217 protein-coding genes, 1 tRNA gene, 1 other RNA gene and 3 pseudogenes (2 of these 222 only partly in view) are annotated in these 228,207 nt (G+C 63.2%); 112 read left to right on the top strand and 110 right to left on the bottom strand.

Features of this window, described 5'->3' with window-relative positions:
* A protein-coding gene (locus tag V1277_RS18170) for a type I restriction-modification system subunit M (protein WP_334417502.1) crosses the window boundary here: on the bottom strand, positions 1–188 show its beginning. It extends 1,648 nt beyond the left edge of the window; only the first 188 of its 1,836 coding nucleotides appear in the window; its start codon is at positions 186–188; the stop codon falls past the left edge of the window.
* Between the two features lie 402 nt (positions 189–590).
* Here V1277_RS18170 and V1277_RS18165 point away from each other — a divergent pair, with 402 nt between their 5' ends.
* Complete coding sequence (locus V1277_RS18165; protein WP_334417501.1) at positions 591–1,880, top strand: S1C family serine protease; 1,290 nt, start codon at positions 591–593, stop codon at positions 1,878–1,880.
* Between the two features lie 141 nt (positions 1,881–2,021).
* Here the strand turns inward: V1277_RS18165 and V1277_RS18160 are convergent, their stop codons facing one another.
* The gene (locus V1277_RS18160) at positions 2,022–2,174 is read right to left on the bottom strand and encodes a hypothetical protein (protein WP_334417500.1); all 153 of its coding nucleotides are present in this window, start codon (positions 2,172–2,174) and stop codon (positions 2,022–2,024) included.
* 410 nt (positions 2,175–2,584) lie between these two features.
* A complete protein-coding gene (locus V1277_RS18155) occupies positions 2,585–3,439 on the bottom strand; it encodes a DUF3800 domain-containing protein (RefSeq protein WP_334417499.1) in 855 nt (284 codons plus the stop codon).
* 710 nt (positions 3,440–4,149) lie between these two features.
* Between V1277_RS18155 and V1277_RS18150 the strand changes: the two genes are divergently transcribed.
* From V1277_RS18150 to V1277_RS18140, 3 genes are read left to right on the top strand one after another with little or no spacing between them, the layout of a single operon-like run.
* The gene (locus V1277_RS18150) at positions 4,150–4,533 is read left to right on the top strand and encodes a hypothetical protein (protein WP_334417498.1); all 384 of its coding nucleotides are present in this window, start codon (positions 4,150–4,152) and stop codon (positions 4,531–4,533) included.
* A gap of 1 nt (position 4,534) precedes the next feature.
* Positions 4,535–4,900, top strand: a complete 366-nt coding sequence (locus V1277_RS18145; RefSeq protein WP_334417497.1) for a hypothetical protein — start codon at positions 4,535–4,537, stop codon at positions 4,898–4,900.
* A complete protein-coding gene (locus tag V1277_RS18140; RefSeq protein WP_334417496.1) occupies positions 4,894–5,859 on the top strand; it encodes a primase-helicase family protein in 966 nt (321 codons plus the stop codon). The genes V1277_RS18145 and V1277_RS18140 overlap by 7 nt, the downstream gene beginning before the upstream one ends.
* Before the next feature lie 364 nt (positions 5,860–6,223).
* Here the strand turns inward: V1277_RS18140 and V1277_RS18135 are convergent, their stop codons facing one another.
* A complete protein-coding gene (locus V1277_RS18135; RefSeq protein ID WP_334417495.1) occupies positions 6,224–7,222 on the bottom strand; it encodes a restriction endonuclease in 999 nt (332 codons plus the stop codon).
* Positions 7,223–7,319: 97 nt separating this feature from the next.
* Positions 7,320–8,363, bottom strand: a complete 1,044-nt coding sequence (locus V1277_RS18130) for an HD-GYP domain-containing protein (protein WP_334417494.1) — start codon at positions 8,361–8,363, stop codon at positions 7,320–7,322.
* Between the two features lie 301 nt (positions 8,364–8,664).
* Between V1277_RS18130 and V1277_RS18125 the strand changes: the two genes are divergently transcribed.
* Both V1277_RS18125 and V1277_RS18120 read left to right on the top strand, forming a co-directional pair.
* The gene (locus tag V1277_RS18125; protein ID WP_334417493.1) at positions 8,665–9,636 is read left to right on the top strand and encodes a glycoside hydrolase family 16 protein; all 972 of its coding nucleotides are present in this window, start codon (positions 8,665–8,667) and stop codon (positions 9,634–9,636) included.
* A 12-nt stretch (positions 9,637–9,648) separates the two neighbouring features.
* Positions 9,649–11,112, top strand: a complete 1,464-nt coding sequence (locus tag V1277_RS18120) for a GH1 family beta-glucosidase (RefSeq protein WP_334417492.1) — start codon at positions 9,649–9,651, stop codon at positions 11,110–11,112.
* Positions 11,113–11,128: 16 nt separating this feature from the next.
* On the opposite strand, the gene V1277_RS18115 is transcribed toward V1277_RS18120, so the two are convergent.
* Entirely contained in the window at positions 11,129–11,362 is a 234-nt protein-coding gene (locus V1277_RS18115) for a hypothetical protein (protein WP_334417491.1), read from the bottom strand.
* 101 nt (positions 11,363–11,463) lie between these two features.
* Here V1277_RS18115 and V1277_RS18110 point away from each other — a divergent pair, with 101 nt between their 5' ends.
* The 6 genes from V1277_RS18110 (at position 11,464) to V1277_RS18085 (ending at position 21,491) form a co-directional block, all read left to right on the top strand.
* Positions 11,464–11,784 carry a helix-turn-helix domain-containing protein gene (locus V1277_RS18110; protein ID WP_334417490.1) on the top strand — a complete coding sequence of 107 codons (321 nt, stop codon included), beginning with the start codon at positions 11,464–11,466 and terminating at the stop codon, positions 11,782–11,784.
* Positions 11,785–12,007: 223 nt separating this feature from the next.
* On the top strand, positions 12,008–12,733 hold the full coding sequence (locus tag V1277_RS18105; protein ID WP_334417489.1) for an outer membrane protein: 726 nt from the start codon (positions 12,008–12,010) through the stop codon (positions 12,731–12,733).
* Between the two features lie 222 nt (positions 12,734–12,955).
* A complete protein-coding gene (locus tag V1277_RS18100) occupies positions 12,956–15,079 on the top strand; it encodes a methyl-accepting chemotaxis protein (RefSeq protein WP_334417488.1) in 2,124 nt (707 codons plus the stop codon).
* A 147-nt stretch (positions 15,080–15,226) separates the two neighbouring features.
* The gene (locus V1277_RS18095) at positions 15,227–16,288 is read left to right on the top strand and encodes an MBL fold metallo-hydrolase (protein WP_334417487.1); all 1,062 of its coding nucleotides are present in this window, start codon (positions 15,227–15,229) and stop codon (positions 16,286–16,288) included.
* 305 nt (positions 16,289–16,593) lie between these two features.
* Positions 16,594–17,823 (top strand): 5-aminolevulinate synthase, encoded by a 1,230-nt coding sequence (gene hemA / locus V1277_RS18090; protein WP_334417486.1) that lies wholly within the window; start codon positions 16,594–16,596, stop codon positions 17,821–17,823.
* Between the two features lie 158 nt (positions 17,824–17,981).
* Positions 17,982–21,491 carry a hybrid sensor histidine kinase/response regulator gene (locus V1277_RS18085; protein ID WP_334417485.1) on the top strand — a complete coding sequence of 1,170 codons (3,510 nt, stop codon included), beginning with the start codon at positions 17,982–17,984 and terminating at the stop codon, positions 21,489–21,491.
* Positions 21,492–21,540: 49 nt separating this feature from the next.
* Here the strand turns inward: V1277_RS18085 and V1277_RS18080 are convergent, their stop codons facing one another.
* A complete protein-coding gene (locus V1277_RS18080) occupies positions 21,541–22,944 on the bottom strand; it encodes an MFS transporter (RefSeq protein WP_334417484.1) in 1,404 nt (467 codons plus the stop codon).
* Between the two features lie 93 nt (positions 22,945–23,037).
* Between V1277_RS18080 and V1277_RS18075 the strand changes: the two genes are divergently transcribed.
* Entirely contained in the window at positions 23,038–23,682 is a 645-nt protein-coding gene (locus tag V1277_RS18075) for a helix-turn-helix transcriptional regulator (protein WP_334417483.1), read from the top strand.
* A 123-nt stretch (positions 23,683–23,805) separates the two neighbouring features.
* Here the strand turns inward: V1277_RS18075 and V1277_RS18070 are convergent, their stop codons facing one another.
* From V1277_RS18070 to V1277_RS18055, 4 genes are all read right to left on the bottom strand, one after another.
* A complete protein-coding gene (locus tag V1277_RS18070) occupies positions 23,806–24,477 on the bottom strand; it encodes an HAD family hydrolase (protein ID WP_334417482.1) in 672 nt (223 codons plus the stop codon).
* Positions 24,478–24,483: 6 nt separating this feature from the next.
* Positions 24,484–25,155: a response regulator gene (locus tag V1277_RS18065; protein WP_161856257.1), complete on the bottom strand. Its 672-nt coding sequence runs from the start codon at positions 25,153–25,155 to the stop codon at positions 24,484–24,486.
* A gap of 252 nt (positions 25,156–25,407) precedes the next feature.
* Positions 25,408–27,540 carry a DUF294 nucleotidyltransferase-like domain-containing protein gene (locus V1277_RS18060; protein ID WP_334417481.1) on the bottom strand — a complete coding sequence of 711 codons (2,133 nt, stop codon included), beginning with the start codon at positions 27,538–27,540 and terminating at the stop codon, positions 25,408–25,410.
* Positions 27,541–27,616: 76 nt separating this feature from the next.
* On the bottom strand, positions 27,617–28,225 hold the full coding sequence (locus V1277_RS18055; RefSeq protein ID WP_334370730.1) for a hypothetical protein: 609 nt from the start codon (positions 28,223–28,225) through the stop codon (positions 27,617–27,619).
* Positions 28,226–28,505: 280 nt separating this feature from the next.
* Between V1277_RS18055 and V1277_RS18050 the strand changes: the two genes are divergently transcribed.
* From V1277_RS18050 to V1277_RS18030, 5 genes are all read left to right on the top strand, one after another.
* Complete coding sequence (locus V1277_RS18050; RefSeq protein WP_334370731.1) at positions 28,506–28,784, top strand: DUF4212 domain-containing protein; 279 nt, start codon at positions 28,506–28,508, stop codon at positions 28,782–28,784.
* A gap of 11 nt (positions 28,785–28,795) precedes the next feature.
* Positions 28,796–30,772, top strand: coding sequence for a sodium:solute symporter family protein (locus V1277_RS18045; RefSeq protein WP_334417480.1), 1,977 nt, complete (start codon positions 28,796–28,798; stop codon positions 30,770–30,772).
* Positions 30,773–30,943: 171 nt separating this feature from the next.
* Positions 30,944–31,264 carry a hypothetical protein gene (locus V1277_RS18040; RefSeq protein WP_334417479.1) on the top strand — a complete coding sequence of 107 codons (321 nt, stop codon included), beginning with the start codon at positions 30,944–30,946 and terminating at the stop codon, positions 31,262–31,264.
* The gene (locus tag V1277_RS18035; protein WP_334370737.1) at positions 31,261–31,584 is read left to right on the top strand and encodes a hypothetical protein; all 324 of its coding nucleotides are present in this window, start codon (positions 31,261–31,263) and stop codon (positions 31,582–31,584) included. Before V1277_RS18040 ends, V1277_RS18035 begins: the two co-directional genes overlap by 4 nt.
* A 41-nt stretch (positions 31,585–31,625) precedes the next feature.
* Positions 31,626–32,150: a hypothetical protein gene (locus V1277_RS18030; protein ID WP_334417478.1), complete on the top strand. Its 525-nt coding sequence runs from the start codon at positions 31,626–31,628 to the stop codon at positions 32,148–32,150.
* A 40-nt stretch (positions 32,151–32,190) separates the two neighbouring features.
* On the opposite strand, the gene V1277_RS18025 is transcribed toward V1277_RS18030, so the two are convergent.
* The 3 genes from V1277_RS18025 to V1277_RS18015 form a co-directional block, all read right to left on the bottom strand.
* Positions 32,191–32,664, bottom strand: a complete 474-nt coding sequence (locus V1277_RS18025; RefSeq protein ID WP_334417477.1) for a secondary thiamine-phosphate synthase enzyme YjbQ — start codon at positions 32,662–32,664, stop codon at positions 32,191–32,193.
* A gap of 118 nt (positions 32,665–32,782) precedes the next feature.
* Positions 32,783–33,322, bottom strand: a complete 540-nt coding sequence (locus V1277_RS18020; RefSeq protein WP_334417476.1) for a hypothetical protein — start codon at positions 33,320–33,322, stop codon at positions 32,783–32,785.
* A 64-nt stretch (positions 33,323–33,386) separates the two neighbouring features.
* Positions 33,387–34,010 carry a 2-hydroxychromene-2-carboxylate isomerase gene (locus V1277_RS18015; protein ID WP_334417475.1) on the bottom strand — a complete coding sequence of 208 codons (624 nt, stop codon included), beginning with the start codon at positions 34,008–34,010 and terminating at the stop codon, positions 33,387–33,389.
* Between the two features lie 275 nt (positions 34,011–34,285).
* Here V1277_RS18015 and V1277_RS18010 point away from each other — a divergent pair, with 275 nt between their 5' ends.
* From V1277_RS18010 to V1277_RS17990, 5 genes are all read left to right on the top strand, one after another.
* Positions 34,286–34,657 carry an AtpZ/AtpI family protein gene (locus V1277_RS18010; protein WP_334370742.1) on the top strand — a complete coding sequence of 124 codons (372 nt, stop codon included), beginning with the start codon at positions 34,286–34,288 and terminating at the stop codon, positions 34,655–34,657.
* A 69-nt stretch (positions 34,658–34,726) separates the two neighbouring features.
* Positions 34,727–35,482, top strand: a complete 756-nt coding sequence (locus V1277_RS18005) for a F0F1 ATP synthase subunit A (protein ID WP_334417474.1) — start codon at positions 34,727–34,729, stop codon at positions 35,480–35,482.
* A gap of 56 nt (positions 35,483–35,538) precedes the next feature.
* Positions 35,539–35,769, top strand: coding sequence for a F0F1 ATP synthase subunit C (locus V1277_RS18000; RefSeq protein WP_016847054.1), 231 nt, complete (start codon positions 35,539–35,541; stop codon positions 35,767–35,769).
* Positions 35,770–35,825: 56 nt separating this feature from the next.
* Positions 35,826–36,389 (top strand): F0F1 ATP synthase subunit B family protein, encoded by a 564-nt coding sequence (locus V1277_RS17995; protein WP_334417473.1) that lies wholly within the window; start codon positions 35,826–35,828, stop codon positions 36,387–36,389.
* A gap of 4 nt (positions 36,390–36,393) precedes the next feature.
* Positions 36,394–36,879 (top strand): F0F1 ATP synthase subunit B family protein, encoded by a 486-nt coding sequence (locus tag V1277_RS17990; RefSeq protein ID WP_334417472.1) that lies wholly within the window; start codon positions 36,394–36,396, stop codon positions 36,877–36,879.
* A 52-nt stretch (positions 36,880–36,931) separates the two neighbouring features.
* Here the strand turns inward: V1277_RS17990 and V1277_RS17985 are convergent, their stop codons facing one another.
* From V1277_RS17985 to paoA, 8 genes are all read right to left on the bottom strand, one after another.
* Entirely contained in the window at positions 36,932–37,570 is a 639-nt protein-coding gene (locus V1277_RS17985; protein ID WP_334370747.1) for a hypothetical protein, read from the bottom strand.
* Positions 37,571–37,670: 100 nt separating this feature from the next.
* Positions 37,671–38,258, bottom strand: a complete 588-nt coding sequence (locus V1277_RS17980) for a GNAT family N-acetyltransferase (RefSeq protein WP_213285587.1) — start codon at positions 38,256–38,258, stop codon at positions 37,671–37,673.
* A 22-nt stretch (positions 38,259–38,280) separates the two neighbouring features.
* The gene (locus V1277_RS17975; RefSeq protein WP_334370749.1) at positions 38,281–39,570 is read right to left on the bottom strand and encodes a M16 family metallopeptidase; all 1,290 of its coding nucleotides are present in this window, start codon (positions 39,568–39,570) and stop codon (positions 38,281–38,283) included.
* The gene (thrC, locus tag V1277_RS17970; protein ID WP_334417471.1) at positions 39,567–40,985 is read right to left on the bottom strand and encodes a threonine synthase; all 1,419 of its coding nucleotides are present in this window, start codon (positions 40,983–40,985) and stop codon (positions 39,567–39,569) included. Before thrC ends, V1277_RS17975 begins: the two co-directional genes overlap by 4 nt.
* A 310-nt stretch (positions 40,986–41,295) precedes the next feature.
* A complete protein-coding gene (locus tag V1277_RS17965; RefSeq protein WP_334417470.1) occupies positions 41,296–42,561 on the bottom strand; it encodes a lipoprotein-releasing ABC transporter permease subunit in 1,266 nt (421 codons plus the stop codon).
* A gap of 155 nt (positions 42,562–42,716) precedes the next feature.
* On the bottom strand, positions 42,717–44,921 hold the full coding sequence (gene paoC / locus V1277_RS17960; RefSeq protein WP_334417469.1) for an aldehyde oxidoreductase molybdenum-binding subunit PaoC: 2,205 nt from the start codon (positions 44,919–44,921) through the stop codon (positions 42,717–42,719).
* Between the two features lie 16 nt (positions 44,922–44,937).
* Positions 44,938–45,888, bottom strand: a complete 951-nt coding sequence (locus tag V1277_RS17955; RefSeq protein WP_334417468.1) for an FAD binding domain-containing protein — start codon at positions 45,886–45,888, stop codon at positions 44,938–44,940.
* Complete coding sequence (gene paoA, locus V1277_RS17950; protein ID WP_334417467.1) at positions 45,885–46,535, bottom strand: aldehyde dehydrogenase iron-sulfur subunit PaoA; 651 nt, start codon at positions 46,533–46,535, stop codon at positions 45,885–45,887. The genes V1277_RS17955 and paoA overlap by 4 nt, the downstream gene beginning before the upstream one ends.
* 242 nt (positions 46,536–46,777) lie before the next feature.
* Between paoA and V1277_RS17945 the strand changes: the two are divergent.
* Positions 46,778–46,873: pseudogene (locus V1277_RS17945) on the top strand (LysR family transcriptional regulator); the annotation flags it as partial.
* A gap of 261 nt (positions 46,874–47,134) precedes the next feature.
* Here V1277_RS17945 and V1277_RS17940 read toward each other — a convergent pair.
* Positions 47,135–47,347, bottom strand: a complete 213-nt coding sequence (locus tag V1277_RS17940) for a hypothetical protein (RefSeq protein WP_334417466.1) — start codon at positions 47,345–47,347, stop codon at positions 47,135–47,137.
* A gap of 214 nt (positions 47,348–47,561) precedes the next feature.
* Complete coding sequence (locus V1277_RS17935; RefSeq protein ID WP_334376941.1) at positions 47,562–48,206, bottom strand: response regulator transcription factor; 645 nt, start codon at positions 48,204–48,206, stop codon at positions 47,562–47,564.
* 116 nt (positions 48,207–48,322) lie between these two features.
* Here V1277_RS17935 and V1277_RS17930 point away from each other — a divergent pair, with 116 nt between their 5' ends.
* The gene (locus V1277_RS17930; RefSeq protein WP_334417465.1) at positions 48,323–49,642 is read left to right on the top strand and encodes a histidine kinase; all 1,320 of its coding nucleotides are present in this window, start codon (positions 48,323–48,325) and stop codon (positions 49,640–49,642) included.
* Between the two features lie 3 nt (positions 49,643–49,645).
* On the opposite strand, the gene V1277_RS17925 is transcribed toward V1277_RS17930, so the two are convergent.
* The 9 genes from V1277_RS17925 to coxB form a co-directional block, all read right to left on the bottom strand.
* A complete protein-coding gene (locus tag V1277_RS17925; RefSeq protein ID WP_334417464.1) occupies positions 49,646–50,041 on the bottom strand; it encodes a nuclear transport factor 2 family protein in 396 nt (131 codons plus the stop codon).
* Between the two features lie 163 nt (positions 50,042–50,204).
* Entirely contained in the window at positions 50,205–50,972 is a 768-nt protein-coding gene (locus V1277_RS17920; protein WP_334417463.1) for an SURF1 family protein, read from the bottom strand.
* Entirely contained in the window at positions 50,969–51,355 is a 387-nt protein-coding gene (locus V1277_RS17915) for a DUF983 domain-containing protein (RefSeq protein ID WP_334370770.1), read from the bottom strand. Before V1277_RS17915 ends, V1277_RS17920 begins: the two co-directional genes overlap by 4 nt.
* A 195-nt stretch (positions 51,356–51,550) precedes the next feature.
* A complete protein-coding gene (locus tag V1277_RS17910; protein WP_334370772.1) occupies positions 51,551–52,441 on the bottom strand; it encodes a cytochrome c oxidase subunit 3 in 891 nt (296 codons plus the stop codon).
* A gap of 92 nt (positions 52,442–52,533) precedes the next feature.
* On the bottom strand, positions 52,534–53,178 hold the full coding sequence (locus tag V1277_RS17905; protein WP_334417462.1) for a cytochrome c oxidase assembly protein: 645 nt from the start codon (positions 53,176–53,178) through the stop codon (positions 52,534–52,536).
* A 5-nt stretch (positions 53,179–53,183) separates the two neighbouring features.
* On the bottom strand, positions 53,184–53,348 hold the full coding sequence (locus tag V1277_RS17900; protein ID WP_065726586.1) for a CoxF protein: 165 nt from the start codon (positions 53,346–53,348) through the stop codon (positions 53,184–53,186).
* An 18-nt stretch (positions 53,349–53,366) separates the two neighbouring features.
* Complete coding sequence (locus tag V1277_RS17895) at positions 53,367–54,305, bottom strand: heme o synthase (RefSeq protein ID WP_334417461.1); 939 nt, start codon at positions 54,303–54,305, stop codon at positions 53,367–53,369.
* A gap of 59 nt (positions 54,306–54,364) precedes the next feature.
* Complete coding sequence (ctaD, locus tag V1277_RS17890) at positions 54,365–55,984, bottom strand: cytochrome c oxidase subunit I (protein ID WP_334370779.1); 1,620 nt, start codon at positions 55,982–55,984, stop codon at positions 54,365–54,367.
* Positions 55,985–56,067: 83 nt separating this feature from the next.
* A complete protein-coding gene (coxB, locus tag V1277_RS17885) occupies positions 56,068–56,904 on the bottom strand; it encodes a cytochrome c oxidase subunit II (protein ID WP_334417460.1) in 837 nt (278 codons plus the stop codon).
* A 512-nt stretch (positions 56,905–57,416) separates the two neighbouring features.
* Here coxB and V1277_RS17880 point away from each other — a divergent pair.
* The gene (locus V1277_RS17880) at positions 57,417–57,968 is read left to right on the top strand and encodes an invasion associated locus B family protein (protein WP_065743953.1); all 552 of its coding nucleotides are present in this window, start codon (positions 57,417–57,419) and stop codon (positions 57,966–57,968) included.
* Positions 57,969–58,006: 38 nt separating this feature from the next.
* Here V1277_RS17880 and V1277_RS17875 read toward each other — a convergent pair whose 3' ends face one another.
* From V1277_RS17875 to V1277_RS17865, 3 genes are read right to left on the bottom strand one after another with little or no spacing between them, the layout of a single operon-like run.
* Positions 58,007–58,612 (bottom strand): TlpA family protein disulfide reductase, encoded by a 606-nt coding sequence (locus V1277_RS17875; protein WP_334417459.1) that lies wholly within the window; start codon positions 58,610–58,612, stop codon positions 58,007–58,009.
* A gap of 33 nt (positions 58,613–58,645) precedes the next feature.
* On the bottom strand, positions 58,646–59,149 hold the full coding sequence (locus V1277_RS17870; protein ID WP_334417458.1) for a DsrE family protein: 504 nt from the start codon (positions 59,147–59,149) through the stop codon (positions 58,646–58,648).
* A gap of 10 nt (positions 59,150–59,159) precedes the next feature.
* The gene (locus tag V1277_RS17865) at positions 59,160–59,552 is read right to left on the bottom strand and encodes a DoxX family protein (RefSeq protein WP_334417457.1); all 393 of its coding nucleotides are present in this window, start codon (positions 59,550–59,552) and stop codon (positions 59,160–59,162) included.
* 124 nt (positions 59,553–59,676) lie between these two features.
* Between V1277_RS17865 and V1277_RS17860 the strand changes: the two genes are divergently transcribed.
* The 5 genes from V1277_RS17860 to V1277_RS17840 all read left to right on the top strand — a co-directional run bounded on the left by V1277_RS17860 (position 59,677) and on the right by V1277_RS17840 (position 63,658).
* Complete coding sequence (locus V1277_RS17860) at positions 59,677–60,081, top strand: winged helix-turn-helix transcriptional regulator (RefSeq protein ID WP_334417456.1); 405 nt, start codon at positions 59,677–59,679, stop codon at positions 60,079–60,081.
* Between the two features lie 189 nt (positions 60,082–60,270).
* Positions 60,271–61,695 carry a metalloprotease TldD gene (gene tldD / locus V1277_RS17855; protein ID WP_334417455.1) on the top strand — a complete coding sequence of 475 codons (1,425 nt, stop codon included), beginning with the start codon at positions 60,271–60,273 and terminating at the stop codon, positions 61,693–61,695.
* Complete coding sequence (gene lepB / locus V1277_RS17850; RefSeq protein WP_442894497.1) at positions 61,695–62,483, top strand: signal peptidase I; 789 nt, start codon at positions 61,695–61,697, stop codon at positions 62,481–62,483. Before tldD ends, lepB begins: the two co-directional genes overlap by 1 nt.
* 156 nt (positions 62,484–62,639) lie before the next feature.
* Positions 62,640–62,981, top strand: a complete 342-nt coding sequence (locus tag V1277_RS17845; protein ID WP_334417454.1) for an MmcQ/YjbR family DNA-binding protein — start codon at positions 62,640–62,642, stop codon at positions 62,979–62,981.
* Between the two features lie 104 nt (positions 62,982–63,085).
* The gene (locus V1277_RS17840) at positions 63,086–63,658 is read left to right on the top strand and encodes a nucleotidyltransferase family protein (protein WP_334417453.1); all 573 of its coding nucleotides are present in this window, start codon (positions 63,086–63,088) and stop codon (positions 63,656–63,658) included.
* A gap of 51 nt (positions 63,659–63,709) precedes the next feature.
* Here the strand turns inward: V1277_RS17840 and V1277_RS17835 are convergent, their stop codons facing one another.
* The 3 genes and pseudogenes from V1277_RS17835 to V1277_RS17825 all read right to left on the bottom strand — a co-directional run bounded on the left by V1277_RS17835 (position 63,710) and on the right by V1277_RS17825 (position 66,420).
* Positions 63,710–64,267, bottom strand: a complete 558-nt coding sequence (locus tag V1277_RS17835; protein ID WP_334370795.1) for a PAN domain-containing protein — start codon at positions 64,265–64,267, stop codon at positions 63,710–63,712.
* A 196-nt stretch (positions 64,268–64,463) separates the two neighbouring features.
* Positions 64,464–65,835 (bottom strand): annotated as a pseudogene (locus V1277_RS17830) (glutamate--cysteine ligase).
* A 96-nt stretch (positions 65,836–65,931) separates the two neighbouring features.
* Positions 65,932–66,420 (bottom strand): MarR family winged helix-turn-helix transcriptional regulator, encoded by a 489-nt coding sequence (locus V1277_RS17825; RefSeq protein ID WP_334417452.1) that lies wholly within the window; start codon positions 66,418–66,420, stop codon positions 65,932–65,934.
* Positions 66,421–66,542: 122 nt separating this feature from the next.
* On the opposite strand from V1277_RS17825, the gene gstA reads away from it, so the two are divergent.
* Positions 66,543–67,157 carry a glutathione transferase GstA gene (gene gstA, locus V1277_RS17820; RefSeq protein WP_334417451.1) on the top strand — a complete coding sequence of 205 codons (615 nt, stop codon included), beginning with the start codon at positions 66,543–66,545 and terminating at the stop codon, positions 67,155–67,157.
* 155 nt (positions 67,158–67,312) lie between these two features.
* On the opposite strand, the gene V1277_RS17815 is transcribed toward gstA, so the two are convergent.
* The 4 genes from V1277_RS17815 to V1277_RS17800 form a co-directional block, all read right to left on the bottom strand.
* Positions 67,313–69,526, bottom strand: a complete 2,214-nt coding sequence (locus V1277_RS17815; protein ID WP_334417450.1) for an FAD-dependent oxidoreductase — start codon at positions 69,524–69,526, stop codon at positions 67,313–67,315.
* A 150-nt stretch (positions 69,527–69,676) separates the two neighbouring features.
* Entirely contained in the window at positions 69,677–70,885 is a 1,209-nt protein-coding gene (locus tag V1277_RS17810; RefSeq protein ID WP_334417449.1) for an acetyl-CoA C-acetyltransferase, read from the bottom strand.
* A 62-nt stretch (positions 70,886–70,947) separates the two neighbouring features.
* Positions 70,948–72,738, bottom strand: a complete 1,791-nt coding sequence (locus V1277_RS17805) for an acyl-CoA dehydrogenase C-terminal domain-containing protein (RefSeq protein WP_334417448.1) — start codon at positions 72,736–72,738, stop codon at positions 70,948–70,950.
* A 189-nt stretch (positions 72,739–72,927) separates the two neighbouring features.
* A complete protein-coding gene (locus V1277_RS17800; RefSeq protein WP_334417447.1) occupies positions 72,928–73,314 on the bottom strand; it encodes a nuclear transport factor 2 family protein in 387 nt (128 codons plus the stop codon).
* A 127-nt stretch (positions 73,315–73,441) separates the two neighbouring features.
* Here V1277_RS17800 and V1277_RS17795 point away from each other — a divergent pair, with 127 nt between their 5' ends.
* The 5 genes from V1277_RS17795 to V1277_RS17775 all read left to right on the top strand — a co-directional run bounded on the left by V1277_RS17795 (position 73,442) and on the right by V1277_RS17775 (position 80,499).
* Positions 73,442–74,038, top strand: coding sequence for a PadR family transcriptional regulator (locus tag V1277_RS17795; protein WP_334417446.1), 597 nt, complete (start codon positions 73,442–73,444; stop codon positions 74,036–74,038).
* Positions 74,039–74,228: 190 nt separating this feature from the next.
* Entirely contained in the window at positions 74,229–77,609 is a 3,381-nt protein-coding gene (locus V1277_RS17790) for a hypothetical protein (protein ID WP_334417445.1), read from the top strand.
* 245 nt (positions 77,610–77,854) lie between these two features.
* Positions 77,855–78,514: a hypothetical protein gene (locus tag V1277_RS17785; protein ID WP_334417444.1), complete on the top strand. Its 660-nt coding sequence runs from the start codon at positions 77,855–77,857 to the stop codon at positions 78,512–78,514.
* Between the two features lie 279 nt (positions 78,515–78,793).
* Positions 78,794–79,720: a sulfite exporter TauE/SafE family protein gene (locus V1277_RS17780; RefSeq protein WP_334417443.1), complete on the top strand. Its 927-nt coding sequence runs from the start codon at positions 78,794–78,796 to the stop codon at positions 79,718–79,720.
* Complete coding sequence (locus tag V1277_RS17775; RefSeq protein WP_334417442.1) at positions 79,717–80,499, top strand: TIGR02186 family protein; 783 nt, start codon at positions 79,717–79,719, stop codon at positions 80,497–80,499. Before V1277_RS17780 ends, V1277_RS17775 begins: the two co-directional genes overlap by 4 nt.
* A gap of 42 nt (positions 80,500–80,541) precedes the next feature.
* Here the strand turns inward: V1277_RS17775 and V1277_RS17770 are convergent, their stop codons facing one another.
* The 3 genes from V1277_RS17770 to V1277_RS17760 form a co-directional block, all read right to left on the bottom strand.
* A complete protein-coding gene (locus V1277_RS17770; RefSeq protein ID WP_334417441.1) occupies positions 80,542–81,900 on the bottom strand; it encodes an NRAMP family divalent metal transporter in 1,359 nt (452 codons plus the stop codon).
* A gap of 83 nt (positions 81,901–81,983) precedes the next feature.
* Positions 81,984–82,766 carry an MBL fold metallo-hydrolase gene (locus V1277_RS17765; RefSeq protein WP_334417440.1) on the bottom strand — a complete coding sequence of 261 codons (783 nt, stop codon included), beginning with the start codon at positions 82,764–82,766 and terminating at the stop codon, positions 81,984–81,986.
* Between the two features lie 79 nt (positions 82,767–82,845).
* Positions 82,846–83,802: a DMT family transporter gene (locus tag V1277_RS17760; protein WP_334417439.1), complete on the bottom strand. Its 957-nt coding sequence runs from the start codon at positions 83,800–83,802 to the stop codon at positions 82,846–82,848.
* A gap of 97 nt (positions 83,803–83,899) precedes the next feature.
* On the opposite strand from V1277_RS17760, the gene V1277_RS17755 reads away from it, so the two are divergent.
* Positions 83,900–84,763 carry a LysR family transcriptional regulator gene (locus V1277_RS17755; RefSeq protein ID WP_334417438.1) on the top strand — a complete coding sequence of 288 codons (864 nt, stop codon included), beginning with the start codon at positions 83,900–83,902 and terminating at the stop codon, positions 84,761–84,763.
* A gap of 126 nt (positions 84,764–84,889) precedes the next feature.
* Here the strand turns inward: V1277_RS17755 and pdeM are convergent, their stop codons facing one another.
* From pdeM to V1277_RS17735, 4 genes are all read right to left on the bottom strand, one after another.
* Entirely contained in the window at positions 84,890–85,561 is a 672-nt protein-coding gene (pdeM, locus tag V1277_RS17750) for a ligase-associated DNA damage response endonuclease PdeM (protein WP_334417437.1), read from the bottom strand.
* Between the two features lie 51 nt (positions 85,562–85,612).
* The gene (locus V1277_RS17745; RefSeq protein ID WP_334417436.1) at positions 85,613–88,294 is read right to left on the bottom strand and encodes a ligase-associated DNA damage response DEXH box helicase; all 2,682 of its coding nucleotides are present in this window, start codon (positions 88,292–88,294) and stop codon (positions 85,613–85,615) included.
* 246 nt (positions 88,295–88,540) lie between these two features.
* Positions 88,541–89,806 (bottom strand): ABC transporter substrate-binding protein, encoded by a 1,266-nt coding sequence (locus tag V1277_RS17740; protein WP_334417435.1) that lies wholly within the window; start codon positions 89,804–89,806, stop codon positions 88,541–88,543.
* 228 nt (positions 89,807–90,034) lie between these two features.
* Positions 90,035–90,961, bottom strand: coding sequence for a class I SAM-dependent DNA methyltransferase (locus V1277_RS17735; RefSeq protein WP_334417434.1), 927 nt, complete (start codon positions 90,959–90,961; stop codon positions 90,035–90,037).
* A 216-nt stretch (positions 90,962–91,177) separates the two neighbouring features.
* Between V1277_RS17735 and V1277_RS17730 the strand changes: the two genes are divergently transcribed.
* The 5 genes from V1277_RS17730 to V1277_RS17710 all read left to right on the top strand — a co-directional run bounded on the left by V1277_RS17730 (position 91,178) and on the right by V1277_RS17710 (position 96,572).
* Positions 91,178–92,215, top strand: coding sequence for a ligase-associated DNA damage response exonuclease (locus tag V1277_RS17730; RefSeq protein WP_334417433.1), 1,038 nt, complete (start codon positions 91,178–91,180; stop codon positions 92,213–92,215).
* Positions 92,212–94,089, top strand: a complete 1,878-nt coding sequence (locus V1277_RS17725; RefSeq protein WP_334417432.1) for a cisplatin damage response ATP-dependent DNA ligase — start codon at positions 92,212–92,214, stop codon at positions 94,087–94,089. Before V1277_RS17730 ends, V1277_RS17725 begins: the two co-directional genes overlap by 4 nt.
* Positions 94,090–94,185: 96 nt before the next feature.
* Positions 94,186–94,488, top strand: a complete 303-nt coding sequence (locus V1277_RS17720; protein ID WP_334370832.1) for a DUF6460 domain-containing protein — start codon at positions 94,186–94,188, stop codon at positions 94,486–94,488.
* A 24-nt stretch (positions 94,489–94,512) separates the two neighbouring features.
* Positions 94,513–95,247: an MBL fold metallo-hydrolase gene (locus tag V1277_RS17715; RefSeq protein WP_334417431.1), complete on the top strand. Its 735-nt coding sequence runs from the start codon at positions 94,513–94,515 to the stop codon at positions 95,245–95,247.
* Between the two features lie 2 nt (positions 95,248–95,249).
* Positions 95,250–96,572, top strand: coding sequence for an MATE family efflux transporter (locus tag V1277_RS17710; RefSeq protein WP_334417430.1), 1,323 nt, complete (start codon positions 95,250–95,252; stop codon positions 96,570–96,572).
* Positions 96,573–96,709: 137 nt separating this feature from the next.
* Here the strand turns inward: V1277_RS17710 and V1277_RS17705 are convergent, their stop codons facing one another.
* Together V1277_RS17705 and V1277_RS17700 are read right to left on the bottom strand one after the other, a co-directional pair.
* Positions 96,710–97,807, bottom strand: a complete 1,098-nt coding sequence (locus V1277_RS17705; RefSeq protein ID WP_334417429.1) for a quinone-dependent dihydroorotate dehydrogenase — start codon at positions 97,805–97,807, stop codon at positions 96,710–96,712.
* The gene (locus tag V1277_RS17700) at positions 97,804–98,148 is read right to left on the bottom strand and encodes a DUF952 domain-containing protein (protein WP_028347984.1); all 345 of its coding nucleotides are present in this window, start codon (positions 98,146–98,148) and stop codon (positions 97,804–97,806) included. The genes V1277_RS17705 and V1277_RS17700 overlap by 4 nt, the downstream gene beginning before the upstream one ends.
* Before the next feature lie 185 nt (positions 98,149–98,333).
* On the opposite strand from V1277_RS17700, the gene V1277_RS17695 reads away from it, so the two are divergent.
* Positions 98,334–98,984 (top strand): helix-turn-helix transcriptional regulator, encoded by a 651-nt coding sequence (locus V1277_RS17695; RefSeq protein ID WP_334370839.1) that lies wholly within the window; start codon positions 98,334–98,336, stop codon positions 98,982–98,984.
* A 145-nt stretch (positions 98,985–99,129) separates the two neighbouring features.
* On the opposite strand, the gene V1277_RS17690 is transcribed toward V1277_RS17695, so the two are convergent.
* A complete protein-coding gene (locus V1277_RS17690; protein WP_334417428.1) occupies positions 99,130–99,912 on the bottom strand; it encodes a class II aldolase/adducin family protein in 783 nt (260 codons plus the stop codon).
* A gap of 470 nt (positions 99,913–100,382) precedes the next feature.
* Here V1277_RS17690 and V1277_RS17685 point away from each other — a divergent pair, with 470 nt between their 5' ends.
* A complete protein-coding gene (locus V1277_RS17685; RefSeq protein ID WP_334414870.1) occupies positions 100,383–101,666 on the top strand; it encodes an IS4 family transposase in 1,284 nt (427 codons plus the stop codon).
* A gap of 35 nt (positions 101,667–101,701) precedes the next feature.
* Here V1277_RS17685 and V1277_RS17680 read toward each other — a convergent pair whose 3' ends face one another.
* The 5 genes from V1277_RS17680 to V1277_RS17660 form a co-directional block, all read right to left on the bottom strand.
* Positions 101,702–103,345, bottom strand: a complete 1,644-nt coding sequence (locus V1277_RS17680; protein WP_334417427.1) for a lysine--tRNA ligase — start codon at positions 103,343–103,345, stop codon at positions 101,702–101,704.
* 182 nt (positions 103,346–103,527) lie between these two features.
* Complete coding sequence (locus V1277_RS17675) at positions 103,528–104,445, bottom strand: transporter substrate-binding domain-containing protein (RefSeq protein WP_334376947.1); 918 nt, start codon at positions 104,443–104,445, stop codon at positions 103,528–103,530.
* Between the two features lie 90 nt (positions 104,446–104,535).
* Positions 104,536–105,126 (bottom strand): SCO family protein, encoded by a 591-nt coding sequence (locus tag V1277_RS17670; protein ID WP_334417426.1) that lies wholly within the window; start codon positions 105,124–105,126, stop codon positions 104,536–104,538.
* Between the two features lie 23 nt (positions 105,127–105,149).
* Positions 105,150–105,314 (bottom strand): hypothetical protein, encoded by a 165-nt coding sequence (locus tag V1277_RS17665; RefSeq protein WP_334417425.1) that lies wholly within the window; start codon positions 105,312–105,314, stop codon positions 105,150–105,152.
* 188 nt (positions 105,315–105,502) lie between these two features.
* The gene (locus tag V1277_RS17660; protein WP_334417424.1) at positions 105,503–105,973 is read right to left on the bottom strand and encodes a hypothetical protein; all 471 of its coding nucleotides are present in this window, start codon (positions 105,971–105,973) and stop codon (positions 105,503–105,505) included.
* 284 nt (positions 105,974–106,257) lie between these two features.
* Between V1277_RS17660 and V1277_RS17655 the strand changes: the two genes are divergently transcribed.
* Positions 106,258–107,916 carry an FAD-binding dehydrogenase gene (locus tag V1277_RS17655; RefSeq protein WP_334417423.1) on the top strand — a complete coding sequence of 553 codons (1,659 nt, stop codon included), beginning with the start codon at positions 106,258–106,260 and terminating at the stop codon, positions 107,914–107,916.
* A 122-nt stretch (positions 107,917–108,038) separates the two neighbouring features.
* Positions 108,039–108,389: a RidA family protein gene (locus V1277_RS17650; RefSeq protein ID WP_028347975.1), complete on the top strand. Its 351-nt coding sequence runs from the start codon at positions 108,039–108,041 to the stop codon at positions 108,387–108,389.
* A 70-nt stretch (positions 108,390–108,459) separates the two neighbouring features.
* Here V1277_RS17650 and V1277_RS17645 read toward each other — a convergent pair whose 3' ends face one another.
* Positions 108,460–109,593: an alpha/beta fold hydrolase gene (locus V1277_RS17645; RefSeq protein WP_442894585.1), complete on the bottom strand. Its 1,134-nt coding sequence runs from the start codon at positions 109,591–109,593 to the stop codon at positions 108,460–108,462.
* 80 nt (positions 109,594–109,673) lie between these two features.
* Positions 109,674–109,865 carry a hypothetical protein gene (locus tag V1277_RS17640; protein WP_334417422.1) on the bottom strand — a complete coding sequence of 64 codons (192 nt, stop codon included), beginning with the start codon at positions 109,863–109,865 and terminating at the stop codon, positions 109,674–109,676.
* Between V1277_RS17640 and V1277_RS17635 the strand changes: the two genes are divergently transcribed.
* Positions 109,855–110,220 carry a nuclear transport factor 2 family protein gene (locus V1277_RS17635; RefSeq protein ID WP_334417421.1) on the top strand — a complete coding sequence of 122 codons (366 nt, stop codon included), beginning with the start codon at positions 109,855–109,857 and terminating at the stop codon, positions 110,218–110,220. The genes V1277_RS17640 and V1277_RS17635 overlap by 11 nt on opposite strands.
* A 962-nt stretch (positions 110,221–111,182) precedes the next feature.
* Positions 111,183–112,151 carry a VOC family protein gene (locus tag V1277_RS17630; protein WP_334417420.1) on the top strand — a complete coding sequence of 323 codons (969 nt, stop codon included), beginning with the start codon at positions 111,183–111,185 and terminating at the stop codon, positions 112,149–112,151.
* 99 nt (positions 112,152–112,250) lie between these two features.
* Here V1277_RS17630 and V1277_RS17625 read toward each other — a convergent pair whose 3' ends face one another.
* From V1277_RS17625 to V1277_RS17610, 4 genes are all read right to left on the bottom strand, one after another.
* Positions 112,251–112,385, bottom strand: a complete 135-nt coding sequence (locus tag V1277_RS17625; RefSeq protein WP_334366323.1) for a hypothetical protein — start codon at positions 112,383–112,385, stop codon at positions 112,251–112,253.
* 65 nt (positions 112,386–112,450) lie between these two features.
* On the bottom strand, positions 112,451–112,687 hold the full coding sequence (locus V1277_RS17620; protein WP_334417419.1) for a hypothetical protein: 237 nt from the start codon (positions 112,685–112,687) through the stop codon (positions 112,451–112,453).
* Between the two features lie 33 nt (positions 112,688–112,720).
* The gene (locus V1277_RS17615; RefSeq protein WP_334417418.1) at positions 112,721–112,918 is read right to left on the bottom strand and encodes a hypothetical protein; all 198 of its coding nucleotides are present in this window, start codon (positions 112,916–112,918) and stop codon (positions 112,721–112,723) included.
* Positions 112,919–113,305: 387 nt separating this feature from the next.
* On the bottom strand, positions 113,306–113,548 hold the full coding sequence (locus V1277_RS17610) for a hypothetical protein (protein ID WP_334417417.1): 243 nt from the start codon (positions 113,546–113,548) through the stop codon (positions 113,306–113,308).
* Between the two features lie 268 nt (positions 113,549–113,816).
* On the opposite strand from V1277_RS17610, the gene V1277_RS17605 reads away from it, so the two are divergent.
* On the top strand, positions 113,817–114,140 hold the full coding sequence (locus V1277_RS17605) for a hypothetical protein (protein WP_334417416.1): 324 nt from the start codon (positions 113,817–113,819) through the stop codon (positions 114,138–114,140).
* A gap of 71 nt (positions 114,141–114,211) precedes the next feature.
* Here the strand turns inward: V1277_RS17605 and V1277_RS17600 are convergent, their stop codons facing one another.
* On the bottom strand, positions 114,212–114,460 hold the full coding sequence (locus V1277_RS17600) for a type VI secretion system-associated protein TagO (RefSeq protein WP_334417415.1): 249 nt from the start codon (positions 114,458–114,460) through the stop codon (positions 114,212–114,214).
* Positions 114,461–114,523: 63 nt separating this feature from the next.
* Entirely contained in the window at positions 114,524–115,330 is an 807-nt protein-coding gene (locus tag V1277_RS17595) for a transglutaminase-like domain-containing protein (RefSeq protein ID WP_334417414.1), read from the bottom strand.
* Between the two features lie 166 nt (positions 115,331–115,496).
* On the opposite strand from V1277_RS17595, the gene V1277_RS17590 reads away from it, so the two are divergent.
* The 4 genes from V1277_RS17590 (at position 115,497) to V1277_RS17575 (ending at position 119,323) form a co-directional block, all read left to right on the top strand.
* On the top strand, positions 115,497–115,673 hold the full coding sequence (locus V1277_RS17590; RefSeq protein WP_334417413.1) for a hypothetical protein: 177 nt from the start codon (positions 115,497–115,499) through the stop codon (positions 115,671–115,673).
* 126 nt (positions 115,674–115,799) lie between these two features.
* Complete coding sequence (locus tag V1277_RS17585; protein WP_334417412.1) at positions 115,800–117,275, top strand: amidase; 1,476 nt, start codon at positions 115,800–115,802, stop codon at positions 117,273–117,275.
* A 93-nt stretch (positions 117,276–117,368) separates the two neighbouring features.
* Complete coding sequence (locus tag V1277_RS17580; RefSeq protein WP_334417411.1) at positions 117,369–117,821, top strand: hypothetical protein; 453 nt, start codon at positions 117,369–117,371, stop codon at positions 117,819–117,821.
* Between the two features lie 92 nt (positions 117,822–117,913).
* Positions 117,914–119,323, top strand: a complete 1,410-nt coding sequence (locus V1277_RS17575; protein ID WP_334417410.1) for a hypothetical protein — start codon at positions 117,914–117,916, stop codon at positions 119,321–119,323.
* A gap of 84 nt (positions 119,324–119,407) precedes the next feature.
* On the opposite strand, the gene V1277_RS17570 is transcribed toward V1277_RS17575, so the two are convergent.
* Positions 119,408–120,427 (bottom strand): serine hydrolase, encoded by a 1,020-nt coding sequence (locus tag V1277_RS17570; RefSeq protein ID WP_334417409.1) that lies wholly within the window; start codon positions 120,425–120,427, stop codon positions 119,408–119,410.
* A gap of 326 nt (positions 120,428–120,753) precedes the next feature.
* On the opposite strand from V1277_RS17570, the gene V1277_RS17565 reads away from it, so the two are divergent.
* Positions 120,754–121,488: a CPBP family intramembrane glutamic endopeptidase gene (locus tag V1277_RS17565; RefSeq protein ID WP_334417408.1), complete on the top strand. Its 735-nt coding sequence runs from the start codon at positions 120,754–120,756 to the stop codon at positions 121,486–121,488.
* Between the two features lie 73 nt (positions 121,489–121,561).
* Here the strand turns inward: V1277_RS17565 and V1277_RS17560 are convergent, their stop codons facing one another.
* From V1277_RS17560 to V1277_RS17535, 6 genes are all read right to left on the bottom strand, one after another.
* Positions 121,562–123,091 carry an ABC transporter substrate-binding protein gene (locus tag V1277_RS17560; RefSeq protein ID WP_334417407.1) on the bottom strand — a complete coding sequence of 510 codons (1,530 nt, stop codon included), beginning with the start codon at positions 123,089–123,091 and terminating at the stop codon, positions 121,562–121,564.
* A 43-nt stretch (positions 123,092–123,134) separates the two neighbouring features.
* The gene (locus tag V1277_RS17555) at positions 123,135–124,085 is read right to left on the bottom strand and encodes an ABC transporter ATP-binding protein (RefSeq protein WP_334417406.1); all 951 of its coding nucleotides are present in this window, start codon (positions 124,083–124,085) and stop codon (positions 123,135–123,137) included.
* Positions 124,082–125,059 (bottom strand): ABC transporter ATP-binding protein, encoded by a 978-nt coding sequence (locus V1277_RS17550; RefSeq protein ID WP_334417405.1) that lies wholly within the window; start codon positions 125,057–125,059, stop codon positions 124,082–124,084. Before V1277_RS17550 ends, V1277_RS17555 begins: the two co-directional genes overlap by 4 nt.
* Positions 125,056–125,937 carry an ABC transporter permease gene (locus V1277_RS17545; RefSeq protein ID WP_334417404.1) on the bottom strand — a complete coding sequence of 294 codons (882 nt, stop codon included), beginning with the start codon at positions 125,935–125,937 and terminating at the stop codon, positions 125,056–125,058. Before V1277_RS17545 ends, V1277_RS17550 begins: the two co-directional genes overlap by 4 nt.
* Positions 125,934–126,851: an ABC transporter permease gene (locus V1277_RS17540; RefSeq protein ID WP_065726561.1), complete on the bottom strand. Its 918-nt coding sequence runs from the start codon at positions 126,849–126,851 to the stop codon at positions 125,934–125,936. The genes V1277_RS17545 and V1277_RS17540 overlap by 4 nt, the downstream gene beginning before the upstream one ends.
* A gap of 204 nt (positions 126,852–127,055) precedes the next feature.
* The gene (locus V1277_RS17535) at positions 127,056–130,037 is read right to left on the bottom strand and encodes an AAA family ATPase (protein ID WP_442894584.1); all 2,982 of its coding nucleotides are present in this window, start codon (positions 130,035–130,037) and stop codon (positions 127,056–127,058) included.
* 499 nt (positions 130,038–130,536) lie between these two features.
* Here V1277_RS17535 and V1277_RS17530 point away from each other — a divergent pair, with 499 nt between their 5' ends.
* Positions 130,537–131,232, top strand: coding sequence for a PEPxxWA-CTERM sorting domain-containing protein (locus V1277_RS17530; RefSeq protein WP_334417403.1), 696 nt, complete (start codon positions 130,537–130,539; stop codon positions 131,230–131,232).
* Positions 131,233–131,299: 67 nt separating this feature from the next.
* Complete coding sequence (locus V1277_RS17525; protein ID WP_334417402.1) at positions 131,300–132,049, top strand: PEPxxWA-CTERM sorting domain-containing protein; 750 nt, start codon at positions 131,300–131,302, stop codon at positions 132,047–132,049.
* Here V1277_RS17525 and V1277_RS17520 read toward each other — a convergent pair.
* Positions 132,046–133,290, bottom strand: a complete 1,245-nt coding sequence (locus V1277_RS17520) for an NAD(P)/FAD-dependent oxidoreductase (RefSeq protein ID WP_334417401.1) — start codon at positions 133,288–133,290, stop codon at positions 132,046–132,048. The genes V1277_RS17525 and V1277_RS17520 overlap by 4 nt on opposite strands.
* Positions 133,291–133,499: 209 nt before the next feature.
* On the opposite strand from V1277_RS17520, the gene V1277_RS17515 reads away from it, so the two are divergent.
* The 4 genes from V1277_RS17515 to V1277_RS17500 all read left to right on the top strand — a co-directional run bounded on the left by V1277_RS17515 (position 133,500) and on the right by V1277_RS17500 (position 137,916).
* Positions 133,500–133,790 (top strand): hypothetical protein, encoded by a 291-nt coding sequence (locus V1277_RS17515; protein WP_334366310.1) that lies wholly within the window; start codon positions 133,500–133,502, stop codon positions 133,788–133,790.
* A 133-nt stretch (positions 133,791–133,923) separates the two neighbouring features.
* Positions 133,924–135,657 (top strand): type I secretion system permease/ATPase, encoded by a 1,734-nt coding sequence (locus tag V1277_RS17510; protein WP_334417400.1) that lies wholly within the window; start codon positions 133,924–133,926, stop codon positions 135,655–135,657.
* Positions 135,654–136,982 (top strand): HlyD family type I secretion periplasmic adaptor subunit, encoded by a 1,329-nt coding sequence (locus V1277_RS17505; RefSeq protein WP_334417399.1) that lies wholly within the window; start codon positions 135,654–135,656, stop codon positions 136,980–136,982. Before V1277_RS17510 ends, V1277_RS17505 begins: the two co-directional genes overlap by 4 nt.
* 13 nt (positions 136,983–136,995) lie before the next feature.
* Positions 136,996–137,916, top strand: coding sequence for a hypothetical protein (locus tag V1277_RS17500; RefSeq protein WP_334417398.1), 921 nt, complete (start codon positions 136,996–136,998; stop codon positions 137,914–137,916).
* Between the two features lie 47 nt (positions 137,917–137,963).
* Here the strand turns inward: V1277_RS17500 and V1277_RS17495 are convergent, their stop codons facing one another.
* The gene (locus V1277_RS17495) at positions 137,964–138,902 is read right to left on the bottom strand and encodes a LysR family transcriptional regulator (protein ID WP_334417397.1); all 939 of its coding nucleotides are present in this window, start codon (positions 138,900–138,902) and stop codon (positions 137,964–137,966) included.
* Positions 138,903–139,017: 115 nt separating this feature from the next.
* On the opposite strand from V1277_RS17495, the gene V1277_RS17490 reads away from it, so the two are divergent.
* The 4 genes from V1277_RS17490 to V1277_RS17475 all read left to right on the top strand — a co-directional run bounded on the left by V1277_RS17490 (position 139,018) and on the right by V1277_RS17475 (position 142,743).
* A complete protein-coding gene (locus V1277_RS17490) occupies positions 139,018–140,058 on the top strand; it encodes an LLM class flavin-dependent oxidoreductase (protein ID WP_334417396.1) in 1,041 nt (346 codons plus the stop codon).
* Between the two features lie 175 nt (positions 140,059–140,233).
* Positions 140,234–140,848, top strand: coding sequence for an NADPH-dependent FMN reductase (locus V1277_RS17485; protein WP_334417395.1), 615 nt, complete (start codon positions 140,234–140,236; stop codon positions 140,846–140,848).
* Between the two features lie 30 nt (positions 140,849–140,878).
* A complete protein-coding gene (locus tag V1277_RS17480; protein ID WP_334417394.1) occupies positions 140,879–141,658 on the top strand; it encodes an alpha/beta fold hydrolase in 780 nt (259 codons plus the stop codon).
* Between the two features lie 107 nt (positions 141,659–141,765).
* Positions 141,766–142,743 (top strand): Bug family tripartite tricarboxylate transporter substrate binding protein, encoded by a 978-nt coding sequence (locus V1277_RS17475; protein ID WP_334417393.1) that lies wholly within the window; start codon positions 141,766–141,768, stop codon positions 142,741–142,743.
* 79 nt (positions 142,744–142,822) lie between these two features.
* On the opposite strand, the gene V1277_RS17470 is transcribed toward V1277_RS17475, so the two are convergent.
* Positions 142,823–143,434 (bottom strand): GyrI-like domain-containing protein, encoded by a 612-nt coding sequence (locus V1277_RS17470; protein ID WP_334417392.1) that lies wholly within the window; start codon positions 143,432–143,434, stop codon positions 142,823–142,825.
* A 124-nt stretch (positions 143,435–143,558) separates the two neighbouring features.
* Between V1277_RS17470 and V1277_RS17465 the strand changes: the two genes are divergently transcribed.
* The 3 genes from V1277_RS17465 (at position 143,559) to V1277_RS17455 (ending at position 145,004) form a co-directional block, all read left to right on the top strand.
* Entirely contained in the window at positions 143,559–143,990 is a 432-nt protein-coding gene (locus tag V1277_RS17465; protein ID WP_334417391.1) for a DUF6841 family protein, read from the top strand.
* Between the two features lie 117 nt (positions 143,991–144,107).
* Positions 144,108–144,578, top strand: a complete 471-nt coding sequence (locus V1277_RS17460; protein WP_334417390.1) for a methyltransferase family protein — start codon at positions 144,108–144,110, stop codon at positions 144,576–144,578.
* A 141-nt stretch (positions 144,579–144,719) separates the two neighbouring features.
* Positions 144,720–145,004 (top strand): GYD domain-containing protein, encoded by a 285-nt coding sequence (locus V1277_RS17455; protein ID WP_334370905.1) that lies wholly within the window; start codon positions 144,720–144,722, stop codon positions 145,002–145,004.
* Positions 145,005–145,173: 169 nt separating this feature from the next.
* On the opposite strand, the gene V1277_RS17450 is transcribed toward V1277_RS17455, so the two are convergent.
* Positions 145,174–146,754, bottom strand: coding sequence for a carboxylesterase/lipase family protein (locus V1277_RS17450; RefSeq protein WP_334417389.1), 1,581 nt, complete (start codon positions 146,752–146,754; stop codon positions 145,174–145,176).
* A gap of 259 nt (positions 146,755–147,013) precedes the next feature.
* Between V1277_RS17450 and V1277_RS17445 the strand changes: the two genes are divergently transcribed.
* Together V1277_RS17445 and V1277_RS17440 are read left to right on the top strand one after the other, a co-directional pair.
* Positions 147,014–148,741 (top strand): ATP-dependent Clp protease adaptor ClpS, encoded by a 1,728-nt coding sequence (locus V1277_RS17445; RefSeq protein WP_334417388.1) that lies wholly within the window; start codon positions 147,014–147,016, stop codon positions 148,739–148,741.
* A 246-nt stretch (positions 148,742–148,987) separates the two neighbouring features.
* On the top strand, positions 148,988–149,761 hold the full coding sequence (locus tag V1277_RS17440) for a type III pantothenate kinase (protein ID WP_334417387.1): 774 nt from the start codon (positions 148,988–148,990) through the stop codon (positions 149,759–149,761).
* Between the two features lie 160 nt (positions 149,762–149,921).
* Here the strand turns inward: V1277_RS17440 and V1277_RS17435 are convergent, their stop codons facing one another.
* The 5 genes from V1277_RS17435 to V1277_RS17420 all read right to left on the bottom strand — a co-directional run bounded on the left by V1277_RS17435 (position 149,922) and on the right by V1277_RS17420 (position 153,088).
* The gene (locus V1277_RS17435) at positions 149,922–150,296 is read right to left on the bottom strand and encodes a helix-turn-helix domain-containing protein (RefSeq protein ID WP_334417386.1); all 375 of its coding nucleotides are present in this window, start codon (positions 150,294–150,296) and stop codon (positions 149,922–149,924) included.
* Positions 150,253–150,399 carry a BrnT family toxin gene (locus V1277_RS35020; protein WP_442894583.1) on the bottom strand — a complete coding sequence of 49 codons (147 nt, stop codon included), beginning with the start codon at positions 150,397–150,399 and terminating at the stop codon, positions 150,253–150,255. Before V1277_RS35020 ends, V1277_RS17435 begins: the two co-directional genes overlap by 44 nt.
* A 377-nt stretch (positions 150,400–150,776) precedes the next feature.
* Complete coding sequence (gene queD, locus V1277_RS17430; RefSeq protein WP_334417385.1) at positions 150,777–151,133, bottom strand: 6-carboxytetrahydropterin synthase QueD; 357 nt, start codon at positions 151,131–151,133, stop codon at positions 150,777–150,779.
* 78 nt (positions 151,134–151,211) lie between these two features.
* Positions 151,212–151,288, bottom strand: a tRNA-Arg gene (locus tag V1277_RS17425).
* 264 nt (positions 151,289–151,552) lie between these two features.
* Positions 151,553–153,088: an ATP-binding protein gene (locus V1277_RS17420; RefSeq protein ID WP_442894496.1), complete on the bottom strand. Its 1,536-nt coding sequence runs from the start codon at positions 153,086–153,088 to the stop codon at positions 151,553–151,555.
* Between the two features lie 360 nt (positions 153,089–153,448).
* Here V1277_RS17420 and rpmH point away from each other — a divergent pair, with 360 nt between their 5' ends.
* From rpmH to dapE, 11 genes are all read left to right on the top strand, one after another.
* A complete protein-coding gene (gene rpmH / locus V1277_RS17415) occupies positions 153,449–153,583 on the top strand; it encodes a 50S ribosomal protein L34 (protein WP_008542748.1) in 135 nt (44 codons plus the stop codon).
* A 27-nt stretch (positions 153,584–153,610) separates the two neighbouring features.
* Positions 153,611–153,955: a ribonuclease P protein component gene (gene rnpA, locus V1277_RS17410; RefSeq protein WP_334370918.1), complete on the top strand. Its 345-nt coding sequence runs from the start codon at positions 153,611–153,613 to the stop codon at positions 153,953–153,955.
* Between the two features lie 19 nt (positions 153,956–153,974).
* Positions 153,975–155,825, top strand: a complete 1,851-nt coding sequence (gene yidC, locus V1277_RS17405) for a membrane protein insertase YidC (protein WP_334417384.1) — start codon at positions 153,975–153,977, stop codon at positions 155,823–155,825.
* A gap of 153 nt (positions 155,826–155,978) precedes the next feature.
* Positions 155,979–156,629 (top strand): ribosome biogenesis GTP-binding protein YihA/YsxC, encoded by a 651-nt coding sequence (gene yihA / locus V1277_RS17400; protein ID WP_334417383.1) that lies wholly within the window; start codon positions 155,979–155,981, stop codon positions 156,627–156,629.
* On the top strand, positions 156,629–157,000 hold the full coding sequence (locus V1277_RS17395; RefSeq protein ID WP_334417382.1) for a DUF423 domain-containing protein: 372 nt from the start codon (positions 156,629–156,631) through the stop codon (positions 156,998–157,000). Before yihA ends, V1277_RS17395 begins: the two co-directional genes overlap by 1 nt.
* Before the next feature lie 279 nt (positions 157,001–157,279).
* Positions 157,280–158,176, top strand: a complete 897-nt coding sequence (gene argB / locus V1277_RS17390) for an acetylglutamate kinase (protein ID WP_028347942.1) — start codon at positions 157,280–157,282, stop codon at positions 158,174–158,176.
* A 194-nt stretch (positions 158,177–158,370) separates the two neighbouring features.
* Positions 158,371–159,357, top strand: coding sequence for a DUF1036 domain-containing protein (locus V1277_RS17385; RefSeq protein WP_334420399.1), 987 nt, complete (start codon positions 158,371–158,373; stop codon positions 159,355–159,357).
* A gap of 145 nt (positions 159,358–159,502) precedes the next feature.
* Positions 159,503–160,198 (top strand): pyrimidine 5'-nucleotidase, encoded by a 696-nt coding sequence (locus tag V1277_RS17380; protein ID WP_334417381.1) that lies wholly within the window; start codon positions 159,503–159,505, stop codon positions 160,196–160,198.
* Positions 160,199–160,429: 231 nt separating this feature from the next.
* Positions 160,430–161,275, top strand: coding sequence for a 2,3,4,5-tetrahydropyridine-2,6-dicarboxylate N-succinyltransferase (gene dapD, locus V1277_RS17375; protein WP_334417380.1), 846 nt, complete (start codon positions 160,430–160,432; stop codon positions 161,273–161,275).
* Between the two features lie 71 nt (positions 161,276–161,346).
* Positions 161,347–161,961 (top strand): DUF805 domain-containing protein, encoded by a 615-nt coding sequence (locus V1277_RS17370; RefSeq protein ID WP_334417379.1) that lies wholly within the window; start codon positions 161,347–161,349, stop codon positions 161,959–161,961.
* Positions 161,958–163,124 (top strand): succinyl-diaminopimelate desuccinylase, encoded by a 1,167-nt coding sequence (gene dapE, locus V1277_RS17365; RefSeq protein ID WP_334417378.1) that lies wholly within the window; start codon positions 161,958–161,960, stop codon positions 163,122–163,124. The genes V1277_RS17370 and dapE overlap by 4 nt, the downstream gene beginning before the upstream one ends.
* A 176-nt stretch (positions 163,125–163,300) precedes the next feature.
* Here dapE and truA read toward each other — a convergent pair whose 3' ends face one another.
* The 3 genes from truA to def form a co-directional block, all read right to left on the bottom strand.
* Positions 163,301–164,038, bottom strand: coding sequence for a tRNA pseudouridine(38-40) synthase TruA (gene truA, locus V1277_RS17360; RefSeq protein WP_334383954.1), 738 nt, complete (start codon positions 164,036–164,038; stop codon positions 163,301–163,303).
* Between the two features lie 151 nt (positions 164,039–164,189).
* Positions 164,190–165,125: a methionyl-tRNA formyltransferase gene (gene fmt, locus V1277_RS17355; protein ID WP_334417377.1), complete on the bottom strand. Its 936-nt coding sequence runs from the start codon at positions 165,123–165,125 to the stop codon at positions 164,190–164,192.
* 150 nt (positions 165,126–165,275) lie between these two features.
* Positions 165,276–165,803, bottom strand: a complete 528-nt coding sequence (gene def / locus V1277_RS17350) for a peptide deformylase (protein ID WP_334417376.1) — start codon at positions 165,801–165,803, stop codon at positions 165,276–165,278.
* A 182-nt stretch (positions 165,804–165,985) separates the two neighbouring features.
* Between def and V1277_RS17345 the strand changes: the two genes are divergently transcribed.
* Both V1277_RS17345 and V1277_RS17340 read left to right on the top strand, forming a co-directional pair.
* Entirely contained in the window at positions 165,986–167,194 is a 1,209-nt protein-coding gene (locus V1277_RS17345) for a DNA recombination protein RmuC (RefSeq protein WP_334417375.1), read from the top strand.
* A 175-nt stretch (positions 167,195–167,369) separates the two neighbouring features.
* Complete coding sequence (locus tag V1277_RS17340; RefSeq protein WP_334417374.1) at positions 167,370–168,731, top strand: AmpG family muropeptide MFS transporter; 1,362 nt, start codon at positions 167,370–167,372, stop codon at positions 168,729–168,731.
* Positions 168,732–168,911: 180 nt separating this feature from the next.
* On the opposite strand, the gene V1277_RS17335 is transcribed toward V1277_RS17340, so the two are convergent.
* From V1277_RS17335 to ffs, 5 genes are all read right to left on the bottom strand, one after another.
* Entirely contained in the window at positions 168,912–169,331 is a 420-nt protein-coding gene (locus tag V1277_RS17335) for a hypothetical protein (protein WP_334417373.1), read from the bottom strand.
* A gap of 24 nt (positions 169,332–169,355) precedes the next feature.
* Complete coding sequence (recR, locus tag V1277_RS17330; RefSeq protein ID WP_028351632.1) at positions 169,356–169,961, bottom strand: recombination mediator RecR; 606 nt, start codon at positions 169,959–169,961, stop codon at positions 169,356–169,358.
* Between the two features lies 1 nt (position 169,962).
* The gene (locus V1277_RS17325; RefSeq protein ID WP_057841937.1) at positions 169,963–170,283 is read right to left on the bottom strand and encodes a YbaB/EbfC family nucleoid-associated protein; all 321 of its coding nucleotides are present in this window, start codon (positions 170,281–170,283) and stop codon (positions 169,963–169,965) included.
* A gap of 24 nt (positions 170,284–170,307) precedes the next feature.
* The gene (locus V1277_RS17320; protein WP_334417372.1) at positions 170,308–172,152 is read right to left on the bottom strand and encodes a DNA polymerase III subunit gamma/tau; all 1,845 of its coding nucleotides are present in this window, start codon (positions 172,150–172,152) and stop codon (positions 170,308–170,310) included.
* A gap of 109 nt (positions 172,153–172,261) precedes the next feature.
* Positions 172,262–172,358, bottom strand: an RNA gene (gene ffs / locus V1277_RS17315) — signal recognition particle sRNA small type.
* 267 nt (positions 172,359–172,625) lie between these two features.
* On the opposite strand from ffs, the gene V1277_RS17310 reads away from it, so the two are divergent.
* The 4 genes from V1277_RS17310 to V1277_RS17295 all read left to right on the top strand — a co-directional run bounded on the left by V1277_RS17310 (position 172,626) and on the right by V1277_RS17295 (position 175,597).
* Entirely contained in the window at positions 172,626–173,051 is a 426-nt protein-coding gene (locus tag V1277_RS17310; protein WP_213288228.1) for an HIT domain-containing protein, read from the top strand.
* Between the two features lie 4 nt (positions 173,052–173,055).
* Positions 173,056–173,994, top strand: a complete 939-nt coding sequence (nudC, locus tag V1277_RS17305) for an NAD(+) diphosphatase (RefSeq protein ID WP_334417371.1) — start codon at positions 173,056–173,058, stop codon at positions 173,992–173,994.
* Positions 173,995–174,067: 73 nt separating this feature from the next.
* Complete coding sequence (locus V1277_RS17300) at positions 174,068–175,030, top strand: sugar kinase (protein ID WP_334420398.1); 963 nt, start codon at positions 174,068–174,070, stop codon at positions 175,028–175,030.
* A 66-nt stretch (positions 175,031–175,096) separates the two neighbouring features.
* Positions 175,097–175,597 (top strand): Lrp/AsnC family transcriptional regulator, encoded by a 501-nt coding sequence (locus tag V1277_RS17295; RefSeq protein ID WP_028351627.1) that lies wholly within the window; start codon positions 175,097–175,099, stop codon positions 175,595–175,597.
* Between the two features lie 152 nt (positions 175,598–175,749).
* Here V1277_RS17295 and V1277_RS17290 read toward each other — a convergent pair whose 3' ends face one another.
* From V1277_RS17290 to V1277_RS17270, 5 genes are all read right to left on the bottom strand, one after another.
* Positions 175,750–177,249, bottom strand: coding sequence for a phosphomannomutase/phosphoglucomutase (locus V1277_RS17290; RefSeq protein WP_334417370.1), 1,500 nt, complete (start codon positions 177,247–177,249; stop codon positions 175,750–175,752).
* A gap of 117 nt (positions 177,250–177,366) precedes the next feature.
* The gene (locus tag V1277_RS17285; protein WP_334370947.1) at positions 177,367–177,882 is read right to left on the bottom strand and encodes a TIGR02281 family clan AA aspartic protease; all 516 of its coding nucleotides are present in this window, start codon (positions 177,880–177,882) and stop codon (positions 177,367–177,369) included.
* A 162-nt stretch (positions 177,883–178,044) separates the two neighbouring features.
* Entirely contained in the window at positions 178,045–180,645 is a 2,601-nt protein-coding gene (gene hrpB, locus V1277_RS17280) for an ATP-dependent helicase HrpB (protein WP_334417369.1), read from the bottom strand.
* A 66-nt stretch (positions 180,646–180,711) separates the two neighbouring features.
* Positions 180,712–180,957, bottom strand: a complete 246-nt coding sequence (locus tag V1277_RS17275) for a hypothetical protein (protein ID WP_334417368.1) — start codon at positions 180,955–180,957, stop codon at positions 180,712–180,714.
* Between the two features lie 29 nt (positions 180,958–180,986).
* Entirely contained in the window at positions 180,987–182,303 is a 1,317-nt protein-coding gene (locus V1277_RS17270; protein WP_334417367.1) for a UDP-glucose dehydrogenase family protein, read from the bottom strand.
* 180 nt (positions 182,304–182,483) lie between these two features.
* On the opposite strand from V1277_RS17270, the gene V1277_RS17265 reads away from it, so the two are divergent.
* The 3 genes from V1277_RS17265 to V1277_RS17255 all read left to right on the top strand — a co-directional run bounded on the left by V1277_RS17265 (position 182,484) and on the right by V1277_RS17255 (position 187,721).
* Positions 182,484–183,536 (top strand): acyltransferase family protein, encoded by a 1,053-nt coding sequence (locus tag V1277_RS17265; protein WP_334417366.1) that lies wholly within the window; start codon positions 182,484–182,486, stop codon positions 183,534–183,536.
* A 232-nt stretch (positions 183,537–183,768) separates the two neighbouring features.
* On the top strand, positions 183,769–186,828 hold the full coding sequence (gene polA, locus V1277_RS17260) for a DNA polymerase I (RefSeq protein WP_334417365.1): 3,060 nt from the start codon (positions 183,769–183,771) through the stop codon (positions 186,826–186,828).
* A 257-nt stretch (positions 186,829–187,085) separates the two neighbouring features.
* Positions 187,086–187,721, top strand: coding sequence for a LysE family translocator (locus V1277_RS17255; protein ID WP_334417364.1), 636 nt, complete (start codon positions 187,086–187,088; stop codon positions 187,719–187,721).
* Between the two features lie 184 nt (positions 187,722–187,905).
* Here the strand turns inward: V1277_RS17255 and V1277_RS17250 are convergent, their stop codons facing one another.
* The gene (locus V1277_RS17250; RefSeq protein ID WP_334417363.1) at positions 187,906–189,279 is read right to left on the bottom strand and encodes an IS30 family transposase; all 1,374 of its coding nucleotides are present in this window, start codon (positions 189,277–189,279) and stop codon (positions 187,906–187,908) included.
* A 99-nt stretch (positions 189,280–189,378) separates the two neighbouring features.
* On the bottom strand, positions 189,379–190,005 hold the full coding sequence (locus V1277_RS17245; RefSeq protein ID WP_334417362.1) for a glutathione S-transferase family protein: 627 nt from the start codon (positions 190,003–190,005) through the stop codon (positions 189,379–189,381).
* A gap of 197 nt (positions 190,006–190,202) precedes the next feature.
* Here V1277_RS17245 and pyrE point away from each other — a divergent pair, with 197 nt between their 5' ends.
* Entirely contained in the window at positions 190,203–190,766 is a 564-nt protein-coding gene (gene pyrE / locus V1277_RS17240; RefSeq protein WP_065743861.1) for an orotate phosphoribosyltransferase, read from the top strand.
* Positions 190,767–190,876: 110 nt separating this feature from the next.
* The gene (locus V1277_RS17235; protein WP_334417361.1) at positions 190,877–191,689 is read left to right on the top strand and encodes a DUF2865 domain-containing protein; all 813 of its coding nucleotides are present in this window, start codon (positions 190,877–190,879) and stop codon (positions 191,687–191,689) included.
* A 121-nt stretch (positions 191,690–191,810) separates the two neighbouring features.
* Here the strand turns inward: V1277_RS17235 and V1277_RS17230 are convergent, their stop codons facing one another.
* Positions 191,811–192,242 carry a hypothetical protein gene (locus V1277_RS17230; RefSeq protein ID WP_334366229.1) on the bottom strand — a complete coding sequence of 144 codons (432 nt, stop codon included), beginning with the start codon at positions 192,240–192,242 and terminating at the stop codon, positions 191,811–191,813.
* Between the two features lie 308 nt (positions 192,243–192,550).
* Positions 192,551–192,781: a hypothetical protein gene (locus tag V1277_RS17225; RefSeq protein WP_334417360.1), complete on the bottom strand. Its 231-nt coding sequence runs from the start codon at positions 192,779–192,781 to the stop codon at positions 192,551–192,553.
* A gap of 243 nt (positions 192,782–193,024) precedes the next feature.
* Here V1277_RS17225 and V1277_RS17220 point away from each other — a divergent pair.
* The 3 genes and pseudogenes from V1277_RS17220 to rocF all read left to right on the top strand — a co-directional run bounded on the left by V1277_RS17220 (position 193,025) and on the right by rocF (position 197,641).
* A pseudogene (locus tag V1277_RS17220) lies at positions 193,025–195,554 on the top strand (glycogen/starch/alpha-glucan phosphorylase).
* A gap of 130 nt (positions 195,555–195,684) precedes the next feature.
* Positions 195,685–196,503: an acyl-CoA thioesterase gene (locus V1277_RS17215; RefSeq protein WP_334417359.1), complete on the top strand. Its 819-nt coding sequence runs from the start codon at positions 195,685–195,687 to the stop codon at positions 196,501–196,503.
* 136 nt (positions 196,504–196,639) lie between these two features.
* Positions 196,640–197,641 (top strand): arginase, encoded by a 1,002-nt coding sequence (gene rocF, locus V1277_RS17210; RefSeq protein WP_334417358.1) that lies wholly within the window; start codon positions 196,640–196,642, stop codon positions 197,639–197,641.
* A 35-nt stretch (positions 197,642–197,676) separates the two neighbouring features.
* On the opposite strand, the gene V1277_RS17205 is transcribed toward rocF, so the two are convergent.
* A complete protein-coding gene (locus V1277_RS17205) occupies positions 197,677–199,293 on the bottom strand; it encodes a phosphoenolpyruvate carboxykinase (RefSeq protein WP_334417357.1) in 1,617 nt (538 codons plus the stop codon).
* Between the two features lie 115 nt (positions 199,294–199,408).
* Here V1277_RS17205 and V1277_RS17200 point away from each other — a divergent pair, with 115 nt between their 5' ends.
* Positions 199,409–199,630: a hypothetical protein gene (locus V1277_RS17200; protein WP_334417356.1), complete on the top strand. Its 222-nt coding sequence runs from the start codon at positions 199,409–199,411 to the stop codon at positions 199,628–199,630.
* Between the two features lie 115 nt (positions 199,631–199,745).
* Here the strand turns inward: V1277_RS17200 and V1277_RS17195 are convergent, their stop codons facing one another.
* The gene (locus tag V1277_RS17195; RefSeq protein WP_334417355.1) at positions 199,746–200,480 is read right to left on the bottom strand and encodes a HugZ family pyridoxamine 5'-phosphate oxidase; all 735 of its coding nucleotides are present in this window, start codon (positions 200,478–200,480) and stop codon (positions 199,746–199,748) included.
* Between the two features lie 221 nt (positions 200,481–200,701).
* Between V1277_RS17195 and V1277_RS17190 the strand changes: the two genes are divergently transcribed.
* From V1277_RS17190 to V1277_RS17170, 5 genes are all read left to right on the top strand, one after another.
* Positions 200,702–201,403, top strand: a complete 702-nt coding sequence (locus V1277_RS17190; protein WP_027541437.1) for a response regulator transcription factor — start codon at positions 200,702–200,704, stop codon at positions 201,401–201,403.
* Positions 201,404–201,502: 99 nt separating this feature from the next.
* Positions 201,503–203,320, top strand: a complete 1,818-nt coding sequence (locus V1277_RS17185) for a sensor histidine kinase (RefSeq protein ID WP_334417354.1) — start codon at positions 201,503–201,505, stop codon at positions 203,318–203,320.
* A complete protein-coding gene (locus tag V1277_RS17180; protein WP_334417353.1) occupies positions 203,317–203,838 on the top strand; it encodes an HPr kinase/phosphorylase in 522 nt (173 codons plus the stop codon). Before V1277_RS17185 ends, V1277_RS17180 begins: the two co-directional genes overlap by 4 nt.
* A 132-nt stretch (positions 203,839–203,970) precedes the next feature.
* Positions 203,971–204,372 (top strand): PTS sugar transporter subunit IIA, encoded by a 402-nt coding sequence (locus V1277_RS17175; RefSeq protein WP_024339151.1) that lies wholly within the window; start codon positions 203,971–203,973, stop codon positions 204,370–204,372.
* A complete protein-coding gene (locus V1277_RS17170) occupies positions 204,369–204,695 on the top strand; it encodes an HPr family phosphocarrier protein (RefSeq protein ID WP_334370976.1) in 327 nt (108 codons plus the stop codon). The genes V1277_RS17175 and V1277_RS17170 overlap by 4 nt, the downstream gene beginning before the upstream one ends.
* Positions 204,696–204,760: 65 nt before the next feature.
* On the opposite strand, the gene V1277_RS17165 is transcribed toward V1277_RS17170, so the two are convergent.
* A complete protein-coding gene (locus V1277_RS17165; protein ID WP_334417352.1) occupies positions 204,761–205,558 on the bottom strand; it encodes an SDR family NAD(P)-dependent oxidoreductase in 798 nt (265 codons plus the stop codon).
* Between the two features lie 22 nt (positions 205,559–205,580).
* Positions 205,581–207,179, bottom strand: a complete 1,599-nt coding sequence (locus V1277_RS17160; protein WP_334417351.1) for a glycosyltransferase family 39 protein — start codon at positions 207,177–207,179, stop codon at positions 205,581–205,583.
* 114 nt (positions 207,180–207,293) lie between these two features.
* Between V1277_RS17160 and lepA the strand changes: the two genes are divergently transcribed.
* Positions 207,294–209,105: a translation elongation factor 4 gene (gene lepA, locus V1277_RS17155; RefSeq protein WP_334417350.1), complete on the top strand. Its 1,812-nt coding sequence runs from the start codon at positions 207,294–207,296 to the stop codon at positions 209,103–209,105.
* A 255-nt stretch (positions 209,106–209,360) separates the two neighbouring features.
* Here lepA and V1277_RS17150 read toward each other — a convergent pair whose 3' ends face one another.
* Entirely contained in the window at positions 209,361–210,632 is a 1,272-nt protein-coding gene (locus V1277_RS17150; RefSeq protein WP_334415441.1) for an IS701 family transposase, read from the bottom strand.
* 171 nt (positions 210,633–210,803) lie between these two features.
* Positions 210,804–211,295: a GNAT family N-acetyltransferase gene (locus tag V1277_RS17145; protein ID WP_334417349.1), complete on the bottom strand. Its 492-nt coding sequence runs from the start codon at positions 211,293–211,295 to the stop codon at positions 210,804–210,806.
* Positions 211,296–211,527: 232 nt separating this feature from the next.
* Here V1277_RS17145 and V1277_RS17140 point away from each other — a divergent pair, with 232 nt between their 5' ends.
* The 3 genes from V1277_RS17140 (at position 211,528) to V1277_RS17130 (ending at position 214,600) form a co-directional block, all read left to right on the top strand.
* Positions 211,528–212,763, top strand: coding sequence for an MFS transporter (locus tag V1277_RS17140; RefSeq protein WP_334417348.1), 1,236 nt, complete (start codon positions 211,528–211,530; stop codon positions 212,761–212,763).
* A gap of 28 nt (positions 212,764–212,791) precedes the next feature.
* On the top strand, positions 212,792–213,964 hold the full coding sequence (locus tag V1277_RS17135; protein ID WP_334417347.1) for an acyl-CoA dehydrogenase family protein: 1,173 nt from the start codon (positions 212,792–212,794) through the stop codon (positions 213,962–213,964).
* A 162-nt stretch (positions 213,965–214,126) separates the two neighbouring features.
* Entirely contained in the window at positions 214,127–214,600 is a 474-nt protein-coding gene (locus tag V1277_RS17130; RefSeq protein WP_334417346.1) for a DUF1801 domain-containing protein, read from the top strand.
* Positions 214,601–214,705: 105 nt separating this feature from the next.
* On the opposite strand, the gene V1277_RS17125 is transcribed toward V1277_RS17130, so the two are convergent.
* The gene (locus tag V1277_RS17125) at positions 214,706–216,514 is read right to left on the bottom strand and encodes a putative bifunctional diguanylate cyclase/phosphodiesterase (RefSeq protein ID WP_442894495.1); all 1,809 of its coding nucleotides are present in this window, start codon (positions 216,512–216,514) and stop codon (positions 214,706–214,708) included.
* Between the two features lie 594 nt (positions 216,515–217,108).
* On the opposite strand from V1277_RS17125, the gene mepA reads away from it, so the two are divergent.
* The 5 genes from mepA to modC all read left to right on the top strand — a co-directional run bounded on the left by mepA (position 217,109) and on the right by modC (position 220,953).
* Positions 217,109–218,089, top strand: coding sequence for a penicillin-insensitive murein endopeptidase (gene mepA / locus V1277_RS17120; RefSeq protein WP_334417345.1), 981 nt, complete (start codon positions 217,109–217,111; stop codon positions 218,087–218,089).
* Positions 218,086–218,610: a Spy/CpxP family protein refolding chaperone gene (locus V1277_RS17115; RefSeq protein WP_334417344.1), complete on the top strand. Its 525-nt coding sequence runs from the start codon at positions 218,086–218,088 to the stop codon at positions 218,608–218,610. The genes mepA and V1277_RS17115 overlap by 4 nt, the downstream gene beginning before the upstream one ends.
* A gap of 199 nt (positions 218,611–218,809) precedes the next feature.
* Positions 218,810–219,595 carry a molybdate ABC transporter substrate-binding protein gene (modA, locus tag V1277_RS17110; RefSeq protein WP_334417343.1) on the top strand — a complete coding sequence of 262 codons (786 nt, stop codon included), beginning with the start codon at positions 218,810–218,812 and terminating at the stop codon, positions 219,593–219,595.
* On the top strand, positions 219,595–220,290 hold the full coding sequence (gene modB / locus V1277_RS17105; protein ID WP_334417342.1) for a molybdate ABC transporter permease subunit: 696 nt from the start codon (positions 219,595–219,597) through the stop codon (positions 220,288–220,290). Before modA ends, modB begins: the two co-directional genes overlap by 1 nt.
* Before the next feature lie 3 nt (positions 220,291–220,293).
* Positions 220,294–220,953, top strand: coding sequence for a molybdenum ABC transporter ATP-binding protein (gene modC / locus V1277_RS17100; RefSeq protein WP_334417341.1), 660 nt, complete (start codon positions 220,294–220,296; stop codon positions 220,951–220,953).
* A 111-nt stretch (positions 220,954–221,064) separates the two neighbouring features.
* Here modC and ilvD read toward each other — a convergent pair whose 3' ends face one another.
* From ilvD to V1277_RS17085, 3 genes are all read right to left on the bottom strand, one after another.
* The gene (gene ilvD, locus V1277_RS17095; RefSeq protein WP_334417340.1) at positions 221,065–222,909 is read right to left on the bottom strand and encodes a dihydroxy-acid dehydratase; all 1,845 of its coding nucleotides are present in this window, start codon (positions 222,907–222,909) and stop codon (positions 221,065–221,067) included.
* Between the two features lie 137 nt (positions 222,910–223,046).
* The gene (locus V1277_RS17090) at positions 223,047–224,240 is read right to left on the bottom strand and encodes a CaiB/BaiF CoA transferase family protein (RefSeq protein ID WP_334417339.1); all 1,194 of its coding nucleotides are present in this window, start codon (positions 224,238–224,240) and stop codon (positions 223,047–223,049) included.
* A 213-nt stretch (positions 224,241–224,453) separates the two neighbouring features.
* Positions 224,454–225,383 carry a glycine reductase gene (locus V1277_RS17085; RefSeq protein WP_334417338.1) on the bottom strand — a complete coding sequence of 310 codons (930 nt, stop codon included), beginning with the start codon at positions 225,381–225,383 and terminating at the stop codon, positions 224,454–224,456.
* Between the two features lie 276 nt (positions 225,384–225,659).
* Here V1277_RS17085 and V1277_RS17080 point away from each other — a divergent pair, with 276 nt between their 5' ends.
* A complete protein-coding gene (locus V1277_RS17080; RefSeq protein WP_334417337.1) occupies positions 225,660–225,944 on the top strand; it encodes a hypothetical protein in 285 nt (94 codons plus the stop codon).
* A 193-nt stretch (positions 225,945–226,137) separates the two neighbouring features.
* Positions 226,138–226,365, top strand: coding sequence for a dodecin (locus V1277_RS17075; protein WP_028350994.1), 228 nt, complete (start codon positions 226,138–226,140; stop codon positions 226,363–226,365).
* Between the two features lie 77 nt (positions 226,366–226,442).
* On the opposite strand, the gene V1277_RS17070 is transcribed toward V1277_RS17075, so the two are convergent.
* On the bottom strand, positions 226,443–228,207 hold the 3' portion of the coding sequence (locus tag V1277_RS17070) for a potassium/proton antiporter (protein WP_334417336.1). 29 nt of this gene lie beyond the right edge of the window; the window shows 1,765 of its 1,794 coding nt (coding positions 30–1,794); its start codon lies beyond the right edge, outside the window; it ends in the stop codon at positions 226,443–226,445.

Below are 228,207 nucleotides of genomic sequence, written 5' to 3'. Positions count from 1 at the left end.
TTCAAGCCCGCCTTCTTCTTCGCGGTGAACTCCGCCAGGACCTTCGCCTTGGTCGGTTCCAAGACGCAGTCCAGTCGCCGCAGGACAGTGAATGGTAAGATTACCTTGCCATAGTCGGACTGCTTGTAGTCGCCACGCAGCAGATCGGCCACGGACCAGATGAAAGAAGACAGATTTTGGTAGTTCACGATCAGTACAGCCCCCGGATCACTCTGAAGGAATCAACTTGCCAAGGGCACTCGGATAGTACAACCCCGACTTGCAAGAAAACACCGTGATCCTACGGAGTTCTCGACCACACTGAAGGTCTGTAGCTTTGTCCGAGCCATTCCGGGGGTGAACCGGTTGTGGCATGGCCCGGCGTGTGTCGTCATCAACGTCATGCGTCGGGCCACCCTCTCAGGCAATCTCACTGTTTGTGCTGCTCAAGTCGCGCTGCCTGCGCGGATGGGCGCAATCACGCCGTCCTCTCCGTTCGGCTGAAGCTTCGTCTAAGGGTGAGTTGATGGACTAAGATAGATCTGTGTAACAGCGATGGCAGCGGGCGATTCGAATCGCACTCTCTTCCGACCCGTTGCATCGAGAACCTAATGTTAAGAACTCCTATCCGCCTTACCGCATTACTAACCGCTGTTGCAGTCTCGCTGCTCTTTAGCAGTCATGCCTTTAGCCAGTCGGCGCTCGATCTGCTAAACGCCAAGCCCGGTCAACCCCTGCCAAGGCTACCTGGCGGAATCATTCGACACGGGAACAGTCCACAAATCTCACCGGAACGACCAGAATCGACCAACATCGTCCGACAGCAAGTCTCGAACGAAACCCCATCCTCTTGGCTCGGCCTGAGTTCCGTCAGCATGGGTGGCACGTCTCAAACAACGAAGGGGGCGCTCGTCGCAACCGTGATTCCCGGCAGTCCTGCCGCAGTTTCCCAGTTGCAGCGGGGCGACGTGATTTTAGCTGTCGATGACAAGGAACTGGAAGTAGGCGGCGAACCAGCGGCATTGGCCCGGATAATCGCCAGTCATCCAATCGGCACGACTGTTAGGCTGAAAATCCTCCGCGACGGACGCCAAAGCGAGATTTCGGTAACACTCGCTTCCAAGCCAGCGGCCTCATCAGGTAACCCCGAACTCGAAGCCGAGATTCGAGGCATCTGCCCTCCTCGAATTACACAGGGGACAGATCAAACGCAGGTGAGGTCAACCGCAGCCGATAGGTTCTGCATGATCGCGTTCAGGGGAGCGAAAACGAAAGACAATGAGCCATTTTTCCAAAAGCTAACCGAAATACTTGGCCCTTGCGGCAGCACACACACCATGGCCCAAGAATCTCGCGCCAAGGTCTATCAATTTAAGCCCGCTGTAGACCTGACCGACGAGGATATGGGATCAATCCTCAGACGGACAATCAGGTGCGCCTTTGAACGCGAAACGGGTACTCCCGATGCGGTGGCTATCCATTTTGCCTCAGACCGCTTGGTCACGACTTACGTGGCAGATCGCGAAAATGCGATCACTGAATTTGTTCAGAACCGTCGCATGATGGAGCAAGCTAAACAGGAAGCAGCGAGGCGTGATGCGCATGTCGCCGAACTGACAAGAGGCGGGTACTCACCCGTAGCGCTTAGTGAGCTAAAGGTCGATGCACGTTCGTTGCACGGGAAGAAGGTAGCAGTCTCGGGTCTCCTTTTCGTCCTGAACAACGATACAGCAATGCTGTTGAAGGATGAGAGAGACGAAAATCCCGTGGTAGTGTCACTGAGAGATGCTTCTCGCGAAACTCGACGAGCAACCATTGGAAATTGCGATAACCGCAGCCACGGATGTCGCATTGAGATACGAGGCCACTGTTATTGGTACCGGCTCGTTTGTAGGCATTAGTGCTGACTGATGTTCGGGTTGCCCACATCTCTTGCCGGGCCAATGTGGGGGGCCGCTCGCGCGGCATCAAATGGTTAGGCCTTCCTCAACCCCTTGAACGAACTGGCACGTAGTAAGCCTTCCGCTGTGATGTCCCGGTACTCAACGTCGGCGAAGAATTTGGGTTTCAACCCAAGTGGCCTTTGGCTTTCTGATTGCTTTGGTTAGCTTTGACTTCGGGCTGACCACTGTGTCGAGTTGCTTCCTGATCCGGCTTGAGACAGTGCGAGACCATCCAGTCCGACCTTGTCCCATGTAGACCAGGTCTTTTCCTTCCAGCTTGCCGAGATACAGCGCAGCGACACCGCTGGGGTCTTAAATCCGACGACTGGAAACTTGCCCTTCTGGACGGCTTTGATCTTCAGCCAGTTCTCATTTCGCTCTCACCGGTACGGTGCGTCAGCCCGCTACCTAAGGCGTCTGTGGGAATTGCGATTTCCGTGGACGACCAGTACCGAGAGGAATCCCACGTGCAAGCGGCAAGCGACTCACGTAGACACCCCTTCTAAAAGACGATTCTCGTCAATGAGTTAGGTAACCACTTGTTTCATAATGCTGAATCAGTAACATATGTTTGGGCAGGCAACGCTGGAACCACTCCGAGTCTCCAATCGCGCGAGGCAATGATCCCCTCAAAAGGATCGTAATAGGAGCCGGGGGCCTGCTCACTTTTTTTTCCAACTGTTCGCGTTCGCTCCGTAGGATGTAAAAATCTGCTTCTGCGGCTCGGTGAGCTTCATTTCATGAAGCATCGGCATTGGCTTGACGCCGAATCCGAGATACCAGCGTTTCCCATTGTGGTGCATCACTGGCTTTAGCAGTTCCGCGTACGACGCGTCGCACTCAACTTGCCCGCCTCGGTTGAGTTCAACGGCTTGAAAGAAAGCGCCTGCTACCACATCGGCCAGTTGAAGGCCCGCTCTGTCACCGTGATCGTGAGCGTAGATCTCATCGAAGTCGACGACCGACCAATCTAGCTCCTTGTAGCCAAGAACCTGCGAGCCTCGCTCGTAGTACATCTTCCAAAGGTAGTCCGTAAAATCCTTGTAAGTAAGATCGCCGCGCCGGGAGAATACTATGCGCAGCTTGTCTTGGCCCTCACGTTCTTTCGGAACGTGTTGGGCGCAAAACGCTGTGACCCGCTCCAGAAGGAGGCGCGTAAGAAACCAGTAAATCCAGGCTTTATTGTCATCATCTAGGCGGGGATTTTTGTACTTCTCGATGTTCTTTTTGTTGGACATCACGACGAAGCTTTTCGCCGGCTTCTTTGCCAAAGCCGAACAAACCAGAGACTTTTTGAAGGTAAGCAGCTTGTTGAAATGCAAGTCGGTGCGCTTACTGGTGAACTGGCTCTGAACGTCCTGAGTCCAAGGGACCATCTTCGAGTCGTTTTCGGCCCTGACGAGAAACGCCGAGAGGACGAGCCACTCGGTCGCCCCCTTCGGATCGTCTGGTTTTTTGACTAGGTCCAGTCCGGTATCTCCGGACTCATCGATATAGGCGACAAAGGCAACGGGCATGGCAAGGCCGAAAGACAGATTGATAAGATAATGGAGTCCGCTCGCCAGCTAGAGGCAGACGAATCTCCGGTTGAGAATCAGCATGTTGCAACCAATGATTTGCCTGGAACCGAAGCGAACGAAAGTAAAACTACACTCAAGCCACTAATGAATCACGGTTGTCCACGCTTTGAGTCTGGGAAAGTGCAGGCACAATCCCCGGAACATCTTGAGAACTAGAACGGTCTGAAGGCCAAGAGGAGACGACCCACCCAGCGGATTGCTTCCACTTCTGCAACCATTCCGTTAGTGAAAGTGATTACGCAATTTTAACTGTCGAGATTGATGAAATTGAATTAATGAGCCGCCCTCAATCGGAGGCACGTCATTGTCAGCTTACGGCAGATCACGAAAGTTCGTGTCTGTCTCTGAGGGCGTGGCTGCAAAAGCACTGAGGGAATTAGATGCCACGACGCTGCGACGTGAGCGGCTGTGAGAAACCTTGCGCCGGTCATTCCCGTCTCTGTTCCAAGCACAGGTCTCGCAAGCGGCGACACGGCCACGAAGGCCAGAGGACCATCAGCAAGGCCGATCTGAAGCCGTTCGTAGAGAAGGTTCAGGCGAGGATCGCGAAGCAACCAGACGCGAAACTCTGGTCCATCTGCGACCAGCGCTGGGACATACTGACCAGCAGTTGGGGGTCGCAGCCACCCAGCACCATCTTTCGGTTCGTGAGGGCTTCAACCAAGGAACTGGTTCGACTGGCCAACACGGTGTCAGGCCGCGAGGTCGCGATCACTACCATCGCGATGTACCTGCTCCAGGCGGACGATCCCCGGCTGTTCAAGAACGAGACCGCGTTCCGAACCCAACTTGTCAGGAGGGTGAGAGGCCTTTCCAGCGGCAGTTTCGCCGAGTGGGACGGTGCGGGTGATGGCCGCAAGCGGCGGGCCATGAAGGAACTGGAGCCGAAGACCACTGAGTATTTCAGCGGCATTCTCGTCGAGTTGTTCGGTCCTGCTGGGGTGAAGATGGTCCAACTCGAAAGGCGGGAGGAGGAAGAGCGCAGGAAGGAGCGACTTGCCTACTACGATGCACTCGGCGAGGTGCAGTGACATGCTCGCGCCAACCGAAGACTTGCCCATTCAGGGCAGCCCGGAGTTCAAGCGAGCTTGCGACCGGGTACACCGGGAGCTAGCGGCCAAGTTCGCCTGGACCGCTCAACACGACGGGATGATCTACCGGCAGGAACCCGCGTCGTTGAAGCCAATGAACGATAAGACCTTCAACCGTATTTCCCGCGCTGCGCACTCATTTCGATACCGCACCGACAAGGGCCATACGAGGCTCTACTTCGTGGAGATGGACGAAATTATCGCCGTGCTGGACGATCCGTCGCTCGACATCGGTGTCGCCGTGACAGAGCGGGTCGAATTCATGCCGGGTCAATCTGCACGGATGACATTGGCAGGTCCGTGCTGAACATCTGGCAAGCCCCTCCGTGGGAGGATCGTCCTTCAGAGGTCGAGCCGACGCTGTTCCTACAGCATGTGCGCTACTTGTTCGAGGATAACGAGCAAGCCATCGAGCATGTTCTCAACTTTATTGCGCATCTCGTTCAGCGTCCCGATGAGCGGGCGAACCATGCGATCCTGCTAACGAGCGAGGCAAAAGGTATAGGCAAGTCCACCCTCGGCACGATCATTAGGCGGCTCGTTGGCGAGCGGAACAGCAGTGTTGCCCAGTCCAAGGACCTGAAAAGCCAATTTGATGGCTGGCTCATGGGCAAGCTCGTCGTTCAGGTGGATGAGGTCTATGAGCATGGCAATGCGGACCTTTCAAACCGGCTGAAGCCGATTCTGACGGAGCCGACCGTCAGCGTGAACATAAAGTACGGGCCTCAGATGGAGGTGAAGAATTTCGCGCGGCTTATCCTCTTCTCGAACCACTCGGCACCAATTGACATTGAGGATGGTGATCGCCGGTACTTCGTTTTCGACAGCAAGGCGCAGCCAAGAGGACCGGACTACTATGAGCGCCTGAATGCGTCCATCGGCAGCGACAAGGGCATGGCTGCAATCTATTGGTGGCTAAGGCGCAGGTGTCTGGCCGCCTTCAGGCCGTATGCCGCTCCACCGCTGACCGCTCACAAGGAAGCCATCATCGAGGCGAGCGGCAACCCGCTGAAGCACTATTTGGAGGAGGCAGTCCATAGCGGGCATCTGCTCGCCATGCTGGGACCGGAGTTCGCGATGGATGAACTCCTGCGGCAACTGGGTAGAGATGGCTACGGAGCGCTGACGAAGAGCACGAAGGAGGTTGGCTTGGCGCTCAAGGCGGCGGGGGTCGTCCCTGTGCGACCGATGGTCAACGGGAGGCGAGCCCGCCTTCACCGTCTGCCGGATTGGGCCATCAACGCTGGCGAACCAATGGAGTTCTAAGCAGGGGAAGTTTGCCGATCTACGCGGGCTCCCGGCCACCGCCGAGAAACCGTTGATTTTCCGCTGAAAAACGCTGCCCGGCTAACTGGCCAAGAAGGGTCCATGGCCGGGTAACTGCCCGACCAGCTTAACCAGAACGGCAACCTCAGACTCCCTGTCGGGGAAACTTGGCGAGGTTCGCGCTTCACAACTGTTCCTCCTACTGTTACATAGCGACACCGAGCTACGCTAAAAACCTTTGATTTTTCAATGCGTGGGGCTGGGATCGGCACAGTTCAATCCTGTCTGGCAGCACCATTCTTTCTCGGACTGGCGACATCGCTGTGACGCGCTCAGGCTCTAAGCGTTCCCCGGCAGGCGCGCGTTAATTGGAGCGATAGGCGTCAGGCGATAGGTCGCTACGAATCAAAGTTAGGTCTTCGTCTATAACGAACCTATCAAGGTCAGGAATGTCCCACCGGTCGGGCACCTTCAGGCCACCTAAGTCAAGAATGGAAGTCTCCCCTTCCTGCAGCGGGGGGAGACCATTGGAAAAATTAGGAGGGTACTCGATAGGTATCCCACCCGAACCAAATTTCACGTCTTTGTATTCGAGCGTATTGTTGCCGGGCCCCAGTCGAACCGTTCGTCGAATCCAATCATAAAGCCCAGAACTCGCATTAATTTCTATTCGTTGACCAATCCAGCTGCCTTTAAGCTCAAACTTCACCTGACATCCGTTCGCGAACACACTGCCCCCGCGAACAGCCATCTGGATCGGAAATTTGAAACGATACTTTAGCCGGTGGACGCCTTTTACGACCTGATTGGCGCTAACGAATAACAGCGCGCGATTTGTGAGCCAATTTTCGACGGGAAGGCCCGCAAACAATATCTCCTTCGAATCCGTCCCTGCCGGGAATTTGACCGGATGGGAAAAATCAAACTTGTACTCCCCACTGTTTGCAACAAAGTCAATTCGTCGAATATAGATCTCGTCGACTACCCGATAGCGAATCCTTAGATCACTTTTGCGCAAGACTCCGATAAGGCCGATTCGCGATCGCTTTGCCTTTCGGATTGCATCAATCGTAAAGCCCGCGTTGCTACACAGTAACGATACATCAAATTGCAAATCTCGATGCTTGGATTCCAACGCGTCAACAATGGCAATACCAATTGGACCCCGGGCGGGATTATAGTCTTTACATTCTATGTGAGTCCGGCGGAAAACGCCGTCAACGGTGCCTTCGACTAGGACGTCCAACTCTCTGCGACCATCCGGCCCTATGACCCACTCACCTCGCCGAACATTAGCGGTTGGATCGTATTCACGAACAACGTCGGATACCGCCAATTCGAATTGCGTTCCCAGTTTGCTCATGTAGCGAATGTAATCGATTCGGCTGGGACCTGCTTTCTACCCCGCCCGCAACTAGACTGCTTTGCCCCGGAAATTAGCGCCGCGGATCCCGCAGCCTTCATCCCGGCCCGAGTGCGACGTTGCGGAACGCCCGGATCAGCGATCCTTCGAGCTTGCCCTCCATGCCGCACAGGATCTGGTAGGCGGCGGGCCGCTGCATTGGCGGCCGGTATGACCTCGACTCGATGAGCGCGGCGAAGATGTCCGAGATCGTCAGCAACCGGACCAGATCGGAAATTTGCGAGGCTTTCAGTCCGTCCGGATAACCCGAGCCATCGAGATATTCGTGATGGTGCCTCACGCCGTCCAGAATCTCCGGGCTGATGCCGGATACGCCCTTCAGCAGTTCATATCCGATCACGGGGTGGCGCTTGATGATCTCCTCCTCGTCGGGGTCGAGGCGTCCCGGCTTGTCCAAAATCGACAGCGGGATCCGCGCCTTGCCGATGTCGTGAAGGGTCGCCGCCATTCCGAGCCGCGATACATCTGTGCCGGAGAACCCGATATCGAGCGCGAAGCCGACCGCGACGCCGGTGACGAGCAGGCAATGCTGAAACGTGCCCTCGTGATAGCGGCGCACCTCGTCGAGCCATGCCGAAAGGCCATCCTGCCCGACGCGCTGGATGATCTTCGATGTCGCACGCTTCGCATCGGCAACTTTCACCGGCCTGCCAAGGCGCACATTCGAAAACATCGAGGCGAAGGCGGCCACACCGTCGTCCATCTCCGATGCCGGAACCGCGGCATTGCCCTCCGAGGCCGCTTCCACCGCTTCGATCTGCGCAACCTTGGGAATTGCTTCCTTGGCGCGTGAAAGGACCGCGGTCGCGCCGAGCGCATAGGCCTGCGCTACCATCGAGCGCGAGAGGTTGTGGACTACGAACAGTTTTTCGGGAATGCCGGCGAGGTCCTGCAATATGAACCTGAGCTGATCGACGCGCGGCATCTGCCGCAGGTCGACGTCGACCATCAGCACGCCATGCGACCTGATCCGGGTGCCGTCGCCGCCCAGCAACCAGGGCACCACGGCGTGCTGCGGCTCGAACATCGCACGAACTGCAGGCAACTTCGTCGGTTCGTCTGTGACATAATAGACGAGCATTTCGAGAAAGTCCGTACGCACCAATATTGAAGAAACCGTCTCTCAACCTTGGAGAACTGAAAACAAATTGAACGATCGATGGTTCGAAAGGCCGAGCCCGCACTCGGCGCCATCGACATCAGGCGCTCTAACGCACCCCATTCTTGGATATCAGGGCTACCTTGCCGTTAAGTATCCACCTCGTATAACTACGTACCTCAAACGAGGTACGCACGCCGTTCGTCCGCAGACCGTCAGATCGAGGGCATGGTCCGTGAATGATCTCCAGTCGTCCCCAAGCGAACGGCGGACCGAGAGATTGATGCTGTGCGCTTTGGCGCTGACCGGCAGTCTGTTCGCCGGCCAGGCGTCAGCGCAAGCCAATCTCGCCGGCGCGACGGCCAAACTCACGCTGCAGGTCGCGACCGCCATGCTCGGCGAGCGCTGCCGCCGCGTCGAGACGCCGAACCCCGCATCGTTTGCATCGGTATCGCTGCACCGGACCTTTCACGATGATTTCGACGCGCATCCGCTGCTGGATGAAAGATGGGCGCCGTACTACGCCGGCGGCGCTGCCTGGCCGGTAGCGCGTTACTGGGGTGGCGAGGGCTCCGACTTCAGGCGCAAGACCACCTACAATGGCGAACAGCAGATCTATGTCGATCCGCGTTATGGCGGGCGCGAAACAACGCCGCTCGGCCTCGATCCGTTCAAGGTCAAAGACGGCGTTCTCTCGATCGTCGCCAGCCGGACCCCGCCAGCGCTGAAGACCGTGCTGTTCAACAACGAATATATCTCGGGCATCCTGACGACCCAGAGCCGGTTTGCCCAGAAGTACGGATATTTCGAAATCCGCGCCAAGGTGCCGGTCGGCACCGGCGTGTGGCCGGCGTTCTGGATGCTCGCCGATGACGGCGGCTGGCCGCCGGAAGTTGACATCATGGAGGGTCGCGGCCAGCGGCCCGGCGACATCGTAATGACGACGCATTGGCGGATACCGGAGACGCAGCGCGTGGAACGCTGCGGATTTGACTTCATTGTGCCGGACGCCCCGACCGCGTTCCACGACTACGGCGTGCTGTGGCAGCCGGATCGCATAACCTATTTCATCGACCGACAGCCGGTCTCCGAGATCAAGGTCCCGGTCGGCTTCCACGAACCCATGTACATGATCGTGAACCTTGCGATGGGCTCGAAGACTCTCGAGGGCGTGGGATTCGTCGATGGCGAATCTCCCAATATTGTCGCATTCGAGATCGACAGGATATCCGCCTACCAAATCGACGAACGCTGACCGGAGACACTGATGTTCGGAAAATTCTCGCGCCGGCATTTTGCAAAGCTTGCGGGCTTGTCCGCGCTGGGCATTGCTGCAGCGCCAGCCGATGCCGCCGCGCAACCGGCACCCGACCGGCCCGCGCCGGCGAGCTTTCCGAAAGACTTCGTCTGGGGCACCGCGACGTCGGCCTATCAGATCGAGGGCGCCGTTAACGAAGACGGCCGCGGCCGCTCGATCTGGGATACGTTCTCGCACACGCCCGGCAAGATCGAGGACGGCACCAGCGGCGACCGCGCCAACGAACACTATCACCGCTACAAGGAAGACATCGGCCTTATCAGGGAATTGGGCGCGAGGGCCTACCGGTTTTCGATCGCGTGGCCGCGGGTGTTTCCGGAAGGAACGGGCAAGCCGAACCCAAAGGGCCTCGACTTCTACGACCGGCTCGTCGACGAACTCCTCAAGAACGGCATCGAGCCATACGGGACGCTTTATCACTGGGATCTGCCGCAGGCGCTCGAGGACAAGGTCGGCGGCTGGCGATCCAGCGAAACGTCGAAAGCGTTCGGCGATTATGCCGGCCATGTGGCGGCGCGCCTGTCCGATCGCGTCCGGTCGATCTTCACGATCAACGAAGCCGGAAGGTTCGTGAATTTCGGCTATGGCTGGGGCATCGATGCCCCCGGGCTCAAACTGCCCGATGCGGAGGTTAACCAAGTCCGCCACCATGTGGCGCTGGCGCATGGCCTCGCCGTGCAGGCGATCCGTGCCCATGGACGCAAAGGCACCAAAGTGGGGCCGGCCGAAAACATCGCGGCCTGCGTGCCGGCATTCGACACGCCGGAAAACGTTCGCGCAGCCGAGACGGCGACGCGCGAATTGAACTCGGGCTTTCTCGGCGTCATCCTGGAAGGCAAATACACCGACGGATTTCTTCGGTTCGCCGGCAAGAACGCGCCGAAATTCACCGCTGATGAATTGAAGATCATTTCGCAGCCGAACGATTTCGTCGGTCTCAATATCTATGCGCCGCAGTTCTATATCGCCGCTTCCGACAAAGCGCCGGGCTGGAGCGTGCTGCCGTTTCCCGCTTCCTTCCCGCACATGAATTCGGAATGGCTGCGCGTGGGGCCGGAGACGATCTACTGGGCGCCGCGGCTGGCGGCAAAGGTCTGGAACATCGAGACGATCTATATCAGCGAGAACGGCACCTCGTCGGAAGACAAGCTTCGCGCCGACGGCCAGGTCTACGACCTCGATCGCATCATGTATCTGCGCAATTACTTGCGGCAATTGCAGCGCGCGACGTCGGAAGGCGTGCCGGTCCGCGGCTACTTCCTCTGGAGCCTGATGGACAATTTCGAATGGATCTATGGCTACGAGAAGCGCTTCGGGCTCTACCATGTCGACTTCGAGACGCAGCGCCGGACGCCGAAACTGAGCGTTGCCTTCTATCGCGACGTGGTAGCGCGGAACGCGATCGGCGTCTGAACGCCGGCAGCCGGCCTCAATACCTCGCGGCTTGCCGGATTGACGCCGGGACCTCGGTGATGGGCCGTTGCTTGCTGTCGGTTGCCACGGTCGTGGCGGGTTCATGCGCCAGCTTGCGTGATGAATCGTGACTGACGAATACGCCTGCAGCCGTGAGCATCAGCACGACATAAAAGGCGAACATACCGCCGACCAATTTCCAATAAATCTGGCGGGCCCTGGGGGTAAGGCTTTCAAGTAATCGGCGCATGGTTACCTCCTCATCAGGAAACCTAATAGGCTGCGTATAGCCCTCACGCCCGACGCGGTGTGTGACGCACTTCACAGATGTCGATTTGTAATGGGGAAGCCGTGACCGGAGCCGAACTGAAGAAACTTCGTGAGCATCTCGGTGAGGCCATCGGCCAGCCGCTGTCGGTGGCCGACATGGCCAAGCTCTGCGGGTTGCCGGCCGCGGATGGCGCCGACACCATCCGTAAATGGGAGATCACCGGTCCGACCGGGCCGGTGGCGGAGCTGTTGCGCATCCTTGCGATGGCCAGCGACCACTACCCGATCCTCGAAATGTTCAACGTGTTCGACCGCCACGACGTGCCGGCGAAAGATCGCCCGGCGCGGCGGCAAGCCTTCCGCGAGCAGATGCGCAGCGACGTGCGTCGCCGCATTGGTTAAGCAAAGCTTGCCTGAGACTTGCGGAGCTAGCGAAAATTAAGCCTTTCGTTACCTTTGATTAGGCCTTCATTAAGTACAGAAAACGTTTGTCTGCCAATGGGTTGGGTTACCACCCGCTGTCACCCGGGAGTGACAGCATTTTAGATAAAAGCTGTCTATGTGCGTGGCGATGGATGACGCCCCGCACGAGGGTGTCGCCGAACGGTTTTCGGAGACCAACACAATGAAAAAGATCCTCGCCGCCCTCGTGGCCTTCGCTGCCCTCACCGCCGCCGCACCCGCCCTTGGCGCCGACCTCGGCGCAGGCCGCTATTACAACAAGGCGCCTGCCTATGCGGCACCGATCTACAATTGGACCGGCTTCTATATCGGCGGCCATCTCGGCGGCGCCTTCAGCGGCAGCCACGACTTCAACGGCGCGGTGCTGAGTGACTCCAGCGCCCGACTGCTCGGTGGCGTTCAGGCCGGCCTCGATTGGCAGTTCGCGCCGAACTGGGTGCTCGGCACCGAGGGCCAGTATTCCTGGCTCGGCAAGAACAACCTCACCGCCACCTTCCCCGGCGGCTACGTCTACACCAATGATCAGCGCGGTCTCGGCTCGGTCACCGCCCGCATCGGCTACACCTGGGGTCCGGGCCTGCTCTACGTCAAAGGCGGCTACGCCTACTCCGACAACCGCGAGAGGCTGACGCTCGCCGGCGCGCCGATCCCCTTCCTGCTCGATGGCAACCACAGCCATGGCTACACCGTCGGCGCCGGCGTCGAGTACATGTTCGCCCCGAACTGGGCGGTCAAAGGCGAGTACATGTATTACGACTTCGGCAGCAGCCGCTTCGTTTCCCCTGCGGCGCTGGCGCCGTTCGGAAGCTTCCACAATGACGACCACACGCTGAAGCTCGGCGTCAATTATCGCTTCAACTTCGCGAGCCCCGTGGTGGCGCGCTACTGAGCGCTTTCAACTAAGAATTACAGAAGGCCGGCTTTCACGCCGGCCTTTTTTGTTTTGGTTCTGCGTCCCACATTTTCCGGTTCACGGAAAAATCCAGCACAGCAAGCTGCCTGCCGCTAAAATTATGGCGAAAAAAGTGCCGTTTTTCCAAACTTGTTAACCGGGTATCGCGATACTGCCGCCCGAAACATCCCAAGGTAGCGTGGACGGGGCAGCGGGCAGATGGCGTTATTCAAATCGGGGACCAAGGGTATTCGCTTCGGCGTCAGGGGCAGTCTGTTTGCCGCCTTCGCCGTGATCGCCGGTATGGCGATCATCATCTCTGCCGGCGCCGGACTGATGCTCGGGCGGCTTGGCGGGACCATGGTGGACTTAAGCGGACGGGATATTCCCCGCCTCGCCGCCAGCCTTCAGCTCTCGGCGCAGAGCGCGAGCCTCGCCAGCCAGGGGCCGGCGCTGCTGGCTGCGCGCAGCGAGCAGGCGCTGAACGATCGCACCATGAAAATGAAGGAGACCCAGACTGTCGCGCTGCAGAAGCTCGGCGTGATCGTCGAACTCGGCGCCGACAAGGCGGTCGTTGCCGCGCTCAACGAGAACATGAAGAGCATCGATGACGTGATCAAGAGCCTCGGCGCGGCCGCGCGCGAGCGGCTCGAACTGGCCGCCCAGCACGAAAAACTATACGAATCGGTGCGCAAGGCTCAACGGCGCTTCATTGCCGCCGCCGGCCCTGCCGCGATCGACGCCCAGACCGAACTCTACAGCATCTACGCCGCCCCTAACTTCTCGCAGGCCGACGCCATCAAGGCCCACAGGACGGCCGACCAGCTCGCCGACATCGCCGCCAGCGGCAATCTGATGGCGTTCGACATGATCGCCGCGTTGTCGGCCACCAGCGGCGATACGTTGGAGGCCATCGGGAGGGAATTCCGCACCGCGCAGGCGCGCGTGAAGTCGAATGTCGAGAAGCTGCCCACGACCACGGCGATGAATGTCGTCCGCAAAGCGACCCTGGACTTGCTGGCGCTTGCCGACGGCAAGACCGGCGTCTTCAAGGTCCGCCAGCAGGAGCTTGACGCGGATGATTTCGGCCAGACCATTCTGGAGGAAACCCGCAAGCTCAACGTCGGCCTCGGCATCAGCGTGCAGCAATTGGTCGATGGCGTGCAGAAAGAAACCGACGCTGCGGCCTGGCAGGCGCGTCAGGAGATCTCGTTCGGGACCATGGTCATGCTCGCGCTCGGCGTGGCGACGCTGGTCGGTTCGATCCTGTTCGTCTGGCTCTATGTCGGCCGCAACATCCTGCGGCGGATCAGCAACCTGCAGCACTCGATGCAGTTGCTGTCCAGCGGCGACCTCGAAACTGAGGTCTATCAGACCCACCAGCAGGACGAGATCGGCGTCATGGCGGATTCGCTGCAGGTGTTCCGCGAGAGCATGATCCAGAGCCGCGCGCTCTCCGCCGAGCAGGACAAGGACCGCGTCGTCAAGTCGGAGCGCGCCTCCCGCATGGAAGCCCGCATCGTCGAGTTTGAGAGCACCGTCCGCACCGCGCTCGACAGCCTGCAGACCGCGGCGGGCTCGATGCAGTCGACCGCGCAAAGCATGTCGGCGACCGCCGATCAGTCCAGCGCGCTGGTGACCGCGGTTGCGACCGCCGCCGAGCAGACCTCGGCGAATGTGCAGACCGTATCGTCGGGTACCGAGGAATTGTCCTCCTCGATCGAGGAGATCGGCCGCCAGGTCATCACCTCGGCGGAGATCGCCCGCAAGGCGGTCGACGACGCCGGTGCGACCGATGCCACCATGCAGGGGCTTGCGGATAACGCGGCGCGGATCAGCGTGGTCGTCGACCTGATCCAGACCATCGCCTCGCAGACCAACCTTTTGGCGCTGAATGCGACCATCGAAGCGGCACGCGCCGGCGATGCCGGCCGCGGCTTTGCCGTGGTCGCCTCCGAGGTGAAGAGCCTCGCCAACCAGACCGCGAAGGCCACCGACGAGATCCGCCAGCAGATCGTCAGCATGCAGACGGTGACGGAGACCGCGGTTTCCGCGATCCGCAACATCAGCACAACGATCAGCGAGATCAACGAGGTGACCACCGCGATCGCGGCCGCGGTCGAGGAGCAGGGTGCGGCGACGCGCGAAATCGCGCGCAACATCCAGCATGCCGCGGGCGGCACCAGCGAAGTCTCCAGCAACATCGTCGGCGTCTCCAGCGCCTCGGCACAAGCCGGAACCGCCGCCGGCCAGGTGCTGACCGCCTCCGACGCGCTGCGCCGCGAGGCCGACGTGCTGCGCGAGGAGATCGACGCGTTCCTGTCGAATATCAGGGCGGCGTAGTCGCCCCACGCTCGTCATTCCGGGGCTATGCGAAGCATAGAACCCGGAATCTCGAGATTCCGGGTCTGGTCCTTCGGACCATCCCGGAATGACAGGCAGCCCGTTTTTCGGCTAGCGCGGCGCCGCCTCTACCGCTAAGCCGGTAGCATGCATTCGAAAACCGACACGGTGCAGTCCTCGGCTGAGGCACTGCGGTACCCCTTCGAAAGCCACCCGGGCCACGATCAGGTCGTCGAGGTGGTGCCCGGCGTGCTCTGGGTCCGGCTCAAGCTGCCGTTCCGGCTCAACCACGTGAACATCTACCTGCTAGCCGATGGCGATGGCTGGGCGATGGTCGATTCCGGCTTCGGTAATGAGGAATCCATTGCAGCCTGGACCACCCTGTTCGAGGGCCCGCTGCGGCATGTGAAGATCACCCGGCTGATCGTCACCCATTCGCATCCCGATCACGTCGGTCTTGCCGGGTGGATCGTCGAGCGCTTCGACTGTCCGTTGCAGATGTCGCAGGTCGAATACCTGCAATCGGTCTATCACCAGAATCGCGGCACCGAGGAGCGGCGCAACGCGCAGCGGTTGTTCTTCCGCCGCCACGGCATGGACGAGGGTCTGACCGACAGACTGCTCGGCCGCGGCCAGGACTATCTTAAGCGCGTCTCGGTGCTGCCGCCGTCCTACCGCCGCATCTCGCATGGCGACGAGGTCGTGATCGGCACCCGCCGCTTCAAGGTGATCACCGGCGGCGGACACGCGCTCGACCAGGTGATGCTGTACTGCGCCGCCGACAAATTATTCCTCTCCGCCGATCAGGTGCTGAGCAAGATTTCGCCGAACGTCAGCGTCTGGGCGGTCGAGCCCGACCAGAACTCGCTCGGCGAGTATCTCGCCTCACTCGCCAGCCTCACCACCACCCTGCCCTATGACGTCATGGTGCTGCCCGGCCACGGCGTGCCGTTTTACGGGCTGAAGACCCGCATCAAACAGCTCGCCGACCACCACGAGGATCGCTGCCGGCTGATCGCGGAAGCCTGCCGCGAAGTGCCGCAGACCTCGAAGGAGCTGGTGCCGGTCGTCTTCCACAAGCATGTACTGGACGAGCACCAGATGGGCTTTGCCGCCGGCGAACTGGTCGCCCACGTCAATTACATGCTGGTCGAGGGCCGCCTGACATCAGAGGTGAGCGACGGCGTGTTGCGGTTCCGCACTACTTGACGCGCGAGCGCCGGGCGTTCCCCGGATGCTGCGCAGCGCGACAGCGGTGCGCTGCTAATCCGGGGTCCATAGCGGCCGGTGGGTCCCGGCTCTGCGCCGCGTCACTGCGTGCCGCGACGCGTCCGGGACACGAGACCCCGCGACAGCGAACGGTCGCCTAGCGCGTTGATCCGGATCAACATTTGCTCCGGCTAAGTAGCATTCCGGAGGGGTGCCGAAATGTGGGAATTCGCATAGACATCAAAGCTGGAAAGGCTCTAAAAAGGCCCCACGCCAATACGGCCGGTTCCGTTCCAGGTCTTGTGATGGATTACAGCAAATTTTTCCACGCCGCCCTCAACCGCCTGCATGACGAGCGGCGCTACCGCGTTTTCGCCGACCTCGAGCGGATCGCGGGCCGTTTCCCGCATGCGGTCTGGCACTCGCCGAAGGGCAGGCGCGATGTCGTGATCTGGTGCTCCAACGACTATCTCGGCATGGGCCAGCACCCGAAAGTAGTCGGCGCCATGGTCGAAACCGCGACCCGCGTCGGCACCGGCGCCGGCGGCACCCGCAACATCGCCGGCACCCATCATCCGCTGGTGCAGCTCGAGCAGGAGCTGGCCGACCTGCATGGCAAGCAGGCCTCGCTCTTGTTCACCTCGGGCTACGTCTCGAACCAGACCGGCATTTCGACGATCGCAAAGCTCATTCCGAACTGCCTCATTCTATCTGACGCGCTGAACCACAATTCGATGATCGAGGGCGTCCGCCAGGCCGGCTGCGAGCGCCAGATCTTCCGGCACAACGACCTCGCCCATCTCGAGGAACTCTTGATCGCTGCGGGCCCCGACCGGCCCAAGCTGATCGCCTGCGAGAGCCTTTATTCGATGGACGGCGACGTCGCGCCGCTTTCCAAAATCTGTGATCTCGCCGAGAAATACGGCGCCATGACCTATGTCGACGAGGTCCATGCGGTCGGCATGTACGGCCCGCGCGGCGGCGGCATCGCCGAGCGCGACGGCGTCATGCACCGCATCGACGTGCTCGAAGGCACGCTCGCCAAGGCGTTCGGCTGCCTCGGCGGCTATATCGCCGGCAATGCCGAGATCATCGACGCGGTTCGCTCCTACGCGCCGGGGTTCATCTTCACCACCGCGCTGCCGCCGGCGATCTGCTCGGCCGCGACGGCTGCGATCCGGCATTTGAAGACCTCGAACTGGGAGCGCGAGCGCCACCAGGACCGCGCCGCCCGGGTCAAGGCGATCCTCAATGCTGCCGGGCTGCCCGTGATGTCGAGCGACACCCACATCGTGCCGCTGTTCGTCGGCGATCCCGAGAAGTGCAAGCAGGCCTCCGACATCCTCCTGGAAGAGCACGGCATCTACATCCAGCCGATCAACTATCCGACGGTCGCCAAGGGCACCGAGCGGCTGCGGATCACGCCCTCGCCCTACCACGATGACGGCCTGATCGATCGGCTCGCGGAAGCGCTGCTGCAGGTCTGGGAACGCCTCGGGCTGCCCGTGAGGCAGAAATCGCTGGCGGCCGAGTAACCCTACCCTCCTGATCCCTTCGAATTGGGCCGGTGGCGCCGTGCGCTGCCGGCCCAAAGCGTCTATATTCACCTCTTCCGGCCATGGCGTTTACGTCCGGCTGGCGTGACGAACACACGTCCGCAATCCAAGCGCCGGGATAGGGAGACCCGAGAGCGATGCTGCACGACTGGGGCGTAATCGCCACCGCGTTCGCCTATATCGGACTGCTGTTCGTCGTCGCGAGCTACGGCGACCGCCTGTCGCCGAGCCAGCGCGGCCGCGCCAGCATGCTGATCTATCCGCTGTCGCTGGCAATCTACTGCACCTCCTGGACCTTCTTCGGTTCGGTCGGCTTCGCCACCCGCACCAGCGTCGACTTCCTCGCGATCTATGTCGGGCCGATCCTGATGATCGGGCTTTGCACGCCGCTGCTGCGGCGCGTGATTCAGCTCGCCAAGTCGCAGAACATCACCTCGATCGCCGACTTCATCGCGGCGCGCTACGGCAAGAGCCAGGCGGTCGCCGCCACCGTGGCGGTCATCGCGATCGTGGGCTCGGTGCCCTACATCGCGCTGCAGCTCAAGGCGGTGGCCTCGTCGCTGGAAACGATCCTGACCGAGGACAAGCTGTTCTCGTCGATCCCGCTGATCGGCGACATCGCGCTTGTCGTCACCTTGGCGATGGCGGCATTCGCGGTGCTGTTCGGCACCCGCCAGACCGACGCCACCGAGCACCAGCACGGCCTGATGCTGGCGATCGCCACCGAGTCCATCGTCAAGCTGGTGGCCTTTATCGCCGCTGGCGCTTTCGTCACCTTCTGGATGTTCACGCCCGTCGAACTGATCGAGCGGGCGATGAAGACACCGGAGGCAGTGCGCGCCATCAGCTACGTGCCGTCGATCGGCAATTTCCTGACCATGACGCTGTTGTCGTTTTGCGCGATCATGCTGCTGCCGCGGCAGTTCCATGTCAGCGTGGTCGAGAATTCCAGTCTCGAGGAGGTCAATCGCGCCCGCTGGCTGTTTCCGCTCTATCTGATCGCCATCAACCTGTTCGTGATCCCGATCGCGATCGCAGGCCTCGTCACCTTCCCGTTCGGCGCCGTCGACAGCGACATGTATGTGCTGGCGCTGCCGATCGAGGCCAATTCCGCGCTGCTCAGCATCGCCGTGTTCGTCGGCGGCCTGTCGGCCGCGACCGCGATGGTGATCGTCGAATGCGTCGCGCTCTCCATCATGGTCTCCAACGACATCGTGCTGCCGATGGTGCTGAAGGGAAGTCCCGGGGCGCGCTACGGCAGCAAGGATTTCGGCGACTTCCTGCTCAAGATTAGGCGCTTGGCGATCTTCGCCATCATGGTGATGGCGTATTTCTACTACCGCGCGCTCGGCAACACCCAGTTGGCGGCGATCGGCCTGCTGTCGTTCGCGGCGCTGGCGCAACTCGCGCCGGCGTTCTTCGGCGGCCTGCTGTGGCGCCAGGGAACCGCACGCGGGGCGATGGGCGGCATGCTGGTCGGCATCGCCGTGTGGCTCTACACGCTGTTCCTGCCGAGTTTCCTGGAGGGCAGTACGGCCGGCCTTCTGTTGCTGCAGCAGGGACCGTTCGGCATCACAGCACTACGTCCGCAAGCACTGCTCGGCACCGAGCTGCCGCCGCTGATGCATGGCGTGTTCTGGTCGCTCGCGCTCAACATCCTGACCTATGTTGTGATGTCGCTCGCGCGCCAGCCGTCCTCGATCGAACGGCTGCAGGCGGACCTGTTCGTGCCGAACACGCTGGCGCCGATCGCCCCGACGTTCCGGCGCTGGCGCACGACCGTGACCGTGCAGGACATCCAGAGCACGGTGGCGCAATATCTCGGCCCCGAGCGCGCGGCCCAGGCCTTCGAGACCTTTGCGGCCGGTCATCCCGGCAACCTCGATCCGGCGGCACCTGCCGATTTCGAGTTGCTGCAATACGCCGAGCGCCTGATCGCCTCCTCGATCGGCGCGGCCTCCTCGCGCCTCGTGATGTCGCTTCTCTTGCGCAAGCGCACCGTCTCCGCCAAGGCCGCGTTGAAGCTGCTCGACGATTCGCACGCCGCGCTGCATTTCAACCGCGAGATCCTGCAGACCGCGCTCAACCATGTGCGCCAGGGCATCGCGGTGTTCGACGCCGATCTGCAACTGATCTGCTCGAACCGCCAGTTTGACGAAATTCTTGCGCTGCCGCCGCACCTCGTGCAGTTCGGCATTCCCTTGCAGGAAATCCTCGAATTCATGGGCGCGGTCAGCGCATCCGGCGCCGGCGATCCCGATACGCTATTGGCGCGGCGGCTGGAGGCCTACACCACCGAGGGCGAGCCCTATCTGGAGCGCCTGGCCGATCGCCATATGGTGATCGAGGTCCGCTCCAACCGGATGCCGGGCGGCGGCCTCGTCATCACCTTCTCCGACGTGACCCCGAGCTTCGAGGCCGCCGAGGCGCTGGAGCGCGCCAATGCGACGCTGGAAAAGCGCGTGCGCGACCGCACCGAGGAACTCACCCGCCTGAACTCCGAACTGGCTCAGGCCAAGAGCACCGCCGAGGACGCCAACATCTCGAAGACCCGGTTCCTCGCCGCAGCCAGCCACGACATCCTGCAGCCGCTCAACGCGGCGCGGCTCTACGTCACGAGCCTCGTCGAGCGGCAGAACGGCGGCGAGGACTCCCGCCTGGTCGAAAACATCGACGACTCGCTGGAGGCGATCGAGGAGATCCTCGGCGCGCTGCTGGACATCTCGCGGCTCGATGCGGGGGCAATGACGACCTCGATCTCAAGCTTCAAGATGGCCGACCTGATGCGCTCGCTGGAGATCGAGTTTGCGCCGATCGCCCGCGCCAAGGGGCTGGAGCTGACCTTCGTCCCCTGCTCGCTGCCGGTGCAATCCGACCGCTCGCTGCTGCGGCGGCTGTTGCAGAATTTCATCTCGAATGCCATCAAATACACCCCGCGCGGGCGCGTGCTGGTCGGCTGCCGCCGCCATGGCCAATCCCTGCAGATCGCCGTCTACGATACCGGCGTCGGCATTCCCGTGATGAAGCGCGGCGAGATTTTCAAGGAATTCCACCGCCTCGAGCAGGGCGCACGGATCGCCCGCGGCCTCGGTCTCGGCCTATCGATCGTCGAGCGGCTGGCGCGCGTACTCAACCACGGCATCGCGATCGACGCCAACGTCAGCGGCGGCTCGGTATTTTCGGTGACCGTGCCGGTCGCCAAGGCGGTCAACTACACCCACGCCGTCACCAGCGCGACGCCGCTTTCCAAGATGCCGATGAGTGGCGCCTTGATCGTCTGCATCGAGAACGATCCGGCGATTCTCGACGGCATGAAGACATTGCTGACGGCCTGGAACGCCGAGGTGATCGCGGTGGCTGACCCGGAAGCCGCGATCGCTGCGATCGAATCGTCCGGCCACAGCGTGACCGGCCTTCTGGTCGACTATCATCTCGACCGAGGCAACGGCGTTGCCGCGATCCGCGAGATCCGCCGCCGTTTCGGCGAGAACATTCCCGCGATCCTGATCACGGCCGATCGCAGCCCCAACGTCCGCGCTGCCGCGCGCGAGGAAGACGTCGCGATCCTCAACAAGCCGGTCAAGCCAGCCTCGCTCCGCGCCCTGCTCGGCCAGTGGCGCGCGCAACAGTTGGTGGCGGCGGAGTAGCCGTCCACTTCTTTTCGATGTTCGCGATCGGCAGGATGGCGAGGCCAACTCAGGGTTTGCGCAAGGCGCGCAAGCGCAGCCCGGTCAGGAAGGCGAGCATCGCCGACACGGCAAAGCTCGCCGGCACCCAGAAGGCGGTGCGCGCCATTCCCTCATCCGGAATTGCAGCCGATAGTCCGCTGGCATTCGCTATCAGCCCTGCTATTGCCGCGCCGAATGCAAAGCCCATCTGCTGGACCGTGGGGACCGACGATGCCGCGACTACCTCGTTGCCCGCCTTTGCGCTGTCCATAATCCGGTGCGCGACGAAGGGCCAACATTGGCCGATGCCCGCACCCAGCATGGCGATTGCCGGGACCAGCAGGAATGCCGAGACCGTAGCGTCAGGCACGAGAAGCCCGATGGCCATCAGGCTCAGTCCCATGGTTGCCGGCCCGGTCAACATCAATCGATCCGGCCAGCGTACCGACGCCCCGGCGGTTGCAAGCGAGGCAATGGTCCACGCCAGCGAGGCGCTGGCGACGGCAAAGCCGGCCGAGAGCGGATCGAAGCCATGCAACTGCTGCAGGAACATGGGCACGTAGATCTGAAGCGGGCTGAAGGTGATGCAGAGCAGCAGCGCAAGCCATAGCCCGACACCCGTTTGTGTGCGCCATGAAAACGCGTCGCTCGGCAGCAGGCGGGTCATCGACAAACGGTCGAGCCGCAACATCGCCGCGAGCGAGACGATAGCCGCGACGATCAGCCCCGATTTTGCAAGCGGTGTCACAACGACAGATGCGGCGGACGTTGCAGTAATCGCAAGGCAGATCAGAGCGACCCGTCCGGCGGGCACGCGCAGGGGTGACGTTCTACGGGCCGTCACCGACGGTAAGATGAAGAAGGCGCTTATTGCCAGGGCAACGGCGATAAGCGCGGCCGCGACAAAGGCACTGCGCCAGCTACCAAAATGGGCGAACACCCCGCCGACGAGGGGGCCGATCAGGACCGACATACTCCAACTGGTCGACATCAGTGCAATCGTCCGTGACCAGGCCGACTCCGGAAACGTTCCGCGGACCAGCACATAGGCGACGGCAGCCTCCAGGCCGCCGCCGAATCCCTGAATGAGCCTGCCGACAACGATCCAGCCCATCGCCGGGGCCAATGCGCAAAGCAACGCGCCGAAGCCGAATATCGTTACCCCCGCGCAATAGGCTGTCCGGGAGCCAACTGCGGTCGCAAGCACGCCAGCACAACTTGCCGCGACGATAGAGGAGGCAAGATAGGCGGTGGTCGGCCAACTCAACATTGCGACGCCACCGAGTTCACCAACGATGGATGGCAGCACGGTCGTCAGCATCAACACGTTCATGGATTGCAGCAGCACCCCGCCGAGCAGGATAGCGAGTATCGGAATCCGTTCCGGTTTGAAGAGCGATCGCCATCCCTCCCGGATTGAGTCCTGCTCCATGTCGGCGGCCTCCCTCCGGACGAACGCGCTGGGAGTTGCCAGCAATAGACAGCCGGGTTATTTTAGATAGCATTTTGTTTCTAAAATAGGCACGTGAGTCAAGACCAAGACCGCAGTCAGGATCGCATCCTGTTTCACCTGAAGACGCGCGGACCGCAGGTCGCCGCCGACGTCGGCTCGCGCCTTGACATGACCCCGGCCGGCGCGCGCCAGCATCTCCTCAAGCTTGAAGCAGCAGGCTTGGTAGAGAGCGAGGACCAACGCGAAGGGCGCGGGCGGCCAAGCAAATACTGGCGGTTGACGCAGCGCGGCCACGAGCGGTTCCCCGACCGTCACTCCGATCTGACCCTGGATTTATTGCAATCCATGCGCGACGTCTTTGGAGACGAGGGCCGGGAAAGGCTGATCGAGCACCGCGAGCGTGCGACCGTCGCCAGCTACCGCAAAGTCGTCGGGGCGCAAGGTTCGCTTCGTCAAAAGCTGGCGGCCCTCGCACGGATTCGAAGCCGTGAAGGCTACATGGCGAGCGTGGCCAAAGACACCCGAGACAGCTTTCTATTGATCGAAAACCACTGCCCGATTTGCGCGGCAGCGACCGCTTGCCAAGGTCTCTGTCGTTCGGAACTTGCGGTCTTCCGCGCGGTACTGGGGACCGACGTGACCGTTGAGCGCATCGATCATATTCTCGCTGGCGCTCGTCGCTGCGCGTACCGGATCACGCGGCGGCAGCCACGATGAGCGCATGCGACGGCTACCGCGCGGACCGCTCAGCCTTCGAGACGGCCGCGTGGCGGCCTCCTCAGGTGACGGTGATAGAAAGACCTCCTAGCCGCCATCGGCTGGGCGAACGTTCGCTGGCCGTCACCAGTTCATCGTCTTGCCGACCAGTCTGATCAGTTCGAGGTCGTCAAAGCTTTCGGCCGTGCAGACCGCACCCGCAGCGACCAGATCGTCATGGCCAAGGCTCGTCCGTATTCCAATCGTCGCGATACCGGCCGCCGAAGCGGATTGAACGCCGGACCGGGAATCCTCGAATGCGAGCGACCGGCCGGGCGCGGCGCCGGCTGCGCGCAAACCCTCCAGATACGGCATGGGGTGTGGCTTTCCGTGCGCAAGCTCGTCGCCGATTATGACAGCCTTGAACCGATGCATGATGCCAAGTCCCATGAGCATCATTTCGGCGTTGAGCCGGGGCGCGTTCGTCACCGCCACCATGGAAATACCGGTGCGATCCGCGCGGTCAAGTAACCGCATCAGGCCCGGCAATGGCTGAATTTGCCCCGAAGCAAGCTTGCGGAAGGTTTCTTCCTTCTCTGCGATAATGGCCACCTGACGCTCCGGCGAATGGCCCGGCAAAAATCGCTCGCTGATGGAAGCATTGGAAAAACCCATCAGCTCTTTCGAGGCGCGCTCGCGATCGAAAATGTGACCATGAGGACCAAATACCTGGTTGAACGCTTCCAGATGGAGCGCATCCGTATCAGCCAGCGTGCCGTCGATGTCGAACAGCAGCGCCCGTCCCGACCCAGCCATACACGATCACCCCGTCGGCGTGCCTTGGCGCCACTGGCCGCCGGAGATTTTCGCCGCCGCGATCACGGCCTGCGTCCGGCTTTCGACACCGAGCTTCTGCAGAATCGCCGAGACATGCGCCTTGATGGTCGCTTCGGAGACGCCGAGCTCATAGGCGATCTGCTTGTTGAGCAGGCCCTCCGACAGCATCATCAGCACCCGCACCTGCTGCGGGGTCAGCGTCACCAGGCGGTCGCGCAGCCGCGTCATGTCGGGGTCGGTGGCCGAGGAGAGATCGGTGTCCGGCGGCACCCAGACGTCGCCCTCCATCACCTTCATGATGGCGTCGCGCAGCGTCTCGACGCCGAAGCGCTTGGGGATGAAGCCGGAGGCGCCGAAATCGAGCGACCGCCGGATCGTGCCTGCATCGTCGCTCGCCGACACGATCACCACCGGGATCGCCGGATATTGCGCCCGCAGGTAGATCAGCCCTGAGAAGCCCGAAATCCCCGGCATTGTGAGATCGAGCAAGATCAGGTCGACGTCGGAATCGCGCTCGAGCAGCGCAGTGAGTTCGTCGAACGTGCCGGCTTCGCTGATGGCGGCCGATGCCACGACACTGGCAACCGCCTGCCGCAGAGCGTCGCGAAAGAGCGGATGGTCATCGGCGATGACGAGGTGGGTATTGGCAGCAGCGATCATCTGTTCCGGGCGCCGACAAGAGGTCGGGAAAGCATGCAAGTCGTTGCTGATTGACAGCAATTTTATTGTCCACTGTCGGGAAGCGACTTGCAAGGCAACCTTTCCCACGTCGCGCAAAAGCAGTTAATCGGCACCAATTTCTTCGAATGGTGCAGCGCAAAAAAATGAACAAACTCGGGATTTGCGCCGCGCCGGCCGAGCCACAGGGAACTCGGAGAAAATGCTTCGCTTTCGAAAAGACGCGTTGCGTCAACCCCTGAACAAGAGGTCGCGCCCGAGCTCATCGATGGTGGAGACAGCAGCAAGTGCCGCACGCAGCCGATCGAGGTCGCGGCCCGACGATCGCTTCACGGCAACCGCGTTGGAAGGCGGGATGCCGTGGGCGATGTCCTCAACCTGCTGCGACAGGATGAGATCGAGAAAGGTGCCCTGGGCTTCGCCAAGCGCTTCGAGATCGCTCTCGCTGGCCCGAACCCTCGCCTTCACGCCGGCCAGTCGCGCCGACGTCGACCGTTCCATGACGTGATAGCGGATTGCCATCGCGCGCACCCATGCAACGAGACCAAACAGTCCGGCCGCCTTGAGGTCGATACGGCCGGCGACCGTGCGGATCCCACCGAAAAATTTCAGGCTCGCCGGAACGCTGACGTTCTCGACCAACAGTTTGATAAACGCGACCTGGCCTTCGGCCGCCGCGAAGGCCGCCTGACGCACCGCAACGGCAAGGCCGCCGTCGCCGTGAACCGCCCGCAGGTCGAAGAAGATATCGACGGACAACAGATTGGCGGGACTGGAACGTGTGATCCACTTGTCGACGCGATCCTGCCATGTTGCCACCGAGCCGCGCCAAAGCGCGTTCTTCGCCATGACGCCGCCCTTGCAATAGGGCACGCCGACCTCGTGCAGGATATCGGCGACATGCGTTGCGAGTTCGGCAAACCAGCGATCCTCCTCGCCGTCCGGCTCGCCCTGCGCGAAGATCACGGCGTTGTCCTGATCCATCGCCAACAAGCTCTCGCCGCGTCCGGCCGATCCGAGCACCAGCAGCGCATACTCGCACGGCGGCCCGCCTCGGCCGCTCTCCCGCATGATCCGCTCGGCGATCACCGCGGCCTGGCGAGAAAGAGCGCCCAGTTCGCGGGAAATGACTTCGGCGATATCGCGGCCGGACAATCCTTCCGCCAGAAGCAATTCCGCGACTCGCGGCAACTTCGCCCAGGCCGCCGCCAGCGCATGCGCGTCGGCGGCGGCGTCGATCTCGTCGCCGAGCGATATGGCCTCGCCTGCGCGCAGGCGCAGCAGATCGCGCGCCGATAATGCGCCGATCACGCAGCCCCTCTCGTCGACGACGCCGAGATGTCGGGTCTTGAGACGATTCATCCGGCCGATAGCGCGGTAGACGAACGCTTCCGCCGGGACCGCCGCCAGCGGCTGGCTCATGATCTCGGCGACCGGCCGTTGCAGCGCCGGGGCGCCATCCCGGGCCAAGGCGCGCAACATGTCGCGTTCCGTGACAATGCCCGCGTCAGCCGCCCTGATCTCCGGCCCAGACTGCGGCCCGCGGACGTAGACCGCCGAGATCTTCTCGTCCGTCATTCGCGCCAGCGCAGCGGCGACCTTGGTATCCGGTGAGACGAAGATCGCGGGCGTCCGCATGATGGCGCGGATGCGATGGCGGAACGCATAGCTGTCGAAGCGCTGCAGCGTCTCCTCGGCATCGACGCGGGCGGTGGCGTCGACAGCGTCGATCCAGCCGCTGCGCACCTGATCGTCGAGCACGGCGGTGAGTGCGCGACAGGCGCGTTCGGCTTCGGCAACAGTCCGGATGCCGTGCTCACGCAGCTTCGGCACCAGCGTCAGGAATATCCGCGCGGCCATGACCGCATCGCCGAGCGCGGAGTGCCGACCGGCGGTCTCGACGCCGAGCCAGCCTGCGAGCTTCTCCAGCGTGTAACCGGCCAATTCGGGCGCGGCGATCTGCGCCAGCAGCCGGGTATCGAGCGTTCTCGGCCGCGACCACGGAATGCCGGCTAGGTCGCATTCGCGCTTGAGGACCGCCAGATCGAAGCCGACCGTGTGGCCGATCACGACGGATCCGCCGAGAAACGCCTTGAAGCCCGGCCAGACCTCCGCGAACGGCGGCGCCCCCGCGACGATAGCGTCGTCGATGCCATGAATGCGGGTGGCTGCAGCCGGAATCGATTCCCCTGCCGGCCGCAGCAATCGGCGAAACGTATCGCCGGCTGCGAGCTTTCCGGCCGAGAGGCGCACGCCAGCGAGCTCGATCACCCGCGCCTTGCGCGGATCGAGCCCGGTCGTCTCCGTATCGATGACAACGGCGTCGAGCGACAAAAGCAGGGCCCCGCCGGCCGTCCTGTCCATCGACTCCTCCCGCTCGCGCCCGCCGCACCCTCCAACATCGCTCGACGGTCCCGGCGTCGGCAGGCTTCGGACGGTCCTATTTCAAAAGCGCACCGATCACTGCGGCCGCATCGATGCGGTCCGCCAATTCGTCATGGATGTTACACAGGCTGACACGCAGGTAGTTGCGCGTGGTCTGGAAATCGCGCCCGCGCAGCTTTTCGTGGATCGGCATCATGGCAAAGTAGCTCTCGGCCAGCGGTTCGGGAATGTCCATCACCCGCTTGGGCGCGTGCCCGCCGACCAGGTCGAGCCGATGCGCCAGTTCGCGCCGCGCCTCCTGCCAGGCGGCCTCGCCGATCGAGGGCGGCACCGGATAGCGGTCGAACACCGAAAGGACGACCGCGATGATCTGGTCGAGCACCGCCCGGCGCTCTTCCCCGGCGTGCGGACGCAATACGACGTCTACCGTCTCGCCGACCATCGACAGCCCGAGCGGAAAGGCCTGCCAGCGTGCGTGTTCGACCGATTTGGCGAAGCCTTCCTCGGCAAACAGCACCTTGGCGTAATGGCCTGCGCGGGCGCGCGAATATTCGTAGATGCCCTTCTGCACGATGAACGCCGACTGCGCATCGACGAAGTCCGCGAGTGCCTCGCGATCGCGAATCGGCGGACGGGGACGAAACAGTTTTTCGAACAGCTTCATTGCATTCCAGTCCCGCGGCCAGCTTGAGGTCAGCTTGTACGAAAAATCCGGTACCTGCAAAGTCCAATGATTCCAATGCAGCATTGTTATTAGCAGGCTCTACCCCCCGAAAGTATTATTAAGGCTGGCCATTCGGGATGTTAGAAGTTCCCATTCCCAAACCGCCAAAAGATCGGTTGGGACAGCGGCAAAGGGGGGACGCCGTACTACGGGATTGCAATCCCCTCGATCATTCAATCCCGGCTTTGCTGACCGGTGTCTTGAGGAGGATACGCAACCGATGGCTGATACTGCAAACCTGAAACAGAGAGAAGAGGCGCACTGGGCGAAGACCTCTCGCCTGATGTTCACGCATCTCGGCGTCTGGTTCTTCTTCGGCTTCGTCATCCACATGTTCGTGAAGCCGCTCAACGCTATCACCATTCCGGTCCTCGGCTTCCCGCTCGGCTTCTACATGGCGGCGCAGGGTTCGCTGATCGTGTTCGTGGTCATGCTGTACATGTTCGCGAGACAGCAAGACAAGATTGACCGCGAATTCGGCTTCGCCGAGGAAGATTGAGGGGATCGACCATGGCTACGAAATCTGCAGGCGGAACGGACTTCCTCAACAACCTGGGCCGGGTCTACGGCATTTACACCGGAGGCTTTCTCGCCTTCGTAATTTTGCTCGCGGTGCTCGAACAGGTCGGGGTCCCTAACAAGATCCTGGGCTACCTCTTCGTGTTCTTTACTCTCGCAGTCTATGCCATCATCGGCATTCTCTCGCGAACGGCGCAGGTCTCCGAATATTACGTCGCCGGCCGCAGCGTGCCCGCATTCTACAACGGCATGGCGACCGGCGCCGACTGGATGTCGGCGGCTTCCTTCGTCGGCATGGCCGGCACCTTGTTCCTGCTCGGCTATGACGGCCTGGCGTGGGTGCTCGGATGGACCGGCGGCTTCGTGCTGGTGTCGATTCTGATCGGACCGTACCTGCGCAAGTTCGGCGCCTATACCGTGCCCGACTTCCTGGCATTCCGTTACGGCGGCAACTTTGCCCGCGGTCTCGGCGTGATCGTGCTGGTTGCCTGCTCCTTCACCTACGTGACCGCGCAGATCTACGGCACCGGCCTGATTGCCTCGCGCTTCCTCGGCATGCAGTTCGAAATCGCCGTCTTTGCCGGACTTGTCGGCATTCTGGTCTGCTCGATGCTGGGCGGTATGCGGGCGGTGACCTGGACCCAGGTGGCCCAGTACATCGTGCTGATCATCGCCTATCTGACGCCGATCGTGATCCTGTCCACCAAGAACTACGGCTTCCCGATTCCGGAGCTCACATATGGACAGGCGATCGTTGACATCACCGCGCGCGAGCAGCAAATGCTGGCGACCGGTCTGACGACCGCCGCAGCGCTGAAGCCGCACATTCAGCCCTTCATCAACTACACCCCGCTCAACTTCTTCGCGATCATCATGTGCATGATGGTCGGCACGGCTTCGTTGCCGCACATCCTGATGCGCTACTTCACCACCCCCTCGGTGCGTGAGGCACGTCAGTCGGTCGCCTGGTCGTTGCTGTTCATCTTCCTGCTGTACTTCTCGGCGCCGGCCTATGCGGCGTTCTCCAAGCTGGAAGTCTACACCAACATCATCGGACGGGATCTGTCGGCCATCCGCCCGTGGTTGTTCAACTGGGGTGAACTCGGGCTGATCCAGATCTGCGGCAAGAACGCAAGCAGCATCGATGCGATCATTGCCGCGTGCAAGGCCATTGCCGATCATCCCGGCGTGGTCCGGCTGCAGGACTTCGTCATCAACACGGACGTGATCGTGCTCTCCACGCCGGAGATCGCGGGACTTCCCTATGTGATCTCGGGCCTCGTGGCCGCTGGCGGTCTCGCCGCAGCGTTGTCGACCGCTGACGGGCTGCTGCTCGCCATCGCAAACGCGCTGTCGCACGACGTCTACTACAAGATGGTCGACCCCAACGCGCCGACGGCGCGCCGGCTGATCGTCGCCCGCGTCCTGCTGCTGATCGTCGCCGTGGTCGCGGCTGCGACGGCTGCCACCAAGCCGGGGGACATCCTGGCCATGGTCGGCTGGGCATTCTCACTGGCGATGGCCGGCAATTTCCCGGCACTTGTGATGGGAGTGTGGTGGAAGCGCACGACGGCGAAAGGCGCAATCTGCGGCATCATTGCCGGGTTTGGACTGTGCCTGTTCTATCTCGTGGTATCGCGATATTTCCCGGGCGCAGGCGTCAAGTATTTCGGCATGACGTCGCTGCTCAACCCGGCCACGGGAGCGCCGCTGGTCGATATCGCCAAGGCCATGGCGTTGCCAAACGCCATGGAAAGCTTCCCGACGCTCGCGCACCCGCTGGCCAACAAGGTCGGCTGGTTCAACCTGACCAACATCGCCTGCGGCTTGTTGGGCGCTCCGCTCGGCTTCGCTGTCATCTATATCGTCAGCAAGCTCGACAAGGAGCCGTCGGCGGAAATGCAGGCCTATGTCGACGACATCCGGAAGCCGCGAGGCAGGACGGTGCTCGAAGAGAAGACGACCTAGCAGCGCTGCTACACATTTCGGCAAACGGGGCCTCACAAGGCCCCGTTTTGTTTTGGCAAGACCGTGACTGACCCGGCTTGCGGGGAGAACCGCCGCTTGCCATTGTTGCCCGCCGTCGCATCACAATATCGCCGTTCGTCGATTGCTCGAGCAGACCAGGAGAGTCCGACTTTGGGTACTTCAAGTTCGCTGGCCGCTTACTGGTATTTTCACCTGCCGAATTTCGCTCTCGCGGCGCTGATGTACACCATGCTCGGCCGTGTCCTGCTCGGCCTGATGGTCGATGCGGATTCGCCGAACTACATCTGGCGATTTTTCTGCCGGGTCACCGATCCCGTGGTCACCGTCGTCTCGCTGGTCAGTCCGAAGATCGCCGCTCCGGTCTTGCTGTGGCTGTTCGGCTTTGTCTGGTTGTTCTGGCTGCGTGTCGCGTTTCACTACACGCTGCTGCTGCTCGACCTCGCCCCCCGCATCGGCGGAGCGGCGTCATGAACCGCAATTTCTATTTCATTGGCATCGCGTTCTTCGGAATGATCAACGGCATATTCAACCAGCTCTGGTTGATTTTCGCGCTGCTGTACGTCAAGCCGCTGGCCGGTCCGCTGCTGTTCGGGAACCTGTCGCTGACCTTGATGTTCGCGTCGCTGATGGTTTCGACCGCAACCGTCATCCTGGGCGGAATTCCCGCGGCCATCTACGAGCGGGTTACCGGCGCCTCGGAATCCAACCACGTGTCGCTCTGGATCTGGCTTGCCGGGACGGCGCTCCTGACGCTGCCCGCCGTGGGCAATTTTCTCCAGATCGGCCTCTAGAGCGTTTCCCAGCGAAAGCCTGCCCCGGACTTGATCCGGGGGTGAACACCGGTTCGCGCCAAGAAAACGCGTCAAAACAAAACCTGGAGCCCGGTTCTGATTCAAGCAGAACCGAAAAGGCTCTAGCCGAGGTTGAGGGCGGGAGGCTCAGCCGCTACGCTGAACCGCTTGCTTGCGAACGACGGAGTAGCGCCGGCATGGAAGAGATGCGCCGTCTTGCCTATCAAACGGTGCTGCGCGCATGCGGCTTTGCGTCGCTTGCGATCTTCTGCGTCATGATCGCCCTGTCGTTCATTCCGCGGGCCGCCTTTCAGGCCGGAGGGTTTCTGACCATGGCGATGACGCTCGTCCTTGTCCTGAAGGCGCGCGAAGCCAGAACCAAGGACCATCGCCGGACCGAGATGTGGCTCTATCTGCGCAGGGAAAGCCGCCCGCCCCCAGCAGTCGCGCAGAAGATGATTTCGACGCTCCTGCGGGAGACGTATTTGCTGTGCGCGCGCTGGACCGCCCTCATCTCCATTGTGATGTGGACCGCTGCGCTGTTGTTCTCGGCGATGGGACTTTAGATAAGACAAAAGCCGCGCAGCAGCCCGGGTCCACTCGGTTTCAATCCACGCTGCCGCCAAACTGCAGCACGATCTCGCGCCGGTGCGGCCGGGCGCGATGCTCGACCAGATAGATCGCCTGCCAGGTACCCAGCGCGAGTGCGCCCTGCAAAACCGGGATGTGCAGCGAGGTCGCTGTCAACATGGTCTTGATGTGTGCCGGCATGTCATCCGGCCCCTCGGTGTCATGACGCCAGCCGGCGTTTTCGGGCGCAAGCCGGTTCAGTGCGGTGGTCAGGTCGACCAGCACGGTCGGATCGGCATTTTCCTGGATGGTCAGCGACGCCGAGGTGTGACGGATGAACAGCGTCACCGCGCCCTCGCGCGCATGTGCGTCACGGACGAATTTTGCGACTTCAGCCGTGAGGTCGGTGAAGCCCGCGCCTCGCGTTTGCACGGTCAAGAGCGAGGACACGATGGTGGTGGCGCTGACCGTGGATGGGGCAGTGCGGGAAAGGGATTTGGGTGCGGTCATCAAGGGCGATCTTCGTAGGGTGGAGCAAAGGCGCTCTTCGCGCCGTGCCCACCAGTTCTTGCATCGATAATGATGGTGGGCACGCTTCGCTTTGCCCACCCTACAAATTCAGCGGCCGTTAAATCTTGCCGCTGACGTCCCGCTGCAGCCGGTTGGCGATCTCGATCAATCGCTGCCAGGCCCGCTCCAGGAACGACATCATGCGATCCATGTCGCGGTCGCTCGGCAGCGGGATTTCGATCTTGCGCTCGCCCTCGGCAACCTTCGGCTCGCTCTTCTTCAGCGAATCCGATTTCGGCAGCGGCTCCTCGGTCTTGCCGCTCACGGTCGGTTCGCGCGAGGCGAGCTCCGCCTTGAGCCGCTCATTCTCGGCCTGCAGCCGGACAATGTCGGCTTGCTGACGGCCGATTTCCGCGTCCATCGCCGCGCGCTCGTCAGGTACGGCATAGCAGGCCCAGCCCGCACCCGAATTGTTGCAGGTCGAAACTGCGCCGGTTCGGGTATCCAGGCGAAGCACGCCATCGCCTGCCGGCGACAGCGTGTAGCGGCCGTTCTCGGTCTCCGGCATCGGACCTGCAAGCGCCTGACCGGCGCCGGCGAGACAAAGGGCCAGCACAGTGACGCCGGGCAATTTCGAGGACGATTTCGCTCTGCTCATGGGCTTGCTCCCGCCTCAGGACAGTACCGGTTTCCTCGACCGTCGGGGCGCTTTCAAGGCGCCCTTACACTACCGAGTTATAGGGCGCGCGGCCGGACTTCAACGCGTCTCCGAGCAATTCGATGCGGTCCTGCCCCCAAAACACCTCGCCATCCAGCACGTAGACCGGCGAACCGAACACGTCAGCCGAGAGCGCGTCCTGCCGGTTCTGCTCATAGGCTGCGCTAATTTCTTCCGAGCCTGATCGCTCCACCAGTTGCTTGCCGGGCAGCCCCGATTCATCGGCGAGTTTCGCAATCGTTGCGGGATCGGCGAGGTTGAGCTGCTCTTCCCAGACGCCGGCAAAGGCCCGTCGCAGATATCGGTCGGGGTCGAGGCCGGCCTCCAGCGCCGCAATCACGACGCCATCGGCCAGGCGCGCATTGAATGGCCAGTTCGGCGGCTGCAGGTGGAATTTCAATCCGCGCTTGTCGCGCCAGCGCTGCAGTTCGACCATCCGATAGCGCTGCCGCACCGGATGGCGCTTCATCAAGGGCAAGCCGCCGGTCTCCGAGAACAGATCGACCAGCACCACCGGCTTGTGATTAACCTTGAGATCGTAGGTACTTACCAGGTCACGAAAGGGCTGATGGCCGATATAGGCCCATGGCGATTGGATCGAGAAATAGTAATCGACCTGACGCGGCATGCGGGCTCCAGGGACGGGGATTTTCGCTTCGCTTAGGGTATCCCAGCAGACCGCCCAAATCCGCGCAAGATCGATCCCTGTGGCAATACTGCTGCACTGCGATCGCGGGTCCACAGGGCCGCAGACGACATTCGAATAATTCCAGAAAAATCAAAGCACTAGCTGGTTACGGCGTAATCTTGACTTGATTAGACGCGGTAAGTATGGTCCGCGCGGCTTTCAAGGGTGACGGGCGTAATTTCCATCAACCGTTGGCATCGTTTAGAGTCTTGGGCATGGCCGAAGACAAGAACGACAACGCAAGTGGGAATCGCGATCAGCCGTCTTCCGACGAAGCTGCGCTTTCCGCAAGGCTCGGAAGTCTGGATCAACGGTTGTCCGAAATTCGTGACAGCCGGAAACTCAAGACTGATCAACCCGGAACTGAAAGCGGAGACAGGGCTGCCAGAGCATCTGCGATGGCGCTGGGTTTCCGGCTTTCCTCGGAGTTGGTTGCGGGCGTTGTCGTCGGGGCGGCGATTGGCTGGGGGTTCGACCGTTTGTTGTCGACGTCGCCGTTCGGTTTCATCGTGTTTTTGCTGCTCGGCTTCGTCGCCGGTGTGGTCAACGTGGTGAGATCTGCAGGCGTAGCTTCCCGCAGGCGCTGAGCATCGACGGGAAGTCACGACATTTGAAATTCGATTGCCGGCCAGGCCGGTGGATAAAGAGCCGCGCGGATGAAAATCGACCCGATCCACCAGTTCAATATCGAACCCCTCTTCACGATCGGCCATATCGGCAACCAAACGATCGCCTTTACCAACTCCTCGCTCTACATGTTCCTCTCGGTAGCGGTGATCTCGCTGCTGATGATCGGCGGCATGGCGGGACGGCAACTGGTTCCCGGGCGGCTGCAGTCGATCGCGGAAATCTCCTACGAGTTCGTCGCCTCGACGATCCGCTCTACCGCCGGCTCGGAAGGCATGAAGTTCTTCCCGCTGATCTTCTCGCTGTTCATGTTCATCTGCATCTCGAACCTGATCGGCATCATCCCCTACACGTTCACGGTTTCGAGCCACATCATCGTCACCGCGGCGCTGGCCCTCCTGGTTTTCTTCACCGTCCTGATCTACGGGCTCTACAAGAACGGCTTCAAGTTCTTCAAGATTTTCGTGCCCTCCGGCGTGCCGATCTACATCCTGCCGCTGGTCATGTTCATCGAAATCCTGTCGTTCTTCCTGCGGCCGGTCTCCCACAGCGTACGTCTGTTCGCCAACATGCTGGCGGGCCACATCGCGCTGAAGGTGTTCGCGGGCTTCGTCGCGATGCTCGGCGTGTCGCTCGGCGCGCTCGGCTGGGTCGGCGGCATGCTGCCGTTGGCGCTCACGGTAGCGCTGACCGCGCTCGAACTCCTGGTCGCGTTCCTGCAGGCCTACGTGTTCGCGATCCTGACCTGCATCTATCTCAACGACGCCATTCATCCGGGACACTAAGCGGTCCGGGGAATTCCCACCCACACCTTTGTCTTACCCCTCAAGGAGCTATAGAAATGGAACCGGCAGCAGCTAAACTTATCGGCGCGGGCATCGCATGCATCGGCATGGGCGGCGCGGGCGTCGGCGTGGGCATCATCTTCGGCAACTACCTCGCTGCTGCCGTGCGCAATCCTTCGGCGGCCCAGGGCCAGTTCGGCAACCTGATTTTCGGCTTCGCCGTGACCGAAGCGCTCGGCATTTTCTCGCTGCTGATCGCGCTGCTCTTGCTGTTCGTTCCGCTCTGAGCTGCACCCACTCGCGCCGCCTCCGGGCGGCGCGCTGACAGCAACAGGAGACCCCCGTGGCTGAAAAAAGTCCTGGTACCCCGGCCAAGGGCACCGGCGCCCATACCGAAGCCGACGGCGGACACGGCGGAGGATTTCCTCCGTTCGAGTCGAGCACGTTTGCTTCGCAACTGGTGTCGCTCGCCATCGCGTTCGTCGCGCTCTATGTGATCGTGTCCCGCTTTGCGCTGCCGCGCGTCGAAAGCGTGATCGACGCACGTCAGAACGCAATCGAGGGCGATCTGGCGGCGGCGCAGAAGCTGAAAGACGAGTCGGACGCAGCGCTGAAAGCGTATGAGACCGAACTCGCTTCCGCTCGCACCCGCGCCCAGGCCATCGGCAGCGAGACCCGCGAGAAGCTGAACGCGGCCGCGGAAGCCGAACGCAAGACGCTGGAAGACCAGCTCACCGCCAAGCTTGCCGCCGCCGAGAAGCAGATCGCGGCGACACGGGAAGCCGCGATGAGCAACGTCCGCGGCATCGCAGCGGATGCAGCCGGCGCGATCGTCCAGCGCCTCACCGGCGTGCTGCCCGACAGCAAGGCGGTGAGCAAAGCCGTCGATGCATCGTTGAAGGGATAGACCGATGTTCACCGAACCGGAAACCTGGGTCGCGATCGCCTTCGTCATCCTGATGGTGCTGTTTGCCTATCTCGGCATCCACAAGACGGTGCTGACGGCGCTCGATCATCGTAGCGAACGCATCAAGGCCGAACTTGACGACGCCCGCCGTCTGAAAGAGGAGGCCGCCAAGCTGCTCGGCGAGTACCAGACCCGCCGCGCCAGCGCCGAGCGCGAGGCCGAGGAGATCGTCGACAACGCCAAGGCCGAAGCCGAGCGCATCGCGACCGAAGCCAAGGCCAAGATGGAAGACTTCGTCACCCGCCGCACCAAGACCGCCGAGAGCAAGATTGCGCTTGCCGAAGCCCAGGCGCTGGCCGACGTCCGCGCCGCCGCCGCCAACGCTGCGGTCGAAGCCGCCTCGACCATCCTGTCGCAGTCGGTCAAGGGCTCGGTTGCCGACGACTTGCTCGCCAAGGGCATTGCCGAGGTTCGCGCCAAGCTGAACTGAGCGCTTTCCACCATCAATCAAAAGCCGGCGCGAGACGATCGCGCCGGCTTTTTTATTGCCTCTTCTTTTTCGGCGCCGGGCGCTCGGGCTTCAGGGCCTGCGGGTCGAACCCGATGTAGAAGATGTAGCTGTCGCCGGCGGCGCCCGGGGGCACCGGATAGGTGAGATCTTCGGCCACCAGCGTGAACGGCTCGCTGCCGCTTTCGGTCATGTTGACCGTGGTCTGGTAGGCCTTGGTGGCGATGGTCTTCTCAGATACGCCGCCGTGCACCACCGCGACACGTATAGGGACCTGGACCGAAGCCGGCGCGCCGGCGGGACCCGCGATGACGCGGCCCTGAATGCCGATCCGCGCCGTGATCACGCCGCCATTGACGCTGCATTCGCGGGCCATCTTGCTGATCGTTGCCTGGAACCGCAGGTCGTTGCCGACTGGCTGCTTGCCGGGGGCGGCGACGGCGTAGGTGGAAGCGCCTGACCTGACTGTGACCGGCGGACAGGTCAGGTCGCCGGTGTCCTGTGGTACCGGCGCGGCAGGCGCGTCTGTGGCCGGCTCGTCCGATTTTCCCCCGAACAGGCTCTTGAAACGATCGGTCAGCGATTGCGCCGATGCCGGCGTGGCCATCGTACAAGCCAGCCCGCCCGCGACCGCAGCCGCGATCGCTACCCTGAGCAAACGATTGTCACCCATGCGACGTCCCTGCCATCCCCATCATCGTCTATTCCCGCGGCGTTATAGCAGCCCAATGGCGGCGAACCCAAGGCACCCAAAAGGCTTAGAAATCAACGGTTCAGCCGCGGAAATCCTCATGCAGCAGGCCGAACAGCAGATGGTCCTGCCAGATGCCGTTGATGCAGAGATAGCGCCGCGCCAACCCCTCGCGGGTGAAGCCGCACTTCTCCAGCACCCGGATCGACGGCGTATTGGAGGGAATGCAGGCCGCCTCGATGCGGTGCAGATTGAGCTCACCGAACAGCGTCGGCAGCAGCACCCGCAGCGCCGCGGTCATGTAGCCGCGGCAGGCGTGAGGCTCGCCGACCCAATATCCGATGGTCCCGGCCTGCACGATGCCGCGGCGGACATTGGCGAGCGTGATGCCGCCAATCATGGCGCCATCACGCTCACGGAAGATGATGAAGGGATAGGAGCGGTCGGCGGCGATATCCTCGGCGTAGCGGCGCAGCCGGCGGCGGAACCCCGCGCGGGTCAGATCGTCCGATGGCCAGATCGGCTCCCATGGCGTCAGATAGGTCCGGCTTTGTTCGCGCAATTGCGCCCATTGCGGGAAGTCCGCCATCTGGGGAGCTCGCAGCAGGAGGCCATGGCCACGCGGTACGAGCGCAGCCGGTCCGCTGGTTGGCAAACGAAACAGGGCCATGCCCACTCTCCCCCGCCCTACCTCAATGTAGAAGGGTTTTCGCCTTCGACCGCGTCAATCCTTCCGCAAAAGACACCGCCGTGTCCAGACCCCTTCCGCTGCCAAGCGCGACAACCGCCGGCCGGCTGCGGGACAATAGCGCGTGCGCCGCGTTGCGGGCCGATTCGATGGAGACCGCATCGATCCTGGCGACCAGCTCCTCCACCGTCAGCGGCCGTCCATAGGCCAGCACGTGCCGCGCAAGCTGTTCGGCCCGGGACGAGCAGCTTTCCAGCGCCATCAACAGCCCCGCCTTCATCTGCGCCTTGGCGCGAGCGATCTCGGCTTCGGTCAGGGTTTCTACGGAGTCGTTGATGACGTCGACGATGACCTCCATCATCTCGGGGGCGTCGCCGGGATCGGTGCCGGTGTAGAGGCCGAAGAACCCGGTGTCGGTATAGGGTGCGTGGAAGGTGTAGATCGAATAGCACAGGCCGCGCTTTTCGCGCACTTCCTGGAACAGCCGCGACGACATCCCGCCGCCCAGCGTGTTGGTGAAGACCTGCAGCGAGAACAGCGACAGGTCGGTCTGCGGTACGCCTTCGAGCGCCAGCGTCAAATGCGCCTGTTCGAGGTCGCGGTGTACCACGCGGGAGCCGCCCTCGCCGAACATCGCCGGTTGCGGCTTCGGCGCCGGCGTGGCGTCGAAGCTGGCAAATCTCTGCGCCGCTTCCTCCACCACGCGCTTGTGGTCGACCGCGCCGGCGGCCGCGACCACCATGTCGGGGCCGCGGTAATGCGTCGCCAGATAGCCGCGCAACATGTCGCGATCGAAATTCTTCAGCGTCTTCGCGGTGCCGAGCAGCGACCGGCCCATCGGCTGGTCTGGAAAGCAGAGCTCATTGAGGTGCTCGAACACGACATCGTCGGGCGTATCCTGCGCCGCGCCGATCTCCTGCACGATGACGCTCTTCTCCCGCTCGAGTTCGTCCGGCACGAAGGACGGATTGGTGAGGATGTCGGAGAGCACGTCGAGCGCGAGCGGCACGTCGGCCTTCATCACCCGCGCGTAATAGGCCGTGGTCTCGGTCGAGGTCCCGGCATTGAGGTCGCCGCCGACCGCCTCGATTTCTTCCACGATCTCGCGTGAGGAGCGCCGCGTCGTGCCCTTGAAGGCCATGTGTTCCAGGAGATGCGAGATGCCGTGCTCGTTCGACTTTTCGTCGCGGCCGCCGACGCCGGCCCAGACGCCGAGCGCCGCCGTTTCCAGATGCGGCATGGTGTCGGTGACGACGGTCAGGCCGGATGGCAGCTTGGTGATATCAACGCTCATCCGGCAACTCCCTGCTTCGCGGCGCGGCTGACCGAGCGCACGAATCGCTCCACCTCGGCTGAATCGTTTTTCATCACCGTGATGTGTTCGGATTTGGTCATGAGGCCGTCGAGCCAGGCCGGCAGTTGCGGCCGCACGCCGCACGCAGCTTCCACCGCGTCAGGGAACTTGGCCGGATGCGCCGTCGACAGCACGATGTTGGGGATCTTCGAATCCGAGGTATCGCGATCGGCCACCGCCAGCGCCACCGCCGTATGGGGATCGACGAGGTCCCCGGCCTCGCGCCAGGCGGCGCGGATCGCGGCCGACGTCTCGGTCTCGTCGGCGCGGCCGGCGTCGAACTCCTCGCGGATCGCCGCCAGCATGGCATCCGGCAGCACGAAACGGCCGGACTGTTTTAGCGAGGCCATCAGCCGGCGGACACCGTCGGCGTCGCGGCGGCTCGCCTCGAACAACAGCCGTTCGAAATTCGAGGAAACCTGGATGTCCATCGACGGTGACGCCGAGGCATGAACCTCGCGGACTTCATAGATGCCGGTCTTGAGCGTGCGCGGCAGGATGTCGTTGACGTTGGAGGCGATTCGCAGCCAGCGCACCGGCAGGCCCATCCTCTTCGCCACGTAGCCCGCAAAGATGTCGCCGAAATTTCCCGTTGGCACAGTGAAGTCCACGGTACGCGCGGGCGCGCCGAGCGCCACCGCCGACGTGAAGTAATACACCACCTGCGCGACGATCCGCGCCCAGTTGATCGAATTGACGCCGGACAGCGAGACCGCATCGCGAAAGCCGTGATGGTTGAACATCGCCTTCACGAGTGCCTGGCAGTCGTCGAAGGTGCCCTCGATCGCCAGCGCATGCACGTTGGACGCGCCCGTCGTCGTCATCATTCGCCGCTGCACGTCGGAGATACGCCCGTTCGGGAACAGCACGACCAGGTCGACATTGTCGAGATTGGCGAACGCATCGACCGCGGCGCCGCCGGTATCGCCTGAGGTCGCGACCACGATGGTGGTGCGCTGATTGCGCTTGGCCAGCACGTGATCCATCAGCCGCGAGATCAACTGCATGGCGACGTCCTTGAACGCCAGCGTCGGGCCGTGGAACAGCTCCAGCACGAATTGATGGGGACTGACCTGGTTCAGCGGCACCACCGCGGGATGGCGGAACGTCGCATAAGCCTCATTCGCCATGCGGCCGACATCGGCGTCGGAAATTTCGCCCGCGGCAAACGGCTTGATGACGTCAACGGCAACTTCCCAATAGGGCCGGCCGAAGAAGGAGGCGATGGTCTCGCTCGATAATTGCGGCCAGACCTCGGGCACGTAGAGGCCGCCGTCGCGGGCGAGCCCGGTCAGCATCACATCGCAGAAACCCAGGACGGGGGCTTCCCCCCGCGTCGAAATATAGCGCGTCAAACCACCCTCCAAAGGCGCAAGCCTTATGCCAAGCCTTTGATATTAGTCATGAATTAGATTTCGCCAAGCGCGAAGCGAGGGCGCACCATAATGGGTTTTGCGGCGAAGGGGAAATGGCTCGTGGGCGAAAAAGGAAGGACGCGACTACCGCAAAATGCGCAATCCTATGGATAGCGGGCCACACACACGACGTCATCCCCGCGAAGGCGGGGATCCAGTACGCCGCGGCCTATCGGCTCAACTACTGCTGCCTCTGCAATACTGGGTCACCCGCTTTCGCGGGTGACGACAACCGAGTTTGGGTCAGCCCTCACCCATATCGAAGCACATCGACCGGATCGAGCCGCGCGGCGCGCCAGGATGGATAGAGCGTTGCGAGCAACGACAGCGTCAATGCCATGACCACGACGGCGGCGGTTTCGCCAAAATCGATCTCCGCCGGCAGCTTCGACAAGAAGTAGAGTTTTGGTGGAAACAGCTCGGTATTGGTCAGCCAGGACAGGAATTGCCGGATCGTTTCGATATTCAGGCAAACCAGCATGCCGACGAGCAGTCCGGTCACCGTGCCGAGCACGCCGATCGCAGCACCTGCGATCAGGAATATCCGCATGATTGCCCCTCGCGAGGCGCCCACGGTGCGCAGAATCGCGATGTCGCTGCCCTTGTCCTTCACCAGCATGATCAGGCCCGACACGATGTTCAGCGCGGCGACCAGCACGATCAAGGTCAGGATCAGGAACATGACATTCCGTTCGACCTGAAGTGCGGCGAAGAAGGCCGAGGTACGCCGCCGCCAGTCGACGAGGAACACCGGCCTTCCCGCGGCGTCAGCCACCGGCCTTCGGAAGCTGTCGACCCGGTCAGGGCTGCCGTCGATAAAAATTTCGATGGCGCTCACGTCATCGGCGCGGTTGAAATAGGCCTGCGCCTCGGCGAGCGGCAGAAAGACCATGACGGAATCATATTCTGACATGTCGATGCTGAACACCGCCGCAACCTTGTACGGCTTGATCCGCGCCGTCGTGCCCTTCGACCTCGCGCCATCTGGCGCGACCAGCGTGATGTTGTCGCCGGCACGCAGCGACAATTGATCGGCAAGCCTGCGTCCGATCGCGACCCCTTGCCCCTGGTCGAATCCTTCCAGCGAGCCCTGCTGGACGTTGCCGGCGATCGCGGCCAATTTGTTGAGATCGTCGGAGCGAATGCCGCGAACGAGCACGCCGGAGGCGTTGTGCGCCGACGATGCGAGGGCCGGAGCGTCCACCACGGGAACGGCGAGCCGTATGCCTGGAACCTGACTGATGCGCTCGGTGACGTCCTCCCAGTCCGTCAACGGCTGCTCCAGCGGTTGCACCAGAAGGTGGCCGTTCAGGCCGACGATCTTGCCCACCAGCTCCTTGCGGAAGCCGTTCATGACCGCCATCACGATAATCAGCGTCGCAACGCCGAGCATGATGCCGAGGAAGGAAAAACCGGCGATAACGGAAATGAAGCCTTCCTTGCGACGCGCCCGCAAGTACCGCCCGGACAGCAGCCATTCGAATGCCGAGAACGGCAGGGGGCGCGGATTCTCCATGGTCCATTCATAGCGCGTTTTTTGAACGATTGGCGCGCTAGCCTTGAAGAATGGTTCTCATCCACCGCCATATTCCTGCCATGCCAGATCAGGTGGCGCTTCCCTTGCGGATGCCCTGGGTCAAGCCTCGAAGTTCAATACGCGTTCGCTCAAGCTCAACCGACGTCCGGCATTTCCTCCAGCAGCTTGTCGAGCGTGATCGGATAGTCGCGCACGCGGACGCCGGTGGCGTTGTAGACGGCGTTGGCGACCGCCGCCGCCACGCCGCAGATGCCGAGCTCGGCGACGCCCTTGGCCTTCATCGGCGACGACATCGGGTCGGTCTCGTCGAGGAAGATCATGTCCTGATGCGGAATGTCGGCGTGAACCGGCACTTCGTACCCGGCCAAGTCATGATTGACGAAGAAGCCGGCGCGTTCGTCGACGACGAGTTCCTCCATCAGCGCCGCGCCCACGCCCATGGTCATCGCGCCGATCACCTGGCTGCGCGCGGTCTTCGGATTGAGAATGCGGCCGGCGGCACAGGCCGCGAGCATCCGCCGCACCCGGATCTCGGCCGTGGCAGCATCGACGCCGACTTCGACGAAGTGCGCGCCGAAGGTCGATTGCTGGTACTTCTTGTCGATGTCGCCGTACTCAATGCCGTCCTCGGCACCTAGGCCGCTACCGCCCGCGGCCTGCGCCAGCGGCACGCGGCGATTACCCGAGCGAACCTCACCATCAGTGAACTCCGCTTCCGCCGAGTTGAAACCAAGTTTTTGCGCGACCGCCTCGCGCAGCTTGACGCATGCGGCATAAACGCCTGCGGTCGAGTTGTTGCCGCCCCATTGTCCGCCGGAGCCTGATGACACCGGGAAGTTCGAGTCTCCCAAACGCACCACTACTTTCTCCATCGGCACACCCATCATCTCGGCCGCGGTCTGCGCGATGATCGTGTAGCTGCCGGTGCCGATGTCGGTCATATCGGTCTCGACGGTAACAACGCCGTTGTTGTCGAGCCGCACGCGTGCGGCCGACTTCGTCAGCAAATTGTTGCGAAACGCGGCAGCGACGCCCATGCCGACCAGCCAACGCCCGTCGCGGACCCTGCCCGGCTGCGGATTGCGCTTGTTCCAGCCGAAGCGCCCCGCACCTGTCCGCAGGCACTCGGTGAGGCGGCGCTGCGAGAACGGCCGCTCGGGCTTTTCCGGATCCACCTGGGTATCGTTGATGATACGGAACTCGATCGGATCCATGCCGAGCCGCTCGGCCATTTCGTCAACCGCGATTTCAAGCGCCATCATGCCCGATGCCTCGCCCGGCGCGCGCATGGCGTTGCCTTCGGGCAAGCTTAGCTCGGCGAGCCGCGTGGCGGTCATGCGGTTGGCGCCGGCATAAAGCAGCCGTGTCTGGGCGACCGCGCCCTCGGGCCTGCCGCCGGGCAGATTGCCGGACCACTCTTCATGACCGATGGCCGAGATTTTGCCATCCCTGGCCGCGCCGATGCGGATGCGCTGGATCGTTGCGGGACGATGTGTGGTGTTGTTGAAGACAAAGGGCCGCGGCAGCGCCACCTTCACAGGCCGCCCGGTTTCGCGCGCGCCGAGTGCCGCGAGCAATGCATCCGAACGAACGAACAGTTTCGAACCGAAGCCGCCGCCGATGAAGGGCGAGATCAGGCGAACGTTCTCCTTCGGAATGTCCAGCGTCTTCGCCACCTCCCCCACTCCCCAGGCGATCATCTGGTTCGAGGTCCAGAGCGTGAGCTTGTCGCCATTCCAGGCGGCGATCGAGGCATGCGGCTCCATCATCGCATGCGCCTGATCGGGCGTGGTGTAGCTAGCGTCGAGTTGAACCGGCGCTGCGGCGAATGCGTCGGCAAAATCACCGACCGCGGTATCAGCCGGACCGCCGAACACGGCCCGGGGCTTGGCAATGTCCTTGACCGCCGCGAGATCGAAGGCGCCATCCGTTCGGACATAGTCGACGCGGACGAGTTCCGCGGCGGCGCGGGCCTGCTCGAAGGTATCGGCAACCACGAGCGCGATCGCCTGGTGGTAATGCTCGATGTCGGGACCGCCGAGCAGCTTCGCGGTGTTGCGGTCACCCTTGCCGAGCTTGCCGGCATTATCAGCCGTGACGATGGCGCGCACACCGGGTGCCGACTTGGCGGCGGTGAGATCCATACCGGTGATCCGGCCCTTGGCGATGGCCGAGCCGATCACGTAGCCGTAAGCCGGATTTGGGACGCCCTCGTGGTGCTCGTAGGCATAACGCGCGGTGCCCGTGGTCTTGAGCGGACCATCGATGCGATCGGCGGGCTTACCGACCACCTTGAGCTGGTCGATCGGATTGATTGTGGCAGCGGTTTCGAATCTCATGGATCAACCTTTCGGATCAGCCTTTCGCTTCAGCCAGCACGGCGCCCAACGTGCGTTCGGCCAGCGCAACCTTGAATGCATTCTCGCGCGTTGGCCTGGCGTCGGCGAGCAACTGTGCGGCGACCGCCTTGGCGCCACGCGGCATCTGGGCCTCGGCCGCCTCGACACGCCATGGCTTGTGCGCGACGCCGCCGAGCGCGACACGCCCCGTTCCGTCGCGCTGCACGATCGCAGCCACCGATACCAGCGCGAAGGCGTAGGAGGCGCGGTCGCGCACCTTGCGGTAGATCTGTTTGCCGCCGACGGGTTTTGGCAGCGTCACCGCCGTGATCAATTCGCCCGGCATCAACGTCGTTTCGATATGCGGCGTATCGCCGGGCAGACGGTAAAATTCGGCAATCGGGATCGCTCGCGTCGCGCCGTCGGGCCGCACGGTTTCGACGGTGGCATCGAGCGCGCGCATCGCCACCGCCATGTCGCTCGGATGGGTCGCGATGCAGGCTTCGCTTGCGCCTACGACAGCATGCTGGCGGCTGAAGCCGCCGATCGCCGCACAGCCGCTGCCGGGCTTCCGTTTATTGCAGGACTGATTGGTGTCATAGAAGTAAGGGCAGCGCGTTCGCTGCAGCAGATTGCCTGCCGTCGTCGCCATGTTGCGCAGTTGCCCCGAGGCGCCCGCGAGCAGCGCGCGCGACAATACGCCGTAGTCGCGCCGCACGCGCGTGTCCGCGGCGAGATCGGTGTTGCGCACCAGCGCGCCGATGCGTAGTCCGCCCTCTTGCGTCGGCTCGATCTTGTCGAGTGCAAGGCCGTTGACGTCGATCAGATGGGCCGGCGTCTCGATCTCGAGTTTCATCAGGTCCAGGAGATTGGTGCCACCGGCGATGAATTTGGCATCCGGCTTGCGCATCGCGGAAGCGGCAGCCTCAGCTGGCGTGCGGGCGCGTTCGTAGGTGAATGATCTCATGCGGGCCTCCCGGCGACCTCCGATATAGCCTCGGCGATGTTGGAATAGGCGCCGCAACGGCAGATGTTGCCGCTCATGCGCTCGCGGAGCTCGGAATTGCTGAGTTGCGGCGGCGCGTTCAGGTCGGTGCTGACGTGGCTCGGGATGCCGGCCTTGATCTCGTCGAGCACTGCGACGGCCGAGCAAATTTGTCCCGGCGTGCAATAGCCGCATTGGTAACCGTCATGCCTGACGAAAGCGGCCTGCATTGGGTGCATGTTCTCGGGCGTGCCGAGCCCCTCGACGGTCGTGATGCGCTCGCCCTCGTGCATCACCGCGAGCGTCATGCAGGAATTGATCCGCCTTCCGCCCACGATGACGGTGCAGGCACCGCACTGGCCGTGATCACAGCCCTTCTTGGTGCCGGTGAGATGCAGGTGCTCGCGCAGCACGTCGAGCAGCGTGGTTCTCGGGTCGAGCGTAAGGCCGCGCGCCGCTCCGTTCACGGTGAAGGAGACTTTCCATACGGCAGAGACTTCAGCGACGGCAGCCTCCACGGCAGGCACCTGGGCATAGACGATGGATGGCGCCGCCGTCAGCGCTATTGATGCGGCGCTTCCCGCCAACAGTTTACGCCGCGATAATTCGAAGTCGCTCGGACTTTTCATGTCGTGTTCCCGTTTGTGCTTTTCGCCCGGATCACGTTCGAGGTAGGCGCGGTCTTTACCGCTGCCCGCGTGAAATATCCGGCTGCGCTCGTGTAACTGCGCCGCGTTTCGGCTGTTCCTAGCCGGCGTTCACGTTTGATAGAGCGCGACGATGCGAGCGACGCCGGGCCCAACATCTAGCGGCCGCAGGCGCCCTCTATTAGATGGTAGAATTGATTTGCGCCTATGAATTGGATTCATGAATGGCGCGGCAAAACATCAGCGATCTCACCGCGTTCCTTGCAGTGGCGCGCGAAAGAAGCTTCACCCGGGCAGCGGCGCAGCTCGGTGTTTCACGCCGCCTTTGCTGTGCTGGTTGCGGCGCTGCGTTACCGGCGCTGATGCTTGTTGCCGGCCCAACAAAAGGGCCGCAGGCGAACCTGCGGCCCTCTCTCCTGGAAGGGTCCGTCACTGATTTGTGCAGACCTTCATGGTTTCCATGCTGGTTTCGGCCGCCATCCGGGCAAGGCTCCAATGATGCCGGCAACGCGCGAGGGAATCGATTGTTCCGATTTTTCCCGATCGAACGGGGATGAGCCGTCGGCCAAAGCGACGGCGAACTAGTCCTCCCGGGGGCCTTCCAGGCTTTTGAGATATTTGAGCCCTTCGACCGCCAGTAACTCCGTGTCGGTCTCGCCCGCCATGCAGCGCTGTCGTATAAAACGCTGGAGGCTGGCGCGGCGGGCGTCGTTCTCGTCGATACCGCTGTGGATCAGCAGGTAGACGCTCCAGGCCCGTGCAAAGGCGGCTTCTACGATATCGGGGCTGTTCATCCAGCTCTCCTTGCAAATGCTTCGCAAGGTTACTTTGCCAATTTTTCCCGTCAATCGGTGGCAGACTATCCGCTTGATCTTCTTGATTGGTCGCCACGGAACAGAACAAAATCGACGATCGGGAACTTGTGGGGTGATGCGCGAATTGCAGCGGCGCGAAAGGGTCGCGCCCGCGCGGCGCGGCCCGTGCAGCCCACGCGGATGCCAGTGGCGTTCAGCCGAGCCCCATCTCGACCGCGATCCGGATCAAGTCCGAATGGTTCTTGGCGCCGAGCTTCTGCTTGAGCAGCGAGGTGGTGTTGGCCACCGTTTTATAAGAAATCTCCAGCGCGTCGGCGACCTCGACGATCTTGTCACCACGGCCCAACAGCCGCAGGATTTCCAGCTCGCGCGCCGTCATCAGCGATGCCGGATTGGCCTTGATCGACGCGCCTGAAAACGTCACTGCCTCCGCCAGTTGCGGTGAAATGAAATTCTCGCCCGCGGCAACCTTGCGGACGGCCCTCACCAGCATCCGGGGATCGTCGCCCTTCGAAACATAGCCCTGCGCACCCATCTCGATGGCGCGAACGACGAACGCCGGATCGTCATTCATGCTAAACATGATGATCCTGGCGCCCGGATCGTCCTTGCGGATGCGCCGCATCAGCTCGAAACCGGAAACGTCGGGAAGCTTGATGTCGATAACCGTGACGTCGGGCTTCCTGGCAACGTAGGCGCGGTGGCCGGACTTGGCGTCGGTGGCCTCCTCGATCTTGACGGAATTGTCCGAGGCGAACAGCGAACGGCAACCGGATAGGACCACCGGATGGTCGTCGACGATCAATACCTTCGTTGCCGATCTGGTGGAATTTTGCATCATCCATCCCCTTTCGGGATAAATAAGCGGTTGGCGGTATTTGAAAAGAGAAATCTTGGGTTGCGGGAACTAAAATAGTGCAAATGTGGGAAAGGCTTTCTCTCAGAACGCGGTTGTTGCTGCCGCTCGGCCTGATGTTCGTGGCCGCCCTGCTGGCCGGAGCCGTTTCGCTCCAGATCTTTGCCTCTGCGCAACTTGTGGAGGAAGCCGAGCCAGGGACTCGCTCGGCCAGAACGGTCGCGGCGGCGCTCAACGCTGCGCTTCGAGCCTCGGCCAATCCGCAAACAACTCTCGATGCGTTCGTGCAATCGCTTGGAACGTCGGAAACAATCCGGTTTCGACGCCTCGGGACCGACCTCGATGTTTACCCTCCCGACGTGCAGACTCCCCTTGGAACGGTGCCTGACTGGTTCGTCCACCTCCTCGCCATCCCCGAAATCGGGACAGCCTTCCCCGTGATAGTCGAGGGGAAGCAGGTCGGCGATATCGTATTTGCGCCGGACATGTCCGCCGACATCCACGAAAAGTGGATCGGATTTCTGGCGATCGCCTGCTCCGGAATTGGCCTGATGCTGCTGACGGGGGCGATTGCCCACTTCACCGTGCGTTCCGCATTGGTACCGCTGCAGAATCTGGGTGACGGCCTGACCCGCATGCGAACGGGGAATTACGAACAGCTAATTTCCCCTGCCGGCCCGCCCGAGGTCCGCAGGAGCGCGCAGGAAGCCAACGAACTGGCCCGCACCCTCAATCGCCTCAGTCAGGATAATCGTAGCCTGCTGCGCCGGATCGTATCGCTGCAGGATGACGAGCGGCAGGACATGGCGCGCGAGCTCCATGATGAGCTCGGACCGCTGCTGTTCGGGATCCGCGCCAACACGGTGGCGCTCCTGGAAACCATCCCGTCCGCTAACGCGGAGCTGAGGAGCGCGGCCGATGGCATTCTGCAGTCGGTCGAAACATTGCAACAGGCGAACCGCCGCATCCTCGACCGCCTGCGGCCGCTCTACATTCAGGAGCTCGGCCTGGAGAAGAGCATCCAGACGCTGCTGCGGAATGCGAAGGCGCAGTCGCCTGATCTCAAAGTGACGTCGCAGATCGACGCTGATCTGAACGAGGTCGATGGCCTGCTGTCGCAGACGGTCTATCGCGTGATCCAGGAGGCGGTGACAAATGTGCTCCGCCACGCCAAAGCGAAATCGATGCATGTCGCGACAGGCATCAACGAGCGCGAAGTGATCGTGGAAGTGTCCGACGACGGCGTCGGCTTTCCGGCAGATCGGATGTTCGGCCGGGGGCTGACGGGAATGCTGGAGCGCGTCCGAGCGCTGAGCGGGACGCTTGAGTTGCTGCGCGAGGCAGGGCGCACCTGCATTCGTTGCCGGCTTCCAGCGGGCGATTCCGCCTCACAGTCGCAACACGCAGAACGGAGTTAACGATCAGTCGCCAACGGCGGCAACTTCCCGGCACAACGCCTGGCCCGAGGGGGCACAGGTGGTGCGCAGGATCTTGGCGTCGCGCGAAAAGGTGAATGCGATGCGGACGGGTGCACCTTCGTGGCTCAGATAATCGAGCACGACACCGTCGGTGGTCGGCGTGATTTCCTCCAGCCCGAATGCGGTGGGTACGATCGCATCGAGGCGCGGCCGCCAGTAGGATTCGAGTCCGGCGCGGCCTTCGCTGACCTTGGCCTCGCCGCACCGGCATTCGGCCATCGCGTCATCCGCATAGAGGTCGAGCAATGTCACGAGGTCGCGCTTGCGGCACGCGTCCAACCAGTCGACCACCAATGCTACCTGATCGAAATCATCAGCCAATTCCGCGATCCTATCCACGTTGCCATACCTTGTCCCGAGTGGTGACGCGGGTGACGGAGTATGGCGATCGTCGTGAATGGGCACTGAACAGCCTGTTTCCGGAACTCACGGTGGTACCCTAAATGCTAAATGATTGTGCGGAACAAAGGTTCCATTAGGCTAGTCCGGACGAATACGGGTCTCAGGCTCGACGCTGCGCGCGCCACCACACACCGAACGCGATGACGACTGCAAAGGCCAGCGTGAACCAGGTGATGGCGTATTGCAGGTGATCATCCTTGAGGTGCACGGAGAGCGGCCCGGGCTTCGGAATGCCGCTTTCGGGCACCGGTTGTTCCAGATCGACATAGAACGGCGCGACGGCCTTGCCGCCCTCGCCCCAGCCGAGCGCGCGCGCCATCGCGAGATGATCGCGCGTGAACCAAAGCCGTTTTGCCGCGCTCTCCGGCGGCGTCAGCGTGCCGGCGGTCTCGGGAAAACGGATATAGCCGGTGAGCTGCACCGGGTCACCGGTGATGAGCCGTCTTACGGCGCGATCCTGCTGGGCGCGGTCCTGCATCGTGTTTTGTACGAAGCCGGTATTGACCACGATGGTGTTGCCATCGGCGAGTTGCGCCGGCAGGAACGCCCAGGTGCCGGGGCCGGAGACATCGTCGCGCACCGCGGAGCCTGCGCTATAGACCATCGCGTCCGGCAACGGCGCGTAGGTGGCGGTAAAGCTGATGCGTCGGAATTCGTCCTTGGCCGCCGTCAGCGCATTCCACTGCGCTTGCGCCGGCAGTGCCTCAGGCGCAGCGGCGAGTCGCTCGTTCAGCATCGCGATCAGCGCGTGCTTTTCGACCCGGCGCTGCAATTGCCAGATCCCGAGGCCCGTGAAGGCCGCCACCATCAGCAGCGTGAAGATGGCAAAACTGGCCACCGCCGGCCGCCGTGACAGGAGGCCGGTCATTTCGGTTCGCGGTCGATCAGCCGGCCGGGCGCCGCCTTGTGATGGAATTGCAGCGCGATCAGCAGCGACTTCATCGAGCGTAACGGCAGAAGCGTGGTCGCTGCGATCAGCGGCAGCCAGAGCGCCGCATGCAGCCAGAACGGCGGCTGATATTTGACTTCGACGATCAGGGCGGCGGTGACCACGATGGCGCCCGCCAGCATGATGATGAAGATCGCAGGGCCGTCGCCGGAATCGATGAAGGCGTAGTCGAGCCCGCAAGCTTCGCAATTCGGGCGCAAGTCGAGGAAGCCCGCATAGAGCTTACCCTTGCCGCAACGCGGGCAGCGGCAGGCGAGGCCGCGGAGCGCGCTCTGGGTTAGTGTGGGTGAAGTGTCAGCCATCGACTTTTCCTTCCCTCTCCCCTTGTGGGAGAGGGTGTCGCCTCACGAAGTGAGGCGACGGGTGAGGGGTTCTCTCCGCGGAGACAGACCCCTCATCCGCCTTCGCTTCGCGAAGGCAGCTTCTCCCACAAGGGGAGAAGGGTAAGAGAAAGGGGCGGTCCTTCCGACCGCCCCTTGTAGCACGTCAAGCCTGCATCAGTGCCCGGCCACCGGTCCCGCGCCGCGGAACCAGACGTAGATGGTGACGAACAGGAACAGCCACACCACGTCAACGAAGTGCCAATACCAGGCCGCGAATTCGAAGCCGAGATGCTGCTTCGGCGTGAAATGGCCGGCATAGGCGCGGAACAGGCAGACCAAGAGGAAGACAGTGCCGACCAGCACGTGGAAGCCGTGGAAGCCGGTGGCCATGAAGAAGGTCGCGCCGTAGATGTTGCCCGAGAACGTGAACGTGGCGTGGGCATATTCGTAGGCCTGCACGGCGGTGAAGCAGGCGCCGAGCACGACGGTGAGGATCAGGCCGTATTTGAGCCCTTGGCGGTCGTTCTCGAGCAGCGCGTGATGCGCCCAGGTCACCGTGGTGCCCGAAGTCAGAAGCAGCAGCGTATTGAGCAGCGGCAGGTGCCAGGGGTCGAAGGTCTCGATGCCCTTCGGCGGCCAGGTGCCCGGCACGCTACAGGCACCGGCAGCCGTCCCCGGACCGCAACCGAACACCGCGTCGCGGGTGGCGTGGACCGCATCCGCAGGGAACAGCGCGGAATTGAAGAATGCCCAGAACCAGGCGACAAAGAACATCACCTCGGAGGCGATGAACAGGATCATGCCGTAGCGGTGGCTGATCTGCACCACGCGGGTGTGGTCGCCCTTGTATTGGGCTTCGCGGATCACGTCGCCCCACCAGCTCGCCATGGTGTAGAGCACGCCGATGGTCCCGACGCCGAAGATGATCGGCGCGGCGGCGAACATGTGATGCATCCAGGCGATCGCGCCCACGGCCATGATGAAGGCCGAGATCGAGCCGACGACCGGCCACGGGCTCGGATCGACGAGGTGGTAGTCGTGGTGCTTCGCGTGCGCCGTAGCCATTGCGGTCTCTCCGTTAGATGTGCCGTTCCCTTCGGCACATATTCGTCTCAACAATCAATTCGCGAAATCCCGCCAGATACGGAATTCCGAGCTTACAGGTTTCCCTTGCGTTTATCCGGTTCGCTGGCCGCGAGCGGCTTCGGCGCCGGATCGCGCACGGGATAGAAGGTGTAGGATAGCGTGATGGTCTTGAGGGCGTCGTTCTCGCTGTCTTTCGCCAGCGCCGGATCGACGTAGAACACCACGGGCATCTCGCGCTTCTCGCCGGGGCCCATGGTCTGCTCGGTGAAGCAGAAGCAGTTGATCTTCTGGAAATAGGCGCCGACGGTAAGCGGCGCGACGTTGTAGGCGGCAACGCCGACGGTGGCGCGCGCGGCCTGGTTGGTTACGGTATAGAAGACGGTGACGACCTCGCCGATGCGGACTTCGATCTCGTTCTGCTCGGGCTCGAATTTCCAGGGCAGTCCGGGACCGACATTGGCGTCGAACCGCACCGCGATCTTGCGCTCCAGCGGCGCGTCAGACGGCGCCGAAGTCGCGACCTGGGTGGTGCCGTTGAAGCCGGTGGCGCGGCAGAACCAGTTGTAGAATGGCACGGCGGCATAGGACGCGCCGACCATCAGCACCACGACGAAGCCGCAAATCGAGGCAACGGCCGCATCGCGCGTCAGGGTACGGCGCGAGGCAACCCTCTCGCCTTCCGCCCTGCCCTCGCTGATCTGCGGCTCGTTCTGCATCTCAATCACAACGGACGGACGAGAACGCCCGGCCCCTTGACCATGGTGACTGCGAAAAACAGTACGACGAGGACGCCGAGCGCGAGCGCAATGGCGATCGAGCGATGACGGCGGCTCCGCTTCTGCGCCTCGGTGAGGACGATTCCATCTGGCTTGCGCTTGTCGTCCATAAGCGTTCCATGCGCCCCCTACCCGACCATAGCTGCGACAGCGCGAATCACGACCTCAAGCAGGAGCGTCGCAAACAGCGCGAACAGATAGAGGATCGAGAAGGCAAATAGCCGGCGGGTGGCGCGCTGCGCCTGCTTGCCTTCGCGGTGGCGATAGACCTCGATCGCGAGCCACATCATGCCGGCGCCGAGCATCAGCGAGATGACGCCGTAGACCGCGTCGAAATAGCCGAGCGGCCAGGGCGCTGCGGCGATCGCGACCAGCACGATCGTGTAGAGCAGTATCTGCAGCCGCGTCGCGTCAGGCCCCGCGACCACGGGCAGCATCGGAATCCCGGCGCGGGCATAATCGTCGCTGCGGAACAGCGCCAGCGCCCAGAAATGCGGCGGGGTCCAGAAGAAGATGATGAGGAACAGGAGCAGCGGCTCCATCGACAGCGAGCCGGCGGCTGCAGCCCACGCCACGACAGGCGGCAGCGCGCCGGCGGCACCGCCGATCACGATGTTCTGCGCGGTCCAGCGCTTCAGCCACATGGTGTAGATCACCACGTAGAAGAAGATCGTGAACGCCAGCAGCGCGCCGGCGAGCCAGTTGACGAGGGTGCCGAGCGTCATCACCGAGAAGAAGGCCAGCGTCAGGCCGAACGCCATCGCTTCCGCGCTCGTGATGCGTCCGCGCGGGATCGGCCGGTTGGCGGTGCGCGACATCAGAGCGTCGATGTCACCCTCCAGGGCCATGTTCATCGCGCCCGAGGCGCCGGCTCCGACCGCGATGCAGAGGATCGAGGTGAAGGCGATGACCGGATGGACGTGGCCGGGTGCGATGAAGAGACCGACCAGCGCGGTGAAGATCACAAGCGACATCACCCGCGGCTTCAGCAGCGCGAAGTAATCACCGACATCAGCCTCGGAAATCCGAGGTAGAGCATCGATCGCGTTGTGGTCGACTACCGACAAGATTTATCTCGCTTCACTAAAGCCGCGGCGCGCAACGATGGCGCGCCGCGAACAACCGTTTACTGCACGCGCGGCAGAACTTCGAACTGGTGGAAGGGCGGCGGCGACGTCAGCGTCCATTCCAGCGTGGTGGCGCCGGCGCCCCACGGATTGTTGGCAGCCGCCTGCTTCTTCATGAAGGCATCGACCACGCCGTAGATGAAGATCAGCACGCCGAAGCCCGAAATGTACGAGCCGACCGAGGACACCAGGTTCCAGCCCGCGAACGCGTCGGGATAGTCGACATAGCGGCGCGGCATGCCCGACAGGCCGAGGAAGTGCTGCGGGAAGAACACCAGGTTAACGCCGATGAAGGTGACCCAGAAGTGCAGCTTGCCGATGGTTTCCGAATACATGTAGCCGGACATCTTCGGGAACCAGTAGTACCAGCCCGCGAAGATCGCGAACACCGCGCCCAGCGACAGCACGTAGTGGAAGTGCGCGACCACGTAATAGGTATCCTGCAGCACGCGATCGACGCCGGCATTCGCCAGCACGACGCCGGTGACGCCGCCGACCGTGAACAGGAAGATAAAGCCGATCGCCCATAACATCGGCGTGCGGAATTCGATCGAGCCGCCCCACATCGTGGCGATCCACGAGAAGATCTTCACGCCGGTCGGCACCGCGATCACCATGGTGGCGGCGACGAAATAGGCCTGCGTCGCGCTGGACATGCCGACCGTGTACATGTGGTGCGCCCACACCACGAAGCCGATGCCGCCGATCGCGACCATGGCGTAGGCCATGCCGAGATAGCCGAACACGGGCTTGCGCGAGAAGGTGGAGACGATCTGGCTGATCATGCCGAAGCCGGGCAGGATCAGGATGTACACTTCGGGGTGGCCGAAGAACCAGAACAGATGCTGGAACAGCACCGGATCGCCGCCGCCGTCGGCGGAGAAGAAGGTGGTGCCGAAATTACGGTCGGTGAGCAGCATGGTGATGGCGCCGGCGAGCACCGGCAGCGACAGCAAGAGCAGGAACACCGTCACCAGGATCGACCAGACGAACAGCGGCATCTTGTGCAGGGTCATGCCCGGCGCGCGCATGTTGAAGATCGTGGTGATGAAGTTGATGGCGCCGAGGATCGACGAGGCACCGGCAATGTGCAGCGACAGTATCGCGAAATCGACCGCCGGTCCCGGATGGCCGGAGGTCGACAGCGGCGCGTAGATGGTCCAGCCCGCGCCGACACCGTTGGCGCCCGGCTCACCCTCGACGAAGGTGGACATCAAGAGCAGCGCGAAGGAGGCCGGCAGCAGCCAGAACGAGATGTTGTTCATGCGCGGGAACGCCATGTCGGGCGCGCCGATCATCAGCGGCACGAACCAGTTGCCGAACCCGCCGATCATCGCCGGCATCACCATGAAGAAGATCATGATCAGGCCGTGCGAGGTCACGAACACATTGTAGGTGTGGGATTCGTGGAAGAACTGGACGCCGGGATACATCAGTTCGATGCGGATCGCGATCGACATCGCAGCCCCGATGATGCCCGCGAAGATCGCGAAGATAAGGTACATCGTGCCGATGTCCTTATGGTTCGTCGAATAGAGCCAGCGCCGCCATCCCGTCGGATTGGCATGCGCATGGTCATCATGGGCGTGATCGTGGTGTGTCGCTGCCGTCGTTGCCATTTTGTAATCCTGCCTTGCAGTCCCTTTGCGGACCTTTTCAGGTCCCGTCGCCCTTGTCCCTTGCTTGTCCGTTGGCCCGCGCCTTACTGCGCGGTCTGACCACCAGCCGAGGCGTAGGTGTTCGCCGGGTTGGTCGCATATTTCTTCTTCGCCGCTTCAACCCACTCGGCGAATTCCTGATCGCTCACCACCTTGACCGCGATCGGCATGAAGGCGTGGTCCTTGCCGCACAATTCCGAGCACTGACCGTAATACATGCCGGTCTTGGTCGCCTTGAACCAGGTCTCGTTGAGACGGCCGGGGATCGAGTCGATCTTGATGCCGAACGAGGGCACCGCGAACGCGTGGATCACGTCGGCGCCGGTGGTCTGAACCCGGATCACCTTGTTGACCGGCACCACCATTTCGTTGTCGACGCCGAGCAGGCGCGGCTGCTTGTCCTGCGCCATCAGCGAATCGAACTCGAACTTGCCGTTATCCGGGTAGGCGTAGCTCCAGTACCACTGCTTGCCGGTGACCTTGACGGTCAGGTCGGCCTTGGGAACGTCGAGCTGCTGGAACAGGAGGCGGAACGACGGCACCGCGATGCCGACAAGGATCAGCACCGGGATCAGCGTCCAGGCCACCTCGATCAGCGTGTGGTGGGTGGTCCGGGAGGGGACAGGATTGGCCCTGGCGTTGAACTTCACCACCACGATGACCAACAGCGCCAGCACGAACAGGGTGATCAGCGTGATGATCACCAGCAGCAAATTATGGAAGCTGATGATGTTTTCCATCACCGGGGTCGCGGCTTCCTGCAGCGTGATTTCCCACGGCTTTGGCTGCTGCCCAAAAGCCGTCCCGCCGGAGACGAGCGCCATGCCCGCTACCGCCAACCCCAGCAACCGCCGGCCCATCAGGCCCTTCGACATCTTCATGCCGCTCGCGCTCCCTTAGAAAAAATCCCCAAAGCATTTCGGCCGGATGGCCGGAAATGCCGCACGATCCGCCCTCACAAACGGCCTACCGGAGGTACTTTGGAAGTACACCTTCGAAAGTACCTGCAACAGTATTGCTGCCGTACCCCGGGCCAGATCGTTAGAACGCGTCGAAATCCAGCCTCTCAAACCATAATTCTAAGGCTCTCGCAATGCAGTAGTAGAGCGCAAAGCCATGCGTCACCTGCTATTCGCCGGACGTCGGATTTTCCTGACAAATCAGGCAAAACCTGCCGTTTGGCAGGCCTGCACCGCTTGACAGGCCGATTGCCGGATGTAGGCACAGTCACGGCGCTCCCGAGCGACCTGATTCGCTCGGGCCCATGGTCCTCGATGGCGCGGATTGGCTCCTGGACTGCCTTCAAGGCGCCGTCATTGCGTATCAGTCCGGGTAAGTCCAGTTACAATATGTGCTGCCGGCGCTGCCGGAAATCGTGAGAGGATCGACCCGGATGGGGCGTTCGAAACATAGGGCGCGACGACATCAGGCGGGATATCGCCTGGAACCGGCCCGCTGGCTCGGCGGCCTGCTCGCCGTGGCCTTCCTGCTCGGCCTGACCCAGGCGGCGAGCGCACAAGGCGCGGTGCGGTCGGTCCATGGCGACTGGCAGATCCGCTGCGACACCCCGCCTGGTGCCCAAGGCGAGCAATGCGCGCTGATCCAGAGCGTGGTCGCCGAGGACCGCTCAAACGCCGGCCTGACCGTGATCGTGCTGAAAACCGCCGACCAGAAGAGCAAGCTGATGCGGGTGGTCGCCCCCCTCGGCGTGCTGCTGCCCTCCGGTCTTGGGCTCAAGCTCGACAACCAGGACGTCGGCCGCGCCGGGTTTGTGCGATGCCTGCCGAATGGCTGCGTCGCCGAGGTGGTGATGGACGAAAAACTCTTAGGCCAGCTCCGGGGCGCCAAGACGGCGACTTTTATTATCTTTGAGACGCCCGAAGAGGGCATCGGGTTTCCGCTCAGCCTGAACGGGCTGGGTGAAGGATATGACAAGCTGCCGTGAGGACGAGCCGATAGCTCCGCAAAGTCCGGGTGATCGAATTAACCGGCACTGCCGTAGTAATCGAGCAGCCGGCGCGCTTCGCTGGAAAGCCAGTCTGCTTCACCGCTGATATAGCCTTCGACTTGCCCGGTGATGCCGATCAAAAAGGTAATGGGCATGCCATAGAGCGCGAACGGCGTGTCGGCTTGGCCGCTGGTGCCGGCTCTTGCCACAAGTCCTTTCGGATCAAGCCCGATCGCAAGGCGCCGAAGCTTCAGCCCCTTTACAAACGGCGCAACGACCGAGCGGTCGCGATCCGTCGCAACTGCGATCACCATGAGATTCCTGACATCGCTCGCCGCCAGACTGTCCAGCATCGGCAGTTCGGTCCGGCAGGCCGGACACCAGGTCGCCCAGAAATTGACGAGCACCACCTTCCCTTTCAAGGAGGTCAAATCGATCGCGCCGCCGGAGAGACGCGGAATCGGCACAGACGGGACAGGCCTCGCGCCACGAAGCTGGATGAACTGATGCCGGGAGGTGGCGAATGGCGGCGGACCTTCGGCCCGGGCGCGATTGGATGCAGCCGACATCGCGACCGAGGCGCCGGCCCCGAGCAGCCCTGCAACGAGAGTGCGGCGTGTTAGCCCGCGATGTAGCGTCATGGTGCGCGTCCGCTTGTCATGACCGGATGCTTGTCATGACCGGATATAGGACCAACCGGCTTCCTGCAATTCGATGATGCGTCCGGGCCCGCTCGGCACCAGATCAACATTGTCGATCAGCGCGATCGGACGGCCCTCGCTGCGCTGCATGCCCTGCTTCGTCGCGTCGCAGACCACGAAACGGATGTTCGGATTCACCGCCCTTACCACCTGCAGCATGTCCCTCACCGGCGAGGTGTCGGCACGGAACATGTGAACGCCGGCATTGTAGGCAACGACCTCGATCATAAACGGCTCGTTGCGCTCCTGGTAGTATTTCGGAAGGTTGAGCGAGGTCGAGATCAAGGCGCGCATCGTGGTGGGATCGTCGCTATTGATCGGCAGCACCAGCCGATGCACCGGAGGCAAAGCGCGCTTGACCTCCGGTTTCGAAACGGCGGAGCCCGGCTCGGTCAGCAACAACGTCACGACCAGCGGCACGATGAAGGTCAGAGCCAGCCCGACCCATTTGATTACCCGGCGGAAAGACAGGCGCATTGTCGCTGCTTCAAAACGCCTTGGCGAGAGAGGCAATCGCCTCACGCTCCGAATAGGCCACGAGCGCGTTCAACACGAGCAGGACAATCGCCGGCACTGGCGAGCCGCCGATGACGAACAAGTGCGTGATCACGGCGCCGATCATGATGCAGATCAGCAGCAGCGCACCGACGCCGGCCTTTCGTGGAAGCAGCAGCAGGATTGCCCCGACGATCTCGAGACTGCCGGTCAAATAGCGAAACCATTGGCCGAGCCCAATGTGGTGAAACTCGTCCACCATCATCGGCACGCCGTAGAGCTTGACGCCTCCGGCCCCCAGAAACGCCAGCGCCAGCAATCCTCTGACAATCCACACGCCAACATGGGTCCAACGGCGCCCGGCAGGCACAGCAACGTCCGACATCGAATACTCCCGAATGTTGAGAAGCAGTCCCCGGGTGTCCAAGACTTAAGGCGCCCAAGGCTTTCAAAATCAAAATTCGGTACTAAGATGAAATTGACAAGTAGGATGATTTTTCTGGTGTAGTATGAAAAAGCAGACCAATGAAGACAACGTGGAGGAATGCCCCTCCGAGCGGGCCAGGCAGCAGCTTCACCGCGCGCTTCGCCTGCTCTCCGGCAAATGGAAGGGCGAAATCCTCTGGCAGTTGGTCGAGGGCAAGCAGCGTTTCGGCCAATTGCGGCGCGCCATTCCCGACGTGACGCAGCACATGCTGACCACACAATTGCGCGATCTCGAAAACGAGGGCTTGGTGAAGCGGACCGTGTTCGCCGAAGTGCCGCCCCGCGTCGAATATGAGATGACACCCGCGGCAAAGGCCCTGAGACCTGTGTTCGAAGAGCTGTCCCGCTGGGCCAATGCGCATGGCAGACTGGATTCCGATCCGGATCTTGCGGATGCGGCCGGCAAAGGACATGACAAACAGCCGTGAAAGAGACCTCCCCTTTTGCGGCGGTCATGACTATCTTTCATTGCCGTCGTCCCTGCGAACGCAGGAACCCATAACCACAGATGTCCGCGACGTAATGTGAACTCGACGACATCTGCGCATACGATACCGGCGCTTGTAATTATGGGTCGCTCGCGTTCGCGACAAGCATTTGTGTTGATCGGAGCCTGCATGACCAACCTCGCCACCACCTCCCTGCTCGACCGCGCCAATCTCGACCGCGATACCGTCAGACGCGAGATCACGCGGGGCCTTTTGGGCGCCGACGACGGCGAGTTGTTTCTGGAATACGGCCAGACCGAAGCGCTCGGCTTCGACAATGGGCGCTTGAAGCAAGCGACCTACGACACCTCGCAAGGATTTGGCCTGCGCGCGGTGAAGGACGACGCGGTCGGCTACGCGCATTCCTCCGACGTATCGCTGCCGGCGCTGATCCGCGCGGCGGACGCGGTCGCCGCGGTGCGCGGCGGCTACAGCGGCAATTTTGCCGCTGCTCCGGCGCATACCAATGTGCGGCTCTATGGCGACGAGAATCCTTTGGATGCGCCGGGGTTCGAAGCCAAAGTCAAGTTGCTGGCAGAGATCGATGCCTATGTCCGCGACAAGGATCCGCGGGTGCGGCAGGCCTCCATTAGCCTGGGCGCCACCTGGCAGGTGGTGGAAATTTTGCGGCCTGACGGCGAAAGCTATCGCGACATCCGCCCGTTGGTGCGCGTGAATATTTCCGTGGTCGCCGGACAAGGCGACCGGCAGGAAAGCGGCAGCAAGGGTTATGGCGGCCGCGAGGGCTATGCGCGCTTCATCGAAACCAAGGCGTGGCGTGAGGCTGCCGACGGCGCGATCCGCGAGGCGCTGGTCAATCTGGAATCGGTGCCTGCACCCGCGGGCGAAATGGACGTGGTGCTGGGCGCCGGCTGGCCCGGCGTGATGCTGCATGAAGCGGTCGGCCATGGCCTCGAAGGCGACTTCAACCGCAAGCAGACGTCAGCTTTCGCAGGACTGATGGGCAAGCAGGTCGCGGCCAAGGGTGTCACCGTCGTCGACGACGGCACCATCGCCTCGCGGCGTGGTTCGCTCTCGATTGACGACGAGGGCACGCCGACCAACCGCACTGTGCTGATCGAGGACGGCATTCTGGTCGGCTACATGCAGGACCGCCAGAACGCGCGGCTGATGAACATGAAGCCGACCGGCAATGGCCGCCGCCAGAGCTACGCCCATGTGCCGATGCCGCGCATGACCAACACCTACATGCTGGCCGGCGATCGCGATCCGGCGGAAATCATCGCTTCGGTGAAGAAGGGCGTTTATGCCGCGAATTTCGGCGGCGGCCAGGTCGACATCACCTCCGGCAAATATGTGTTCCAGTGCACCGAGGCCTACAAGATCGAGAACGGCAAGCTCGGCGCGCCCTTGAAGGGCGCGATGCTGATCGGCAACGGGCCGACCGACTTGCACCGCATCACCATGGTCGGCAACGATCTGGCGCTCGATACCGGCATCGGCACCTGTGGCAAGAACGGCCAGGGCGTGCCGGTCGGCGTCGGCCAGCCGACGCTGCGGATGGAAAGGATCACGGTCGGAGGAACGGGCTAGTGAGCGACGAAAAGGTGGTGAGCGAAGAGAAACAACTCCCCGCGGCCAAACCGGTGAGCTGGCGCGGCCAAGCCGTGCAGCTCGCGGCCATCGTCGCCATCGTTCTCGTCGCCAAGGGCGCGATCGCCGAACCGTTTTATGTTCCGTCCGGATCGATGGAGCCGACGCTTCTGATCGGCGACGCGCTTGTCGCGTCGAAATATCCTTACGGCTACGGCGCGGCGTCGCTGCCGATCCAGATCACGCTACCCGAGACCGGCCGCCTGTTCGGCGAAACGCCCAAGCGCGGCGACGTCGTCGTGTTCCGCTGGCCGGGCGACCGCTCGCAGGCCTGGGTCAAGCGCGTGGTGGGATTGCCGGGCGACCGCATCCAGTTGCGGCAGGGTCAGCTCTTCATCAACGACCATGCCGCGACCTTGAAGCCGGACGGCCTGGCGCAGGCCGAAGACGATCGCGGCAACACCGAACGGGCCTACCGCTTCGTCGAGACGCTGCCGAACGGCGTCAGCCACGCCATCTTCAAGATGCGCGACAACGGAAGGCTCGACAACACCCCCGAGGTGACGGTGCCGCCGGGCCAACTGTTCGTGCTCGGCGACAACAGGGACAATTCCGCCGACAGCCGCGTCTCCGTGCGCGACGGCGGCGTGGGACTGTTGCCGATCGACAATCTGATCGGCCGCGCCGATGCCGTGGTCGGCTCCTGGGATCTCGGCATGCGCAACCAGCCGGTATGGACCTGGCCGTCGGGTTTCCGGCTGGCGCGGTTTTTTACTTCCGTGCATTGAGCTGAACGGCGTAGCGGGAAGTAGGGTGGGCAAAGGCGCATTTGCGCCGTGCCCACCATTTCGCCAGCGATCGAGCTTAATGGTGGGCACGCGGAGCCTGTCATCGGGCGCGCATTCGCGCGACCCGGTGGCTTTGCTCACCCTACGGCGCCAACCATGACGTTCGACGACGTCAGAAAATTTGCATTGGCCTGGCCGGAGGTCGAGGACGGCACCTCCTACGGCACGCCGGCCTTGAAGGTGCGCAAAAAGATGCTCGTGCGGCTGAAGGAGGACGGCGACAGCCTGGTGATGCCGGGCGTGCCAAGGGATGAGCGCGAGATGCTGGTGGAAAGCCGGCCGAAGTCATTTTACTTCACCGATCACTACCGCGATTATCCGATCGTGCTGATCCGCCTCTCGAAGGCCAGCCGCGCCACCGTCGAGCCGCTGTTGCGCCGGCACTGGCGCACGCTGGCGTCGAAGAGGGCGGTGAAGGAATTCGACGCGAACTTGTAGAACGTGTAGGGTGGGCAAAGCGAAGCGTGCCCACCAATTTCTTCCAATCGCGAAACAAGATGGTGGGCACGCTTCGCTTTTGCCCACCCTACGGCGGCGTGCCTATGGATAGAGACCAATTCCTCACCGCCGCTTTACAAAATCCCATCAACGAAATCATCACCGAGGAACTGTTTCGACTGTCGCTGCCGGACGCGTGGCTGGTCTCCGGCTGTCTCGTACAGACTGTGTGGAACGTGCTGACCAAGCGCGCGGTCGATTACGGCATCAACGATTACGACGTGTTCTATTTCGATCCCGATACGTCCTGGGAAGCCGAGGATGCCATCATCCGCACGCTGGCGCAGCGATTTTCAAGCCGCGGCATCGGGGTCGAGGCGCGCAACCAGGCGCGCGTGCATCTCTGGTACCCGGAGAAACATCGCCTGCCCTACCCGCCGTTGCGTTGCTCGACCGATGGCATCGATCGTTTTCTGACCAAGAACACCCAGATCGGAATCCGGCGCACGCGGGATGGTTATGAGGTTTACGCGCCGAATGGCTACGGCGATGTCGCCGGGATGATCGCGCGGCCCAACCCGGGACCGAATTTTTCGGTCGCGAATTATGAGGCCAAGGCTGCGCGCTGGAAGGCGCTGTGGCCGGAGCTCACCGTGTTGCCGGCGGATGCACCGTAACAATCATCGTCGTCCCTTGCGCACGCAGGGACGACGGCGGTGTATGCCGCGCTACCTCACCACGCCTGACGTAAACCCCGCCTTCCTTCGCGGCGGCTTGATGTCCTTCTTCAGGAAGCAATGGGCGTCCTTGCCGGCGTAGCCGGGGCGCGCGTAGGTCCAGGCCCGACATTTGTTGTCGGCGGCGCAGGCGGCCTTGCAGACGTCATCGCCGTCGCCGTCCTTGAGGTCGAAATTCTTGTAATCGCCGCCGACGCGGTCGATTGAGGTTTCAACACTGTCATTGCGGCGCTCGACCACGCCGGCGCCACGCACGCCGGAAACGCAGCAATCGCCGCTCTTGACTCGGGGCGGCACGCTGCCCTTCAGCCAGCAGACCGCGCCCTTGATCAAGCCGGTCGGATAGTTGAAGCTCCAGGCGCGGCAGCGCCGATCGCGCTCGCAGATCAGCGCGCATTCCGCCGGATCGCCCGAGACCACGGGCGCGCTGAGATAATCGCCGCCGGGACGGTCGAAATTGGCCTGCGCCAGCGCCGGGCGCGCGCATACGGCCGCCGCCAAAAAGGCGAGCGCCACCACACACGCCCTGAGCAGGCGAACAGTCTCCATCTGCGGTTGCTTTCGAATGCGCGTTGCCAGCGCGGGATGACTTTCCTCGAAAGGTCGTCCCGCCCTCAGCCCGTTGATTCAGCATGATTTTTCGAAAGACCGGCAGGCGGTCGTTCGGATCATGCTGGATCGGCCGTCATTTGAGCGCCATCAACCTGTACGGTGGATGAACGGCCCGAAGAGGCAACCCGTTTAATCAGAACGCGTATTCCTGATAGACGGGCTCCACGGAACCACCCCAATCGCCGTTGAATTTATCCAGCATCTCTTCCGCCGGCGTGCGGCCCGCTTCGAGGATGCGCTCCAGCGGTTCGAGGTGGCGGCTCTCGTCGCGGCCGGAATGGTCGACGCGGTTGCGCCGCCGCAAGCCCGCATGCGACAGCTTCAGGCATTCCTTCGCGATCTCGAACAGATAGCGGTCCTTGATCCTGGCCTTGAAGCCAGAGCGCGGGACGTCATCGCGCAACGCCTGACGCTCCGCGGCAGTCCAGTGGCTGACCAGATCCCAGGCCGCGTCGAGGCTGTCATTGTCGTACAACAGGCCGACCCAGAACGCCGGCAGCGCTGGCAGGCGGCCCCCACGGCACGCCGTCGGCGCCGCGCATTTCCAGATAACGCTTCAGGCGGACTTCCGGGAAGATCGTCGACAGATGATTGGCCCAATCCGATATCGTCGGGCGCTCGCCGGGCAACGAGTTGTTGCGGCCCTCGAAGAAGGCGCGGAACGACGAGCCGGCGACATCGATATAGGTTTCGCCGCGCTTGACGAAGTACATGGGAACGTCGAGCGCGTAGTCGACCCAGCGCTCGAATCCCATGCCGTCCTCGAATACCCACGGCAACATGCCGGCGCGCGCGTTATCCGTGTCGCGCCAGATCTCGGAGCGAAACGACAGGAAGCCGTTGGGCTTGCCCTCGGTGAACGGCGAATTGGCAAACAAAGCGGTCGCCACCGGCTGCAGCGCGATCGACACCCGCAGCTTCTTGACCATGTCGGCTTCGGAGGAGAAGTCGAGATTGGTCTGCACCGTACAGGTCCGGTACATCATGTCGATGCCGTACTGACCGACCTTCGGCATGTAGTTGGTCATGATCTTGTAGCGGCCCTTGGGCATCACCGGGATCTGCGACCGCGACCAGGACGGCGTCATGCCAAGCCCGAGGAAGCCGATGCCCAACGGCGTCGCGATCTCGCGGACCTGCGCCAGGTGCGCCATCAGCTCGGACTGGGTCTGGTGCACGTTCTCGAGCGGGGCGCCCGACAATTCGAACTGCCCGCCCGGCTCCAGCGAGATCGCGCCACCCCCGGTGACGTCATACAGCCCGATGATGTTGCCGTTCTCCATGATCGGCTCCCAGCCGAGCAAAAGCTGCATGCCTTCGAGCAGCGCGCCGATGCCGCGCGCGCCTTCATACGGCACGGGCTGGCGGCCCTCCAGCGTGAACGGGGTCTTCTCATGCTCGGTGCCGATGCGGAACTCGGACGGCGGCTTGATGCCGGCCTCGAACCACGCGACGAGTTCGTCACGCGATTGCAGCGGCGTCATATCGATCTGGTCACGCGCCATGAAAAAATCCGGATATCTGGCGATTCGACCGAACGCGCCGTGTGGCTGAAGGGGTGCGGACGGCGGCGTCCGCACCAACGAAACGTATCAAAGATGTCATCGCGCCGGCACGCCGTCGCGGGCAGCGGCCGCCTTGACGTCGGAGCACGAGCAGCCCAGCCGGTCGAGCAGACCGCAAAGCTTCATGGCGTCGACATCGGACAGTTTGGAGCCGACGTGCTTTTCGATCGCCGCCGAATAGGCGCCCCACATCTTCTTCTGCAACTCGCGCCCGGCTTCGGTGATCTCCACGAACTGGCCGCGCTTGTCGATCTTGCATTCGCGCCGCGCCGCCAGGCCCTCGTCCACCAGGCGGTCGATCAGCCGCGAGGTGGAATATTGCGGGATCAGCATCTGCTTTTCCAGCTCTACCGGGCGCATCTCGCCGGACGGGGCGCGCGACAGTTCCAATAGCGCATCATACCAGGCCAGCGGCGGAAAGCCCGCTTTCTTCAAATCCTGTTCGACGGCATCGAGCACCCGGCTCTGCACCCGCATCAGGCGGATCCAGGCGGCGGTCGCCTCGGTCGATGGTTTGCGTTTCATAGCCTAATCCGTATCTGTCACACATCAGTGTACCGCAATAAATGCATCTGCATCAATCTTGACTATTCCATGCAAATGCATTTAGTCATCCCGCCAATAATATCGAGGGAAGGAAAAATCCAATGAAACTGTATTATTCCCCGGGCGCCTGTTCGCTGTCCCCCCATATCGCGCTTCTCGAGGCCGGTCTGCCCTACGACCTGGTCAAGGTCGACCTGCGCGCCAAGAAGCTGGAGAATGGTGACGACTTTTTGAAGGTCAACCCGAAGGGCCAGGTGCCGGTGCTGGCGCTTGATTCGGGCGAACTGGTCACGGAGGGGCCGGTCATCGTCCAGATGATCGCCGACAGAGCGGGCAAGAATCTGGTGCCGGCTCGCGATTCGGACGAGCGCTACAAGCTGCTGGAATGGCTGAACTACGTCACGACCGAGCTGCACAAGAATCTCGGGCCGATGTTTTCGCCGGTGCTGGCCGACGACGCCAAGGCGTTCTTCAAGGACCGGGTCATGGGCAAGTTCAAGTACCTGGAAACGGCGCTGGCCGACCGCGACTACCTGATGGGCAAGCAATTCACCGTGGCCGACGGCTATCTGTTCACCATGCTGATGTGGGCGACCGACCGCTTGAAGTTCGATCTCTCCGCCATGCCGAACCTCCTCGCCTACAAGGCCCGTGTCGGCGCCCGTCCGAAGGTGCAGGAGGCGATGACCAAGGAAGGGCTGCTGAAGGCGGCGTGAACATTCAGCATGGGAATGCGAAAGGGCCGGATCGATGATCCGGCCCTTTTTGTTTGTGTTTGTCATTCCGGGATGGTCCGAAGGACCAGACCCGGAATCTCGAGATTCCGGGTTCGATGCTTCGCATCGCCCCGGAACGACGATGAAGAGAACGCCTACGCCGCCTGCTTCTTCGGCGGGAAGCGGCCGTAGAAGGTCTCGCCGCTCGCCGCCATATCTTCGAGGAGCTTCGGCGGAGTGAAGCGCGAGCCGTATTTGGCCTCGAGCTTGTGGCAGAGCTCGACAAACTTCCGCGTGCCCATGAAATCGATATAGGACAGCGTGCCGCCGGTGAACGGCGCGAAGCCGAAGCCCAAGATCGAGCCGACATCGGCCTCGCGCGGGTCGGTGATGACGTGGTCCTCCACTGTGCGCGCGGCCTCCACCGCCTGCACCGCCAGGAAGCGCTGCTTCAGTTCCTCGACATCGATCGTGTCAGGATCGAGCTGCTTCGGCTGCAGCGCGGATAATCCCGGCCACAGGCTCTTCTGACCCTTTCCCTTTTCGGGGTAATCGTAAAAGCCTTTGGCATTCTTGCGCCCCAGGCGGCCCTGCTTTTCGACCAGCTCCACCATCAGCTTCTTCTGGTCGGGGTTGATGGCGTTGGGGCCGAGATCGGCTTCGGTCGCCTTGATGACCTTCAGCCCGAGGTCGAGGGCGACTTCATCCGACAGCGACAGCGGACCGACCGGCATGCCGGCCATCTTGGCGCAGTTCTCGATCATCGCCGGCGGCACGCCTTCGAGGAACATCTCGTTGCCTTCGGCGATGTAACGGCCGACGCAACGGTTGGCGTAGAAGCCGCGGGAATCATTTACGACGATCGGCGTCTTGCCGATCACCCGCACATAGTCGAGTGCGGCGGCGAGCGCGACATCGCCGGTGTTCTTGCCGAGAATGATCTCGACCAGCATCATCTTCTCGACCGGCGAGAAGAAATGGACGCCGATGAACTTGCCCTGCTCCTTGAAGCTTTCGGCCAGCGAGGTGATCGGCAGCGTCGAGGTGTTGGACGCGAAGATCGCGTCGGGCTTGAGATATTGCTGCGCCTTGGCGAAGGTTTCCGCCTTGACCTTGCGGTCCTCGAACACCGCCTCGATGACGAGGTCGCAATCCCCTAGCGCAGCGTAATCCGCGGTTGGCGTGATGCGCGCCAGCAGCGCGTCGCGATCGCCTGCCTTGGCGCGGCCCTTGGCGATCTGCTCGTCGATCACCTTCTGCGCATGGGCCTTGCCCTTGTCGGCGCTTTCCTGGTCGCGGTCGATCAGGACGACGTCGAGGCCAGCGCGGGCCGAGACGTAGCCGACGCTGGCGCCCATGAAGCCGGCGCCGATCACGGCGATCTTCTTCACCTTGGTCGGCGGCACGTTCGCAGGCCGCCGCGCGCCCTTGTTCAGCTCCTGCATCGACAGGAACAGGCTGCGGATCATCGCGGCGGCTTCCTTGGAGCGCAGCACTTGCGTGAAATAGCGCGACTCGACGCGGAGCGCGGCGTCGATCGGCAACTGCAGGCCCTCATAGACGCAGCTCATGATGGCGCGCGCCGCCGGATAATTGTCGTAGGTCTCGCGGCGGTAGATGGCATTGCCGGCCGGGAACATCATCATGCCGGCCTTGGAGAACACCGGTCCGCCCGGCAGCTTGAAGCCCTTCTCGTCCCAGGGCGCGACCGCCTTGCCGCCGCCCTTGATCCAGTCCTTGGCCGCCTTGATCAGGTCGGAAGCCGGTACGATGGCGTGGATCAGGTTCAGCGACTTGGCCTTCTCCACGGTGACCGGGTCGCCCTTGAGCAGGATCGTCATCGCATCCTGCGGCTGCACCAGACGCGGCACGCGCTGGGTGCCGCCGGCGCCGGGGAACAGGCCGACTTTCACTTCCGGCAGTCCGAGGCGAGTTTTGGGATTTTCAGCCGCAACGCGGTAGTGGCAGGACAGCGTCACCTCAAAACCGCCGCCGAGCGCCAGCCCGTTGATCGCGGCCGCCCATGGCTTGCCGCAGGTTTCGATGCCGCGCAGCACCAGCGAAAAGCGCCGGCTCTGGTCGAACAGCATCTGGTTGGCGGCAACCTCGCCCTTTTCCTTGAAGACTTTCGCGTATTCCTTGTTCATGCCCTCGAGCATGGAAAGATCGGCACCGGCGCAGAACGCTTCCTTGGCGGAGGTGATGACGACGCCCTTTACCGCGGCGTCCGCCGTAGTCTGTTTCAGGATCTCCTCGAGCTCGGTGGTCGAGGTTTCATCGAGTACGTTCATCGAACGTCCCGGAATGTCCCAGGTGACGAGCGCAATGCCGTCGGCGTCGGTCTCGAGCTTGAAATTCTTGAAGGCCATGTTGGTGCTCCCTCGGTGCCGGCAGCCGGTATCAGGCGCGGCGGTTAAGCGGTAATTCGTAGGGTGGGCAAAGCGAAGCGTGCCCACCATTCCCAGCGGAGTGCGTGATGGTGGGCACGGCGCAAGAGCGCCTTTGCCCACCCTACGTTCTCAGACTCTTTCGATGATCGTAGCTGTCCCCATGCCGCCGCCGATGCACAGCGTCACCAGCGCGGTCTGTTTGTTGGTGCGCTCCAGCTCGTCGAGCACGGTGCCGAGGATCATGGCGCCCGTCGCGCCGAGCGGATGGCCGAGCGCGATCGCGCCGCCATTGACGTTGATCTTCGCATTATCGATCTCGAACGCCTGCATGTAGCGCAGCACGACGGAAGCAAAGGCCTCGTTGAGTTCGAACAGGTCGATGTCCGACTTCTTCATGCCGGAACGCTCGAACAGTTTTTCGGTGACGTCGACCGGGCCGGTCAGCATCATCGCGGGCTCCGAGCCGATATTGGCGAAGGCGCGGATTTTTGCGCGCGGCTTCAGGCCGTGCTTGGCACCCGCTTCCTTGCTGCCGAGCAGCACCGCGCCGGCGCCATCGACGATGCCGGAAGAGTTGCCGGCATGGTGGACGTAATTGACGCGCTCGATTTCGGGGTGCGACTGGATCGCGACCGCATCGAAGCCGCCCATCTGCCCGACGACGGTGAACGACGGCTGCAGTTGCGCCAGCGACTGCATGGTCGTGGTCGGGCGCATGTGCTCATCCTTGGCAAGGATGGTCAGGCCGTTGACGTCTTTCACCGGAACCACGGACTTGTTGAAGCGACCCTCGTCCCAGGCCTTGGCGGCGCGCTGCTGGCTCTGCACGGCATAGGCGTCGACGTCGTCGCGCGAAAAGCCGTATTTGGTGGCGATCAGATCGGCCGAGACGCCCTGCGGCATGAAATAGGCCGGCACCGCCATTGACGGGTCCATCGGCCAGGCGCCGCCGGACGCGCCGATGCCGACGCGGCTCATCGATTCGGCGCCGCCGCCGATCACCAGTTCATGCTGGCCGGCCATGATCTGGGCGGCGGCAAAATTCACGGCGTCGAGGCCGGAGGCGCAGAACCGGCTGATCTGCACGCCAGGGACGCTTTCGCCGAGGCCCGCCTTCAGCGCCGCGAAGCGCGCGATGTCGCTGCCGGCTTCGCCGACCGGATCGACCACGCCGAGGATAACGTCGTCAACGACGTCTTCGGCGAGGTTGTTGCGTTCCTTCAGCGCCTGCAGCGGCACGGTGGCCAGCGCCAGCGCGGTGACCTCGTGGAGCGCGCCATCGGACTTGCCGCGGCCGCGCGGGGTGCGAACGTGATCGTAGATATATGCCTCAGGCATGACGCCCTCCTGGTATGAGGATCATAATATTATAGGCAGATCGAGCGGGAAACGGCGAAAAATCAGAACGCTTCCGCCGCCAATTCCATGGTGGTGGCGCAACCGGACTGAATGCGCGCAAGATGAACGTGGGTTTCCGGCAGCATCCGCTCCATGAAGAAGCGGCCGGTCACCAGCTTGGTCGTCAGATAGGGCGTGGCGCCATCAGCCGCAATCTTGTCCTGCGCCACTTTCGCCATCCGCGCCCACATGTAGCCGAAGGCGACGAGGCCGAACAATTGCATGTAATCGGTGGCGGCGGCGCCGGCGTTGTCGGGCTTGGTCAGCGCGTTCTGCATCAGCCAGCCGGTGGCCTGCTGCAGATGACCCAGCGCGGTCGAGAGCGGCGCGACGAACGGCTTCATCGCCTCATTGCCGCCGTGCTCCTTGGCAAAGCCTGCGACTTCGGCAAAGAAGGCCATCACGGCGCGGCCGCCGTTCCGCGGCAGCTTGCGGCCGACCAGGTCGAGCGCCTGGATGCCGTTGGCGCCCTCATAGAGCATGGCGATGCGCGCATCGCGCACGAACTGCTCCATGCCGTGCTCGGCGATATAGCCGTGGCCGCCATACATCTGCTGCGCCAGCACCGCGTTGGAGAAGCCGACGTCGGTCATCACGCCCTTCATGACCGGGGTCATCAGGCCCATATGGTCGTCGGCGGCCTCTCGGTCCTTCGGATCGGAAGAGCGGTGGGCGACGTCGCTCTTCAGCGCGGTCCACACTACCATGGCGCGCGCCGCCTCGTTGAAGGCGCGGATGGTGAGCAGCACGCGGCGAACATCCGGGTGCACGATGATCGGGTCGGCCGGTTTCTCAGGCTCCTTGGCGCCCGTGAGCGAGCGACCCTGCAGGCGCTCGCGCGCATAGGCGACGGCGTTCTGATAGGCGACTTCGGACTGCGCGAGACCTTGCACGGCGACGCCGAGGCGGGCCTCGTTCATCATCACGAACATGCCCTGCATGCCCTTGTTCTCTTCGCCGATCAGCCAGCCGGTGGCGTTGTCGTAGTTCATCACGCAGGTCGAATTGCCGTGGATGCCCATCTTGTGCTCGATCGAGCCGCAGGACACGCCGTTGCGCTGCCCCAGCGATCCGTCGGCGTTGACGAGGAATTTCGGCACCACGAACAGCGACACGCCCTTGATGCCGGCGGGAGCGCCTTCGATGCGCGCCAGCACCAGATGGATGATGTTCTCGGCGAGGTCATGCTCGCCGGACGAGATGAAGATCTTGGTGCCCGTGATCTTGTAGCTGCCGTCGGCCTGCTTCACCGCCTTGCTGCGCAACAGGCCGAGATCGGTGCCGCATTGCGGCTCGGTGAGATTCATGGTGCCGGTCCACTGACCCGCCACCATCTTCGGCACGAACATGTTCTTCTGTTCAGGCTTGCCGTGCACCAGAAGCGCAGCCGTCGCGCCCATGGTCAGGCCGCCATACATCGAGAACGCCATGTTGGCCGCGCTCTGGAATTCGGTGACGACCTGGCTCAGCGTCACCGGCAGCCCCTGCCCGCCATATTCCGCCGGCGCCGACAGACCGAGCCAGCCGCCTTCGGCCACCTGCTTGAAGGCTTCCTTGAACCCCTTCGGCGTCGTCACCGAGCCGTCGTCACGCCGCTTGCAGCCTTCGAGATCGCCGACACGGTTGAGCGGCTGCAGCACCTCTTCGGAGAGTTTTGCGGCCTCGCCCAAAATCGCCTCGCGCACATCGACGGAGGCGTCGGTGAAACCGGGCAGATTGTCGTAGCGGTCGATCTGGAACACGTCGTTGAGCAGGAAGGTGACGTCTTCCACGGGGGCTTTGTAGATCGGCATGATGTTCTCCCGGCGGGGCAGGCTTGAAAACTGGCGGCGGCGCTTGAGTTGAAACTGTGCGGCGTTCCGGAAAGCGACCTTATCCGGTTCGCGATGTCGTAGGGAGTGACCAGGCCAGCAAATATCCCGACAGCCATTGCGACATAAACGGCGCCGGGGGATGGTAGCGGCCTTGATCTCTCGCCCTTGTCACTGCTTGGCGAGTTGTTCCCCCATCAAGCGGTGCAGCAGATTGATTCCCTTCAGCGGACGCACCATCACCTTGAAGTGCGTGATCTTACCGTCATCGCTGAACGTGATGATGTCGACGCCGTTGATCTTGATGCCCTCGATCTCGTTTTCGAATTCGAGGACCGCGCCATTCGGGCTGCGCCATTCGCCGACATATTTGAAACCCGGGCCGCCCAGCACCTTCTCGGCGCTCGCCAGATATTTGAAGGTGATGTCGCGCCCGCGCTGCGGCGAATGTACGACCGGGCTTTCGAACACCGCATCCGGGTGCAACAGATCCCATAGCGCCGCCGTGTCATGGGACTTCATGTAGCCGTACCACTTGTCGAGGCCGCTCATGGTCATCATGTCTCCTGTGCGGGCAATGACGGGCTGGCGCCGGGGAATGGGCTTCTCCGGAGCTTATGCGCGTTGACGCATATGCAATTTTATGCATAATGTCAAATCACAGTGAATGTCGGAGGCCGGCGTCTTGGCGCTTGGTGACGCGATCCTTGCTTGCCTGACCGAACGTCCGATGACGGGCTACGAGCTCGCCAAGACGTTCGACAACTCGATCGGGTTTTTCTGGAAGGCCGACCACCAGCAGATCTACCGGGAACTCACCAAGCTTCGCGACCGCGGCCACATCCAGGGCCGCGAGGTGGTGCAGTCCGGCAAGCCGAACAAGCTAGTCTATACCCTCACCCCGGAGGGGCGCGCCGCGCTTCGGCACTGGGCTGCGCGGCCGAGCGTTCCGGCGTCGATCAAGGACGACCTCCTGGTGCGGCTCTACGCGCTGGACAGTGTCGACATCGAACCGCTCCGCACCGACCTGATGGCGCGGCTGGAGCACCACCGCGACCGCTTCGCCCGCTACGAACGCCTGCTCAACAAGCGATTCCCCGACGGCACGGCGCCGCCGGCCGATGTCGGAAAATTGCTGGGACTTCGCATCGGCCTCGCCCACGAGCGCGCCGTGGCGGAATGGTGCGAAGAGGCGATCGAGGCATTGTCGGCCCTGTCTTCTGGCGTGGAGCGGAGCAACGTCGTGCCGATCGAGGACGTCAAGCGCGAAACCAGCGGCTGACGCCGGCCGATTTGGCCGGCCGGTAACTTTTGGGGCCGACCGTCCCATTCCTTAACCCCTTCTTTACCGTAACGCGGAAAAGTCGGTTCCGAGGCAGGCGACCCGCGCGAAAATACGATTGTCTCTTCAGTGGGACGCGCGGGGAGGCTGATGGCGCGGGTGGGGCGCCGTAGCGGAACCGGACGAGAGCATGAATTCGCGCGTATCGTGGAGTGTTGACGGCATCGATCCATCGGTCCGCGACAGAGCCGAGGCGGCTGCGCGCCGCGCCGGCATGTCGCTGAACGAATGGCTGAATTCCACCATCGGCGAACCGGCCCCGCCCAGTTTCGGCGCGTCCTCCGGTCAGCGGCCGGCGACGCCGGGCCGGCAGATCCCCGACGTGGCCGACATTCACCAGCGCCTGGATTCGATCACAAAGCAGATCGAGCAGATTTCGCGGCCTGCAGCCCGCGGCGAAGCCGCTCATGGCGAGCCGACGGTGGCCCGCCAGCTCAACGAGGCCATTTCGCGCCTCGACGCGCGGCTGTCGCAGATTTCGAATCCCGTGCCGGCGCGCCAGGCCCAGATGCAGGAAAGGCAGCGTCAGACCGATTTGGTCGAGCGTGCCGCGGCCCAGGTCTATCGCCCGGCGCCGCCGCTCAGCCCGGCCTCGATGGATTTTGCGGTCGCCGAAATCGCCGCGCGCCAGAACGAACTCGATGCTCCACCGCCGCGCCAGATGCCGCCGCGCAATGCCGCGCCGACGGCCTCGGCCGCCCAGCCCCATTCTGCGCAGCCCAAATCTGCGCAGCCAATGACGCAGGCCGCGCCTGCGGGGCCGGACTTTTCTTCGCTCGAACGGCACCTGATCAAGATCACGAGCCAGATCGAGGCGCTGCAGCGTCCTGATCATATCGAACAGTCGATTGCGGCGTTCCGCAGCGAGCTTGCCGAAATCCGTCAGGCCATTACCGAGGCGGTGCCGCGCCGGGAGATCGAATCGCTCGAGAACGAAATCCGCTCGCTGTCCCGCCGCATCGACGATAGCCGCCATAATGGCACCGACGGCCAGATGCTGGCCAACATCGAGCGCGCGCTCGGCGAAATCCGCGAAGCGTTGCGTTCGCTGACCCCGGCCGAGCAACTCACCGGCTATGACGAGGCGATCCACAATCTCGGCGCCAAGCTCGACCTGATCCTGCGCTCGAACGACGATCCGTCGACGGTACAACAGCTCGAAAGCGCGATCGCGGCGCTGCGCGGGATCGTCTCCAACGTCGCCTCCAACGACGCGCTGGCCCGGCTCGCCGACGACGTACATACGCTGTCGGCCAAGGTCGACCAGCTTTCCCGCTTTGACGGCAACAGCGATGCGTTCGGTATTCTCGAACAGCGCCTGGCCGCGCTGACCTCGACGCTGGAATCCCGACAGCCGCCGGCCGCGAGCGAGACTTCGGAATATGTCGAGAACGCGCTGCGCTCGCTGTCGGAACGGCTCGACCGCATTCCGGCCGGCGACGACAATGCGTCGGCGTTTGCCCATCTCGAACAACGCGTCTCGTATCTCTTGGAGCGCCTGGAAGCCTCCAACGATCGTTCCGCCGCCGCCGCACCCACCATCGACCTCGGACGGGTCGAGGAAGGCCTGCACGACATTCTGCGTTCTCTCGAACGCCAGCACGCCAGCCTGGTCGCACTCGCCGATTCCACCCGCAATTCCGGCAGTGCATCGCAGCCGACGGACTCGGGCATCGTCGATCTGGTCAAGCGCGAACTGTCCGACATCCGCTTCAGCCAGTCGGAAACCGACCGCCGCACACAGGACTCGCTGGAGACCGTCCACAACACGCTCGGCCATGTGGTCGATCGCCTGTCGATGATCGAAGGCGATCTGCGCGGGGTTCGCGCCGCACCGGCTACGTCCGCCGCTCCGCCTGCAACGGCCGAAATGCCCGAGGAAGCGCCCCGCCCGACCACACCGCTGATGACCTATCCGCAGCAATCGAAGCCGGAATTGCCGAACCCTGCCGCGCTGCAGGGGAATGCTCCGGAGCCCTTTGCCGCCGCCCCGCGCGAATTCCACGCCGTGCAGCCGGCCGCGCCGGTTGCGCCGCCACTACCACCGCGCGCGATCAGCGAAATCCTGGAGCCGCACGCGGCCGCACCGCGCACCGCGATCGCGCCGGAATTGCCGCCGGATCACCCGCTCGAGCCCGGCACGCGGCCGCCACCGCGCGCCGCGTCGCCATCGGAACGGATCGCCGCGTCCGAAAACGCGATCAGCGAGATTGCTTCCGCACCGAAGGAGCCGGTCAGTTCGTCGAGCTTCATTGCCGCCGCGCGCCGCGCCGCGCAGGCCGCAGCCGCCGCGCCCCCGCCCGAGAAAGCCGGGCGTTCGGCTGCGAAGGCCGCATCGAAGGACAAGGGCGGCGACAAGGCCAAGGCGGACGACAAGAACGCCTCGAACATTTCCTCCAAAATCCGTTCGCTGCTGGTCGGGGCGAGCGTGGTCGTGATCGTGCTCGGCACCTTCAAGATGGCGATGACGCTGCTCGATACCGGCAGCGTGCTGCATCTGCCTATGATGGAACAGTCCAGCGAGCCGGCCCCACCGGCGCACGCCCCCGCACCCTCGGAGAGCAGCGCCAGGCCCGCGCCCGCAATGCCCGCGCCGCAGGCGCCCTCGATGATCTCGCCGACGCCGGTCGAGAAGCAATCGAACAATTCTTCCGCACCGAACACGCTGGACAGCGCGCGGGTCGCAGCTCCGCCGCAGGCCACGGCGTCCCCGGTTACGGCCAGCGATATCACCGGCGCGATCCAGGCGATGCCGGCCAGCGGCGGCAAGCTTGCGATGATCGCGGTGCCGCCGAGCGAGCGGTTGCCTGATGGCATCGGCGGGCCGGTGCTGCGCGCCGCCGCGCTGAAGGGCGACCCGGCCGCGGCTTACGAGGTCGGCGTGCGCTTTGCCGAAGGCAAGGGCGTCGCCCCGAACCTCGACGAGGCCGCCAAATGGTACGACCGCGCGGCGCAGGCCGGCGTGGTGCCCGCACTGTTCCGGCTCGGCACCTTCTACGAGAAGGGCATGAGCGTGAAAAAGGACCTGGATATCGCGCGGCGCTACTACCTGCAGGCGGCCGAGCGCGGCAGCGCCAAGGCGATGCATAATCTGGCCGTGCTCGACGCCGATGGCGGCGGCAAGGGTGCCAACTACAAGAGCGCGTCGACCTGGTTCCGCAAAGCCGCCGATCGCGGCGTCGCCGACAGCCAGTTCAACCTCGGCATCCTCTATGCCCGCGGCATCGGCGTCGAACAGAACCTCGCCGAATCCTTCAAATGGTTCAGCCTCGCAGCCGCCCAGGGCGATGCGGATGCCGGCCGCAAGCGCGACGATGTTGCCAAGCGCCTCGACGCCCAGTCGCTGGCAGCGGCCAAGCTTGCGATCCAGACCTTCACCGTGGAGCCGCAGCCCGACGAGGCCGTTAACGTGGCGTCACCCGCCGGCGGCTGGGATTCGGCCCCCGCACCTGCCACGGGCAAGCCCGCCGCCAAGCCGGCTGCGACCAAGCGCACCGCCGCCGTTCACTAAGCGCTTACCGCCGGCGTCGCGCCATATCCTCGGCCACAAATTCGTATTAGTGCTTCTGCTCAGCCTGATCCTGAACGGGTCCGGCTTGCAAAGAGGATCGATTGTCAGCCGACGACAGCCAGGACGGGGAAAATCGCCTCCGCCGCTCGCCGACAGGCCCTGCGGTTGCGCCACCGCGCCTCCCGCCCGGTCAGGCCCCGGCGCCGCCGCCCCAGCCACCCCGGCGCCAATGGCAGTTTTGGACGGTGGCTATCTTCATCCTGCTGGTTGCCGGCGTCTGCATTCGCGCCTACCGGGACCTGTCGCAGCCGGAGGCCTGGCACTACTGGAAGGACCAGTACGTCTCGCCAAGCCTGACATCCCAGGTGATCGATACGCTCCACCTCGAAGGTTCGAGCCGGGGGCGCCGTGCCCTGTTCGTCAGCGGCACGATCGGCCCCGCCGCGGCGAGCTGGTTTCGCAGCAGGCTGGACCAAGCCAACCTCGCACCCGGTGACATCGTATTGTTGGCCTCCCCCGGCGGTGATTTGAACCAGGCCGTGATCATGGGCGAGATCATCCGGTCGCGGGGGCTGGCGACCGCGGTCGGCAGCGCCGACGCTGCGGGCCGCATCAAGCCCGGTTACTGCGCCAGCGCCTGCGTTCTGGCCTATGCCGGGGGCAAGACTCGCTTCGGCGTATTGGGCTCGGCATTGGGCGTTCATCGGTTTGTCACGACCAGGCCCTTGGGCGACCCTGTCGCAGAGGCCCAGCGGATATCGGGCGCGGTGTTGGGCTACATGACCAAAATGGGGATTTCATCCTCGATCGTGGAAGCGATGTCCGAGACCAGGGACATTCGCTGGCTCAGCCCCAAGCAGGCGCTGGCGATGAACCTCGTCACCGACCCGCTCGGAACGCCCTGAGCCGGCCGAGTGCCGGTCCCACTAACCGACTGCTTTCCGGATTTTGTAACAGCGTTTCAACGTCCTGAGACACGCGCGCGTACGGCAAAAATTTGCCTTGCCGGGCATTTTTAGTCCCTCACGCTGCCGAATTCAGTTATGCAAAGGCGCGGGAACCGGCCCTGCGCACGCAAAGGTGCATGCGCGAACCGGATTCCACTGCCGGCAAATACAAGAGAAACCATGCCCTGAGCGGCCCCTCGGCCGTCTCTTGCGGCAAAGCTACAAAAGCAGACGCGCGTGCAGCTCTACCTCCCGATCGCCGACATTCCGGTCAATGTTTTCCTCATCCTGGCGATGGGCGCGGCGGTTGGGTTCGTCTCCGGCATGTTCGGGATCGGCGGCGGCTTCCTGATGACGCCGCTGTTGATCTTCGTCGGCATTGCGCCCGCGGTCGCGGTCGCCTCGGTCGCCAGCCACATCGCGGCGTCCTCGTTCTCCGGCGCGATCTCCTACTGGCGGCGGCGCGCCATCGATCCGGTCCTGGCGGTGGTGCTGCTGAGCGGCGGCGGTTTGGGCACGGCGCTAGGGGTGTGGACCTTCACGCTGCTGCGCTCGCTCGGTCAGCTCGATCTCATGATCGCGACGTCTTACGTGATCCTGCTGACCACCGTCGGCGCCCTGATGTTCTGGGAGGGTTTGCGGGCGCTGCTAAGGGCCCGCCGCGGCGGTCCGGTCACCACGCGCCGCCCGGGCAGCCATGTCTGGATTCATGGCCTGCCGTTGAAGATGCGCTTCAAGCGCTCGAAAATCTACCTGTCCGTCATTCCGGTCATCGTGATCGGCCTGGTCATCGGCTTCATCGGCGCCGTAATGGGGATCGGCGGCGGTTTCATCCTGGTGCCGCTGTTGATCTATGTGCTGCGCGTGCCGACCTCGACCGTGATCGGCACCTCGATGGTGCTCACCCTGGTCACGATGGTGTTCGCCACCATGCTGCATGCCGTGACCAATCATCTGGTCGATGCGGTGCTGGCGCTGATCCTGATGGTCGGCGGCGTCACCGGGGCCCAGTTCGGCGCCCGCGCGGGGCAGAAAATCCGCGGCGAGCATTTGCGGCTGCTGCTCGGCCTGTTGGTGCTCGCCGTCGGCGTCCGTTTTGCCGTCGAGCTGGTGATCCGGCCTGAGGATCTCTTCACCATCCGCGAGACGGGGGGCACCGGATGATCGTGCGCGCCCTGCTCCCACTGGCTGGCCTGCTCCTGGGCGCCGCGCTCGCGGCATCGCCCGCGCAGGCGGAGCGGCTGATCGTGTCGGTATCGAACCATCGCGTCACCGTGACGCCGAACTATTCCGGCGAGGAGCTGGTGCTGTTCGGTTCGGTCGAGAAGGACGCCACCACGCCGGCCAATCGCAGCTACGATCTCGTGGTAACAGTTGCCGGCCCGCGCGCCGACATGGTGACGCGCCGCAAGGAGCGCCGGTTCGGGATCTGGATCAACACCGACTCCCGGCAGTTCCTCCAGGTGCCGACCTATCTGGCGCTGTTTTCCAACCGCCCGTTCGACGCCATCGCCTCGCCCGAGGTGCAGCGGCGGCAGCAGCTCGGGCTGAACAACGTGCTGCTCACCCAGCGCGTCGGGCCCGACTATGCCGACGTCGTGCCGGACGATGCGTTCCGCAGTGCCTTCGTGCGGCTGCGCAAGGAGCACGGCCTTTATCGCGAGGAGACCTCGGCGGTGACGTTCCTGACGCCGACACTGTTCCGCACCGGCATTCCGCTACCCGCGGAAGTGCCGATCGGTCTCTATAATGTCGAGATCAAGCTGTTCGCCGAAGGCGCGCTGGTGGCCAAGACCGACACTGCGTTTGAAATCGTGAAAGTCGGCTTTGAACAGTTCGTCGCGAATACCGCGCGACAGAACGGGTTTGTCTATGGGCTCGTCACGGCGTTCATGGCGCTGATGACGGGATGGATGGCGTCGATCGTGTTCCGGAAGGATTGATGCGTCAATGCGTAGGATGGGTATCGCTGCGCTCTACCCAACTTACGATCTCCCGGCAAAAAACCCCACCCCCATCGCGACGACGCTGAGCAGCATCGCCGCGGTGGACAGCCATCCGAGCCAATAGAGTGGGCCCTTGATGACGTAGCGGTCCATCACATCGTTGCGGCGCGCCATGAGCATTAGCAGCACCATCACCGGCACGGCGAGCACGCCGTTGATGACCGCGCTCCAATACAGCGCCGAGATCGGGTTGATCGGCGTGAAGTTCAACGCGATGCCGATACCGGCCGAGAGCGTCAGCACCGCGTAGAACGCGGCGGCAGCCTTGGGCTTGCGCGCGAGCCCAACCGGCCATCGCCGTCCCTCCCCGACGGCATAGGCCGCAGCGCCAGCGAGCACCGGAATTGCCAGCAATCCGGTGCCGACGATGCCGAGCGCAAAAATTGTTTCAGCGAACGCGCCGGCAATCGGACGCAGGGCTTCGGCCGCGTCCGCCGAGCTCTGGATATCGGTCTTTCCGGCCGCATGCAGCGCCGCCGCGGCGGTGACGATGATCGACAATGCGATCAGGTTGGAGAACGCCATACCGACGATGGTGTCGGCGCGAATGCGATTGAATTCCTTCTGCGCGCCGTAATGCTTTTCGACCAGCGGCCGCTTCGCCTTGTCGACGCGCTGGTCTTCGGCTTCCTGCGAGGCCTGCCAGAAGAACAGATAGGGCGAGATCGTGGTGCCAAGAATGGCGACGATGGTCGTGAAATATTCCAGGCTCCAGGCCGGGCGCGGAATGAGAATGCCGGCAAGCGCGTCGCTCCACGAAACTTTTGCAAAGGCGAGCGCGGCAACGTAGGCGAACAGGCTGAGCGTCAGCCATTTCAGCACCGACACGTAGCGTCTGTAATCGAGGAAGATCTGCGCCGCGACCGAGGTCACGCCGAACAGCAATACATAGAAGATGCTGTGACCGCCGATCAGCAGTTTGGTGGCGTCCGCCATGGCGCCAAGATCGGCGCCGATGTTGATGGTGTTGGCGATGAACAGCATCGCCACCACTACACTGAGCAACCATGGCGAATAATGCCGGCTCACATTGCCCGCGATACCATGCCCGGTGACGCGGCCGACGCGTGCGGAGATTTCCTGGATCGCCGCCATCAGCGGAAACGTCAGCAGCATGGTCCAGCCGATGCCGTAACCGAGCTGTGCGCCTGCCTGGCTATAGGTGCCGATTCCCGATGGATCGTCGTCGGACGCGCCAGTGATCAGGCCGGGCCCGAGTGCTCTCAGCGCATCACGGAAGCGAAACGAACGATGTGCCTTGGCCTGCGCTGCCGGTTTGTTGTTTCCGGCTCCCGTATGCGCGTGGCGCTTCCGATGCGACTTGTTGCGAACTGACATGCCAAGGGTCCAGCCCCGGCGACAACGAACCTGACGGGCACAGGTTCCGGACCACGAGCTTGTCCGTTGCCTCCTGGTGTCCGTCACGCGGCGCGTAGCGGCTCGATGATTGTGGCTACGCCCGGCTCCAGAATGCGTAAACGCGGTCCAAACCCCAGCGTATCGAAGGTGGCGCGCAGATCGTCCGCACTCTGACGGAAATGCTTCCACCCTTCCGTATGCACGGGCACGATCACCGCGTCCGGGAATGCGCGCGCGGTTTCGATCGTATCGTTGGTGTCCATCGTGATGTGGAAGGGGCCGCGGGTTTGCGCCGCGCCCGCGAACGGCAGCACCACGCCGGCCTTGAACCGCTTCGCCACTTCGGCAACGCCGTCGTACCAGACGGTGTCGCCGCTGATGTAGATCGGACGGCTGCCCGGCCTGCTCGACGAAACCACGAAACCGATCACGTCGCCCGCCAGGGGTTCGATTCCCGCCGGGCCGTGACGCGCCGGCGTCGCGGTGATGGTCAGCGAATGACCGTTCCTGCCGGTTAGTTCGGTCGACGCCCACGGCGCAAACCCTTCGGCATGGCCGCCGAGCCGTTTGGCTCCGACTTCTGTTGTCAGAACGCGCTTGGCGGCTTTGAGAAAATCGCGCCCCGAATGATCGAGATTGTCCGAGTGCTGGTCATGGCTGAGCAGCACGGCATCGACCTCGCCGATATCATGCGCGCTGACGGCGGGACCGACCAGTTTTTCCAGCTTCACATGCGGCAGTTGATAGGCACCGGGCTCGTCGAACGTCGGATCGGTCAGTAGCCGGAAGCCGTCGAGTTCGATGAGCGCCGTCGGGCCGCCGATCAGGGTGATGGTAACTGTCATTGACTTGCTCCTTGCACTAAAGCGTTTTCGAGCGAAGTGGATTCCGGTTCGCGTGAAGAAAACGCGTCAAAGCGAAAATTTAGAGCTTCGGTTCTGATTTCATCAGAACCGAAGCTCGGGATTGACCGGCCACTGCTGCGGGACGGGTCACCAGATAAATGCCAAGCGCTACGGGAACGATGCCGAGCAGGTCGCGCAATTCCATGTGCTCGCCGAGCACGAGGAAGGCGAACAGCATGGCGAGCGGCGGCATCAGGAAGTGATAGGCGCTCGCGGCCGTCGCGCCGCAGACCTTCAAAAGGTGAAACCAGAGCAGGTAAGCCAGGATCGATCCGCCGAGCACGAGGAAAGCGAACGCGCCGGCGAGCCGCGCGCTCGGCACGATGTCGCTGACGCTGGAGAGCGTAAACGCAAACGGCAGCAGCACGACGCCCGCGGCGAGATTCTGCACGCCATTGCCGACCCAGAGACTTCCTTTCGGCGCCAGCACCTTGAACAGGATGGTGCCGACGACGATCGAGACCAGCGACGCGAGTGTGAACAGGATGCCGTGAAAGCTATCCGTGCCGACCGACATGCGATGCCAGACGATGAAGGCGACGCCGGAGATGCCGAGCAAGAGTCCCGCCACCTTGCGCCAGGTCAGCGCCTCGCCGAGAAACAACGCCGCAAGCACAGCAGTGAAAACCGGATTGGCGCTGACAATCAGGCCGCCGAGGCCGGCCGATACCGTCTGCAACCCGGTATAGCCGAGACCCAGATAGAGCGCGTTGTTGGCGACGCCGAGAATCGCGAAGATTCCGGCGTCGCGCCAGGTCAGCGAGGACCATGCCTCGCCGCGCAGCGCCGTGATGCCGAGGATGAGGACTCCCGCGAGCGAAAATCGCGCTGTGAGCAGGATCAGCGGTGGGCAGTCGGTGACGCCGACCTTGCCGGCAACGAAGGCAAAGCTCCAGAGCAGACAGAACAGGCCGATATAGAGCGGTAACAGATTGAAGCCGGCGCGCGGGACCGCGACCGAAGGGGCGAGCGACATGGATGGTCTCCTTCACCCCTGATCTAGGGCTGCGCCTTGATATTTGGAAATTAAATGATAAACTGGCAATCAGTGGATTTATAAATGGAGCATTCACATGCTCGATCTGGAGCTGCTGCGCAGTTTCGTGTCTGTCGTCGATGCCGGCGGATTCACCCGCGCCGGCGAGCGCGTCCACCGCACGCAATCGACCGTCAGCCAGCAGATCAAGCGGCTGGAAGACGATTTCGGCCAGCCGCTGTTGAACCGCAACGGCAAGGACGTGACGCCGACGGAGGCCGGCGAGCGGCTGCTTTCCTATGCGCGGCGGCTATTGTCGCTCGCCGAGGAAGCCCGCGACGTGGTGGCGCGGCCGGAAAGCGAGGGCGCGATCAAGCTCGGTATCCCTGAGGATTTCGCCGCCTATCGCCTCGCCAAGCTGCTGGCGACATTTTCGCGGTCACGACCGGGCCTGCGGCTCGATGTGCGTGCCGACCAGAGCACGTCTCTCAGGCGCGACATCGAACGCGGCGATCTCGATCTGGCGCTGCTCAAGCGCGACGCCGGCGAGAAAGGCGCGATCGCGGTGTGGCCGGAGAAAGTTCATTGGGTCACCAGCAAAACCTATCCGGTCGATATCGACGCTGGCTCGGTGCCGCTGATCGGCTTTCCCGCCGGCTGCCTCTATCGTTCGCGCGCTATCCATGCGCTGGAAAGCGCCGGGCGATCCTGGCACATGGCCTATACGTCTTCCGGCCTCGCCGGCATCCAGGCCGCGGTCGCCGCAGGATTGGGATTGAGCATTCTCTCCGACATCGCGATCCAGGCCGGCCATCGCGTGCTCACGGCGAAGGACGGCTTTGCGCCGATCGACAAGACCGAACTGGCGCTGGTCGCATCGCCCGACGCCACCCCCGCAACGCTGCGACTCGCCGACCGCCTCGCCGAGTTCTGCGACAGCGTCGACGCGAAGGCGGCGTAGCGATACGAGGAATCGTAGGGTGGGCAAAGGCGCTCTTGCGCCGTGCCCACCATCAAATGCGCCGCTCCCGATGGTGGGCACGCTTACGCTTTGCCCACCCTACGGCACCGCCGCGAATGCGATCGCTCAATAACACCTTGACGCGGCTATCGCGTGCAGCCGGTTGTCGCCGAGCACATGCGCCATCAGGCCCGGCGTTGGAAAAATCTTGGCAAACGCGGGATCGCGGATGCTCAGGCCCCCGGTATAGGCGCCGAACGCCGGCATCACTGCGCGCTCGCCGTCACTGGCAAAGCACCTCCGCTCCATCGATCGTCCCCGGGTGGCGACGCGCGCCTTGGGATGCAGATGGCCGGCAATTTCACCCGCTGCCCCCGTCGGCTCATGGCGGAACATGATTGGCCCGACGGCGACTTCGTTCGCCACCGTGCCGCCGAGGTCGGGTGGCAGAGCCGGATCGTGATTGCCCGATATCCAGATCCAGTCGCGCCGCGCCTGCATCGCTGACAGCGCGTCGCGATCCGGCGCCGACAGCCGCTGATGCGCGTCGCGATCGTGAAAACTGTCGCCGAGCGCGATCACCATGCGCGGGTCGTGCCGGGCGATGACGGCGGCGAGACGGCTCAGCGTCGCGACGGTGTCGTAGGGCGGCAGCAGCACGCCGCGCGCGGCGAAGCTGGAGCCTTTTTCCAGATGCAGGTCGGAAACGACGAGCAGGCGCTGCTCCTGCCAGAACAGCGCGCCGGAGAGGTCGGCGCGGAACGTCACGTCGGCAACCATGACCTTCGAGGCGCGCATCTGTTGATCGTCTCCCGAAGACTGCGCCCCTGCCGTCACGTGCCTTCCCGCTTATCCCATCGCCTCTTTGACGAGTTCGTCGGCGGCTTCCGCCAGCAAGTCGTCGCCTGCTTCGCCATAAACTGACTCGCGGCCGATTTCCAGCATCACGGGGACTGCGAGCGGCGAAACGTGTTCGAGTTCCCGATGGCTGATTCGCCCGTGAATACGCAAGAGCATATCACCCAGACGCTTGAGATCGAGCAGGCCGGTGGCGGCATCGGCGCGCGCGGCGCGCAGCAGCACGTGGTCGGCCTGATGCTTGCGCAGCACGTCGTAGATCAGGTCGGTCGAGAACAGCACCTGGCGGCGGGATTTCTCCTCGCCGGTGAAGCGCCGCGCGATCAGGCCGGAGATGATGGCGCAGGTGCGGAAAGTACGCTTCATCAATGCGGATTCGGCGAGCCACGCCTCGAGGTCGTCGCCCAGCATGTCCGGATCAAACAGCGCGTTGAGATCGAGCTTGCCGTGCCGGATCATGAACGACATATCGCCGAGGCCCCATACGGCCAGTGCATACTCGTTGGCGACGAAGCCGAGCGGCCGCACCCGCGCCCGCTCCATCCGCCGCGTCAAGAGCATGCCGAGCGTCTGGTGCGCCAGCCGGCCCTCGAAGGGATAGCAGACGAGGTAATGTTTGTTGCCGCGGGGAAAGGTCTCGATCAGCAGTTCTTGCACTGCCGGCACGCGGGAAAAATCCCTCTGCAGCGACAGCCAGTCGCGCACCTGATCGGGCAAGGCATTCCACGCGCGGCGGTCGTCGAGCAACTTGCGCACGCGCTCGGCGAGATAGGTCGAAAGCGGAAACTTGCCGCCCATATAGGACGGCACTTTCGCGTCCTTGTCGTTGGCGCGCGAGACGTAGACCACGTCCTCGGCGAGCGCCTCGTAGCGCACGACTTCACCGCCGAACACAAACGTGTCGCCGATGACGAGGCCTTCGATAAAGGCTTCCTCGATCTCGCCCAGCATCCGCCCGCCGCGGCCGAGCGCGCCGGTCGAGCCGGCCCCGCCGCTGCGCGAGCGCACCAGGCGGACCTTCAGCATGGTCTCTTCGACGATGGTGCCGACGTTGAGGCGATAGCTCTGCCGCACTTTTGGATTGGCAACGCGCCAGCGACCCTGCTTGTCCTGCTTGATGCGCGCAAAGCGTTCGTAGGTCTTCAGCGCATAGCCGCCGGTGGCGACAAAATCGACCACGTCGTCGAAATCGGTCCGCGTCAACAAGGAATAAGGCGCCGAGGTCAGGACTTCCGCATAGAGATCATCGGAAAAAAACGGCTCGCCGCAGGCGCAGCCGAGCACGTGCTGCGCCAGCACATCGAGCGCGCCAGTACGTAACGGTGGCGTATCCTGCGCATTCTCCGCAATGGCATCGATCGCGACGCGGCACTCCAGCACCTCGAAACGGTTGGCCGGGATCAGGACCGCGCGCGAGGGTTCATCCAGTCGGTGATTGGCGCGGCCGATACGCTGCATCAGCCGCGAGGCCCCCTTCGGCGCACCGACATTGATGACGAGATCGATGTCGCCCCAGTCGATGCCGAGATCGAGCGAGGACGTGCAAACCACGCCGCGCAGCTTTCCCGCCGCCATCGCGTCCTCGACCTTGCGGCGCTGCGCGACGTCGAGCGAGCCATGATGCAGGGCAATGGCAAGGCCGTCGTCGTTCATGCGCCAGAATTCCTGGAACAGCATTTCAGCCTGGCTGCGGGTGTTGACGAAGATCAGCGTGGTCTTGTTGCGCCGGATCAGGTCATACATTTCGCCGAGCGCATGGCGCGCGGTATGGCCGGCCCAAGGCAGCCGCTCCTTTGTGTCGAGCATCTCGACGATGGGCGCCGCCGCGCCGCCGGCCACGACGATATCGGCCGACACGTCCTTGCCGTCGCGCTGCGGCATCAGAAACCGCGCCAGCGATTCCGGCTCGGCTACCGTCGCGGATAGCCCGATCGCGCGCATCTCCGGCGCCAGGCGCCACAACCGCGCCAGGCCAAGCGACAACAGATCGCCACGTTTCGAGGTGACCAGCGCGTGCAGCTCGTCGAGCACGATGCGTTTCAGCGAGGAAAACAGAAACGGTGCGTCGTCGGACGACAGCAGCAGCGCCAGTTGTTCCGGCGTAGTCAGCAGAACATCCGGCGGATAACGCCGCTGCCGTTGCCGCCGCGACACCGGAGTGTCGCCGGTGCGGGTCTCGACCTTGATCGGCAGTGCCATCTCCGCGATCGGCGTCTCCAGATTGCGCGCGATGTCGACGGCGAGCGCTTTCAGCGGCGAGATGTAGAGGGTGTGGAGACCGCCGGTGCGTTTCACGCTGCGGCCGGTGGAGACGAGGTTGGAGCGAGTTTGCAGCTCAAGCCCCCTCCCCCTGAAAGGGGGAGGGCTGGGGTGGGGGTCAGCCGCTTGCTCCGTGCCCGCGGCTGACCCCCACCCGTCGCGCTCAGGCGCGCGCCGACCTCCCCCTTTCAGGGGGAGGTTGGAAAATGCCGCACTCAACTCCACCAATGTCGGCAAAAATCCGGCAAGCGTCTTGCCGGCGCCGGTCGGCGCGATCAAGAGCGCCGAACGGTCGTCGCGGGCCTTTGCCAGCAGCGCCAATTGATGCTCGCGCGGCGACCAGCCGCGCGCGGCGAACCAGCGCCGGAAGCGGTCGGGCAGCAGCGCAGCCGTTTCAAGCGGCGTGAGGGGCAAGGGATCGGGCGACGGCACGGAGGAAGAGGTAAGCCGTTGGAGCGGGTTCGTCGAGGGCTACTGCTTAGCTCGCCCGGCTGTCTCGTGTCCCGGGCGTGCAACGCTGCGCCGCAGAACCGGGACCTACGCCGCAGCATTGTGGACCCCGGATCAGCAGCGCACCACGCCGCAAGGCATAGCGCGTCAACAGACGCGCGTAAACGCGCTGCTGGCGCTGCGCAGCATCCGGGGAACGCCGTCCGCCCCCTACTCCGTCACCGGCTTATCCGAAATGTCCCAGTCCTTGCCGTTGAAGATCGAGATGTAGAGCGTCTTCATCGGCGTGTAGTCCTCGGGCGTGTAGCTGTAGTTCACGCCATCGAGGAAATAGGGCGAATGGAAGCCCGCCAGCGTCGTCGCCTGCTTGAGCACATTGGCGCGGGTGAGTTCGTCGCCGCAGCGGCGCAGGATTTCCGCCATCGACGCGACCTGGCCGTAGCCGGCAAAGGCGATGGTGTTATCAGGGTCGACGTTCGGCAAATATCTCTTGCGCAATTCCTCGAACGCCATCACGTCCGGATCCTTCTCGAAGCGCGGCACGCCGACTTCCTTGGCGTAGCGGATGGCGACAATGCCGGTTGCGTTCTCGAAGCCGGCGGCGGTGAGAATTGAACGGCCGGTCGATCCCGCCGACAACAGGTGCAGCGGCTTCCAGCCGAGTTCAGCCACTTTGCGGATCGACTGCGACGACGCCTTGCCGGTCGAGATATTGTAGAAGACGTCAGCGCCCGATTTAGAGAGATTGATGATCTGCGAATCGATCGTCGGCTCGGTCAGATCGTAGGTCTGTTCCATGATCACCTTGGCGGTGCCGCCGGCGTCCGCCAGCACCCTCTTGAAGGGACCGAGGAAATCGCGGCCGAAATCGTCGTTCTGGTAGAGGATGCCGATCTTCGCGTTCGGCTTCACGCTCACGACATGCCGGGCGAGAATGCGCGCTTCGGTCGGATAGAGCGGCAGGCCCGCCATGGTCCACTTGAAGTTCTTCGGGTCGTTCCATTTCGACGCGCCGGTATTGAGCAGCAATTGCGGCACGCCCTTCGAATTGAGATATTTGTGCACGGCAGTCTGCGGCGCGGTCCCGAGTGAGCCGTAGAGCGCCAGCACCTCCTCCTGCTCGACCAGCCGCCGCGTTGCCTCGACGCATTTCGGCGCGCTGTAGGCATCGTCCATGGTGAGGAATTTTACCTTGCGTCCGTTGATGCCGCCCTTCTCGTTCAGCATCTGGAAATAGGCTTCGCCGACACGACCGAGCACGCCGTAGAGCGAGCCGGGACCGGAATGCGGCACGGTTTGCCCGATCTTGATTTCGGTGTCGCTCGCACCCGGATCGTATTTCTTCTCCGCGGCCCAGATGAAGGGCGCGGGCAGCGTTGATGCAAAAGCGGTAGCGAGCGCAGTGGCGCCGAATTCACGGCGGGTTTGTTTCTTGTTCGTTGTTGTTTCTCCCTTATGGGAGCTTTGATCAGGCATTCCAGTGTCCCTGGCAATAGCTGACATGACGCACGCAATGCCGCCATTCGCGGTGTGCGTAGCGCCTAGACTCAAGTTTCACCCTCTCCCCTTGTGGGAGAGGGTGGATCGAATGAGCGCCAGCTCATTCGAGACGGGTGAGGGGTCTGCGTCCGCGGAAAGAACCCCTCATCCGGCGCGGATTGCATCCGCGCCACCTTCTCCCACAAGGGGAGAAGGGAAGAGCAGTCAAGTTTTCGCGGCGACGGCGACCAAGCCAGGAACCGGCGCATGATCCTCGTTGCGGGCGGATAATTCTTCGAGGCGGTATAATTGCAGGCCGCCCCCCTCGACTGCCGCGCGCACGTAAGCTGCGGCGTGCGCGTAGCGGAGCCCCTGCCCGAGCCTGACACCCTCACCGTCATGGGTTTCCGTGGTGAAGGCGATGAGACCGCCCGGCACCAACACGCGCGCTGCTTCCGCCAGCACGGGAGCGATGTCGGCGACATAAACCATGGCGTCCGCGGCGAGAATGAGGTCGGCGCTGGCCTCCCTCCTTGCGCGCAGGCCCTGCAACATGTCCGCGACTTCCAGCTCCGCATAGAGGCCGGTGGCGCGCGCCCGCTCGATCATGCGCGGCGACAGATCGACGCCGATGAAATGATCGACTTCCCTGGCAAACGCCGACGCTGCCAGCCCGGTGCCGCAGCCGAGGTCGATCGCGCGCTTGAAGAACGCCGGCTTGCGTGCGGCTGATCGCACCGCCAGCACCGCCTTGAACAGCAGCGCCGGGCCGCGATAACCGAGATCATCCACAAGCGAGGATTCAAACCGCGGCGCATATTGATCGAACAGCGTTTGCACATAGGCCTGCGGCATGCCGGCCAATGGCTCGGCGCCGAGCCGCATCAACCTAAGTCCGGCGCCACGGCGGTCGCCGGGATCGCTGGCCTGGGCCCGGCGAAACGCGGCAATGGCCGCGTCATGCTCGCCGAGTCGTTCGCGGATATCGGCGAGCGTGAACCAGGCGGAGGTGAAATCCGGCACCAGCTCGATCGCCTGCATCAGCAGATCGGCGGCGGCCGCAAGATCGCCCTTCAATTGCAGATCGCGCGCGAATTCGAACCGGCGGTCGGCCATCAGATCGCCGGAAGAGAGAAACAGGCGGGCAGGCATGGGTTCCGAAACTTGTCATTGCCGGGCTTGCCGGCTTCGCTGAAGCTACGCCGGCCGAGCGCATTCTTGGCCCGGCGAAGCCTTGGCGGAGCCGGGACCCGGTAATCCATCATAAAAAGTAGACTCTTCAAGAGATGGATGCGCGGGTCAAGCCCGCGCATGATTGCTAAACATCACACGGCTGAACATTGCGGGGAGACGCCCTATATAACCCGGATGCGTCCGCACGACATCCTGTTGCCAGTTGCCGCCGGCTTGTGCTGCAAGCCGGGCGGCTTCCATATCGATCCCGTTCGCCCGGTCGAGCGCGCCGTGATTACCCATGGCCATTCCGACCATGCCCGGCCCGGCCATGGCGCCGTGCTCGCCACGCAGGAAACGCTCGACATGATGCGGCTGCGCTATGGCGACAATTTTGCGGGCAGCATGCAGGCAATTCGCTATGGCGAAGAGATCCGCCTCGGCGACGTCAAGATCAAGTTTCACCCGGCTGGCCACGTACTGGGCTCGGCCCAGATCGCCGTTTCCTGCAAGGACCTCTGCATCGTTGCGTCCGGCGACTACAAGGACGCGATCGATCCGACCTGTACGCCATTCGAGGTCGTGCCCTGCGACGTCTTCATCACCGAGGCCACCTTCGGCCTGCCGGTGTTCCGCCATGGCGATGCGGCGGATGAAGTGAAAAAGCTGCTCGCCTCCGTCGCGCTGTTTCCGGAGCGCGCGCATCTGGTCGGCGCCTATTCGCTCGGCAAGGCGCAGCGCGTGATCGCGCTGTTGCGCGAGCAGGGCTATGACGCGCCGGTCTACCTGCATGGCGCGATGGAGGGGATCACGCGCTACTATGAGAGCCGCGGCGTCGCGCTCGGCGAGCTGCGGCTGGTGAAGGGCATGAAGAAGGCCGATCTCGCCGGCACCATCACGCTGGCGCCGCCGACGGCTACCTCTGACATTTGGACGCGGCGATTCCCCGATCCGGTCACGGCGTTTGCCTCGGGCTGGATGCGGGTGCGGGCGCGCGCCCGCCAGCGCGGCGTCGAACTGCCGCTAGTGATTTCCGACCACGCCGATTGGGACGGCTTGACCGCCACCATCGCGGCGACCGGCGCCGGCGAGGTCTGGGTCACGCACGGCCAGGAAGACGCGCTGGTGCATTGGTGCAAGGCGCGCGGGCTTGCCGCGCGGCCGCTCGATCTGGTCGGCTACGGTGATGAGGAAGAACACGAGGTGGTGGCGGCCGACGAGGCCGAGACATGAACCGCTTTGCCGAACTGCTGGATCGGCTCGCCTATGAGCCCGGCCGCAACAACAAGCTGCGGCTGATCACGGCCTATTTCCGCGACACTCCCGATCCCGACCGCGGCTACGCGCTGGCCGCGCTGACCGGCGCGCTGTCGTTCAAGCACGCCAAGCCGGGGCTTGTTCGTGACCTGATCATGGATCGTACCGATCCGGTGTTGTTCGGACTGTCTTACGATTATGTCGGCGATCTCTCGGAAACGGTTGCGCTGATGTGGCCGAAGGACGGAGAAAATTACCGCGAGTCTTTGCTGGGCCACCCCTCTCCCCCACCCTCCCCCGCAAGGGGGGAGGGAGCGCAGTTCAGTGCTGGGCTTTCACCGCAGACAATATCTAAAGCCACATCAACAACTCTCACCGTTCCCTCCCCCCTTGCGGGGGAGGGTCAGGGAGAGGGGTACCCCACGGGTGGTGTCGGCAATGACCCACGCCTCCACAACCTCCACAACAACCCGAACAGCCGCCACAACAACCCACCTCCCCCCACACTCTCCGAAGTCGTCACCACGCTTCGCACGCTCGGCAAGACCGAACTGCCAAGCCAGCTCGCGCGCTGGCTCGACGAACTCGACGAGACCGGTCGGTGGGCGCTGCTAAAGCTGGTCACCGGCGCGATGCGGATCGGGATTTCGGCGCGGCTCGCCAAAACCGCAGCGGCGGCGCTTGGCGACAAGGATCCGCACGAGATCGAACTGATCTGGCCGGGCCTCGCCCCGCCCTATCTCGAGTTGTTCGCCTGGCTGGAAGGCCGCGGCGAAAAGCCGGTCAACCGCGATCCGGCGCCGTTCCGCCCGGTGATGCTGGCGCATGCGATCGAGGACACGGACTTCGCCAGTCTCGATCCGGCCGATTTCATCGCGGAATGGAAATGGGACGGCATTCGCGTGCAGGCAGTAAGCGGTCGCGACGAGCGCGGGCACATGCAGGCGCGGCTCTACTCGCGCACCGGCGAGGATATTACAAAAAGCTTCCCCGACCTCCTGCACTCGCTGCACCTGCCCGGCGCGATCGACGGCGAACTGCTGGTGCTGCGCGATGGCCGCGTGCAGACCTTCAACGTATTGCAGCAGCGGCTCAATCGAAAAGTCGTCTCGCCGAAATTGACCAAGGACTTTCCGATCCACCTGCGCGCATACGACCTGCTCGGCGACGACGAGAACGACCTGCGCGAATTACCGTTTGTCGAGCGCCGGGCGCATCTCGAAGTGTTCGTTCGGAAGCTGGACGACCCCCGCATCGATCTGTCGCCGACGATCGCCTTCGATAGCTGGCAGGCGCTGATAGCCGCGCGTGCCGATCCCGCCAGTGCCGGCGCCGGCGAGGATGCCGATGCCGTCGAAGGCGTGATGCTCAAGCGCCGCGACGCGCCCTATCTGCCGGGCCGCCCCAGGGGCCAGTGGTGGAAGTGGAAGCGCGATCCGCACATCATCGACGCCGTCTTGATGTACGCGCAGCGCGGCCACGGCAAGCGCTCGTCCTATTATTCGGATTACACCTTCGGCGTCTGGACCAATGGCGAGAACGGCGAGCAACTGGTGCCGGTCGGCAAGGCCTATTTCGGGTTCACCGATGAAGAACTGCTGCAGATCGACCGTTTCGTCCGCCGCAACACGACCGAAAAGTTCGGCCCGGTCCGCCATGTCGTGCATGAGCCGGATGAGGGGCTGGTGCTGGAAGTGGCGTTCGAGGGGTTGGCGCGCTCGCCGCGGCACAAATCCGGCGTCGCGATGCGGTTTCCGCGCATCAGCCGGCTGCGCTGGGACAAGCCGCCGCGCGAGGCCGACCGGCTGGAAACGCTGGAACGGATGTTGAAGGGCGTGACGGCAAATTAACATTCCGAAGGCGCATGGCGGCCATTGACTGATATCTGCGGGTTCCCCATGTGCCCCGCCGTGCCTATAATGCGCACGACCCGCGAGGAGAAACCGATGCCCAACGACGTCAGAGACCTGCCGGCCAGCAATGACGGCCTGTATCGCTTTCTCGGCGGCTCGCCGCTGTCGGTGGCGTTCCGGCTGATTCTGTTGTCGATCCTGGTCGGCGTGGTGCTCGCTGCCATCGGCTTCGATCCCTGGAATATCCTGCACAGCATCCGCATGCTGTTCCAGCGGCTGTGGGATCTCGGCTTCGACGCCGTCAACTGGCTGTGGCGCTACTTCCTGCTCGGCGCTGTGATCGTGGTCCCGATCTGGCTGCTGTCGCGGCTGTTCGGCGCCCCACGCGGGCGATAGTTACTCGTTGGGCGGTGGCAGCCGATGCAATTGCGATTTGTCGGCTGCGGCGATGCGCTCGGCTCCGGTGGCAGGTACAATACCTGCTTCCACGTCACGGGTAGCAGTGTCAATTTCCTGATCGATTGCGGCGCGTCATCGCTGCCGGCGCTGAAGCGGCTCGGCATTGCGCGCAACGAGATCGATCTGATCCTGATCACGCATTTCCACGGCGACCATTTTGGCGGCCTGCCGTTCCTGCTGCTGGATGCGCAGTTCACACGACGTTCGCGCCCGCTCGTCATTGCCGGCCCGCAAGGGATCGAGACGAAACTCGCCAGTCTGATGGAAGCGCTGTTCGAGCACTCCTCCAAGACAAAACAGCGTTTTGATCTCTCGGTCGTCGCGCTTCAGCCGGAGCAAAGCCGCACATTCGGTGAGATCAAGGTCACGCCCTATCCCGTCGTCCATGGCGAATCCGGCGGGCCGTTCCTGGCTTATCGCGTCGAGGCGGAAGGCCGCGTCATTGCCTATAGCGCCGACACCGAGTGGACGGAGACGCTGATCCCGGCGGGGCGCGACGCCGACCTGTTCGTTGCCGAGGCATATTACTTTGACAGGATCGTCAAGAACCATCTCAGCCTGAAAACGCTCGCAGCGCATTTGCCCGAGATCAACCCGAAGCGGCTGGTGCTGACGCATATGAGCGACGACATGCTCGGGCGGCTGGGCGAACTGCCCTATACTGCCGCCCATGACGGCATGGTGATCGAGCTCTAGGCATGCATTCGCCTCTAGCTCCATCGAAAGTCACGACGGCACAGGTGTTTGCCATCGCGGGTCCCGCGATGGTCGCAAACCTGACCACGCCGCTGATCGGCATCGTCTCGACCACGGCCATCGGGCGGCTCGGCGACGCCACGCTGCTCGGCGGCGTGGCCCTAGCCTCAGTGCTGTTCGACTGCATGTTCTGGCTGTTCGGATTCCTGCGCATGAGCACGGTCGCCTTTACAGCACAATCGCTCGGCGCCGGCGAGACGTCGGAACTGCGCGCCATCCTGGCCCGCGGGCTGATCGTCGCGGCACTGGTCGGCGCGACGCTGATCGCTCTGCAGATCCCGCTCGCCACCGTTCTGCTCAATACGATGGGTGGCAGTGAGGGCGTCACGCGCGCGGCAAAAACCTATTTCATCATCCGGATCTGGTCGGCGCCGCTGGCGCTCGGCAATTATGTGGTGCTGGGATGGCTGGTCGGGCAGGCCCGGGCCAAGCTGGCGCTCGGCACGCAAATCACGATCAATCTCATCAACGTGGCGGCGACCGTCGTGCTGGTGCTGGCGCTCGACTTCGGAATTGCCGGCGCTGCAATCGCCGCGCTGATCGCGGAAGCCGCAGGCCTGATGCTCGGATTGCAGATCGCAAGCCGGCTTTCGAAAGGGCAACTCGGCGTTTCCCGCGCGATGCTGTTCGATCCGGCCAAGCTGATGCGGATGCTTTCGGTCAACCGTGACATCATGATCCGCACCGCGTCGCTGATCGCGGCGTTTTTGTTCTTCACCGCACAGGGCGCGCGTGCCGGCGACCTGACGCTCGCTGCCAATGCCGTGCTGAACAATTTTCTGCTGTTCGGTGCCTTTTTCCTCGATGGCCTCGCCAACGCCGCCGAGCAGCTCTGCGGTCGGGCCTATGGCGCCCGCAACAAGGCGGCCTTCGCAGGCGCCGTCAAGCTCGTCGTGATGTGGGGCTTTGGCTTCGCGCTCGCGGTCGCCGCCTGTTTCCTGCTGTTCGGGCCTGCGTTTGTCGACATCATGACGGCAAGCGCGGAGGTGCGGCGCATCGCGCGCGACTATTTGCCGTTCGTGATTTTTGCGCCGTTGCTCGGCGTGTTCGCCTTTGCCTTTGACGGCATCTACATCGGCGCCACATGGGCGCGCGACATGCGCAATCTGATGGTGGCTTCGCTGGTGATCTTTCTCGCCGCGTGGTTTGCGCTGCGGTCGTTTGGCAATGCCGGACTCTGGGGCGCGCTACTGGTTCACTACGCCGCGCGCGGTGGGTTAGAAGCGCTGCGGTATCCGGCATTGTTGAGGAAGTCGTTCGCTTAGACTGTCTCGTGTCCCGGACGCGGTGCGGCGTTCTTCACGCCGCTCCGCAGAGCCGGGACCCACTCTTTTTCGCAGCACGCTTGGGCCCCGGCTCGGCAGCGCATCGCTACGCGCTGCGCTGCGTCCGGGGCACGAGATCACCTCACCGGCCAGTCCTCTGCCGTAATCGTCGCGGCATCCGCACCGACGATTTCGGATAGCGATTCACGCCCCGTGCGCAACAAGGTCGAGGCGAGATCGTTTTTGATGTCGTCGACGAGACCAAGTCCCTTGTAAACCAGCGACGAATAGATCTGGATCAGGCTGGCGCCGGCGCGGATTTTGGTCAGCGCGGCGCCGCCGGAATCGATGCCACCGACGCCGATCAACGGAAACGCGCCCTCGGTCCGGACATAGGTCTCCGCCACCATGCGGGTCGATAATCGAAACAGCGGCCGCCCCGACAATCCACCCTGCTCTTTGGCGCGGGCCTGTTCGCGCAGGATCGAAGGGCGAGCCAACGTGGTGTTGGCGACGATCATGCCGTCGACCCCGCGCGAGCGCGCGATGTGCACGACGTCGTCGAGTTCGGCGAGGCTGAGATCGGGCGCGATCTTCAGCAGCACCGGCGAATCGCCGGCATTCTTCCGCACCCGTTCGCGTGCATCGATCACCTTGGCGAGCAGTTCGTCGAGCGCTGCCGCTTGCTGCAAATTGCGCAGGCCCGGCGTGTTCGGCGAGGAGACGTTGACGGTGAAATAGCTCGCGACCGGTGCAAAGATCTCGATCAGCTTGACATAATCGGCCACACGGTCGGACGAATCCTTGTTCGCCCCGACATTGACGCCGATAATGCCGCCATGGTGAGCGCGCGCCGCCAGCCGGCGCAATGCGGCTTCGGCGCCGTCATTGTTGAAGCCCATGCGGTTGATCACGGCTTCATCCCGCTCGAGCCGAAACAGCCGCGGCCGCGGATTGCCGCCCTGCGGCTTCGGGGTCACCGTGCCGATCTCGACAAAGCCAAAACCGAGCCGCAACAGCGCGTCGGGCACTTCCGCGCTCTTGTCGAAGCCCGCGGCCATGCCGATCGGATTGGGAAAATTCAGGCCGAAGGCGCGTACCGCCAGTTTGTGGTCGTCGGCGCGCGGCTTGACCGACGGCAGTAGCCGCAGGCCCTTGATCGCCATGCGATGCGCGTCCTCCGGATCGAACCAGCGCAACAGCGGCAGCGAGAAGGCGTCGAAGGCGCGGATCACGGGAGTAGCTCCGGAATGTCGTGCGTGCCATCGGACCGCGCGCGCATGTCGAGAATGCCGGTCACCGCGCCGAGATCGAGTTCGCCGTAGAGATGCGGAAACAGTTCGTCATTGCGCGAACGCTCCCAGCGCAGCGCATCCCCCAGCGCATCGGCGTCGACCGCGACCAGGAACAGCCCGGTCTGGCCGAAATAATGCTTGCGCGCGGTCTCGGCGACCTGGGACGCGGTCGAAAAATGAATGAAGCCGTCGCGCAGATCGTCGCTACTTCCCCGGTAGACGCCCTGCCGTTCGGCCTCGCGCCAAGCCGAGGCGGGAGTGATTTTATAGATCGTGGGCACGGCTTTCCGGACTTCCTGCTTGTCGTTGAGTCTTTTGGGATTTTCCCGGAAAAGGCCGGGCTGGCGGCCGACCGTAAAGGCGGCCCGCGCCTAACTCAAGCGCTGCGGTCACAGACTTCGGCTGGAAGAATTGCGCAAACCGGCCAAATCAGGCAATAATTCCTAGATCGCTTCAGGGATTTTCGATGGCCAGACAGGCCAAGGCGCAACGCGTTCTGACCCATAGCCAGATATGGACCGCGCTCGACCGGCTGGCGGAACGTGCCGGCATGTCACCCTCGGGTCTTGCCAAGCGAGCCGGCCTCGATCCCACCACGTTCAACAAATCCAAGCGCCTCGCCGCCGACGGCCGCGAACGCTGGCCGTCAACGGAATCAGTTTCCAAGGCGCTGGCCGCGACCAATTCGTCGATCGAGACCTTCGTGCAATTGATCGGCGACGGCGCGCGCAGCCAGCAGTCGGTGCCGCTGCTCGCCCTGGCGCAAGCCGGCGGCGGCCATTTCGACGATTCCGGCTTTCCCGCCGGCAAGGGCTGGGACGAGGTGGCGCTGCCGTCGACCACGGACGAGCATGCCTACGCGCTGGAAATCTCGGGCGACGCGATGAAGCCGACTTATCGCGACGGCGACATCATCGTGGTGTCGCCGGGCACGCCGATCCGGCGCGGCGACCGCGTGGTGCTCAAGACGTCAGACGGCGAAGTGATGGTCAAGGAATTGAAGCGCCGGACCACCAAGACCCTGGAACTGCAGTCGCTCAATCCAGCGCATGCCGATCGCACGCTTGAGGCCGACGACGTCGCCTGGATCGCCCGGATCGTATGGGCGAGCCAGTAGGGCGGTGTCGTCCCTGCGAACGCAGGGACCCATAACCACAAATGCCGGTAGTGAACGAGCGCATCTCCCCGCGTGCCCATTGCATGGGCCGCGGCGTATCGGTCCCTGCTTTCGCAGGGACGACCGAGAGACCGGGGCGCGTAACTTACGTCGCGTAGTCGGGTTCCTTGCGATCCAGCATTCGCTTCAGCGCATCGAAATGCCGCTGCGCCGGAGTCGGGCCCTTGTAGAGATGCTCGTCCTTGTAATCGCGCCTGGTTTTCTCCACCACGGGCGCCGGCAACTGCTTCAGCCTCTGCCCGGTCCACATCGCGTAGATCTGCACCTGCGCCGCACGCTCTACATAATAGAGCATGTCATAGGCGTCCGCGATCGTAGCGCCGACGGTGGAGATGCCGTGGTTGGCCATGAACAGCACGGTCTTGTCGCCGATCACTTTTGCCAGCCGCGCGCCTTCGGCTGGGTCGAGCGCCGGGCCGGTGTACTCGTCGTCATAGGCAATGGCGCCCGACAGTCCGACCTCGGTCTGGCCGATCTCCTTGATGCGGGGGTCTTCCAACCGCGTTAGCGCGCTGGCATGCGGCATATGGGTATGAAACACGGCTTTCGCCTGCGGCAGCGCCTTGTGGATCGGCGCATGGATGCAATAGCAGGACCGCTCCACCTCGCCCTCACCGCTTTTAACCTCGCCGTCGTCGATGCCGACTTCCATGAAGCAGGAGGCCGTCACCTCGGACCAATGCGTGCCAAACGGGATCTGGTAGTAGCGGTCGCTCTTGCCCGGCACTACGAAGGTCAGATGGTTGAAGATGCCTTCGGAAAAGCCCTGGATGTAGGCCAACCGGTGCGCGGCCGCGAGATCGACCCGCGCCTGCCATTCCTCGGCGCTGTACTCGCTGAGCGACTTCGGCGAAACCCTGAACTGCATGAGCTTTCTCCCTGATCCGTTGTGTTGCCTGCTCCTCGGGCGGGGGCTTTGACGGCTGTTATGCGCTTGAGTGTAGCGCAATCCGGCGCGGGCCGTGGCTGAAATTGCGGCGGATCTGCCATCCCGGTTTGTAGGTCCGAGCCGCAGCCAAGCCCTCCGGCGTCGTCCCGGCCTTGAGCCGGGACCTATAACCACAGACGTTCGTTACTTTGCATCAAGCCGGGCCACAGCGAAGCTAATAACACCGGCCGGTGGTTATGGGTCCCTGCGTCCGCACTAGGGTTTCTACACGTCTGGCGCGACAGATTGACTCGGTGCGTCATGATGTTATCCCGCTTTGCGGTTTGTATGATTCTGTTTCTGACGCTTTGATTCGAAGGAGCGTCGGAGATGCAGCGAGAGCCGGATTTATCACTTGGCGAGTTTGGCGACGTTCGCCTCGATAAAAGGGGGCGGCGTTTGTTCAGGCTATGCTTTGCACGCGCAGCGTCTGCTTGCGCCAGATGGCGCAGGGTGACTGGGCCGCGTACATGGCGTACTGGCGGTTCGTGAACAATCCGCAAGTCACGACCGATCAACTGATTGAAGGCTGGAGCAGGCAGACGGCGACCGTGGTCAGCGGGCGTCATGTGCTGGCGATCCAGGACACCAGCGAGGTCAAGTTTCAAACGCGGCAGGGACGTCGGCGTAGACTGGGCAAAGTCGGCAAAGGCAATGCCCGCGGCGTGTTGCTGCATGCCATGATGGCGGTCGATGCCGACAGCGGGGCCTGCCTCGGCCTCACCGGCGGCAAGGTGTGGACGCGCAGGGGCACGGTTAAGACCCCTCACGACGAGCGTGAGTTGGCCAACAAGGAATCGGCGCGCTGGGTGACGACGGCCGAGCAGGGCTGCGAGGTTTTGGCTGCAGCGCGCATGATCACTGTCATCAATGACCGTGAGGGGGAGTTCTTTGCGCACTGGGCGTTGACGCCCGGCGACAACGTCCACCTGCTGACGCGGGCCATGCATGATCATGCGCTGGCCGACGGCAGAACACTTTATCAAGCGGTGGAGCGAGCCCGCTTCTGCAACAAGGCGGTGATCGATCTGCCGCAGCGGATGGATCGTCGCGGTCGCCAAGCCCACCTCTCGCTGCGCTTCGGAACCATCGTGCTCAAGCGGCCGGCGCGCCCCGGCGTGAAGGACCTGCCGGAGCGTGTCGAAGTCAGCTTCGTGGAAGTCGTCGAGTTGCACCCCCCGAAGGGGGCTGAGCCCGTTCATTGGCTGCTCTTGACCACTCATTCGATCGCCAATGCGGCCGATGCCTGGCGGATCGTCTCCTGGTACAAGCAGCGCTGGATCATCGAACAGTTGTTTCGCTCGCTGAAGAACCAGGGTCTGCGTATCGAGGACAGTCAGCTCGAAAGCGCCGAAGCCCTGATCAAGCTCGTGGCGATCGCCACTAAAGCAGCATGTATCGTCATTCAGCTCGTTCAGGCCCGCAATGGTGGTGGACAATTGCCGGTCAAATGCGCCTTCACGCCAGAAGAAATCGAAACACTTGCCGCCATCAACAGAACCATGAAAGGCAGGACCGAGCTTCAGAAGAACCCGCATCACCCCTACACTCTTCAGTGGGCGGCATGGATCATCGCCAAGCTCGGCGGATGGACCGGCTACGCCTCGCATCGGCCACCCGGACCAATCACCTTCCACAACGGAATGGCTCGCTTCCAAATCATCGTCGCTGGCAGAGCCCTCGAAAATGCGTAGAAACCCTAGTGCGTCCGCAGGGACGACGGAGACAGCTATGCACTCCTTGCGAGCGCGCCGTCGATCATCGCGATTGCGTTCGCGATGCCGTACACCGCGACGAACGAGCCGAAGCGCGGGCCCTTCTCCTGACCGAGCAGCACCTGATAGAGCATGTTGAACCAGTCGAGGGAGACGCCGGGCCGGCCGTCCTTGCCCTTCTTGACAGGATCGAGGAACGGCTCGCGGCGGCCGATCTCGTAGACCACGTTCTGAATGTCCTCGGCGCTCGATCCCGCCGGCAATTGCGACAGCGCGTCACGCAGATCCTGCAGCGCGGCGCGTTCGCTGTCGGTCGGCTCGCGGAACTTCTTGGTCGGCGCCACGAAGTCGCGATAGTAGTTGATGGCGTAGCCAACCATCGCGTCGAGCTTTGGATGCGTTTGCGGCGTGACGCCCGGACGATAGCGGCCAATAAAACCCCACAGCGTTTCGGCGTTCTCCGCATTCGACGACGACACCAAGGTCAGCAGGAGCTGGAAGGTGACGGGCATATCCGCCTTCGGCGGCTTGCCGGAATGGATGTGCCAGACCGGATTGGCGAGCTGCTGCTTGGCATCCTGCCGCGTGAAGCCGTCGAGGAACTGCTGATAGTCGTCGACATTGCGCGGGATCACGTCGAAATAGAGCCGCTTCGCCGCCTTCGGCTCGCGATACATGAACAGCGACAGCGATTCCGGCGAGGCATAGCGCAGCCATTCGTCGATGGTGAGCCCGTTGCCCTTCGACTTGGAAATCTTCTGGCCCTTTTCGTCGAGGAACAGCTCGTAGTTGAAACCTTCCGGCGGCGTGCCGCCGAGCGCCGAGCAGATCTTGCCCGACAACTTCACGGAGTCGATCAGGTCCTTGCCGGCCATTTCGTAGTCGACGCCAAGCGCAAACCAGCGCATCGCCCAGTCCGGCTTCCATTGCAGCTTGCAATGCCCGCCGGTGACGGGCACCGTGACGCGCTCCTTGGTCTCGGGATCGTCGTAGGAGACGGTGCCGGCCTTCACATCGTGCTCGATGATCGGGACATACAGCACCATGCCGGTGCGCGGGCAGATCGGGAGGAATGGCGAATAGGTCGCCGCGCGTTCCTCGCGCAAGCTGGGCAGCATGATCTTCATGACGGCGTCGAGCCGTTCCAGCATGCGCAGCAGCGCGGCGTCGAACCTGCCCGAGGTGTAGTAGTCGGTCGAAGAGGCGAATTCGTAGTCGAAGCCGAAGGTATCGAGGAACGCGCGTAGCCGCGCATTGTTGTGCGCGCCGAACGACGGGTGCTCGTTGGAGAACGGATCTGGTATCCGCGACAACGGCTTGCCGAGATGTGACGCCAGCATCTCCTTGTTCGGCACATTCTCCGGCACCTTGCGCAGGCCGTCCATGTCGTCGGAGAACGCGAGCAGCCGGGTCTTGATCTTGTCCTCGGTCAGCACGCGAAAGGCGTGGCGCACCATGGTGGTGCGCGCGACCTCGCCGAAGGTGCCGATATGCGGCAGGCCCGAGGGACCGTAGCCGGTCTCGAACAGTACCTCGTCCTTCGGGTTCTTCTTCAGCCGCGCGACAATGGCCTTGGCCTGCTCGAACGGCCAGGCGTTGGATTGTTCGGCGAGCGCGCGCAAATCGCTCGGGCTAGCGGCAAGATCGATGACGGACATTTAAAAGGGCTCTCTGTGGAAGCCGCGGAAACTAGCGCTTCCGCGGCAAAATGCAAAATGACGACGTCAGCCGTAGGGTGGGCAAAGGCGTCCTTGCGCCGTGCCCACCATCTCTCCCCGATCTTCGTCTCGAATGGTGGGCACGCTTCGCTTTGCCCACCCTACGAACCTACGAAGCTGCGTCAAAACGGACTGATCGAAAAATACCGCAGCCACAGATCGGTGAAGCGGCCTTTTTCCCAGATCCGGAACAGCGCCCAGTTCAGCGACGTCCGGAGCAAATCGTTGCCCTTGCGGACGGCGATGCCGATGCCTTCGCCGAAATAGCGGCTCTCAACGAAGGGCCCGCCGGAAAAGGCGCAGCATTCGGCGGAATCGGTGCCGTTAATCCAGAACGCCAGCGAGATCGCATCGCCGAAGATGAAGTCGACCTCGCTACGCCGCAGGGCCAGCCGCAGTGCGTCGTCGTTCGGGTAGGATTTGATCTCGGCGTCGGTGAACATCGCCTTCAGATAGGCCTCATGCGAGGTGCCGGCGATGACGCCGACCTTCTTGCCTTCGAGATATTCCGGGCGGACTTCCGGCATGACAGCATCGCGCCGTGACACGAAGCGCGCCGGCGCGCGGTAATAGGGATCGGTGAAATCGAGTCTTGCGCGCAAGGCCGACGTCACCGCCATGGAAGCGATAATGGCGTCGCCGCGATTGCTGGTGATCGCATCGACCAGCGTCTCGAACCGGCGCATCTGGATGGTGCAGGAAATCTTGATCTCGTCGCACAGCGCGCGCGCCAGATCGACGTTGAAGCCGGCGGGATTGCCGTCGGGGCCGGTAAAGTTGAACGGCGGATAATCGGTCTCGGTCAGGAATCGGATCACCGTGAGGCGCGACATGTCCGGCCGGTCCGGGCGCCGCCGCGGGTCCCAGAAGCCGGGCACCGCCTGCGGTGCCGCCTCGACCGCGGTGCGGGGTTGGGTTTGCGCCTGCGCCGCATTACCGCCGACAGCCGTCAACGCGCACGCGATCGACAGCCCGACCAGCCACGCGCTGATGGTTCGATGCAGCCTTGCATTGGTTAACTGGACGTTAAGATATGGCATCTTCGGCAATGGCTTTGCGGAATTTCACGGCCTTATAGACCATCCGGCCCGCGATGCGAGGCCGTTTTCGCCCGTTGGCTAGCTTGCCGCTCAGAGATAGCGCTTCAGATCCTTGGCGGCTTCCTCCGGCGTCCGTTTCAGGTTGAAGGGCGCTACGAAATTGCCGTCGCGATCCATCAGATAGATCAGCGCGGTGTGATCCATGGTGTAATCGCCGTCCTTGAGTGGGACTTTCCGGGCATAGACCCGGTAGGCCGAGAGCACTTTTGCCACCGCGTCCGGCGAGCCGGTCAACCCCTTCAAATGCGGGTCGAAGCTGGAGAGATAGTCCTTCATCGCGGCCGTCGTGTCGCGCTCGGGATCGACAGAGACGAACCAGGCGTTGACGCGATCGGCATCACGGCCCATCGCCTTTAACACTTCGGAAATCTCGAACAGCGCGGTCGGGCAGACATCGGGGCAATGGGTGAAGCCGAAGAAGATCAGCGTCGGCTTGCCCTTCAAATTCTGCTCGGTGACGGTCTGGCCGGCCTGATCGGTCAATTGAAACGGCCCGCCGATCGCGGCCGGCGCCGTGACGGTTCGCAAGCCGCCCATTGCCCACAGCATGATTGCCAGCCCGACCGCGAGGCTCGCGGCGAAGGCAGCGATAATCACCAGCGGGCGAATGGTCCGGTCCATGTCAGGAATTCCTTGTTGCCCGGTCAGAAGCAGGCCGAGATGCCGGCAGCGATCATTTCGAAAAACACCGTGGTGCCGTAATGGAACCACAATGCAGCCGCGCCGAGCACGGCCAGCGCACCGAGGCCGGCAGCACTCCAAACGATGACGGACGCGACCCTGCCCTGATGCGGGGTCGCCGCCATCATTCGGACTCGCGTGGAAATCGGCTGAACCATGGGGTTCAGATAGGGTCAGTTACCGGTGCAAGCAAGCGGAATGGCCCGTGCCCAACATCACGTCATGTCGAGGCCAAGTGGGGCGAGAGGTGCACAAAAAGCAAATGGCCGGGACAAGCCCGGCCACCGCGCTACTTTTGGCGAAACGGCCGTTCGGTTCAGCGCGGAGCCGGCTTGTTCGAGGAGGCCTGGGCGTCGAGGTAGCAGGGCCGGTACATCGCCTGAAGCTGCTTGCCGCGCAGGAAGAGCATGCGCTGGGTCAGGCCACCGCGCGCTGCAATCCACCTCCGTACCGGCGGCGGATACATCGAATACAGCATCTGGGTTGCTTCGGGGTTGGTGATGGCACGGCCGTTGGCGCCGAAATCCCAGGCGGCATGGAAGCCGAGATTGGCGTGCGAGGTTACGCAGATCCGGTCATGGGGAACCGCGCCGAGCACGATGGTGCAGGCCGAGGCGCACAGGCCGTCGATGATCACGGTTTCGCCCGAGGTACGCAGGCCCTGGTATTTGTCGACATAGGTGCCGATCCGGCCGCCGCGGTCATCCGCGATCCGCACCACCGCCTGGCTCGCCCCCACTCCCGCCAGCAGCAGCACCGCGGCAAGCAACCCCGTCACCAGCTTCATATCCCGCCCCAGTCAAAAATGTCGAAACCGAATCTGATCGTCTTCGTGATGCAAGACGTGGCGTAGCGTCGTTTGAGATCGTGATTTTGTCTAGGCAGCCACAGCCAGTCAAAACAAATTCAAATTAAGTGTTGCCTGGCCGCTGCACCCTCCGCGCGTAAAGGTCCCAAACTGGAACAAGCAGCCCTTTGCCGCAGCGATGCAGTCACAGACAAGAGTCCGTTTGCCGTTGACCGCGCGCGAGGACGCGGGCTTGAATCAAAAACGGCACGGGGGAGGAAACGATGGCTGACGATGCAGACGTAATTGTGGTCGGCGGTGGCTTGGCGGGGCTGGTCGCGGCGACGGAGATCGCAGATGCCGGCAAGCGGGTCATTGTCGTCGACCAGGAAGGCGAACAAAGCCTTGGCGGACAAGCCTTTTGGTCGTTCGGCGGATTGTTTCTCGTCGACTCTCCCGAACAGCGCCGGCTCGGCATTAAGGATTCGTTTGATCTCGCATTGCAGGATTGGATGGGCACCGCGGGCTTCGACCGCGACGACGACCATTGGCCGAAGCGATGGGCGGAAGCCTATGTCGCGTTCGCGGCCGGCGAGAAGCGCGACTGGCTGCGCGCGATGGGCCACCGTATTTTTCCGGTGGTCGGCTGGGCCGAGCGCGGCGGCTATGACGCGATGGGCCACGGCAATTCGGTGCCGCGCTTTCACGTCACCTGGGGCACCGGCCCCGGCATCGTCGAGCCGTTCGAGCGCCGCGCGCGCGAAGCGCAAAAAAATGGCCGGTTAACGTTCAAGTTCCGCCACCGCGTCGACACACTCGTGATGACGAACGGCGCGGTCGAGGGGGTCGGCGGCTCCGTGCTCGAGCCCGATAGCGTCGAGCGCGGCAAGAGCTCCTCGCGCCAGGTCGTCGGCGATTTCACGCTGCGTGCGCAGGCCGTGATCGTCGCTTCCGGCGGCATCGGCGGCAATCACGACATGGTCCGGCAGAACTGGCCGAAGCGTCTGGGCGCGCCGCCGAAATTCATGATCTCCGGCGTGCCCGAACATGTCGACGGCCGCATGATCGGCATCACCGAGGCCGCCGGCGCGCGGCTGATCAACCGCGATCGGATGTGGCACTACGTCGAGGGCATCCGGAACTGGAACCCGATCTGGCCGCGCCATGGCATCCGTATCCTGCCCGGTCCCTCCTCGATGTGGTTCGACGCCACGGGCAAGCGCCTGCCCGCCCCGCTCTTCCCCGGCTCCGACACGCTCGGCCAACTGCAATACATCATGTCGACCGGCTACGATTACTCCTGGTTCATCCTGACCCAGAGCATCATCAAGAAGGAGTTCGCGCTCTCCGGCTCCGAGCAGAATCCCGACCTCACAGGCAAGAGCTGGCGCATGACGATCAAGCGCGCCACCAACAAGGGTGCGCCGGCGCCGGTGGAAGCGTTCAAGCAGAACGGCGCCGATTTCATCGTGCGCGACAATCTCGGCGACCTCATCGGCGCGATGAACGCACTCGCCGGCAACGACCTGCTCAAGCACGATCACATCAAGGCGCAAATCGAGGCGCGCGACCGCGAGATCACCAACCCCTATGTCAAGGACGCGCAGGTGATGAACCTGCACAATGCGCGCCGCTATATCGGCGACAAATTGATCCGCACCGCAAAGCCGCACAAAATTCTCGACCCCGAACACGGCCCGCTGATCGCAGTCAAGCTCAACATTTTGACGCGCAAGACGCTGGGCGGTTTCGAAACCGATCTCGACTCCCGCGTATTCGGCGCCAACGGCGAGGTCATCAGGGGCCTGTACGCCGCCGGCGAAGCCGCCGGATTCGGTGGCGGCGGCATGCATGGCTACCGCTCGCTGGAAGGCACCTTCCTCGGCGGCTGCCTGTTCTCAGGCAGGAACGCGGGACGCGCAGCGGCAAAGGCGGCTTCCTGATTTCTTGCCGTGATGGCCGGACTTGTCCCGGCATGGCGGCTCCAAGCTCAATGCAAATAACGCAGTGGCGAATGGGACACGAGCGCGCTAAGTAACCGCCGCCCCCCTATCAGGAGAACAATATGACCATCCAGCGCTTCGAAACCGGACCTCGCATGAGCCAGGCCGTCGTCCACGGCAACACCGTCTATCTCGCGGGCGTCGTTGCCGGCAAGGCCGCCGGCAAGAGCGTAACCGAGCAGACTCAGGACATTCTCTCGATCATCGACGGCCATCTCGCCAAGGCCGGCACCGACAAGTCGAAGCTCTTGTCAGCCACGATCTACATCACCGACATGAAGACCTTTCCCGAGATGAACGCGGTGTGGGACGGCTGGGTATCGGCCGGCAACACGCCGGCGCGCGCCACCGTCGAGGCCAAGCTGGCCGCGCCGCAGTACAATGTCGAGATCATGGTGGTCGCGGCGAAGTAACGTCAGCCGGCCGCTAACCGTCTTGCTGCCCCGGATTGCAGACGCAATCCGGGGCATTTTCATCTGCCTCTCACGCGCTGATCCGTGCGCCTGTGACATCGCCGATGTCAGCCTGAAGCCACCGGGCGATCCGGTGCCAGGAATGGCGCAAGGCCCTGCGCCCCATGAAAAGGCCGAGATGACCGCATCGCTCGGACGCCCGTTCCAGCCACGCCGGCGGCGTGCCCAACAGCCGCGCGGTTGCGAACGCCTGATCGGGCGGGACAACGATGTCGTTCTCTCCCGCCAGCAGGAAGACCGGCACGCGCAGCTCGGCGGGATCGATCCTGCGGCCGAGCGCGACGAAGCGCCCTTCGGCGATCTGGTTCTGACGAAACACGCGGTCGGTCACCTCGAGATAATAGGCTCCCGGCAGATCCAGCGTCTCGCGATCCCAGCGCTTGAAACGGTCCGACAGCATGCGCGCCTCGTCCGATCCGTCGTGAAGATTCCTTTGCAGCACGGCTTCGACGTCATGCTGGCTGAACGGAATGTTCCAGAATCGCAGCATGTGCTCGCCGTTCACGATCCCTTCACCCTGCTGCACCATCTGCTCGAAAGCCGCCTGCGGAAGTGCGGCCACCATCTTCGAGAGTTCTGACGGCGCGGATACATCGACCGGCGCACCGGCGAGCACCAGCCGCCGCACCTTGCCGGGAAAACGAGCGGCATAGACCAGCGACAGCCACCCACCCTGGCACAGGCCGACAAGATCGACCGGCGCGCCGATTTCGTCGATCGCGACATTGAGTTCGGCCAGATAATTGTCGATCGACAGATGGCGCATTTCCGGCGTCGCCGAGCGCCAGTCCGTGACATAGATGCGGTTCATGCCGTCGCGTTGCAGCGCCCCGACCAGACTGTGGCCCGGCGCGAAGTCCGCAGCCAGCGCGCCGTGCAGCGCATAGGGCGCGCAAACGAGCACCGGCTGCCCCGCATTGCCTCGCGAAAAAGCCCGCAGCCGCATCGACGGAAGTTGCAACGCCACGACGTTTGGCGTGGTCCAGGCCAGCGGCATCTGCTCCGGCGCGCGGGAAGGCGCGGGCTTGGGATCGGCGAACCATTGCGCGTAGCTGTCGAGCGCCAATCGCGCCGCCTCCAGCGGCCACAGCCATACCTGCTGCGCCCAATCGGCGCCCGCATGTTGCTTCGGCATCTCCGGCATCTTGGGTTTCTCTGCCACGCCCGTTCCCTGATTGATCGTCCCACCATGATGAGGACGGCAAGAGCCGAGGTCGCATGCTTTTACGCCAGATCCGGCGCAGGCCCTAGCCCGATCGATCGGCGGAAATAGGTCAGCACCGCATCCGCAAGATTCATGATTGCCAAAAATCGAAATCCTTGACCTCTGAGGTAATCGATTGGCGCGCCGGATTTTTCGATAGTCGGCCAGCCGGCCCATTCGGCCGAGACGAAGGAGAGCACGATGACCGACATCAACAAAATCGCCCGCAGCTACATCGATCTGTGGAACGAGCGGACGCCAAGCCGCCGCCGCGAAATTCTCAGCCAGAACTGGACCAGCGATGCCCGGTATGTCGACCCGCTGATGTCGGGCGATGGGCATGACGGCGTGGACGCGCTGATCGCGGGCGTGCAGCAAAAGTTTCCGGATTTCAGGTTCAGGCTGATCGGCGAGCCCAATGGCTTTGGCGACCACGTCCGCTTCTCCTGGGGCCTCGGCCCCGACGGCGGCGACAGCCCGATCAAGGGAACGGACTTCGCAGTCCTCAGCGACGGCCGCATCCGCAGCATCACCGGCTTCCTCGATCAGGTGCCGGCGGGGGCGTAGCTGACCGACCGTCGTCTCACACAGCGCGCCACTTACGAAGCTGTCATCCCCGCGAAGGCGGGGATCCAGTACGCCGCGGCTTCTCGGTTCTATCACTGGCGTCTCTGGGATACCTGGGTCGCCCGGTCAAGCCGGGCGATGACAATTGAGTGTGGGTCGGCGATCTCGCGACATGAACTGCCCGAGCTTTGCTCTTCTTTTCCCGCCCTCTCAAACAGAGGGCGCAGGGAAGACCGGGTGCTGGCTGCACCCGCGGTCTCGTGTGCCATTGCGCATCAAGAACACGCACACGAGCATACAGGTACAGCGGGAGCATCCCGGCCTTCCCTGCGCAATGGCTTTACGGCTTATAACGTGCTCTCCCCGGAGAACGGCTCTTTTGCCTCCGTCGTCGGCGGGACACTTCCCGCCAACTTAACGCCAGCACCGCGGCGCCCGAACCACACGACTTCGCCGTACGCTTCCGGCGCGTACGTCTAGTGCGCCATCCGCGTCCATCGCATCTCACCGCACGGTCGTGACGATCGCGAGCGCCCCTCAATGGGTGAGACGGGCGGAGTTATGCGGCTGATTTGCCTCTCGCGTTAAGCGAAATATTTTTGATTCCCGGGCTTGACACGATTTCGGAAAATCAGAAGTGATTTGCCCGTCGCGTTGTCTTGTCGCAAGCCGCTGCACGAAATTGCGCTTGCGTGCGCGGCAAATCAGTTCGTGTCCCGTAGGGTGGGCAAAAGCGAAGCGTGCCCACCACCATCGGGAAACGTGCTCGATGATAGATGGTGGGCACCGCGCGAAGAGCGCCTTTGCCCACCCTACCGGTGGCTACGGGTGGCTGAAAAATAGCTTGCTCGGAGCAAAACGTTCTGCTGCAACGATAGCCCGGCCGGCCCTGTTGCGACGTTGCGGAGCATAGAACCGGCGCGGGATTTGCTTCGCTGAGCCGATCGAAAAACGGAGCTGTCATGAGCATCGACCTGACCCGCCGTACCCTCCTTCACCTCGCCGGCGCCTCGTCGTTGAGCGCGGCAGCCACGGCGGCAGCGCTGGCGGAAGGAGCGGCCGATGGCGCTGCCGGGCCGACCTTCGCCAACCGCACGCCGATGCGGATCGGCATGGTGACCTTGCGCGTGCGTAACCTCGATCTCGTCACCAATTACTATCGCGACGCCATCGGGCTCACCGTCATGCAGCGCACGGCTACCGGCGCCCGTCTCGGCGCGGGTGGCGTGCCGCTGCTCGATCTCACCCTGCGCGCGGGCGCCGCCACCGCGGCGCGGAATGCCGCGGGCCTTTATCACACCGCCTTCCTGATGCCGACCCGCAAGGATCTCGCGCGCTGGCTGGTGCACGCCGCGACGAACAAAGTGCCGCTCTCCGGATTTGCCGATCACCTCGTCAGCGAGTCCGTCTATCTCGACGATCCCGAAGGCAACGGCATCGAGGTCTACGCCGACCGCGCGCCCGAAAGCTGGAAATGGGATGGCGGCATGGTCGCGATGGCGACCGACCCGCTCGACACCGACGGCCTGCTGACGCTGACAAATCCGCGCATCTCCAACTATGCCGGCGCTCCCGACGGCCTTCGCATCGGCCACATGCACCTGCGCGTCGGCGATCTCGAACAGGCCGACCGCTTCTATCGCGCCGCCATCGGCTTCGACCCGACCCGCAAGCGCACCGGCGCCGCGTTCCTGTCGTCGGGGCGCTATCACCACCACCTCGGCATCAATGTCTGGCAGAGCGCCGGCGCCGGCCCCCGCGACAGTGCCGCCACGGGACTTGCATGGTTTTCGCTTGAGGTCGCGTCGGAGGAAATCCTGCAGGCGCAAGAGCAGCGCCTGCGACAGGCCGGCGCGCCGGCAGCAGCGATTACGAACGGTATCGAGACCGCCGATCCCTGGGGGACGAAGGTCCGTTTGATAAGGGTTTGATGCTGTGTACGATCGTCGGTTAACCCGTTCAGCATGCCCCGATAGGCCATGCACCCGCGGGAGAAGATCAGGTTTCTCCCCACCAATGAGCACCGAACATTATTTCTTCTTGCCGGAACCTGAGGTTGGCTGCCAGCCTCCGGCCTTCTGACTCGGTGCTGCAGCAATTACCTTGATCTTCTCCTTCTTGGGTTTCTTGGCTTCCCGATTGCCTCTTTGCTCGCCTTTAGCCATGTCGATCTCCGTGGGTTGATGGTGATGCCGGAACCAATGCAGATTCGGCTAGATATCGTCGTCGACTAGAGCCGAGGCGCGTCTAGATCATATCTGACCTTCAACGTCCTGATCAAATCGAGCGTGCGGGTGCGATAGAAATTGTCACCCTCGGACGCTGGCGGACTGATGCTCGCGCTCCATCCGTAAGCATCGTCGAAAACAAACATCGTCATCCCCGAGGGCCAGGGACCATGGAGAATCCTTGCCTGCTCGACAATCATATCCTGGAGCTCATCGGCGGTCTTGAAGGGTCTGCTCATGGCTTGCCTCCCGGACCTGTTGTGGGCGCCCCGCTATTCTTCAAGCTGATCGAACTCATCAGACAACAGGATCCGGCCCCGGGGCGTGGATATCCTCACGTCCAAATAACCTTCCTGCAAAAGCTCCTTTGCCTTCTTGACGGCAGCCCCCGCCGCTGCACGGCTAAGATTGACCCGGCCAAATTGATTGTTGCCGCTGATCAGGTAATGCAGTCCGCTCGTCCTATCCATGCAGGAATGCCACGGCCGGTACCAACAATGGAAGAAGCGGCGGAACGATTGCCAGCGGGACGGTCCGGTCGGCCGCCAAGCAACCTTGGGACAACAAAAGCGCTCCGTTCGTCGGGCGTGAGCGTTGCTAGCCCTCAATCACCGATAGACGCCGTGGGAAACGCGGTGATAATCAACTCTAGGCTCGCGTCGCGGCAATAGCGAGCGCTAAAACGCCGCGGAGACAACCGCGAGCGCCTGCCGGTGGCGATGCTCGCACTTGACCTTATCCCAACCTCGAGATCCCAACCTCGAGCGCGACCACGGAAGGGACGCTGACGTAATCCCGTCGCGTCCAACTCGAGGCTATCTACATGGCCCGATCCGCGGAAAGTTGCCGGACCTATCTCAGTCGAAGGCCGATGGCAGCTCTCCCTTGCGGAAGATGACCGTGGGCTCGTCGTCATAGTCGCCCATCTCAGGGTCACTGGTGGATGAGAAGGCAACAACACCGAGCTTGCTCTCGGCCAGCCGCTTCGCGGTGCGAAGCGCGCCCGTTGCCGTTTTGCAGGCAATCGGAGCGTCGGCTTTCAGGTTTCCTCCCCGGCCGGCATTGAATGCCTGAACGAAGTAGCTTGTTTCGCGAGCCATGGGCTCTCCTTAGAAATGCGGGTCGCACCGCGCTTTGGAATTTCCCTCGACATCATCATGAAAAGAGCGTCTGCTATACGTATCACCGCCCCTTCATTGGCTGTTATCGGTGACTGAGAGTCTTGTACTCCCGCCACACGACGGGCGGTTAATGTGTCCACCAGCCAACAATTCGATCTGCGAGAGTGGCTGGTACCTCCAATCCTGGTACCAGTTGTTCTTGGTCTCCTGATCGCTGGAGCAGTTATTATCCAGTGGTAACGCCGCAATGACGGAGGACACGCATGACGATGCGCCAGCCGCGGCTTTTGAAACCAGCTTCCACGCAGATCAAATAATCGCGGTGAACGCGAAAGGAATAATGATGAAGAAACCCCTGCTTTCAGTTGAAGAGCCAGAACCGAAGAAGTCAGTGCGGGCCGACAGGCCCCCGACCGAAGGGTTCGCGACGATTGTCGACGGCCATTTCAAGTCGGAGTTTGACGCGATCGAGGCTGCCGAGGTCGCCGGTCGAAAGCTAAAGACCGCTTATCCGATGCTTCAGGTCGAGATCTACGATGCCGCCATGAGGGTGCGTACATTGTTGAGCTAGCAAAGCTGGCTGTCGCGCCGTTATCGCCTGTGCGAAGGAAAAGCCCTCTACCAGCCGGGGCCGCCTCCATCTCAGCAACCGCGGCAGATATTCTTCAGCTTGGCGTTGGTCCTGGCGTCTTCTGCGCTGAAGGGATCTTTGTAGGCGGCTCGCGACGGGTCTTTTTCAGAGACTACGGATTTTTCCATTTTCGGAGGATACGTGGCGTCATAGCACGACAGGCGCGCATTGGCGTTTTCGATCGCGCGGCACTCTGGCGCTGCGGCAAGAGCGCCCGACGCAAATGCGCATAGTGCCAGCACAGCGAGAGTCGTTTTCATCCGAGTTTCCTTTCCCGATTGGTCGCAGTTCAAATCAAGCAGGTCGATGCGCGGCGACCGTCGTCACGCAACCTCGTCGGTCCAGACCTTGAAGCCGACCAATGTGTTCGGCCCAAAAGTCTGGGTGATCGGCACGTCGGAAGCGTCGCGGCCCTGCGCAATCAGGATGCGACCGATCCTTGGCACGTTGTTGCGCGGATCGAAAGTACGCCAGCGCCCACCGACATAGGCTTCGAACCAGCCGGCGAAATCGCCTGCAGCCCATGGCTTTGGCGTGCCGATGTCGCTGAGATAGCCCGTGCAATAGCGCGCGGGAATGTTCATGCAGCGGCAGAACGCAACGGCAAGATGGGCGTAGTCGCGGCAGACGCCCTTGCCTTCCTGGTAAGCCTCCCACGCCGTCTTGCTGGCGCGAGCATACTCATATCCGAAGGCGATGTGATGATGGACGAAATCGCAGATCGCCTGAACTCGCGCCCAGCCCGGCGCCGTTTTCTCGAACAATTGCCAGGCGATTTCCGAAAGCCGGTCGGTCTCGCAATAGCGGCTGCCGAGCAGATAGACCAAAGTGTCCGCGGGCAGATCCTCGATCGCGTGCTGAACGGCGGAAGTAAACACCGGATCTGGCAGACCGCTGTCGCGAACGACGCCGTCGGCCGCAAGACGCACGCGGCCGGCGGGCGCAACCATGCGGCTGCACCAATTGCCAAACATGTCGCGGTAGGGGGTGATCTCAACGACTGGATCGGTGGTGAGGAAATCCGGCACGATGACGTCGGACGCACGGGTGAAGTGCGTGCCCAGCACCATGATCATCGGCGTCGGCTGCGGGAAATCGTAGATCATTTCGAATCCGACGCGAATCTTCACTCGAAAGCCCCTTCCGGCAGCTGCCTGCTCGAAGTGGCTACGAAGCCAGCGAATACAAGGCGTTGACTGGCTTATTCGACCAAATGCGGCGGGCGCCAAGGAAACCGATATGCGCTGAGATTGTCGACCTCACCCGGCTCTCGGGAGAGGCGAGCCGAACAAACAGATGTTCGGCCGCAACAGTCTTGAACGCGTGCCACGCACGCCGGCAGATCCGCGCGAGAAACAGTTCGCGCGGCTGCAGGACCGGATCGACGCATGCGTGTCCCGCAAATTCCTGGCCCGAGAGTTTGAAGGCACTCCTCCCGGCATCATCGTGCGCAGCATAGATTTCCATTCCTGAAGACGCAGCCGCTCATCGGCCAGCGGGAAGATCACATTGAACCTATCTGCGGGCCGGTGAAAAACAGTTCCGCCTTTCCCCAATCATGTTCTAATGTCCGAGCTATTTTCCGAGGGGACCGATTGCATGAATTTGCCGATGAACTGGGACGAGTGGGCGCAGCACGACGGCGTCGCACTGGCCGCGCGTGTCGCAAAGGGCGAGCTGACGGCCAAAGAATTGGCGGCGCAGGCCGCCGCCGGCATCGCGAAGGTCAACCCCGCGCTGTCGGCTGTCGTCGAAGTGTTCGAGGATGCGGTCGCCGATCCCGCGACCGACGGCACCAATCTCGACGGCCCGTTTGCCGGACTACCGTTCCTGATGAAGGACCTCGGTCCGACATTGAAGGGCCGGCTGCAGGAAATGGGCTCGCTGTTCATGCGCGGCAATCGTGCCACCGCCGACACGTTCCTGACCAGAAAGATGCGCGCGGCCGGGCTCAATTTGATCGGACGCACCACCACGCCGGAATTCGGCGTCTGCAGCTCGGCCGACAATCCCGCCGTCTACGTTACCCGCAACCCCTGGAACACCGACTACACCACCTGCGGATCGTCGGCCGGCAGCGCTGCGATGGTCGCCGCCGGCGCGGTGCCGATCGCGCATGCGACCGATGGCGGCGGCTCGATCCGGATTCCCGCCGGCGTCAACGGCAATATCGGGCTGAAAGTCTCGCGCGGCGTGTTCTCGCTGTCGCCGCACCTCTCCGATTTGAGCGGGCTGGTCTCGATTCAAGGCTGCCAGTCGCGCACGGTGCGCGATACCGCGGCCTTCGTCGATGCCTGCCGCGGTCCGGCGCCGGGCGAATTCATGCCGTTCTGGAGTCCGCCGGAGCCGTATACGCGGATGATCACACATGATCCTGCCCGGCTGAAAATCGCGCTGTCGTACCAGTGGGGTGATTATCGTGCGACGCCGCATATCGCAGCCGAGCTGCAGAAGGCTGGACGCTTTCTCGAGGGCCTCGGCCATCACGTCGATTACGCCCTGCCCGATCTGGACTATGGCGAAGCCTTCGCGGCGCAGACCACCTGCTACATCTCCAATTTTGCCGTCGTGATCTCCAACATGCTGGCCGCGCGCGGCCTCGAACAGCCGCCGGAGGATCTGATCGAGCCGATCAACATCCGGATCTGGGAGCATGGCCGGCACACGTCCTACGCCGACCGAGCGCGCATGCAGGCAGTGTTCAACACGACCTCGCGCGGCTTCGGCGCGTTCTTCGAGGACTGGGATATTATACTAACGCCGATCACCGCGCTGCCGACGCCGAAGGTCGGCACGACCGAGTATCTCACGATCAGCGACAATCCCGACGTGCTGGACTGGTTCGGTAACCTCTGGCGCAACTTTGCGTTTACCCCGCTCGCCAATCTCTGCGGCATCCCGGCGATCTCGCTGCCGCTCGCCACCCACGAGCACGGCCTGCCGCTCGGCATCCAGGCCATCGCCAAGCAAGCCAATGACGGGCTGTTGCTGCAGCTCGCGGCGCAGATCGAGCGCGCGATCGACGGCAAGTGGAACGCGGGGCAAAGGCCTGGCGCGCATGTGACGAGGGACTGAACGGCGCGCCAATCAAGCAATAGCATCTTGATACGATTTGATTGAGGTAGCGCGAGATGGGAGCACCGTCGCTCGGGCAAGCAGGAGGGCTTGATGCTGATCGACTGGAACGAACTAGAGCTTGCGGTCGAGTTCGTCAGTAGCGGGCCGATGGGCATACACGAGGCCGTCCTCTGCCGGAAGACCGGCAAATTTCTTTGGCATACCGAACTGTTCGACGATGCCGACGATTGGCCTGAGGATGCCGATGACGAGGAAAAGTATCTCTCGATCCCTCACAAGAAGGAACTCGATCTCGGCAAGGCGCTGGTGTTCGAGTTCGCGAGGCAATTTCTCCCGGAACAATACGATGAAATCCGGCGGATGTTCAGCAAGCGGGGCGCCTATGAGCGTTTCAAGGGTCTGCTGCAGCGAAGAAAAGCGCTCGACCGATGGTTCGAATTTGAGAACAGGGCCACGGAAACCGCACTGAGGGAATGGTGTGACGCCAATGGGCTTACGATCCGGAAAAGAGCCCCACCGGCGCAAGAGCCGGAGCAGCGTTGACCTGGCCTGTTGATTTTCCTGCCAACGAATTGCAGCCTGCCTTCGGTACGATAGAGTACGGCTCGGATAGAAACGGACGGTGGAGCCGGAACATGGCACGCAAGCATTTGCTTGAAGGGCTGATGGAATGGATGACCCGCGAGGAATGGCGCGACCGGTTTGAGGTGGTCCTCGAATATCATGTACTGCCCGCTTGCGACGACACCGACCTCGAGCCGGACGAGATCGTCTCGATCCTCGGCGAGGACATGTTCATGCGCACCGTCTGGGGCTCCGCCTTCGAGGATATGCTGACGCGGGAGTTCGAGGACGGCAGCAACATCGTCGATGACTATCTAAAGCACCGGGGATCGAAAGAACCGGCATCCACTCGTGCCTATCTCACCGCACTGCGGAATTCGGTGATGAGCCTCTATGAAGTGAGCGACGTCGTGCTCGATAAATCGTTCCGTGCGCGCGACCTCGTGCGCGGCGGCGAGCCGGTCCTGATCAGCGAGCGGTTGGCAACCCGCTTCCTCAAACAATGGGACCGCTTCGCGGGGCGTGTCATTCAGGAGGGCGGGCGGACGCAGATCAGCGGAGTCGTATTGCCCTACGAGCATCAGTCGTCGGAAGAGCTCATCGACGGCCTTCGCAGACTGGGGAAACTCACCAAGAAGGATAAGCAGGCGCTTGCCAGGTCGATCGGAGAGGAATTCGACGCGGCTGTGATCGCCAGCCTTTCCGAAACCGAAATGCTGCGTGCGACCAGCCCGACCTTCACCAGCATGTGGCTGGTTGACGCGATTGATCAGGCTCAGCGCGACCTTCCCGAGTTGCGGAATTTCGATGGCGATAAACTGCTGCTGTGCACGGTTGGCTATCCGCTTGCCAAGGGCACGACGGAGGATGAGATCCGCAGGGTGCTGAATTCGTGCGCGGACCTGCGATCGATCACCGCAACGCAATGGAATTGGATTGGCGGGAAGAAGCGCGGCAGGTCGTCGGCCGCCCGGACCCGATCGTCGGGACCCCTGACCGTCGAAACGACGCTCGATGACGGCGCGCTCTCGCTCGGCCATCTGGAGTTGGACGGCAGAACGCTGCTGCTGTCGGTCAATTCCCAGGAACGTTCGGAACGGGGACGCGCGTTGTTGTCGGCGGTGCTAGGCAAGCGCATCGGACAACCTTCGATCGAGGCCACGACCGTCGAGCAAGCGATCGCGTTAGACGATGCCGATGAACCCGAAGAACTCGATCTTTCGGACGAAGAGCACCGCGCTATCATCCACGAGACCATGGACCGGCACTATCGCGAGACGCTCGATCAGCCCGTCCCGGCGCTCGGAAACAAGTCGCCACGCGCGGCGGTCAAAACCAAAAGCGGACAGGCCAAGGTCGTCGACTGGCTCAAGATGATGGAAAACCGGACCGCGAAGGCCGGCGAATCCAACCCCGCGATGGCGAGTTACAGCTTCGACTGGATGTGGGCGGAATTGGGGGTCGCCGAGCTGAGAAGATAGCGGCAGAACCCGCGCATCAATGGAAGTCGCTACCGCCTGGCAAGGGCGTCACTCCAACTGCTTGAGCTGAAAGCTCGGCGCCATCTACATTCGTGATAGTGCCGGAAGGATACGGTAGCGAGCCATTTCTGTCGGAAAGTTGGCGCGGTTGGCGAGCAGGAGCACGCCGACCTTTCGCGCGGGGACCAGCCCCATATAGGCCGATGCGTTGTTGAGACCGCCCGGCTTGTCGACGATGCTTACCCCATCGACGTCGACATTCTCCCAGGCCATCGCCTGTCCGAACATCTCGCTCACACGGAACATCTCGCGCTGCGTCATCTGCAAGGCTTCGCGCAACTGCGGATCGATCGCTCTGCCGTCGACACAGGCAGCAAGGAAGATCGCCAGATCCCGCGCCGACGAGAACATCTGTCCGGTCCCGGCGAAATGGTAATAGCTCTGCTGGTTGCCCGGCGGCCCGATTGGCGTTCCGTCATCGGAATAGCCCTGGACGGCGCGCTGCATGAACTCCGGACTCATGATGGCGCGATTGTCCGGCCCGCGGTCCGGAAGCAGCGTGGAGTTCATGCCGAGAGGCTTCAGGATGCGGGTTTCGACGAGCTCCTTGATTGGAAGCCCATACCGACGCTCGAGCGCGAGCTGCAACAGCACATAGCCGGCGTGCGTGTAGACGCGCTGCCTGCCCGGCTGCTCGCCGGCATGGGGAGTCCAGGCGTTGAGTATGTCGAGAAACTCGGCCAACGAGTACGTCTCGTTGGGCCAGGGCGGGTGATCCGTTGCCAGCAGCAGGCCAGACGTATGGCTTGCAAGCTCGCCGATCGTGACCCGACGAATATAATCCCCCCGCAATTCGGTGACGTATTTCTCGATGGGATCGTCCAACCTCAATTCGCCACGAAGCGCTCCGAGCGCCACCAGCGTAGCTTCAAACACCTTGCGCATGGACGCGATATTGAACAGCGTGTCCGACGTAATTGTCGTTTTCTTCGCTTGATCCGCGAAGCCGTAATTGAAAAATTCCACACGGCCTGCGATGTAAACTGCGGATGCGGCCCCGCCCGGATGACCAGCCGTCACTTCGGGGGCGAGGTTGCCTGCCACGATGTCTCGAACCCGCGATTCCATATCAGTGTCGGCAAGGCCAACTAGCGCCGAACCGGGCAGACAGGCAAGCAGAAAGGTCAAGCCTGCAGCGCGACACCACCATCTGATCGAAGCCGTTGCCATTTGGATATGTACCGCGAAATCGCCAGCCGCTGCTGTCAGCCGGGCGATGCGGGGATTGATGGAAACAACATGACAGGTCCGCGCGGTAGTGGTGATCCCCGGGTTATGTTTCCAGCCGAAACGCGCTGTTCCTGCAATCGCTCCCCAAGGACACGGTCATTTGATGCAGCGGCCTCCGCAGTTTCGAAATCGCGTGATGCATGATGACAACTGAAGCGCCGACCGCCGTCCCACAGCGTATCGGGCTTGCATTGTCGCTGACGTTGTTCGGCATTCCGGCGCTTTGGCTCGCGGCCGCGACTAGCTTAATTATACCGTCGCTGACGCAAATTGGATGGGCGCCGCAGACCGCATGGTTCCTTGCCGGCTCTGTGGTATTCGTGCCGCTTCTCGTGGCGGCACTCGCAGGCGCCTGGGTTGCATTGCCTGCGCCCTCGGTGCCGAAGGTTCTGGAGCATTTGCGGGTGAACCGCATGACCTCCGCTGACTGGCGGCTGGCGGGCGCAGTGTTCTTCTTCATCGCCATCTCGACGGCGGCCCTGTATTTCGTCAATGCCAGCGCGTGGCCGCAGTTGCCTTCGCATCCGCCGTTCCTAACCGCCACGACTCTCAAGCCGGCGCAGTATCATATTCTTCTGCTCTGGCTTCCGTTCTTCGCCGTCAACATCATCGGCGAGGAACTCTGGTGGCGCGGTTTCATCCAGCCGCGGCAGGAGCCGGTCTTTGGCCGCTCCACCTGGATCGTCCAGGGCGCGTTGCACGCAGGCTTTCATTTCAGCTTCGGCCCGGGACTGGTGTTCGTCCTGCTGCCCACCGTCTTTGCGCTGCCCTGGGCCGTGCAGCGTTCAAGGAACACCACCGTAGGCATCGTCCTGCACGCTGCCGTCAACGGACCTGCGTTCGTTGCAGTCAGTCTGGGCGTGGTGCCCGCTTGATGATGTCGAGTGGGATGGCTCATCGTCATCCCGCTCCATCGCTGCTTTCTCCGGACAAACCGGTGCGCCGGCTCTACTTCCACTTCGCCAGATAGAACCGCGGCAGCTCGTCCGGGTACGGCGTGAAGTCGAGCTGCTTGGAGTGGCCGTAGGTCGTCACATAGGTGTGCAGCGGCGCCCAGTAGGCCTGCTCGGTGATCTTCTTGATCGCCGCCGAATAGGCCTCCTTGCGCACCTCCGGGTTGATGGTCGATCCGCCCTGTAACAGCAGCTTCGTCACCTCGGGATCGCGCGCGTAGTCGTCGGCGCCGCCGTCGAAGTAGTTCGGCAGAATGGCCGAGACGTCGTTGATCGAATAGCTGCCCCAGCTTCCGAGATACATCCTGAGTTCGCCGGCCTTGGCGCGCTGGATCAGCGCCGCGGTCTGGAGCTGGTTGAGCTTGGCGCGGATGCCGACCGCATGCAGGTAGTTCTGCACGGATGATCCCCATTGCGGCAGCACATAGCTTGCAAGCTCCACATCAAAACCGTCGGGATAACCGGCTTCAGTGAGAAGCTGCTTGGCCTTCGCGGGATTGTAATCGTAAGCCACCGCGGCTTCGGCATCGCAGCCGAACTGCGACGGGAAGCATGGCGCCGCCGGGACGCGGCTGCCGCCGGTGACGAGCTTGTCGGCGATCGCCTTGCGGTCGATCGCATGCCAGATCGCCTGACGCACCTTGAGCTTGGTCAGGGGATTGTCGGCGCCGGTGCGGCCGCCCGCATCCATCGAGAGAAAGCCGATCCGCATCGATTCCTTGCGCACCGCCTGCAGATGCGGCATCCGGTTCACGGGCTCGAGCTGGTCCGGGTTCATGTTCCAGATCCAGTCGGCGCGGCCGGCGAGCAATTCCGTCATCTCGGTGCCGGCATCCGGCACGAAACGCACGCTCATCTTCTTGATCGCGGGCTTACCCTTGGGGCTGCCGGCCCAGTAGTCCTCGAAGCGCTCGAAGTCGATGGAGACGCCTGGCTCGACCTTCGTCACCTTGTAGGGACCCGCGCCGACCGGCGCCTTGGCGTAACCTTCCGCGCCGACCTTCTCGCGATAGGCCTTGGGATAGATCGGCAGCACCAGCGCGAAATATTCCAGCGCCGCCGGGTTCGGCCGCTTCAGCTTGACGCGCACCGAAAGGTCACCGGTCTTCTCCGCCTTGTCGATCCAGTTGTAGTTCGACGGGGTCGAGACGCGGCTCGCCGGATCGGCGACGATGTTGATGGTGTAAACGACGTCGTCGGCCGTCAACGCGCTGCCGTCATGAAACTTGACGCCGGGCCTTAAGCTGAACTCGATCGTGGTCGGATCCGGCAGCTTCCATTCGGTTGCGAGCAGCGGCTCCAGCTTGAAGGTGTCGGGATTGCGGTAGACCAGCGCGTCCCAGCCCTGGTGATGCATCACCACGCCGGTGCGCAAATTGTTATAGAAGGGATCGATGTTGGGCAGCGCGTCGCGCATCACGATCCGCAGCGTGTCGGCGGATTTCTGCGCGGAAGCGGGCAATGCAGCGACACCCGATAGAACCGCCGCCAGAATTGCAACGCCGAGCTTTTTTTGCATACGCATATCGCTCTCCATTTTTTCTATTACAGACGGCGCAAAACACGCCCTATGCCAAGTGACATTCTACCATCCCCCGGGGCGCGCGGACCATGGGCTTTGGCGCCTCATGGCGGCAGCGTTCGACCGCGATGCGGCAGCGCGGGTTGAACCGGCAGCCCGGCGGAATATTGGACGGATCCGGCATGGCGTCGCCGAGACCGATGTCCGGCACGCCCTTGCCCGGCTCCGGCGTCAGCACGCTTTCCAGGAGCGCCTGGGTGTAGGGGTGGCGGGGCTTGCGAAACAGCGCGTCGGTTTCGTTCCGCTCGACGAACCGGCCGAGATACATCACCGCGACTTCGCTCGCGACATGCTCGACGACGGCGAGATTGTGGCTGATGAAAAGGTAAGTCAGCCCGAGATCGCGGCGCAGGTCGGCCAAGAGATTGAGGATCTGCGCCTGCACCGAGACGTCGAGCGCGCTGGTCGGCTCGTCGCAGATCACGATCCGCGGCTCCAGCACCAATGCGCGGGCAATCGCTGCGCGCTGGCGCTGCCCGCCGGAAAGTTGCGCCGGCATGCGCTCGCCCATCGCGGCCGACAGGCCGACGCGCTCGAGAATGCCGCCGACCCGGCGCTCGATCTCGCTGCGCGAGAACGTGCCTTGGGCGGCAAGCGGCAGCGCGACGATATCCTTGATCCGCCGGCGCGGGTTGAGCGAGGCGAACGGATCCTGGAACACCGGCTGGATCAGCCGGGCACGCGCCTTGCGGTCGAGGTCGAACAGGCGCTTGCCATCGACCAGCACGCTTCCCCCCGTCGGCTTGAGCAGCCCGAGGATCAGGCGCGCCAGCGTGGATTTGCCGCAGCCGGACTCGCCGACGATGCCGAGCACGCTGCCAGCCGGCACACTGAAGGTGACATCGTCGACCGCGACCACGCGCTTTTCCGCCGACATCAGCCCGGTGTGGACGCGGAATTCGCACCGCAGGTTCTCGACCTCGATCGCGGCGGTCATGCGGGTTGTAGCTCCGCCCAGTCCGGCTCGAGCCGGCAAAGATAATCGTGCGCATCGCCCGCCTGACGCCGCGGTATCGCGCGCGCGCAGGTTTCGTCGGCGTGGGCGCAGCGCGAGCGAAAGGCGCAGCCGGCAAAGCCGGGCCCGATCGCCGGCACGACGCCGGGGATCGAGCCGAGCGGCCGATCGCGCTGCACGCGGCCGGGCACCGGCACGCAGGAGAGGAGACCGCGTGTGTAAGGGTGTTGCGGCGCGCGGAACAGGTCCGCGGTCGGCGCGCGCTCGACCACCTCGCCGGCATACATCACCGACACGTGGTCGGCGACACGCGCGACGATGCCGAGGTCATGGGTGATCAGCAGGATCGAGAGGCCGAGCTCGCGCTTGAGATTGGCGAGCAGCCGCAGGATCTGCGCCTGCACGGTGACGTCGAGCGCGGTGGTCGGCTCGTCGGCGATCAACAGTTCCGGATCGCACATCAGCGCCATTGCGATCATGACGCGCTGGCGCAGGCCGCCGGAGAGCTGGTGCGGAAACTGGCCGAGCCGCATGCCGGGTGCGGTGATGCCGACGCGGCCCATCAGTTCGGCGGCGCGGTCGAGGGCCGCTGCGCGCGAGCCGCCCTTGTGGCGCGTCATCACCTCCGCCATCTGCGAACCGATGGTGAAGGCCGGATTGAGGCTGGTCATCGGCTCCTGAAAGATCATCGCCATGCGGTTGCCGCGCAGGCGCGCCATCTCGCGGTCCGACAGCGATGTGAGGTCGGTACCGGCAAAACGCATGCGTTTCGCCGAACGCTGGCCGCCGCGAGCGAGCAGGCTCATCACCGCCAGCGCGGTCACCGACTTGCCGCAGCCGGACTCGCCGACCAGGCAATGGGTCTCGCCCCTCTCGACCCCGAACGAGGCGCCGCGCACCGCCGCGGTGCGGCCGAACGTTACCTGAAGCTCCTCCACGTCCAAGAGCGCGCTCATCGCAGCCGCTCCGCGCCGAGCAGATTGCGCAGTCCGTCGCCGACCAGATTGATGCCGAGTACCAGAACCGCCAGGGCTACGCCGGGGATCATGATCACCCAGGGTGAAAAGAACATGTAGTCCTTGCCCTCGGCGATCATCAGCCCCCATGACGGCAGCGGCGGCGGCACGCCCAGCCCCAGGAACGACAGGGCGGCCTCGAGCAGGATGGCCAGCGCCATCTCCAGCGTTGCCACCACGGCAAGGTGGCTCGCGATGTTCGGCAAAATCTCCTTGATCAGGATGTGCGGCATCGAGGCGCCGGCGCACCAGGCCGCGCTGACATAGTCGTGGTTGCGAACCTGCATGGTGGTCGCGCGCGCGACGACCGCGAAGCGGTCCCATAACAACAGCCCGAGGGTGGCGACGACGAGCCCGAGGCCCGATCCCATCAGCCCGACCACCGCAAGCGCGACCAGCACGACAGGGATCGACAATCGCGTCGTGATGGCGAACAGCACGAAATCGTCGACGCGGCCGCCGAAAAACCCGCCGAGCACGCCGAGCGTGATGCCGATCAGCCCCGACGTGATCACCGTCATGATGCCGATCAGGAGCGAAATGCGCGCGCCATAGACCAGCCGCGCGAGATAGTCCCGGCCGAGTTGGTCGGTGCCGAGCAGGTGCTCAGCCTGGCTGCCCTCCATCCAGAACGGCGGCTTGAGGCGATTGCCGAGGTCCTGGGTGAACGGATCCTGCGGCACCAGCGCATTGCCGACGAGCGCCGCCGCCAGAACCAGCCCGACGATGGCAATCCCGATCGCAAGGCCGGCGGTGCCGATGCGCGAGCTACCTATGCTCGTAGGCTGCGGCGCCTGAATGGCAATCGGTTCGCTCATCCGGTCCTCAGCCTCGGATCAAGCAGCGCATTGAGGATGTCGGCCAGGAGCGTGAGGCCGATATAGAATACGGCCAGCACCAGCACCACCGCCTGCACGACAGGGAAATCGTTCTTGGCGATGCTCTCCCAGCCGAGATAGCCGACGCCATGCAGCGCGAACACCGTCTCGATAACAATGGAGCCGCCCAGCATGAAGCCGAGCTGGACCGCGGCGATCGACACCACGGGAATGGCGGCGTTGCGCAGCGCGTGCTTGAAGATGATGCGCGCCCGCGACAGGCCTTTGGCGCGCGCGGTGCGGATATAGTCCGAAGCCATCGCCTCGATCATCCCGGAGCGCGTCAGCCGCGTCAGCGCCGGGATCGCGGTAAAGGCGAGCACGATGCCGGGCATCACGAAATGCTGCCAGGTACCGGTGCCTGAGATGGGCAGGATGCCGAGCTGCAGGCCGAGCACAATCATCAGGATCAGCGCCAGCCAGAAGCTCGGCACTGCCTGCCCGACCATCGTGAACAGGGTGACGCCGCGGTCGATCCAGGTGTTTTCGCGCAGCGCCGCCAGGATGCCGAGCGGCAGCGAGATAATCAAGGCGAGGCTCAGGCCCACCAGGCCGAGCGTCAGCGTGATCGGCAGGCGCTTCTGGATCAGGTTCGCCACGCTGTCCTTGAAGAAATAGCTCTGGCCGAAGTCGCCGACCATGGCGCGGCCGGTCCAGGCGAAGAACTGGACATAGAGCGGGCGGTCGAGGCCGTAGGCCTTGCGGATGATTTCGACGTCGGCCTGCGTCGCCTGCGGACCCGCGATCGACACCGCGAGGTCGCCGGACAGCCGCGTCAGCAGGAATGCAAGCGTCATGACGGTCAGCGCGACCAGCACACCGAGAGCAAGACGCCGGGCAATCAGACGCAACATCAACAAACTCCAGCGCCGACCGGCGCGCAGGCACATTTCCGGGTCGGCGAAGCAAGGGCAAGTGTCACCAAACTGTCGTCCCATGCAAGGGACGATTGCAACGATTTCCCAACGCGACGCCTGCCTGTTGCGACGATGCAATGTGTGTGCCATTGCAGGCTGCAATCATGCGACAAGCATCTAGCGGGCCGCAATTGTTCCAGCTTATGGGCGAGATTCAGGCCGTTCGAACTGGGTCGAAGGCATGCGGCGGGCTTCCGCGATCCTTCGCGGTGCGCGTGCCTTTCTGAAGCCGACCAGCGCCGCTGCAAGATGGGCGCGTGCGGCTCTTCTATCGGGTTTGCGCGCGAACAGTGCGGCGAGGTCGGCCCGGGTTCTGGCGGTCTCGAACGCGGCGCCGCAGCGTTCGAATGCCGACAAAGCGCGCAAAAGTCGCGCCTCGGCTTCGCCAAAATCGTTGTGGGCGATATCAATGCGCCCGAGCGCCCGCAGCGCCAGACCGGAGCTGAAGGTGAATCCGTCGGACTGGTCCAGTTCCAGCGCCCGCAATGCCGTCTCGCGGGCGGGGGCGGGGTCGCCGGCAAGAAGCTGGGCTTCGCTCAGGAAGGCGAGAGAACGGACCTCGCCGCTGCGAACCGGGCTCCTGCGGAGTTGAACCACGACCTCGCTGAGGATCTTGATAGCGGTTTTCGCATCGCCCTTCTCCACATAGGCAAGGCCCATCGATCCCCTGACGAGGTTTGAGACCATCGGATCGCGCGAAAGCTGGAGGCTCTGCTCCGCCGCTTCGATCGCGGCCTCGTAGTCGCCGCGCAAGGCCAGCGCCCAGGCGATGACGGAGCCGGCCAGTGCGACGATCCGCGGCCAGCCGATGGCACGGCCGATGACCTGTTCTTGCCGCGCCGCATCAAGCGCCGTCGCGAGATCGCCTGCCACCACGCTGTTGAGCGCGAGGTCATGATAGACCAAGCCAAGCCACTGCGGTTCGCGGGTCGTCTCCAACAGCGAAATCGCCCTGCTCGCATGGGCGGTGCCGTCCTGGGGATGACCGGTTTCGTAGGCGATGAGAGATAGCGCGTGCAACGCCTTGCCGATCGCGTCCGAATTTCCGGCGCGCTCGGCCTCGCTGAGCGCCCGTTCGCTGGCCTCCTTTCCTTCCGCATAGCGGCCCAGATAGAAGCAGGTCAGCCCGACGCGGAAATGATATTCCGATGTCAGAAGCGGATCGACCACCCGCGCGACATGGTCCGCGTGGGTCTGCAGAATTTCCCAGATCTCGCGCTGGCGGCCGAGCATCGAGAGCACGAAGGTCTGACGCAAGGCAAGATCGAGCTTTTGATGGTCGCGCTCCGGCGCCGGGAGCGATTCGGCCACATCAGCCGCCTGCTGGAACGCGCGCAAGGCGTCATCGAGGGCGTATCGCCGGCCCGCCAGGTCGGCGAACTGAATCAGGCAGGGTATGGCGCGGCGCGCATCGCCGGCCTGCACATAATGATGGCCGAGCTGGTCCGCGATCTCCTCGCTATCGCCGCGGTGCAGCTCCTCGATGGCCTCGCCCACAGCCGCATGCAGCAAACGGCGCTGCTGCGGCATCAGTTGCTCGTAGGCGACGCGGCGTATCCAGTCGTGACAGAAGTCAACCCGCTCGCCCTCGGTGGTCAAGATGTGGCGACGCACCAATTGCTCGACGGCGATCGCCGCGTCCACCTCAGCGACCTTTCCGGCGCGGGCCAGCAGCGAGAAGGTAAAGTCGCGGCCGATCGCCGCCGCCACCGGCACCAGGCGCCTCGGCAATTCGGGCAGGCGTTCCAGGCGGGCCGTCACGAACTCGCGTATCAGGCTCGGCTCGCCTTGCCGTATGGCAGGGCGCTCATGGTCCAGCGACCGCACGGATTCGACGATGATGAACGGGTTGCCCTCGCTCGCCACCCAGATGTCCTGCGCGGCTTTTGCAGATTGCGGGCCGCGGCGGCCGGCCGGCAACAGTGCCTGGACCAGGGTCGCGGCGTCGGCTTGAGAGAGCGCGCCCAGCGGGACTTCGTCCAGTCGTCCGTCGCTCCGAAGCTCCTTGAGCGATTGCGCCAGCACCGGCACATCGATCAGCTCCTCGGGCCGCATGCTGCCCACGACGAGGATCGGCAGACGATCGATGCGCCGGCCAAAAAACGCGAGGAAGCGCGCGCTCAGGCCATCGCACCAGTGCAGGTCCTCGAGAATGAAAACGGTCGGCTGCCCCGACGCCAGCTCCACGAGGAGCTGGGCAAGCGCGTCGAACAGCAAGGAATATTGCTCCGGCGCGGTGACCGGCTGGCTTGCGGACTGCCGCAGCTCGGGAAAGACGCGGACGAGCTGGGCATTGGCCGCGGCGCCGAGGCGATCGCGGACCGCGGCATCGAGAACGGTGCCGCTTTCGCGCAACGCATCGATCCAGGCATGCAGCGGGAGGATCTGCTCGGTCTCATGGCAACGTCCAATCAGGACGCGGACGCCCGATGGAACGTTGCCGATGAATTCGCGCAGCAGCCGGCTTTTGCCGATGCCCGCCTCGCCGCGCAACAACACGACGCGGCCGCCGGTATCGAGCATGTTGGTCAAGGCGACGTTGAGATGGCCCAGCTCGAACTCGCGGCCGACCATCTGGACTTCGTCGGCCCGCGCGTTGACGACTCGCGGCGAAAGCGAAGCAGGTCGCCGCTGACGGTCGGGACCGGGCCCGGCGCTGCGCAGAATGTCGCGGTAGACCTGCTGCGTCTCTTCCTCGGGCTCGACGCCGAGCTCGCGCTCAAACCAATCGATGCACTGCTGATACTGCTTCAGCGCCGCCGCGCGTTGCCCCTGCCCGAGCAACAGCCGCATCAACGTCCGCTGCATCCGCTCCTGCGACGGATCGATGGCGAGCAGACGCCGCGCCGTCTGAATGGCAGCCTCGGGCGTCTTGGACGCCTGCCGGTCAACGAGCTTCGCCAGCGCCTCGACCGCAAGAGTATTCAGCCGGTCGCGCTCAAAACTGCGCCATTCATCGAATTCGGGCTCGTCCAGATTGAGGCCCGCCAGGAACTCGCCCCTGCATAGTTCTGCGATCCACTCCAACCCGTCCGTTGTCTGGTCGGCAAGCGCTGCTTCCAGGAGCGCGACGTCCACCACCACTGCCTCGGGGTCGAGCGCAATCGCGCCATTTCGTGTCATCAGCAGCGGCTCGCCACCGGTCAACCGGCGGATGCTGACCAGGGCCTGCCGGAAACTCTGCCGGGCCAGGGTTTCCGAGCTATCGCCCCAGAACATCGCGGTGAGCTTTTCACGCGCATGAAAGCGACCGGCCGGAACGGCAAGGTAAGCGAGCAGGGCCTGTGATTTTTTCGTCGGCAAGGAGCGGGCGCCATGCCCGCTCAGTCGGACTGACCAGCCACCGAGGAGATCGATATGGAGTTTGGTCCCGCCGCCGGGTCCGGACTGAGACATTGCTAATCGACTTCCAAAATTAATTCCGAACCGAAAATTGCAGCGGCACCTTAATGTTCTTGGTTTGATCTTTAATCAGCAGATCTGCGCGCCAGTCGCAGTTCCCGATGAGATCGTAAAATTACCCTTAAGCCGGGGCCAGCGATTTTTCACATCGTTTTGACGCCCACCTGCTGCACTCGCTCCAAGACATTGGACAAGCACTCAATATTAGAAGGAGGTTGCTATGCGATCGAGAATTCCTCGCGCTATTACGTCGTTGGTTTTGCCGATGGGCGTCGTGGCTTTGCTGGCCGTTCCAGTTCAAGTTTCGGCTGCTACGATAACAGGTCTTTTTAATACCGGTGTTGATGGTAGCGGAAATGCCCTGGACAATGACGGATTGGCCGATTTCAATTATTTCATTACCGCCAGCAATAACGGCGCGCCGATCAATACACCGGCCGTGACTTATACCAACCCAGCCTACGTCCCCAATGATGCGAATTCGCGCTGGATTTCGACCGGCCCTAGCGGGGCGCCCGGAAATGGTACCGTGGATTTCACGCTCACATTCGATCTGACTGGGCTTAATGCTGCCACGGCTCAGATTTCCGGGTCGTGGGGAGCCGACAATTTCGGCACCATTTTCCTGAACGGCGTCAACACGGGGATTACAACCGGCACCTTTGGTTTCCTCAGCTTCCTCAGCCCGTTTGCGATCAATTCGTGGTTCGTAAGCGGGACCAACACCCTCACATTTCAAATACTGGATCTCGACCTACCCCTGGCGTTCCGCGTGGACAATATTTCGGGAACGGCTGACGTGTTGACCGCAGCCGTCCCCGAACCCTCGACCTGGGCCATGATGCTGCTCGGCTTCGCCGGGGTTGGCTTCATCGCCTATCGCCGGAAGTCAAAGCCGGCATCGGTCGCTGCCTGATCACGCTTCGTCGGTTCGAAGCCACCTTCGGACCCGTGAACACCTCAGACGGCGATCGACATCGTCAATGGAAATCGACATGCGAAAATTTGCACTGATCGTTCTGTCTGGGCTGACTGTTTGCCTCGCGGGCATGGCTTCTGCGGGAGCCGCAATAGTCACCGTGACCTACAACGGCACCGTCGCGAGCGGGAGCGATCCCGTCAACTTCTTTCGCGCCGGCGACAATTTCGTCAGCGCCGCCTATCAAGCCGTGTATGTGTTCGATACCAGCCTTGGCGAAACCTTCAACTCGCCGACCTCGAATTATGCGCTGGGAGGGAATTTCTTCGGCTCGCCGTCACCCGCGCTCAGCGCGACCCTCACGATCAACAATGTGAGCCTCACCTTTACCCCCAATCAACACGGGTTCATTCGGGGTATCAGCAATACAGCCAGTCTGATCCAGCACGAGGCCAAGCGGCTCTCTTCGGACGAACCGCTCAGCGGATACGTGAACCTGATCCATAGGCTATTTCGTTTCAACGACAATCTTTATCCGGCGTCCCTTACCGGGCCTTTCAGCCACACGGTCGATTTCAGGGACGACATTTTTGCCATTGTGGAAATAGAGTACCGTAATCCCGCCAATGGGCTGTACACCGCGTTCGTCCACGCGAATTTCGCGCCTACGAGCGTCACCATCAGCAGCGGCGTGCCGGAGCCTGCAACATGGGCCATGATGATCTTAGGCTTTGCTGCAGTCGGCTTCATCGCGTATCGCCGGAAAGGCAAAGCCGGCGGTGGCCGCGGCCTGATCGGGCATCCATCAGTTTAAATGTAGCGCGCCGGCGCGAACGGCGTCACGTCGTAAGGCGCGGGCGCACCGCCGATCATGGCCGCGACGGCGGCGCCGGTTGCGGGACCCGTCGTGAAGCCGATGTGCTGGTTGCCAAAGGCAAGCCACAGGCCGGCATGCCGCGGCGCTGGTCCGATCATCGGCAGGCTGTCGGGCAGTGTCGGCCGTGAGCCGCGCCATGCATCGCCGACGGCGTCGCCGAATTCCACGACGCCGCGCGCAAGCGGAACCACCTGATCGAGTTGGGCGAACGAGGACGGCGCATCGCGGTCGGTCAGTTCGACGCCCGAGGTGACGCGGATGCCCTGCTCCATCGGCGTCATGATGAAGCCGCCGTCGATGTCGTAGATCGGACGCCGCAACGAACGCGCCGGGTTCGGCTTGAATTCGCGGTGGTAGCCGCGCTCAAAGGCGAGCGGCACGCGATAGCCGAGCGGCCGCAACATATCGGCAGACCAGGGTCCCAGCGCGACCACCACATGCCGCCCCGAAATCTCGCCATCGGCCAGCACCACGCGCCAGCCATCGCCGCCGGGTACGATCGCCTTGACGTCCGCCTGCCTCACCTGGCCACCAGCGTTCGCGAACATCCGCGCATAGGCCTTGACCACCTCGCCGGGCGAATCGACCGAGGCGGTCTGGGTGTGCAGCAGGCCCACTCTATAAACGGGCACAATATCCGGCTCGAGCGCGGAGATGGCCTGGCGGTCGAGCCATTCGCTGGCGATGCCGTATTCGGCCAGCATGGCCTGCTCCTGCTTCGCCGCGAGAACCGCATCGCTGCGCCACGCCCTGAGCCAGCCGGTCTCGCGAATGCGATGTCCCGCTCCCGCCTGCACGATCCATTGTCGATGCAGTTTCGCCGATGCACCGATCAAGCCATGCAGCGCAGTCGCGCGCGGCTCAAGTCGCGACGCGGCCGAACTGGCCAAAAAGCGCGCGACCCAGCCCGCGTTCTTCACCGCCCAAAGCGGATTCCAACGCAGTGCCGCATGGCGGTTGGTCAGGTATTTCGGCAGCGACGTCCACAGCGATGGATTGTTGAGCGGCGTGATCGAGCCGCTGCTGATGATGCCGGCATTGCCGTATGAGGTCTCGCTGCCCGGCTCGCGCCGATCGACGAGTACGACCGACATCCCGCGCTGCCGCGCGGCAAAGGCCGTCGATACCCCGACGATGCCCGCGCCGAGCACCACGACATCCGCTTTATCTTCCGGCATCGACTTTCCAAACACCTTCCCAGGGAGATCTTACAAAGGAGACTTCGCATCATGATCGGACCACCGCCGACCGGCAACAGCGCAAAGTTCCCTTCCCAACAAATCATCACCAAAACGCCGCATGTGAGTCTGCAACCTTTCTGATGCCCGTGGCTTCTTGCACCGCGACGTTCGTCGCATTCCAGCCAACCTTCATAGGAGTTGACTATATGGCTGCACTACTCGGAAACCTGCTTGGTACCGTCGATGGCCTGCTTGGAACCGCCACCGGTGTACTTGGCGGCGCAAGCGCCAGCGGCAGCGCTTCTGCCAGCGCCAGCGGAACGGCGGACCTGTCGAATGTGCTCGATCTCGGCGCAGTAGTTGAGACCAACCCGAGCATCGACCTCTCGGCCGGGCTCAATGGTGTCGACGCCTCGGTTTCCGCACCGACTTTGATCGGCGCCAGCGCCGATGTCGGCCATCTCGATGTCGGTGGCCTTCTCCACGGCCTCGCCTAACTCCAGTTGAGTTCGGACATTTCAAAACTGCGCGGCGTGGGGAGCGCATCCCCACGCCACGTCTCCAATAATCATATGCGCTGCACGAATAGATCGCACGGCGCCACATCAACTCGCTTAAGGTGATTGCCGAATGCCGGCAGGCACGCTGACCACCCTTGACGACTCCGTCGCGCCGGCGCGACGGATCGATGACGTTCGCCAGGCGCTGGTCGCGCTATGGCCGCAATTCCTCTGGGCCGGGCTGTTCTCCAGCGCCATCAACCTGCTCTATCTGAGTTCGCCGCTCTATTTGATGCAGGTCTACAACCGCGTGCTGCTCAACGAGAACGTCTCCACGCTCGTCCTCCTCACCCTGATCCTGGCGATCGCGCTGCTCACCATGGCGGCGCTGGATGCGGTACGCTCGTACATCCTGATCCGCTGCGGCATCCGCCTCGACATGGAATTGTCAGCGCGCGTGTTCGAGGCGCTGGTGGTGCGCTCGGCGCAGCGCGGCGCCTCGCGCGGCGCGCAGCAATTGCGCAATCTCGATCAGTTCCGCACCTTCGTGACCGGCCCCGGCATCTACTTCGCGTTCGACCTGCCGTGGATCCCGATCTATCTGATGCTGCTGTTCTTCATCCATCCGCTGCTCGGCATCGTCGCGACCATCGGCGCGGTTCTCCTGCTTGGCCTCGCCGGTCTCAACGAGGTGATGACCCGCGAGCCGATGAAGGAGGCGGAGGCCGCCGGCAACCAGTCCTATGTGTTCACCGAAAACATCCTGCGCCACGCCGACGTGATCCGCGCGATGGGCATGCAGCCGGCGGTGGAGCGCAACTGGCAGAGCCAGCGCTCGTCGATGCTGGTGCAGCAGGCGCTTGCCAGCGACAAGAACGCGGTGATGACCTCCTCCATCCGCTTCTTCCGACTGCTGTTGCAATCGCTGATGCTCGGCACCGGCGCCTGGCTTGCCATCGACCATGCGATCACGCCGGCGACCATCTTCGCCGCCAGCATCGTGATGGGCCGGGCGCTGGTCCCGGTGGAACAGGCGGTCGGCACCTGGAAGCAGTTCATCGGCGCCCGCGAGGCCTATGCGGAAGTGCGCGAGCTGCTCGGCGAGATCGACCTGACGCCGCCGCACACCATCGTGCCGCGGGCGCGCAACACCATCGAAGTGCGCGAACTGCGCTGCCTGCTGCCGGCGCGCAAGGAGCCCGTCATCAGGGACCTGACCTTCGAGCTTGGCGGCGGCCAGGCGCTCGGCATCGTCGGCCCGAGCGGCTCCGGCAAGAGCACACTGGCTCGCCTTCTGGTCGGCGCCATCCTACCTGCCGATGGACGGCTGCGCTTCGGCGGGCTCGACTACAGCCACTGGGACCCGCTCGAATTCGGCCGCCATGTCGGCTATTTGCCGCAGGACGTCGGCCTGTTCGCCGGCACCGTGCGCGAGAACATTGCCCGCTTCGGCGATGCTTCGACGGACGAGATCATCGACGCCGCCAAGCGCGCCGGCATTCACGAGATGGTGCTCGACCTGCCGAAGCAATACGACACCCGACTGGGTCCCGGCGGCGTCGGCCTGTCCGGCGGACAGCGCCAGCGGCTGGCGCTGGCGCGGGCGCTGCTCGGCCGCCCGCCGCTGCTCGTGCTCGACGAGCCCAATGCCAATCTCGACGCTCCGGGCGAAGAGGCGCTGAAGGTGGCACTGCTGCAGGCCAAGAGCGAAGGCGCCACCATCATCGTGATCACCCACCGCACCACCATTCTCGACATCGTCGACGTCATGATGGTGCTGCGGGGCGGCATGCTCGACATGCTAGGTCCCCCGGGCGAGGTCTACCACGCGCTCCAGCAGGCCGCCACGGGGCGCGCGTCATGACGGCGATCAACGACGGCTTCACCCCTATGCGCGACCGTGCGCGCTACGCACGCCCCTCGCGGCCGGCGCTGCTGGGTGCCGGCGTGGTGGCGGCGTTCCTTGCCGCGATGACGATGTGGGGAACGCTCGCGCCGATTTCCGGCGCAGCCATCGCCAACGGCAACCTCCAGGTCGAGGGGCGGCGGCAGAGCGTGCAGCACCCCTATGGCGGCGTCGTGCGCCAACTCACCGTGCGCGACGGCGCGCGCGTCGAAAAAGGTCAGCTCCTGATCCGGCTCGACGACAGCGACCCGCGCGCCAAGCTCGATGTGCTCACGGCCGATCGCGACGCCGCGCTGGCCGCGCGCGCACGGCTGGTCGCCGAACGCGACCGAAAAGATGCGCCGGAATTCGACGAACATCTCCTCGCGCGCAGCGAACTATCCGCGGCCCGCCAGGCCATGGCCAACGAGACCGCGATGATGGCGGCGCGAAAGCACCAGTTCGCCGCCGAGACGGCAGTGCTGCGCGGCAAGATCAAGGAGCTCGAAGCGCAGATCGCGGGCACGCAGGCGCAGCTTGCCGGCACCGAGAAACAGCGGGAACTGCTGACCGACGAGATGAATGGCGCGCAACATCTGTTCGCGCAGGGCTATACGCCAAAGACCCGCATCCTTGCTTTGCAGCGCGAGGACGCCCGGCTGAAGGCCGATATTGGCGCGCAGCAGGCCAGCATCGCCGGCATGCAGCAGCAGATCGCGCAGAACGACCTCGAGATCGCCAGAGTGGAACGCGCGCGGATGAGCGAGATCACCGACCAGTTGCGCGGGACCGAAAACAAGCTCGCGGAACTGACGCCCAAGATCGACGCCGCCACGGACGTGATGGTCCGCACGCGGATTACGGCGCCGGCGACCGGCTCGGTGGTCGGCCTCGACGTCTTTACCGAGGGCGGCGTGATCCAACCCGGCGCGCGGCTGATGGACATCGTGCCCACCGACAATCCGCTGATCGCCGCCGCAAGACTGAAGCTCTCTGATATCAACGACGTCGCCGTCGGCCACCGTGCCGAGGTGCAGCTCACCGGCATCAACTATATCGAGCGTCCCCGGCTTTACGGCACCGTGCACACGGTTTCCGCCGACCGCCTGACCGATGACAAATCCGGGCAAGGCTACTACGCCGTCGAGGTCGCGCTCGATCCCGACGACGTCAAGAAGTCGCGCATCGACCTGCAGGCCGGCATGCCGGCCGAGGTGATCGTGCCGACGCGTCCGCGCACCCTGTTCGAATATCTGCTCGGGCCGCTGCGCGACGAGATCACCCGCGCGTTCCGCGAGCGCTGAAGAGGAGATGGCCATGGCCGACGCCGTCAAGAACGCCCGCCGCTCCGACGAAGCTGAGCGCAGCCGTCATCTCGCGGCAACCGAATCGGTTGCTTTCGCCACCATGCTGCTCGGCCTGCTCAACGACGCCGACACCGCGCTGCACCGCCTGGAGCACGAGCCGGCACGCGCGGCGGAGCCGGCTGCCCTGCACCCGCCTCCTGTGGCGATTGTCCCGGCCGCACTGCAGCCGGCCGATCCCGCACCCGGCCATGACGACCAGCATGCCGGCACGATCGAATCTCCGGCAGCCGACCTCTCGCCTGTGGTGCATGCCGACGCCACGGCAACGAACACGCCGCAGGATACGGCCGCGACGCTCGCCGAAGCTCCATCAGGCGAAATGCTCGCCACGCAGGCTTTTACCTCGACGCCCGTGCTGTCGAATTTCGGCGCAGCGCTGGATCACGCGCCATCGGCGGGCGCGAGTAGCTCGCCCGGCAGCAGCATTACGTCACCATCATTCGATCCTGGTGCGTCCGTTCACAACCTTGCAGACAGCCTCACCGGCGTCGTCGACACCGCGCTTGCGACGGTATCGAGTACGATCGCAAGCGTGAGTTCTACCGTCGGGCAATTGACGACGACGGTGACCGGCACCGCGAGCCATCTCCTCGACGGCTTGACCGGCACGCTGACCGGCCTGCTCCAGGACGCGCCGGCCCCCGGCCTGATCGAGCCGCTGACGACGAACCTTTCCGGCCCGACATCCAGCGCAACGGATTTCTCCGGCGCCGCGCAGCACGACATACCGCTGCTCGACACTGCAGGCGCGATACCGACGTCGCTGCTGCATCCGATCCCGCTGCAGCTCGGCTTTCTCGGCCAGCCGACAATGGACGGCCATGAGCCGCATGACGGCGCATTCTCGGCGCTGGGGATCCATCATTTCTGAGAGCCAGGTGAACCGGAGGGCCTGCCCGCTGAGCCCGTTGGTCGCGCCTACCCAACTTTCATTTGCGTGGCCGGAGTCCGGTCAACCTCGGTAGCAACGTCGGTAATGATCTCGCGCAACCAGACAAGGGCGGGATCCAGGTGAAAGGACGCCGGCCACTGTAGGGCTTCTCGGAATGCGGGGATGCGGACCGGCGCACGCAGCAGCTTCAGCGGAAAGTTTCGCGCGAAAATTACAGCGAGGCGATGATGCATTGTCGCGATGCGGTCCGTTCCGATCACCATGGCAGCCATCGCGGTAAAGTTCGGGGCAATGACCTCGATGCGGCGTTTATAACCTAACTGGACGAGGGCGCGTTCATCGAAGGATACGCCGTGAATGGGCCCGAGCTGAGCGGTTATGTGTCCAAGCTGAAGATAGCGGCCAAGCGAGATCGAGTGCCCGATCTGGCGGCTTCCGCGCCAGGCGACGCAGCAGAATTCGTCCGCAAACAAATGCTGGCTGGGATGGCCATCAATGAGATTTGTATCGGGGATCACGACGAAATCGACTTCCCCTCGCTGAAGCTGGTCATCGACCCGATCACCGAAGGGAAGAATTTCAAGGCAAACCCGCGGTGCGGCACGATAGACGCGCTTCATGACGGCGTGCATCAATACGATGCTCGCATAGTCCGAAACGACCAGCCGGAAACGCCGCTCAGAACTCGCCGGGTCGAATTTCGGCGGCGAGATCAGATTGGCCCGGATTCGCAGCAATATGTCCCGCGTTGGCCTTTCCAGCGACTGCGCCAGCGGCGTCGGCACCAGCTTTCGCTGTGAAATCGTGAAAATCTCGTCGTTGAAATACTGACGCAATCTGCCAACAGCGGCGCTCATCGCCGGCTGGCTGAGATGAAGGCGTCGACTGGCTCCCATAACGCTGCGCTCTTCAAGGATCGCATCAAGCGCGATCAGGAGATTGAGGTCGAGGCCTTCGAACCGCATCGTCTTACATCCATAGTTCAAATATCACAGATCAATATAATCGATTTTTCAAATTTAAAAGTCCCGTGTACTCAAGACGCAATCAAGAAATAAGTCGTGCATTGGGAGAAACGCTTTGATCAAGCCATGGATCTTTGAATTCATGCAGGCCCCGAACCTGAGCGACGGGGAGATCCTGCCCAGTACCGTCACTGCCGTGTTCGACGAAGGCTACGCGCATTGGCTCGAAGTCGAAAAGCTGGGGTTCGAAGGAATATTCTTTAGCGAACATCACTTCGGTCACTCATACAGCCCCTCTCCCAACCTGTTGATCGCGGCTATTTCTCGCCACACGACCCGACTGCGGCTGGGAACGATGGGAATGGTCGTGCCGCTTTATGCGCCATGGCGCATCATCGAAGAACTGACGATGCTCGATCACCTGACAAAGGGACGCCTCGAGATCGGCTTTGCAGCCGGCGTGCCGCAGGAGCTCGCGCGGATAGGCTTGGGGATAGAGGAGGCCCGCGAGCGCTTCAACGAGGCTTTGGAAATACTCGACGCCGCCCTCGTGAACCACGTCGTCAGCCACAGCGGAAAGTATTGGAAATTCGAAAACCTCAGCCTGATGCCGAACGTCTTCCTGCAGCCGTCTCCGCCAAAATGGACAACTGTTGTAAGTACCGGATCCGCGCAGAAATCCGCTCAAAGGCAATCCAAGATTTGCACCGGCTTCGAATCCGTCTCCCGCATATCGGAAATTTTCGACGTGTATCGGAAGGAGTCTGCCCGGTTGGGATTTTCGGTAGGGCCCGATCAGCTCGCAATCCGGCGCAATGTCTCCATTTCATACGATGCGGCTGAGGCGCGCGAGGAATCCCATGCCGCGAAGGCAGCGACTCTGAAAGTTGTGGCTGGCGATCCGCGCGTTGTCCAAGGCACATCCTCATTGCTCGATGCGCCGAGGGCTGGGGCCGGCTTTTCACTGCACGACGACGACTACATCGCCGGCACGCCGGCGCAGGTCGCCGAACAAATCATCGATCAATGCCGCAAATGCGGCGCGGGCCATTTTCTCGCGATGCTGGGAAGGAGCTTTACGCCGCGCCGCCGGGAAACACTCGCTCTATTCGGCGAGGAGGTAATCCCCCAATTGCGCCGAGCTGAGATCGCTTGATGCGAGCTAGCGCAGTGTCTTCGTAGGGTGGGCAAAGCGGAGCGTGCCCACCGCTCACGAGCGGTGCGTGTTGTGGTGGGCACGCTCCGCTTTGCCCACCCTACGCAGCTACGCAGGTCGCCCGATTGGATCGGGCGAGCATTTCGGCTTGCAGGCGCAACAACTGGAGCGAAGCATGATTCAGGATAAGCCTCTTATTCTCGGGATAGGAGGAACCCCGCGGCGCGGGTCATCGTCCGAACGCGCGCTCGTGATCAGCCTCAAGGCCGCCGAGGATGAAGGCGCAAGGACCCTTCTTCTCTCCGGCGCAGAACTGCTTCTGCCGATGTATATGCCCGGACAGCAACAGTCCGATCAGGCTTCGCGTCTCCTGGCCGCGCTTCGTGCCTGCCACGGCATTATCATTTCGTCGCCTGCCTACCACGGATCGATATCCGGACTGATAAAGAACGCGCTCGACTACGCGGAAGAACTCAGAACGGATACACGCGCCTACCTGGATGGAATTCCCGTTGGCTGCATCGCCTGTGCTGGCGGGTGGCAGGCGGTTGGGCAAACATTAGCCGCGCTTCGGACGGTTGCTCATTCCCTCAGAGGCTGGCCAACGCCGCTTGGCGCCATGTTGAACACATCCGGCGCGCTGTTCGACGCCGAGGGAAACTGCACAGATGCGGCAACCAGACGTCAGCTTGAGACGGTGGGGCAGCAGGTGATCGACTTCGTGCGCATGCAATCTCGCGGCAGATTGGCAGCGCACTCTTTTTCGACGGATACGATGGTCCAACCGTAGCGCCAGTTCGCTGCCAGGAAGGAGTTTGACGTGGTATTCGAAACGATAAAGCTCGAGATCGATGGCGTTGACACGGTCATAAAAGTCATCGGGAGGGGTCCGGCCGTCCTGGCGCTTCACGGAGCGGCAACGATCGAGGGGCAAGAATGGGCGCGCGGTTTGGCCGACAGGTTTCGAGTCTATCTGCCATTCCACCCCGGCTTCGGCGAAAGCGGAGCTGCGCCGCATATCTGCGGGATGCAGGATTTGATCGTCCATAATTTGCGACTCATCGCAGCATTGGAGCTGGATCGGCCGCACCTCGTGGGTCATTCCATGGGCGGCTGGATGGCGGCAGAAATGGCGGTGGTCGCCGGCGAACGTTTTGCTCGTCTGGTGCTGAACGCGCCTGCCGGGCTCAACCATCCTGATCATCGCGGCGCCGACCCCACCAAAGTCGCTCCGCAAGATTTGCCTGGCTACCTGGCGCATCGAACGGAAATCGCAGCCCAATACTTTCCCGGAGGCTCGCTTGCACCCCCGCCAGAGCAGTTCATTGCGGCAAGGGAAAAGGAAGCCAAGGCGCTGAGCAACATTCAGAAGGCCCACGGCATGGGACACCCGAATCTCCGTCGATGGCTAAGCCGGATACCCAACGAAACGCTCGTCGTGTGGGGCGACAGGGACAGGATCGCACTTGCCAGTCAGGCGGAACTCTGGGCAAGCGCGATTCCAAAAGCACGCACTCGTATCGTGCCCGGCGTTGGGCACTTCGCCATGCAGGAAGACCCCGCCTGTGTCACGGCGATCGGCGATTTCCTCGCGGGTTGAAAGTGACTTACCCCGCCCGCTCTCTTTCATATGCGGAACGGGATCCTGCGGATGGATCGAGCGATCCATCGCTATTCCTTCAAATAGTAAGACCCAGGGAGATAATCATGAGAGCCATTGTGGTCGCGATCGCCTTCACCGCGGGCCTAATATCCACTTCGCTGGCACAGACCTCGCTAGCACAGACCTGGCCCAGCCAGTCCATTCGCCTCATTGTCAACTTTCCCGCGGGAGGAGCAGCAGATCAGCTCGCGCGCCTTGTAGGTCAGCCTCTCAGCGAAGCTTTCGGTCAGTCGGTCGTGATCGAAAACAGGGGAGGCGCTGGCGGAAATCTGGGCGGAGAATTCGTGGCGAGGTCGGCGCCGGATGGCTACACCCTGCTGATGTCTTCAGGCGGAATGGTGGCGATCAATCCGCATCTGTATGCCAAAATGCCATTCGACCCCACGAAGGACATCATCCCCGTCGCGTCCGTTGCACGCGTGCCTTTCTATCTCGTCATTCGGGCGGACAGTCCGGTGCGGGATTTCAAGGAATTCATTGCTGACCTGAAGGCCAATCCGGAAAAGCGGAATTTTGGATCGCCCGGTATCGGCAGCTCTCCCCATCTTGCGGCAGAAATGTTGAAGAACATGACCGGCACAAGCGCAGTGCACGTGCCGTACCGCGGTGCAGCGCCTGCGCTCAATGACCTGCTCGGGGGGCAACTCGACTTTCTGTTCGATCCCGGCATCGCCATCGAGCACGTGAAAGCCGGCAAGCTGCGTGCTCTTGCGATCGGAAGCCCCCAACGATCGCCGCAACTTCCGAATGTACCCACGCTCGACGAACTCGGCCTGACCGGCTTTGATGCGGATGCCCTATTCGGCATCTACGCGCCAGCCGGAACATCACCCGATGTTGTCGCGCGTTTGAACAAGGAAGTTAATCGATCGCTTGCAACCGCCGCGTTGAGCGAGCGTTTCGCGACCCTCGGAAACATCGCCGCACCGATGTCTCCGGAAGAGTTCAAGGAAAAGTCCCGCAAAGACTCCGAGCGGTTCGGCGCGATCATACGCGAGCGGGGCATTCGCGCCGCCAACTAGCTGCAAGTTTCGTAGCCGGCCTCTGTGGCGCTTGACGTGCTGATCAGGCTCCACGCCGCTTGGAGTAGTTCACGGACTTTCACTTCTGCCGCACGGGTTGGCGGATCACGGTCTTGAGCTTTTCAGGCGCCGTCTTGCGAGGGTCGCTCAGATAGACCTCATGATGCCGACCGGCGAAGTCGTAGCCGCCCGAAGGCATGATCTCCCGGTGCAACCTCGCGAGCAGCGGTCCTTCGTCGTCGTAGCTGCCCACGTGCAGTGCCTGGAGGCAGAGACCTTCCTCCAGGCTTTCGAGCCGCAGACTGTCAGGAAGCGCGCCGAGCTTCTCTCGCGCCTTGATCCTGGCAGCCAGGAAGGTTTCGTCATCCACATAGTCCGGCACCATGATCATCATGGTCCACTCCCACTCGTCCTTGCGCCGAGCGGAGAAGCTCTCGGGATCGGGAGCTGACCAAAGTCCCTCCAATGGCATCACGACGAAGTCTTTCCCGTTTGCCTTGCAGGAGAATTTGATCGTAAAGGCCGTCGCGTAGAGGCTTTCCACGGCCAGCCTATAAGCTTGCGCGGTGTTCGGGTCACCATGACCATCTACCATGAGGTAGGAAACCGGCGGCACATCGATCGTCACGAAGCGGTTAAGGGGAGCGGTGAAGAGCGGCTTCCTCACCTTCTTTAGATCCAGCTTCTCCATCTACCCCTCACAGCATTCTGAACATGTTTGGCGGCCGGACCCGGCCAGTCTTGCTAGACCACACTAAACCATCTTGCGCAGAATGCGTTGAGCCAAGAGAGCCATAGTGAGGAGGCGGCACCTTATGGAAAAGAACGTAAAGGACTTGTTTGAGCGCTATGCGCACCTGTTCCGAATGGCGCTCAGGGATCAAGTGGATATGGACCAGGTGACGTCTTCATACGCCACTTCGTTCGTTGCTGCCTCGCCGGCTGGCGTCAGTGTCGGCCGGAATGACGAGCACTTGAAGCAGATGATGCAACAGGGGTTTGAACATTATCGCCGGATCGGTACCAAGGATATGCGACTTCGCAATGTCCGCATCGCACCTATCGACGAGCACCATTGCCTGGCGCACGTCGCTTGGACCGCCATCTACGACCGTGGCAGCGAAGTGGATGTTTCCATTGATTTTGAGGTCCATTACCTGGTGCAGCAGCTCGAAGACACACCAAAGATCTTTGGATGGGTGTCAGGGGACGAGCAAGCCGTTCTGAAAGAACACGGCATCGTCTGAGTTCCGCTTCCGCCCTTCGCGCCCCGGTGCAACCAGCAGATCTCGGGCTGGCTGCGATTTGTGCTATGCTTGCAAACAGCCTTCAGCCACATCAAACGCTGTTTCACCGGTCCCGTTATGGCTGACATAACAGATACCGCTGGTGTCATTGTCCGGCCGCCGATCGCGTGGGCGCTCGCGGTGCTCGCCGGGTTCGCGCTCAACTGGCTCATGCCCTTGCCGTTCTTGCCGACCGCGCTACCTGCAGGCTGGCTAGGCGCAATAGTGTTCGCCCTCGCGTTGGCGCTGGTCGCGTGGGCGATCTCTACCATGACCCGGGCCGGCTCGAACGTGCCCACCAACCTGCCGACCACGACCATCGTGGAGGCTGGCCCCTACCGCTTCACGCGAAATCCCATCTATCTCGGCATGGTGCTGGGGCTGATCGGCTTGGCCATTGCCTTCAACAGCTTCTGGCTGTTGATGACGCTGGTGCCCTTCGCGCTAGTCATCCGCTACGGTGTGATCGCCCGCGAGGAAGCCTACCTCGAGCGCAAGTTCGGGGACGTCTATCGCCGCTACTGCGCGCGGGTACGGCGCTGGCTATAGGGCTTGTCGGCCAGGACCAGCGCCGGGGGAACCCGTGCCTCGCCGTTCCCGCTCCGTAAATCGGCATGGGCATGGGTCGTGGGAAGGCGTATATTTGTGTGGTCCTTCGCGCAAAATGATCAACCTCTCGTGGAGGTGGCCATGAAATATGTGCTGCTTGGTAATCTGAGCCCGGAATGGGCAAGCAAGCAATCGGAGCGGATCGGCAAGGCCAAGACAAAACTCGACAAGCTAGGCATCAAGGTCGAGTCGATCCACTACACGCAGGGCTACTACGATTTCGTCGACATCGTCGATGCCCCGAATGAGGCGGCGATGCTCGCGTTCTCCGTCTGGTACGCGACGCAAGGTTTGGGCCGGATCCAAAGTATGCCGGCCTTCGACACCAAGACCTTCGAAGCCGCGATCAAGGACGCAGCGGGCTAGGCGTCGAGCAGTGGTTCACGGCTTTCCTGCGAACCACCCGTTCGCTTGTGCAAGCTGGGTGGAGCATTCTTCCCGGGCCTGGTGCTGAGCTTACCCCGGAGTGATCGAAAAACCGGCGCGGCACGGTCGATGAAGATTGGGCATGATGCCGCCAGCCGCTACGCAGCGACTACTGCGGTGGTACAGCCTGCCTCTCGACCGCGCGTTCGATCAGATCGAGCCGCGATTTCCAAGGGTCGGCTTGCACGACCGCTGTGGCGTCAGGCGTGAACATCATCAGCTCGGACTTTGCGGGATCGAAGGGCGGCCATGTGGGCAGGCCGCTGCGGTTCGGATCGCCGGTTTTGGCGAACTCAGCAATGTAGCCCATAAATAGATCAGCCATCGCGCGGTCCTTTGCCGTTGCGGCCGCACCGTACGTCGCAGCTAGCGTGCCGAAGAGATAGGACACTTCCTTGGCATGCTCCGCGGTGCCTTTCGGCCGCAGCGATTCGGCGACATATCCAAACCGGTAGAGCCACGCCGGCTGGCCGGCTGCGGTCACCTGTTTCGCGACGAAGCGAGCTGGCTCATGCATCGTGATATCCACCGCGATGTTCTTGATCGCGGCGCCCGGGTCCACCGCGCTTGCGAAATATACGGCGTTCGCGACCGGCGCATCCGCGCCGAAGAACGACAGGGGATTATCCCGGGGCGGAAACACGACCGGCAAATCGTCGCTCGTCGTACCGATCAGCACCGGCACCTTGGCCGCCGTGCGCTTGCGCAACGCCTCGCCGGGCATGTCCATGCCGGTCACGATCTTGCCGTCGACGATCGGGCCGCCGGCATAGGTGTCCACCTTTCCCAGCAACGCCTCCACGCCGAGGTCGCTACTGACTTTCTGCGCCGGCAGGGCCCGCAGCGCCGCAAGCACGTCGGCGCCGCTTCCGGTGATACCCACGCTCTGCACAAAGGCGACGCCGGCCTCTTCGGCCCGCGCACGCGATGCTCCGATCCCATAGGTGCGGCCGCCGCCCGACATGACCACGGCGCGATGAAACAAGCCGTGCGCCGCGGGCCACGCCAAGTGATGCATCACGGAAACCGCACCAGCGGACTCGCCCGCGATCGTCACCTGCTTTGCATCGCCACCGAACTGAGCAATGTTACGCTGTACCCATTGCAGCGCGGCGAGTTGATCGAGGAAGCCGTAATTGCCGGGTGCTTCTTCGTCCGAAGCCGTCAGCGCCGGATGCATAAAGAACCCGAGCCGCCCCAGGCGGTAATTCAGGGACACCACGACCAGGCCCTGGCCTGCGAGCGCACTGCCATCGAAGGTCGGCGCGGATGCTCCGCCAGCGATGAAGCCGCCGCCGTGAATCCACACCAGGACCGGGAACCGATCGCCTGGCTTGAGCGCGGCCGGGCGCCATACATTCAAGAACAGGCAATCCTCGTCGAACTTGCCACCGCTCGCGGCGGCAGCGCCCGGTGTTGGCTTCTGTACGCAGTCGGAGCCGTATTCAGCGGCCTGACGTACGTCGCGCCAGGCCGCAGCCGGCTGCGGTGCGCGCCAGCGCAAAGCCCCAACCGGCGGTGCTGCGTACGGAACACCCTTGAAGGCAGCAACGTCGTTCGAAGCGACGCCCCTTATTATCCCAGCTTCGACGGTCACAGTCGGTGCGGTCTGGGCCGCAGCAGGAGAGAGCGCGCCGAGCGCGCTGGCCGCCGCTACAAGCAGAACCTTGCGGTAGAGTCGTCCGTTCATGGCGCTTCCAATCACGCCTAACGGGGGATGTCCGGAGACGTTCCGAGGCGGCGGCGCGCAGGGCCCCTGGGATGATGGCGAACGACGGCGTAGGACTGGCCGCTAGAAGCCTCTGTAGCGGAGCAACTCGCGCAGCAAGAATGGCGGTGACTAGCGACACAACCCGATGTATTCATGGCGATTCTCTGACCACTTGACGTGGCGCGCTGCCTATGTTCTCTTTTTGTTCTTTGGGCAACGCGTACGAGGTTTTTCTTTCATGCATGACATTTGCACTGACGCCGGGTCGATCACGCTCTTCATTCATAATGACGACGATACGCCCGTCGAATTCGTCCGGCAGCTCCTTCGCAACGTCTTCGGCAAGTCGGAACGGGAAGCGATCGCATTCACCGCGCTGATCGAGAACGAAGAGAAGGTGGCCTGCGGCCCCTACCCGGGCCCGGTCGCCAAGGCGCTGCTGGATTCGGCACGGCAAAGCATCGGCGCCGCCGGTCATGGTTTGCTGATCACCAGCGAAACCGCGACCACGAAAGGCGCATGCGATCTTTGCGGAGCACCGGCGGCTGGCAGTGAAATCCGGCTTGCCGGCAGGACAGCGTGCCTCTGCAACAGCTGCCTGCTTGCCGTCAGGCGCGCATCGGAGGCCGTGCCTGGAGACGAGTTCAAATACGCCTGGCTCGCGCTTGACTGGCATTTTGCCGGAATCCCGCGAAACCAGCTGGTGACGAGAGCGCGGCAGTTTCCCGGCCACATGCGCGCCGACGTCCAGGTCGCGGTCGACCAGTTGCTCGCCTCGCCGCTGCACTTCTTCGGCATTCACGAGGAGTATCGCTATGAGACGCTGGTATTTGCGGCCCTGATGAAGGAGAGCCGGAACGCACCCACGCTTGCGCCGCCGCAGTACCACGACGTCGAAATCGGTGAAGCGCAGCCGGTGAAATGCCTGCATAACGGACTGTGGCTGTGCAGCGCCGGCGAGCTCCGCTACGCCGTGCTGCTTTCGTTTCATCGCGAATACCAGCATGAGGCTGCGATACGCATCGAGATCGCCGTGCCGGCCGGCGCCGCCGGCGACGCACTGGTGCAACGTTCGTTCGCCGAGCTTGAAGAGGCGGTGCACGCCGCGCGTTCCTATCGCGGCAAGATCCTTTCGCTCGAAGGTGGATCCGACTATCGCGGACGGTCGAGCGGGGTCATGGTGCACCGGCTGCCGGCAGTCGGACGTGAGGAAGTCATCTTGCCCGAACAGACGCTGAAGCTGCTCGATCGCAACGTCATGGGCTTTGTCGGCAATCGCGCCGCGCTTCGCAAGCTGGGCCAATCGACCCGCAAGGGCATCCTGCTTTACGGCCCGCCGGGCACCGGCAAGACGCACACGATCCGTTACCTCGCGACCAATTTGCCCGGACATACGACGTTGATCATCACGGCCGAGCAGGTGGGGTTGCTCGGCGCCTATATGAAGCTGGCGCGCCTGTTGCAGCCGACGATGGTCGTGATCGAGGACGTCGACCTCATCGCCCGCGATCGCGAAGAGATGGGATCGTGTGAAGAGCCGCTGCTCAACAAGCTGCTCAACGAAATGGACGGGCTGAAGGAGGACTCCGACATCCTGTTCGTCCTGACCACCAACCGGCCGGAGCAGCTTGAAGGCGCGCTGGCCGGCCGGCCCGGACGTATCGACCAGGCGATCGAAGTGCCGCTGCCCGACGGCATCGGCCGCAGCAAGCTTGTTCAGCTCTATGGCAAGGACCTGCCGATGGATCAGACCATCATTGATGAGACCGTGAACCGCACGAAGGGCGTCAGCGCCGCGTTCATCAAGGAATTGATGCGGCGTATCGCGCAAACGAGCATTTTTCGGGATGGCGGTTCGACGGTCGAATTCGGCGACATCAGCGAAGCGCTGGACGACATGTTGTTCACTGGCGGCAGACTCAACGTCACGCTGCTCGGCGGAGCGCAGGAAATGGCAGGCTCTTGATCGGACTTGGCTTGCGAGGCGGAATAACGCGGCACATGTAACAAGTGTATGCCAACGGAGTAGCGTGATGTCGGAGCAGAGGCGTCGATTGAAGGAAGGTTTCCTGAAGTCGACGATCCCGTGCCGGTGCGGTAGAACAGGTTATGATGCCGGAGCCTTTCATACGCTACAATTGATAATTTTGCGCTTGTCTGCGATCTTGCGCCGCGCCCAGATAATGTGAAGCTGTAACGTAGGACTTGATCGATGCTTCTAGCAATTGAGCAGGGAAACACCAACAGCGTGTTCGCGGTTCACGACGGCGACCATTGGATCGCCCAATGGCGATCGGCTACCGAGCCTAGCCGTACAGCCGATGAATACGCCGTGTGGCTGTCGCAGCTGATGGCGATGCACAAACTTGAGCTCAGCCTTTTGAATGCCTGTGTGATATCGAGTGTAGTGCCGCAGTCAATCTTCAACCTGCGAAACCTGTCGCGTCGTTACCTGCACGCCGAGCCGTTGATCATTGGTGAGAATACTGAGCTGGGCATCCAGGTGCGGACCAAGAAGCCCTCGGAGGTCGGATCGGACCGTCTGGTCAATGCGCTCGGCGCGCTCAAGCTCTATTCCGGGCCATTGATCATTGTCGACAGCGGGACCGCCATCACGCTGGACGTGATCGCGAGTGATGGCGGCTTCGAGGGAGGTGTGATCGCGCCAGGCGTCCACCTGTCGATGGAGGCCCTGCATGCAGCCGCCGCGAAGCTTCCCAGAATTGCGCTGCAAATGCCACAACGGGTGGTAGGCGATGACACGGTTAGCGCCATGCAGTCCGGTATTTTCTGGGGTCACGTTGCGCTCATCGAAGGAATGATTGCTCGCATTAAGGCTGAGCGGAACGAAGCAATGACGGTCGTCGCCACCGGCGGTGTCGCATCGTTGTTCCACGACGCCACCAAGGCGATAGATCACTTCGATCCCGACCTGACGATTCGCGGTCTGCTGGAGATATACCGGCGTAATACGGGATTACGGTGACGCTCAATTCGAGAACTTAACGGGTTCAATCGAAGAAGCGGCCGATTTTGGCTGCGATCGCGTATTCCGAAATGGCGCGCCACGGCCGATGAAGATGGGCACTACTGCTTCGCCGTGGCGCTATGATGTGGCGCTCCGCAGGTCGAGAAAGCCGCCGAGACTACGCCGCACTATCCGCGAGCAATCTCCGCATGACCTTCGGGTCGCGCTCGATAGCCAGCAACAACGCACGGGCTGGTGCGTCGGGCGTGCTGCGGCGCTGCTCCCAATCACGCAAAGTCGTGATGGGCAAGTGGAAGGCTTCGGCAAATTCCGCCTGCGTTATCCCGAGGCGCTGCCGCAGCACCTTCACGCGCGATACTCGGCGCGTCCTCGCGAGTTGTTCGGGCGTGAGCGGCTGCGCATCAGGGTCGGACCGCGCGGCAGCCATTACCTCCTCGTCGCTCATCGCACCGAGTCGCGTCCAATCGGTGCGGCCCCGTGGAAGGGGTTCACCACGTTTCACGGTCACCCGCGTAGTACCGGTCTTGCTCATGTCGTGTGGCCTTTCGGGCCGAAATGATTCTACAGATGTCGTCGTCACGCACGGTCACAACCACGAACAGAACGTCTCGGTGCGCCATTCCGATGACCTGCATCCGCTCCTCGCCGTAGGCGAACCGCGTGTCGATTTCTTCCAGACGGGTTCGGGTCTTCGAGGGCCGCAATGGCATCCGCAAAATCCACGCCGTGCTTGCGAAGGGTTATCGGCGGCTTTGCGATTGTCCCATTCGTATTGCACGCACTGGATGCGTACCGGATACCGGTAGTGGCGGCAAGTGGCGAGAGCGAAGCGTTCCGTCGCGGATTTGGTCAGGCTTCGTACGAATGGCGAGCGTGGCGTACTATGGCGAAATGGCGCGCCCGGAACGATTCGAACCTCTGCCCTCAGATTCGTATATGCAGAGGGGCCACCGAACAGGCGCGCTGGCCATGGGAGCTCTTGAGATCTAAATGGGCCGGCGTGCGGTTGTCGTCACCGCCCGTCATATTCGGCCCAGCAGTCCGCCGTTTCGCAGACCCGAACGGCCGAGATTTGCTCAAGACCCGGCTTCAATCGGTCCCATATCCAGACCGCAATATTCTCGGCGGTCGGGTTCTCCAGTCCCTCGACGTCGTTCAGGCATCTGTGGTCCAGGGCGTCCACGATGCCGGCGAAGCATTTTTCGATATCAAAGAAGTCCGCGACGAAACCCGTGTGCGGGTCTACCGGTCCATCCAGATGAACCTCGACACGATAGGAATGGCCGTGCAGCCGGCGGCATCGATGCGTCTCGGGCACGTTTGGCAGCCGATGTGCCGCCTCGAATTTGAACGCCTGCGATATCCTCATCTGGTTCCTGGCAGGGCAAGGCCCATCCGCACCGGCCTAACGACCAGATGCCATGCTGTTCTGACCGACGTCGAAGAATGGCGCGCCCGAAGAGATTCGAACTCCTGACCCCCAGATTCGTAGTCTGGTGCTCTATCCAGCTGAGCTACGGGCGCGTTTTTCGCTTGGCATTTGGGCTTTAAGGGGCCCGGATGCGTCCGACAAAAGCCTCGGACGGTCGCGAAAGAGCGCTTTAGCTACCCGCTCCGGCTTCGCTTTGCAAGGTGGGGAAATGCGATCGGGGGGCCAATTCCGGGCAGTATTTCTGTCATTCGGGGAAGCGCCATAGCGCAAACGTCGGATGTGCCCGGCACATCGGGGCAATCTCGCGCCGTAACCACTGGATTTTCGGGTTCGATGCTTTCGCATCCCCCAAGCGCCTACGCCCGCGCCCGCTCGTTGCGGACGCTCTGCAGTTCCACCGGGCGGTCGGGGATCGAGACGCGGAAGGTGGCGCCGATGGTGCCTTCGACCAGGTGGATGTCGCCGCCATGGGCGCGGACCAGCTCGGCTGCGATCGCCAGGCCCAGCCCGCTGCCGCCGGGGCGGCCGGAGGTCTGGAACGCCTCGAACAGGTGCTCGCGCGTCTTTGCCGGCACGCCCGGACCGGTGTCGGAAACTTCGATGATCGCGACCGAGCCTTCGCGGCGGCCGGTGATTCGGATCTGCAAGGTCGCGGCGTCGCCCTTGGGGCGGCTGTCGAGCGCCTGCACCGCGTTGCGCACCAGGTTGAGCAGCACGCGAAAGAGCTGGTCGGGATCGGCGTCAATGGAGAGCCCGCGCTCGATCGCGTTGATCCAGGTGATCGAGGCGTCGGCGGCGAGGCCGGCGGATTCGCGTACCTCGGTGACCACGGGTTCGACCTGGACCAGGCGGCGGTCGGGCTCGGCCTCCTGGACGCGGCCATAGGACAGCGTCGATTGGCAGAAGTCGATGGCGCGCTCCAGCGAGCGCATCAGTTTCGGCGCAAAGCGCTGCACCCGTGGATCGGGCACGCTGGCCAATTGATCCGACAGCAATTGCGAGGACGCCAGAAGATTGCGCAGATCATGGTTGATCTTCGACACCGCAAGCCCGAGCGCGGCAAGCCGGCTCTTCTGGGAGAGCATCGAGACGAGGTCGCGCTGCATGTCGGACAGTTCGCGCTCGACGACACCGATCTCGTCGCCGCGCTGGCTCGGCACGATGATGCGCGCCGCGCTTTCGGGGTTTTCGTGGAAACCGACGAGATTGGCGGTCAGCCGCCGCATCGGGCGGACAAACAGATAATGCAGCGCGAGGTAAACCAGCCCCGCGGCCAGCATCGCGATCCCCAGCGAGACCAGCAGCAGGTTGCTGGAAAACCGGTACATCGCCAGCCGCAACGGCTTTTCGTCGATGACGACCTCGATGAATTGCGCGCCGCCGGGCGCGGGCCCCACCACGCGGATGGTCTGGTTGCCTCGCTCCAGCATAGTCTCAAAGGACTCGACGATCGCGGACCATACCGTGAGCGTCCGCATGTCGATGTCACGGTCGATCGCCGGCGGCAGGTCGGCGCTGGCGAGCAGCCGACGCTGTTGCCCCATCTTGATGGCGACCGCCCGCGCGCCGACGCTGGTCAGAATCTGCCGGGCCAGCGAATCCGGGACCATGCCGAGCGGCGCGGCGTCCAGCACCAAGGCGGCGGTATTGGCCGCGGCGAGGCGGTCGTTCAGCCGGTTGGTCCAGAAATTCGCGATCGAAGGCACGTAGATCATCAGGAGCGCGATCATCACGAGCGGGATGGTGAGCAGCAAGAGCTTGCCGGACAGGCCGAGCCGCCGCGGGCCCGAAGGCCGCGGCGCTTGAGGAGTCGGCTGGTCGGTCGCTGACACGATTATCCGCCTTGATATCTCTGCTTTCGGAGCCCGCCGAACCCAGGCCGCCCGGCCCATATAAGTTCGCGTTCCCGTGATTCCGAGGATGCGTTTGGGCCACCGAACGGTCAAATTACCGATCGCTAATGTCTTGTGGTTCCGATGGTCCGGGCGCGTCGCCGTCTTGCCCCTGAAAACCCCACGAAAACAGATATATTCGCCCCAATTGCGACGTTTCAAAGAACGGCTGATGTGGCGACCCCCGACATTGACGAAAACAGGTCGCTCCCGTATAAGCCGCGCCAATTGTCCGCGATGGCCCGGTTTCACCGGGGGCGGCTCGCTTTGGGCCGTAAATGGCCCGTTTTCGGGCCGGCCCGCATCATCGGACGCATCTCAATCCAACAGGCAAATTGCCCGGTCAGCGGAGAATTACCCGTGAAGCGGACTTATCAACCCAGCAAACTGGTGCGCAAGCGCCGTCACGGCTTCCGCGCCCGCCTCGCCACCGCAGGCGGCCGCAAGGTTCTCGCCGCTCGCCGTGCGCGCGGCCGCAAGCGTCTGAGCGCCTGAGCCGGATCCTTTCCGGAGATTTCATTCATGGATCGGCTGAGGCAGCGGGCGGACTTTCTCGCCGTTGCCAATGGCACGCGGGCCAACAGTGCTGCCTTCGTGGTGCAGGGCCGGGCCCGCGACGATGACGGCCCGATCCGAGTAGGCTTCACCGTTACCAAAAAGAACGGTACTGCTACCGAGCGCAATCGCATCCGGCGCAGGCTTCGCGAACTGGTGAAGCGGCTGGACGTCATATCAATGCGACCGCACCATGATTATGTGCTTGTAGGCCGTCGCGCCGCGCTCACCCGCGACTTCGCAACCATGCTCGACGATCTCCGCTCGGCGCTGCATCGCCTCGACCGGCAGCCGACCAAACATCCGAATTGAATGGCGAGACCTCAAAACGATGACCGACAACCGCAACACCATCCTCGCCGTCATTCTGTCCGGCCTCGTGCTGATCGCCTGGCAGTATTTCTACAACATGCCGCAGATGGAGCGGCAGCGTGCGCAACAGCAGACCCAGGCTGAACTTAACAAGTCGCAGCCGCCGGCGACCCCGGGCGCCACCCCGCAGCCGGGCTCGACGCCCTCCCCCGGCGCGCCCGCCGGCCAGCCGGCCCAGCCGGTCGTCAACCGCGACACCGCGATTGCCGCCTCGCCCCGCATCAAGATCGAGACGCCGCGGATTTCCGGCAGCATCGCGCTGAAGGGCGCGCGCATCGACGACCTCGCATTGGAGAAATTCCGCGACACCGTCGATCCGAAGTCGCCGGCGATCGTGCTGTTCTCGCCCTCGGGGACGGCGCATCCGTATTACGCGGAATTCGGTTGGGTCGCCGCCTCCGGCTCGGCGGCCAAGCTTCCCGACCGCGAAACGGTTTGGCAGCAGGAAGGCTCCGGCAGCCTGAGTCCCGAGAGGCCGGTCACGCTGAAATGGGACAATGGCGAAGGTCTCACCTTCCGCCGCACCATTGCGATCGACGACCGCTATCTCTTCACCATCAAGGACGACGTCACCAACGTCGGCAATGCGCCGGTCACGCTCTATCCGTTCGCCCTTATCTCCCGCCACGGCACGCCGGAGGTCTCGGGCTACTACATCCTGCATGAAGGCCTGATCGGCTATCTCGGCGACCAGCGCCTGCAGGAATACAGCTACTCGAAGATCGACGAAGCTAAGTCGGTCGCCTTCAACGTCACCAATGGCTGGCTCGGCATCACGGACAAATACTGGGCGTCGGCGCTGTTGCCGGACACCACCGCCAGGCTGCAGGCGCGCTTCTCCTCCAACCTGGCCGGCGCCAAGCGCACCTACCAGACCGACTACCTGCTGGATCCGCAGACGATTGCGATCGGCGGCACCGGCAGTGCCAATGCTCGGCTGTTCGCCGGCGCCAAGGAGGCCAGCGTCGTCGGCATCAACTTCCCGTTTGCCGGCCATGGCGGCTACAACAAGCAGCTCGGGCTCAACCAATTCGATCTATTGATCGATTGGGGCTGGTTCTACTTCATCACCAAGCCGATGTTCCTGTTGCTCGACTATTTCTTCCATCTGGTCGGCAATTTCGGCGTCTCCATCCTGCTGGTGACGGTGCTGATCAAGCTCTTGTTCTACCCGCTCGCCAACAAATCCTATGCCTCGATGGCGAAGATGAAGTCGGTGCAGCCGCAGCTCGCCGCGCTGAAGGAGCGCTATCCCGACGACCGCCAGAAGCAGCAGCAGGAGATGATGGAGATCTACCGCAAGGAGAAGATCAACCCGATCGCGGGCTGCCTTCCCATTGCGCTGCAGATTCCGGTGTTCTTCTCGCTCTACAAGGTGCTGTTCGTTACCATCGAAATGCGGCACGCGCCGTTCTACGGCTGGATCAAGGACCTTTCGGCGGCGGATCCGACCAACCTGTTCAATCTCTTCGGTCTGCTGCCTTTCGATCCGACGCACATACCGGTGATCGGATTTTACCTCGCGCTCGGCGTCTGGCCGATCATCATGGGCATCACGATGTGGTTCCAGATGAAGCTGAACCCGACGCCGCCGGATCCGACCCAGAAGATGATCTTCGACTGGATGCCGCTGATCTTCACCTTCATGCTGGCGGGCTTCCCGGCGGGTCTCGTGATCTACTGGGCCTGGAACAACCTGCTCTCGGTGATCCAGCAGAGCTACATCATGCGAAAGAACGGCGTGAAGGTGGAGCTGTTCGACAATCTCAAGGCGACGTTCGCACCGAAGAAGGCCGCCGAGAAGACGTGATATGACATCGTCATTCCGGGGCGATGCGAAGCATCGAACTATGGTGCGCAATTGCGCACCTGAGAATCTCGAGATTCCCCGATGCGCAATTGCGCATCTGAGGTCTGGTGCTGCGCACCATCCCGGAATGACGTGCCGGGAAAGAACCTTCGCATGACCGCCGAAACCGATGCGGAGCTGATCGAAGAGGGACGAAAACTCTTCGCCGGCGAATGGAAGTTCGTCTGGGCCGCGCCCTCGATCGAAACGCTGCCGCCGATGGCGGGCATGGAGGTGGCGTTTGCCGGCCGCTCAAATGTCGGCAAATCGAGTCTCATCAACGCGCTCACCGGCCGCAACGCGCTGGCGCGCACCTCGCATACACCGGGCCGCACCCAGGAACTGATCTTCTTCGAAGGGCCTGATAGGGCCGGGCTGCGGCTGGTCGACATGCCCGGCTATGGCTATGCCTCGGCGCCGAAAACCAAGGTCGCCTCCTGGACCAAGCTGATTCATCAATTCCTGTTAGGACGCGCCACGCTGGCGCGGGTCTATGTGCTGATCGACGCGCGCCACGGCATCAAGGATGTCGATCAGGACGTGCTGAAGACGCTGGACAAGTCAGCGGTGAGCTACCAGGTGGTGCTGACGAAGGCGGACCAGGTGAAGGCCGCCGAGCTTCAGAACAATATCACCGAGACAACGGCCGCGCTCGCCAAGCATCCGGCGGCGTTTCCGGATGTATTGGTGACCTCCTCGCGCACCAGTGCCGGCATGCCGGAATTGCGCGCTGCGATGGTGCGCCTGTTGAAGGAGCGTGGCTGATGAACCGCGCCGGCCGCATCCTGATCGTGCTCGCTGCCATCATGGGCGCTGATGGCGTCATGCTGGCGGCAGCCTCCGCCCATGGCGCGGATGCGTCGCGGCTGGTGTCGGCGTCGTCGATGCTGTTGTTTCACGCCAGTGCGGTATTGGGCGCGGTCGCATTGGCCGAGTGCGGGATCGTTCACGCGAAAATCGGCATCGCGGCCGCTTTCGGCTTCGTTCTCGCAGCGAGCCTGTTCGCCGGCGATTTGACGCTGCGGCACTATGCCGGACATGGGCTGTTTACGATGGCCGCGCCCACCGGGGGGACACTGCTGATTGCGAGCTGGCTGGCGCTGGCGGTTTCGGCGGCCTGGCCGCGGCAGGGATGAATCTTCCCTTCTCCCCTTGTGGGAGAAGGTGGCATAGGCGGCCTTTGGCCGCCGTCTCTTAGAACGCCGATGCTTCGCATCGGCTACGGCGCCGGATGAGGGGTCTGCATCCGCGGAAAGAACCCCTCACCCGTCTCGAATGAGCTCGGCTCATTCGATCCACCCTCTCCCACAAGGGGAGAGGGAAGTAAGAGGCCTCCGCAATCCCCCCACTTTGCGCCCTGCCCGCCAATCGGATAGAACCCGGCCCGACATCCGAAAATGGCGAGACCCGCTTTCATGACATCAGCGCAAGATATCAGCCCGCTCGATCAGGCCCGCATCCTGTCGGAAGCGCTCCCGCATATGCAGCAATATGACGAGGAAACTATCGTCATCAAATATGGCGGCCACGCCATGGGCGCGGAGGAAACCGCCAAGGCGTTTGCGCGCGACATCGTGCTTCTGGAGCAGACCGCGATCAATCCGGTGGTGGTGCATGGCGGCGGGCCGCAGATCGCGACCATGCTGAAGCGGCTCGGCATCCAATCGGAATTTGCCGCCGGGCTGCGCATCACCGATGCCGCCACGATTGAGATCGTCGAGATGGTGCTGGCGGGCTCGGTGAACAAGCAACTCGTCGGCTACATCAACGAAGCCGGCGGCAAGGCCGTCGGGCTGTCCGGCAAGGACGGCAACATGGTGAAGGCGACCAAGACGTCGCGGACCATGGTCGATCCGGATTCGAACATCGAGAAGGCGATCGATCTCGGCTTCGTCGGCGATCCCGACAAGGTCGATCTCACGCTGTTGAACCAGTTGATCGGCTATGAACTGATCCCGGTGCTGGCGCCGCTGGCGACCTCGCATGACGGCCACACCCTCAACATCAACGCCGACACGTTTGCTGGCGCGGTCGCCGGTGCGCTCAAGGCCAAGCGACTATTGCTGTTGACCGACGTTCCCGGCGTGCTCGACAAGTCAAAGAAGCTGATTCCGGAATTGTCGGTGAAGGACGCGCGAAAGCTGATCGCCGACGGCACGATTTCCGGCGGCATGATTCCGAAGGTCGAGACCTGCATCTACGCGCTGGAACAGGGCGTGCAGGGCGTCGTCATCATCGACGGCAAGATGCGGCACGCGGTGCTGTTGGAGTTGTTCACCAATCAAGGCACCGGCACGCTGATCCATAAGTGATGCACGAGCGGCAAAAGGAAGTCGTCATGGTCGGGCATAGCCGTCCAAAGGACGGCGTCGCTTCCGCTAGCCTATGCCCGGCCATCCACGCCTTCATCGGCTGCAGCAGGAAAGACGTGGATGCCCGGAATCAATCGGGGCATAACGAGCGGAGAATGCAGCGGCAGGCGCGTTCAGCGTTCGCGCGCTTCCTGATGTCGCTGCCGGCCGCAATGATCTCGCTGTTCGTTTCCGCGCTGCCCGCGTTCGCCGACTTAAAGCTATGCAACCGCATGAGCTATGTGGTCGAAGCCGCGATCGGCATCGACGAGAAGGCGGCGACCGCGACGCGCGGCTGGTTCCGGATCGATCCCGCCGCCTGCCGGGTGGTGCTGCAGGGCGCGCTGACGGCCGACCGCATCCTGTTGAACGCGCGTGCGCTCGGCGTCTACGGCGCCTCGCCGATCCCGCAGAACGGCAGCGACACGCTGTGCATCGCGCCGGACAATTTCGTCATCGCCGCCGCCCGCCAGTGCCGCGGCAACCAGACGCCGGCGCCGTTCACCCAGATCACGCCGACGCGGACCGACGACGGCAACCTTGTCGCCTATCTGGCCGAAGATTCCGAATATGACGACGAGCAGGCGCGGCTCGCCGGCATCCAGCGGCTCCTGGTGATCGCGGGCTATGACGCCGCGCCGATCGACGGCGTCGACGGGCCGAAGACGCAGGCCGCCTTGAGCGCCTTTCTGAAGAGCCGCGGACTGGCGGCCGAAATCGTGCAGTCGCAAAACTTCTTCGCCACCATGATCGACGCCGTGCAAAAGCCCTCCTCCACAGGGCTAACCTGGTGCAACGACACGCCGCACAAGATCATGGCGGCGGTCGCCACCGACGACGGCAAGGCGGTGACCAGCCGCGGCTGGTACCGCATCGATCCCGGCAAGTGCCTGCATCCCGATGTGATCGGCCAGCCCAAACAGGTCTATAGTTTTGCCGAAGCCGTCGACGGCGAAAGCCGCGCCATCAAGTACCGGGACAAGCCGCTGAACTGGGGCGGCCCGAAACAGCTCTGCACGCGCGAGAGCAAGTTCGAGATATCCGAACAGGGCGATTGCGGCACGCGCGGACTTGCCGCAATCGGCTTTGCGCCGGTCGATATGAGCAGCGGCGGCAAGACGCTGCGATTTGCGATGCCGTGATGAAACTACGTTCTCACCTCAAACTCTTTCTGTCATCACCCGCGAAGGCGGGTGATCCAGTACTCCGTGACGCCGGTGGCTTACTTCTAAGGCCGCGGCGTACTGGATGCCCCGCCTTCGCGGGGCATGACACCGCGAGTATGTCATGAAATCTCCGCGCTCCTTCAGCCACATCGACACCTGGGTGTTCGATCTCGACAACACGCTGTACCCGCATCACGTCAATCTGTGGCAGCAGGTCGACGCGCGGATCGGCGAGTTCATCAGCGCTTACTTGAAGATATCAGCGGAAGACGCCCGCGTGATCCAGAAGGATTATTACCGCCGTTACGGCACCAGCATGCGCGGCATGATGACCGAGCACGGTGTGCACGCCGACGATTATCTCGCTTATGTACACAAAATCGATCACTCGCCGCTGGAGCCGAACCCGGCGATGGGCGCGGCGATCGCAAAGCTTCCGGGGCGTAAGCTGATCCTGACCAACGGCTCCACCGACCATGCCGGCGCGGTGCTGGAGCGGCTCGGCATAACCCAACATTTCGAGGCGGTGTTCGATATCATCGCCGCCGAGCTGGAGCCGAAGCCGGCGCCGCAGACTTACGACAGGTTCCTGCGCGTCCACGGCGTCGATCCCCTGCGATCGGCGATGTTCGAGGATCTCGCCCGCAACCTCGTGGTGCCGCACCAGCTCGGCATGACCACGGTGCTGGTGGTGCCTGACGGCGCCAAGGAAGTGGTGCGCGAGGACTGGGAGCTGGAAGGCCGCGATGCAGCTTACGTCGATCATGTCACGGATGATTTGACGGGGTTTTTGCAAAGTTTGAGCGATAGCGGATAAGCGCTCTCCGTCGTCCCTGCGAACGCAGGGACCCATAACCACCGCTATTGATTGTTGCCCTGGCTGGGGCTCCACCTTTTTTCAACACCGACATTCGTGGTTATGGGACCCCGCGTTCGCGGGGACGAATTGAGTGTAGGCGCTTGGCAGGGACGACATCCTGCCTTGACTCTCACCTCCCAAATCCCGAAAAAGCCCACCGACTTTGCCCAATCCCCCGAGGAAATCCCGATGTCCCTGTCCGCGCTCGAATCCACCGTCAATTCCGCGTTCGATGCCCGCGATGGCATTTCGACGGCGACCAAGGGCGAGGTTCGCGAGGCCGTCGATCACGCGCTTGAGCTGCTCGACAAGGGCGAAGCGCGGGTGGCCGAGCGCGAGGCCTCGGGCAAGTGGAAGGTCAATCAGTGGCTGAAGAAGGCCGTGCTGCTGTCGTTCCGCCTCAACGATATGGCCGCGATTCCCGGCGGCCCCGGCAAGGCGTCGTGGTGGGACAAGGTGCCGTCGAAGTTCGAGGGCTGGGGCGAGAACCGTTTTCGCGATGCCGGTTTCCGCGCCGTGCCCGGCGCGATCGTGCGCCGCTCGGCGTTCATCGCCCGCAACGTCGTGCTGATGCCCTCCTTCGTCAATCTCGGCGCCTATGTCGATGAGGCGACCATGATCGACACCTGGTCGACGGTTGGCTCCTGCGCGCAGATCGGCAAGCGCGTGCATATTTCCGGCGGCGTCGGCATCGGCGGCGTGCTGGAGCCGCTGCAGGCCGAGCCTGTGATCGTCGAGGACGATTGCTTCATAGGCGCGCGCTCGGAAGTCGCCGAAGGCGTGATCGTGCGCAAGGGCGCGGTGCTGGCAATGGGCGTGTTCCTCGGCGCCTCCACCAAGATCGTCGACCGCGAGACCGGCGAAACCTTCATCGGCGAAGTGCCGGAATATTCGGTCGTGGTTCCGGGCGCCCTGCCTGGCAAACCGCTGAAGAACGGCCAGCCCGGCCCATCGACGGCCTGCGCCGTGATCGTCAAACGCGTCGACGAGCGCACCCGCGCCAAGACCAGCATCAACGAATTGCTGCGGGACTGATCGAACCGGGGTCTTTTCCGCGCGACTAACCTACCGGGCCGCGGCATTTGCCGCCGTCCGGAGCGTTCGGCATGAACTGGACCTGGTACCTGTTCCGATTCGATGGCCGCATCAATCGCGCCAAGCTTTGGATGGCGCTGGTCATCATCATGTTCTGGATGATGATGTTGCTGGGCGGGCTGGCCGTTGCCACGGGCATCGTTCCCACCAAGACAACATTCAGCCTCAGCACCGACGACCTGTTTCGCGTCGTCGATCCCGCCAGCTACCGGTCGTGGTCCTGGGCCGGTATGCCTTCTTTGCTGATCAAAGTGATTGGCACGTCGCTGTTCCTTTGGGTCTATTTCGCCATCTCGATCAAGCGCCTGCATGACCGCGACAAAAGCGGTTGGTGGATGGTGCCGTTCTTCATCCTTCCCGGCCTCTACGACCAGTTCGCTGACCGCCTTCCGGATTCTTATTTCATGATAGTGCCGGCCCTGATTGGCTTCGGGTTGTACATCTGGGGCTTTGTCGAGATGTTCTTCCTGAGAGGCTCGCGAAACACCAACCGTTTTGGCCCCGACCCGCTGGCGTCGCAGCCGCGAGTGGATACGCGGCCGCCGTGGGATCAGCAGAGCGAGATCGAAATGGTGCCGCACAAGGCTGGCCCGCCGCCGGTTTGGCGTGTTAAGCCGGGGCTATGAATGACGCCGTTTCGATCACCCGCGATCTCGTCCGCTGCCCCTCTGTCACCCCTGCCGATGCCGGTGCGCTCGGCGTGCTCGAACGCCTGCTGAAGGGCGCCGGCTTCGAGGTGCATCGCGTCACCTTCGGCGAGCCAGGCACCGCCGATATCGACAACCTCTACGCCCGCATCGGCTCCGAAGCGCCGCACATCACCTTTGCCGGACACACCGACGTGGTGCCGGCCGGCGATGAGGCCGCGTGGACGCTCGGCGCGTTCTCCGGCGAGGTCAAGGACGGCTTTCTCTATGGCCGCGGCGCGGTCGACATGAAGGGCGGCATCGCCTGCAGCGTCGCAGCCGTGCTGCAATATCTCGCCGACAACGGCGGCAAGCCCCAAAAAGATGGCAAAGGTTCGATCTCGTTTCTGATCACGGGCGACGAAGAGGACATTTCGGTCAACGGCACCATCAAGCTGTTGAAGTGGTGCGCCGAGCGCGGCGAAAAATTCGATCATTGCGTGCTCGGCGAACCTTCCAACGTCGAGGTGCTGGGTGATTGCATCAAGATCGGCCGCCGCGGCTCGCAGTCCGGCACGCTCTATGTCGACGGCGTGCAGGGCCATGTCGCCTATCCGCACCGCGCGTCGAACCCGGTGCCTGATATTTCAAGGCTGATCGTGGCGCTCTCCTACGTGCCGCTCGACCAAGGCAGCGCGCAGTTCGAGGCCTCCAACCTCGAGTTCACCTCCGTCGATGTCGGCAATACTGCCAGCAACGTCATCCCCGGACAGGCGCGCGCAAAGTTCAACATCCGCTACAACGACAATCACACGCAGGAAAGCTTGCGCGCGCTGGTCGAGGAGCGGCTGGCAAAGGCCTGCGGCAACCGCATCCGCGCCCGCATCGTGTGGGAATATTCCAACTCCAACGTGTTCGTGACGAAGCCGGGCGCGTTCACCGATCTCGCGGTAAGCGCGATCGAGGAAGTCACCGGACGCAAGCCGGAGCTCTCGACTTCCGGCGGGACCTCGGACGCGCGCTTCATTTCGAGCTACTGCCCGGTAATCGAGTTCGGCCTCGTCGGCCAGACCATGCACCAGATCGACGAACGCACGCCGGTGTCGGATCTGGAGAAGCTGACGAAGATCTATCGCGGGGTGTTGGAGCGGTATTTTGCTTAAAGAGTGCCAACTCCGCCGTCATGGCCGGGCTCGTCCCGGCCATCCACGTTCTTGGTGCCTCACCGCAACGATCGCATCCGTCATGCCCGGCATTGCGTCGGGCATCCGCGTTCTGACTCAACAATAAGCAAAAAGGACGTGGATGGCCGGGACGAGCCCGGCCATGACGGTGAAGGCTAATACTCCACCCGCACCAGATACAGCCCCTCCGGAGGCGCCACCGGGCCGCAGGCGGCGCGGTTGCGGGCGGCCAAAGCAGCGGCAAGGTCGTCGGCGCTCCAGCGGCCTTCGCCGACCCAGACCAGTGAGCCCACCATCGAGCGCACCTGGCTATGCAGGAACGAGCGCGCTGAAGTGAGGATCGAAACCTGATCGCCTTCCCGGATCACGTCGAGCTGGTCCAGCGTCTTCTCCGGCGATTTCGCCTGGCACTCGGTGTCGCGAAACGTCGTGAAATCGTGCTTGCCGAGCAGCCTCTTGGCTGCGGCGTCCATCGCATCCGTATCGAGATGGCGCGGCACCCGCCAGCTTCGCTTGATATCGAGTGCGAGATTGGCGCGGTGGTTGGTGATCCGGTAGCGGTAGTGGCGTCTCTTGGCCGAGAAACGTGCCTCGAAATCATCGGCCACGATTTCCGCACTGAGCACGCCGATCGGATGCGGGCGCAGATGTGCGTTCAATCCATCGCGCAGCCGGCCCGGCGGAAACGGCTTTTGGATATCGCAATGCGCGACCTGCGCCAGCGCATGAACCCCGGCATCTGTGCGGCCCGAGCCATGGACGCGCACGTCCTCGCCGCAGATCGCCTTCACCGCAGTTTCCAGCGCGCCCTGCACGGTCGGCGCGTTATCCTGGATCTGCCAGCCGGAGAATGGCGTGCCGTCGTATTCGATAATGAGTTTGTAGCGGGGCATGTTTACTCGATGTCATCGTCCGCCAACCGGTCCGGCCTTTGGCCGGCCGGATGACAGGCTCCGGCGGACGATCCAGTACGCCGTGAAGTTCATATTTATTCTCAGGGGCCGCGGCGTACTGGATACCCCGCTTTCGCGGGGTATGACAGTGTCACGCAAACCGCGCACCAGCCTTCAGCGGCGTGCCGCGCAGGAAATCCGCGGCCTTCATCCGCGCCTTGCCTTCGCGTTGCAGTTCCAGAATGCGGATCGCGCCGTCGCCACAGGCAATCGTCAAACCATCGTCGAGCACGTCGCCGGGCGCACCTGAACCTTTCGCCAACTCACAGCGCAGAATCTTGATCCGCGCCGGCTCGCCGTCGGTAGCCAACTCGCACCAGGCGCCCGGAAACGGCGACAGCCCGTGAATATGCCGCAGCACCTCGCGCGCCGGTCGCTTCCAGTCGATCCGCGCCTCGGTCTTGTCGATCTTGGCGGCGTAGGTCACGGCGTCTTCGCTCTGTTTCTTGAGCTGTAACCCGCCGCGCTCGAGCCCGCCCATGGCGCGCACCATCAGGTCGGCTCCGAGCGGCGCCAGCGCGTCGTGCAGATCGGCGGCCGTCATTAAGTCCGTGATCGCGAGCCGCTCGGCCATCGCGACGTCGCCGGTGTCGAGGCCAACATCCATCTTCATCACCATCACGCCGGTCTCGGCATCGCCTGCCATGATAGCGCGGTTGATCGGGGCGGCGCCGCGCCAGCGCGGCAGTAGCGAAGCATGCAGATTGAAGCAGCCGTAGCGCGGCGCGTCGAGAATGGCCTGCGGCAGGATCATGCCGTAGGCGACGACGACGGCGGCGTCGGCATTGTGCGCGCGGAATTCGGCGAGCGCTTCCGGCGTCTTCAGCGTTGCCGGCGTCCGCACGGGAATCCCAAGCCGCCGCGCTTCCTGCTCGACCGGGGTCGGCTGCAATTGCAGCCCACGGCGGCCGCCAGGTTTCGGCGCGCGGGTGTAGACGGCCACGACCTCGTGGCCATGGGCCACGAGTTCGAGCAGCGTCGGCACTGCGAAATCGGGCGTGCCCATGAAGATCAGGCGGAGTGGCATAACAAGAACTCGGTGCGTTCCCTCCCCCCTTGCGGGGGAGGGTTAGGGAGAGGGGTAAGCCCCACGGACGGTGCTCGTGGCTACCCCCTCTCCAGCTCTCCCCCGCAAGGGGGAGAGCAGATCGAGTGTGGGGCAACACTGCTCGCTTATTCACCCCGCCGCGCGCTTGGCGGCTTTCGTAAACTTCTTCATCACGCGGTCGCGCTTCAGCTTCGACAGATAGTCCACGAACAGCACGCCGTTGAGGTGGTCGATTTCATGCTGGATGCAGGTGGCGAACAGCCCGTCGGCGTCCTCCTCATGCACCTTGCCGTCGAGATCGATATAGCGGATGCGAACCCGCGCCGGGCGTTCGACCTCCTCGTAATATTCGGGGATCGAAAGGCAGCCCTCCTCGTAGACCGACATTTCCTCGGACGAGGAGATAATTTCCGGGTTGATGAACACCCGCGGCTTCGGCTTGGTCTCGCCGTTCTCGTCCTTCTTGGCGAGGTCCATGGTGATCAATCGCAAAGGTTGCGCGACCTGGATCGCGGCCAGACCAATGCCAGGCGCGTCGTACATGGTTTCGAACATGTCGTCGGCGAGCTTGCGGATCTCCGTCGTCACCTTTTCGACAGGTTTGGAGACGAGCCGCAACTGCTTGTCCGGCAGGATGATGATTTCTCTGATGGCCATGATTTTTCTCTGGCGCGGGATTTAAGCCGCTGACCTGCCGGGGTCAATCCGCCGCGGCGGCCGTTAAGGCGCCCTTAACCATGATTTTCAACGCGGCGTTAACCACGAAAATTGATCCATCATTTACCATAAATGTTCCCTCTTCGTTCGCGCAAGTCGGCGAATCGGGCTACAAAGCTGACATGAACGAAATCCTCTTCACCGTCGGCGACCTGCCGATTCACGTGGGCGAGGCGCTGGCGGGCTTCGGCGCGCTGGCGCTGGTGCTGCTGCTGGCGATTGCCATAGTCATCGCCCGCTCCGGTCGCCGCGGCGCGGAACTGGCAATGGCGCAGGCGATCCGCGCCGACGAGCTGGAAGAACGGCTGAGCGAGATGCTGCGGGCGCAGAGCGAATCGACCGGACGGGTCGACGCCATGGCGCAGGCGCTGACCGGCCGCCAGGCCGAGATGGCGCGCGCGGTCAACGAGCGGCTGGATTCGGTGACGCACCGCGTCGGCCAGTCGATGGAAGCGACCACGCGCCACACCATGGATAGCTTGCGGGTGCTGCACGAGCGGCTCGGCATCATCGACAACGCGCACAAGAACCTCACCGACCTGACGTCTCAAGTGACTACGCTCCGCGACGTGCTCGCCAACAAGCAGTCGCGCGGCGCCTTCGGCCAGGCGCGGATGGAAGCGATCGTGCAAGACGGCATGCCGCAGGGCTCGTACGAGTTCCAATACACGCTCTCGTCGGGCAAACGGCCGGATTGCGTGGTGTTCCTGCCGGATCAGCGCCCGCTCTGCATCGACGCCAAATTTCCGCTGGAGGCGATGACCGCGCTGCACGACGCGCGCAGCGACGAGGAGCGCAAATTCGCCACGCAGCGCCTGCGCAACGACGTGATGAAACACGTCAATGACATCGCCGAAAAGTACCTGATCGCCGGCGAGACCCAGGATACGGCGCTGATGTTCGTGCCATCGGAATCGGTCTATGCCGAAATCCACGATGGCTTTGACGACGTGATCCAAAAAGCCTACCGCGCCCGCGTCGTACTGGTGTCGCCCTCGCTATTGATGCTGGCGATCCAGGTGATGCAGCAGATCCTGAAAGACGCGCGCATGCGCGATGCCGCCGACCAGATCCGCACCGAAGTGCTCAATCTCGGCGACGATCTGGGCCGCCTTCGCGACCGCGTGCTGAAGCTGCAAAAGCATTTTGGCGACGTCAACGAGGACGTCCGCCAGATCCTGATCTCCGCCGACAAGATCGAAAAGCGTGCCGGGCGGATCGAGGAACTCGATTTCAGCAAGACCGATGCGCCGGTGGAAGTGCCGCGCTTCGTCAAGAACAGCACCCCCGAGCTGTTCCCCGCCCCGCGCAAGCTGCAGGCGGGGGAGTAGTTTCTTCCCTTCTCCCCTTGTGGGAGAAGGTGCGTTCCCGAAGGGAAGGCGGATGAGGGGTTCTTTCCGCGGAGACAGACCCCTCACCCGTCTCGAATGAGCTACGCTCATTCGATCCACCCTCTCCCACAAGGGGAGAGGGGAAGTGGCACCGAATCTCTGCTAACACCCCTGCATGACCGCACCAGAAGCCACCTCCGCACCTGAGAAAACCCCCGCGCCAAACTGGCGCGAGGCTTGGGCCGTGTACCTCCAGCCGCGCGTGCTGATCGTGCTGCTGCTCGGCTTTTCCTCCGGGCTGCCGCTGGCGCTGTCCGGATCGACGCTGCTGGTGTGGATGCGCGAATCCGGTGTCGATCTCGGCACCATCGGACTGTTCGCGCTGGTCGGTACGCCCTACACGCTGAAATTTGCATGGGCGCCGCTGGTCGATGCGCTGCATGTGCCGATCTTCACGCGCGCGTTCGGCCGCAGGCGCGGCTGGCTGGTGTTCTCGCAACTGCTCCTGATCGGCGCGATTCTGCTGCTGGCGCTGACCGACCCGGTGCGCTCGCCGCTGTTCGTGGCGCTCGGCGCACTTCTGGTCGCCACCATGTCCTCGACGCAGGACATCGTGGTCGACGCATTCCGCGTCGAGAGCCTGCTGGAAAGCGAACAGGCCGCCGGGATGGCCTCCTACGTCGCGGCCTACCGGATCGGCATGTTGGTCTCGACCGCCGGCGTGCTGTTCCTCGTAAGCGCGTTCGAGGACACCGGAATCGGGCGTAGCTCGGCGTGGATGTGGGGCTATGTTGCGATGGCCGCGCTGGTGCTGATCGGCACCGTCACGGCGCTGGCCGCCACCGAGCCCGAGCAATCGGTGCGCGCGGAGGCCAAGACCCACGACGAGGCTGCATTCTCGCGCGTTATGCATGCCGCCATCGGGGCGTTCTCTGAATTTCTGATCCGCAAGCATGCCTTGACGGTGCTGGCCTTCGTGGTGCTGTTCAAACTCACCGACGCGTTTTCCGGCACCATGACCGCGCCGTTCGTGATCGACCTCGGCTTCACCCGCAACGACTACGCCGCGATCGTCAAGGGCGTCGGTCTCGCCGCGACCCTGATCGGCGGCTTTGCCGGCGGCTATGTGGCGCGGCGCTATTCGCTGGTCGCGAGCTTGTGGATCGGCGGCGTGCTGCAGGCGATCTCCAACCTGGTGTTTGCATGGCTCGCCTTTGTCGGTACCAATCAATGGGCGCTGGCCGTCGCCATCTCGGCGGAAAACTTCACCGGCGCGATCGGCACCGTGATCTTCGTCGCCTATCTCTCGGCGCTATGCCAGAACCCGCTGCACACGGCGACCCAGTACGCGCTGCTCACCGCGCTGGCCGCTGTCGGACGCACCTATCTGTCCTCCGGCGCCGGCTATGTGGCGGAGGCGACGGGCTGGCCGCTGTTCTTCGTGATCTCCGTTGCGATAGCGGTGCCAAGCCTGATCCTGCTGGCGTGGCTGCAGCGGCGCGGGCATTTTGCGGCGCTGGGGCCGGTGAAGGTTTAGTTGCTCATCGGCAACCGCAAACACAAATCGTCATCACCCGCGAAAGCGGGTGATCCAGTATTCCAGAGCAGCCGATAGAGTCGATAGGCCGCGGCGTACTGGGTCGCCCGGTCCCAGTGCGCGCAATTGCGCACAAGGCCGGGCGATGACAGCGATGTCTGTGACAACGGCCGCGACAACTCAATGCTTCGTCACCACGCTCCACTTGGTGATCACGGCTTCGCTGATCTGCCCGGCATCCTGCGCGCAGGCGACTTCGTCGACCTTGACCGAAATTTCCTTGCCGATGAAATTCTTCAGTTGCGCCGCCTGAGCCTCGCTGCTGGTGACGAGCTGGAACGTTTCGGGCCCGGTTTCGAGATTGCAGAGGCCGTTCGGCGGCGGCAGCCGGCGCGGCTCGCTGGTGATCTGGTAGGTCGCGGCGCGCTTCTTGCCGCCCTTCATGGCGTTGAGTTCGCCGGACAGCACGTCGCCGGCCTTGATCGGCTTGCCGGGCTTCGGCGCGGGCTCGGCCTGCTGCGCCCATGCGGAAGGCGCGATCAAAGTCGCCGCCATGAGGACCGCAAAACAATAGCGTTTGCCGAATCGAGGTTTCGTCATGTCGATCAGTTCCGTTGGTGATGGTTAGAACAGCGTGCGCTGCCGCATGGCAGCCGATAGCGTACCTTCGTCGAGATAATCAAGCTCGCCGCCGACCGGCACGCCATGGGCAAGCCGGGTGATCTTGACGTTGGCGTCCTGCAGGAGATCGGTGATGTAATGAGCGGTGGTCTGGCCGTCGACCGTGGCGTTCAGCGCGAGCACGATTTCGCTGACTTGCGACTCGTGCGCGCGCGCCACCAGCGCGTCGATGGTCAGATCCTGCGGACCGATGCCGTCGAGCGGTGACAATGTGGCGCCGAGCACGTGGTAGCGGCCGTTGGTCGCATTCGCCCGCTCCAGCGCCCAGAGGTCGGCGACGTCGGCGACCACGACGATGGTCGAAGGATCGCGTCGCGGGTCGGTGCACACCGTGCAGGGGTTTTGGGTATCGATGTTGCCGCAGGTCTTGCAGACCTGAATCCTGTCGATTGCCACCTGCAGCGCGCCGGCCAAAGGCGTCATCAGCGCCTCGCGCTTCTTGATCAGGTGCAGCGCCGCGCGCCGCGCCGAGCGCGGCCCAAGCCCCGGCAGCCGCGCCAGGAGCTGGATCAGGCGTTCGATTTCAGGGCCGGCAACGCTGGCGGCCATTTCAGGTGAGACCAAGTCCGGGCGGCAGGCCGAGCCCGCCGGTCAGCGCCTGCATCTTTTCCATCGCCGCGGTCTCCGCCTTGCGCCGCGCGTCGTTTTGCGCGGTGACCAGCAGATCCTCGAGCACTTCGCGCTCCTCAGCCTTCATCAGCGACGGATCGATCTTCACGCCCTTCACTTCCATCTTCGCGGTCATGCGAACGGCAACCAGCCCGCCGCCGGAAATGCCCTCGACCTCGAGATTGCCGAGCTCTTCCTGCATCGCCTGCATCTTGGATTGCAGCTCCGCCGCCTGCTTCATCATGCCGAGAAAATCAGCCATTCATCCGTCCTCTCGAGAGTCCGATCAGTCGTCGTCGCCGTCGGAAGTCTCGTTCAAGTCGTCAGTGATAATATTGGATTCCGGCGGCTCGGCGGCAAGCCTTCGCACCTCGACGACCTTGGTGCCGGGAAACCGCGCCAGCACCTCCTGCACGCGCGGATCGGCCTCGGCTGCGCGGGCATGCTCGTTTCTCGCTTGCTCGTTCTGCGAACGCAATGTCGGCTGGCCGGCCTCGTTGGAGACGATCACGGTCCAGCGCCGCCCGGTCCACAGTTCCAGCTTGCGGGAGAGGTCGTTGACAAGCCCCCGCGCCGCATTCCGCTCCAGCGCCACCTCAAGCCGCCCGTCCTCGAAGCGGACCAGGCGCATATCGGCTTCCAGCGCCGCCTTGGTCAGGAGATCGCGCTTTTCGCCGGCGAGCGCGACAAGCTGCGGGAAAGTCGTGATCCGCAGTACGGGCGCGGAGTTCGTTTGTGCCAACGGCGCCGCCATTTGCGGGCGCGCGGACGCTTCCGCGCCGGAGCGGGGCGAGGCCGGCGTCCGCATCGGCGACGCGGCAGACATTGAGGATACCGGTGCGGTGGGCGCAGCCCGTGACGGCGCCGCGCTGCCTGACGCGATCTGCGCGCCCCCGCCGTTTTGGTCGAGCATCCGGATCGCTTCATCCGGCGTCGGCAGGTCGGCGACATAGGCGATGCGCACCAGCACCATTTCGGCGGCCGCCGCCGGCCGGGTCGCGGTCTGCACCTCCGTGATGCCCTTGAGCAGCATCTGCCACATCCGCGACAGCACCCGCATCGACAGCTTTGCGGCAAATTCACGGGCGCGGACGCGCTCAGTCTCGCCGAAAGCGACGTTGTCGGCGGTGGCGGGGACGGCCTTCACGCGGGTAACGAAATTGACGAATTCGGCGATGTCGGACAGCACCACGACCGGATCGGCGCCGACGTCATATTGGCTGCGGAATTCGCCAAAGGCGCTTGCGATATCGCCGCGCGCCAGGTGCTCGAACAGGTCGATCACCCGGGTGCGGTCGGCAAGCCCCAGCATCTGCCGTACCGCGTCGGCGCGGACGAGGCCCGCCGCATGGGCAATTGCCTGATCGAACAGCGACAGCGAATCGCGCACCGAGCCCTCCGCGGCGCGCGCGATGATGCCGAGCGCCTCGGGCTCGACCTCGACACCTTCCTTTTTCGCGATGTTGGAGAGATGCCCCATCAGCACGTCGGCCTCGACCCGGCGCAAGTCAAAACGCTGGCAGCGCGACAGCACCGTCACCGGGACTTTACGGATCTCGGTAGTGGCGAAGACGAATTTGGCGTGTTCCGGCGGCTCTTCCAGCGTCTTCAGGAAGGCGTTGAACGCCGCCGTCGACAGCATGTGGACTTCGTCGATGATGTAGACCTTGTAGCGGGCACTCGCCGGCGCGTAGCGCACGCTGTCATTGATCTGGCGGACGTCGTCAACGCCGGTATGGGACGCGGCGTCCATTTCCAGCACGTCCATGTGCCGGCTTTCCATGATCGCCTGGCAGTGCACGCCGAGATCCGGCATGTGGATGGTCGGCCCCTTCACCGAACCGTCGGGCTTTTCGTAATTGAGCGCGCGGGCGAGGATCCGGGCCGTGGTGGTTTTGCCGACGCCGCGGACGCCAGTCAGGATCCAGGCCTGCGGAATCCGGCCCGTTTCGAACGCGTTCGAGACGGTGCGGACCATGGCCTCCTGGCCGATCAGGTCGTCGAAATTGGAGGGGCGGTATTTTCGCGCCAGCACCCGGTAGGGCTTGGCGGTGGCGGGCTGGCCGCCGAGCTCCAAACCACCCTGGCCGGCGCCTGCTGTCATATCGGGGGGAGCGCCAGCATCACTCATCGGTCGATCCGCAATTGATTGTCTCTCAGGGCCGGCTTGCGGAAAGGAGCAAAATCAGGCGCACGGCGCGGACCCGGCCGCTTCCATGCGCTTTTCGCTCGAAAAACAGGTAGGAGACTGACGAGCGACCCGATCCGGACCTCGTTAGGGCTGCTTCCTTCCGGACCTGACCCGGTTGGCGAGTGGCTCGTCCACCGCCAATCTCCCGATCCCTATTTGGGGCCAAAAGGGCCGGAAAGCAAGCGGGGCTTTCCCTGTAATACTCCGCGTTTCCCTGTCATACCCCGCGAAAGCGGGGTATCCAGTACGCCGCAGCCTAACAGTAAAAACGGAAGGGCCACGGCGTACTGAATCATCCGCTTTCGCGGATGATGACACCTTGGTATGAAACTGCGCGAGTGCTCTCCAGAAGGCACTTTTAAAGACCCGACATGCATCTAAGGCCCGGCATGGATCGGGCATGGGAACTCTTGATGCCCTCTGACGCCTCCGCCTGGTCGCTGCATTCCCAGCTCAAAAAGGACACCATCGATATCGGCGACCTGCCGCTGTGCAAGGTGCTGGTGATCAAGGACGCGCATTACCCGTGGCTGCTCCTGGTCCCGCGCCGGGCAGGTGCGGTGGAAATCATCGACCTCGACGATGTCGAGCAGGCGCAGTTGATGACCGAAATCTCCCGGGTTTCGCGGGCGCTCAAAGAGATCACGAAATGCGACAAGCTCAATGTCGCGGCATTGGGCAATCTGGTGCCGCAGTTGCATGTCCATGTCATCGCGCGACGCACCAGCGATGCGGCCTGGCCGCGCCCGGTCTGGGGCGTGATGCCGCCGCTGGCGCACGACGCCGAGGAAGTCCAGAATTTCATCAACGCGCTTCGCCGCAAGATCTGGTTGGGTTGAATAGATGTCCGCATTCGACAAGTATCCGCTGGGGAAGCCCGCTTTCGTTACCCATATTCTGGATCGCGCCGCGCATCTGCGCACCAATGACGAAAAACTGTTCGCGCTGGAGAACCAGCGCAACGCCAGCGCCTATGTGATCTACCGCGACTCGCTTCTGGTGAAGCAGGAGGCGGATGGGCCGCGCGTGCTGCTCGGCATCGAAGAAGCCGTGAAGCTCGGCGCCAATCCCGGCACCATCTTTCTGGGCCTGCGCGACGGCGCGCCGGTGTTCGGCATGGGTATTTCGGCGGCGGCCGTGGAGAAGCTGATGACGCGCGACGGTGTCGCCGTGACCGAGCTGCGCGGCATGGCCATGCAGGGCACCGTTCCGCCGGAACAACTCTCCGCGATCGCCATGGCCAAATCGATGGTGACCTGGCATCAGCGCCACGGCTATTGCGCCAATTGCGGTACCCGCACAGCGATGAAGGAAGGCGGCTGGAAGCGCGAGTGCCCGAGCTGCAAAGCCGAGCACTTTCCGCGCACCGATCCGGTCGTAATCATGCTGGTCACGCACGGCGATCGATGCCTGCTCGGCCGGCAGAAGCAGTTCATGCCTGGAATGTGGTCATGCCTCGCCGGCTTCGTCGAAGCGGCCGAGACGATCGAGGACGCGGTCTGCCGGGAAATTTTCGAGGAATCCGGCATTCGTTGCACCGACGTGAGCTATTACATGACGCAGCCGTGGCCCTATCCGTCATCGCTGATGATCGGATGTTCCGCGCGCGCGCTCAACGAGGAGATCGTGGTGGACCGCGCAGAACTCGAGGACGCGCGCTGGTTCAGTCGCGCCGAGGTCACTCTCATGCACAAGCGCCAGCACCCCGACGGCCTGTTTGCCGCGCATCCCTTCGCGATCGCGCATCATTTGATCGGCCAATGGTTGCATCCGCGGGGATAACTGCGCGTAGCACGGAACCGGCGCCTGCTTGCTCGATTAACTGGGGACTTGAACGGACATGACGGATCCACGCATGAACTTTCAGGACAAGGCGCCGAAAATACCCCCGCGTGTCCTCTGCATCGGCATGCCGGTGCGTGACCTCACTTTTCATACGCCGGGCGTTCCCGGGCGCGGTTCCAAGGAGAACGCCACCGCATTCGACGAAATCTGCGGCGGCAACGCGCTCAATGGTGCGATCGGCATCGTTCGGCTCGGTGGCCGCGCCTCGATTTGCGGGCCGATGGGCGATGCCAAGGAAACATCGAGCCGCTTCATCTTCGAGCAGATGGCGCATGAGGGCATCGAGACAAAACATCTGATCCACATGCCGGGGCTGGTGACGCCGATCTCGGCGGTGATGATCGATCCTTCCGGCGAGCGCACCATCGTGACCTTCCGCGATCCGAACCTGTGGCATGTGAAGTTGCCCGACTTCGACACGCTGCTGGACGATTGCGCCGCCATTCTCACCGAGAGCCGCTGCGCGGAATTCTGCACCGAGCTCTGCGCCGAGGCGGTCCGGCGCGGCATTCCCGTCATCGTCGACGTCGATCGCGCGATGTCGATGCGCGAGGGATTGTTAACCGCCTCCACCCACCTGGTGTTCTCAAGCGAGCCGCTGCAGGAAACCGCAGACGTTAGCGACGATGCCCAGGCGCTGAAGAAAATTGCAAAGCTGACCCCCTCATTTCTGGCGGGAACCCGAGGCCCGAGGGGTACGATCTGGCTCGACGAGAACGGCGGCATCCAGGAAACCCCGGCTTTCCCGGTGCATACGGTAGATACCTTGGGCGCCGGCGACGTGTTCCACGGCGCGTTTGCGCTCGCGATCACCGAGAACCAGGAATTGCGGCAGGCGCTCCGATTCGCCTCCGCCGCGGCAGCGCTGAAATGCACCCGCTTCGGGGGGGCCTTCGCAGCCCCACAACGTGCTGAAGTTGAAGAGTTTTTGACCCACGGCCAAGCCGCAGGCCAGACTTCGACCAACCACTAGCGACTTGCTATAGAAGAATTTTCTATATATGAGGGGATCAGACCTTTCATATGGAACATTCTTCTCATGACCGACCTAGCCGTTCAACTTCCTGAAGCCAGCCGCCGGCTGGATGCCATCGACCGCAAGATCCTGACCGTGCTGCAGGAGGACGCCTCGCTATCGGTTGCCGAGATTGGGGACCGGGTTGGGCTGTCGTCGACGCCGTGCTGGAAGCGGATCCAGCGGCTGGAGGCCGATGGCGTGATCCTGCGCCGGGTCGCGCTGGTCGACCAGAACAAGATCGGGCTCGGCATTTCCGTGTTCGTGTCGGTCGAGAGCGCCGACCATTCCGAGGCCTGGCTGCGAAAGTTCGCCGACGCCGTCAGCGCCATGCCCGAGGTGATGGAGTTTTATCGGATGGCCGGCGACGTCGACTACATGCTGCGCGTCGTGGTCGCCGATATGGCGAGCTATGACGTGTTCTACAAAAAGCTGATCAGCGCCGTGCCGCTGAAGAACGTCACCTCGCGGTTTGCGATGGAGAAGATCAAGTCGGTGACCGCACTGCCAGTGCCGGCGGCGTAAGTTTCTATCGTGTCCCGGACGCGGTGCAGCGCTTCTTCAGCGGTGCACCGCAGAGCCGGGACCCACGGTGTCCTCCGCGAAATAGGTCCCGGTTCTGCGGCGCACTACTCGCTTCGCTCGCACTGCGCCGCGCCCGGGACACGAGAACCCCTTCAAATCTTCTGGTTATACTCACCCACTTCCGGATGCGTGCGCAGCACGGAATCCATCGCCTCGAACATGTCGCGCATGCGCGCCTCACTCATCGGGCTCTCGACCACGACCACCAGTTCCGGCTTGTTCGATGAGGCCCGCACCAGACCCCAGCTTCCGTCCTCGACGGTCACGCGCACGCCGTTGACGGTGACGAGGTCGCGGATATTCTGGCCGGCGACCTTGTCGCCCTTCTTCTGCAGCGCTTCGAAATGTTTCACCACGGCGTCGGCGACGCCGTATTTGGCCTCGTCGGCGCAATGCGGCGACATGGTCGGCGACGACCAGGTTTTCGGCAGCGCGTTCTTCAGGTCCGCCATCGACTTATCAGGCGCGCGATCGAGCATCTCGCAGATCGCAATTGCCGAGACCAGGCCGTCGTCATAGCCGCGGCCGAACGGCTTGTTGAAGAAGAAGTGGCCTGATTTTTCGAAGCCTGCCAGCGCGCCCATCTCGTTGGTGCGGCGCTTCATGTAGGAATGGCCGGTTTTCCAGTAGGCGGTCTTCGCGCCCTGCTTCTGCAGCACCGGATCCGTGACGAACAATCCCGTCGATTTCACGTCGACCACGAACTGCGCTTCCTTGTGGATCGCCGACATGTCGCGCGCCAGCATCACGCCGACCTTGTCGGCGAAGATTTCCTCGCCGGTATTGTCGACGACGCCGCAGCGGTCGCCGTCGCCGTCGAAGCCCAGGCCCACATCGGCCTTGTGCTTGAGCACGGCGTCGCGGATCGCGTGCAGCATCTCCATGTCTTCCGGATTCGGATTGTACTTCGGAAACGTGTGGTCGAGCTCGGTGTCGAGCGGGATCACTTCGCAGCCGATCGCCTCCAAAACCTGCGGCGCGAACGCGCCCGCGGTGCCGTTGCCGCAGGCGGCAACAACCTTCAGCTTGCGTTTCAGCTTGGAACGGCTGGTGAGATCGGCGATATAGCGCGCCGGAAAGTTCTCGTGGAATTGATAAGAGCCGCCGACCCTGTTCTTGAAATCAGCGTTGAGCACGATCTCTTTCAGCCGCGTCATCTCGTCGGGGCCGAAGGTGAGCGGGCGGTTGGCACCCATCTTGACGCCGGTCCAGCCATTGTCGTTGTGCGAGGCGGTGACCATGGCGACGCAGGGCACGTCGAGATCGAACTGCGCGAAATAGGCCATCGGCGTCACCGCGAGCCCGATGTCGTGCACCTTGCAGCCCGCGGCCATCAGGCCGGAAATCAGCGCGTATTTGATCGAGGCCGAATAGCCGCGGAAATCGTGGCCGGTGACGATTTCCTGTTTCACGCCGAGTTCCGCAATCAGCGCACCGAGCCCCATGCCCAGCGCCTGAACGCCCATCAAATTGATTTCCTTCTCGAACAGCCAGCGCGCGTCGTATTCGCGGAAACCAGTCGCCTTCACCATCGGCCCGGATTCGAAGTCATAGGTATTCGGAACCAGCACGGATTTGGGCTTCGGGAACATGGGATGGCCTTGTCATGAAAGCGAGGGGACCGCAGCCATAGCGAAAGCGCAGGCCGGGCGAAAGGCGGGCCGACGCGTTTTGACGGTCAATTGCGGCGGTTTGGTAGCCGGGTAACCTTACTGTTCCAGCACCATTCTGCCGTTGGCATATTCGAAGCGCTTCAGCTTCGACAGGAACGACAGGCCGAGCAGGTTTTCGGACAGTGCCTCGTCCGGCAGCACCACGGCATCAACGTCGCGCACCACGAGGCCGCCGAGTTCGATCATCGCAAGCCGCGTACGCGCGGCCTTGATGGTGCCGTTGGCGGTGGTGACGGTTGCGTTGTAGTCGCTGCGCGAGGGACGCAGGCCGAAGCGGGCCGCCGACTTTTCGTTCAACGCCACCAGCGAGGCGCCGGTATCGACCATGAAGTTGATGCGTTGCCCATCGATGCGGCCGTCGGTCTGGAAATGGCCGCGCGCATCGCGGGGAATGTCGAGGCTACGACCGGAGGCTTGCGCGACCGTTTGCACGGGAGCTTTTTTCGGCGACGTACTGGCGGAGGCCGAGGTCGGCGACATCTTGTCCGCCATCTGCGCCATGTAGGTGCCGAGGCCGATCAGGACGGCGGCAAGGATCATCAGGTTACGCATCACGCCACACTCGACTGCCAGACCGCCGATATCACCACGCCGGCCGCGAAATCGCGACTAACGGCGATGACCGGGCGTGCCATTTTGACGAAAAGGATGAGTGAAGTGTTAACGGGGCGTCCTGAACCTCGCCCCGCTTGCGGGGAGAGGGAGCTCAAGCCCTCACGTCCCGCGCGGCTTGACCCGGCGGGTCGGCAGCGCGGTGGCCGGGTCTTCCGGCCAGGGATGACGGGGATAACGGCCGCGCAGGTCGGAGCGCACGGCCGCATAGCTGCCGCGCCAGAAGCCTGGAAGGTCGCGCGTCACCTGCACCGGACGTTGCGCCGGGGACAGCAATTCCAGCACCAGCGGCACCTTGCCTTTGGCGATCGAAGGATGGGTGTTGAGCCCGAACAGTTCCTGCAGGCGTACGGCAATGGTCGGGCCCTGCTCGGCCTCGTAGTCGATCGCCAGCATGGTGCCGGTCGGCGCCTCGAAATGCGTCGGCGCCTCGCGCTCCAGCCGCGCGCGCAATTCCCATGGCAACAGCATCATCAGCGCATCCGAGAGATCGCCGGAGGAAAAATCCTTCAGCGAGGTCTTGCCGTAGAGCGCCGGCACCAGCCAGTTCTCGGCTCCGGCTGCCAGCGCAGCATCCGACAGATCGGGCCAGCTCTCACCTTCCGCCTTGCGCAGGAACATCACGCGGTCGCGCCACTGCTTCAGAGATTTCGACCATGGCAGCTTGTCGAGCCCCGCGGCGACCAAGCCCGCAGCGAAGATGCGTGCGGTCTCTGCCGACGGCGACAGCGCCATCGGCGCTTCCGACAGCGTGATTGCGTGCAGCGTCCGCTTGCGGCGGGCACGCAGCGCCATCGCGCCGCGATCGAACGAAATCTCTTCGGTGCTTTCGATCTGATCGGCGAAATGCGATTCGATATCTCCTTGCGCGATCGGTGCCGCCAGCAGAATGCGCCCCTGGGCTGCGGTGCCGGTCAGTTCGGCGACCGCGATATAGGGCGCGCGCGCCAGCGACGAGGCTTGCTCGACGGCAGCGCCACGACCGTTGGCGAGCACGAAACTGCCGTTGCCGCGGTTGCGGGCGACCCGATCGGGGAAGGCAAGCGCGAGCATGACGCCGGTGGAGAGTTCTGCGTTAGGGACGCGAGACTGCCCGGGCTCCCCTCCCCCCTGCGGGGAGGGGTTGGGGGAAGGGGTAAGCCCAGGAAAGACTACCCGTGTGGACCCCTCTCCCCGGCCCTCCCCCGCAAGGGGGGAGGGAGAAGAGAGAGCACGCTCCTCGGCCCCCACCTGCTGCGCCCAGCGCTGGGCGAGACTGCGCGCGCTGGAAGCGCGCGGCGAGCGGTCGCGGCGGAACTGATCGAGCCTGACGTCGAGATCGACGCTGTCGCCGCCGAGGCCGCGTTCGGTGAGGATCGCGGCGATTTCGGCGGCCTCTTCGCCCGCGCCCAGCCGGTGCGAATCCACGATCATGCGCGCCAGCCGTGGCGGCAGCGCCAGAGCCCGAAGGCTCTTGCCCTCTGCGGTGATGCGGCCGTCGCTATCGAGAGCACCGAGTTCGAGAAGCAGGCTCCCCGCTTCCTTCAGCGCCGGCGCCGGCGGGGAATCGAGAAACGCCAGCGTCGCCGGATCGCGGACGCCCCATTGCGCGAGATCGAGCACCAGCGAGGATAGATCGGCCGAGAGAATTTCCGGCTGGGTGTAGGCGGCAAGCGAAGCCGTCTGCGGCTCGTCCCACAGCCGGTAGCACACGCCGGGCTCGGTGCGGCCGGCGCGGCCGCGGCGCTGGTCGACCGCGGCGCGCGAGGCGCGCACGGTCTCGAGCCGCGTCAGGCCGATATCGGGCTCGTAACGCGGCACCCGCGCCAGGCCGGAATCGACGACGATGCGGACGCCCTCGATGGTCAGCGAGGTCTCGGCGATCGACGTCGCTAGCACGACTTTGCGTTGCCCCTTCGGTGCCGGCGCGATGGCGCGGTCCTGCACGGCGGCCTCCAGCGCACCGAACAGCGGTACGATCTCGACGGCTGGATCATGCACCCGCTCACTGAGAAAATTCCGGGTGCGGCGGATTTCGGCGGCGCCCGGCAGAAACGCCAGCACCGAGCCGGGATCGGCGCGCAGCGCGGTCGCGATCGCATCCGCCATCTGCCGCTCGATCGGTGCGTCCGCCTTGCGGCCGAGATAACGTGTCTCCACCGCAAACGCACGGCCTTCGCTGGCAACCACTGGTGCATCCCCGAGCAGTTTGCCGACCCTTGCGCCGTCGAGCGTTGCCGACATTACGAGGATGCGCAGGTCCTCGCGCAGGCCAGTCTGCGCATCGCGGGCGAGCGCGAGCCCCAGATCGGCGTCGAGCGAACGCTCGTGAAATTCATCGAACAGCACGGCGGCGACGCCGTTCAATTCGGGATCATCGAGAATCTGGCGCGAGAAGATTCCCTCGGTGACCACCTCGATCCGGGTCGCGCGCGAGATCTTGGAGCCGAAGCGGACGCGATAGCCGACGGTCTCCCCTGCCCGCTCGCCGAGCGTCCGCGCCATTCGTTCGGCGCTGGCCCGCGCCGCGATCCGCCGCGGCTCCAGCATGATCATCTTCTTGTCCTTCAGCCAGGGCGCATCGAGCAGCGCGAGCGGCACCCGCGTGGTCTTGCCGGCACCGGGAGGGGCCACCAGCACCGCGGTGTTGTTGGCCGCGAGCGTGCGGTCGAGCTCCTCGAGCACCGCGTCGATCGGCAGGGGCGTGTCGAAGCTACGGGACAAATTCTCACCAGCGGGTCATGCCCGGGCGTATCCCGGGGCACGCACCATCTCAATACCTTTTCAACACTAGCCGAGGTCAAGACCCATACGTTGAGCAAGCCTTCGAATTTCCTGCTCTTGCTCGGACGAAAGCTGGATCCCTTTTGAGACGGTCAAGGAGTGTAGCCATTCCAAGGCCACTCCAAACTCGAAATTCTCTATGAATTCAGCCAAGAGATCACGACTGTTCTGGTCGATCTTTGGTGCAATCGAGCCAGCAAGGGAAGTCAGAGCTTCATCCATCTCACGTCGAAATTCATCGCGCGCATTCATGGATACATTCCTGATCGCGCGTTGGCGCATCAAGTCCTCGGCGGAGCCGCCCGTCCCACACTCTCGTAAACGAAGCCATGGGCCGCCATGTCTTCGGAGCGATAAATATTGCGCAGATCTACGATAACGGGCTGCGCCATCGCGCCCTTGATCCGATCGAGGTCGAGCGCGCGGAACTGGACCCATTCGGTGACGATCACCATGGCGTCCGCGCCCTTCACGCACTCATAGGGGTCGTCGCAATATTCGATCTCGGGCAGCTCCTTCTTCGCCTGCTCCATGCCAACCGGATCGTGCGCGCGCACTTTCGCGCCCATGTCGAGCAGGCCGGTGACGAGCGGAATCGACGGCGCCTCGCGCATGTCGTCGGTGTCGGGCTTGAAGGTGAGGCCGAGCACCGCGACCGTCTTGCCGCGCAGGTTGCCGGCGGCATTCGACACCTTGCGCGCCATCGCGCGCTTGCGGTTGTCGTTGACGCCGAGCACGGCCTCGACGATGCGCAGTTGCACGTCATGGTCCTGGGCGATCTTGACCAGCGCGCGGGTATCCTTCGGAAAACAGGAGCCGCCGAAGCCCGGACCAGCATGCAGGAATTTTGAGCCAATGCGGTTGTCGAGCCCGATGCCACGCGCGACCTGCTGCACGTCGGCGCCGACTTTTTCCGAGAGATCGGCAATCTCGTTGATGAAGGTGATCTTGGTGGCGAGGAACGCGTTGGCCGCGTATTTGATCAGTTCAGCGGTGCGCCGCGCCGTGAACATCAACGGCGCCTGGTTGAGCGACAGCGGCCGGTAGACGTCGCCGAGCACCTTGCGCCCGCGTTCGTCGTCGGTCCCGACCACGATACGGTCGGGGAATTTGAAGTCGCGGATCGCGGCGCCCTCGCGCAAAAATTCCGGATTGGAGGCGACCACGACGTCGGCCGACGGATTAGCCTCGCTGATCAATCGTTCGACCTCATCGCCAGTGCCGACCGGCACGGTCGATTTGGTCACCACCACCGTGAAGCCCGACAGCGCCGCCGCGATCTCGCGCGCGGCGCTGTAGACGTAAGTGAGGTCGGCATGGCCGTCGCCACGCCGCGAGGGCGTCCCGACGGCGATGAACACGGCGTCGGCTTCCGCCACCGGCGCGGTCAGGTCGGTGGTGAAATCCAGCCGCTTAGCCCTGACGTTGGAGGCCACCAGCGCGTCGAGCCCGGGCTCGAAAATCGGGATCTCACCTCGGCGCAGGGCTTCGATCTTGCCGGCGTCCTTGTCCACGCAGGTGACCTGGTGGCCGAAATCGGCAAAGCAGGCGCCGGATACCAGCCCCACATAGCCCGTGCCAATCATGGCGATTCGCATGAAAACAATCCGTATTTGATGGTTAACGCCAGTCCCGATTTTGCGGGCGTCTTAGAGCATTTTTCATCAAAGGGGAAACCGGAAAAAGCGCCCGATCCCGGCATGTGATTTGTATGGATAAAGAAGAAAGCAACGGATCGGGCCGAAGATGCGGCCGCCTCGCGCCGAAAAGGGACACCGATGACTTCAAACGGTACATCCGCCGTCACGGAACGCTCCACCCGTATCGATTGGGTGGACTACGCCAAGGGCATCTGCATCGTCATGGTAGTGATGATGCATTCGGTGCTGGGGGTCGAAGCGGCGGCCGGCCAGACCGGCTTCATGCATGCGTTCGTGATGTTCGCAAAGCCGTTCCGGATGCCGGATTTCTTCCTGATTTCGGGCCTGTTTCTTGCCGTTGTCATCGACCGTGACTGGCGCACCTATCTCGACCGCAAGGTCCTGCACTTCGCTTATTTTTATGTGCTGTGGGTGACGATCCAGTTCGGCTTCAAGGCTCCTGGGTTCGCCGCTGAATCGGGTTGGCGGCATGTCGGATTCATGTATCTGGAATCCTTCATCGAGCCGTTCGGCACGTTGTGGTTCATTTATTTGTTGCCGGTGTTCTTCGTTGTCACAAAACTGTTGCGCGGCGTCCCGCCGCTTGCGATCTGGCTCGCGGCCGCGGCGCTCGAGATGGCGCATATCACGACCGGCTGGACCGTGATCGACGAATTCTGCGGGCGTTTCGTCTATTTCTATTCCGGCTACCTGTTTGCCAACTACGTGTTCGCGGTGTCGGACCGCGCGCGGGCGCGCCCGGCCCTCGCACTCGTGGGCGTCGCGCTGTGGACGCTCGTCAACGGCGCGCTGGTCGTATCCGGCTTTGACGAATGGCCGCTCGTTTCACTGGCGCTCGGCTTTGCGGGCGCCGGCGCCATCATCGTCATGGGCACGCTGCTGGCGCGCACGCAGTGGCTGAATTTCCTGCGCTATTGCGGCGAGCATTCCATCGTCATCTATCTCGCCTTCTTCCTGCCGATGGCGGTGACCCGAACGCTGCTTTTGAAGACCGGCCTGATCGCTGATATCGGAATGGTCTCGCTGATCGTGACGGTTGCAGGCGTCGCGGGGGCGGTGGTGATCTGGCGCCTGGCGCTGGCGCTGCGGGCGAACTTCCTGTTCGTCCGCCCGGCCGCGTTCTGGATCGCGCCGAAAAAAGCCGCGCCGGCGCTGCAGCCGGCGGAGTAGGGTTCGTATCCAAATATTCCGCTGTCATCGCCCGGCCTTGTGCGCAATTGCGCACTGGGACCGGGCGACCCAGTACGCCGAGCTCCCTCAGTTGAACATGACCGCCGCGGCGTACTGGATCACCCGCCCCAGTGCGCCATTGCGCACAAGGCGGGTGGTAACGGGTGTGTATTGGGCTCAAAATCCCTCTCCCAAGGCTGTCAATCCGCGCAAAAATCCCTAGATTTCGGCCATGCCGAAATCAGCCCCCAAAGCCGCCGCGAAACCCGCTCCCGCCACCAAGGCCCCTGCCAAGGCCCCCGCCAAAAGTCCGGGCAAGGGCGACCATGTGTTCCTGGTCGACGGTTCCTCCTACATTTTCCGCGCCTATCACGCGCTGCCGCCCTTGAACCGCAAATCCGACGGGCTGCAGGTCAATGCCGTGCTCGGCTTCTGCAACATGCTGTGGAAGCTGCTCCGTGAAATGCCCGAGGATAACAGGCCGACGCATCTCGCGATCGTGTTCGACAAGTCGGAAATCACGTTCCGCAACAAGCTCTATCCCGATTACAAGGCGCATCGGCCGCCGGCGCCGGACGACCTGATCCCGCAATTTGCCTTGATCCGCGAAGCCGTGCGCGCCTTCGACCTGCCCTGCCTGGAGCAGGTCGGCTTCGAGGCCGACGATCTGATCGCGACCTATGTCCGCATCGCCTGCGAGCGCGGCGCTACCGCCACCATCGTGTCCTCGGACAAGGACCTGATGCAGCTCGTGACCGACTGCGTCACCATGTACGACACCATGAAGGACCGGCGCCTCGGGGTCGCCGAGGTGATCGAGAAATTCGGCGTTCCGCCGGAAAAGGTCGTCGAGGTGCAGGCTTTGGCCGGCGATTCCACCGACAACGTGCCGGGCGTGCCCGGCATCGGCGTCAAGACCGCGGCGCAATTGATCGTCGAATATGGCGACCTGGAAACGCTGCTGCAGCGCGCCGGCGAGATCAAGCAGCCGAAACGGCGCGAGGCGCTGATCGAGAACGCCGAGAAGGCGCGGATCTCGCGGCAACTGGTGCTGCTCGACGACAAGGTCGATCTCGAAGTGCCGCTCGATGACCTTGCCGTGCACGAGCCGGATGCGCGCAAGCTGATCGCCTTCCTCAAGGCGATGGAGTTCTCCACCCTTACCCGCCGTGTCGCCGAATATTCGCAGATCGATCCCGCCGATATCGAGCCGGATGCCGGCAACAAGAGCGGCGCCAGCGTTTTCGCGGTGCCGCCATCGGGCAAGAAGCCGGAGGGCTATGTCGAAGGCGCGACGCTATTCGACAGTCCGCCCGCCGGCAAAGCCGGCACCGCACCGGGCAAGACCGGCGGCGACAAGCAGGACAAGGGGGCGAGCCACAAGGGTACACCGATATCGCTGGCTGCGGCCCGCGCGGAGGCCGCGCGAAAACTGCCGGTCGATCGGACCAAGTACCAGACCATCCGCGCGATCGATGAGCTCAATGCCTGGGTTGCGCGGGCCTATGACGCCGGCACGTTTGCGATCGTCGCCAAGGCGAGCTCGGACGATCCAATGCAGGCCAACATCTGCGGCATTGCGCTGGCGCTGGCGCCAAACGACGCCTGCTACATTCCACTCACGCACAAGCAATCCGGCGGCGGCGCAGGCCTGTTCGACGCCGGCCTCGCGCCGGACCAGATCACGGCCGCCGAGGCGCTGGCGGGGTTGCAGCCGCTGTTGGAATCACAGGGCATTCTCAAGATCGGCTTCGATATCAAGTTCAGCGCCGTGATGCTGGTGCAGCACGGCGTCACCCTGCGCAACGTCGACGACGCGCAATTGATGTCGTACGCGCTCGACGCCGGACGCAACTCGCATGCGCTGGGGTCACTCGCCGAACGTTGGTTTGGCCATGCCGTCACGAGCGAAAGCGAGCTAATCGGCAACGGCAAGAACAAGCTGACCTTCGACCAGGTCGCGATCGACAAGGCGGCCGTCTATTCGGCCGAGAGCGCCGACGTCATCCTGCGGCTGCATCGCGTGCTCAGACCGCGGCTCGCCGCGGAGCACATGATGACGGTCTACGAGACCTTGGAGCGGCCGCTGGTCACCGTGCTGGCGCGGATGGAGCGGCGCGGCATTTCGATCGATCGCCAGGTGCTGTCGCGGCTGTCGGGCGATTTCGCCCAGACCGCAGCGCGCGTCGAGGCCGAGTTGCAGGAGATCGCCGGCGAGCCGATCAATGTCGGCAGCCCCAAGCAGATCGGCGACATCATCTTCGGCAAGATGGGCATCCCCGGCGGCACCAAGACCAAGACCGGGGCGTGGTCGACCTCGGCGCAGATTCTCGATGAGCTCGCCGAACAGGGTCATGAATTCCCGAAGAAGATTCTGGAGTGGCGGCAGGTCTCGAAACTGAAATCGACCTATACCGACGCGCTGCCGAATTACGTGCATCCGCAGACCCACCGCGTGCACACGACCTACGCGCTGGCTGCGACCACCACGGGGCGGCTGTCGTCGAACGAGCCGAACCTGCAGAACATTCCGGTTCGCACCGAGGACGGCCGCAAGATCCGCCGCGCCTTCATCGCGACGCCCGGGCACAAGCTGGTGTCGGCGGACTACTCGCAGATCGAATTGCGGCTGTTGGCCGAGATTGCCGACATCCCCGTTTTGAAGCAGGCGTTCCGCGACGGGCTCGACATTCACGCCATGACGGCATCCGAAATGTTCGGCGTGCCGATCAAGGACATGCCGGGTGAAGTGCGGCGGCGTGCGAAGGCGATCAACTTCGGCATCATCTACGGCATCTCGGCGTTCGGCCTTGCCAACCAGCTCGGCATCGCCCGCGAGGAAGCCTCCGCCTACATCAAGAAGTACTTCGAGCGCTTCCCGGGCATCCGCGCCTACATGGACGAGACGCGGGATTTCTGTCGCACCAATGGCTATGTGCTGACCCTGTTCGGGCGGAAATGTCATTATCCCGACATCAAGGCCTCCAACGCCTCGGTCCGCTCCTTCAACGAGCGCGCCGCAATCAACGCGCGCCTGCAAGGCACCGCCGCCGACATCATCCGTCGCGCCATGATCCGGATGGAAGATGCGCTGGCGGAGAAGAAGCTGTCGGCGCAGATGCTGTTGCAGGTGCATGACGAACTGATCTTCGAAGTGCCCGACGGCGAAGTGGCGGCGACGCTTCCGGTGGTGCAGCACGTCATGCAGGACGCGCCGTTCCCGGCGGTAACGCTCTCGCTGCCGCTGCAGGTGGATGCGCGGGCGGCGAATAATTGGGACGAGGCGCATTGAGGCGATGCGTTCCCCGGATGCTGCGCAGCACCAAAAGCGCGTTCACGCGCGTCTTGGACGCGCTATGGTGATGCGCTGCTGATCCGGGGTCCAGTGGGTCCCGGCTCTGCGTCGCGTCATTTCATGCCGCGCCGCGTCCGGGACACGTGATCTGCATTGCTCCGAACGATAGCGGCTCCCCATCGGAGCAATATACGAAATGACATCGCCGCGCGCTGCACGCTAGAAACGTGCGCATTCCTCGCCGCGAGTCTGCCATGCCTCACATCGCAACCCTGCTCGGTTTTGCCCTGGTCTCACTCGGCATGGTGCTGACGCCGGGGCCGAACATGATCTACCTGATCTCGCGCTCGATTACGCAAGGGCCGGCAGCCGGCATCGTCTCGCTCGGCGGCGTCGCGCTCGGCTTTGTGTTCTACATGCTGTGCGCGGCGTTCGGCATCACGGCGCTGCTATTTGCCGTTCCTTATGCCTATGACGCGCTGCGGTTTGCCGGCGCGGCCTATTTGCTGTGGCTGGCGTGGCAGGCGCTGAAACCGAACGGGCGTTCGCCGTTTCAGGTGAAGAAGCTGCAAGTCGACGGCCCGCGCAAATTGTTTGCGATGGGCTTCGTCACCAATCTGCTCAATCCGAAGATCGCGATGCTGTACCTGGCGCTGCTGCCGCAATTCATCGATCCGGCTGTGGGAGGTGTGCTGACGCAGTCGCTCGCACTCGGCACGATCCAGATCGTGATCAGCGTCAGCGTCAATGCGATGATCGCGCTCGCCGCCGGATCGATCGCAATGTTTCTCGGCTCGCGGCCGACGTGGCTGTTGCTGCAGCGCTGGCTGATGGGAACGGTGCTGGCAGGGCTTGCGGTGAAGATGGCGTTCGAGGCGAAGCGGGCGTGATGCCGGCCTCTCTCCAAGTACACCGCTGTCATCGCCCGGCCTTGTGCGCAATTGCGCACTGGGACCGGGCGACCCAGTATCCCAGAGCACGTGTTTTGAAGAGCAACTCGTGCCGCATTGACCACTTCGCTTCATAAGAAAAGCCGCGGCGTACTGGGCGGATTCAACCGGTCGTCGCAACACTTCATGTATGGCCCGCTCGGAGAAGTTCGTCGAGAGTTTCCGCTGGTGTTTTCCAGCCGAGGGTTTTCCGGGGCCTGGTGTTGAGTGCAAGAGCCACGGCTTCAAGGTCGTCGACACTGTGTGCGCCAAGATCGGTACCTTTCGGAAAGTACTGTCGCAGCAGTCCGTTGGTGTTCTCGTTGGAGCCGCGCTGCCATGGGCTGTGAGGATCACAGAAGTAGACATGCACGCCCGCATCGATCTTCAGGCGTGCATGCTGAGCCAACTCGGCTCCTTGATCCCAAGTCAGAGACCGACGCAGTTGCTCGGGCATGGTGACGATCGCGCGAGCGATAGCGTCGCGCACCGCCTCAGCCCCGTGTCCGGCGAGTGCCGGTCCATTCTTCGCACGAACTCCATGAATATGGCCCGGCATGCGCGGCAGATGCAGCAGCATGGTAAATCGTGTGGTGCGCTCTACCAAGGTGCCGATCGCAGAACTTCCAAGGCCTACGATGAGATCCCCTTCCCAATGTCCCGGCACGGCTCGATCGGCTGCCTCCGCCGGTCGTTGACTGATCATAATCTCGGGAGAAACGAAGCTTCTGCCCTGCTTGCGCGTGCGCGCCCTCGGCATCCGAAGCGCCCGTCCCGTACGCAAACAAGCCGTCAGTTCGCGGCGCAGCGCTCCTCGGCCTTGCACGTAAAGTGCTTGGTAGATCGCCTCGTGACTGATCCGCATCGTCTCATCCTCGGGAAAATCGAGCCGAAGACGGCGAGAAATCTGTTCCGGGCTCCACGCTGTTGCCCAGCGTCGGTTCTGCCGATGCACGGCTCGGCGCCCCTTCCACACAACCTTCGGGCCAGCGATAGGCGCCCCGGCCCGAGTGGCGATCATACCGGCAAGCCTGTCTTGCACATAATCGCGCAGAATCGGATTGACCGCCAACTTCGCCGGCTTCGGGCGTCGGGCAGATTGATCCGCGTGCCATTGTGCCGTCGTCGCTCGGTATTCTGGAGCGCCGTGGCGGCGTGCCGCATTGCGTCGGAGCTCGCGAGAGATCGTGGATGGCGGGCGACCAAGATGACCAGCAATGGCTCGTACGCCGTGACCCTGCGCGCGCAAGATCGCGATCTCTTCACGTTCGGCGAAAGAAAGGTAGCGCCCTGATGGAGGTTTTGACGATTGCGAGAAATGTGTTGGCGGCATTCCGCCGGCCCTCCGGAACCACCGCACTCCGACAACCGGAGACACCCCGGCGTCAACTGCAGCATCTTCGCTCGAGCGCCCCGAGGCAACCGCCGCCCAAAACCGTCTGCAATTCTCCCGCCGTGCCTTCGGAACCCGGCCTGGTGATCGCGCACTCCGGCCCGAATCTTCTCTGTATCCATTCATCGCAACCTCCTTGGCTGAAGTGTTGCGACGACCGGTTGAATCCGCCCTGGATCGCCCGGTCAAGCCGGGCGACGACAGAATTGCGCTAGGATAGAGAGCTCAATCCAGCTTCGCTTCCATGCCGCGCTTGGTCGCCGGGCGTGCCATCAGGGCGTTGTACCAGCGCTCGACGTTCGGAAAATCCTTCAGCTCCACCTTGTGGCGCGGGTGGCGCCAGGCCCAGCCGAGGATGGCGAAGTCGGCGACCGACAAGGCATCGGCGACGAACTCCCGGCCCTCCAGCCGACGGTCGAGGACGCCGTAGAGCCGGCGGGTTTCGGCCATGAAGCGCTTGAGGCCATAGGCGCGGTCGGTCTCGTTCTCAAGCGCGATGAAATGGTGCACCTGGCCGGGCATCGGCCCAAAGCCGCCCATCTGCCACATCAGCCATTCATAGACCGGGATACGCTCGGCCAGCGGCTTGGGCAGGAACTTGCCGGTCTTCTCGCCGAGATAAAGCAGGATCGCACCGGACTCGAAGATGCTGACCGGCTTGCCGCCGGGGCCGTCGGGATCGATGATCGCCGGGATCTTGTTGTTCGGGCTGAGCTTGAGAAAGGCGGGCGCCATCTGCTCGCCCTTGGTGATGTTCACCGGGATCACCTTGTAGGGCAGCCCCATTTCCTCCAGCGCAACTGAGATCTTGCGGCCGTTTGGCGTGTTCCAGGTGTGCAGTTCGATTGTCATTTTTGTCATCCCCGCGGAACGCGGGGTATCCAGTACCCCGGAACTTCGGGGCGTTACAACCGCCGCTGCGGAATACGCGGCCATCCGCTTTCGCGGATGCCGACATCGTGCCCTGTTGACGGCGTCGGATCGGCGCTGGAATCTGCCCTGCAGCGCCGATAGATTGCGCCCCGCCTGAAACCTTCGGGGAAACCGTCTTGTCCAAATCAGCCTCCCGCGCCCGCCTCGCCGAGATCATCCGCAAGCGCTCGTTCGGCCGCGGCGAGATCACTCTGGCCTCAGGCCGCAAGAGCGACTTCTACTTCAACCTCAAGCCGACCATGCTCGACCCCGAAGGTGCGGCGCTCTTGGCCGAGCTGACCTATGAGGCGTTGAAGGACGACAATCTCGATTTCGTCGGCGGGCTGGAGATGGGCGCGGTCCCACTGGCGGGCGCGATCGCGCAGCTCTCCTGGATCAAGGGCCACCCGATCGCGGCGTTTTTCGTGCGCAAGAAACCAAAGGAGCATGGCGCGCGTCTCGCTGTGGAGGGCCTTGCCAAGGGCGAGACCCTGCAGGGCAAGCGCATCGTGATCGTCGAGGACGTCACCACGACAGGCGGCTCGGCGTTGAAGGCGGTCGAGGCCGTGCGCGAAGCCGGCGGCGAGATCGTGCTCGTGCTTACGATGGTAGACCGCGAGGAAGGCGCGACCGAAGCCTTTGCCGAGGCAGGGCTTGAGTTTCGTTCGCTGTACAAGGCGGGTGAATTTTTGAAGGGGTGAATGGGTCTCCCCCCGCCCCCGCTCATCACTCATTTACCATCGCCCGTTAAGGTTACCCGAACTGAAGCCGTCGCGCTTCGGCGCGTTTGTTGCGTTGGGTGGAGTTGGCGTTGCGTACAGAGTTGACTTTTTCGCGCGTGCGGCGCCGCGCGACGTTTGTTGCCGCAGCGATCCTTTCGGGCGCTCTCCTGCTCGCGCCTGGCAGCGTTTCCGCCGAAGGCCTGTTCGATTTCCTGTTTGGCGGCGCGCAGAAGCAGCAGGCGCGGCAAGCGCCTCCGCAGGCCAATTTCTTCGCCGATCCGTTCGGCCTCAATCAGCAGCCATCAGCGCCCGCCCCGGCCCCGCGCGTGGCGGGCTCCGGGCCTGCGTTTTGCGTGCGAAGCTGCGACGGCAAATATTTTCCGCTGACGATGCGCGGCACCGCCTCGCCGGTGCAGACCTGCCAGGCCTTCTGCCCGGCCAGCGTCACCAAGGTGTTTTACGGCAGCAACATCGATCATGCGACCGCCAGTAACGGCGAGCGTTATGCCGACAGCGAGAACGCCTACGCCTATCGCAAGGCGCTGAGCGCCGACTGCACCTGCAACGGCAGAAGCCCGTCCGGGCTTGCGCCGGTCGATCTCACGCTCGATACCTCGCTGCGCTCCGGTGACGTCGTCGCCACCACCGACGGCCTGGTGGCCTATACCGGCGTGCGTCTTGGCGCCGACCACACGGCGGAGTTCACGCCGGTCGCCTCCTATCCCGGCCTCACGGCAGATGTCCGCGCCCGGCTCGGCGAAATGAAGGTCGCGCCAGTCAGCGCCGAGATGGTCGCAGCCAACGCGCCGCTTCCCGAAACGAGACGCGACGTCGAACTGCCGACCGCTTCCATACCGAAGATCGCCGCGCCGAAAGCGGCGAAGCGAGCGGAAGTGAATTAGCAGTTCGAGCGTCATTCCGGGGCGATGCGAAGCATCGAACTACGATGCGCAATTGCGCATCGGAGAATCTCGAGATTCCGGATATGGTCCTTCGGACCATTCCGGAATGACGAAGACTACCTCACCGCCCGACAATCACGCCGATCACGTTCGGCGCCGACAGATATTTTTCCTCGATCGCCGCCCGCGCCGCGGCGCGATTTTCCGGCGTCAGCAGGCCGCGCTTCTCGGCGAGAATCATCCAGCAATAGCCCCACCAATCCGTCAGCATGCCCTGGTCGTCGACGAGATCGTAGCCTGCTTGGGCCGCAAAAATCCGCGCCTGCGCCTCATCCAGCGAATCGAGAAAGGCGTGATCCTCGATCGAAAACAGTTCGTCGCTGAAATCGTCCGTGGTGTAGCCCCACACCGACATGCAGACCGCGTTGAACTCGCGGTCGATCGCGTCGTCGTCGACGAGCTGGCGGCGCGAGGCCTGGTGCAGGCGCGACAACGAGCGCGCGAAATCGGCGATGCGGGTGAGAGCGAACTGATCGAAAGCGATGGTGGACATGTAGTCCTCGCAAACTCGGATGGGCCTATATGTTGTGTCGGCGATGCGCCGAATCACAATGATATATCAAAGACTTGCTAAGGTGTTCTTAATTTGTTCTAGCCTCGTGCCGAAATTTCGCCTATCCGGTTGCCGAAAGGATCGAGAATCAAGGGCGGGGCGCGAGCCAGCCAGATTCGGATGCTGTTGCTGGAAGCGGTCGACGCGTTCGAGCTGCTGCAGAAGCTTTATCTCCGCTATCCCGCGCTTGCCGAGGAAGGCGAACCTTGAGATCGCGTGATGGTATGAACCATCCGCAACGCAATCCTTCACATTGCCGACAACAGTTTGTCACCGCAATAATTGGCGTAGAATTTTCCGCCGCACTGCCGCTTGATCGCGGCACAACGCGCCGCGGGCGAAGCGCCCTTTGCGACGCTAAATGAGCAGCTTACGCCGTCGGCACTTCTGCCGGTCTTGCCCGCGGCAAAGGCGGCGCTAGTGGCGCTGATGCAGACCATCAATAACGCGGTGGCCGCGATCTCGATCGTCAATCTCATGACAGGCCCTCCCCGTTTTGCTGGCACGCGATTCCTTGGACCCCAATCAGCATCTACCCACCAAGCCCCAGCGATCCCTGTACTTTGGTATTGGATTATAACACCAAAGCTGGCACGCCGGTGCCGCGAAATCGGCCCGGTCCTTGCATAAATTCATACCAGCGCAGTGCACAACATACTCCGGCGTTCTCCGGCGTTTCGATTGCCGGACAAGACGCCTATGTTGTGAGTCTCAACGCAGGGATCGACGTGTTGCAGGAACAAATCGCAGGGAACTATCCGGCACTTGGCCAGCCGGTCGACGAACTCGCGCTGGCCGAGATCAAGGGCGCCATCCTCGCCAAGCTGCGCCTTGCGATCGGCAAGGACGCCGGCATGGCGACGCGTCGCGACTGGTACAAGGCCGCGGCGCTGGCGTTGCGCGACCGCGTCGTGCACCGCTGGCTGACGGCCGAAAAGGAGAGCTACGATGCGGGCAGCAAACGGGTCTATTATCTCTCGCTCGAATTCCTGATCGGCCGGCTGTTCACCGACGCGCTGAACAATATGGGTCTCTTGCCGGTGTTCGAGGCGGCGCTCGGCGATCTCGGCGTCGGCCTGGATGATTTGCGCAAATGCGAGCCGGACGCAGCGCTCGGCAATGGCGGTCTCGGACGGCTTGCGGCGTGCTTCATGGAAAGCATGGCGACGCTGGCCGTTCCCGCTATCGGCTACGGCATCCGCTACGATTTCGGCCTGTTCCGCCAGATCATTTCGCAAGGCTGGCAGCAGGAATATCCGGACGAATGGCTGAGCTTCGGCAACCCCTGGGAATTCCTGCGGGCGGAGGTGGTCTATCACGTTCATTTCGGCGGCTTTGTCGACCATGTCGACGACCACGGACGCGACCGCGCGACGTGGCGGCCGGCGGAAACCGTGCAGGCCGTCGCCTATGACACGCCGATCGTGGGCTGGCGCGGCCAGCATGTGAACGCGCTGCGGCTATGGTCGGCGCGCTCGCCCGATCCCTTGCGGCTCGACGTCTTCAACACCGGCGACTACCTCGGCGCCGTCGCCGAGGAAGCGCGCGCGGAATCGATCTGCAAATTCCTCTACCCGAACGACGAGAGCCCTGCGGGGCGCGAACTTCGGCTACGGCAGGAGTATTTCTTCGTCTCCGCCTCGCTGCAGGACCTGGTCAAGCGGCACCTCGCCTCGGACGGGCAGTTGCGCAGCTTGGCATCGAAGGCCGCGGTGCAGCTCAACGACACCCATCCGAGCCTTGCCGTCACCGAATTGATGCGCATCCTGGTCGATCTGCACAATTTCCGCTGGGACGAGGCGTGGAAGATCACGGTGGCGACGCTTTCCTACACCAATCACACGCTGCTGCCGGAAGCGCTGGAGACATGGCCGGTCGAACTGTTCGAGCGGCTGCTGCCGCGGCATCTCGAAATCATCTACCGCATCAACGCTGCGCATCTGGCGCTGGCCGATCAGCGCTGCCCCGGTGACATCGAGTATCGCGCGTCGGTGTCGTTGATCGACGAGAAGTCCGGCCGCCGGGTGCGGATGGGGCAGCTCGCCTTCGTCGGCTCGCACCGCATCAATGGCGTGTCGGCGATGCACTCCGACCTGATGAAGGAGACCGTGTTCCACGATCTCAACCATCTCTATCCCGGCCGCATCACCAACAAGACCAACGGCATCACCTTCCGCCGCTGGCTGATGCTGGCCAATCCAAAGCTCACCGGGCTTATGCGCGAGGTCTGCGGCGAGAACGTGCTTGACGATTTCTCGCTGTTCGAGCGCCTCGAGGCCCACGCCAGTGACAACGCGTTCCAGCAGCGTTTTCGCGAGGTCAAGCATCACAACAAGGTGGCGCTGGCGCGGCTCATCAACGAGCGCCTTGGCGTCAAGATCGATCCGTCGGCATTGTTCGACATCCAGATCAAGCGCATCCACGAGTACAAGCGGCAATTGCTCAATGTCGTCGAGACCATTGCGCTGTACCAGGCGATCAAGGACGAGCCGCAGCGCGACTGGGTGCCGCGCGTAAAAATCTTCGCCGGTAAGGCGGCGGGCGAGCTATCGCTACGCCAAGCTGATCATCAAGCTGATCAACGATGTCGCCGAAGTCGTCAACAACGACCCTGACGTCGCAGGAAGGCTGAAGGTCGTCTTTCTCGCCGACTACAATGTCAGCCTCGCCGAAGTGATCATTCCGGCCGCCGATCTATCCGAACAGATTTCGACCGCCGGCATGGAGGCCTCCGGTACCGGTAACATGAAGCTGGCGCTGAACGGCGCGCTGACGATCGGCACGCTCGACGGCGCCAACATCGAAATCCGCGACCATGTCGGCGCGGAGAATATCGCGATCTTCGGCATGGAGGCCGGCGACGTCATGATCCGGCGCAAGCAGGGCCTGGATGCGACCGATGTGATCAGCCGCTCGCCGCGGCTGGCGCGGGCCATTACCGCGATCGAGAGCGGCGCGTTCTCGCCCGACGATCGCGCCCGTTTCGCCTCGATCGGCCACGCGCTGCGCTACCTCGACCACTACATGGTCTCGGCCGATTTCGATTCCTACTACACAGCGCAGCGCGGCATCGACGCACGCTGGCAAGTGGTGCCGGCCTGGACCCGCGCCTCGATCCTCAACGTGGCGCGGATGCCGTGGTTCTCCTCCGACCGCACCATCCGGGAGTATGCCGAGGAGATCTGGAACGTGCCGGTGCGCGAGGCGTCGGCCGTGCCGGAAACGAGCGCGCAGCGCGGGGCGACGCGATAGATCCCGGGGCACGGAATCATTACCTCAGACGTCATTGAATTCGACTGAATAGCAGCGATACTCCGCGGAGCCTGTCATCGGGCGCGCATTCGCGCGACCCGTTGGCCCTCGCAATGACGGGAAATATGGAATGCTCACCAAAGCCCCACATCTTTTCGACGATGCCACACGGGTCACCGCCGGTGACAGTTGCTGGCAAGGCAAGACCAGCCCGGACTATTGGGCCTTTGTCGGCCCGTTCGGCGGCTGCACGGCCGCCACCATCCTGCGCGCGCTGATGGAGCATCCGCAGCGTGCCGGCGATCCGTTGTCGGTCACGGTGAATTTCTGCGCGCCGGTCGCCGAAGGCGGCTTCGATCTCGATGTCCGCCTGGTCAAGGCCAACCGTTCGAGCCAGCATTGGTGCGTGGAGATGACGCAGAGCGGCGGCGACGTCGCGACGCTGGCGACCGCCGTGTTCGCCGAACGCCGTCCGTCCTGGTCGCACCAGCAGGCAAAATTTCCGGGCGCCGCGCCGTTCGAGCAGGCGCGTTCATTTCCGAACACGCCGATGACCTGGACGCACCAGTATGATTTCCGCTTCGTCGAGGGTGAGCCGAATTTCTACGGCACGCCGGCGTCGCCGCCGCTCGATGCATTCTCCAAACAGTGGATAGGCGACCGCATGCCGCGGAAGATCGACATGCTGTCGCTGATGTCGATGTCGGATGCCTTCTTCGGACGGGTATTTCTGGCGCGGCGGGAACTGGTCCCGTTTGGCACGGTATCGCTGACGACGTACTTCCATACCGCATCGGACGATCTCGCGGCCGAGGACATCACGCGCATACTGGCGGTAGCCGACGCTAAGATCTTCCACCGGAGTTACGGCGATCAGAACGGCGAGCTGTGGTCACCCTCCGGCCGCCTGCTCGCGACCACGACGCAAATCGCGTATTTCAAGGCCTAAGCGGAACATTGGGCCCTTACCTCTCTTGTAGGGGCAAAGGCGCACTTGCGCCGTGCCCACCATCGATTCAATCATTGCATTGAATGGTGGGCACGCTTCGCTTTGCCCACCCTACAGTTTGATCGAGGCTGCCTGCATGTCCGACGCCAACGCTCCCCGCATCGCCCTGCTCGGTGTCCCCCTCGAGATCGGCGCCTCGCAGGCCGGCACGCTGATGGGACCAGCGGCGCTGCGCACCGCAGGCATCGGCCGCATCCTCGATCAACTCGGTTTTGTCGTCGAAGACCATGGCGATATGCTGACGCCGGCCATTGCTCCCGCCGAGGGCCCGCCGCCGGCGAACGCCAAATATTACGACGTGATCAAAACCTGGATCCGCGCGCTCAGCGAGCGTTCGTATTTGCTCGCGCAATCCGGCGCCGTTCCGATCTTCATGGGCGGCGATCACTCGCTCTCGATGGGCTCGGTGAACGGCGTCGCGCGGCACTGGCAGGAACAGGGCCGGCCGTTGTTCGTGCTGTGGCTCGATGCACATGCCGATTACAACACGCCGCAGACGACTGAGACCGGCAACATGCACGGCATGTCGGCGGCCTTTCTCTGCGGCGAGGACGGCCTCGAGGGCCTGCTCGGCGACGTGCCCCGCGCCTCGATCGGTCCCGAGCGGCTCGATCTGTTCGGCATCCGCTCGATCGATCCGCTGGAGAAGAAGCTGGTGTTCGACCGCCGCGTCGCGATCGCCGACATGCGCGCCATCGACGAGTTCGGCGTTGCCGTCCTGATCCGGCGCGTGATCGAGCGCGTCAGGGCGAGCAACGGGGTGCTGCATTTAAGCTTCGACGTCGATTTTCTCGATCCCGCGGTCGCCCCCGGCGTCGGCACCACGGTACCGGGTGGCGCGACCTATCGCGAAGCGCATCTCATCATGGAGTTGCTGCACGATTCCGGTCTGGTGCGATCAGTCGACGTCGTCGAGCTCAACCCGTTCCTGGACGAACGCGGCCGCACCGCGCGCGTCGCGGTCGAATTGATCAGCAGCCTGTTCGGCCTGCAGATCACCGATCGTCGCACGCCCAGCAACGCGGTCTTTCCGGACAACAGCCAAATTCGTCGGAAAAGCAAAAAGGGCGGCCCATGAAGCCGCCCTTTGGAGCAGTTGATTGCGTTTGAGGCTTACTCCGCCGCGAGCTTCAAATCCGGCGCGGCAGCGCGAACTTCGGCGTCGACCTGGGCTTCGAACTTGGCAAAGTTCTTCTGGAACATGCCGACCAGCGCGCGCGCGGTCTTGTCGAACTCGGCCTTGTCCTTCCAGGTATTGACGGGATTGAGGATCTCGCTGGGCACGCCCGGCAGCGCAGTCGGCACCGCGAAACCGAAATACTTGTCGGTTCGGAATTCGACATTGCGCAACGAACCGTCCAGTGCCGCGGTCAGCAGCGCGCGCGTTACCTTGATCGGCATCCGGCTGCCGGTGCCGTATTTGCCGCCGGTCCAGCCGGTGTTGACCAGCCAGCAATCGACGTTGTGTTTGGCGATCAGCTCGCGCAGCATGTTGCCGTAGACGGAAGGATCGAGCGGCAGGAACGGCGAGCCGAAGCAGGTGGAGAATTCCGGCTGCGGCTCATTGCCGAGACCGCGCTCGGTGCCGGCAACCTTGGCGGTATAGCCGGACAGGAAGTGATACATCGCCTGCGCTGGCGAGAGTTTTGCAATCGGGGGCAATACGCCGAACGCGTCGGCGGCCAGCATCACGACGTTTTTCGGCTGGCCGGCGCGGCCGGTGCGCGAAGCGTTCGGGATGAAATCGAGCGGGTAGGCCGAACGGGTGTTTTCGGTCTTCGAGCCGTCGTCGAAGTCGGGTACGCGGCTGCTCTCGTCAAGCACCACGTTCTCGAGCACGGCGCCGAAGCGGCTGCTGGCGGCGAAGATCTGCGGCTCGGCTTCCTTCGACAGCTTGATGCACTTGGCGTAGCAGCCGCCTTCGAAGTTGAAGACGCCGTCGCTGCCCCAGCCATGCTCGTCGTCGCCGATCAGCGTGCGGTTGGGATCGGCCGACAGCGTGGTCTTTCCGGTACCGGACAGGCCGAAGAAGATCGCGGTGTCGCCCTTGGGGCCGACATTGGCGGAGCAGTGCATAGGCAGCACGCCCTTGGCGGGCAGATAATAGTTCAGCGTGGTGAAGACCGACTTCTTCATCTCGCCGGCATAATAAGACCCGCCGATCAGGACGATCTTGCGGGCGAAATCGATCGCGACGACGTTCTCCGAGCGCACGCCGTGACGTTTGGGGTCGGCGCGGAAGCTCGGCAGGTCGATGATGGTGAGTTCAGGCACGAAGTCCTTCAGCGCTTGAGCCTCGGGGCGGATCAAAAGCGTGCGGATGAACAGCGAGTGCCAGGCAAGTTCGGTGAACACCCGCGTCTTGATCTGGAAGTTCGGATCGGCGCCGCCGTATAGATCCTGCGCATACAGCGACATGCCTTCGGCATGCTTGAGGAAGTCGGCATAGAGCGCGGCAAACTGCTCCGAGGTGATCGATTGGTTGCCGGCCCACCACATGTTCTTGTCGGTGGTCGCATCACGCACCGTGAACTTGTCCTTGGGACTGCGGCCGGTGAATTCACCGGTGTCCGCGCAGAGCGCGCCGTCGGCCGACAACACGGCCTCGCCGGCCGTGAGTGAATGTTGATAAAGCTGCGGCGCCCCGAGATTCCAGTGCACCGTCTTGAGATTTTTTAAGCCGAATTTGTCGGCGCCGAAGGCGCCGTTGCGTAGACCCGTCTCTTGCACGAAGAAAGTCCTCCTCGAACCCGCGTTACTCGAATCGCGCGCATGTCGCTTGACGCGCTCTGTCGCGGTGACCCTGAATTATAGCCTTCCGGCATCGGTCCGGCGACCTATATTGATGAACGCCGTGCTTGCCAAGCCGATCCACGCGATTTGGTTTATTCCAGCGCGGAAGGTTGATTTGCATCAATCGCTTGCTGCACTGCTTTGCGCTGGCTTGCCCTCTTGGTTGCGCGACCATACGCCGTTGTTTAGCTCGGCCAGCAATTGCTGCGTCGCACAATCAGAACATTTTCAGCGCGCGGAGCGTGTTTTCATTGACGAAGCTTTCCGCCCGTGACCGCGAACTGCACCATCGCCTTGTTTTACGGCAACCGTGCCTGAATCTTCTTCACTGTCATCGGCGATGAATTCGACAGCGCGGCGCAGTTGCTCGGTGACGGCGTTAACGCTTGCTAGCCCTTGGCCCGCGCCTCGCCCGCAAGCCGCACCAGCATCTTGCGCAACGCCATGGCGCTGGTGACTCGTTCAGGGAAATCCAGCCGCAGCGTCGAGGAGCCAGCCTGCATGTCCATGCCGTCGGGGTCGCAACCGGTGCAGCGCCAGTCCGCGGACTCGGCGCCCAGTAGTTTGGTCGCGTAGAGGTTCATCGCCTCGCGGTGATCCTCATTCATATGCTCGACGGCGCCCTGCTCGGCTTCCAGCAAATCGGCGGCATCGCCTATCTCGGTCATGAATTGCTCGGGCTTAAGATCGATGATGCGGCCGAAACCGGCGACCAGATGCAGGCCTGACGGGACGATTCGGAAGAACGAGAAGTCCTTGAAATCTACAAACGCTTCAGCCGATGGATGAGCGTTAAGATAGCGCCGGCGCAGGATTTTCGCAGCTTCACCCTGGGCCTCCTCGGCCCGTCCCGCCAGCATGATCCGTGCACCCTCCAACGGATCGTCGGCGGCGCGTTCATCCAGCATCAGCGACACCCTGCTGTCGCCGAGAATATTTTTCGTATGCAGCGCCAGCCGCGAAAGCAGCAGAATCGGCGATGCATCGGCATGGCTGGCGACGTTCACCAGCGAGCAATAGGGATCGCCACTTTCGGGCATAAGCGTGGCCAATGCGCCCTGCCGGCTACGCCGCAGCAGCGATCGGGCCAGTTTGGAAGCATCAAAATCTGTGGTCGGCTGCATGGTTCCTTTCCGGCCATCTTATTGCAAAAAGGGCCTTTTCTCATCGGGTCAGGGTGCTATATGGGGGGCCGCGCGTCTCCTTGGGGAACGTTTTGCGGAACTCGGTCACACTTCAGCCCAGCTTGCATTGCTCGTTGACTGTGTACACGAAGCCCATTTACGCGGCGTCTGGCTCAAGTGCCCGCCGTTTAAGCCACTCTCTTATTCGAAAGCAGAGGCTCATGCCCACAATCGCCCTGGTCGATGATGACCGCAACATTCTCACTTCCGTATCGATCGCGCTCGAAGCCGAAGGCTATCGCATCATGACCTATACGGATGGTGCCTCGGCGCTGGACGGCTTCCGCACCTCGCCGCCGGACCTTGCGATCCTCGATATCAAGATGCCGCGCATGGACGGCATGGAGACGTTACGCCGGTTGCGGCAGAAGTCCGACCTGCCGGTGATTTTCTTAACTTCCAAAGATGAAGAGATCGACGAATTGTTCGGCCTCAAGATGGGCGCCGACGATTTCATCCGCAAGCCGTTCTCGCAGCGCCTCTTGGTCGAGCGGGTCAAGGCCGTGCTTCGCCGCGGCCAGCCCAAGGATCCGACCGCCGTTCCGAAGGAGCCGGATGCACGCGCGCTGGACCGCGGCCTGTTGCGGATGGACCCGGAGCGTCACACTTGCACCTGGAAGAACGAGCCGGTGACGCTGACGGTGACGGAGTTCTTGATCTTGCAGGCGCTGGCCACGCGGCCCGGCGTGGTGAAGAGCCGCAACGCGCTGATGGACGCGGCCTATGACGACCAGGTCTATGTCGACGACCGCACCATCGACAGCCACATCAAGCGGCTGCGCAAGAAGTTCAAGGTGGTCGATGACGATTTCGAGATGATCGAGACGCTGTACGGCGTCGGCTATCGCTTCAAGGAAGCCTGATCTGCGTTTTCCGGGCGGAAGTGTTAACTGACACATCCGCCCGTTCGGCGTAAAAGCGTAGAGCTAGAAATCGGCGCATCACAACCGGCAGTTCAGCCATTGCTAGATCGAACGCAGCCCGATTCCAACCTGAACCACGAGGATGCTTTGGAGCTCCTCGATCGGGAACGCGTTGCCGAGGATAATGCGGGCGAGAAGGGCTGGCGGCGGCCGCTCGGCTGGTTGCGCCGGGCCGGGCAGTTCTTCTTCGCGCTCTCCTTCTCCAGCCTCACGCGCCGGATCGTCTCGCTCAATCTGGCGGGCCTCGTCGCGCTGGTGGCGAGCATTCTCTATCTCTCGCAATTCCGTGCCGGCCTGATCGATGCGCGGGCGCAGAGCCTGCTGGTACAGGCCGAAATCATCGCCGGTGCGATCGCCGCCTCCGCCACCGTCGAAACCAACACCATCACCATCGATCCGGACCGGCTGCTCGACCTCAAGCCCGGCGAAAGCTACGGCGCGCCGGACGAATCTTCCGGGCTGGATTTTCCGATCAATCCGGAACGGGTCGCGCCGGTGCTGCGGCGGCTGATCTCGCCGACCAAGACGCGCGCCCGCATCTATGGCGGCGACGGCGGCATGATCCTCGACAGCCGCAGTCTCTATGGTCGCGGCGACGTGTTGCGATTCGAACTGCCGCCACCTTCCACGGAGAAGCCGGGCTTCGTCGAACGCGCGCTGATCGCGACCCGCACCTGGCTCAATCGCGGCGACCTGCCGCTGTATCGCGAGCTGGGCCCGGAGAACGGCAAGGGCTACCAGGAAATCGTGCAGGCGCTCGACGGCGTCAAAAGCAGCATGGTGCGCGTCAACGACCGCGGCGAGGTGATCGTTTCGGTCGCGGTCCCCGTACAGCGATTCCGTGCCGTACACGGTGCGCTGATGCTCTCGACGCAAGGCGACGACATCGACCAGATGGTGACCGCCGAGCGGCTGGCGATCCTCAAGGTCGGCGGCGTCGCTTCCGCGGTCATGATCGTGCTGTCGCTGCTGCTCGCGAGCACGATCGCAGGTCCGGTGCGGCGGCTCGCCGACGGCGCCGAGCGCGTCCGCCGGCGCATCCAGACCCGCGTCGAGATTCCCGATTTCACCCGCCGCCGCGACGAGATCGGCCATCTGTCCGGCGCGCTGCGCGATATGACGAACGCGCTCTACAGCCGCATCGAGGCGATCGAGATGTTCGCCGCCGACGTCGCCCATGAATTGAAGAATCCGCTGACCTCGCTGCGGTCGGCGGTGGAAACGCTGCCTTTGGCGCGCAACGACACCAGCCGCGCGCGCCTGCTCGAGGTGATCGAGCACGACGTCAAGCGGCTCGACCGGCTGATCTCGGATATTTCAGACGCCAGCCGCCTCGATGCCGAATTGCAGCGCCAGGACATGGCCCCGGTCGATCTGCGCCGGCTGCTGACGACGCTGACCTCGGTCGCCAACGAAACCAGGCTCGGTCATGACGTCGCCGTCGAGGCCCGCTTCGACGGCCGCGGCGCCACCGATACGTTCTCGGTGCCAGGCCATGATTCCCGGCTCGGGCAGGTGATCTCCAACCTGTTGTCCAATGCGCAATCCTTCTCCACGCCCGGTGGGAAGGTGCGCGTCACCTGCCGCCGCGTGCGATCGGAAATCGAAATCATCGTCGATGACGATGGGCCGGGTATCGGCGAGGATGCGCTGGAACGCATCTTCGAGCGCTTCTACACCGACCGTCCCCATCAGGGCTTTGGCCAGAACTCAGGTCTCGGCCTATCGATCTCCAAGCAGATTATCGAAGCGCATAATGGGCGGATCTGGGCGGAAAACCGCCATGGCCCGGCCGGCGCCGACGGCAATCCGAGTGTGGCGGGTGCGCGGTTCGTGGTCAGGCTGCCCACGCCATGACGGCGGGCGCGAGCGTGCACGCCTCCGCCGTGCTGGTGGGCGATCGCGCCGTGCTGATCCGCGGGCCATCCGGCGCCGGCAAGTCGCGGCTGGCCTTCGATCTGATTCTCGCCGGACGCGCCGGACAGCTTCCGCGGGCCGTTTTGGTCGGCGATGACCGTGTCCATCTCGACACAGTCGCCGGACAATTGTTGGTCCGCCCGGCGCGAGAATTGGCCGGCCTGATCGAGGTCCGGGGCCTCGGCATTCGCCATTGTGACTTTGTTGGGGAGGCGGTGGTGGGCCTCGTCGCCGACCTTGCGGCCAGCGATGCCGAGCGGCTGCCGCCGCCAGAAGCGCTCTCCACTCGCCTCAACGGTGTTTTACTACCGAGAATTCCTATCGGGACCGGCTTTGATCCCCTCCCGCTGATTGTAGCGGCTCTGACGACAACCGTCGGTTCAGGTTCCGTCCAACCTTTGGATGATTGTTCGAAGGGGATTGGTAACCATATAAGCCCCAATATCGCCACCGAATAAGCTGGCGCAGGCCTCACTCTTTACCGGCAAATTCCGGAACAATAGCCAAGATGCCCTCTTGCGCGGGGCCTCTGGATGGTCAAAGTGGCGCGTTCGTGCGGTGCACCAAAAAGCACCCGCGAGGAGTTTCCGATGATTGGTCTAGTGCTTGTGACCCATGGGCGCCTTGCCGACGAGTTCAAGGCGGCGCTCGAACATGTCATGGGTCCGCAAAAACAAATTGAAGCCATCACGATTGGAGCCGAAGACGACTCCGATCTGTGTCGAAGCGATATCATCGAAGCGGTGAATCGCGTCGACAGTGGCGATGGTGTCGCCATCCTCACCGACATGTTCGGCGGCACGCCTTCCAACCTCGCAATTTCCTGCATGAGCCGCCCAAAGGTGGAAGTGCTCGCAGGCATCAATCTTCCCATGCTGGTCAAGCTTGCCAAGGTGCGCGAAGAGCGCTCGCTTCCCGACGCCATCGCGATGGCGCAGGAAGCCGGCCGCAAATACGTCACCATCGCCAGCCGCGTGCTCGCCGGCAAATGAGCGACGACGCCGCGCCCGACAAGGAACTCGGGCCGAGCGTGCCCGCAGGCGCCATCTCGCGGGAACTTCAGATTATCAATAAGCGCGGCCTGCACGCGCGGGCCTCGGCCAAATTCGTCCAGATGGTGGAGCGCTTCAACGCCGAGGTCTGGGTGACGCGCGGCAACGAGACCGTCGGCGGCACCTCGATCATGGGGTTGATGATGCTGGCAGCGGGACCTGGAACCTCGGTTACGGTCTCCGCGATCGGCCCCGAGGCCCAGCAAGCGGTCGATGCGATCGCAGCGCTGGTCGCCGACAAGTTCAACGAAGAGGGCGTATGAGGCAGAGAGCGTGACGGCTCTCGCTTAACCTCTCCCCGCAAGAGCGGGGTGAGGGAGTGAAGACATCAAAACGGATTCGTCACAATCCCGCCGTCGGCGCGCAGCGCGGCGCCGTTGGTGGCGCTGGAGGCTTTTGAGCAGACGTAGCAGATCAGATTGGCGATCTCTTCCGGCGCGGCGTAACGCTGCAAGAGCGACGCCGGGCGGCGTTCGCTGAACGTGCGCGAGACGAGGTCGTCGACGGTCGTGCCCGCAGCTTTAGCGCGCGCGGCCAGGCGAACCGGCGCCATCTCGACCCAGGTCGGGCCGGGCATCACCGAGTTGACAGTCACGTTGGTGCCCTTGGTGGTTTCCGCCGCGCCGCGCGCGATGACGAGCTGCGCCGATTTCGAGAAGCCGTAATGCACCATCTCCTTCGGAACAAAGACGCCGGATTCGCTGGAGACGAACACGACGCGGCCCCAGTCCTTGTTATCAAGCATCCGCTTCAAATAGTGCCGCGTCAGCCGCACCCCGCTCATGACGTTGACTTCGAACATCCTTGACCAATCGGAATCCTCGATCTCGAAAAATCCCTTCGGTTCGTAGATGCCGAGATTGTTGACGAGAATGTCGACGTCGGGAAATTGCGCCATCAGATCGGCACAGCCCGCTGCATTTCCGAGATCGAATGCCGCCGCGTGCACTTTGGCCGACGGCGCAGCCTGTTCAACTTTCGCCACGGCCTCGCCGACCGCCGCCTTTTCGCGGCCGTTGACGATCACTTCCGCGCCCATTTGCGCAAGCCCGATGGCGGTCGCAAGCCCGATGCCGCGGGTCGAGCCGGTCACGAGCGCCGTTTTATCCGTCAGGTCGAGATCCATGTGTTACCCCTTCGAGTGATTTCTATCTGGCCGGCGGCACGATGAAGATGTTCCAGGCCGTCGCGGGGCCAGCCTTGCCGAGTAAGAATCGCCGCGTGGTCATCACCATGCGCTCGGCATTGGCGGCATGGGCCTGCATCCACGCCTCGCATTTTTCCAGCTTCCAGTCGCCGACCTCGCAGATGCCGATGAAGCCCGATCGCTTCGCCTCCTCGAGCGAGGTCAGGCCGGACGACCACGGCTCGTCCGGCGTCAGCGGCGCCGGATGGTCGGGGCTGTAGAAGGTGACAGGCTGGCCGGTATCGGTATAGGCGGCGACCACCGGCCAGCGCGAATAAAACCGCGTGTGCCAGGCTTCCGTCAGTTCGCGGGCGAGTTCGGAACGCGCCCGATAGGTCGCGCCTGCGGTGCGCTTTTCATCCAGTTCGTAGGCGACGATCCTTGGCGATATCGCCAGCACGACGAGCGAAATGACGAGCCAGGTCGTCGTCAGGTTCAACAGCGCGATCTTCCGGATCCGCACCGCAGGGATCGCGACCAGCGCGAGCGGCATCAGGAAGAACAGCGGGATGCCCCAGTCAGTTTTGATGTAGACGTGGAATAGCAAGGCACCCAGCGGCGGACCGATCGCCACGACAGCCTGGACGATCCAGACATTGATCGCCTGCGAAATGTTGACGCCGATATTGGCGCCGCGCGCTAGGGGCGGAAACGGCATCAGGCGGAACGGCCGCCACATCAGCGCTATCGCGCCGAGTATCACCGGTGCGGCCAGCAGCGCGAGATTGTGCTTAACATAGCCCAGCGCGAGATCGTCGATCATCGCGCGGTCGGTGAGGGAGTAGGTATCGCCGGCATAGGCGAGCGGGACGAAGTCCACCTGCTTCAGCCACATGAAGTGCGGGAGCATTGCGACCACGAGCGTGGCGATCGCGACCCATGGCGCCGACGAACGCAGGAACTGCAAACGCTGCGGATGGATCAACGCGGCAAGGCCGACGGCGCCGATCATGGTCAGCACCCAGTATTTGGTCATCAGCGCCAGCGCACCGGCGAGCCCGAGCCACACGCCCGATTTGATGCTGCGCTTCTCGAACGCGTCGAGATAGGCCAGCACGACGAGCGGCAGCGTGACGAGTTGTAGCAGGTCCGGATTGTACTTGAAGCCCTTGAAGTTGAAGATCGGATAGAGCGCGAGCATCACCACGACGAAGAACGCGCGGCGGCGATCGACCACGCGCAGCGCCAACAGCCAGCAGATCACGAGGGAGCAGCCGAGCGTCGCCATCGCCAGTGCATAGGTCGCCCAGTCTGTGACCGGAAACAGCATGAACCAGGCGCCAGCGACCCATCCCGACAGTGGCGGGTGCTTGCCATAGCCGAGCAGGAACTTCTGCCCCCAGGCGAAGGCCTCCGCGACGTCCATATGGACGTCCTGCCCGGTCTTCAGATTGACCAGGATCAGCGTCCACAGCACGGCGTGGACCACGGCAAAGCCGGTCACCAGCCACAGGCCGGTTTTGGGATCACTGGCGCGTGAGGCCAGCCACGCCGCCAGCCGCTGGATCGTGGGAATGCGCCTCAAGCGCGCGGCCGTGGGCGAAATGGATGCAATCGACATGGCCATTGCCTAGCGTGTTTTCGGCTCAAGTGGAATCAGCTTGGCGTGAAGAAAGCCCCTTAAAATACAGCAAGATGGTTGCCGCACAGGGACACGAATGCTATCCCGCGCCCCATGACAACTGCGCCCATTTCCAACATCCGCAACTTCTCCATCGTCGCCCACATCGACCATGGCAAATCGACGCTGGCTGACCGCCTGATCCAGATGACGGGAGGGCTGTCGGACCGCGAAATGGCGGGCAAGGAACAGGTGCTCGATTCCATGGATATCGAGCGCGAGCGCGGCATCACCATCAAGGCGCAGACGGTGCGGCTGAACTACCGCGCCAAGGACGGCACGAATTACATCTTCAACCTGATGGACACGCCCGGCCATGTCGACTTCGCCTACGAAGTCTCGCGGTCACTGGCGGCCTGCGAAGGGTCGCTCCTGGTGGTCGACGCCAGCCAGGGCGTGGAAGCGCAGACGCTCGCCAACGTCTATCAGGCGCTCGACAACAATCACGAGATCGTACCGGTCCTCAACAAGGTCGACCTGCCGGCGGCCGAACCTGACAAGGTCAAGCAACAGATCGAGGACGTGATCGGGATCGACGCCTCGGACGCCGTGATGATCTCGGCCAAGACGGGCTTGGGCGTTCCCGACGTGCTGGAAGCCATCGTGACTCGCCTGCCGCCGCCGAAGGGCGACCGCGGCGCGACGCTGAAGGCGCTATTGGTGGATAGCTGGTATGACGTCTATCTCGGCGTCGTCGTGCTGATCCGCGTCGTCGACGGCACGATGAAAAAGGGCCAGCGCATCCGCATGATGGGCACCAACGCGGCCTACGACGTCGAGCGCGTCGGGTTCTTCACGCCGAAGATGGAGCAGGTCGACGAGCTCGGCCCCGGCGAGATCGGCTTCATTACCGCGGCGATCAAGGAAGTCGCCGACACGCGCGTCGGCGATACCATCACCGACGACAAGAAGCCGATCACCGAGATGCTGCCCGGCTTCAAGCCGGCGATCCCGGTGGTGTTCTGCGGCCTGTTCCCGGTCGATGCCAACGATTTCGAAACGCTGCGCGCGGCAATGGGCAAGCTGCGGCTCAACGACGCGAGCTTCTCCTACGAGATGGAAACCTCGGCGGCGCTGGGTTTTGGCTTCCGCTGCGGCTTCCTCGGGCTGCTGCATCTCGAAATCATCCAGGAGCGGCTGTCGCGCGAGTTCGATCTCAACCTGATCGCGACGGCGCCGAGCGTGATCTACAAGATGCACCTGACCGATGGGCAGGAGATCGAGATCCACAACCCGGTCGACATGCCCGACGTCGTCAAGATCGCCGACATCGAGGAGCCGTGGATCGAGGCCACGATCCTCACGCCGGACGAATATCTCGGCAGCGTGCTAAAGCTGTGTCAGGACCGCCGCGGCGCGCAGAAGGAGCTCACTTACGTCGGCTCCCGCGCGATGGTGAAATACGATTTGCCGCTCAACGAAGTCGTGTTCGATTTCTACGATCGCCTGAAATCCGTCTCGAAGGGCTACGCCTCGTTCGACTATCATCTGACCGACTACAAGGTGGCCGACCTCGTCAAGATGCAGATCCTCGTCAATGGCGAGCCGGTCGATGCGCTGTCGATGCTGGTGCACCGGACGCGCGCGGAGGGCCGCGGCCGCGCCATGGTCGAAAAGATGAAGGAACTGATCCCGCCGCACATGTTCCAGATCCCGATCCAGGCGGCGATCGGCGGCAAGGTGATCGCCCGCGAAACCGTCCGCGCGCTGCGCAAGGACGTCACCGCCAAATGCTACGGCGGCGACATCACGCGCAAACGCAAGCTTCTGGAGAAGCAGAAGGAAGGCAAGAAGAAGATGCGGCAGTTCGGCAAGGTCGACATTCCGCAGGAAGCATTCATTGCCGCGCTGAAGGTGGATAGCTGAGCGGGCCGGTCGCGAAGCACCAACGATCTCGCGTGCCGGGCGCGGCGCGCCTCTCCGACGGGCCTGGACACAAAATCGCGAAAACAACCCCATGCAAAGTAGAAATTGTAGGGTGGGCTAATCCTACTGCGTCACGAGCGCTTTCTGACATATCGAGCGGCACGGGCTCCGCAACAGGGGCATCGCGGGAGCCACTTTGTAAGCGCTTTGATCAAGCGTGCACGCATGGTCGCGATCGAGTTTGGAATGTGGCGTTCAGGCCGCAAGGGCGGATCCGCGGGGTCGATAACCGTCGGGTAATGCAGGCGTCGAGAGCAGCGCGGGGGAACGAGGTCCTGAGGGGGGAATCGCGGCTCGCTCGGAGACCAGGAACCCATAGGCCGCGATGCAGAGCGTTGCGTGATGATGGAAGCCACGCCATCCGCGCCCTTCGTAGTGCCCAAGCCCGACCTCCTGCTTGAGTTCCTGATAGTCGCGCTCGATCCGCCAGCGCATCTTGGTGATATCGACGAGCTGGCGGAAGCTGATCTCTGCCGGCAGTGTGGAGAGCCAGTATTTGTATTTGCTGAGCTTTGTTTCGCCCTCCGGCCACTCGATCAGCAGCCACTCCTCTGCGACCTGCCCGGGGATTGCACCATTGTAGCCGACGCGTACGCGCACCCGTGCAAAGCGCGAGGACAGCCAATCGGCCGAGCCTTCGCGCCAGCGGATCGTGCGCCAGGCGTGCTCAGGTAGAGCACGCACCACTTCTTGGGCCGAGATCAGATCGGGCTCATTGCGTCGGCCGTTATTGTTGAGCGATTTGTCGGGCCGCTTCGGACCGGTGCCAGGCGCCCACATCAACACGTTCGGCTGAATGCCCGCCACATAGCTCAATCCCAGGGCAGACACGCTCGTGCGCAATCGCGAGTCACGGCCGTAGTCGAGGTCCATCAACAGCACTCCCAGCGGAAGGCCTGCCGCGTGCGCCCGTTGGATCAACTCGAGCGCAATCTGCTGTTTGGTCTTGAAGCGGATGTCCTCAGGCACCCCGGCCCGATCCCGACGCGCGCGATCCTCGGCCCACTCTTTCGGCAAATAGAGCCGATACCCGACCGGCAAGCTGGCAAAGTGGTTCGCAATCGACAGCGACACTGCCACTTGGCAATTGGCTTCCTTGCCAAGCTGCCCGCAATACTGCGGCTTCACCCCAACCGAATGTCGGCCCTTCTTCGGGATGCCGGTGTCATCGATGATCCAGGCCTCGATCGGCCCGTGCTTCGTGATTGCCGGAACCACCAGTTCGCTGATCTTGGCCAGCACCTTCTCGTCCGACCAACCGCCAGCACCGACAAAGTGCAGCAACGACTGGTGTTGCGCAGAGACACGCGCTGGATCGGTCCGCGCCGCCATCGGCTCTACGCTCTTGCGCTCGCCCGGCAGGATCAGCCCGGTGCAGTAGTCGCGCAGCGGTCGAGCCCGATCCGCCTGACCCATCGCGCTCGCAAGTTCCTCAACATAGGACGCAAACCGGATATCGAGATTCATCTTAGCCTCCACGCTGAGCTTGAATCTCGCAATTATCTGATTCTTCTAGTCGATCGCCCGCGACCCTCTGACTCAGTAGGGCTAAGCGCAGCGTGCCCACCATCCATCCAAATCGCGGGTTCGATGGTGGGCACGCCTCGCTTAGCCCACCCTACGTTTTTATCGCTCGCCTCACGACACGTGCAAGGCGTAGAATTTCGAATCAACGGCCATGATCGGAAAGGTCTTGGGCAGCTCGGCTTTCTGCAGCTCCTTGAAATTGTTCCTTTCATAGAAGCGGTGCGCGGCCAGGAACGTGTCCGTCGTGCCGAGAAAAATCTCGGCAACACGCTCTGCGCGGGCATGCGCCAGCAGCATGTCAAGCAGCTTTCCCGCCACTCCGAGCTCCCGGCCTCGAAATGGAGCGGCGACAAACATCTTGCGCAGTGCCGCCTGTCTTGCGCCGATGTCTTTCAATCCGATCGTGCCAACGACCCGACCATTGGAGCGAGCCACCCAGAAGCCGCCGGTCCCCGATTGGTAGAACCCGGGAATATCAGTGAGATCAGGCTGGTCGGCTGCCGTGATGGGGATACCAAATTCTCGTTGCTGGATCGGCAGGATGACATCGAGGACTCCCTGCTGATCGGCGTCGGAAGATGGCGCAATAAGAGTTTCCTGCATTGACTTTCTATCGTTCCATCAAGCGTAGGTACATTTTGACCGTCACGCGTTCGATACGCAATCCTCGAACGGACCAGCCTCGTCATGGTCGCGCGCCAAGCTCCGCCGAATGCAACGCACAACCACATGATCTTCGAATGAGAGGGTTGCCTTCCACCGCATTGCGCGACGACGCCAAATAGGCCACCATTATCCCGCGCATACAAACAACAGCACACGCGCAAGGAAACGCATGGGCAAGGCCTCCGGTTTATCCTACGGCTGGGTCGTCGTCGCCGTAGGTGCGCTGATGACTTGCGTCGCATTCGGCTCGATGTTGGCGCTCGCGGTGTTTCTGCAGCCGATTTCGGAGGCGATGGGCTGGTCGCGCAGCGGCGTCTCGGCGGCGGCGACGATCAACTTTCTCGCCATGGGATTGGCGGCGTTCTTCTGGGGCACGCTGTCCGACCGGTTCGGCACCCGCATCGTCGTGCTGTCTGGCACGCTGCTGCTCGGCGCCGGGCTGATCGGCGCGAGCCAGGCCACCAGCCTGTGGCAATTTCAGTTGGCGTTCGGCGTCTTGATCGGGATTGCGGCCGGCAGTTTCTACGCGCCGATGGTAGCAGTAGCGAGCGCCTGGATCGAACATCGCCGCAGCCTCGCGGTGGCGTTGGTATCGGCCGGCATGGGCGTTTCGCCGCTGACGGTTGCCCCATTCGCAAGCTATCTGATCACGGCCTATGACTGGCGCACGGCGATGCTGGTGATCGGCATCGTCGCCTTGGCGCTGTTGATCCCGGCCTCATTGCTGGTGCGACGCCCGCCGGAGCCGTCAACGCCTGCTGCCGCCCATGGGACGGGCGCGCCTGACGGGCAGTGGACGGTCGCGCAGGCGCTGCGAACGCCGCAATTCATCATCCTGGCAGGCGCGCATTTCGCCTGCTGCGCGGCGCATTCGGGGCCGATCTTCCACCTGGTGAGCTACGCCATGATCTGCGGCATCGCGCCGCTGACCGCAGTCACGGTCTACAGCCTCGCCGGCTTCTCCGGCCTCGGCGGCCGTCTGCTGCTCGGCCTACTGGCCGATCGCTTCGGCGCCAAGCACGTTCTGGTCGGCGGCCTGTTCGTGCAGGCCTTGGCGATCGCAACCTATCTCGCGGTCGGCCAGCTCGGCGAATTCTACGCCCTGTCGGTTGTCTTTGGCCTCGCCTATGGCGGCGTAATGCCGCTATACGCCGTGCTGGTGCGTGAATATTTCGGCGTGCGCATCATGGGCAGCATGTTCGGCGCCGTCTCCGCTTTTGCCAGCCTCGGCATGGCGCTGGGGCCGCTCGCCGGCGGATGGGTATTCGACACCTTCCACGGCTATAGCTGGCTCTATGTCGGCTCGTTCACGATCGGCATGGCCGCCGTCGCCATAGCCTTGAGTTTCCCGTCCGCCAAGCGACCGCCGCAGCCGTCGCTCAATGTCGGCCGCGCGGCGGCCTGACAACAAAAAAGAGAATGCGAGGAACCGCATGAACAGGCAGCCCGGCATCGATGTCGTGGAACGCGCGCGGGCGCTGGCGCCACTGATCGCGCGCGAGGCCGACGAGATCGAGCGGACCCGCCGCCTGACTTCAGCAGTGACTCAGGCGCTGATCGAGAACGGGCTTTACCGCGCGCTGCTGCCGAAGAGTTTTGGCGGCGTCGAGGTGCCGCTTGAAACGTTCATGCAGATGCAGGAGGAAGTCGCCAAGGCCGACGCCTCGACCGCATGGTGCCTTGGCCAATGCAGCGTCTGCGCCATGACCGCAGCCTATCTCGATCCCGATGCTGCCAACGAAATCTTCAACGTTGCACCCGGCATTCTGGCCTGGGGCGCGATCAACCACGAAGTGCAGGCGGTTCCCGGCGGCTACAAGGCCAGCGCGCGCTGGGATTTTGCGTCCGGCTCGCGGCAGGCAAGCTGGCTCGGCGCCCATGTCCGGGTTGTCGAAGCCGACGGCACGCCGCGGCGCAAGCCGGACGGTTCGCCGGAGATTCGTACCATCCTGTTTCCGGTAACCAGCGCCACGATGCACGACGTCTGGGACGTGATCGGCCTGCGCGGCACCGGCACCGATTCCTATTCGGTCGACAATCTGTTCATCCCGGAAAAGTTCGCAGCGCTTCGCGACGAGCCGGCGGCGCTGCGCGAGAACGGGCCGCTGTACAGGCTCTCCACCAACATGGTTTTCGGCATGGGCTTTGCGGCGACCTCGCTCGGCGTCGCCCGCGCCACGCTCGATGCGGCGATCGACCTTGCCCGGGGCAAGACACCGCAAGCGTCAAAGGCGATGCGCGACAACAACGCCGTGCAGGGACTGATCGGGCGCACCGAGGCACAACTGCGCGCCACCCGCGCCTATCTCTATGCCACTGCAGCGGATGTATGGCGTGACCTGTCGCAAGGCGCTGTTATCACCGAAGCCCACCGCGTGGCGCTGCGAATCGCCTCGACATGGACCATCCATCAATCGGCCGCCGTGGTCGACACCGCCTATCACATGACGGGCGCAACGGCCGTGTTCAATGCCAACAAGTTCGAGCGCCGCTTTCGCGACATGCACGCGATCGCGCAGCAGATCCAGGGCCGTGACGCCCATTACGAGGATGCCGGCCGCGCGATCCTCGCGGGCAATCTCGACGCACCGCCGACGACGCGATGAAGCGGCGGGCGGCGCGGCCGGCACGCAAGGGACTTGGCTCGGAACACTGATCAGGTGCGCGCAAGATCGCGCGAAGGAGATGGCGCTTCGTTTTCGCTTCCGCCCGCTCGCATCCTGCTTTAGGTTCCCCAATGGAAACTGGCAGGATACGCCGACATCACAATGAAGAAGGCAGTACGGAAGCAAACTGCAAAGCGCATCGTCAAACGGCCGAGCGCTGCCACCCGGAACGCTGTGGCGGAAACCGTCTTCGCGGCCTATCCCAATCCGGTCAGGGCAAAATTACTGGCGCTGCGCCGGCTGATCTTCGATACTGCAAAGACCACGGAAGGCGTCGGCCCGCTGGAAGAGACGCTGAAATGGGGGCAGCCGAGCTATCTCACGACCGAGAGCAGGAGCGGCAGCACGATCCGGATCGATCAGGTGAAGGCGGAAGCCGGCCGCTACGCGGTCTATTTCCACTGCCAGACCGATCTGGTCGAGACCTTTCGCGAGCTCTATCCGGAACTGCGCTACGGCGGCAACCGCAGCATCCTGCTCGACGCCGATGACAAACTGCCCGAGGCCGCGCTGCGCCACTGCGTGGCGCTGGCGCTGACGTATCATGCGAGGAAGAAGGCGGGACGGGCGAAGTAGCCTCCACCGTCATTGCGAGCGAAGCGAAGCAATCCACTCTTGCTTTGCGGCCCAATGGATTGCTTCGCTGCGCTCGCAATGACGGCTGTGAAAGCGATGCCAGCCTCACGCCACCAGCGCTGCGCCCGCCGGCGCACTCCAGTTGCCTTGCGTCTTCAACAGACTGACGATCTCCGCATTGGGCCGAGCGCGACTGAACAGGAAGCCCTGCCCCTCGTGGCATCCTTCGTTGCGCAGGCAATTTACCTCGGCCTCGCTCTCGACGCCTTCCGCCGTGATCGTGACGCCGAGGCCCTTGCCGAGGCTGATGATCGAACGCACGATCGCCTGCGCGTCGGGATTGGCGGCGAGGTCGCGCACGAAGGACTGATCGATCTTGATCTTGTCGAACGGAAAGCTGCGCAGGTAACTCAGGCTGGAATAGCCGGTGCCGAAATCGTCCATCGAGATGCGAACGCCGAGCGCGCGCAGCGCATGCAGCGTCGCCAGCACCTCGCTGCTCTTTTCCAATAGCAGCGTCTCGGTAATCTCGAGCTCCAGGCGCTTCGCCGGCAGGCCGGACTGCTTCAGTGTTTCCACGACCAGCGACAAGAGATTGCCGACGCGGAACTGCAGCGGCGACAGATTGACCGCGACGCGGACGTCGTCGGGCCATTGCGCCGCATCCGTGCAGGCGCGGCGCAGCATCAACCCGCCGACGGCGTTGATGAGCCCGGTCTCCTCGGCGACAGGGATGAATTCGGCCGGCGAGATCATGCCGCGCTCGGGATGCGGCCAACGCACCAGCGCTTCGAAGCCGGTGATGCGCCCGCTCGCAAGATCGACCAGCGGCTGGTAATAGGGCCGTAGCGCATCGGTGCGCACGGCCTCGCGCAGCTCGGTTTCGATCTTGCGGCGGGTCTGGGCGCGCGCATCCATTCCCGCTTCGAAGAACGAGAACGTGCCGCGGGAATCGTTCTTGGCGCGCGACAATGCGAGGTCGGCGTTCTTCAGCAGTTTCTCGGACTCATCACCATCGCCGGGCGACATCGCAATGCCGATGCTGGCGCCGATCACGACCGAATGCCCGTCCAGAAGATAGGGATCGGCGATCGCGTCCAATAGACGCCTCGCCATGAACACGGCATCCTCGGGTCGCGTCACCCCGCTCTGGATGACAGCGAATTCGTCGGAGTCGAGCCGGGCCAGCGCATCATCCTCGCGCAGCATCGACCGCAATCGCTTGGCGACGCCGCGCAGCAGCTTGTCGCCGATGCCGTGGCCGAGCGTATCATTGACCGCCTTGAAATGGTCGAGGCCGAGCACGAGCACCGCCACCTTCTCGGCGTTGCGGCGAGTGCGCAGCAGGATGTCGTCCATCTGCTGACGGAGCAAATTACGGTTTGGCAACCCGGTCAGGCCGTCATGCTGGGCCATGAACGTCAGCCGCGCCTCGGCGCGCTTGCGTTCGGTGGTGTCCATCAGCACGAGCAGGACCGCAGGCCGATCGCCGTAAACAAGCTGGCGCGAATAGATCGCCAGATCGATCAGCGCGCCATCGGCCCTGACATGCTTCCGGGCGTGGGCCGCGCGCTCGTCGCCGGCGTGCTCGCCGGCCCATGGCGGCTCGGCGTCGAAGACCTGCAGGTTGCGGATCGTGAGCTTCTCGAATTCACTGCGGCTGTAACCGTAGTGCTGGATCGCAGCGTCGTTGACTGCGAGAATTCGTTCGTCACCCAGCGCGCAGACGATCATCGGAACCGGATTGCTGTCGAACAGCAGCCGGAACGAAGCCTCGCGCTGCTTCAACTCGGTGATGTCGACGCGCAGTCCGATGAAGCCGCCATCCCGGGTCGCAGCGGGCTTTGCGGGCCGGCCAGGAAAACGGACAATCGACTGTTTCGGCTTCCTGGCAGCTTTTGGCTTCTTCGGCATTACCACGCTCTACTCGCACTGTGCGTGCAAAGTTTTCAGATAAGTCTCTGAAAAAAAGGTATCTCTTGTCGCAGAAACTACTACCTCACGCGCGCTCATACGCCGCCTGACAAGAAGCCACGCACACGCTTTGCGTGTACAAGCTCGGTGCGGACCGCCGATCCACGGGGCATAATCGATGCGCGGCCGCCGGGCACAGCTTCTCGCGCGGCGGATGCACAAGGAATGCGCGAAACGCCGAACGTGCGCATAAATGTCCGTCAGCGACCGAGAGGGTTATCGCGCGGTTAATACGACCACGTGCAACCCTCGTTCAGCACAGCGAAGATGCCGCGGCTTGCGCTACCGGTACCACGTCGTGATCAAGTCATCCGCTTACATGCGCGAGGAAATCGACCGGTGGGCCGCGGTGATCAAATCCGCCAACATCGAGTTGCAGTGAGGGAACGCGTGAGTTGACCCCGATGCGGGTGTTTGCGCGGATTGTTGCGCTGGCGTGGGGACCACGCAATTGTGCTAGCCGCGCCTCTCCCCTGTTGCCGATTTCGTGCTACGGTTGCGCGAATTGAGTGATCCCTGAAACTCTCTGGTCCGATGAACCCCCGCCTGTTTCTGATCCCCCTCATAACCTTGCTAGTCGCCTCCTATGCCGCAAGCGCATGGGCGCAGGACAAGGGCACGATCCATCCAAAACCGCTGCCGCCGCTGGCCAATCCCAACGATCCCAACGTCGCTGCCAAGGAGTTGTTCGGCCGCAAGGTGCTGCCGACGGCAATGCCGACGCGCGTGCACGGGTTCTATGCCCATGGCTGCATCTCGGGCGCGGAAGGGCTGCCGATCAACGGCGATAACTGGCAGGTGATGCGGCTGTCGCGCAATCGCTATTGGGGCCATCCCGACCTGGTCGCACTGGTCAAGCGGCTGGCCGCAAGAGCGCGCCGGGATGCTGGCTGGCCCGGCATATTGGTCGGCGACATGTCGCAACCGCGCGGCGGGCCGATGTTGACCGGGCATGCCAGCCATCAGGTGGGGTTAGATGCCGACATCTGGCTGACGCCGATGCCGAACCGGCAATTGTCGCGCAATGAGCGCGAGGAAATGTCGGCGGTGATGATGGTGCGCAACGACCGGCTCGATATCGATCCACACGCCTGGACGCCGACGCATCTTGCCGTGATCCGCGCCGCCGCGCAGGAGCCAACGGTGCAGCGCATCTTCGTCAATGCCGCGATCAAGAAGGCGCTGTGCCGCGAGGCCAAGGGCGACCGCGACTGGCTCCACAAGGTGCGGCCGATGTACGGCCACGACTACCATTTCCACATCCGCATGAAATGCCCGCCCGGCGCCAGCGAATGTGAAAGCCAGCCCCATCCGAACGAGGGCGAAGGCTGCCAGCCTGCCGACCTCGCCTACTGGTTCAGCGACGCGGTGCTACATCCGAAACCGCCGAAAGTGCCGCCGAAGCCGAAGCCGCCGATGACGATGGCGGCGCTGCCGCCCGCCTGCAAGACGGTGCTGAACGCGCCGGATGCCAAACACGAAGTGTCAAGCAGACCCAGCGGAGAACAACGATGAAGATTTGGCCCCTGATTGCATCGATCGCATTCGTCACGAGCGTGCACGCACAGACCCCTTATGCAGGAATGCAAACGCGCTCGATCAAGGCGCTATCGGAGCAGCAGATTTCCGATCTTGGCGCCGGCCGCGGAATGGGCCTGGCGCTGGCGGCCGAACTGAACGGCTATCCGGGGCCGTTGCACGTTCTCGAGCTTGCCGACAAGCTCGAACTCTCCGCCGAGCAACGCGCCAGCATGCAGCGCCTGTTCGATTCCATGAAGGCCGAAGCGATGCCGCTGGGCGCCAAGCTGATCGACCAGGAAGCCGAACTGGACAAGCAGTTTGCCACCCGCACCGTCACGCCCGAAAGCCTGAAGGCGTCCACCGCGGCCGTTGCCGCCACGCAAGGAATGCTGCGCGAGACCCATCTGAAATATCATTTGTCGACCGGCAGCATTTTGACCCCGTCGCAGATGACCAAATATGCGGAGTTGCGGGGTTACGGCGGTGGCGGGCACAAGCGACACCATCACCATTGACAGCCCGGCTGCACCTTGCAAGCCGGTGCAGCCGCCTTTACCTCCTTTCCCATCCTGACTATTGTCAGGGCTGGCGATATCCGATCGACCGCAAGTCTTTCGGGGAATACCGGAACGGCGCTTCCGATGGTCGCCTCACCCAACCAACGCCTGGCTTGCGCGCGGCAACCGCAGCTCGCAATCATGCATGGAGCGCCCGATGAATCGTCTAGCCGGCCTCGTCCTGGCCTTCGCCGTGTCACTGGCAGCCATCCCCTCGCCCGCCCCCGCGCAGGAAAAATCGCTGACCATCTTCGCCGCGGCCTCGATGAAGAATGCGCTCGACGAGATCGACGCCGCCTATGCCGCGAAGAGGGGCGTCAAGATCACCGTCAGCTATGCCGCCAGTTCTGCGCTCGCCCGCCAGATCGAACAGGGCGCACCGGCCGATATATTCATCTCCGCCGATACCGACTGGATGGACTACGCAATCGGGAAGAAGACCATCAACGAGTCGAGTCGGGTCAATTTGCTCGGCAACAGCATCGTGCTGATCGCACCGAAGGATTCGAAAATCGACCATGTGAACATCGGCCCCGGCTTCGATCTTGCAAAACTCGCCGGCGACGGCCGGATCGCCACCGGCGACGTGAAATCCGTGCCCGCCGGCAAATACGCCAAGGCGGCGCTGGAGAAGCTCGGCGCATGGCAGGCCGCCGAGCCGAAATTTGCGATGGCCGTCGACGTTCGCGCCGCGCTGACGCTGGTGGCGCGCGGCGAGGCCGCGCTCGGCATTGTCTATTCCACCGACGCCAAGGCCGAGCCCGGCGTCAAAATCGTCGGCACCTTTCCGGCCGATTCCCATCCCGCGATCATCTATCCGGTCGCGGCGACGATAACCGCGAAGCCGGAAGCCTCAGACTACCTCGCCTTCCTGCGCTCGACCGCGGCGAAGACCATTTTTGAAAAATACGGCTTCAAATTCCTCGTCAGCCCGTCAACCTGATGTTCGAGATCTCGCCCGCCGAATGGACCGCCATCCTGCTGTCGCTGCGGGTGGCCATCATGGCAACACTGGTGGCGACGCCGTTCGGCATCGCGTTGGCATGGCTGCTGGCGCGGCGTGAGTTCTGGGGCAAGTCGGTCCTCGACGCCCTGGTCCATTTGCCGCTGGTGCTGCCACCGGTCGCCACCGGATATTTGTTGCTGCTGACTTTCGGCCGCCGTGGCCTGGTCGGGGCGTGGCTCGCCGACAACCTTGGCATCGTGTTCGCGTTTCGCTGGACCGGCGCCGCGCTTGCCTGCGGCATCATGTCGTTTCCGCTGCTGGTGCGGCCGATCCGGCTCTCGATCGAGGCGGTCGACCGTCGCCTCGAACAGGCAGCAGGCACGCTGGGCGCAGCGCCGTGGCAGGTGTTTGCGACGGTAACCCTGCCGCTGGCGCTGCCGGGCGTACTCGCCGGCATGGTGCTCGGCTTTGCCAAGGCAATCGGCGAGTTTGGCGCCACCATCACCTTCGTCTCCAACATCCCCGGCGAAACCCAGACCATTTCGTCGGCGATCTATTCGCTGATCCAGACGCCGGACGGCGATGCCGCGGCGGGACGGCTCGTGCTGATTTCGATCGTGATCGCGATGGGCGCGCTGATCGCGTCCGAATGGTTCGCGCGGCGCGCAACGCAGCGCCTGCACGGGAATTGATCCATGCTGCGCGTTGACGTCACCAAGCAGCTCGGCGAATTCTCGCTTGAGGCTTCCTTCGAGAGCCAAGGCCGCGTCACCGGCCTGTTCGGCGCGTCCGGCGCCGGCAAGACCTCGCTGATCAACATGATCGCAGGGCTGTTGCGGCCCGATCGCGGCATCATTGCACTCGACGATGAGACGCTCGATGATACGTCCGCAGGCCTCCACGTGCCGCCGCACCGGCGCCGGATCGGCTACGTGTTTCAGGACGCCCGGCTGCTTCCGCATCTCGACGTGCGGCAAAACCTCGACTACGGCCGGCGCATGAACCGTCTCGCGGCGGATCCCGCGCAATTCGCGCGCATCACCGACCTGCTCGATATCGGCCATCTGCTCGATCGCCGTCCCGGAAAACTCTCCGGCGGCGAGCGCCAGCGCGTCGCGCTCGGCCGTGCGCTGTTATCGAAGCCGCGGCTGTTGTTGCTGGACGAGCCTCTGGGATCGCTCGACGAAGGCCGCAAGGAGGAAATCCTGCCCTACCTGGTGCGGCTGCGCGACGAAGGCATCCCCATGGTCTATGTCAGCCACGACGCGGCCGAGCTGCGCCAGCTCGCGACACAGATCGTGATGCTCAAGCGCGGCCGCGTCACCGCGCTCGGCGGCGTCAAGGTGCTGACGTAGGCAGCGAGGGTTTTGTAGGATGGGTGGAGCGCAGCGATACCCATCGCCATGAAAACCGGAATTGATGGGTATCGCTGCGCTCCACCCATCCTACAATCGATGGCTAGAATCTCACTCCGGCACAATCCGCACCGCACCGCGGGCGGCGCTTGTCGTCAGCGCGGCATAGGCCTTCAGCGCCGTCGTCACGTTGCGGCTGCGCTTCTTGGCCGGCTTCCAGGCATCCGCCCCGCGGGCCAGCATGGCTTCGCGGCGCTTCGCCAGCGTGGCGTCATCCACCACGAGGCTGATCGAGCGCGCGGGGATGTCGATCTTGATCAGATCGCCGTCTTCCACGAGGCCGATCAGACCGCCTTCAGCCGCTTCCGGCGAAATGTGTCCGATCGACAGGCCCGAGGAGCCGCCGGAGAACCGGCCATCGGTGATCAGCGCGCAGACCTTTCCGAGGCCCTTCGATTTCAGATAGCTGGTCGGATACAGCATCTCCTGCATGCCGGGTCCGCCGCGGGGTCCCTCATAGCGGACCACGACGACGTCGCCGGCCTTGATCTTGCCACCCAAAATACCTTCGACCGCGGCATCCTGGCTTTCAAAAATCCGCGCCGGTCCTTCGAACTTCAAAATGCTCTCGTCGACGCCCGCGGTCTTCACGATACAGCCGTCGAGCGCGAGATTGCCCGAGAGCACCGCGAGGCCACCGTCCTTGGAAAAGGCATGCGCGGCGTCGCGGATGCAGCCCGTGGCGCGGTCGGTATCGAGCTCCTCGAACCGGCGCTCCTGACTGAAGGCGACCTGCGTCGGCACATTGCCCGGCGCCGCCGTGAAGAACTTGCGGACGCTTTCGCTCCTGGTCTGCTTGATATCCCAGCGGCCGAGCGCGTCTTCCAGCGTCTTAGAGTGAACCATCGGCAGGCCGCGGTTGAGCAGCCCGGCGCGGTCGAGTTCGCCGAGGATGGCCATGATGCCACCGGCACGGTGCACGTCTTCCAGATGCACGTCGGCGACCGAAGGCGCGACCTTGCACAGCACCGGCACCCGACGCGACAGCCGATCGATATCCTGCATCGTGAACGGCACCTTGCCTTCGTAAGCCGCCGCCAGCAGATGCAGCACCGTGTTGGTCGAGCCGCCCATGGCGATGTCGAGCGTCATCGCGTTCTCGAACGCCTTGAAGTTGGCGATCGTCCGCGGCAATGCAGTTTCGTCATCCTGCTCGTAATAGCGCCGCGCCAGGTCGACGATCAGGTGGCCAGCCTCTACGAACAATCCCCTGCGGTCGGCATGCGTCGCCAGCACCGACCCGTTACCCGGCAGCGCCAAGCCAAGCGCCTCGGTGAGGCAGTTCATGGAATTGGCCGTAAACATGCCCGAGCACGATCCGCAGGTCGGACACGCCGAGCGCTCGATCACTTCCACGTCCGCATCGCTGACATTGCTGTCGGCGGCTGCGACCATGGCATCGATCAGATCGACCGCGCGGATCTTGCCCTTGAGGTTGACCTTGCCGGATTCCATCGGACCGCCGGAGACGAACACAGTCGGGATGTTGATCCGCAGCGCCGCCATCAGCATGCCGGGCGTGATCTTGTCGCAGTTGGAGATGCAGACCATCGCGTCGGCGCAATGCGCGTTGACCATGTACTCGACGCTGTCGGCGATGATTTCGCGCGACGGCAGGCTGTAGAGCATGCCGTCATGGCCCATCGCGATGCCGTCGTCGACCGCGATGGTGTTGAACTCCTTGGCGACGCCGCCCGCCTTCTCGATTTCGCGCGCGACGAGCTGGCCGAGGTCCTTCAGGTGCACGTGGCCGGGCACGAACTGGGTGAAGGAATTGACCACCGCAATGATCGGCTTGCCAAAGTCTTCGTTCTTCATGCCGGTGGCGCGCCAGAGGCCGCGGGCGCCCGCCATGTTGCGGCCGTGGGTCGTGGTTCGGGAACGATAGGCGGGCATGATCTATCCTTCTTGGATCGGGAAAGGCGTCTTTTAGACGGTAAGCCCGGCCGCTCAAAGCGGCTTGGTGCAGGGTCGCCATGCGCGGGCATGCTCAAAACGGGACAGGTCTAAGGGCGCCCCTGCCCCGGCTACCGCTAGACGATTTCGCGCGCGCGCAGTTCCGCGATCGCCTTCGTGTCATAGCCGAGCGAGGCCAGCACCTCGTCGGTGTGGGCGCCAAGCGCGGGCGCCATGCGGTCTAGCCGTCCGCCGCCATGGGCGAGCTGAAAGCCGCTGCCGGCAAAGCGCAGGCGGCCATAGGGCGTATCGATCTCCTGAATGGCGCCGCGCGCGGCGATCTGCGGGTGGTCGATCACCTCCTCGATCTTCCAGATGCTGGCACAGGGCGCGCCTGCGGCTTCCAGGAGCTTTTCCCACTCGCGCGGGTCCTTCTTGGACAGCGCCTCCTCGATGATGGCCCGCTGCGCCGGCTCGTTTTCCTGACGGGCAAACCAGTCAGCAAAGCGGGAATCCTCGAGCGCATCGGCGCGGCCAAGCGCGGTCATCAAGGCGCGGTATTGCTTCTCGCTGTTGACGGCCAGCAGAAGATAGCCGTCGCCAGCCTTGAACAGGTTGGCGGTGGGCCTTCGGCTCACGGCCTGATTGCCGGAAAGCTGCTGGCGGTGGCCGGCGACCGAATAGTCCGCAACCTGCCCGGACAGAAACGCCAGCGTCGCCTCCAGCATGGAGACGTCGACCATCTGACCCTTGCCGGTATGGGTGCGCTGGAACAGCGCGCTCGACACGCCAAAGGCTGCGGTCGCTCCCGACAGCACGTCGCAGACCGCAAAGCCCGCCCGCGTCGGCCCGGTCTCGGGATGGCCGGTGATCGACATGATGCCGGATAGCGCCTGGATCTTGCCGTCATAGCCGGCTCCCAGTCGTTCCGGCCCGGTCTGGCCGAAGCCGGAAATGGCGCAATAGATCAGCCGCGGGTTGATCTCAGACAGCGCGGCATAGCCGATGCCGAGCTTGTCCATCACGCCCGGGCGGAAATTCTCCATCACCACGTCGGCCTGGGCGGCGAGTTGCTTGGCGATGGTGATCGCTTCCGGCCTCGAGAGGTCGAGTGTCAGGCTGCGCTTGTTGCCGTTGATCGCCTGCCAGCCCGGCGCGAGCCCGCGTTCGGCCCATTCGCGGCTCAGCGGCGTGCGGCGCATATCCTCGCCCTCGCGTCGCTCCACCTTGATGACGTCGGCCCCGAGCAGCGCGAGCTGGTAACTCGCATAGGGGCCAGCCAGCACTTGCGTGAAGTCGAGAATCTTCACGCCTTCGAACGGTCGGGTCAAAGGGGTATCCTCCTGCTTCTTCTCCCCTTGTGAGAGAGATGGCCGTGAAGTCCACCCTCCCCTGGAGGGGGAGGGTCGCCGCGCAGCGGCGGGGTGGGGTGACGGTCTCTCCACGTCCAACAGTGCCCGAGTGGAGAGATCACCCCACCCCGTCTCACATTTCGCTGCGCTCCATGTGAGCCGACCCTCCCCCTCCAGGGGAGGGTGACGGGGTCACGCCGCCCGGTTGCCGCGCGCGATTTCCTTCTGCTTGTCGAACTCGGCGCGGCGGCGCGCCAGTTCTTCCGGGCTCATCTGCGAGATGTTGTTGTAGTCGAGCTTCCAGGAAGCATCCTCGCTCCAGCGCAGCGGTGACTGCATCGTGGTGCGCGCGCCGGCCGCGGACTCGAGCAGCCGCAGCGCCAGCTCGAGCGTGAGCGCCTGCGACTCCAAATCATGCGGCCTGCCGGCGGAATTGCCGAGCGGGAAGTCCGAAAACAGGAAGCGCGGCGCGGCCGCGTATTCGACAATATCCTTGGCGCAGCCCATCACCACGGTGGCGATGCCGTTGGCTTCGAGGTGGCGAGCCACCAGAGCAGAAGTCTGATGGCAGACCGGGCAGTTCGGCACGATCACGGCGGCATCGACCTTGTCGGCAAGGCAGCGGGCGAGAATGTCGGGCGCATTGACGTCGATGGTGACGCGGTGACTGCGATTGGTCGGCGCCCCGAAGAAGCGCGGCGCAACCTCGCCGATCCGTCCCGCGGCGGCGGCTTTCAGAAGCTGCGGCAGCGGAAACCAGGTGCCGCTGTCGGTTGCCGTGGTGTGCTTGCGGTCGTAGCCGATATGCGAGATGCGCAAATCGTGCTCTTTCGAGGTGTCGCCGTCATAGACCTGGTAGAACTTGGCGCTGCCGTTGTAGGCCGCGCCCGGTCCCTGATCGCCCTTGGTGGGATCATACTGGGCGGCCGTGGTGACGATGGTGACGCGCGATTGCGCGAGCGGCTTTTTCAGCGACTGGAACGGCGCGTCGACATAATGCGCCCAGCGGTAGGGCGTGGTGTAGCCGATCGCCGCGTAGTAGTCGCGGGTCCGCTGCATATAGGGAACGGGAGAATCATAATCGGGTGCAAAGCCGAGCTGGTCGTCAGAGGGTCCGGACATTGTTGTGTCTCTCCTGCGTTTCCACCGTGCGGGCGTGAAGCGGCCTTGCCCCGCAGGCTAATGATACTCGGTTCGTTCCTCAACTGCGGATATTGCATCAGACCTGCGCAGGATCGCCCTTCCTGACCGCACGAGCAAAGGCGGGTGCCACTGAACGCTTGCTGCGTGCTGCAGGTCACACCTGAACGCGCGTTCATAAAAATCCCTCGAACTTTCTCCGTACGCGGCTCGTCTCACAGGCATAGCAGGCAATCACGCCTGGATTGGAGAATGTAAATGTTTCGCAAGATTACCCTCGCTGCCGTCGCCGCCGTTGCCATGACCGCGGCTGCGGTCGCACCGGCGTCCGCCGGCGGCAAGCATGGTGGCCATCATGGCCACGGTCACGGTCATCATGGACATGGTCATCACGGCCACGGTCATCATGGACATCATGGGCATGGTCACTGGGGCCATCGCCACTTTGGAACGTCGTTCTATGTCGGCGGAAGCTGCTACAAGACCATCTTTACCAAGTATGGTCCGCGCACCGTGTACGTCTGCGCTCCCTACATCTATTGAGGGTGCATAGCACTTGACGGGAAGGCCTCAGCCGACGGCTGGGGCCTTTTTTGTTCGCTGAATCGCCTATTAGCCGACGGCTTTCGACGGAACTGAAGAGCTTGAGAACTCGTTCAGAATAGACACGCTCCTGATCGCATCAGAACGTTGAACAGGAGGAAGCAGGCACCAATCGCCGCAACGGAGGTTTGCAATGCCCAGTACCGCTGGAACGACGGATCACGTTTACAAGATCCTGGATCTCGCCGGATCGTCCGAAAAAAGCATCGAGGATGCCATTCAGAACGCCATCACCCGCGCATCAAAGACCATTCGCGAATTGAAATGGTTCGAGGTCGTGCAGACCAGAGGCCATATCGAAAATGGATCGGTTCGCCATTACCAGGTCACCTTGCGGGTCGGGTTTACGCTGGAGGAGTAACTGCGGCGCAACGCGCCCCGCGTCGAATCCAAACGGCGCGCCCTGTGACGGACCACAGCCAAGGAAGGCTGCGGCGATCAAACGCCTGCCACCGACGACCAGACCTCCGCAAGCTTGCGCTTGAAGGCCTGCCAGCTTGTCAGGGGCAAGACCTTCTCCTCGTCTTCCGGCAGCCGCAGGCCAACCACGTTGACGCGGCCGCCGCTGATATTGCGTGCGACAAGGACGATGGGATCCAATACCAGCTCCGCGCCTGCTTTCGGCGTGTGGTCGAGATGGATATCGAAATAATCCGATAACGTCAGCTTGCCCTGATCGTCACTGATGGCGACGCCATAGACCTCCGCCAGTTCACCCAGCGTGTGCTCGCCCGACACCATGAAATCCCCGAGCAGATGCGGGTCGGGCGCCGTGCTCGGCGGCATATCGACAAAGAAACGGTCCAGCGCCTCGGCCTTTTCCGGCGGCGCCAGCAGATAGACGTAGTCGCCGGCTTCGATCGGATCGGCCTCGGCGGGCGAGAGAATCCGCTCGTCGCGGATCACGAGCGTCGGCTTCGACCAGGATGGCGTAAGGCCACGACGGAAATACAGGCTCTTCGCCCGCACAGGGTAGCCGACCAGTTGCTGCTCGAGCTGCCCGGGCAGATCGAGCTCGACGCGCCGCGGACCGCGTTCGATGCGCGGCAGCGCCACGTGCAGCCATCGCGCCGCCGGCGCCAGTGTCCAGCCCTGCAGCAAGAGCGAGATGATGACCACGACAAAAGCGACGTCGAAATAGAGATAGGCCTTTGGCAATCCGACCAGCATCGGGATCGAGGCGAGGAAGATCGCGACCGCGCCGCGCAGGCCGGTCCAGGCGATGAAGATCTTTTCCCGCCAGTTGAATCGGAACGGTACCAGGCACAGCAACACCGCGATCGGCCGCGCCACCAGCATCAGCACCAGCGCCACGATCACGGCCGGACCGACGCTATCCAGCAGGCGCTGCGGCGACGCCAGCAGCCCGAGCAGGACGAACATCACGATCTGCGCCAGCCAGGTCGCGGCATCGAGAAACGTCACCACCGAATTATGGGCGCGCGTCGGCCGGTTGCCGACGATGATTCCCGCGAGATAGACCGCGAGAAAGCCCGACGCGTGTGCAATCTGCGCTACACCGAAAACCACCAATGCAGCGGTCGTGACGAAGGGCGCATGCAAGCCCTGCGGCAGCGCCATGTGATTGAGCGCCAGCACCACCAGACGACCGCCGACCACGCCGAAGATGGCACCGAGCAGACCTTCGCGCGCGAGTTCGAATGCGACATGTCCGGGTGAGCTTTGACCGATGGAGATGAATTCGACCAGCATCAAGGTGAGGAAGATCGCGAACGGATCGTTGGTGCCGGATTCCGCTTCCAGCGTCGCCCCCACACGGGGACGCAGGCGCAGGCCCTGGGTGTGGACGAGCAGAAACACCGCGGCAGCATCGGTCGACGCCACCACCGCGCCGACCAGCAGCGACTCGGTCCAGTTCAGGTCGAGCGCATATTTGGCCACGGGCGCTGATATCAGCGCGGTGAGCAGCACGCCAACTGTCGCCAGCACCATCGATGGGGCAAGCACCGTGCGAATGCTCTGAAACTTGGTTCGCAAGCCGCCGTCGAACAGGATCAGCGCCAGCGCCACCGAGCCGACCAGATAGGTGGTGCGGACATCATCGAAGCTGAGCTGGCCCGGCCCGGCATCCCCCGCCAGCATGCCGATCAGGAGGAACACCAGCAGCAGCGGCGCCCCGAAGCGCAACGCAAGCAGGCTCGACAGGATGCCCGCCATCACCAGAATGGCGCCCAGAAAGATG

Origin of the sequence: Bradyrhizobium sp. AZCC 1588, assembly GCF_036924735.1 — a bacterium.
GTDB lineage: Bacteria > Pseudomonadota > Alphaproteobacteria > Rhizobiales > Xanthobacteraceae > Bradyrhizobium.
Note: the sequence above shows the minus strand (reverse complement) of the source record. Positions and strands in the feature narration are given on the sequence as shown.

Bases quoted from the DNA above. Each gene is read 5' to 3' on its own strand.
- V1277_RS18165 (WP_334417501.1), top strand. From the start codon at position 591: ATGTTAAGAACTCCTATCCGCCTTACCGCATTACTAACCGCTGTTGCA.
- V1277_RS18160 (WP_334417500.1), bottom strand. From the start codon at position 2,174: ATGGGACAAGGTCGGACTGGATGGTCTCGCACTGTCTCAAGCCGGATC.
- V1277_RS18155 (WP_334417499.1), bottom strand. From the start codon at position 3,439: ATGCCCGTTGCCTTTGTCGCCTATATCGATGAGTCCGGAGATACCGGA.
- V1277_RS18145 (WP_334417497.1), top strand. From the start codon at position 4,535: ATGCTCGCGCCAACCGAAGACTTGCCCATTCAGGGCAGCCCGGAGTTC.
- V1277_RS18135 (WP_334417495.1), bottom strand. From the start codon at position 7,222: ATGAGCAAACTGGGAACGCAATTCGAATTGGCGGTATCCGACGTTGTT.
- V1277_RS18130 (WP_334417494.1), bottom strand. From the start codon at position 8,363: ATGCTCGTCTATTATGTCACAGACGAACCGACGAAGTTGCCTGCAGTT.
- V1277_RS18125 (WP_334417493.1), top strand. From the start codon at position 8,665: ATGCTGTGCGCTTTGGCGCTGACCGGCAGTCTGTTCGCCGGCCAGGCG.
- V1277_RS18120 (WP_334417492.1), top strand. From the start codon at position 9,649: ATGTTCGGAAAATTCTCGCGCCGGCATTTTGCAAAGCTTGCGGGCTTG.
- V1277_RS18115 (WP_334417491.1), bottom strand. From the start codon at position 11,362: ATGCGCCGATTACTTGAAAGCCTTACCCCCAGGGCCCGCCAGATTTAT.
- V1277_RS18105 (WP_334417489.1), top strand. From the start codon at position 12,008: ATGAAAAAGATCCTCGCCGCCCTCGTGGCCTTCGCTGCCCTCACCGCC.
- V1277_RS18100 (WP_334417488.1), top strand. From the start codon at position 12,956: ATGGCGTTATTCAAATCGGGGACCAAGGGTATTCGCTTCGGCGTCAGG.
- V1277_RS18095 (WP_334417487.1), top strand. From the start codon at position 15,227: ATGCATTCGAAAACCGACACGGTGCAGTCCTCGGCTGAGGCACTGCGG.
- hemA (WP_334417486.1), top strand. From the start codon at position 16,594: ATGGATTACAGCAAATTTTTCCACGCCGCCCTCAACCGCCTGCATGAC.
- V1277_RS18085 (WP_334417485.1), top strand. From the start codon at position 17,982: ATGCTGCACGACTGGGGCGTAATCGCCACCGCGTTCGCCTATATCGGA.
- V1277_RS18080 (WP_334417484.1), bottom strand. From the start codon at position 22,944: ATGGAGCAGGACTCAATCCGGGAGGGATGGCGATCGCTCTTCAAACCG.
- V1277_RS18070 (WP_334417482.1), bottom strand. From the start codon at position 24,477: ATGGCTGGGTCGGGACGGGCGCTGCTGTTCGACATCGACGGCACGCTG.
- V1277_RS18060 (WP_334417481.1), bottom strand. From the start codon at position 27,540: ATGGACAGGACGGCCGGCGGGGCCCTGCTTTTGTCGCTCGACGCCGTT.
- V1277_RS18055 (WP_334370730.1), bottom strand. From the start codon at position 28,225: ATGAAGCTGTTCGAAAAACTGTTTCGTCCCCGTCCGCCGATTCGCGAT.
- V1277_RS18050 (WP_334370731.1), top strand. From the start codon at position 28,506: ATGGCTGATACTGCAAACCTGAAACAGAGAGAAGAGGCGCACTGGGCG.
- V1277_RS18045 (WP_334417480.1), top strand. From the start codon at position 28,796: ATGGCTACGAAATCTGCAGGCGGAACGGACTTCCTCAACAACCTGGGC.
- V1277_RS18035 (WP_334370737.1), top strand. From the start codon at position 31,261: ATGAACCGCAATTTCTATTTCATTGGCATCGCGTTCTTCGGAATGATC.
- V1277_RS18025 (WP_334417477.1), bottom strand. From the start codon at position 32,664: ATGACCGCACCCAAATCCCTTTCCCGCACTGCCCCATCCACGGTCAGC.
- V1277_RS18020 (WP_334417476.1), bottom strand. From the start codon at position 33,322: ATGAGCAGAGCGAAATCGTCCTCGAAATTGCCCGGCGTCACTGTGCTG.
- V1277_RS18015 (WP_334417475.1), bottom strand. From the start codon at position 34,010: ATGCCGCGTCAGGTCGATTACTATTTCTCGATCCAATCGCCATGGGCC.
- V1277_RS18010 (WP_334370742.1), top strand. From the start codon at position 34,286: ATGGCCGAAGACAAGAACGACAACGCAAGTGGGAATCGCGATCAGCCG.
- V1277_RS18005 (WP_334417474.1), top strand. From the start codon at position 34,727: ATGAAAATCGACCCGATCCACCAGTTCAATATCGAACCCCTCTTCACG.
- V1277_RS18000 (WP_016847054.1), top strand. From the start codon at position 35,539: ATGGAACCGGCAGCAGCTAAACTTATCGGCGCGGGCATCGCATGCATC.
- V1277_RS17990 (WP_334417472.1), top strand. From the start codon at position 36,394: ATGTTCACCGAACCGGAAACCTGGGTCGCGATCGCCTTCGTCATCCTG.
- V1277_RS17985 (WP_334370747.1), bottom strand. From the start codon at position 37,570: ATGGGTGACAATCGTTTGCTCAGGGTAGCGATCGCGGCTGCGGTCGCG.
- V1277_RS17980 (WP_213285587.1), bottom strand. From the start codon at position 38,258: ATGGCCCTGTTTCGTTTGCCAACCAGCGGACCGGCTGCGCTCGTACCG.
- V1277_RS17975 (WP_334370749.1), bottom strand. From the start codon at position 39,570: ATGAGCGTTGATATCACCAAGCTGCCATCCGGCCTGACCGTCGTCACC.
- V1277_RS17965 (WP_334417470.1), bottom strand. From the start codon at position 42,561: ATGGAGAATCCGCGCCCCCTGCCGTTCTCGGCATTCGAATGGCTGCTG.
- paoC (WP_334417469.1), bottom strand. From the start codon at position 44,921: ATGAGATTCGAAACCGCTGCCACAATCAATCCGATCGACCAGCTCAAG.
- V1277_RS17955 (WP_334417468.1), bottom strand. From the start codon at position 45,888: ATGAGATCATTCACCTACGAACGCGCCCGCACGCCAGCTGAGGCTGCC.
- paoA (WP_334417467.1), bottom strand. From the start codon at position 46,535: ATGAAAAGTCCGAGCGACTTCGAATTATCGCGGCGTAAACTGTTGGCG.
- V1277_RS17940 (WP_334417466.1), bottom strand. From the start codon at position 47,347: ATGAACAGCCCCGATATCGTAGAAGCCGCCTTTGCACGGGCCTGGAGC.
- V1277_RS17935 (WP_334376941.1), bottom strand. From the start codon at position 48,206: ATGCAAAATTCCACCAGATCGGCAACGAAGGTATTGATCGTCGACGAC.
- V1277_RS17920 (WP_334417463.1), bottom strand. From the start codon at position 50,972: ATGACCGGCCTCCTGTCACGGCGGCCGGCGGTGGCCAGTTTTGCCATC.
- V1277_RS17915 (WP_334370770.1), bottom strand. From the start codon at position 51,355: ATGGCTGACACTTCACCCACACTAACCCAGAGCGCGCTCCGCGGCCTC.
- V1277_RS17910 (WP_334370772.1), bottom strand. From the start codon at position 52,441: ATGGCTACGGCGCACGCGAAGCACCACGACTACCACCTCGTCGATCCG.
- V1277_RS17905 (WP_334417462.1), bottom strand. From the start codon at position 53,178: ATGCAGAACGAGCCGCAGATCAGCGAGGGCAGGGCGGAAGGCGAGAGG.
- V1277_RS17900 (WP_065726586.1), bottom strand. From the start codon at position 53,348: ATGGACGACAAGCGCAAGCCAGATGGAATCGTCCTCACCGAGGCGCAG.
- ctaD (WP_334370779.1), bottom strand. From the start codon at position 55,984: ATGGCAACGACGGCAGCGACACACCACGATCACGCCCATGATGACCAT.
- coxB (WP_334417460.1), bottom strand. From the start codon at position 56,904: ATGAAGATGTCGAAGGGCCTGATGGGCCGGCGGTTGCTGGGGTTGGCG.
- V1277_RS17880 (WP_065743953.1), top strand. From the start codon at position 57,417: ATGGGGCGTTCGAAACATAGGGCGCGACGACATCAGGCGGGATATCGC.
- V1277_RS17875 (WP_334417459.1), bottom strand. From the start codon at position 58,612: ATGACGCTACATCGCGGGCTAACACGCCGCACTCTCGTTGCAGGGCTG.
- V1277_RS17870 (WP_334417458.1), bottom strand. From the start codon at position 59,149: ATGCGCCTGTCTTTCCGCCGGGTAATCAAATGGGTCGGGCTGGCTCTG.
- V1277_RS17865 (WP_334417457.1), bottom strand. From the start codon at position 59,552: ATGTCGGACGTTGCTGTGCCTGCCGGGCGCCGTTGGACCCATGTTGGC.
- V1277_RS17860 (WP_334417456.1), top strand. From the start codon at position 59,677: ATGAAAAAGCAGACCAATGAAGACAACGTGGAGGAATGCCCCTCCGAG.
- tldD (WP_334417455.1), top strand. From the start codon at position 60,271: ATGACCAACCTCGCCACCACCTCCCTGCTCGACCGCGCCAATCTCGAC.
- V1277_RS17845 (WP_334417454.1), top strand. From the start codon at position 62,640: ATGACGTTCGACGACGTCAGAAAATTTGCATTGGCCTGGCCGGAGGTC.
- V1277_RS17840 (WP_334417453.1), top strand. From the start codon at position 63,086: ATGGATAGAGACCAATTCCTCACCGCCGCTTTACAAAATCCCATCAAC.
- V1277_RS17835 (WP_334370795.1), bottom strand. From the start codon at position 64,267: ATGGAGACTGTTCGCCTGCTCAGGGCGTGTGTGGTGGCGCTCGCCTTT.
- V1277_RS17825 (WP_334417452.1), bottom strand. From the start codon at position 66,420: ATGAAACGCAAACCATCGACCGAGGCGACCGCCGCCTGGATCCGCCTG.
- gstA (WP_334417451.1), top strand. From the start codon at position 66,543: ATGAAACTGTATTATTCCCCGGGCGCCTGTTCGCTGTCCCCCCATATC.
- V1277_RS17815 (WP_334417450.1), bottom strand. From the start codon at position 69,526: ATGGCCTTCAAGAATTTCAAGCTCGAGACCGACGCCGACGGCATTGCG.
- V1277_RS17810 (WP_334417449.1), bottom strand. From the start codon at position 70,885: ATGCCTGAGGCATATATCTACGATCACGTTCGCACCCCGCGCGGCCGC.
- V1277_RS17805 (WP_334417448.1), bottom strand. From the start codon at position 72,738: ATGCCGATCTACAAAGCCCCCGTGGAAGACGTCACCTTCCTGCTCAAC.
- V1277_RS17800 (WP_334417447.1), bottom strand. From the start codon at position 73,314: ATGACCATGAGCGGCCTCGACAAGTGGTACGGCTACATGAAGTCCCAT.
- V1277_RS17790 (WP_334417445.1), top strand. From the start codon at position 74,229: ATGAATTCGCGCGTATCGTGGAGTGTTGACGGCATCGATCCATCGGTC.
- V1277_RS17775 (WP_334417442.1), top strand. From the start codon at position 79,717: ATGATCGTGCGCGCCCTGCTCCCACTGGCTGGCCTGCTCCTGGGCGCC.
- V1277_RS17770 (WP_334417441.1), bottom strand. From the start codon at position 81,900: ATGTCAGTTCGCAACAAGTCGCATCGGAAGCGCCACGCGCATACGGGA.
- V1277_RS17765 (WP_334417440.1), bottom strand. From the start codon at position 82,766: ATGACAGTTACCATCACCCTGATCGGCGGCCCGACGGCGCTCATCGAA.
- V1277_RS17760 (WP_334417439.1), bottom strand. From the start codon at position 83,802: ATGTCGCTCGCCCCTTCGGTCGCGGTCCCGCGCGCCGGCTTCAATCTG.
- V1277_RS17755 (WP_334417438.1), top strand. From the start codon at position 83,900: ATGCTCGATCTGGAGCTGCTGCGCAGTTTCGTGTCTGTCGTCGATGCC.
- pdeM (WP_334417437.1), bottom strand. From the start codon at position 85,561: ATGCGCGCCTCGAAGGTCATGGTTGCCGACGTGACGTTCCGCGCCGAC.
- V1277_RS17740 (WP_334417435.1), bottom strand. From the start codon at position 89,806: ATGCCTGATCAAAGCTCCCATAAGGGAGAAACAACAACGAACAAGAAA.
- V1277_RS17735 (WP_334417434.1), bottom strand. From the start codon at position 90,961: ATGCCTGCCCGCCTGTTTCTCTCTTCCGGCGATCTGATGGCCGACCGC.
- V1277_RS17730 (WP_334417433.1), top strand. From the start codon at position 91,178: ATGCGTCCGCACGACATCCTGTTGCCAGTTGCCGCCGGCTTGTGCTGC.
- V1277_RS17725 (WP_334417432.1), top strand. From the start codon at position 92,212: ATGAACCGCTTTGCCGAACTGCTGGATCGGCTCGCCTATGAGCCCGGC.
- V1277_RS17720 (WP_334370832.1), top strand. From the start codon at position 94,186: ATGCCCAACGACGTCAGAGACCTGCCGGCCAGCAATGACGGCCTGTAT.
- V1277_RS17715 (WP_334417431.1), top strand. From the start codon at position 94,513: ATGCAATTGCGATTTGTCGGCTGCGGCGATGCGCTCGGCTCCGGTGGC.
- V1277_RS17710 (WP_334417430.1), top strand. From the start codon at position 95,250: ATGCATTCGCCTCTAGCTCCATCGAAAGTCACGACGGCACAGGTGTTT.
- V1277_RS17695 (WP_334370839.1), top strand. From the start codon at position 98,334: ATGGCCAGACAGGCCAAGGCGCAACGCGTTCTGACCCATAGCCAGATA.
- V1277_RS17690 (WP_334417428.1), bottom strand. From the start codon at position 99,912: ATGCAGTTCAGGGTTTCGCCGAAGTCGCTCAGCGAGTACAGCGCCGAG.
- V1277_RS17685 (WP_334414870.1), top strand. From the start codon at position 100,383: ATGCTTTGCACGCGCAGCGTCTGCTTGCGCCAGATGGCGCAGGGTGAC.
- V1277_RS17680 (WP_334417427.1), bottom strand. From the start codon at position 103,345: ATGTCCGTCATCGATCTTGCCGCTAGCCCGAGCGATTTGCGCGCGCTC.
- V1277_RS17675 (WP_334376947.1), bottom strand. From the start codon at position 104,445: ATGCCATATCTTAACGTCCAGTTAACCAATGCAAGGCTGCATCGAACC.
- V1277_RS17670 (WP_334417426.1), bottom strand. From the start codon at position 105,126: ATGGACCGGACCATTCGCCCGCTGGTGATTATCGCTGCCTTCGCCGCG.
- V1277_RS17665 (WP_334417425.1), bottom strand. From the start codon at position 105,314: ATGATGGCGGCGACCCCGCATCAGGGCAGGGTCGCGTCCGTCATCGTT.
- V1277_RS17660 (WP_334417424.1), bottom strand. From the start codon at position 105,973: ATGAAGCTGGTGACGGGGTTGCTTGCCGCGGTGCTGCTGCTGGCGGGA.
- V1277_RS17655 (WP_334417423.1), top strand. From the start codon at position 106,258: ATGGCTGACGATGCAGACGTAATTGTGGTCGGCGGTGGCTTGGCGGGG.
- V1277_RS17650 (WP_028347975.1), top strand. From the start codon at position 108,039: ATGACCATCCAGCGCTTCGAAACCGGACCTCGCATGAGCCAGGCCGTC.
- V1277_RS17645 (WP_442894585.1), bottom strand. From the start codon at position 109,593: ATGCCGGAGATGCCGAAGCAACATGCGGGCGCCGATTGGGCGCAGCAG.
- V1277_RS17635 (WP_334417421.1), top strand. From the start codon at position 109,855: ATGACCGACATCAACAAAATCGCCCGCAGCTACATCGATCTGTGGAAC.
- V1277_RS17640 (WP_334417422.1), bottom strand. From the start codon at position 109,865: ATGTCGGTCATCGTGCTCTCCTTCGTCTCGGCCGAATGGGCCGGCTGG.
- V1277_RS17630 (WP_334417420.1), top strand. From the start codon at position 111,183: ATGAGCATCGACCTGACCCGCCGTACCCTCCTTCACCTCGCCGGCGCC.
- V1277_RS17625 (WP_334366323.1), bottom strand. From the start codon at position 112,385: ATGGCTAAAGGCGAGCAAAGAGGCAATCGGGAAGCCAAGAAACCCAAG.
- V1277_RS17620 (WP_334417419.1), bottom strand. From the start codon at position 112,687: ATGAGCAGACCCTTCAAGACCGCCGATGAGCTCCAGGATATGATTGTC.
- V1277_RS17615 (WP_334417418.1), bottom strand. From the start codon at position 112,918: ATGGATAGGACGAGCGGACTGCATTACCTGATCAGCGGCAACAATCAA.
- V1277_RS17610 (WP_334417417.1), bottom strand. From the start codon at position 113,548: ATGGCTCGCGAAACAAGCTACTTCGTTCAGGCATTCAATGCCGGCCGG.
- V1277_RS17605 (WP_334417416.1), top strand. From the start codon at position 113,817: ATGACGGAGGACACGCATGACGATGCGCCAGCCGCGGCTTTTGAAACC.
- V1277_RS17600 (WP_334417415.1), bottom strand. From the start codon at position 114,460: ATGAAAACGACTCTCGCTGTGCTGGCACTATGCGCATTTGCGTCGGGC.
- V1277_RS17590 (WP_334417413.1), top strand. From the start codon at position 115,497: ATGTTCGGCCGCAACAGTCTTGAACGCGTGCCACGCACGCCGGCAGAT.
- V1277_RS17585 (WP_334417412.1), top strand. From the start codon at position 115,800: ATGAATTTGCCGATGAACTGGGACGAGTGGGCGCAGCACGACGGCGTC.
- V1277_RS17580 (WP_334417411.1), top strand. From the start codon at position 117,369: ATGCTGATCGACTGGAACGAACTAGAGCTTGCGGTCGAGTTCGTCAGT.
- V1277_RS17575 (WP_334417410.1), top strand. From the start codon at position 117,914: ATGGCACGCAAGCATTTGCTTGAAGGGCTGATGGAATGGATGACCCGC.
- V1277_RS17565 (WP_334417408.1), top strand. From the start codon at position 120,754: ATGATGACAACTGAAGCGCCGACCGCCGTCCCACAGCGTATCGGGCTT.
- V1277_RS17560 (WP_334417407.1), bottom strand. From the start codon at position 123,091: ATGCGTATGCAAAAAAAGCTCGGCGTTGCAATTCTGGCGGCGGTTCTA.
- V1277_RS17555 (WP_334417406.1), bottom strand. From the start codon at position 124,085: ATGACCGCCGCGATCGAGGTCGAGAACCTGCGGTGCGAATTCCGCGTC.
- V1277_RS17550 (WP_334417405.1), bottom strand. From the start codon at position 125,059: ATGAGCGCGCTCTTGGACGTGGAGGAGCTTCAGGTAACGTTCGGCCGC.
- V1277_RS17545 (WP_334417404.1), bottom strand. From the start codon at position 125,937: ATGAGCGAACCGATTGCCATTCAGGCGCCGCAGCCTACGAGCATAGGT.
- V1277_RS17540 (WP_065726561.1), bottom strand. From the start codon at position 126,851: ATGTTGCGTCTGATTGCCCGGCGTCTTGCTCTCGGTGTGCTGGTCGCG.
- V1277_RS17535 (WP_442894584.1), bottom strand. From the start codon at position 130,037: ATGACACGAAATGGCGCGATTGCGCTCGACCCCGAGGCAGTGGTGGTG.
- V1277_RS17530 (WP_334417403.1), top strand. From the start codon at position 130,537: ATGCGATCGAGAATTCCTCGCGCTATTACGTCGTTGGTTTTGCCGATG.
- V1277_RS17525 (WP_334417402.1), top strand. From the start codon at position 131,300: ATGGAAATCGACATGCGAAAATTTGCACTGATCGTTCTGTCTGGGCTG.
- V1277_RS17520 (WP_334417401.1), bottom strand. From the start codon at position 133,290: ATGCCGGAAGATAAAGCGGATGTCGTGGTGCTCGGCGCGGGCATCGTC.
- V1277_RS17515 (WP_334366310.1), top strand. From the start codon at position 133,500: ATGGCTGCACTACTCGGAAACCTGCTTGGTACCGTCGATGGCCTGCTT.
- V1277_RS17510 (WP_334417400.1), top strand. From the start codon at position 133,924: ATGCCGGCAGGCACGCTGACCACCCTTGACGACTCCGTCGCGCCGGCG.
- V1277_RS17505 (WP_334417399.1), top strand. From the start codon at position 135,654: ATGACGGCGATCAACGACGGCTTCACCCCTATGCGCGACCGTGCGCGC.
- V1277_RS17500 (WP_334417398.1), top strand. From the start codon at position 136,996: ATGGCCGACGCCGTCAAGAACGCCCGCCGCTCCGACGAAGCTGAGCGC.
- V1277_RS17495 (WP_334417397.1), bottom strand. From the start codon at position 138,902: ATGCGGTTCGAAGGCCTCGACCTCAATCTCCTGATCGCGCTTGATGCG.
- V1277_RS17485 (WP_334417395.1), top strand. From the start codon at position 140,234: ATGATTCAGGATAAGCCTCTTATTCTCGGGATAGGAGGAACCCCGCGG.
- V1277_RS17475 (WP_334417393.1), top strand. From the start codon at position 141,766: ATGAGAGCCATTGTGGTCGCGATCGCCTTCACCGCGGGCCTAATATCC.
- V1277_RS17470 (WP_334417392.1), bottom strand. From the start codon at position 143,434: ATGGAGAAGCTGGATCTAAAGAAGGTGAGGAAGCCGCTCTTCACCGCT.
- V1277_RS17465 (WP_334417391.1), top strand. From the start codon at position 143,559: ATGGAAAAGAACGTAAAGGACTTGTTTGAGCGCTATGCGCACCTGTTC.
- V1277_RS17460 (WP_334417390.1), top strand. From the start codon at position 144,108: ATGGCTGACATAACAGATACCGCTGGTGTCATTGTCCGGCCGCCGATC.
- V1277_RS17455 (WP_334370905.1), top strand. From the start codon at position 144,720: ATGAAATATGTGCTGCTTGGTAATCTGAGCCCGGAATGGGCAAGCAAG.
- V1277_RS17450 (WP_334417389.1), bottom strand. From the start codon at position 146,754: ATGAACGGACGACTCTACCGCAAGGTTCTGCTTGTAGCGGCGGCCAGC.
- V1277_RS17445 (WP_334417388.1), top strand. From the start codon at position 147,014: ATGCATGACATTTGCACTGACGCCGGGTCGATCACGCTCTTCATTCAT.
- V1277_RS17440 (WP_334417387.1), top strand. From the start codon at position 148,988: ATGCTTCTAGCAATTGAGCAGGGAAACACCAACAGCGTGTTCGCGGTT.
- V1277_RS17435 (WP_334417386.1), bottom strand. From the start codon at position 150,296: ATGAGCAAGACCGGTACTACGCGGGTGACCGTGAAACGTGGTGAACCC.
- V1277_RS35020 (WP_442894583.1), bottom strand. From the start codon at position 150,399: ATGCAGGTCATCGGAATGGCGCACCGAGACGTTCTGTTCGTGGTTGTG.
- queD (WP_334417385.1), bottom strand. From the start codon at position 151,133: ATGAGGATATCGCAGGCGTTCAAATTCGAGGCGGCACATCGGCTGCCA.
- V1277_RS17420 (WP_442894496.1), bottom strand. From the start codon at position 153,088: ATGGGCCGGGCGGCCTGGGTTCGGCGGGCTCCGAAAGCAGAGATATCA.
- rnpA (WP_334370918.1), top strand. From the start codon at position 153,611: ATGGATCGGCTGAGGCAGCGGGCGGACTTTCTCGCCGTTGCCAATGGC.
- yidC (WP_334417384.1), top strand. From the start codon at position 153,975: ATGACCGACAACCGCAACACCATCCTCGCCGTCATTCTGTCCGGCCTC.
- yihA (WP_334417383.1), top strand. From the start codon at position 155,979: ATGACCGCCGAAACCGATGCGGAGCTGATCGAAGAGGGACGAAAACTC.
- V1277_RS17395 (WP_334417382.1), top strand. From the start codon at position 156,629: ATGAACCGCGCCGGCCGCATCCTGATCGTGCTCGCTGCCATCATGGGC.
- argB (WP_028347942.1), top strand. From the start codon at position 157,280: ATGACATCAGCGCAAGATATCAGCCCGCTCGATCAGGCCCGCATCCTG.
- V1277_RS17385 (WP_334420399.1), top strand. From the start codon at position 158,371: ATGTCGCTGCCGGCCGCAATGATCTCGCTGTTCGTTTCCGCGCTGCCC.
- V1277_RS17380 (WP_334417381.1), top strand. From the start codon at position 159,503: ATGAAATCTCCGCGCTCCTTCAGCCACATCGACACCTGGGTGTTCGAT.
- dapD (WP_334417380.1), top strand. From the start codon at position 160,430: ATGTCCCTGTCCGCGCTCGAATCCACCGTCAATTCCGCGTTCGATGCC.
- V1277_RS17370 (WP_334417379.1), top strand. From the start codon at position 161,347: ATGAACTGGACCTGGTACCTGTTCCGATTCGATGGCCGCATCAATCGC.
- dapE (WP_334417378.1), top strand. From the start codon at position 161,958: ATGAATGACGCCGTTTCGATCACCCGCGATCTCGTCCGCTGCCCCTCT.
- truA (WP_334383954.1), bottom strand. From the start codon at position 164,038: ATGCCCCGCTACAAACTCATTATCGAATACGACGGCACGCCATTCTCC.
- fmt (WP_334417377.1), bottom strand. From the start codon at position 165,125: ATGCCACTCCGCCTGATCTTCATGGGCACGCCCGATTTCGCAGTGCCG.
- def (WP_334417376.1), bottom strand. From the start codon at position 165,803: ATGGCCATCAGAGAAATCATCATCCTGCCGGACAAGCAGTTGCGGCTC.
- V1277_RS17345 (WP_334417375.1), top strand. From the start codon at position 165,986: ATGAACGAAATCCTCTTCACCGTCGGCGACCTGCCGATTCACGTGGGC.
- V1277_RS17340 (WP_334417374.1), top strand. From the start codon at position 167,370: ATGACCGCACCAGAAGCCACCTCCGCACCTGAGAAAACCCCCGCGCCA.
- V1277_RS17335 (WP_334417373.1), bottom strand. From the start codon at position 169,331: ATGACGAAACCTCGATTCGGCAAACGCTATTGTTTTGCGGTCCTCATG.
- recR (WP_028351632.1), bottom strand. From the start codon at position 169,961: ATGGCCGCCAGCGTTGCCGGCCCTGAAATCGAACGCCTGATCCAGCTC.
- V1277_RS17325 (WP_057841937.1), bottom strand. From the start codon at position 170,283: ATGGCTGATTTTCTCGGCATGATGAAGCAGGCGGCGGAGCTGCAATCC.
- V1277_RS17320 (WP_334417372.1), bottom strand. From the start codon at position 172,152: ATGAGTGATGCTGGCGCTCCCCCCGATATGACAGCAGGCGCCGGCCAG.
- V1277_RS17310 (WP_213288228.1), top strand. From the start codon at position 172,626: ATGCCCTCTGACGCCTCCGCCTGGTCGCTGCATTCCCAGCTCAAAAAG.
- nudC (WP_334417371.1), top strand. From the start codon at position 173,056: ATGTCCGCATTCGACAAGTATCCGCTGGGGAAGCCCGCTTTCGTTACC.
- V1277_RS17300 (WP_334420398.1), top strand. From the start codon at position 174,068: ATGAACTTTCAGGACAAGGCGCCGAAAATACCCCCGCGTGTCCTCTGC.
- V1277_RS17295 (WP_028351627.1), top strand. From the start codon at position 175,097: ATGACCGACCTAGCCGTTCAACTTCCTGAAGCCAGCCGCCGGCTGGAT.
- V1277_RS17290 (WP_334417370.1), bottom strand. From the start codon at position 177,249: ATGTTCCCGAAGCCCAAATCCGTGCTGGTTCCGAATACCTATGACTTC.
- V1277_RS17285 (WP_334370947.1), bottom strand. From the start codon at position 177,882: ATGCGTAACCTGATGATCCTTGCCGCCGTCCTGATCGGCCTCGGCACC.
- V1277_RS17275 (WP_334417368.1), bottom strand. From the start codon at position 180,957: ATGAATGCGCGCGATGAATTTCGACGTGAGATGGATGAAGCTCTGACT.
- V1277_RS17270 (WP_334417367.1), bottom strand. From the start codon at position 182,303: ATGCGAATCGCCATGATTGGCACGGGCTATGTGGGGCTGGTATCCGGC.
- V1277_RS17265 (WP_334417366.1), top strand. From the start codon at position 182,484: ATGACTTCAAACGGTACATCCGCCGTCACGGAACGCTCCACCCGTATC.
- polA (WP_334417365.1), top strand. From the start codon at position 183,769: ATGCCGAAATCAGCCCCCAAAGCCGCCGCGAAACCCGCTCCCGCCACC.
- V1277_RS17255 (WP_334417364.1), top strand. From the start codon at position 187,086: ATGCCTCACATCGCAACCCTGCTCGGTTTTGCCCTGGTCTCACTCGGC.
- V1277_RS17250 (WP_334417363.1), bottom strand. From the start codon at position 189,279: ATGAATGGATACAGAGAAGATTCGGGCCGGAGTGCGCGATCACCAGGC.
- V1277_RS17245 (WP_334417362.1), bottom strand. From the start codon at position 190,005: ATGACAATCGAACTGCACACCTGGAACACGCCAAACGGCCGCAAGATC.
- V1277_RS17230 (WP_334366229.1), bottom strand. From the start codon at position 192,242: ATGTCCACCATCGCTTTCGATCAGTTCGCTCTCACCCGCATCGCCGAT.
- V1277_RS17225 (WP_334417360.1), bottom strand. From the start codon at position 192,781: ATGAGATTGACGATCGAGATCGCGGCCACCGCGTTATTGATGGTCTGC.
- V1277_RS17215 (WP_334417359.1), top strand. From the start codon at position 195,685: ATGCTCACCAAAGCCCCACATCTTTTCGACGATGCCACACGGGTCACC.
- rocF (WP_334417358.1), top strand. From the start codon at position 196,640: ATGTCCGACGCCAACGCTCCCCGCATCGCCCTGCTCGGTGTCCCCCTC.
- V1277_RS17200 (WP_334417356.1), top strand. From the start codon at position 199,409: ATGAACGCCGTGCTTGCCAAGCCGATCCACGCGATTTGGTTTATTCCA.
- V1277_RS17195 (WP_334417355.1), bottom strand. From the start codon at position 200,480: ATGCAGCCGACCACAGATTTTGATGCTTCCAAACTGGCCCGATCGCTG.
- V1277_RS17190 (WP_027541437.1), top strand. From the start codon at position 200,702: ATGCCCACAATCGCCCTGGTCGATGATGACCGCAACATTCTCACTTCC.
- V1277_RS17180 (WP_334417353.1), top strand. From the start codon at position 203,317: ATGACGGCGGGCGCGAGCGTGCACGCCTCCGCCGTGCTGGTGGGCGAT.
- V1277_RS17175 (WP_024339151.1), top strand. From the start codon at position 203,971: ATGATTGGTCTAGTGCTTGTGACCCATGGGCGCCTTGCCGACGAGTTC.
- V1277_RS17170 (WP_334370976.1), top strand. From the start codon at position 204,369: ATGAGCGACGACGCCGCGCCCGACAAGGAACTCGGGCCGAGCGTGCCC.
- V1277_RS17165 (WP_334417352.1), bottom strand. From the start codon at position 205,558: ATGGATCTCGACCTGACGGATAAAACGGCGCTCGTGACCGGCTCGACC.
- V1277_RS17160 (WP_334417351.1), bottom strand. From the start codon at position 207,179: ATGTCGATTGCATCCATTTCGCCCACGGCCGCGCGCTTGAGGCGCATT.
- lepA (WP_334417350.1), top strand. From the start codon at position 207,294: ATGACAACTGCGCCCATTTCCAACATCCGCAACTTCTCCATCGTCGCC.
- V1277_RS17150 (WP_334415441.1), bottom strand. From the start codon at position 210,632: ATGAATCTCGATATCCGGTTTGCGTCCTATGTTGAGGAACTTGCGAGC.
- V1277_RS17145 (WP_334417349.1), bottom strand. From the start codon at position 211,295: ATGCAGGAAACTCTTATTGCGCCATCTTCCGACGCCGATCAGCAGGGA.
- V1277_RS17140 (WP_334417348.1), top strand. From the start codon at position 211,528: ATGGGCAAGGCCTCCGGTTTATCCTACGGCTGGGTCGTCGTCGCCGTA.
- V1277_RS17135 (WP_334417347.1), top strand. From the start codon at position 212,792: ATGAACAGGCAGCCCGGCATCGATGTCGTGGAACGCGCGCGGGCGCTG.
- V1277_RS17130 (WP_334417346.1), top strand. From the start codon at position 214,127: ATGAAGAAGGCAGTACGGAAGCAAACTGCAAAGCGCATCGTCAAACGG.
- V1277_RS17125 (WP_442894495.1), bottom strand. From the start codon at position 216,514: ATGCCGAAGAAGCCAAAAGCTGCCAGGAAGCCGAAACAGTCGATTGTC.
- mepA (WP_334417345.1), top strand. From the start codon at position 217,109: ATGAACCCCCGCCTGTTTCTGATCCCCCTCATAACCTTGCTAGTCGCC.
- V1277_RS17115 (WP_334417344.1), top strand. From the start codon at position 218,086: ATGAAGATTTGGCCCCTGATTGCATCGATCGCATTCGTCACGAGCGTG.
- modA (WP_334417343.1), top strand. From the start codon at position 218,810: ATGAATCGTCTAGCCGGCCTCGTCCTGGCCTTCGCCGTGTCACTGGCA.
- modB (WP_334417342.1), top strand. From the start codon at position 219,595: ATGTTCGAGATCTCGCCCGCCGAATGGACCGCCATCCTGCTGTCGCTG.
- modC (WP_334417341.1), top strand. From the start codon at position 220,294: ATGCTGCGCGTTGACGTCACCAAGCAGCTCGGCGAATTCTCGCTTGAG.
- ilvD (WP_334417340.1), bottom strand. From the start codon at position 222,909: ATGCCCGCCTATCGTTCCCGAACCACGACCCACGGCCGCAACATGGCG.
- V1277_RS17085 (WP_334417338.1), bottom strand. From the start codon at position 225,383: ATGTCCGGACCCTCTGACGACCAGCTCGGCTTTGCACCCGATTATGAT.
- V1277_RS17080 (WP_334417337.1), top strand. From the start codon at position 225,660: ATGTTTCGCAAGATTACCCTCGCTGCCGTCGCCGCCGTTGCCATGACC.
- V1277_RS17075 (WP_028350994.1), top strand. From the start codon at position 226,138: ATGCCCAGTACCGCTGGAACGACGGATCACGTTTACAAGATCCTGGAT.